This is a genomic window from Candidatus Poriferisodalis sp., from assembly GCF_965208925.1.
Lineage (GTDB): Bacteria > Actinomycetota > Acidimicrobiia > Acidimicrobiales > Poriferisodalaceae > Poriferisodalis.
The window spans coordinates 171,768-402,453 of the sequence record NZ_OZ242364.1 but is presented as its reverse complement, the minus strand read 5'-3'; the positions used below and the strand labels follow the sequence as shown (position 1 = coordinate 402,453).

Here is a 230,686-nt window from a genome sequence, read left to right as displayed (position 1 = left end):
GCATCGAACGCGGCGGCAGCACGCTGCGCGACTACTACAGCCTCGAAGGCGCAGGGGACAATCAGAAGTACTTCGTCTGCTACGGCCGGGCGGGCGAGCCGTGCGTGCGCTGCGGCACCGAATTGCGCCGCCGGGTGCTGGACCAACGCTCCAGCACCTGGTGCCCCCAATGCCAGAGGCGCTGAGGGAGCAACGCGCCTGCTGACATCACGCGGGCAACATCAACAAGCACGGCAGAGGCGCTGACGCGGCAACGGGCTCGCTGGGGCGGGGCATACTTGCACCACGTCCGACGAGGGGGTTCGGGTGGACAACGAACTGTGGCGATGGGTCTGGGTCGCGGTGGCGATGGTCATGGGCATCGGTGAGATCTTCACCGCCGGCTTCTTCCTGCTGCCGTTTGCACTCGGTGCGGTGCTGGCTGCAGCCGCGGCGTGGCTCGACCTGCACGGCGCCGTCCAATGGCTGCTGTTCTTCGGCGGCACGGCAGTCTCCATGCTGGTGCTGCGCCGCTTCATGGGCCGCCAGGACCGCCCCGACGACCTTCCGGTCGGCGCGAACCGCTACATCGGCATGTCGGGACGCGTCGTTGAGCTCATCGATCCGGTGAACAACACCGGCCGGGTGCGCGTGGAATCCGACGAGTGGCGGGCGGCCTGCCAGGAGGCGGGCCGCATCGAGGAGGGCTCGCTGGTGCGGGTTGTCGCGCTCGCTGGCACCAAGCTGCAAGTCGAATTCGTCGAGCCGCCGCCTGACGACTACGTGCCCCATGTGGACCCGACCGCGCCAGGGCCGAGCCCAGATGCTCCTGGGTCACCGGCCGACCTCGATGCCGGTGACGGCAGCAGCGACGCCGCCGGCGCAGACCAGCCGCCCGCCCCAGACGACGAGACCGCCACCCCAAGGAGCGACTGATGGACAGCATCAACCCCGGAGTCATCCTCCTGGCAATCATTGCGCTCGCGATCTTTGTGATCGCCGCGAAGGGCCTGCGCATCGTGCGGCCCTTCGAGCAGGGCCTCATCGAGTTCCTGGGCAAGTACCGGATGACGGTCGAGCCGGGCCTTCGCTTCGTCATCCCGTTCGTGCAGCGCATCCTGAAGGTGGACATGCGCGAGCAGGTCGTGGACGTGCCTCCCCAGGAGGTCATCACCAAGGACAACGTGGCGGTCACCGTCGACGCCGTCATCTACTACGAGCCCACCGACCCGGTGAAGCTGAAGTACGCGGTCGGCAATTTCATCATCGCGGTGACCAAGCTGGCCCAGACGAACCTGCGCAACGTGGTCGGCGATCTGCAGCTCGATGATGCGCTGGTGTCGCGCGAGGTCATCAACTCCAAGCTGCGCCAGATCCTCGACGACGCCACCGACAAGTGGGGCACCCGTGTGGTGCGAGTCGAGATCCAGCGCATCGAGCCGCCCGCCGATGTGACCACCGCCATGCACCGCCAGATGAAGGCCGAGCGTGACCGGCGTGCTGCCGTCACCGAGGCCGAAGGCGAGAAGCGTGCGGCGATCCTGCAGGCGGAGGGTGTGAAGCAGTCGCAGATCCTGCGGGCCGAGGGCGAGGCCGAGGCCATCAAGCGGGTGGCAGATGCCGACAAGTACCAGAAGCTGACCGTGGCTGAGGGTGAGGGTCAGGCCATCGAGCGTGTCTTCCTGGCGATCCACAATGGCGATCCCACCGACGACCTGATCGCCATCAAGTACCTCGAAGCGCTGCAAGGCGTTGCGAACGGCCAGGCCACCAAGATCTTCCTGCCGCTCGACACCAGCGGCGTGCTCGGCGCCGTGGCCGCGATGGGCGAGATGTTCCGCGAACGCAGCGACGCCGCTGCCGTTTCCGGCGGCGCTGAGCCCCCCGAATAGCCGGCGAATCAGTCCGAGCGGAGGGCTTCGGTCGGCGACACTCTGGCGGCCCGGATTGCCGGGTAGAGGCCGGCGATCGCTCCGATCAGGACCGCCGCGGCGAGCCCGCCGACGAGTGCCACCGTCGGGATGATCACCCGCCACCCCTGCGCGGTCGCGTACACGTACGTCACCGACACTCCCATCAGCACCCCGACGGCACCGCCCAGCGAGGCGAGCGTCAAGGCTTCGGTGAGGAACTGGCGACGGATGTGCGCCCGTGTCGCCCCGATGGCTCGGCGCAGGCCGATCTCGCCCCGCCGTTCGATGACGCCGATCACCATGACGTTTGCCACGCCGATGCCGCCGACCAGCAGCGCCACTGCCCCGAGGCCCAGGAACAACCCGGTGAAGGAGCTCTCGGCTGCCGATCTTGCCTCCAGCAGGTCCGATGGCCGGCTGATCTCGACTTCTTCTGGATTCTCAGGATCGATCGTTCCGGCCAGCACGTCACGAGTCGCGTCGATGTGATCTTCGTCGACACGCACATAGACGACGGTCGGCGCGAGCTCGACGTCGTAGTAGGTCTCCGCCGCGAGGTCGCCGATCAGGACGGCCCGGTCGAGGTCCGCCGCCAGCGCGAACGGCTCGAGAACTCCGAGGACTTCGACCCAGCGTCCTCCGATGTACAGCTCGACGGGAGTGTCCAGGCTGCGAATACCCAGGCGTTCAGCCGCCACCGCGCCGACGACGGCAACTGGATGCGCCCGCGTCGCTTCGGTGAAGAACGCTCCCTGCGCGATGCTGCCGTTCAGCGTGCCCATCAGCCCTGGATCGGTCGCGAACACGCTGATCCCGCCCGTGCGATCCTCGGGCACGAGGTCGTTGCGGTAGACGCCGACGCCGACGCTGTACACGGCCGCCGTGGCCTCGACGGTCGAGACGCGGCCGACGGTTGCGACGGCTGTGCCGGGCAGTGCCGCATCGCCAGCACCGAACCCTGATCCGGCTTCGACAGTCAGCAGGTTGGTGCCGAGGGCACCGATCTGATCCAGCAGCGCCGACTTGGACGAATCCGACAGGCCGAGCACGCTGACCAGCGACGCGATGCCGATGGCGATACCCAGAGCCGACAGAACGGAACGCAGCTTGCGGGCTGCGAGCGATCCGAGACCGACTCGAATGACTTCAGAGAGACGCAGGCGACTTGGCGCGATGGCACCGACGGGGGTGCCGTGAGCCGACTGCGCTGGCTCGAAGGTCACCGGGCCACCAAGTCAGCGGGCGCGTCAGCGACTTGCGTCGATGCGGATGTCACGTTCGAGCCGTCCATCGAGGATCTGCAGTTGCCGAGGCAGTGCTGCAGCAATCGCCTCGTTGTGCGTGACGATCACGATCGTGCGGCCTTCTTCGTGCAGCGACCCGAAGAGATCCATGATCGATGCCGATGACGCAGAGTCGAGATTGCCCGTGGGCTCGTCGGCCAGGATGAACGCAGGTCGATGGACCAGTGCGCGAGCAATGGCCACTCTCTGCGTTTCCCCGCCGGACAGTTCGTTGGGTCGGTGCCAGATGCGGTCGCCGAGCCCGACGCGCTCCAGCACGGCCTCCGCGGCCGTGCGCCGTTCTGCGCGCGAGGTGCCGGTGTAGAGCAAGCCGTTTGCGACGTTGTCGATGATGGGAATTCCGGCCAGCAGGAAGAAGCGTTGGAAGACGAAGCCGACGCGACGGCCCCGGATTGCTGCGAGACGGTCGTCGGGCAGCGCTGAGGTGTCGATTCCTTCGATCAGCACCGAGCCGCTCGTCGGCTGGTCGAGCGTGCCCATGACGTGGAGCATCGTGGACTTGCCGCTGCCCGACTGCCCGACGACCGCAACCATCTCGCCCTGGCAGATCTGCACGGTCACCCGATCCAGCGCGATCACCGGCGGTGAGCCGGCGTAGCGCTTGGATACATCACGCAGCTCGATGGCCGGTGCCGCGGGATTCACCGCGGAACCACGATGCGCATGCCGGCCTCGAGTTCGGGGCTGATCACCTCGACGTCGCCGTCGACGAACAGCCCGGTCTCGACGCCCACGAGACGCACCGAGCCGTCGGCGTTGAGCACTTCCACAGCACTGCCGCCTTCGACGAGGGCGAGCAGGGCAGTGGCGGGCACCACCAGGGCGCCGGGGATCAGCGTTTGGGTGATCTCGACGGTGACCGTTGCGCCGATCCAAATCGGCGAGGCGGGCTCGGAGAGCAGGATCGTCACCTCGACATAGTTCTCGCCCGTTTGGGTGTCGAGCACAGGCGAGGGGTTGATGGCGGAGACGGTTCCGGTGACGTCGGAGTCGTCCGGCAGCTCGACATTGACTTCGATGCCGACCGAGACGAGGTCACGATCGCCGAGCGGCAGATTGGCTGTGACCCGCTGCGTTGTCGTCATGCTGGCTCGCTCGGGAGTCTCGACCACGGTGAGCGAGACGAGCGTCCTGCCGGCTGCCAACTCTTGACCGATCTCGATGCCCGGCTCCCAGGATTCGATCACCGAGGGACCTGCGACGAAGAGCACGTCAGCGGTGCCCACCATGCCGTCGATGTGCTGCCCGGTTGCTTGCTGCCAGCGCCCCACCGCGGCAGCGGTGTGATCGTCGAAGACGCCGTCGACCGCGAACGCGTCGTCTCCGAAGCCCAAGCTGGCCAGGTTCTCTTCGAGCTGCCTGATGTCGGGGCCTTCGAGGCCGACCGTCATGTCTCGGTACGTCGGGATGCTGCCGTAGAGGAGGTGCAGCGGTCGGTGTGTCTGTCCGTGAGCAGTCACTTCCGCTTGGGCGCTGACGAGCTCCGCTTCGGCGCTGGCCAGAGACGCTTCGAGTGCTGCGAGTTCTGCGGCGGTCACCTCAGCGAGCAGGTCAGCAAGTGCCCGCTCTGCGGTCAGGATGGAGGCGTCTGCCGTATCGATCTCAGCCTGCGTAGGCCCGGAGCGAAGATCGGCGAGCGATTCTTCGGCGGCGTCGAGGTCGGCGCGTGCCTGCGCGTACTGAACATGGGTGGGACGCTCAAGCAGGTCCAGCCGTTCTTTGGCGGTGAGCACTTGGGCTTCGGCTTCGTTGATCTCTGCCTCGGTCGGGCCTGCGAGCAGATCGGCGAGCGCCTCTTCGGCAGTCAGTACCTGGGCTTCGGCTTCGTTGATCTCTGCGTCGGTCGGGCCGGCCAACAGGTCGGCCAGGGCCTCTTCAGCAGCCAGTGAGCCGGCTTGGGCATCGTCGATCTGGGCTTGGGTGGGGCCTGCCTGCAGGTCGGCGAGGTTCTGTTCGGCGGTGAGAACGCGGGCTTGGGCGTCGTCGATCTCGGCATCGGTTGGACCTGTTTGGAGAGCAGCGAGGATCTCTTCGGCAGTGAGCAACTCCGCACGCGCCAGCTCGACTTCGACTTCGTTGTCGGAATGCTGAAGCTCGTCGCGGAGCCTCTCCCAAGCAGCCAGCCGATTCGCCTCTGCTGTGTCGATTTCGGCTTCGGATGGGCCTGCTTGCAGGTCGGCGAGTGCTTGTTTGGCTGTTTGCACTGCTGCTTGTGCTGTGTCGATTTCGGCTTCGGATGGGCCTGCTTGCAGGTCGGCGAGTGCTTGTTTGGCTGTTTGCACTGCTGCTTGTGCTGTGTCGATTTCGGCTTCGGACGGCCCTGCTGTCAGATCGGCCAGTGTTTGCTCGGCGATCTGCACCGCCACTCGTGCTGTGTCGATTTCGGCTTCGGGTGGGCCCGCCTTCAGCTCGGCCAGTCTGGCTTCGGCTGTAGCGATCTCTGCCCTCGCAGACGCGAGGTCACCGGCTGTGGGATTGTCCAACGCGTCCAAGGCCTCTGATGCAGCAGCTACTGCAGCTTGAGCGCTGCTGATCTCCGCGGGGCTCGGCGGTTCGATCAGCCGGTCGCGGGCCTCGACGGCCTCCGCCACTGCAGCCCGCGCCGCTGCAGCGTCAGCTTCGTCGGGCCCAGAGGTGGCGTCGTCCAGCTTGTCGGCAGCGGCCGACAGCGCATCTCGAGCCGAGGCCACCCCAGCGAGGACGCGCGCGGTCTCCGCCTCTGATGGCTCATAGCGGACAAGGTAGATCTGCTCGCCTTGACGCAGGATCGTCCCCTCGTCTGCAAGGTGCATAAGCACGCCGTTATCGCGAGATGTGAGCGTGACCGTTCCCTCGTAGTCGAGGGTCCCGGAGATCTCCAGATACTCGGTGAGATCACGTTGGGTCACCGTGACGGTGCTGATCTCGGCCTCTTCTGCCTGATCGACGCTGTCGCCGTTGTCGGCGCCAGACATGAGCAGGATGACGACGGCGGCGGCGACGACAACCACAGCCACCACTGCGGTGCCGAGCAGCCGGCGCTTGCGCTGAGGGGTCACTGTCCGCCTCCACGGCCTGGACCAGCGGGCAGTCGGTCGCCGCAGACCTCAAATGCTGCACTCACGTCTGCATCGTCGAAATCAAGCCCGCCGAACGGCCTCCCGCCTCCGCTGCCGGGGCCGAACGCATTCGGGTCGGGGTCGGATACATCGACGCCCTCGTCGCGCATGCACTGGGCGAATTCGAGCAGGCGATCCATGAGCTCGATCCGGACTTCGTCGAAGTTCTGCCCGCCGGGACCGAGAGCCTGGCCGTCGATGATCTCACTGCACGCGGCTTGAGCTGCCGGCAGATCCGGATCGCGGCCGATGGCCTGGAGACCCTCGGCGTCCTGTCCGCCGGTGCCTCTGCCGGGACGCAGTCCGAAGGTGATCGTGCCGTCGGCCTCCACGACGGGATCGGGAAACTCGACGCCGTTGTCGCGCATGCACTGGGCGAATTCGAGCAGGCGTTCCTCATCGGTGAGATCGTCGGCGTCGTCCGATGACGTCGTGTCGTCAGCAGCGGTGTCGTGGGCAACGGATTCTTCGGCTCCGGTCTCGTCGGCGGTGGTCGTGGTTGCGGCCTCGTTGCTGCGCTGCGTCACACCCGCCGCGGATGTAGGTTCTTCGGCGCCAGCGGCCGTGAGGGTCTCATCGGGTGCGGCGGTAGTCACCCCCTGCAGCGTGGCGAGGCCACTGGAATCGTCGCCTCCACAGGCAACCGCCATGAGCGCAACGAGTGTCCCGACTGCGACACGTGTCGTCCACAAGAGTTTGGGCATGCAGGAGGTCCTCCGAGTCGGGCGGGCCGCACCGTACGAACCGATTGTGAGAGCCGGTTAAGGACTGGCTGAGAGCTGGCTAAGAACCGCGCAAGTCCTTCGCGTCGCCGAAATGGACCCAGATGACGAGCCAGCGCGTAGGGTGCGCGGCCATGGCGTTGGGGTTGCCATCGGTGCTGGTGGGCTCGTGGACCGACGAGGTCGCGGAGACGGGCGTGACGGTGGTGCTGCCGCCGGCGGGCACGCTGGGCGCGATTGCGGTGCGAGGCGGGGCCCCGGGCACTCGCGAGGCGGCGGCACTGGGGCCCACTGGTGCCGGCGTCGAATGCCACGGCGTGGTGCTGTGCGGCAACAGTGTGTTCGGGCTCGCAGCAGCCGACGGCGTGGTGCGGTGGTGCGCCGAGCATGGCCGCGGGCTGGACATCCGCGACAGCATCGTGCCGGTGGTGGGTGCCGCTGTGCTGTACGACATCGCGGGGCCTGACAGTCCACGGCCGACCGCCGAGGCCGGCTGGGCTGCCTGCGAGGCCGCCAGCGCTGACGAACCCGCCACCGGGCGTGTGGGCGTCGGGCGGGGCTGCACGATCGGCAAGGTCGCTGGTCGGGACTTCTCCGTGTCGGGCGCACTGGGCACGGCGGTGGAGCGCTCGGGCAATGTGGTCGTCGGCGCGCTCGTGGCGGTCAACGCCTTGGGTGACGTCATCGACGCCGATGGGACCGTGCTCGCCGGTTGCACGGCGCCGCCCGGGGCTGAGCGCTACCCGTATGACCCGGTCGAGGCGATTCCCGGATTCACTGGCCGCGGCACGGCAAAGCCGGAATCGCCCGAGCGCGGCAATACGACGATCGGCTGCTTGGTCACCAACGCCCGGCTCACCAAACCAGAGGCCTGCCGTGCGGCCGACCTGGCGCACACGGGCATTGCCCGGGCTATCGAGCCCCCGCACACGAATTTCGACGGCGATGCGCTGTTCCTGCTCGCGACCGGCGAGGTGGACACCCAGCCTGATCTGGTTGCGACGCTCGGGGCAGCCGCAGTCGCGAGAGCCATCAGATCGGAATTCGTTACCTGATCCGGTCGCGTCTGTGGCAATCTGGTTGCACCAGAGAAAGGGGGTGGTCCAAGCAATGCCGAAACGCAACAGGACTCTGGAGGTGGCCGGGCGCTGAGGCGACCCGCTTCCGAGAAGGGGACGTCTCCATCAGGTGGCGACTCCAACCCGGACCACCGAACCCCACAAGATCCGCGTGCTGGTCCTCACGCGGCCGCGGCCCCGCCTTCGGGCGGCGGCGCGAACATGATCTTCGGGTAGCAGCAGGCCCCTGCTCAGTCGAGCGGGGGCCTGTTCGCGTCTCGGGGCCCTTCGCTAGGGTCCGCACATGGACTTCGATTGGCCGGACGACGACGATCCTCGCCGTGTCGCAGTGCGCGACTGGCTCGACGATCACGACGGCAACCCCAGCCAGGAGGCGCTGGCGCACGCGGGCTATGTGGCCCCGCACTGGCCCAAGCCCTACGGCCTCGAAGCCGACCCGATCACCCAACTGCTGATCGACGAGGAGCTGGCCTCGGCCGGCGTGAAGCGCCTGGCCGGCGGCATCGGGCTCGGCTGGGCAGGGCCGACGATCATCTACGGCGGCGATCAGGTTCAGATGGACCGGTACCTGTGGCCGATCCTCACCGGTGAGGAGGTCTGGTGCCAGCTCTTCTCCGAGCCCGACAGCGGCTCTGATCTGGCGAACCTGGCCACCCGCGCCGTGCGCGACGGCGACCGGTACATCGTGAACGGTTCGAAGATCTGGTCCTCCGGAGCGCATCGCAGCAAGTTCGGCATCCTCATCGCTCGCACCGATCCGGACGTGCCCAAACATCGGGGTGTGTCGTACTTCATCTGCCCGATGGACACTCCCGGCCTCGAACTGCGCCCCATCATCGACATGACCACCGCGTACTCGTTCAACCAGACGTTCTTCACCGACATGGAACTGCCGGTGGAGAACCGGATCGGCGACGAGAACGACGGCTGGCGGCTGGCCAAGGTCACGCTCGGCAACGAGCGGGTGTCGCTCTCAGGCGAGGGGGCGCTGTGGGGCAGCGGCCCCAGCGCGGCAGATCTGCTGGATGTCATCCGTTCTGCCGGTGGATTGAGCGATCCGGTGATGCGCGACCGGGCCGCACGCCTTCACATCGAAGGCGAGGTGCTGCGCCTCATCCGGCTGCGAACGCTGAGTGCTCGCCTGCAGGGTCGCCAGCCCGGACCCGAGGCCAGCGTGCGCAAGGCGCTCGCCGACGATCACGGCCAGCACGTGATGACGCTGGCCAAAGATCTCTCAGGCGCCCATGGACTGCTGGCAGACACGGGGCCGCTGGGCACCTCCCCCCAGTTCCCCAAGACGCAAGCGGTGGTGGAGGGCTGGAACGGTTGGCACGGCGGCTACCTGTTCAGCCCGGCTCTGACGATCGGCGGCGGCACCTCCGAAGTGCAGCGCAACATCATCGCCGAGCGGGTGCTGGGCCTGCCCCACGACGTCGACGTGGAGTCGGGCAAGACCTGGGCCGAGTCTCGCGCCACCCTCGCCTGATCAACCGCGGCCCGCCCGGCGCTAGCGGCCGGTGAAGGTGGGTGATCGCTTTTCGAGGAAGGCCTTGACGGCCTCCTTGGTGTCGTCGGTGGTGAAGTTGAGCGACTGGGCCATGCCCTCGCCCTCTAGTGCCGTCGCGAAGTCGGCCGAGGCGTTGAGGGTGAGCAGACGCTTGGTCATCGCGACCGCGATCGGCGGCCCGGCAGCGAGGCGGTCGGCCCAATCGTCTACAAAGGCGTCGAGCTCGCCGTGGGGCACCACCTTGTTGACGATGCCGAAGTCCTCCGCCTGCTTGGCATCGATGACCTCCGCGAAGAATGCGAGTTCCTTGGCACGGTGCAGGCCGATGAGCCGGGGCAGGATCCAGGTGCCGCCGAAGTCCACGCTGAGCCCGCGGCGGGAGAAGATCTCGCTGAAGCGAGCTTGATCGGAGGCCACGATCAAGTCGCACGCCAAGGCGAGGTTCATGCCCGCGCCAGCTGCGACGCCATTCACCTTCGCGATGACCGGCACCATGATCGAGTAGAGGGCCGACACGGTCTGGTGAATCACGTTCAGCCCCTGCAGCGGATGCCTGCGGGGGCCGTCGCCGTCATCGGCGGCCAGGTCGGCACCGCTGCAGAAGGCATCGCCGGCGCCGGTCATGACCACGCAGCGCACCGTGGGGTCACCGCCGATCTCGTTCCACGTCTCGCGCAGCTCGGTGAACATCTGGGGGCTCGCCGCGTTGAGGCGCTTGGGCCGGTTCATGGTGATGGTCACCACGCCGTTGTCTGCCGCGTCGATGATGAGCGTTTCCAGTTCTGCCGATTCCATGAACGGCGACGCTAGTTCTGGGGTTCGCGTCGCGCCCGAAGGCTCAACTCTGCTGGCGCGCCCAATCAGTGAGGCGCTCGACGGTCTGGGTCATGTCGTCGTTGCTGCCGGCGAACGAGAAGCGGATGTAGCGGTGGCCTTCGGCCGGGTCGAAATCGATGCCGGGCGTCGTGGCGATGCCCAGATCGGCCAGCCACCGTGCAGCCAGCTCGGCGCTGTCGTCGGTGAGATGGTCGACGTTGGCGTACAGATAGAACGCGCCGTCGGGCGGGGCGATGCGATCCAAGCCCGCAGCCGGCAGACCGTCCAGCAGGATCTCACGGTTGGTGGCATAGCGGGCCACGTTGGCCTCTAGCTCGTCGATGCTGTCGAAGGCGCCGAGCGCAGCGTGCTGGCTGACCGTGGCGGCGGCGATGGTGGCGTTCTGCGCGAGTCGCTCGACGGGGGACACCAGTTCGGGCGGCAGCAGGAGCCAGCCCAGCCGCCACCCGGTCATCGAGAAGTACTTGGAGAAGCTGTTCACCACGACGGCACTGGGGCTCGATGCGGCGGCCGTTGCAGCGGGCGTGCCGTAGGAAATGCCGTGGTAGATCTCGTCGGAGATCAGGCGCACGCCCGCGGTGTGGCACCAGCGCGCCAACTGGTCCAGTTCGCCGGGCGGCAACATCGTGCCGGTGGGATTCGCCGGACTCGCCACCACGAGCCCGTCGAGTTCGCCGACTTGTTCGAGCATTGCAATGGTGAGCCGGAAACCTGTCTCGGCAGTGACTGCGATCTCGACCACCTCGATGTCCAGCGCCTCCAGCGTGTTGCGGTAGCAGGGATAGCCGGGTGCGGTCACCGCCACCCGGTCGCCGGCTTCGAAGCACGACAGGAAAGCCAAGGTGAACGCGCCGCTGGCGCCCTGGGTCACGACCAGGCAGTCAGCGTCGGCGCCGTGGCCGTACCAATCGGCGTAGTGCTGGGTCAGACGCTGGCGCAGCGGCTCGATGCCCACCGCCGAGGTGTACCCCAGCACGTCGCCGTCGATCGCCGCCTTGGCCGCTGCACGAGCGCCTGCGGGTGCCGGAGTGGACGGCTGGCCGACCTCCATGTGCACGACGTCGCCGCCGGCCGCCTCCCGGTCAGCAGCCGCCCGCATCATCTCCATGACGAAGAACGGCGCGATGTCTGCCCGCCCCGAGACCTTCAGGCCGCTCACGATGCTGCTCCCGCCGCTCGCATGGCGTCAGAGGCTAAGTGGCGGAGCGATTCAAGCTCGCCTGAGACCAGAGCGGTGCATTTGTACGCTGCCGCGGTGACCGAACGCGCCGCCCATGACGCATTGGCACCTGGTCTGATGGTGTGCGGCACGGCTTCGAACGCCGGCAAGACCACCATCGTGGCTGGCCTGTGCCGGCTGCTCGCGAGGCGGGGCCTGCAGGTCGCGCCGTTCAAGGCGCAGAACATGGCGCTGAACTCGGCGGTGACCGTGTCGGGCCACGAGATCGGCCGTGCCCAATTCAGCCAGGCTCAGGCAGCGGGCGTAGAAGCCAGCGTGGACATGAACCCGGTGCTCATCAAGCCGACGTCGGACACCGGTGCCCAGATCGTGGTGAAGGGCAAGCCGTTCGCGACAATGACCGCTGCCGAGTATCACGAGCACAAGCCCGAACTGTTCGAGCTGGTGCTGGCCTCGCTGAAGCGCCTGCAGCGCGAATTCGATGCCGTCGTGCTCGAGGGCGCCGGCAGCCCGGCCGAGATCAACCTTGCCGCCAGCGACATCGTGAACCTGCGGGTCGCCGAGCGTGCAGGCCTGCCGGCGATCGTGGTTGGCGACATTGACCCGGGAGGCGTGTTCGCGGCGCTCTTCGGCACCGTCGCATTGCTGCCGCCCAGCCAGCGCGATCTCGTGCGGGGCTTCGTCATCAACAAGTTCCGCGGTGATCCGGCGCTGCTCGGCGATGGGCTGGCAGACATCGAGCGCCGCTGCGGCGTGCCCGTGCTGGGCGTTCTGCCGATGCTCGACGGCATTCAGATTGACGCTGAGGACTCGGTCGCGCTCGCCGAGCTTCCCCCGCCCAGCGCTGAAGCGCACCTCGACGTTGCTGTCATCGCGTTCCCGTGCCTGTCGAATTTCACCGATTTCGATCCGCTGTTCGGCGAGCCGGACGTTGCCGTGCGGTTTGTGCGCTCGGTGCGCGAACTCGGCAGGCCCGACGTCATCGTGTTGGGTGGCTCCAAGGCCACTGCCCAGGACTTGGCGTGGATGCAGTCGCGAGGCCTCGCGCAGGCGGTGGAGGCGGCAGTGTCCGACCAGGACGCCGTGGTGCTGGGAATCTGCGGCGGCTACCAGATGCTGGGCCGCAGCATCACTGACGAGGTCGAATCGCGCTGTGGGCGGGTGCCGGGCTTGGGCATGCTCGATGTGGAGACCGTGTTCGAGGACAGCAAGGTGCTAGCTCAGCGTCAGGGTGAGGCGTTTGGCGCCCATGTCGAGGGCTACCAGATCCACCACGGCCGGGTGCGCCAATGCCCAGACGCAGATGGCAAGCCATGGCTTTGGCTAGATGGCGAACCCGACGGCTGGCGCGCTGGGCGCGTCATGGGCACAACGCTCCACGGCCTGTTTGAGAGCGACGCCTTCCGCCATGCGTTTCTCGCACGTGTGGCTGCGATCGGTGGCTGCGGATTGGCGCCGGCGCCCGGCTCATTCGCCGAACGCCGGGATCAGCAGTTCGACCGCGTCGCCGACGCCCTCGAAGAGCATCTCGACATGCGGGCGCTCTGGCAGATCATCGGCCTGCCGGCCTGAGCGAGAACAGGCCAGTACGAACAGAGGCCAGAGCTGCGGAGGCTCCTGCCGCCTCTGCAGCGGACGCACCTAGTAGTCGATGCCCTTCTTGGCGCGGATGCCCGAGTCGTAGGCGTGCTTGGTCTTGTGCATCTCCGTCACGGTGTCGGCCAGGTCGATCATCCACTCCGGTGCGTCGCGTCCCGTCAGCACCAGTGAGACGCGTTCAGGCCGGTTGCGGAAGGTCTCCTCCACGTCTGCGGCATCGATCCATCCCCAGTTCAACGGGTAGGTGATCTCGTCGAAGATCACCAGTCGGTAGTCGCCTGCCTGCACCAGCGCCTTGCCGTGCCGCCACGCCTCGCGCGCCTCGGCCTCATCGCGTGCGAGGTCCTCGCTGTCCCAGGTGAAGCCTTCGCCCAGCGACCAGAAGTCGATGCCCAGCGGCTCGGCCATCATCTGCTCGCCGGTCACCCAGTTGTCCGACTTCAGGAATTGCACCACCGCGACGGGCCACTCCCGCGCTCGTGCTCGCATCGCCATGCCGAAGGCCGCCGACGATTTGCCCTTGCCGTCGCCGGTGTTCACCACCACCAGGCTGCGCGCGGTGCGCAGGCCATCGGGGCGAGGATCATCGGTGGGCGGAGCGTCGGTGGGCGTTGAGCCGTCAGGTTGTGTTGCATTCATGAGTGGTCTCCATTCTGTGCGGTGCCGCTTCTCGTCGGCGCCGCCGTGGCGGCGTCTGGCGTTGTCGTTGCCGTGGGCACGATCACCGGGCCCTCGGGATCGTCGATCACCCGGACCTGGGCGTCGAAGTGCTCTGCGATGTTGGCGACGGTGAGCACCTCGCTGGGCGTGCCCCGTTGCGCGATGGCGCCTCCCGCCAAGATGGCCACCTGGTCGCCGTAGCGGGCGGCGAGGGTCAGATCATGCAGCGTGGCAACGACTGTCAAGCCGCGCTCGCGACGCAGCGCGTCGACCAAGTCGAGCACATCCTGCTGGTGCCCAAGGTCGAGTGCGGTTGTCGGTTCGTCGAGCAACAGGATGTCGGCTTGCTGCACCAAGGCTCTGGCGAGCACCGTGCGCTGGCGTTCACCTCCTGACAGCGACTGCACAGTACGGCCCCCGAATCCGACGAGGTCGAGGCGCTCGAGCACGTCAGCGGCGATCTCGCGGTCAGCCGACGTCTCGCCGGCGAAGATGCTGCGGTGGGGCGTGCGGCCGAGCAGCACGTAATCGGCGACGAGCATGCCCCGGGGGATGACCGGTGTCTGCGGCACATAGGCGACCTTGCGAGCCCGTTCGGCGCGTCGCAGCTTCGTGAGACCTTCGATGCTGATGTCGCCGTCGTAAGCCACGAGGCCCAGCACGGCGCGCAGCAGGGTGGTCTTGCCGGCCCCGTTCGGGCCGATGATGTTGATCCACTCGCCTTGAGCGACAGTCAGATCGACGCCACCCAAGACGTGGGTCCCGTTGAGCCGGACGTCGAGCGACTGCAGGTCGACGGCGGCGGTCACCAGATCTCCCGGCGGCTCGTGCGCAGCACGAACACGAAGAATGGCGCTCCGAGGAATGCAGTGACCACGCCGATCGGCAGCTCGGCGGGGGACAGCACCGTGCGCGCGGTCAGGTCGGCCAGCACGAGGAATGCCCCGCCGAACAGCACCGAGAGCGGCAGCAGCACTCGGTTGCTGGTGCCGAAGATCAACCGGATTGCGTGCGGCACGATGATGCCGACGAAGCTGATCAGCCCGCTCACCGACACGGCTGCGGCCGCGCCGAGCGACGCCGCCACCAGGACGATCAGCCGGATCCGGCGGGGTTCGAGGCCGAGCGCCGCCGCCTCTTCGTCTCCGACGGCAAGCACGTCGAGCGCCCTCCGGTAGCGCAGCACGATGGCCGTGGTCACCAGGAAGTACGGCAGCAGCAGCGCCGGCTCGGACCAGCCCGAGGTGGCGATCCGACCGAGGAGCCATGCGAGGATCTGGCGGAACGCATCCGCGTTCGCCTGCAGCAGATACGTCTGGCAGGCCGCCAGAAAGCTCGCCACGGCGATCCCGGCGAGGATCAGCGAGGCCGTCGAGCGTCCGCCGATGTGTCCCGCGAGGTAGGCAACGGTCACCGCGCCAAGCGCGCCGCCGAATGCAGCGAGCGGCACGAGGTCGAACATGCCGGCGCCGTCGCCGATGTCGTTGACGATGGCGATGGTCGCTCCCAGCCCGGCGCCGGCGGCGATGCCGAGCAGGTAGGGATCGGCGAGGGGGTTTCGAAATGCCGCCTGATAGGTGGCACCGCTCATGGCCAGCGTTGCGCCCACCAGCAGTCCCAGCACGACCCGTGGCAGCCGGATGTCGGTGACGATCGCCTTGTGCGCGTCGTTGAGGCCCGACTCGACGGCGACGCCAGGCAGCAGATCGGCGAGCTCCATGAGCACCCGCGGAGCTGCGATGCCGGCCGGGCCGATAGTCAGCCCTGCGATGACAGCGACGATGACGGCGACGAAGCCGGCGACGAGCGCCGGGGCCCGCAATCGCGAAGCCCCCAGCTCAGTGGGCATCGGTCAGCTCGCTGCGCCGATCGAGACGACGGCATCGGAGATTGCCGCGATGAACTCCACGAGGCGCGGACCCCAGCGCGACACGATGTCGTCATTGAGCTCGACGACCCGGCCGTTCTGGACTGCGCTCAGCAGGTCCCAGCCCGGGCGGGCAGCGATCGTCTCAGCGTTCTGGCCGCAGCACAGCGTGTCCGCCAGGAAGATCAAGTCGGGATCGGCGTCCACGATGTACTCGTCGCTGAGCTGCGGATAGCCGTACGAGCTTCCGTCCGAATCGGCAGGATCGGCAATGTTGTGCAGTCCGAACAGCAAATACACCTGCCCGATGAAGGTGCTGCTGGTCACCGAATACAGACCATCGGTGAGCTCGTGGTAGTAGGTCAGCCCTGAAGCGTCGGGTGCGGCGTCGATAAGGGCGGCGATCTCGCTGCGCATATCCGAGATCAGGGCAGCGGCTTCGTCGGCCTGTTCGGTGGCGTCGCCGAACAGCGCGATCTGCACGTAGACCTCGTCGAAGGTTGCAGGAGCGTCGATGGGAAGCACCGCGATGCCCAGCGATTCGAGGTTGGCCTCGATGTCGCCATCGCTGCCCATGACGACGAGATCGGGGTCGTAGGACGCAATGGCTTCGACGTTCGGCTGCCAGCCGCTCAGGTCGGTGACCGGGGCCTCTGGCGGGTAGTACGAGAACTCATCGACAGCGACCACACGGTCGCCGGCACCGATCGCGAACAGGATCTCGGTTCCAGTGGGGGAGATGGAAACGATCCGCTGGTAGCGATGCTCGGGCTCTGCGGGCGCCGGCTCAGTGTCCCCGGTCTCTTCGGCGTCCGCAGCCGCTTCTTCAGGCTCGTCCGCTGGCGCAGCGGCTTCGGTCGTGGTCGTCGGAGCCTGTGTCGCTGCCGGCGCTTCGGTGCTGGCAGCGGCGTCCGTGGCCGGCGCAGCTGCCGGGCTGCTAGTGGTGTCGTCACTGCCGCAGGCTGATGCCAGCAGGAGCAGCGATGCCAGTGCCCACAGCAGGCGCAACGGCAGTGCGGCTCGCCTGGTCGGAATGCGGTTCATGGTGTTCTCCCTTCTGCTCGAGTTCAGGGCCGAGCAGCGGGAGCACCCACCGCACGAGCCGCTCCTTGCCTCGAGGAATCGGTTCGCGTGATGGCGGCCGGGAGGCGACCGGACTCGTCCCCCGGAGGGGCATCACCGTTGCGGGACAGTGCCGGGATCTCACCGGCTTCGCTCACGACAACCGGGCGTGAGTCTAGGAGCTGCCCCGTCGCCGTGTTGCCTAGTGGGATGCGGCAGACGAGCCGGTCTTGCGCATGCGCCAGTAGCTGACCGTGATCGGCACCGTCAGGGTGACCAAGATCCCAAAGTTGACCCGGCCGGTGATGCCCGGCGGGTACACCGGTTCCACCAGGTAGTTCGAGATGAAGCCGGTCTCATACGGCTCCCGACCGGCCTGGCGCAGAAGCCACTTCTCCCACACCGTCAGGGGACAGTCCGAGCCGGTGATGTTCACCACGGCAGCAGCGCCGATGGCGCCGAGGTGCCACTTCATGAGCTTCGGCCAGCGCTTCGCCATGAAGCCGCCGACCAGCAGGAACACGATGTAGCTCAGGTGCGAAGCGGCCACCAGACGCGCCAGCCCGACAGCGACCATCGCCGCGACGCTACTGGCGAACAGCCCTTGGTTCGGGCCTGCGACCGCGGCCATGAGCCGGCGGCAGAGCACAGCCGGAACCCGAGCGGGCAGACTTTCGGCATGGGCACGGCGATGATGACCGACCTGTACGAGCTGACCATGCTCGACGCGGCCCTGCAGTCGGGCGTCGCGTCGCGCCGCTCGTGCTTCGAGGTGTTCGCCCGGCGACTGCCGCCGGGACGCGGCTATGGCGTGGTGGCGGGTCCAGGCCGGCTGGCCGGGCTGCTGGCCGACTACCGCTTCGAGGCCGACGATCTGGACTACCTAGCTGGTCTCGGCCGTTTCAGCGACGGCCTGCTCGACCACCTGGCGACGTTCCGATTCGACGGCGATGCTTGGAGCTACCGCGAGGGCGATTTCTACGTGCCGGGCAGCCCGGTATTGCGGGTCGATGCCTCGGTCGGCACAGCGCTGCTCGTGGAGACCTTGGTGCTCTCGGTGCTCAACCACGATTGCGCCGTGGCCTCTGCCGCAGCGCGGATGCACGATGTCGCCGAGGGCCGTCACCTCATCGAGATGGGCGGCCGCCGCACGCACGAGCTCGCAGCCGTCGCCGCGGCACGCGCCGCTTGGCTGGTGGGCTTCGATGCGACGTCCAACCTGTTGGCCGGCGAGCAATACGGCATTCCGACAGCCGGCACTGCGGCGCACGCTTTCACGCTGGCCCACCACGACGAGGAAGCTGCATTCGAGGCACAAATGCGTGCCCACGGCCTCGAGACCACCTTGCTGATCGACACCTTCGACTTGAGAACTGGGCTCGAACGGGGTCTCGCTGCGGCGAAGCGTCTTGGCGGGGTGCCAGGTGCGGTCCGCATCGACTCGGGAGATCTCACCGTCGAGGTGCCCCGGGTCAGGCAGTGGCTGGATGACGCAGGCGCCGAATCGACCCGCATCGTCGTGTCGGGCGATCTCGACGAGTACCGCATCGCCGACCTGGCCGATCTGCCGGTCGATGGCTACGGCGTGGGCACCCAGCTCGTGGTGGGCTCGGGCCATGCGACTGCCGGCATGGTGTACAAGGCGGTTGCCATCGCTCGGCATTCCGGCACGTTCGAGCCGGTGGTTCCCGTCTACAAGGAATCAGAGGGCAAGGCCACGCGTGGCGGTGTGGTGCGGCCCTACCGGGTGGTGCGCGATGGCGAGGCCAACTCGGAGACACTCGTTGAGCAGGATCGCCCCGGACCCACCAACAGCCGACCGTTGCATGTTCCGCTGCTGCGTTCCGGCGAAGCCGCCTATCCCTACACGCTCGCGCAGGATCGTGTCTTCCATCAGCGGGTCAGAGCCGAACTGCCGGCATCCATGCGGAGCTTGGACGGTGTACCCGCCTTCGAGGCCGAGGTCGTCGCCGAGTCAGGCGGGAACTAGGAGCCCGGCTGCGGCACCAGCCTCAGGTACGGCAGCGGCGACTCCCAGCCGTCGGGGTACTTCTCGGCGGCGGCCTCGTTGGAGACCGCAGGCACGATGATGACGTTCTCGCCCTGCTGCCAGTTGGCCGGGGTGGCCACCTGCTCGGCCGCAGTCAGCTGCACTGAGTCGAGCAGACGCAGGATCTCGGCGAAGTTGCGACCAGTGGTCATCGGGTAAGTGAGCGACGCCTTGATCTTCTTGTCGGGGCCGATGATGAACACCGTGCGAGCTGTGGCGTTGTCGGCCGCGGTGCGGCCTTGCGACGTGTCGCCTGCATCGGCGGGAAGCATGTCGTAGAGCTTGACCACGTTCAGCTCTGGATCGCCGATGAGCGGGTAGTTGGCCTCGTGGCCGGTAGCGGAGGCGATGTCGGCCTTCCAGGCCACGTGGTCGCTCACCCCGTCCACGCTGATGCCGATGATCTTGCAGTTGCGAGCGGCGAAGTCATCTGCCAGCGCTGCAACTGCACCCAGCTCGGTGGTGCATACCGGCGTGAAGTCCTTCGGATGGGAGAAGAGCAGCGCCCAGCCGTCGCCGATCCAGTCGTGGAAATTGATCTCGCCCTCAGTGGTGTCGGCTGTGAAATCGGGGGCGGTGTCATTGAGTCGCAGTGCCATATTCGTTCTCCTTGCGATGCGGCAGATGCTGTGATGCGTGAGCCGGCACAGCCCGTGCCGCGGAGGATAGCCGCATTTGACGATAAATCCGACCTGATTAGTCAAGAATTGGCCGCCACAAAGCCTCAGCAGCAATCGCGGATCGGGGTGCCGTCGGCGTGGTGGTAGTGGACCTTGGAGGCCTCGTTGAGCGCACGGTCGCCGGTCGGCGCCCGCGACGTCTCGAACACCCCGGCGGCGGCTCCCAATTCCAGCGCCCGTTCCACGTTCACCACCCGGGGCCCGCAGCGCCGCACATCTGCAGTCGCTGCTTCGTCGGGCCCGATCGTGCGCTCGCGGTCGCCGTCGAGCGACAGCACTGCCGGGCCTCGGAGCTCCACGGTTTCTCCCAGTTCGACGCTGCGGTGATCGATCACCGTCACCGTCCGGTACAGCCCAGGTGCGAGCGCCACGCGCATCGGGTAACCGCCCGGCCCGCAGTTCACCAGCACGCCCGCGTCGTCTTCGAACGAGCAGGGCTGCAGCAGCCCCGCGAGCGAGCTGAGCCCGATGCTGGCGGGGTGGGCGCGCGACACGAGCACCTGACGCATCCGCTCGCCGTCGGCGGGCATGCGGTTGCCGACGAAGTCATCGGCCAGCGTGACCGCATCGACCAACGCGATCTCGGTCCAGCCCTCCGCCTGCAGCCCCTCCTGCGATGTGCCGTTTCCGGATGTGCCGTTACCGGATGTGCCGCTTCCCGATGTGACGGTGATCAGCTTCGACTGGGGGGCGCACGCTGCGGGATCCACCACGCCGGCCGCCACCAGCCCCGCGGCGGCGCCGGCCACAGTGGGTTCGGTCAGGCTCGGGAACACGTTGTTCGTGCCGGTGGACATCGGCACCAGCGTCGCTTCGGGCCAGACCCCAGCAATCGTTCGGTTGGTGCCGTCGCCGCCCAGCGTCACCAGCACGCTGACATGACGGGCTCGCATGGCCTCGACCGCCCGGATCGTGTCGGCGGGCGAGACGGTCGCCCCCACATCCACGATCTCGATCTCGGCATCGATGCGAAGGTCGGTGAGCGCCCCTGTGGCGATGCCGAACGGTTCAGCCATCGCCACGATCCGCGTGGCCCCCGCGGTGACGGCGCCGATGACGGCCCGGGCGATCCGGTTGCGCTTGTCTTCGGTGGTGGACACTGCGCCTCGCGCCGCCACCCGGCGAACGTCGCGCCCCGAAACCGGGTTGGCGATAATCCCGATGGTGCCGTCGGGGGAGATGCGGCCAGTGCGGGAGTCGCCCCGTTCCGAGTGCTCCGGTCTCGATGCAGATCCGACCATCGCTCGCCGACGCTAACCACCAAGGGCGGGTGACAGCCGCACTGCGCGCCTGACTGTTGTACTTAGGACATGGTCGGCCCGATCGCGAGCGAGAACCCCCGTACACCCGCGCAGCACGCCTGGTCGCCGGCGGCATTGACCATTGCGGGTGCCGACTCCTCCGGCGGAGCCGGACTCGCGGCGGACCTTCGGGCCTTCGCGGCGTCCGGCGTGCACGGGGCATTCGCGCTCACACTGGTGTCGGCGCAGAACACGGCGGAGTTCCGGGCCGCACGCCCCGTGGATGCCGAGCTCGTGGCGGCGCAGATTCACGCTGTGCTCGACGACATGCCCATTGCAGCTTCCAAGACCGGCCTGCTGCTCACGGCTGAGACCGTCGCAGCGGTGGCATCGATAGCAGCCCGCCGGCTCCCCCAGTTGGTGGTGGACCCGGTGCTGGTCGACGGCGCCGGCGAACCCATGCTCAGCGCCGAGGCCGAGCGATCTGTTGCGACGCGCTTGTTGCCGAGCGCCCGAGTGGTGACGCCCAACCACCTCGAGGCAGGTCGACTTGTGGGCAGAGACCTGGGCGACGAGGTCGAAGCCTGGATCGACGCAGCCCATGAGCTCGCAGCCACCGGTCCGGAGGCTGTGATTGTGACCGGCGGCCGGCTGCGAGCCGGTGAAACGGTCACCGACGTCGTGGTCCGGGGCGGCAGTGTTCGGCTGTTGTCGGCGCCGCGCATCGAGACCCGCAACGTCCGGGGCTCGGGCGACATCTTCTCGGCAGCCATCTGTGCCGAGCTGGCAAAGGGCACAGATCTGGACTCAGCTATTGACCGTGCCCACGAGCTCACGGCACGAGCGCTGTCGGCGGGAGCAGATCGCCGCCTCGGCAGCGGCCGCGGCCCGGTCGACCCGCTCAATCTCTGAGGCCAGAGGCTGAGCCGGCAGGCGAAGCCGTGGCCCGAGCGGCCCGTGAGCGCAGCGAACAAGAGCGGAAGGCAAGAGGCATCGCAGCGAGACAGTTCATCCTTGGACGCAGCGTCGAGGACGGCCCGCGGGCTCCTGCATACACTTCAAGCGTCGCAGGCGACGTTCACGTTGAACGCGTGACGAGGCTTCGGATCTCAGGAGGCAACGGGTGACACGCGAGCGCTGGCAAACAGAGTTCGAGGCCACCCCGATGCGCGACGCCGACTTCGAGACGATGAGCGGCCTCGAGCTCGAGCCGCTGTACGCGCCCGACGACGGCGAACCCGACGGCGACGTCAGCTGGCCCGGCCAGTATCCGTACACGCGCGGCGTGCACGCCAGTGGCTACCGCGGCCGCCTCTGGACGATGCGCATGTTTGCGGGGTTCGGAACGCCCGAAGACACCAACAAGCGCTTTCACGAGATCCTGGAAGCGGGCGGAGGCGGACTGTCGACCGCATTCGACATGCCTACGCTCATGGGCCTCGATTCCGACGATGTCATGTCGCTGGGCGAGGTGGGCCGCTGCGGCGTCGCCGTCGACTCGATCGAGGACATGGCGACGCTGTACGACGGCATCGACCTCGAAGCGACGACCACGTCGATGACCATCAACGCACCGGCCGCCACGATCTGGGCCATGTTCGTCGCCAACGCCGAAGAGCACGGTGCGCATCGCAGCAAGCTCGGCGGCACGCTGCAGAACGACATTCTCAAGGAGTATCAAGCTCAGAAGGAATGGGTGTACCCGCCGCGGCCCTCGATGCGCATCGTCGCCGACACCATCGAATTCGCCACTGAGGAGATGCCCCGGTGGAATTCGGTGTCGATCAGCGGCTACCACATCCGCGAGGCGGGCTCGACGGCGGCACAGGAGCTCGCGTTCACCCTGGCCAACGGATTCGCATATGTCGAGGCTGCTGCCCAGCGGGGACTGTCCACTGACGAGTTTGCGCCCCGCCTGAGCTTCTTCTTCAACGCTCACATCGACTTCTTCGAGGAGATCGCCAAGTACCGGGCAGCCCGCCGCATCTGGGCACGATGGATGCGTGACCGGTACGGGGCGCAGAGTGAGCGGTCGATGATGCTGCGCTTTCACACCCAGACAGCCGGGGTCTCGCTCACAGCGCAGCAGCCGGAGATCAACATCGCTCGCACTGCCATCGAGGCACTCGCCGGAGTGCTCGGAGGCACCCAGAGCCTGCACACCAACTCCATGGACGAGGCGCTGGCGCTGCCGACGGACAAGGCAGCCCGGATTGCCCTGCGGACGCAGCAGATCATCGCCCACGAGACCGGTGCAGCCAACGTCATCGATCCGCTCGGGGGCAGCTGGTTCATCGAGGAGCTGACCGACCAGCTCGAAGCCGAAGCAACCGAGATGTTCGCTCACATCGACGCGGCTGGCGACGGATCCATGCTTGAGGGAGCCTTCCGCCTGATCGACGAGGGCTGGTACCAGTCCGGGATCGCCGACGCTGCGTATGAGTTCGAGAAGAAGGTGAACGCCGGCCGCCGGGTCGTGGTGGGCGCCAGTGCGTTCACCGAGGGCAGCGAAGACGACGAGATCGACCTGCTGAAGATCACCAACGACGACGAGCAGCGCCAGATCAAGCGGCTGGCCCAGGTGCGGGCCGATCGGAGCCAAGCGGCTGTCGACGAGGCGCTGACGTCACTCCGCCGGGCGGCGGAAACTGATGCGAACCTCATGCCGCACCTCATCGACACTGTGCGAACCCGGGCCACCGTGGGCGAGGTGACCAACGCCTTGGCCGACGTTTTCGGCCGTTACACCGAGCGGCCGTTCATCTGATCGTCTCCCGCGTTCGCATGCGGCGTGAGGCTGTGCAGAGGACACGGATGACCTGCGATTTTGCTGGCTGCGCGAAGTCCGGGTCATGCGGTGGTGTTGGGCTAATGTCCCGTCATTCCTACCCGGAGGCCCGCAACTTGACCAGACCGCTCGCGCCGGAGACAACCTGTGCGCAAGAGCGGTGGGCAGGTGTGCGTTGCATCCGCCGGCCGGCGCGAATCGCGGTTGCAGCGTTGCTGACGGCGACGGTGCTCGCGGCCTGCGGAGGCGGAACCGACCAGTCGCAGGTGGAGCGAGAAGTGCAGGATTACCTGCAGAGCGTGGTGGCGCCCGCCGAGATCGCGGACATCGACTGCCCGGAGGACGCACCCATCAGGCCGGGTTCAACGTTCCTGTGCGACGGCCTCGTCGAGGGGGCGTTCTACGAGGCGCAGGTGACGATCATCGATGAACAGGGGCGCCGCGAGATTCGACCCCGCCAGGCGGTGATGCAGACGAATGCCACCGAGACGGCGCTGGGCGCCGAAGCGGCAACTGCACTGGGATTCGGTGTCCAAGCCGACTGCGGCGACGACCAGTATCTGGTGGTGTCGGTTGGCCATACGTTCCTGTGCAAGCTCGAGCGTTCCGATACGGGGGCGACACAGGACATTGAGGTCGAGGTCCAGAACGAGATCGGCGCCATCGAGTGGAGGCTGAAGGGCTGAGCCCCGGTCGTCGGCAGGCGCTATGGGCCACAACTGACAGGCGGGAGGGGACATGGCGCAGCATCGGTACGACGCAGCGGGAAACCTGCGCCCTCTGCGTCAGCGCAGCCCGGCTCTGTGGTGGACAGCGGTCCTCGTGGTTGCCGCAATGCTGCTGACCGGCTTCGCCGCCATCACCTCGGTGCTGTAGTCAGGCACGCACATCGACCGACGCGCCGTCAGGCGCGCACATCGACCACAGTGCGCCCTTGCACTTCGCCCGCCAGGATCTTCGGCCCTAGCGCGGGCAGATCGCCGAGACCTACCGTTGTCGCCATCGACGCCAGCAGATCCCGATCCACCAGTTCGTCCAGTCGTTGCCATGCCGCAGCGCGCGGCTCGTAGGGGCACATCACCGAGTCGATGCCGAGCAGGTTCACGCCGCGCAGCAGGAACGGGATGACAGTGGTGTCGAGGCCGTTGCCCCCAGCGAGGCCGCACGCCGCCACGCTCGACCCGTACGACATCTGGGTCAACACGTTCGACAGCGTGGTCCCGCCCACGGCATCCACGCAGCCGCCGAATCGCTCGCTGCCGAGCGGCCGCTGCGGCGGGTCGGACAACTCCGCCCGGTCGATGATCTCAGCGGCGCCGAGGTTGCGCAGGTAGTCAGCGGTCTGCGGTCTGCCAGTCGAGGCCGCGACCTCATGGCCGGCCGCCGACAGCAGGTGCACCGCCACGCTGCCCACCCCGCCTGCGGCACCGGTCACCAGCACCGGGCCCGACCCGAGGCCGTGATCCTCCAGCGCCTGGGCGGCCAGCATCGAGGTGAACCCGGCCGTGCCGATCGTCATTGCGTCGAACGTCGACAGCCCGTCGGGCAGCCGCACCAGCCAGTCGCCGCTCACGCGTGCCCGCTCCGCGTAGCCGCCCCAGTGGGTCTCGCCGACTCGCCAGCCGGTCAGCACGACCCGATCTCCCGGAGCGAAGCGGCTGTCGTCGGATGACTCGACGACGCCCGCGAAGTCGATGCCTCCCACGTGCGGGTAGGAGCGGACGAGGCGCCCGATCCCGCCCAGGATCATCCCGTCCTTGTAGTTCAGCGTGCTGTACTCCACGGCCACGGTGACATTGCCGTCCGGCAGCTGGCTCTCGTCGATGTCGGCCAGCTCGGCCGAGACGGCCCTCGACCCATCTGGACAGTCCTGTTCGTGCAGCATCAATGCGCGGAAGGCCATGAAGATCCCCTTTGTTGCGGGTTGCCCTCGGTCTGGGAGGCCCAGCGAGCGCGCGGGACACTACCGCCAGGATGCCGAAGGCTGCCCACGGACCCGCAGGGCGTCGTCAGTAGGCTGCCGATATGGCCCTGAGCGACCCGATGGCTCCCGCCGATGCAGTGCGCGAATCGATGATGGAGACGCGGCGCGAAACCTTCGACGTCACGCCGGCCGCACTCGACAAGGTGGTCGAACTGCGCAACAGCGAAGTCGACGGCGATCAGCTGGCGCTTCGCATCGAGGTGACCGGCGCCCAAGGCGTCGACTACACCTACGACCTCGCCTTCGAGCTGCTGGCCGAAGCCGACGCTTCCGACGTGCCGTTTGCAGTCGGGGGCGGCCTGACGGTGCTGATTCCCGATCGCGACGTGTCGAAGCTCGATGGCGCTTCGTTGGACTTGCCGTCCAACCCGAACCAACCGGGCTTGGTGCTGCGCAACCCGAACCGTCCCGACCTCGGGCCCAATGCACAGCTCGACCTCGACGGGACGGTGGAAGACAACGTCCGCGAGGTGCTCACCAAGCGGATCAACCCCTCGATTGCCGCGCATGGCGGGTTCGCCGAGCTGGTGTCGGTGGAGGGCGACACGGTGGTAGTCAAGCTGGGCGGCGGCTGCCAGGGCTGCGGCATGGCAAACGCCACCGTCACCGCTGGCATCGAACGCACGCTGCGAGAGCTGATCCCCCAGGTCGAGCGTGTCGTCGATCTCACCGACCACGCCTCGGGCGAGAACCCCTACTTCACCTAGGCTGCGGTAGCACTGCTGCGATGGCAGAGGCCGAGATAGCACACCACTGGTCGCCCATAGCCGAGCTGTCGGGCTTCGACCACGAGCTTGACCGGGCCGAGCTGATCTCACTCTCGGGCGTCTGGGATGACGTCAAGAGCGAGCTGCCGGCCGATCAGATCGACGACTTCAACGAGCGTCTCAAGCGCGAATGGGCCATCGAAACCGGTCTAATTGAGCGCGTATACACCTTCGACGCAGGCATCACCCAACTGCTGATCGAGCAAGGCATCGACGCATCGCTGATCCCTCACGACTCGACTGACAAGTCGCCGCTGTTAGTCGCGGGAATCATCGCTGATCAGGCGCAAGCAGTTGACTTTCTCTTCGACTTTGTCGGTCAACAACGGAGCCTGTCAACGTCCTACATCAAGGAACTCCATGCCTTGATGACACGCAAGCAAGCCACGGCCTCCGGTATCGACCAATTCGGCCGGTCCGTCGAAGTGCCGTTGACGCATGGCGAGTACAAGCGGCAACCAAACAATCCGACGCAGCCTGATGGCAGGATCTTCGAGTACTGCCCGCCCGAACAGGTCGCCTCTGAGATGGATCGGCTGGTCGCGATGCATCGTGCCCACGTCGAAGACGGCGTCGCTGCGGAGCTTGAGGCCGCGTGGCTGCACCATCGATTCGCGCAGATCCATCCATTCCAGGACGGCAATGGCCGTGTTGCCCGTGCCCTCGCGTCGCTTGTGCTGATCCGTGAGGGTTGGTTCCCGCTCGTTATCGCGAGTTCCGATCGAGCCAAGTACATCGACAACCTCAAGGCCGCTGACGCCGGCGATCTGCGGCCGTTGGCTTCGCAGTTTGCTGCCGTTCAGCGAATTTGGTTCCGCAAGGCCATCGGTATCGGCGAGCAAGTGCGGCAGGCGGCAGAACGGACCGACCAGCTCATTGCTGCTATCGGCGAGCAGTTCCGTGAGCGACGCGTGCAGACGCGCGTCGACATGGAGCAGGCCAAGGAGACAGCGACCACGCTGGCCCAGATGGCGCTGGCAAGGTTCCGTGCACTTCGAGACGACATCTCCCACGCGATCGGGGCCGATGACCAAACACGCCGTGTATTCGTGGATTTCGGCGTCGATGAGGACGCCGATCGTCGTTCTTGGCACCGCTACCAGATTGTCGAGACGGCACGGCACGAATCCCTCGACTACTGGACCAACTTTCGCGAATTCCATTCGTGGGTCCGGCTTGTATTGATGACCGAAAGCGGCCGATCCGAAATCCTGTTCTCGTTGCATGGCTTGAATCGCGAGTTTCGGGGTCTGGTCGGCGCCTCGATGTGCCTCTACCGCAGACAGAAGGGCGACGACATCGAGCATCAGATCATCGAACTGGAACCCACTTGCGGGGAGCTCTTCCAGTTCAACTACAAGGAGGCCACGGCTTCGGTTGAGCAGCGCTTCGATCAGTGGCTCGAAGAGTCGCTGCTTCGCGGCCTCGACCAGTGGCGGCGAGGCGAGTAGGCGATGCGGCTGTGAGTGTGATCCTCACCGACCAGGGCGAGATCGAGGCGCCGACGCGGGCGCTCATCGTGGTCGCGCATCCCGATGACATTGACTTCGGCATGGCCGGCACCGTGGCGGCGCTCACCGGTGCCGGGTGCCACGTGGCGTACTGCCTGACGACCAGTGGCGAGGCGGGCGGCGACGATCTTGAGCACACGCCTGCCGAGCTGGCTGCGATGCGCCAAGCAGAGCAGACGGCCGCTGCTAGGCGCGTGGGCGTGACCGAACTGCATTGGCTCGGTCATCCCGATGGCATGGTCGTCGCCGACCTGAGCTTGCGCCGCGACATCGCACGCGTGATTCGTATCTCACGCCCCGACGTGGTGCTGTGCCAGACGACGATCCCCAACTGGGATCACATCTACATCTCCCACCCCGACCACTTGGCCACTGCCACAGCGGCGCTGGCCGCCGTGTACCCCGATTCCCGCAATCCGCGTGCGTTTCCCGAGCTGCTCGACGAGGGTCACGAGCCTCACGAGGTCAGCGAGATCTGGCTGACCGGCACGGAGCCGAATCGCTACATAGACATCACTGACACCTTCGAGCAGAAGGTCGCAGCGCTGCGCGAGCACCACAGCCAGGTTTCCCAATTCGACGGGCTCGACGATCGAGTTCGCGAGTGGTGCAGCGGCACGGCCGAGGCCGGTGGCCTGCCGGAAGGCCGACTCGCCGAGGCCTACCGAGTCGTTCCCGCCGGCTGACGACGAGAGCCGCAACACGCAGAACTTGTCGCTCAGTGTTGCGTGGCGTCACCACTCGCTGACGGTTCAGCTCACGCATCCGAACCGTGACGTCGGTTCATGTCACAGGCTGTCGCTACGTTCTGTGCCGTGGGCATTCCCTCTGACGCTCCTCTGGCGCGCTGGCGGCTCGAGCGCGCAGGGATCATCAACATCTACCAGTACGGCGACGAGGTGCTGGAGTTTCGGGGCGGGCGGCTGCTGCTGCGCGGCGTCAACGGTTCGGGCAAGTCGACTGCGATGAACATGCTGCTCCCGTTCCTGCTCACGGCCAGCCAGCGCAATATCGACGCTGCCCGCGAGCAGAGCGGCTTGTTGCGGTCCTGGATGCTCGACGGCCGCGACGACGCCCAGCCGGTGGGCTACCTGTGGATTGAGTTCCGGCTGGGGAACGAGTACTTCGTCTGTGGATGCGGCATCAAGGCGAACCGGCAGGCCGACAACGTCACGACCTGGTGGTTCGCGACATCGAAGCGGCCTGGCATCGACTTCGACTTGGTCGACGGGGGAGTGCCGCTGTCGGCAGACGCGCTGCGCGACAGGCTCGGCGGCGACCCTGTGTTCGCTCGGCGTGACCGGCGCGACTACAAAAGCCATATCGAGCAGCGCCTGTTCGGCGGCGCGAACTTGGACCAGCACATCCGGCTCATCGACAAGGTCCGCAACCCGCGCGTCGGCGACCGGATCGATGTCGACCTGCCGCTTGATCTCGCCGACGCGTTGCCGCAGCTCTCCGAGCAAGCGCTCACCGATGCAGCCGCCCCGCTCGATGATCTCGAAGATCACCGGCGCAACGTCGCCGAGCTCGGGAGGACCATCACCGCCGTCGAGGGGTTGCTTGATCGATACCGCGCCTACTGCACGGGCGACCTGCGGCAGCGAACCGAACAGGGCCGTCGCCTGCTCGCTGAGTCCCAACGCAACCGTCGCTCCGAGGTCGCAGCGCGCAACGCGGTCACTGCTGCCGAAGAGGAAGCAGAGCGGCTGGATGGGACGATCGCGGCTCAGCAGCGCAGCGTCGAGCGGTTGCGCAGCGAGGTCTCGGCAATCGAGGAGTCGCGTGCGTACCAGGAAGGGCGCCAGCTTGACGGCGTGCGCGATCTTGTCCACAGCCTCAACCGCCAGCATGAGGAATCGACACGCAGCCTCGCGAACGCGCAGGAGCAAGTGCGCGATTCCTGCGAGCACCTTGTCGCCGCTGCCGGCCGCAGCGAGGACGACATCGTCGAGCTGAACTCCGCGCTGTCGCAAGCCGATCAGCTCGCGACGCGGTGCGGTGTCGGGCAACGCCCGCCGACGGCGGTGGACTGTGACCGCGTCCGGCTTGAGGGCCTTGAGGTTCCCGTCCCGGAGACGTTCGACGCCAGCTCCGCCAAGCGTCGCCTTGACGCGTCTGCGGCGGGGGCGCTGCAGCGGCGCGGCGACATCGACCGGGTGGCCGAGGCGCGCTCGGGATGCGACCAGTCCGAGGCGCAGTACGCACGCGCGACCGATGCGCTTGACGATGTGGCGAACGCGAAGCAGCGCGCTTCCGACGCGCACTCGCAGCGGCTGGACGCCTTGGCGGCAGCTCAGCGGGAATGGATCGGCCGCAGCGACGATTGGGCATCGGCTGCCGTCACGTTGTGTGCGTCCGCCCGAACGCAGACCGACGTCGCTGCACTCGCTGCGGCGGGCGCGGAACTGCTCGGGAACGACGCCGAGTCATTCGCTGCGCAGCGGGCGGAGTTGGTGGCGGCATTCGATGCTGCTGTCGAGGTGCAGACCGCAAGGGTGGCGGACGGTCGCCAGGCGCTCGAGTCGGCGCGCCAGGCTGCGGCCGACCAGCAGGCGCTGGTTGAGAGGCTCTTGGGCATGTCCGAACCGGAGTCGCCGCGGCTCGACTGGCAAGCTCCCGCGGACCATTGCTTCGCCGATCTGGTGGACTTCCTGCCCGGACTCGATGAGGCCGAGCGGGTGGGCATCGAAGCGGCGCTCGAAGCCTCCGGACTGTTGGCTGCCCGCATGCATGCCGAAGACGCGCTCGAACTCGCGAGCGGGGAGCTGGTCGCTGTCGCCGCTTCACCCGTCGACGTGCCTCTCAGCCGCTGGCTGCGCCCAGCGATGCCAGCCGGGCTAGATGACGCAGTCGACGAGGGAGTAGTCGCTCGACTGCTGCTCTCGATCAGTGGCGATGTCAGCGCGGGAGCCGCTGCCGCGGCGCCTGACGGGTCGTTCCGCACGGGGCTCCTGCATGGGCGCCACGCCAAAGAGCGCGCAGAGTTGATCGGCGCAGCAGCCCGGCGAGAGGCACTTGAACGCAAGCGTGCCGATGCGCAGCGTGAACTTGAAGCGCTGCAGGCTCACGAGCGGCAGGCAGCAACCATGCTCGAGCGCCAGCAGGAGACACTCATAGCGTTCCGTCGCCACGGCGCCCTGTTGCCCGATACCGGTGCCATCGAGCGTGTGGTGGGTGGTCTCGAGGCGGCGGCGAGCGAGCTGGCGGCGGCCGAGTCACGTCACGAGGAGGCCAAGCATGCAGCGGCGCTGGCTGAGAGCAATGTCAATGCAGCAGACGCAGAGCTGCGCCGGACTGCTTCGACGTTGTCGTTGCCGCGAGACCGCGCCGGACTGGACAGCATCGCCGCCGAGCTTGCTGATTTCCAGCGGCTGCTGGGTTCGTGCAACGACGGGCTCACGACATTGCGACGATCGGTCGACGAGTGCGCGCGTGCCGCCGTGCAATACGGCAACGACCTCGCCCGACGTGATGACCTGAGCACCCAGGTGACACAGACCGCGTCGAAGCGCGACCAAGAGCAGGCTCGCCTCGACACGCTGGAGAAAACCGTCGGCGCTGACTACGAACGCGTCCGCCGAGAACGCGACCGGCTCGCAAACGAGTTCGAACAGGCCGAACAACGTCTGCCGGATATGCGCGAACAGAAGGAACGCACTGTCGAACGCAGAGCCTCGGCCCGCGCTGTCGCTGAGCATGCACAACAAGCGGCTTCGATTAGCGAGCGCTCGTGCGAGACCTACAGGGTCGGCATCGACGAGGTGATCAGGATTCAGGGCTACTTCGATGCGGTCGCGAGTCAGGAGGCGACACCGCCCGCGAGCGACAGCGCGGGTTCGGCGGGCCTCGCAGCGATGCTCGACGAGATCGGCAGGCTCGTTCCCGCTGTTGCTGAACGCACTGCCGCCGCCGACACCGCGGTCAACGCCGACAGCGTCCGGCAGTCGCTGCAGCAGCGCCGCGGCTCGCTCGGCGCCGGGTGGGATGCAGCCGCACTCCAGCCCGATGCGAGCAATCCGCTCGCGGTGGAAGTCACTGGGCCGCTCGGCACCATGACCCTCGCCGCCGCCCTGCGATCCGCGACATCGCAGCACCAGCAGCTCGCAGGGCTGCTTGACCGTAAGCAGCAGGATGCGCTGCGAGAACTCCTGCAGGGGCTGATCGCCAGGGAGATCGCCCAGAAGATGCGCGGCGCGGAGCGCCTGATCGAACGGACGAATGAGCGGCTCGCAACGGTGTCCACCGCACACCGGGTGGGCGTGCGCCTGCGATGGCGACGTTCCCCGGAGCTCGACGACTCGACCGCGCGCATGGTCGAACTGCTCGCGAAGCCGCCTGACCTTCGCACACCCGACGAGAACAGCGAAGTCCGCGATGCCCTGACGCAACGGCTGGACACAGCACGGTCCGATGATCCCGACGCCCCCTACCGGCAGCTCATCGCGGAGACGCTCGACTACAAGACGTGGCACGACCTCGACGTGATGGTGACACGGCCCGAAGCGCCCGAGCGCCGGCTCAGCCGTCGCACGCCGCTGTCGGAAGGCGAGAAGAAGCTCGTCACCTACTTGCCGTTGTTCGTCGCGGTGGCTGCTTCGTATGACGTTCTCGCAGAGGCGGGCGCTCAGCCCGGTGCCGAGTCACCCCAGATCGCCCGATTCGTGCTGCTCGACGATGCGTTTGCCAAGGTTTCTGCCGACAATCACGCCAGCCTGTTCGGTCTGCTCGTGTCGCTGGATCTCGACTTCATCGCTACGAGCGAACGACTGTGGGGCGACCATCGGACAGTGCCCGAGCTGTCCATCGTCGAGATCGTTCGCGATGTCGGCCTGAAGTCGATCCTGCTCGATCGCTACACCTGGCAGGGCGACACGCTGGAGCGTGTCGGCATGACATGAGCGAAACCGCAGCCGGTTCGGGCGTAGCGTCGCCGCCGACCGGCGACGGGCCTGACGCGCACCGCGTCCGCCACCTGTTCCGCTACCTCGGAGGCGAAGAGTGGGCTGAGTACCGCGCCATCCTCGCCGTGTTCGCCGACACCTTCTTCACCGAGTTCAGTCCCGAAGAGGTGCAAGCCCGCATGGTGGACTCGCACCTGGGGGCCGACGTGGTGCGGGATCGTCTCGAACGCCTGCGCCAATGGGGCAACCTGACGGTCTCCACGGACGCCGGCAACCCAACCAGCCTCGAGGACTACAACCGCAGGCGTCACCGGTACCTGATCACGAGCGCAGGCCAGCAGGTCTTCGATCTCACCGAGCGCCTGCTTGCCGGCATCGACGAGGTCGCCGACCCTCAAGCCGGCCGGCTGAGCGATCTCGCGGCCCGACTGCAGGCGCTTGCGGATCACGCGTCGAGTGACTTCGGCGACTTGGGAATCGAAGACGCGACGGCTGCAGTGCGGGCAGTGTTCGACACGCACGAACGGTTCGCTGAAGAGCTGACCGGCTTCTTTCGCCAGCTCGCCCAATGGCAGAGCCGGTACGACCTGAGCACCGACGAGGTCCAGCTGCTCGCGACGGTCATCGTCGGCTACGTGAGCGAGCAGCTTGCCCAGATCGAGCGGCTGCAGCGGCCGATTGCCCGCAGCCTGGAGCTGATCACACCGCGCCTGGACCGATTGCTGCCGAGAGTCGACGCGGGATTGGCAGAGCGCGTCGGGGAGGCGGGCCTCGCCGAGATGTTCTCCGCTCGGCGCACACTCGGGACCGAACGTGACGATTGGCGCCTGCTGAGCGGCTGGTTCAGCGAGGCCCCGGGACGCCCGTCGCGCCTGAGCCAGCTCACTGACCAAGCGTTGTCGGCGGTGCGCACGCTGACCGCCAACCTCAGTCGGCTCTCGCGCCTGGGCACGGCGACTACCTCTCGGCGGGCTGACTTTCTGCGACTGGCAGGCTCTTTCGACGCAGCCGCGACGTCCGGCGAGGCGCACGACCTAGCGGCTGCGGCTTTCGGCCTCGGGTCGTGCCGCAAGGCGGGGACGCTTGCTGCCGATGCCGACGATCCCGCACCGACGACCACGCCATGGGCGAGCGCGCCGCGAGCCTCGGTGCCTGTGTCATTGCGCGAGCGGGGCGAACGCACCCAGCGTGGCAACACGACACCGGTGCGCGATCGCAGCAGCGAGCTGCGAATTATCGCCGAACGCCTCGACCGCGAGCGCGTCGAGCGTCAGGCGGCAGCCCGTGAGCTGCTGTCGGGCACCGACGAGACCGGACGGATCGACGGCGCGTTGCTGTCGCCATCAGCGTTCGGATTGCTCCGGGAGCTCATCAGCCTGTGCGGGCACCATGCGGCGGGCGATGCCGGGACCCGGGTGGCGAGTGCTGCAGGACTCCGGTGCGAACTGCGACGCGATGATCTCGTCGAGACCGTCATCAGGTGCCCTGAGGGTCGGCTGCTGTTGCACGGTCTGACCATCACGATTGCCCAGCCCGACGGCGGCGAGCGGCGAGCAGTCCAATCGGCTGCCGCAACGTCAGCGCCGACTGGCGCGGAGGCGGCGGCATGAGCGCGGTCTCAGACACCGATCTGCTCGCGGCCGAACTCCGCGAGGCAGCGCGTTGGCTGGCAGCGCGACCGCTGGTTGCGGCAGAGAACTCTCCCGATGAGTTCATGCTGATCCGGCGACACCGGCGGCAGCTTGACCAGTGGTTCACACAGCGTTTCGGCTACCGGCTGCAGGTGACTGCGGACACTGCCCGACTCTTCAAGACTACGGCGACAGTGCGCAATCGCCCGCTTCGGACTGCCACGGTGCAGCCACGACCCTTCAGCACCTCGGAGTACCTGATGCTGGCACTCGTGCTGGCAGCAGTGGTGTCGGGCCCCAGCGTGATCAGCTTGCGCGACCTCATCGGGGAGCTGCGGGCCGCAGCGGCTGAAGCGGGCGTGGAGATCGGGGTCGAGCCATCGGATCGGCGGGCGCTGGTGACAGCACTACGCTGGATGATCGCCCAGGGCCTCGCCGCCGAGCTGCATGAACGCATCGACGACTACGCACATGATGCGGAAGCCGATGCTGTGCTCGCGATTCGGCCTGACCGCGTAGCGTTGCTGCCGTTGCCGGCCTTGGCACGGGCTGAGTCCGCTGCGCAGTTGCTTGAGCGATCCAGACCCGACGTGTCGACGCGCTCGGGGATGCGGGCGCGGATCCTCGAGGAGCCAGTCGTGTATCGCGACGACTTCGAGGCGGATGAGTGGTCAGAGCTGCGTCGACGTCTCGGTGAGGAGGTCGACTTCTTCGACGAGATGTTCGGCCTGCACATCGAGGCGCGAGCCGAGGGCGTCATGGCCGTCGACCCCGATGGAGAACTGTCAGATGTACGGTTCCCGCAGACCGGCACCGTCGGGCACGCGGCGTTGCTGCTCGCCGATCACCTCGCTCGGAGCGACGGAACCTCGCTGCGACGTGATCAGGTGGTTGCGGTGGTCGCCGACTTCGCAGCCGAGCATCGTTCCTACTGGTCCCAGATGGCAGACGCCCCGGCGCGGCTTGCCGACGAGGCGCTCTCGCTGCTCGCTGATCACCGGCTCGTCGAGCTCGGCGGCGACGACGTGGCCGTGCTGCCGGCGGCGGCGCGCTACGTCCTCGACGTCTCCCATGCTGAGGCGTCCATGCTGTGAGCGAGGCAACGGTCCCGGAATCGCTGGCGGACCCCGGCATGAGCGCGCTGTGGAGCGCGGCCCGCCAGAGGCTTGACCGCCGCGGGCCAGCCGTGCGCGGCACTATCGGGATGCCTCGCATCGAGTCGCGCTGCGTGCCGGCTGTCACGGCGCTGATCGGACGCTCGCCGACGGCGCGACTCGATCTCGGGGAGTTGGAGGCGGGCTTGGTTCGGCTGGGCGTCGGCCGCGATCTCGATTCGGCGTTGGAGCTTCTCGGATGCCCGCCCGATCCCGCACTGCGCAAGCGGCGCGACGCTCGCGACACAGCGCAGAACGCCCGTGCCGCCGTGCAATCCGAGCTGGAGCGATGGCCAGAGTCGTGGGCCGCCGAGTGGGGACACGACCTGCTCAGATCCGGCCTGCTCACGGGTCTCGATGCAGCCGCAGCAGCATCGCTGCTGGCCGACGTTCGCAAGTTCCTCGACGCTCGTCGCGATCCGCCCGGTCGGAGTGCGTCGCGGGTGGAGTTGGCGGCCCGGCTCTTCGGTTCTGCTCACGCGCTCGACAGGCAGACGAAGCTCGCAGCGGCCACCGAACGGGCACTGAGGCACTTGATCGGCCCTGAGGGCGACACGCTCGAGGGCCGCGCCCTCTGGGAGGCGGCAGGAATCGCAGCCGACTCGGTCTCCGCTCCGGTGCTGACGTGGGGATTGCGCCCGCCCGGCATGTCGCCGCTGGCGAAGATGTTGACCGCCGCGGCCGAGGCCTCGTTGCCGATCCATGTGAGCTTGCGGGCATTGCGAGCGCATCGGATCGAGGCGACGGCGGGCGCCCCAGTGCTGGTTGTCGAGAATCCGAGCGTGATCGAGCATGCGGCCGATGGGCGTGTCCCGTTTGGCCTCGTGTGCACCAACGGCAATCCGACATCTGCAGTGGTCGAACTGATCGACCAGCTCGCGGCAAGCGGCGTTGACCTCCGCTATCACGGTGACTTCGATGCAGCCGGCATCGCCATCTGTCGTCGAATGGCCGACCGCGGGTGCACGCCGTGGATGATGTCTGCCGCCGACTATCTCGAGGCGATCGAGCGAGCAGAGACCCAGGGCGTGCAGTTGCCCCACGACTGCTCGGACGCTGGACCGACGCCGTGGGACCCCGTCCTCGAGGCGGACTTCGACGAGCGCCGCTGCATCGTGCATGAGGAGTTGGTGGTTGCGGATGTCCTGCGCGAGTTCGGCGTGCGTTTCCGCGACTGAGCCACCCATGCAGTCCGACGGCTTGCCGGAAGACCGTCTCGCCGAGGCCTTCCGCGTCGTCGCTGCCGGCTGACTCAACACCCGAGGGCGCATCCTCGTAGGCTCCTGCGCTGGCTGGGGTGAGCCAGGCGGCCGTACGTGCCGACGGCATCGGAACCCGGCTGAGGATTCGTACCGGGGAGAGACGACATGGCGGAACGAGGGATCATCGGGTACGGCACCTACGTGCCTTACTGGCGGCTCGACCGGTCGAGGATCACAGTGGCCATGGGTGCCGGCGGCGGCCGTGGTCACCGTGCCGTGGCCAGCTACGACGAGGACACCACCACGCTGGGCGTCGAGGCGGCGCGCAACTGCCTGCGGGGCGGCAGCGGCGACGCCTCCGTCGACCGCGTGATCTTCTCGACTTCGAATCCGGCCTACCTTGACAAGACCAACGCCACCGCCATTCATGCGGCGCTCAACCTGCCGTCTTCGGTGACGGCTCTCGACCTCAACGGCGCCCCCCGTTCGATTGAGGCCGCCCTGGGGCTGGCGCTGAACGCCCCAGGCGACAACTTGATGGTTCTGTCCGACATTCGCACCGGTCGGCCGACCAGCGGCGACGAAGCCAGCGGCGGTGACGGCGCGGCCGCATTTCTGATCGGTGACGGCAGCTCGTCGCCGATCATTGCTCACGAACTCGGTTCGGCAACTGAAGTCGCTGAATTCCTCGATCGCTACCGTCAACCCGGCGACGACTTCTCACGCGTGTGGGAAGAACGCTTCGGCGAGCAGGCCTACCTGCCGCTTGCGCAGCGCGCCGTCGAACGTGCCTTGGCCGCTGCTGATCTCACCATCGACGACATCGACGGTGTCTCGGTGACCGGCATGCACGCTCGGGCGGCGCGAGGCGTGTCGCGACTCGCCGGCGACAAGCTGGTGAACGACCTCACGGCACAGATCGGCAACGCCGGCGGGGCACAGACAGGCCTGGTGGTGGCATCGATCCTCGACAACGCTGAGCCCAACCAGAACTACCTCATCATCCGGCTGGCAGACGGCGCTACTGCAACGGTGATGCACACCACCGATGCCATCGCCGACTACGAGCCGTTCCGCACCGTTGGGTCCCAGATCGAGGGCGGCAACGACGCGCTCGACTACAACCAGTACCTGACGTGGCGTGGATTCCTGGATCGTGAGCCGCCCCGGCGTCCCGACCCCGAACGGCCTGGCGCACCTCCCGCATTCCGGTCAGAGGACTGGAAGTACGCCCTGATCGGCTCGCGTGACCGTAGCTCGGGCGCCATCCACATGCCCCCCATGCGAGTGTCCATGGAGGGCGGCGCCGTCGACGACATGGAGCCGGTCCGCATGGCCGACATCCCGGCCACCATCGCAACGTTCACCGTCGACCGGCTGGCGTTCTCGCTGTCGCCGCCCATGGTGGCCGTGGTCATCGACTACGACGGCGGTGGGCGATTCCAAGCCGAGATGACCGACGTCGACCCTGAAGAGGTGCGCATCGGCGACCGCGTCGAGATGACCTTCCGTCGGCTGTACACAGCCGAGGGCATCCACAACTACTTCTGGAAGGCTCGCCCGGCTGCGGGCTGAAGCAGTCCAGCGTGCTGCGGGAGCAGCAGCAAGCAGCACAGCCACGGGCCAGCGGCCATAATGTCAAGTACCCACAACTCACCACAAGGCAGGCACACATGAGTTCACATGGCATTCGCGACAAGGTCGCGATCGTCGGGATGGGTTGCACCCAGTTCGGCGAGCACTGGGATCGCAGCGTCGATGACATGCTCACCGACGCCGCGCACGATGCGTACGCATCCGCTGGCGTCACCCAAGACGACATCGACGCCTTCTGGCTCGGCACGATGGGCTCGGGTGTCTCCGGCCTGACACTGTCGAAGCCGTTGCAGCTCGACTACAAGCCGGTTACCCGGCTCGAGAACATGTGCGCCACCGGCTCTGAGGCGTTCCGCAACGCTGCCTATGCAGTTGCTTCGGGCGCTTACGACATGGTGATGGCCATCGGCGTCGAGAAGCTGAAGGATTCGGGCTACTCCGGTCTGACGGGCGCCCGCCCGCCGAGCGACGGCACCGATTCCACCATCACGGCACCGGCCACGTTCAGCCTGCTGGCACCGGCCTACGCCCACAAGTACGGGCTCGACGAGGACACCATGAAGGAAGTCCTCACCCGCATCGCGTGGAAGAACCACCGCAACGGCTCGCTGAACCCGCGGGCGCAGTTCCGCAAGGAAGTGGCCAAGGAGACCATCGCCGGCTCGCCGCTGATCGCTGGTCCGCTGGGCATCTTCGATTGCTCAGGCGTCAGCGACGGTTCGGCCGCCGCGGTACTGGTCCGGGCTGAGGACGCGCACAAGTACTGCGACAACCCGCTGTACATCAAGGCCCTCAGCTTTGCCTCCGGTCCGGCAACCGGTGCGCTCGACAGCACCTACGACTACACGACGTTCCGTGAAGTTGTGGCATCGGCAGCCGAGGCGTACAAGCAGGCCGGCATCACCGACCCGCGTTCGCAGATCGCAATGGCAGAGGTGCACGACTGCTTCACGCCCACCGAACTGGTCCTGATGGAGGACCTCGGGTTTGCCGAGCGTGGGTTGGGCTGGAAGGAAGCCATGGCCGGCACGTTCGACCTCGACGGCGACCTGCCGGTCAATCCCGACGGCGGTCTGAAGAGCTTCGGCCACCCGATCGGTGCATCCGGCCTGCGGATGCTCTTCGAGTGCTGGCTGCAGCTGCGCGGTCAGGCCCCGCCTGAACGGCAGATTCCGTCGGTGACCGAGCAGGGCAAAACGCTCGGGCTCACGCACAATCTGGGCGGGCAGCCTGGGGCGGCGGTGAGCTTCGTCTCGGTTGTTGGTTCCGAGCTGGGTTAGCTCTCACAACTCAACTCTCGACGGCCCGGGGCTCTTGCTCCGGGCCGTTGCGCGTCGCTAAGCGGTGATGCGGGCGAGGGTCTTGGTTACTGCGGCGGCTATGCCGGTGGCGTCGAGGCCGAGTTCGGCGTGCAGTTCGGCGGCCGTTCCGTGGGGGAGGTAGGCGTCGGGGGTTCCCAATTGAGCGATGCGTGGGACGGCCGGCGCGTCGAGCTGCTGGAGCGCATCGTTGACGAGGCTGCCGAAGCCGCCCACGCGTACGCCGTCCTCCACGGTCACGACAAGCGGGTGCGCGGCAGCGTCGAGCAGCATGGCGCGGTCGAGCGGTTTCAGGACTCTCGGGTCCCACAGCGAGACGTCGAGGCCGTCGGCGCTGAGCAGTTCGACGGCTTCGATCGCTGCGTTGAATGTCTGGCCGGCGGCCAGGATGCAGGCGTCTGGGCCTGAACGGTGTTGACGGGCTTGCAAGCGCACATCGCCCGTCATGACGTCAGACGGCTCTGCTGCTCCGGTCAGCGGGCCCTTGCCGCGGGGCCAGCGGATTGCCACGGGGCCGTCGGTAATCTCGAGGGCTTGGGCGAACGCTGCTGGCAGCTCGTCGGGCGCCGATGGGGCGAATACGGTCATGCCCGGGATTCGGGTGAACATGGCTATGTCGTAGAGGCCGTGGTGGGAGGCGCCGTCGGGGCCGGTGATGCCGGCCCGGTCGACGCAGAGGATGACCGGCAGCCGGTGCAGGCCGATGTCGTAGAGCGCTTGGTCGAAAGCCCGCGCCAGGAACGTCGAGTACACCGCTACGACCGGTCGGAGCCCGGTGCGCGCCATGCCTGCGGCCGAGGTCAGCGCATGCTGCTCGGCAATGCCGACGTCGTAGAAGCGATCAGGGAACTCGCGCTGGAACGGCAGCAACCCGGTGGAGCCAGGCATGGCCGCGGTGATTGCGACGATGTCGCGATTGCGGCGCGCTGCTGCGATGAGCGTCTCAGTGAAGACGGCGGTGTAGTCGCGCAAGACCGGCTCGGCTTGGCGAGCCGGTTCATCGGGCACAGTCGGCTCGGCTTGGCGAGCCGGTTCATCGGGCACAGTCGGCTCGGCTTGGCGAGCCGGTTCATCGGGCACAGTCGGAGCCAGTAACGGCTTGTCGGTGCCGAGAGCTGGGGCACTACCCGTGGCGGGGTCGAACAGGCCGATGTCGTGCAGATGTTTCTCGGTGTCGTGCTCGGCGGGGGCGTAGCCGCGCCCCTTCTGTGTCACGACATGGACGACGATGGGACCGCCGACATACGCGGCAGCGTCGCGGAAGGCCGACTCCATGGCCGAGATGTCGTGCCCGTCGACCGGGCCGACATAGCGAACGCCGAGCGTCTCGAAGAACGCCGGCGGCTCCCACATCTCGCGCATCGCGGCGGCGGCGCTGTCCAAGCTTCGGCGCACGCCATCGCCCAATGGCACTCGCTCGAGCAGGTGGTCTACCGCCCGGCGACCCTGCACGTAGTGAGGCGACTGTCTCAGCCGCGACATCACCGTGGACAGCCGGCTGACGGTCGGGGCGTACGAGCGACCGTTGTCGTTGAGCACGATCAATGCCCGCTGGGCGTAGTGGCCGAGGTTGTTCAGCGCTTCGAAGGCCATCCCGCCGGTCATGGAGCCGTCGCCGATGACTGCGACGACACGTCGGTGCTCGCGACCGGTGAGCTGGAATCCGGCGGCGAGCCCAGATGCCCAGCTCAATGAGGTGGAAGCGTGGCTGTTCTCGACGACGTCATGGGGCGACTCGGACGTGCTCGGGTACCCCGACAGGCCGTGCCGCTGGCGCAGCTTCTCGAAGCCGTCCCGCCGACCGGTGATGAGCTTGTGCACGTAGGCCTGGTGGCCGGTGTCCCAGATGATGACGTCGCGTGGCGATTCGAAGACCCGATGCAACGCAACGCTGAGCTCGACCGCGCCGAGATTCGAGCCGAGATGTCCGCCGGTCTGCGAGACAGCCTGCACCACGAAGTCTCTGATCTCCGCACAGAGCTCATCGAGCTGAGACGGGCTGAGTGCTCGCAGGTCAGCCGGACTGGTGAGCTTGGCGAGGTGCATTCGCGGCCCAAGGGTACTCAGCGTTCAGCAGGCACTTCAGCGGGCACCTTGTTGCGGTTGCGACGGCCGCCGAGCGCCAGCGCCGGGGCTCCGGTCAGGCTCACCAGCAACGTCAGCGCATACACCAGGAGGCCCAGCAGCACCGCTTCGCCTTCGTTGACACCATGTGCATCGAGGAACAGCACGAGCGCGCCCTCACGCACTCCGAGACCGCCGATGGCACTCAGATTCTGAACGATCAACACCATGGGCGCAAAGGCCAGCCAGGCTCGAAGACCTGGATTCACGCCGATCGCGGCTCCCGCCAAGGCCGTCGCGACGACGAGCAGGAATTGATACGCCAACCCGACCGTGAGCAGTCGGCCCGCGGCCCCCGGATGTCGCCGGAACACGCTCAGACCCGTGTGAACTGCGCCGAGCGCTTCCCGGATGCGTGTTCCGCCCGCGAGTCGGCCGAGTCCGCGGGGATGTTCTGCTACCCAGACGATGAACGCGAGCACGACCAGCGTTCCGAGCGCGAGCCCACCGGCGATCTGACCTCCGGAGTGTCTCAGCAAGCCCGGCTGCGACATCAGCGCGGCCAACGTGAGCAGCGGCAGGACGACCCAGCCCGTCAGGCGTTCGATGATGACAGTGGCGAATGCGTTGGCCTGGCTGCCGCAGATGCGAGCCAGCCGGTTGACGCGCAGTACGTCGCCGCCGATGGTGGTGGGCAGGAAGTTCCCGACGAACAGTGCGGCGAGATAGATCGACAGCGTCGAGCGTCCGGACACCCGGACGTCGAGTGTGTCGGCCACCTGCCACCAGCGCATCGCGGCCATGACGAAGGCTGCCGCGATGACCAGGGCGGCTGCAGTCAGCCAGGCGGCCGCAGCGCTCTTGGATCCGACATCGAGTGCCGACAACTCATCGCGGCTGATGAAGATGAGCAGGGCCAAGAGACCTGCGCTCACGCAGACGCGTAGCACCGTAACAAGGCCGTGTGGAATGCGCGACCGCCGCTGCGGAGACTGGACTGGTGCTGTGGCGCCGCGCATTGCCGTCAGCCTGCCGAGCGGGAGTAACGCTCAGGCTGCCCTCCGCAGCGCTCGCCCAGCACGTCGCCCTTGGGGGCACGGCGACGCACATCGGTTTCGAAGCGTTTCACGTGGCTTCGCACAATAGTGTGACGGCGGTGCGGCCCACATACGGCCGTGCAACGGATACATCACGTGTTCGCATCGACTTCTGAGACGCTTGGCAGCTTCATGACACGCACTTCCGACACCACGGCCGCCGCAGAGATCACAGCGGAGCCGCTTGTCGATCTCGATGCCGTCGACGCGACGTTGCGCGCGGCGCTGGACGCAGGCGGCGAGTGGGCCGAGCTGTTCGCCGAGGACCGGGAATCGGCGAGCATGGTTCTTGACGAAGGCCGGGTCGAGGAGATGAATTCGGGCCGCGACCGCGGTGTGGGCATCCGGGTCACTGCCGGTGAGGTCACGGGTTATGCGCACACGTCCGACCTGAGCGCCCAAGGGCTGGCAGATGCCGCTCGTACGGCTGCTGCGGTGGCGACTCGCCAGCCGCGGGGCGGCACAGTGGACATGATGTCGATCAGGGGAGTCGCTCGCGCCAAGCCGCGAGTCGCCGTGCTGCCGGCTTCCGTCGGCGCCGAGCGCAAGGTGGCGCTGCTGCGCGCCGCAGATGATGCCGCTCGTTCCACTCACGAAGCCATCACTCAGGTGACGGCGCGCTACGGCGAGAGTCGCCGCCGGATTCTGGTGGCCAACACCCATGGCGTCTGTGCTGCTGACGACCAAGTGCGGACGATGTTCTCGGTGGGTTGCGTCGCGAGCGGCGACGGCGGCTTGCAGACCGGCCGCGAGACCGTCGGGTACACGGTGGGCTGGGAGCTGTTCGACGACCACGATCCTGCTGAGCTTGCCGAGCGTGCCGCACAGCGCGCCGTCACGAAGCTCGCGGCTCGGCCGGCGCCGAGCGGTGAGGTGCCCGTAGTGATTGCCCGTGGCGGGGGCGGAGTGCTGTTCCATGAGGCATGCGGGCACGGGCTCGAAGCCGATCTGGTGCGTAAGGGAGCGTCGGTGTTCGCCGATCGGGTCGGTGAACAGGTCGCAGCAGCGGGGGTGACGCTCGTCGATGACGGCACGATGGGACCCGAGTGGGGTGCGCTGGCCATCGACGACGAAGGCCATCCCACTCAGCGCAACGAGCTGATCAGCGACGGCGTCCTCACCGACTACATGTGGGATTGGCTGCGCAGCCGCGATGAAGGCCGGGTGCCGTCGGGCAATGGTCGGCGCCAGAGCTACACGCATCTGCCGATGGTCAGGATGACCAACACGTTCGTCACGAACGGTGACATCGACCCGGCCGACATCATCGCGGACACGCCGTGGGGTGTGTACGTGGCGCATCTCGGCGGCGGTCAGGTCAACACCGCCACTGGCGACTTCGTGTTCGGCATGACCGAGTCGTACCTCATCGAGGACGGCGTGATAACGGAACCTCTGCGAGAGGGCAATCTGATCGGCAACGGTCCGCAGGTGCTGCTCGACATTGACGCCCTTGGGAACGATTTCGCCATGGGGAGTCCGGGTACGTGCGGCAAGGACGGCCAAGGCGTGCCCGTCGGCGACGGTCAGCCCACGCTGCGCGTACGAGCGCTGACGGTCGGGGGGACCGCCGCGTGAGCGGCGGGGCACGGCTGCGCGTGAGCGGCGGGGTGTGATCTCGCGTGAACGGACGGCGCCAGCACGACACTGACGAGCTGGCCCAGCTCGCGCGGCAGGTATGCGAGCAGGCCCAGGGGACTGAGCAGATCGAGGTCTGCGTGTCGACGGGGCGCTCCACCACGGTGCGCGCCTACAACGGCGATGTCGAGTCGTTGCGCTCGGGCCACAGCGCGGCAATCGGCGTGCGAGTCATCACGGACGGCCGCCAGGGCTTCGCATCCGCCGGCTCGCTGGACGACGATGTCGTAGCCGACACTCTCGCTGCCGCCCGGCGCAACGTGATGTTCGGCGAGCCTGATCCCCACCAGGGGCTTGCGGAGCCCGACGATGTCGCCCCTCCCGGCTTGGACCTCAGCGACCCGGCAGTGCTCAGCGTGTCCGACGCCGACAAGATCGCAGCGGCCATCGACCTCGAACGCCGCTGCCTGTCCGCGGATCCCCGCATTTCCGGCGTGCGCGTTGCGGCCTGGAGCGACGGTTGGTCCCAGTCGGCACTTGCGTCGAGCACCGGCATCTGCGTGCAGTCCGAGCACGGAAGCTGCTCGGTCGGCGCTCAGCCGCTGGCCACCGATGGCGACGAGACGCAGATCGGCTACGCCGGCGATGCCGCATGGCGGCCCGACGAGCTCGACGTCGACCGGGTCGTCACCGAATCGACCTCGCTGGCCACCGGCCAGCTCGGCGCCACCAAACCGCCGAGCGAGCGTGTGGCCGTGGTTCTGGCGCCGCCGGTTGCAGCGGCGTTCATCGGCGTGGTCGCGAGTGTGCTTGCCGCCGACAGCGTCCTCAAGGGTCGCTCGCCGTTCGCCGATCGTGTCGGCGAGCAGATTGCCGACGAACGACTCCATCTCGTCGACGACCCCACCGATCCGACGACGCTCGGGGCTGCGAACTTCGACGGCGAGGGGCTCGCAGCGCGCCGCAACGCGCTGATCTCGGCGGGTGTGCTGCGCGGCTTCCTGCACAACGCCTACACGGCGCGTCGCTCAGACACCGCATCCACCGGCTCGGCAGTGCGCGGCACGCGATCTCTCCCCGGCGTCGGCACCCACGCTCCTGTCGTCGCTACCGGCGACATCGCAGCAGGCATGTTGTACGAGTCCATTGAGCATGGCGTGCTGGTGCGCGGCGTCAGCGGATTGCACAGCGGCGTCAATCCCACGAGCGGCGACTTCTCGGTCGGCGCCTGGGGGCACCGGATCTCGGGCGGCGAGCTCGCCGAACCGTTCCGTGAGGCGACCATCGCTTCCACCCTGCAGCGAATGCTGCTCGGGATCGGCGGCATCGGCGCTACCGCTGAGCGCCTCGCCGGCGGCATGTCGATGCCGCCGCTGATTGTTGCCGACATCGCGCTCTCGGGGGTCTGAGCGATGCCGCGCCCACCCGCGCCTGCAGCCGTCGAACGACATCCGCATCTCGCAGACAGCTGCCCGGCGGGCTGGGTTCGCGTCGACTTCCACACCCACACCATGTGGTCGGGTGACTCCACGACAACACCGGAAGAATTCGCGCAGTGCCTGTCCGAAAGCGGCATCGATGTGGTGTGCATCACCGACCACAACGCTGTGCGAGGTGCCCAGCAGCTGCAGGGCGAGCTGGATGCGCGCGTCGTGGTCGGCGAGGAGATGAAGACCCACGCCGGGGAGATCATCGGGTTGTTCTTGACCGAACGCGTCCCGCAGGGCTTGGCACCGGTCGCGGCAGCGCAGGCGGTGAAGTCCCAGGGCGGGCTCGTGTACATCCCGCACCCGTTCGACCCGCTCCGCAACAACCTGCGTCACGACGTGCTCGACGAGCTGGTCGGCGAGGGCCTGGTCGATGGCATCGAGGTGCTCAACGCGAAGACGAGCCTGTCCAGCCTCAACTCGCGGGCATCGCGCTATGCCAGCGAGCACGGCCTGGCGCCAGGTGCGGGCAGCGACGCCCATGTGGCTGAGGCGCTCGGGGGCGCATACCTGGAGATGCCCGACTTCGGTGACGACGATCCCGCCGGCTTCTTGGCATCGATGCGCCAGGGCTGGGCCGTCGGCCATCACTACGACCCACCCCGTCGCTGGAGGCCGCGCATCGTTCCTTCGGTGGGGAGCGACGACTAGGGGCTGCGGTGCCGGACCCTGCCGTTGCGATCCTGCTTGGCCTGCTGCAGGGACTGACAGAGTTCTTCCCAGTCTCGTCGAGTGCCCATCTCGAAGTGGTGCCTTGGTTAGCCGGCTGGGATCTCTTCGACGACGAGGTCGAGCTGGAGAACGCCTTCGATGTCGCCGTGCACGTCGGCACACTGGCAGGTGCAGCGCTGTACCTGCGAGCCGACATCGCCCGCTATGGGGCCGCACTCTGGCGCGGCGTTCGCGGACGTGCCGAACGCGACACCTTGATCGCGGTGAGCTTGGCGGCCTCGGCGCTCCCTGCAGCCGTAGTGGGCGTCGCCCTGGAAGACCGGCTGCTCGACCTCGCCGAGCAGCCGCTGCTGATCGCAGCGCTGCTGGCCGTCTTCGGCTGGCTGCTGTGGTGGTCCGACGTTGCGGCGCACGCACGGGGGGCGCAGCGTTCCCAGCACTCCTATCGGGTGCGGGACGCCCTCGGCATGGGCCTCGCGCAAGCAACAGCGCTGCTTCCGGGCGTCAGCCGATCGGGAGTGACCATCACGGCAGGTCGTTGGCTTGGTTTCGACCGGGCTGGCGCGGCGCGTCTGGCCTTTCTCATGAGCCTGCCGCTCATCGCCGGGGCAGGCGTGTACCGCTTCGCAACACTCGGCGATGCTGCACCTACTCGTGCGGAGCTGCAGCTGTTCCTCGTCGGGGGCCTTGCCGCAGCGGTGGCGTCATGGGCGGGCGTTGCTGCCATGGTGTGGCTGCTGGATCGGACCGGTCGCCGCCCGCGGCGCAGCCCGTTCGCGCTGTTCGCTGGCTACCGCCTGGCACTCGCAGCCGCCGTGGCCGTGGTGGCAGTCAGCGGTCTGCGCTGAGCACAATCGGTACCACGACGCCCGTGGCGCTGGCCCGTGCGACCGAGTCGAGGTAGACCGGCTCAATCTCGACCAGCCATCGATCGCGGGACGCGGCGAGCACATAGGCCGGCACGCGAGCGGCATCGGCATCACTGGCGGCGGGATCGAACGGATCGACATCGGCGAACAGCATCAGCTCTACGGGGGTGCCGGGCTTCACATCGGGAGCATGGGGTACGACGCTGATGCCGATGCCCCGGCGTCCCGGGCTCACCCCTGATGCGGGATGGAAGTCGAGCTCGGTCAGCAAGGCGCCCTGCGGGACGGCCCGGGTCAGCTCGCCGAGTCCGAACGCACTGGTGAGCGCCCCGGCGGGCACGAGATGGGCCGGTACGTCGACGAGATCGACATGCTCGGTCGGCGAGCTTCCCACTGCCAGCGAGGTCTGCGCGGCCAGCACGCGCACTGAGGTTCCCCAGGCGGCCGCAGCCGAACGCGCTCGGCCTGCCGTCCCGGCGACCAGCAGGAGCGCCACGAGCGCGACCACGCCCACCGCGGCCCAGTGTGCTGTGTTGGGGCGACGTCTCCACATGTCGCCGAGCTGTGAGATGAACGCCATGAGAGCCTCCGTCGCGAAGCCATCGCAGCGGCTGGGCCGCTGCGGGCTTGTCTCGATGCTGGAGGCGTCAGCCTGACGCCGAGGCGGCCTCCACGGCGGAGCTCGACGCGCCGTTCGACGAGCTGCCGTCCGAAGAGGTCGATGCTTTGCTTGCTGAGTCGCTTGCCGAATCGTTGCTTGTGCCTGATCTCGATGAGTCCGACGAGTCATTGCCGGAGGCCTTCGACGTGCTCCGGCCCTCGCTCCTGCTGTCGTTCCGGTAGAAGCCGCTGCCCTTGAAGCTGATCCCGACGTTGGAGAACACCTTCCGGACCTCACCGCCGCACTCCGGCACTGTTCCGTTGGTCTCGGTCCCGTTGAGCGCTGTCCTGCCGTCAGGAAGCACGGCTGCAGGCAGCGGACACACGGTGATCGGATCGTCAGAAAAGCTCTGGTACCGCTCGAAGGTCTGACCGCAGTCGGTACAGCGATACTCGTAGGTCGGCATGAAATCCCGCCCGGTGTCCGTTGGGGCCAGTAGCTCTGGTCACCCACGGTGCCTGAGCCGCCGAGCAGTGTAGCCCTGGGCCGCAGCCGGCGGCCTCGAATTCCCGGCCGCAGTCGGCAGTCCACCCAGCCTCTAGGTTCTGGCACCGTGCTCGCCTCGGACTTGGCAGACCGGTACGGCATCGACATCGCGGCCGCCGAGACGCTCGTGGCATACGGCTTTGAGCCCGAGACGTTCGACCGCCTGCGCAGCCTGCTGACCGCTCGACAGCCATCAGCAGCGGGCAGCACCGACGCCAACTGGGTGCGCGGCAGCATCGAGCCCCCGCAGCACCACGACTTGGTGCCGCTGCCGCCGCCGGGCTCCGCTGCACGCGAGCAGCTCGCCCGTGCCGGTCGCGAAGCGATCGCCGGCGGGCAGGTGGGCGTCCTGCTCCTCGCCGGCGGCATGGCCACTCGCTTCGGGGGCGGGGTGAAGGCGCTGGCCGAGGCACTCCCGGGGCTGACGTTCGCGGCCGCCAAGCTGGCCGACCTGCGACGCGTCGCGAGTGAGCTGCGCTGCGTCATTCCCTTGTGGCTGATGACCAGCTTCCAATCCGACGGCATGCTGCGCGAGTGGGCGGCTGGGGCGACGACGCCAGACGTTCCCATCGGCATCGCCCCCCAGGGCGTCTCGATGCGCCTCACGCCCGGCGGCGACGTGTTCCGCGACGCCGACGGCGCCGTCTCGCTGCACGCCCCGGGACATGGCGACGCGCCGTGGGCAATGCAGCGCAGCGGCCGGCTGAGCCGGTTCGCGGATGGCGGCGGGCGTTGCCTCTTCGTCACCAACGTCGACAACGCTGCGGCCACACTGGACCCTGCGGTGATCGGCGCTCACCTGGCCGGGGCGAAACCGCTCACTTGCGAAGTCGTCGGGGGCGCAGCTACGGGGGGCTCTGCGTGGCGTGTGGATGGGCGGCTGCAGATCGTGGAGTCGTTTCGCCTGCCGCCTGGCGTCAACCTGCCGACAGCCGGCGCGGTGAACACGAATTCCCTCGTCGCCGATATCGAGGTGTTCGCTGCTGGCTGGCCGCTCACCTGGTTCGAGGTGCACAAGCAGGTCGACGGTGCCGAGGTGGTGCAGTTCGAGCGGCTGATCGGCGAGCTGTCGGCGTTCGTGGACACTGCGATGCTGCGGGTTGAGCGCGATGGGCCCGACGGCCGCTTTCAGCCTGTCAAGGATCCCGCGGAACTCGAGGCGCGCCGACCCGAGATCGCTCGGATCCTCGCCGGACGGGGCATCGACGCCCCTCAGTAGGTGCCGGGCCGATAAGTGCGCCCGCTGCAGGGGCGGCAGGATCCTCTGCTCCCGCGATCCGGCAGGTCGCAACGTCGCAGAGTCTCCTGTCGCCTCTGCAGCTATGACATCTGTGCCTGCTGGCTCGACGCCAGTACATTGCGTCCGATGTTGCCGCTGGAGACTGTGCGTGAATTCGTGCTGGACAGATGCCCCGCGGGCACGCCGGTATCGGTGCCGGTTGCCGACGCACTGGGCTTGGTGACGGCCAGCAAGATCATCTCAGCTGAAGCCATCCCGCAATTTGCGAACACGGCTATGGACGGATTCGCTGTCCGGTCCGCCGATGTAGTCGACGCCCCATGCAATCTGCGGGTTGTCGAGACGATCGCTGCGGGACACGCACCGCAGGTGACGGTGGGACCGGGCGAGGCCAGCCGCATCATGACGGGTGCAACGATCCCCCCGGGCGCCGACGCAGTGGTCATGGTGGAGCGGACCAGCCTGGTGATTCCGAGCAGCACAGCGAATCCGAATCGCACGGCGGCCGACGGGCCTGCGTCCGGAGACGGCACAGCCGAGATCGTGCGGGTGGAGGTGAGCGTTCCGCCGGGCAACCATGTGCGGCCCGTCGGCGACGACCTGCATGCCGGGACCGTCGTGTTCGGCGTCGGCACGGAACTCACTGCGGGACATCTCGGCGTGCTGTGCAGCCTCGGGATGACCGAAGTGGAGGTCTTTCCGCGACTGCGGGTCGGTGTGCTGTCGACCGGAGATGAGCTCGTCGACGACGGCAGCCCGCTCCGGCCCGGACAGATCCGCGATTCGAACCGGCGAACCCTGCTGGCGCTGGCGCACCGGGCCGATGTCGTCCCGGTCGACCTGGGACTGTCACCCGACGACCCCGACGAGATCGAAGCCGCAATCACCACAGGCGTCCAGACATGCGATGCCATCGTCACCTCCGGCGGCGTCAGCATGGGCGACTTCGACTACGTGAAGGCCGTGCTTGACCGCATCGGCGATATGCGCTGGATGCAGGTGGCCATCAAGCCGGCGAAACCGCTGGCATTCGGCACGGTGGGCGATGTGCCAGTGTTCGGCCTGCCGGGCAATCCTGTCTCCTCGATGGTGTCGTTCGAGCTGTTCGCCCGGCCGGGCCTGCGCTCGATGATGGGACATCCCGACCCCGTCCGGTCGCCGGTGACGGCCACGGCCGCCGAAGACCTGCCGCGTCGCTCCGACGGCAAGACCCACTTCATGCGGGTGCTGGCGACGCCCAGCGACGGCGGTGTCGAAGTGCGCTCCGCCGGTGGGCAGGGTTCGCACATGCTGTGGGCGATGGCGAAGGCCAATGCGCTGGCGGTCGTGCCCGACGGCGACGGGGTGCGTGCCGGCGGTCCGGTTGACGTGCTGCTGCTCGACTGAGCAGCCCGCACGCCGCTGGGTACGCTCTGGCCAATGAATGGCGCAGCAGGTGTCGTTGCTCCGGTCAGCGCAACCGATCTCATCGATCCGTTCGGCCGGATGGTGGGAGACCTGCGCATCTCGGTCACCGATCGTTGCAACTTCCGCTGCCAGTACTGCATGCCGGCCGAAGGCATGACGTGGCTGCCGCGATCGGAGATCCTGAGCTTCGAGGAGATCGAGCGATTCGCCAAGGTATGCGTGGAGCGCTTCGGCTTCGAGAGCATTCGCCTGACAGGTGGTGAGCCCTTGGTGCGCGCGCATCTGCCGCGTTTGGTCGAACGCCTCGCCGGTCTGGGCGTCGACGTGGCATTGACCACCAACGGCGCCACCTTGCGCCTGCATGCCAAACCGCTGGCCTCCGCTGGCCTGTCGCGCATCAATATCAGCCTCGATTCGCTGCAACGCGACCGGTTCCTGGAGCTGACCCGACGCGATGAGTTGGACCGGGTGCTTGACGGCATCGACGCGGCCATTGACGCCGGGCTCGCCCCGGTGAAGATCAACACGGTCATGATGCGGGGCATCAACGACGACGAAGTTGTGGATTTCGCCCGGTACGGCCGCGAGCGGGGCGTCGAGGTCCGCTTCATCGAGTTCATGCCGCTCGAAGCCGGCGACGTGTGGAATGCAGATGTCGTTGTGCCTGCTGACGAGATCCTGGCGGCAATCTCGGCTGAGTTTCCGACCGAGCCCGTCATGCGCGCAAACGAGCCCGCCGAGCGCTACCGGTATCTCGACGGCCGCGGTCAGGTCGGTGTCATCGCCAGCGTCACCAAGCCGTTCTGCGGCAACTGCGACCGGGTGCGGCTCACTGCCGAGGGCCAGTTCCGCACGTGCCTGTTCGCGCTCGACGAGTTCGACATGCGGTCGATCTTGCGTGGTGGTGCAACCGGTGCTGAGCTCGACGATCTGCTGTCGACCGCCATCCGCGATGCTGTCGGCACGAAGTGGGCCGGTCATTCGATCGGCCAGGTCAACTTCATCAAGCCCAAACGGACGATGAGTCAGATCGGCGGCTGAGGCCGCCGATCCATCAGATACAGGGGCGGCTGAGGCCGCCGATCCATCAGATACAGGGGCGGCTGAGGCCGCCGATCCATGAGACACAGAGGGGGCTGACGTCGTGGCCGAATCACCGTTCACCCACTTGGACCCGCTCGGCCGGGCACGCATGGTCGATGTGACGCCGAAGGAGGCATCCCACCGCCGCGCGATTGCTCGCTGTCGTGTGCACATGGCAGCCGAGACGGCGTCGCTGGTTGCGCGCGGTGCGATCGCAAAGGGAGACGTCATTGCTGTCGCCCGGGTGGCCGGCATCCAGGCCGCCAAGCGCACTCCGGATCTCATCCCGCTCTGCCACCCCCTGCTTGTCGGTGCTGTGTATGTGAACTTCGAGATCGCCGACACGTGGATCGAGATCGAGGCTCAAGTCGAGACGGTGGATCGAACCGGCGTCGAGATGGAGGCGCTGACGGCATGCTCGGTCGCCGCGCTCACGATCTACGACATGTGCAAGTCGGCCGACCGGTCCATGGTCATCGGCGATCTGGCCCTGTGGGAGAAAACGGGCGGCAAGTCGGGCACGTACCGCCGCGACGTGGCAACCTAGGCGGGCAGGCCCGCCGGCGAGGCAGGTGATGCGTGACACAACTGGTCTTGGTGCTGTTGGCGGTCGTTTGGATCGTGGTGTTGGCGCCGGACGTCGCTCGCCTGTTTCAGCCCCGCCGAAAGGCGACATCTTCGGTCGACCAGTTTCGCCAGCAACTTGACTCGCTCGGCCGGTCCGTGCCGGCCGCAGCGCAGATCTCACAGGAGCATGCACGCAGGCGCGCCGGCGAAGCTCAGCGACGATGGGTGAGCCCATCCACGTCGATGCCGACCACGCCAGCCCAGGCAGCGACGCGTCGGCGCGATATCGGCACGCTGCTGGTGTTGTGCGCACTCGTGACGCTCGCGGGCGCACTCGTCACAGGATCGGCTTGGGCACTCGCCGCTTGTGCCTCGATGCTCGTGGCGTCACTGGCGTTCGTCATGCTCGTGTTGCGCCGACGCCGCGCAGCGCCGACCGCCGAGGTGCACTACCTGCCGCTGCGAGATCCTGCCACCCCATCGACGGTGACGATGATTCGCCGTCAGGCGAACCAATAGGCACAGCGCCGTCAGGCGAACCAATAGGCACAGCGCCGTCAGGCGAACCAATAGGCACAGCGCCGTCAGGCGAACCAATAGGCACAGCGCCGTACGGCCAACGAGTAGGCATCGCACCGCAGGTATATTCGGCGGTCGCCCGTCTCGGGGGTGTAGCTCAGTTGGTAGAGCGCTTCGGTCGCATCGAAGAGGCCAGGGGTTCGATTCCCCTCACCTCCACAGCCTCGACATCGGACGCATGAATCCTGTCGTCTCTCTGTTTGCGATTGCCGTGCCGTCGATCGCGATTGCGCTGTGCCAGTCGATGCATGCCGGCCTTCCCCGACTGCGGCGGGCGCCCAGCGACGGTGTGGCGATCGACGGCCGTTACCGGAATGTCGCACTCAACGGCGGTGTCGCTCTGGCGACCTACGTCGTCGGCATCGTGCTGTTCGGCGGATACCTGATCGATGCCGACCGCGCTTCCCGCTGGTACGCGCCGATGCTGGTCCTGCTGCTGTACGACCTCGGCTATTACTGGCTCCATCGCGCGCTTCACTGGCGACCGCTGATGCGCAGGGTCCACTGGGTGCACCATCGAACCTCGCATCCGACGGCCGTCGATTCGCTGTACCTGCATCCGCTGGAAACAGTTGCAGGGCTTGTGGTGCTGCTGGCCAGCATGGCGGCGATCGGTCCGCTCGGGGTGGAGGCGTTCATCGCGGTGGCGGTCGCGCACTCTTTGATCAATGTGCTGGTGCACGCAAACCTGAGCATTCCGGCGCGACTCGCGTGGCTGACGAACCATTGGTCTTCACGGCACGATGCGCACCACAGCAGCAGCGGCAACTTCGGCACCATCACACCGCTGTGGGATTGGCTGTTCGGCACTTCTGCCCGAACCGAGCGCGCGTGAATCGTCCCGAGCCGGCCAGAGGTCCCGTATTGGTGACCGGCGGGTGTGGCTTCATCGGTTCAGCGATCGTGCGTGCGCTTGCAGATGCTGGCCGGGAGGTGCGTGTGGTCAATCCGCGTTGCCGTCCGTTCCGCGGCGATGTGCAGTTCCTGGATCTCGACATCAGGGACGCAGCCGGGCTGGCTGAGGCCAGCAACGGGATGGAGACCATCGTCCACTGTGCATCGGTCGTGCAGACCCGCAATACCGCGCAGGACGAGATGTGGGAGGTGAACCACGGCGGGACGCGCAATGTCCTGGAAGCGTGCCGGCGTGGCCGCGTGCGCAAGCTCGTGCATATCAGCTCTGCAAGCGTCGTGTACGAGGGCCGGGATCTCGAATCGGGCGACGAAGAGCTGCCGTATGCCACGGTTTCGCTGAGCGCGTACGCGGACAGCAAGATCGCAGCGGAGCAAGACGTCCTGCAGTTCGCTGCGGAGGGGAGCACCAGCGCGTGCGCACTCCGGCCGCATCTGGTGTTCGGCCCCGGCGACACTCGCTTCCTGCCCAACATCTTGCGACGGGCCGACGGGGCCGGCATCCGAGAGGTCGGCACACGCAGCAAGCTCTCCGACTTTGTCTACATCGACAACGTCGTCGACGCAGTCGTGGCCGCGGAGGCACTGCTGGGGCCGGGCAGTCCCGTCGGCGGCCAGGCGTACTTCGTGACCAACGGCGAGCCCATCGCCTTCTTCGAGTTCGTCGAACGGCTGCTCCTGGCGATGGGCTACCCAGCGGTGCGCAAGCGCGTGCCCTACTGGCTCGCGTACGCCGGCGCGGGCCTCATGGAAGCGTTCCACTCAATTGGGCGGACGGGGGAGATCTCAGAGGACGGGCTGTCGCGGTTCGCCGTCCGGTACCTGAACACGCACCACTACTTCCGCATCGACAAGGCCATCCGCGACTTGAACTGGCGTCCCCGGACCTCGCTTGCCGAGGCAATCCAGCAGACGGCAATGGCCGCAACCCGCTGACCTGCTAGCGCGACGGCTGCCAGGAGCCGGCACGCTCGTTGAAGATCTCGCTGTCGGTCAGCCACTCTCGGATGCCGATGCGGCCTGCGTCGGTGAGCCAGGTCACGGCGGAATTGAGCTTGTCGAGCAGCTCGGTGTCGTCCACGCTCACAGCGAAGCCTCCGAGCTCCACGTGTTCATCCAGTGCGGTCACAGCAAAACGGCCGTCGGAGCCGACAGCGGCTTGCGTGTTGCCGATGGTGCCTCTGGCGATGGCGTCGATCCGGCCGTCGCGCAGCGCCGCGAGCAGCGCAGTCTCGCCAGACTCCTCGCCGAGGTAGACGACAGTGGGACGTGTCGGATCTGCGGGCACGAGGCGCGTGCGGTGCTCGAGCTCGGGTGACGCCTGCGCAGCGCTGATGCTCAACGCCCCATCCGATGGGACGGTCACCACGCCTGTCGGGGTGTGCACTTGGGTGCCCGCAGCCAGACGGCCTTGGGCGTCAGCGATGCCGAGCAGCTGCAGCAGCCTGGCCTCGCCAGTCGTCGCCGGCAGGGCTCCCACCACGTCGGTGCTCAACAAGGCGTCATGATTCGGGAGGCGGTCGGCGTCATCGGCGCGCACGAGCAGCGATTGGCGAAACTCGACGTGCGGTTCGGTGAACGTGACCACGGTGCTGCCGTCGGCATCGAGCCGGCGGGAGTCCAGGATGGTGATGCCGCCGCCGACCATGTCGAGGCCGTCCCGCGACGGTAAGAGCCAGATTCCTGGCCACTCTGCGACCGGCGTTCGGTGGAATCTCAGGCCCAGCCCCTCCATCGATTCCATGGCCGTGAGCAGATCAGCTTCGTAACCGACGTGGGTGCTGAACGCCGCAGCATCAGTATCCGGATCAGCAGCGGCGCTGATCGGTTCGAAGAACGCGTAGAAGCCGACACGCACCGTGCGTTCGTCTTCTGTGGATGCGGAACAGGCCGCGATGAGGCTGAGCATCCCCAGCATCAGCCATGCGACTGCACCGATGGTTAGCGTGTCTGTCCGATGGTTGAGCCTCATCTTCACATGCACGTGCGCAGGCTTGGAGTGAGGCATTTTGCCAGACTTCTTGCCATCGGCGCCGTCGCCGTGCTGCTAATCGCGGGTTGCGCGTCCGGAGACGCTGCCGACGCGGGAGCTGCAGCGCCACCGGCAGATCCGGTGCCGGTGCAGGCAGCCCAGGACGTCGACTTGCTGGCGACTGTGCAGTCGCGGGGTGTCCTCAACTGCGGTGTGTACGGCGCTGCGGTTGCGTTCTCCGAGACGCAGCCCGATGGCAGCACGACCGGTTTCGATGCTGACTACTGCCGCGCACTGTCCATCGTGATGCTCGGCGATGCCGATGCCGTCAACTTCGTGGCGCTCACCTCCGCGGAGCGGTTCACGGCGCTGCAGACCGGCGTCATCGATGTGCTGGTGCGCACTACGACCTGGACGCAGAGCCGTGATGGCGACCTGGGGTTCGACTTCGCGCCGGTCACCTTCTATGACGGTCAGCAGCTCATGGGACGCGCCAGCGACGGGTTCAACGCTGCGTCCACCGTGGCCGACATCGCCGGCGCGACAGTCTGCGCCACCGCGGGCACCACCACTGAGAAGAACATTGCTGATGCAGTCGACGCGGCCGGTGTGGAGATCAAGCTGGCGACCTTCGAGGATCTCGACATCATCACCGACAGCTTCATCAACGGCTCGTGCGATCTTATGACCACTGACGGATCGGGGCTGGTGGGCCGCAAAGCCAAGCAGGAAGGCGAGCAGGAGTGGGTGATCTTCCCAGCGGCACCGTTCTCCAAGGAACCGCTGGCCCCGCTGTACCTGCCGAACCAGTCCACCTTCGGCGACATCGTCAACTGGACGGTCTATGCCACGATCATCTTCGACGAGAAGGGCATCACCTCAGCCAACGTCGATGACCTGTTGCGCAGCGGCGAACTCGATGCCGAGGCGGTCCGGCTGCTCGGAGGCGAAGGCGAGCTGCAGTCGAAGATGGGTTTGGCGCCCGATGCGTTCTATGAGGTGGTCCGCCAGATCGGGAACTATGACGAGATCTACACACGCAACCTCGAACCTGTGGGATTGCAGCGGGCTGGCACGCCCAATGCGCGCTGGACCGAGGGCGGTCTGATCTACGCCCCGCCAGCGCGTTGAACCACTGCCGGCAGGGCTGCCCGCTGGCAGCCTGGAAATTGTCCACAGGTCTTGCACTGGTGTGTGGAAGCAAGTTCGCCCACCGGCACCGCGGCTATGGGGCAGCGGCTTGGTAGCCGATATTCGGGACGGTGAGGATGTAGGTGGGATTCCTGGCGTCGTCGCCGAGCTTGGCCCGCAGGTCTTTGATGAACGTGCGCACGCGTTGAGCATCGCCGCTGGAGCCTTCGCCCCAAATGGTCTCGAGCAGCTGCTCGTAGCTGAGCGCGCGGCCCGCGTTGATGCACAGCTCCGACAGCAGCTTGTACTCCGTGGGCGTCAGGTTCGCCGTCTGCCCCGCGACCGTGGCGGTGTGGGTCAGGAAGTCCACCGTCAGGTCCCCGAGCCGGTAGGGCTCGGCGTGTCGGGATTGGGCTTGACGGCGCAATGCGGCGGCGATGCGGGCCAACAGCTCGGTAGGTGAGAAAGGCTTCACGATGTAGTCGGCGGCGCCCAGCTCGAGGGCCTTGGCGACCAGCTGATCGTCGCCTCGCCCGGACACGAATATGACGGGAACTTCCAGCAGCCTGGGAACACGCCTGATCACTTCGAATGCGTCTGTTCCTGGCAACAGCAGGTCCAGCAGTACGAGATGAGGCATCTCGCTGTCCAGCAGATGCTCGACTTCGCTGGGTTCGCTGGTGACGATGGCGGCATAGCCGGCTTTGGTCAGCGTGCTGCGGACGAATCGCAGCGCTTGGAGGTCGTCATCGACGACCAGGATGCGCTCGACCTTCGTCGCTGCGGGAGACTCGGATTGATCGCTGTGCACGTCGTGTGCCGGCGCCATGACGGGCTCATCGAGGGCGGGGATGGTGAACGTGAACTGGGCGCCCCGGCCGCGCCCCGAGCTGTGTGCCCAGATACGCCCGCCGTGAGCTTCCACGATGCCCCTGCAGATGGCAAGGCCGAGTCCGTAGCTGCTGGGGTCGCGGCCGTCGCCGCGGAAGAACTTGGTGAACAGCAATGGCAGACGCTCAGGGTCGATGCCGGTGCCCTCGTCGGTGACTGATATCGCCACATGGGTGCCGTCCAGAGACGCGGAGACACTGATCGTGGACCACTCGCTCGAATTCGCAGCAGCATTTGAGAACAGGTTGTGCAGGACCTGCACGATTCTCTGCCTGTCGCCCCAGACACGGGGCAGGTTCGGCGTTCGATCGATCTCGACGCTGTAGCGATGCCCACTGCTGAGGAACGCGTTCTTGGCCTGCTCGACAACCGACCCCACGTCCATCGGTACCGGCGACACCGACAGGGTTCCTGCCTCGATGCGAGTCATGTCCAGCAGGTCGTTGATGAGGTCGCGCATATCGTCGGCCTGCTCTTCGATGATGCGGAAGAACTGGCGGATCTCGGCTGGATCTGGCGGGATCGGCGAACTGCGCATCGTGGCAGCGGAGCCCTTGATCGACGTCAGCGGCGCTCGAAGCTCGTGGCTCACCATCGCCAGGAATTCGGCCCGCAGCCGCTCCATGTCCTCCAGCGGCGACATGTCCTGGAGGGTTGCGATCACCGTTGCCAGATCGCCGTCGTCGGAACGGATCGGCGTGGCGCTGATCAGCGTCGCTACCTCGCTGCCGTCGGGGTGCACGATGACGACCTCTTCGGCTTGCACGGTCTCGCCGCCGCTCAGCGCTGCATCGAACGGCAGATCCTCGAGAGAGATCTCGGACCCGTCCAATCGCTTGTATCTCAACTGTTCCAGGATCGCCAAGGGGATTGGCCCGTGCTCCCGATCCACCCGGGCGATGCGGCGCGCCTCGCGGTTGGCCATGACGAAGTTCTGCGAAGCCACGTCGACCACCAGCACCCCGACCGGGGAGGCATTGACGAAGGCTTCGAGGTCAGCCCTAGATCGCTGCTCATCGCCATAGCGCTGTGCATTGACGAGCGTCAGCGCCGCCTGGCTGGCGAACACCTCGAGGATCTCCACGTCTTCATGTGTGAAGTCGGCACTGTCGCGTGGCTTGCCCACATAGATCGTGCCCACCTGGCCGTCGCGGCCTCTGATCTGAGCGCTGATGAACGCGCCGATCTGCGGTTCGAATCCTGGGAAGCCCACGGAATCCACGTGCGCCACGAAATCAGTGATCCTCAGCGGATCCCGCAACCCGCTGAGGTAGGTGAACAGCTCGATGCCCGTGTCGTAGCTCACCACCGTGTTCTGCTGCGCGGCCGTCAGGCCTGAGAACAGCAGATCCTGCAGCCCACCGGCACTGTCGATGGTGGTGATTGCCGCGTAGCGGGCACCGGTCAGCGCCCGGGCGCTGTCGGCCACCCTCTGCAGCACCGTGTCGAGGTCCAGATCTTCGCTGATGTGCCGGATTGCCTCAGTCAGCCCCGACAGCCGATCCTGCAGCATCTCGTTTTCCGCCCTCAAGCGGTCGATTTCAGCCAACCCGGCACCTTTCCTGCCTGCGGCCGAGTGTGGCGCAATCTCGTCAGGGCAGCAACACTCATGGAGGGCCGGGAGCGACGTCTGGCAGCAAGGATGGAGCACTAGCGTCCGGCGATATGCACGACATTGCGCCCGAGCGCGGCCGAGAGTGAGACGGCAGGTCCGTCTCGCTGTTGTCGTGACTGTCATGCTCGTGGCGGCCGCGTGCGGAAGCAACGGTACGAGCGAGTCGCGATACGAAGGCTTGGCAGTGCCCGCGTCGCAACTGCGGCAGGTGCCCGACATCGCATTCACCGACACCGACGGCAACGACATCCACTTGGCGGCAGACACCCAAGGACAGGTCCGGCTCGTGTATCAGATGTTCACGAATTGCCCGGATATATGCGGTGTACAGCTTGCCCAGCTTGCCAGTGTGCTCAACCGTCCGGGCGCCCCGACGAACGTCTCGGTGCTGGCGGTCACCGTCGACCCCGACCGGGACACGCCCGAAGTGCTGCGTGCCTACCTCGACCAATTCAGCGAGGATTTCGTCGGGCTCATTCCCAGCAGCGAGCAGCAGCTGACCGACCTGCAGAATGCGCTGGGAGCACTTGCGTCGATCAAGATCTTCGACACCACCACGACCGGCGCTCACCAGATGACATCGGAGGGCGATGCGTCTCATGAAGATATGGACGATGCGCACATAGACCACGGCGGCACCGCAGGGGGAATGACCGCCATGGATCACGGTGACGTCGATTACGACATCGCCCACGATGCCCGGGTGTTCGCCTATGCCCCGAACGGCTACGGCTATGCGCAATATCCGCATCCCACGCGCCAGACCCAGTTCGACCACGACCTGCCGATCCTGGCCGGCATCGAACCGGACGCTCCGGTTGAGGCAGGCTTGTAGCGATGCGTTTCTGGTGCTCGGCACTCGAAGAGCCGTGGAGTTGGTCGTGGCGGGCCTACCCGGGCGTCTGGGCGGCATCACTTGCGATCGCAGTCCCGTACTTGGCGGCGCGGCGGCGGGCCCGCTCCATGCGTCCCCAACCGTTGGATCCTGCCACCACAGCAGAGCAGCGCCGCCAGACGTGGCTGTTCCTGGCCGGCGTGCTGGCGTTCTGGGTGGCGTCGGATTGGCCGCTCGGCGTCCTCGGCGCGGGCTACCTGGCTTCGGCCCACATGGCGCAGTTCATGCTCTACACGCTGGTAGCCGCGCCGCTCCTGGTGCTGGGCACCCCCGAGCCGATGGCCCGCAGGATCCTGGCGAAGCTGCGCCTCTACCGCGTGATGACCCGCCTCACTCAGCCGGTGTTCGCCGGGCTGGTGTTCAACGGATGTCTCGTTGCGACGCACTCGCCGTGGGCCGTGGACACGCTGCGGGCAAACCAGTTCGGCTCGTTCGTGATGGACGCGGTGTGGCTGGTCTCAGGCGTGCTCGTCTGGCTGCCGATCTGCTCGCCGCTGGTCGAGCACCGGCTGCGCGCCTACCCCGGCAAGATGGTGTACCTGTTCCTGGCGCTCGGTGTCGTTCCGGCGGTGCCGGCAGGATTCCTGACCTTCGCCGGCTTCCCCCTCTATGCCACCTACGAGCTGGCGCCCCGGTTCTACGGTCTCGACGCGGCGACTGACCAGCAGACGGCCGGGCTCATCATGAAGCTCGGGGGCATCCCCATCGTGTGGGGAACCATCATCGCGATGATGATGCGGTGGGCCGACGAGTCGAAGATGCCCAGCCCAGCAGCGCTCCCGCCTAGTCCACGATGACCAGCGCCCAGTAGATCACCACGGCGATCAGTGCTGCGGCTGCGGCCAATGCGCGCAGTGACAGCCACAGCTCGTCGCCCGGCCGTATCGGCCGTCGAGGCGGGCGGCCGAACATCAGCCGATGCGGGCGCCCTCGCGCTCGCGCAGTCGCACGTTGACCCACATCTTCTCGATGTGCTGGGCCACCGTGAGCCCCCCCTGCGGCACCTCATGCTCTGAGAAGAAGGCCTCCACCTCGCGCGCCAGCTCACGGGTGTGCAGTGCGCGTATCCCGCCGGCCATCCGGGGGATGGAGTTCTGGGGGAACCGATCGGTCAGCTCGCTCCACCGGTTGCGAATGAACGCCCACGCCACCGGACCGTGGTCAAGATGCGTCATCGCAGCGCCGAGCAGGTACGGGGCGTTCTGGGTGCGGACTTCGGCAGCGAACAGTTCGAGCGTCCGCTCGAAGAGCTCCAGGTCTTCGAACAGCAGCAGCGACTGCAGGTAGCGCAGCTCGCTCTGCGGTGTGTCAGCCGACCGGTACAGCTCCAGCATGCGCTCGTAGTCGGTCTCGTCGCCGGCCGCCGCTGCGACCTGTACTGCAGCTGCGGCCAGATTGGGCTCGACAGCTGCACTGCTGTCGATCGCCGTCTCGAAGAGTTCTCGTGCACGTGCCCGGACCAGCTCGTCACGTCCCCGGCCGCCTGCGGCCTCGAACAGCACGCCGCGGAGCTCGCGGTCGAGGTCGGGCTCGCCAGGCTGGGGCTCGAATCCCAGCACGCCCAGCGCGGTGGTTGCCAGATCCCGGATGAGCACGGCCAGAGCGTCTCGCCCGTCCGGCTCGGCGATCGCGTGCAGGCCCTTGAGTCCCCCGATCATCCGCTGCCACACGTGCAGGTCGGTCTCCGATCCCAGATCGGTGACGAGCCCGATGAACTCGGCCGCGCTCGCGTCGCCGGCGACAACGGCCGCATAGGTGTCGTCGACGAGCCCGTACCGCTCGATGGGCTCGAGCACCTCCAGGGCTTGGCGCGACACGGCGGCGAGCAGGTCAGCGCTGTAGCGCACCCGGTAGTAGCCATGCCCGCCTGAGTTGACCACGGTCCACTCGACCGGTCCGCCCAGATCCACGACCGCCGAGTCGTCCGTCAGCAGCAGCCGCCGCTCGACGGTGCTGCCGCTCGCGAGGCGGGCGCGCACCATGACCGGCACGCTCCAGATTTCTGCCTCAGACCGATCGGCTTCGGCTGAGGGGCCGCCTCCGTAGAGGAATCGGTGCTGCGCAACTCTCAGGCCGTCGCGATGCGGTTCGACCGACACGATCGGGTAACCGCCCGTGAAGATCCAGCCGTCCATGACCGACCGCACTGGCTCACCGCTGGAGGTCTCGAGCGCATCCCACAGGTCGGTCGTGGTGGTGTTCGCGTAGCTGTGCTGTTCCAGGTAGTGCCCAACGCCCGCCGCGAACCGATCGGCGCCGAGGTACTGCTCGAGCATGCGCACGACCGCCGCGCCCTTCTCATAGGTCAGCACGTCGTACATGCCCTCGGCATCGGCGGGGGACACCACCTCGTATTCGACGGGCCGGGTGGTGCTCAGGGCGTCGACGTCGAACGCCGCCCCTCGCTCGATGGAGAACTCGTCCCAGCGCTTCCACTCGGGCCGGAAGGCGTCAGTGGTGGCCACCTGCATGAAGGTGGCGAAGGCTTCCTTCAGCCAGATGCCGTTCCACCAGTCCATCGTCACGAGGTTGCCGAACCACATGTGCGCGAGCTCGTGCGCGACCACATCGACGATGCGCAGCAGTTCCGCGGTGGTGGCCTTCTGAGGATCTGCCAGCAGCAGCGTCTCCCGGAAGGTGATGGCGCCCATGTTCTCCATGGCGCCGAATGCGAAATCGGGCACGGCGATGAGGTCCACCTTCGTGCCCGGGTAGCCGATGCCGTAGTAGTCGACCAGCCACGCGAGGGCAAAAGCTCCCGCTTCCAGCCCGAATTCGGTCAGTGCCGACTTGCCGCGCACATGGACGATCCGAAGCGGTACCCCGCCGACGTCGGCCGGCTCGGTGGCTTCGAGGTCGCCGACGATGAACGCCATCAGGTAGGTCGACATCAGCATCGTGTCGGCGAACGTGTCGCGACGGCGGCCGTCGGCCAGGATCTCCGACGACACCACCTCGCCGCAGCTGACGGCCATGAGGTCGGCGGGCACGATCATCGTGACGCCGAAGACGGCCTTGAAGTCGGGCTCGTCGAAGCAGGGAAACGCCCGTCGGGCATTGGTGGACTCGAACTGGGTCGTGGCGATCGTGTGCGTCTCCCCAGCGTCGTCGACGAACGTGGATCGGTAGAAGCCCCGGAGCTGGTCGTTGAGCACGCCGGCGAACGCGCACCTGATCTGGAGGTCGCCGGGCTCGAGCCGGCTGCCGTCGGAAGGCCGCAGCGTCATTCGCTCGGTGTCAGGGTCGAAGGACACCTCGGCGGCGACGGCTGTGTCGCCTTGCCGCAGGGTGGCAGCCGAGCATTCGAGATCGGCAGCGTTCATGGTGACGCTGTCGACTGGTGCCTGCACCGCGGCCGATATCTCGACCTCGCCGATGAAGCGGGCCCCGTCGAGGTCGGGTTCGATGATGATGTCGTAGCGGGTCGGCAGCACGCCACGTGGCAGCCGGTACGGGTTGGTCTCAGTCGAACCGTCAGTCTGAAGCGTCACGGCGCGCACACTACCGACGACCCGCGAAGTGCTGCAGATGGGTGTGTCCGCTGTGGAGGCGGCACGGCCCTCTGCGACCAGCGATCCAGCTGGTCGCAACGTCGCAGAGTTCCGCGCCGCCTCCACAGCTGGGGCATCTGTGCCTTTCCGGGCGTGCGTGCGGGTGAGTTGAGGTGCTAAGCCCGCGGGCGTGGAATCCGCGGACCCGCTCGATGTGGTGGGCATCGGGAATGCGATGGTGGATGTGCTGCTGCGCGCCGATGAGGCTGTCGTGGAGGGCCTCGGCATCGTCAAGGGCGCGATGACGCTGGTGGACACGCAGCGGGCAACCGAGCTTGCCGCGATGGTGGAGCTGCTGGGCGGCGCCGACGAGATGACCCCCGGCGGATCGGTCGCCAACACCATGCTGGGCATTGCGGCGCTCGGCGCTCGTGCCGGCTACATGGGGCGGGTCTGCGCTGATGGGCTCGGCGACCTGTTCGTGGCCGACATGGCTGCGCACGGGGTCACCCAGGCCACAGCGAGAGCGCCGCGTGACGACCCGACCGGGCGCTGCACCGTGGTGATCACGCCCGACGGCGAGCGAACGATGAGCACCTACCTGGGGGCGTCGGCCGGCTTCGCCCCCGCGGATGTCGATTGGGACATGGTGGGCCGGGCCCGCACGGTGCTGCTGGAGGGCTACCTGTGGGACCCCACAGCTGCCCGCGCTGCGCTGCGCGAGGTGGCGGAGCACTGCGCCACGCCCGGCAACGACTGCCAGGTCGCGCTCAGCCTCTCGGACTCATACTGCGTGGAACGTCACCGGAGCGAGTTCATCGACATGGTCGAGAGGTGCACTGACGTGCTGTTCGCGAACGCCGCTGAGCTGAAGGCCCTGTACGAGACTGAGGATCTCGATGAAGCGCTTGCGGCGGTGCAGGGCCAGGTGGACATTGCATCGGTGACGCTCTCGGCAGCAGGCGCTGTTCTCGTGACGCCTGACGCGGTGGTGCAGGTACCCGTCGAGCCGGTCGACGAAGTGGTCGACCGCACCGGCGCCGGTGACCTGTATGCCGCCGGGGTGCTCTACGGACTCGCCCGGGGCTACGACTTGGAACGCTGCGGCCGTTTGGGCTCAGTGGCCGCCGCCGAGGTCATCTCCCATGTGGGCACCCGGCCGCTGGTGCCGCTCGACGAGCTGGCCGCCGGCGTGCTCTAGGCGGGCTCGAACCACACGCTGACATCCGCTGCGATGGCGTCCAGCAGTGCCTGCAGGCGGCGGCGCTCGGCGGCGACGTTGCGGGGGTTCGGACTGACAGCTTCGAGGTAGATCTTTGCCTTGGGCTCGGTGCCGCTCGGCCGGATGCAGATGCGCACCTGCGTCTCGGGATCGGGGCGTGAGCTGCCCGCCGTGGCCGGAGCCAGCTCCAGTTCCACGAGATCAGCCGGGTGCGGCGCACTCGGATCGAGCCAGTCGGTGACCTTCGTGACCGGATGCCCGGCAACCGTGCGGGGCGGATCGGTCCGCAATGCCGTCATGGCGACCGCGATGTCGTCAGTGTGGGCGCGCACCGAAGCTGCACTCGTGACGTGGAGTCCGACCTCACCAGCCAGCTCGTCGAGGCGCTCAAGCGGTCCGATGCCGCGAGCCGACAACGCCCCCGCCATGCGAGCGAATTCCACTGCTGCTGAGATTCCGTCCTTGTCCAGCACGGCATCGGTGACCGAGTACCCCAGCGCCTCCTCGTAGCCGAATAGCCAATGGGCTTCGGGGTTCGTGAGGCGAGGCTCCATGATCCACTTGAATCCGGTCAGGGTGCGGTGGTGGGCCACACCACGGGCAGTGCACAGCGCCTCGACCATCCGGCCTGACACCACCGATGACGCTGAGATCGCTTGGCGCGCCGCTCCGTGCTCAGCCGCCAGGCCGATGAGCCAATCGCACAGCAGCACGCCCAGTTCGTCGCCGCTCATCCGGTGCCAGGCGCCCTCCTGATCGCGAACGGCAACCGCCAGCCGGTCTGCGTCGGGGTCATTCGCGAGGGCGAGATCGACTCCGTGATCGGTGGCGAGCGCCATCGCATCATCGAGGGTGCCCGGTTCCTCAGGATTCGGGAATGGCAACCCGGGAAACGCGCCGTCGGGATGCCGCTGGTGCTCCACGTAGATCGGGGGCGGCAGACCGGCAGTGGCGAACGCGTGGCCCAGGGTCTGCGAGCCGACCCCGCACAGTGCCGTGTACACGATCGGCGGAACATCACTCGGATCGACTGGTTGACCATCCGCATCGAAAACCGGCCGGCGGACTGCTGCACCGACGTACTCGGCGATCACCGATCGCACCTCGAGGCTCTCCACCTCGTGCCGGGCTGCCAGATCGCTGTCGGCGGGCAGTGAAGACAGGTCCATGCGCGCTTCGATGCGCTGGTCCAGCGGCGGCCGGATCTGCGTCCCGTCGGCCCAGTACACCTTCAGCCCGTTGTCGTCGCGGGGGTTGTGGCTGGCCGTGACCATCACACCGGCTCCTGCTGAGCGAGCGAGCAGTTGGCGGGCCAGCAACGGTGTCGGCGCAGGGCCGTCGATGATCGCGGTGGGGATGCCCATGGCGGCGAGCAACCGGGCCGCGTCAAGGGCCATGTCCGCCGAACCTGGCCGGGCATCGAACCCCACCACGGCGCCACGGCTGCCGAGACCGGATGCGATCAGCTCGGCGCCGACGGCTCGTGCGGCGATGCGTGCCATGACGCGGTTCATTCGCGCTGGTCCCGGTCCAGCGGGGGCGCGCATGCCTGCGGTGCCGAAGCGAAGCACGCTGCCGAACCGCGCCTGCACCCACTCGGAGCGGTGGCGCTCGGCTCCGATGGCTTGGCGCGTCGATGGATCGGGATCGATCTCCAACCAGGAGTCGAGCAGCTCTGCGGGATTCGTCATGTCATCGCTCGGGCCCGGGGCTCAGCCTGCGGCACCGGGAGCGCAAGTATGTTCGGCCCGGCATGTTGTTCCCGACGTTCGTCTTCGGAGCATTCTTCGTTGTCGTCTTCGTCGTCAACTGGCTCACGCGGCCGCATCCGGCCGTGTGGAGGCCGCTCATGCTGGCCGCCAGCGTCGTGTTCTACGGCTGGTGGAGCTGGCGCTTCGTCTTTCTGCTGCTTGCCACCATCGTCATCAACTGGGTCGTCGGGCATTACGCCGCAGCTTCGCTGCGGGCATCGGATACAGCGATCCCCCGTGTGGGCACCACCGCTCGTTGGTGGGTCGGGCTCGGCGTCGCCGCCAATCTCACCATCCTCGGAGTCTTCAAGTATTGGGACTTCTTCGCCGTCGAGATGTCCAACCTGCTGGAGCGCTTCGGCATCTCCAATGCCTTGCCCGTGCTGGAGTACACGCTGCCGGTCGGCATCTCCTTCTACACGTTCCAAGCGATGAGCTACATCATCGACATCGGCCGCGGGAACGTCCGCGAGATGGCACCGCTGGACTTCGCGGTGTACCTGTCGTTCTTCCCCCAGCTCGTGGCCGGACCGATCGTGCGGGCATCGGAGATGGCGCCGCAGCTCGCGGCCCGGCCCGATCCCCGGCACGTGCCGGCCGCCGAGGCGTTCGGGCTGATCCTGAACGGCCTGTTCAAGAAGGTGGTCATTTCCAGCTTCCTGGCGAGCGAAATCGTGGACGGCGTCTTCGCCGATCCGGGCTCGCACAGCGGGCCCGAAGTCGCGCTGGCCGTCTACGCCTACGCAGTCCAGATCTACGCAGATTTCTCCGGCTATACCGACATCGCCATCGGCGTGGCGCTCCTGCTCGGCTTCCGCTTCCCGCAGAACTTCGACAATCCCTACCGGGCGCTCACGCTGCAGGATTTCTGGCGGCGCTGGCACATGACCTTGTCCCGCTGGCTGCGCGACTACCTGTATGTGCCGCTGGGCGGCAACCGCAAGGGCCGCGCCAACACCTACCGCAACCTCATGATCGTCATGCTGCTAGGCGGGCTGTGGCACGGCAGCACCTGGAACTTCGTCATCTGGGGCGGGATCCACGGTGTCGTTCTGGCTGTGGAGCGGCTGGTGCGCGAGCAGCGGGAGCGCAGCGGCGCACCCCCCATCTTGCCCCCGGGCTGGGGCGAGGTCGTCCGCTGGCTCGTCACCTTCCATGTGGTGTGCCTGGCATGGGTGTTCTTCCGTTCCGAATCGCTGTCCGCCGCGGTCGAGATGCTGGGCGCGTTGGCCAACTTCGGCAGCTACGCCGGCACCGCGACGCCGCTGGTGATCGCGGTGACGTTCGGCGCTCTCGCGTTCCAGTTCATGCCCGCCGACTGGTTCGAGGGGCTGCGTGATGGTTTTGCCGGTCTCGGCTGGGTCGCCCAAGGCGCCGTGGTGGGCGTCTCGCTGGTGGCCATCGACGTTCTCGGTCCCACGGGCGTCGCCCCGTTCATCTACTTCCAGTTCTGAGCAATGCAGATACCGCACCCTCCACTCGATGCCGCCGACCGCCGCATCGGCGTACCTGCCGGCAAGGTGCTGCTGGCAGGCGCGCTCGGGCTGGCGCTGGCGATCGTGCTCAACTCGCAGCAGCTGCTGCGTGAGGCCCAGCAGAAGCCATTCGGCTGGGAGCGCGATGCGTCCGTCGCGGTGTGGGAACCGGTCGAAGGTGTGGCCAGCGCTGCCGGAGCGCACCTGCCGCGCCTGTGGGTCGACGAGGCGTTCGGGCGCGACGTGGCCGATCCCGGTGCGACGACGGATCCGTTGAGTGCCGTCGCTGGCGGCGAGACGGCGGATGAGGCCGGCGGCGCCGTGGCGGACGATCCGGCGCGTGCCGGCGTCGTGGTCGCTGATCCGGCGACGCCAGCGATCACCGGTGCCAGGAGCTCTGACGATGTGGCACCAGGAGCATCTGTCACCACGATGCCGTGGTTCCCGACTCCGGCCGATCCGCTGCGGCTCCACATCATGGGCGATTCGATGGTGCAGTTCTTCGGCCACGTCATGGTGGGCCTGGCCGACGACACGGGCGTCATCGAGGCCTCCACGGAGCATCAGCTCTCCAGCGGCTTGAGCCGACCCGATTTCTACGACTGGCCGGCGCGCATCGTGGAGGCCCTCGCCGCCGAGGACCCAGACGCAGTCGTGCTGATGTTCGGCGGCAACGACGCACAGGCAATCGTGGTGGACGGTCAGATAGCGCGGCGCTTCTCGGATGCCTGGGTGCAGGAATACTCGGCGCGAGTCGGCCACGTCATGGACCTGGTGACCACCGACCCCGACCGGGTGTTGATCTGGGTCGGCCAGCCGATCATGGAGGATCCCGAGTACGACTCGCGCATGCAGCGGCTCAACGAAGTCTTCGATGCCGAAGCCGCCAAGCGCGACCGGGTGCACTTCGTGGAGACGAGGGACCTGTTCCGGGGGCCCAACGGCGGCTTCAGCCGCTACGTGGCCGACGCCGACGGGCAACTCGCCGATGTGCGGCTTACCGACGGCGTCCACCTCAGCACCATCGGCGGCCGCTGGCTGTCGCAGGTGTTGCTGGACGAACTCGGTCTCTTCGTCGACCTGTCGGCTGGCGCCCAATCGTGACGTGCCGCCCGCTGCGGCGACATGACAGCGACCCCGGCCCCGGCGCAGCCTCTTAGCGGCACAGCGGTTTGAATTCGAATCCGCGGTCTGAGAGCCGTTCGAGCGCCATGTCCAGGCCGCGCACCGTCGCCGAGCGAGGGCCGCCGCCGTCGTGCAGCAGGATGATGGCTCCGGGAAACGACCGGGCGACGATGCCGTCGGCAATGGCCCGGGCCGGGCGCTGTTCCCAATCGCGAGGGGAGTAGGTCCAGCCCACCAGCCTCAGGCCCAGCTCGTTGGACCATTCCTCGGTGAACCTGCCGATGGCGTAGTAGGGCGGTCTGAGGCACGGTGTGGCGAGCGGCCCCAGGATGTCCTGCGTGCGGCCGATGGAGCGGTCGAAGGCCGTCCTCGAGACCCGGGCGAGCGACTCGTGATTCCAGGAGTGGTTGGCGAGGGTGTGACCTTCGTGTGCGATGCGCTGGATGAGCAATGGCCGCCGCTCCGCCATGGAGCCCACCACGAAGAACGTCGCTCGAGCCCCATGGCGTGCCAGCACGTCGAGCACTTGCGGTGTGTAGGTCGGGTGCGGCCCGTCGTCGAACGTCAAGTAGACGACGGGTCCGTCGTCGGGCAGGGCCGGCGGGGAGATGTGCGTGCTCGACCAGAAGCCGGCGGGGTCGCGGGTGGCAATGCGCTCGCCGAGCGCGGGCGGGAAGACCTCAACGGAGAACCGGTACTCCGCCGGTTCGGCGAGCGACGACGCGACCGTAACGGTCCATGCGCCGCTCGCCGGCAGGTGGGCTGAGAATCTCTGGGTCCGTTCGGCGATGGGCACGAGCGCTGCATCGTCGTCGAGTCGGGCTTCCAGCCAGACTCCGGCCGGCGCGGTGAGCGTCGCCACCATGACATCGCCCCTGGCGGCATGAACGACATACCGGTGCCGCTCGCGCAGCTCGATCCGATCCGACATCACCGCGCCGATGCCGTCGAGCTCGAACGACACCGTCGTCACCGGCCTGGTGATCTGGAGCGCCGGCACCGTGTCGATCGGCTCGACGCGGGTGGCGGTGGCGATCCACGTTGCCGCAGGATCTGGCGCATCGGCGCTGTCCGGGCTGATGGACAGGGTGGTGCGTCGTGTGATGACCGTCAGCGGCTCGCCGGGCGAGCGATCGAAGAAGGACACCTCGATTGCGCCATCGCGGATGTCGATGGTGTCGATGATGATGTGTCGGCCCAATTCCACGGGCGAATGCACTTCGAATGCCTCGCCGGCGTCGATGACGGGTACCAGCAGGCTGCCCTGCGGTACGTCAGCGAATCGGGCCTCGACGTACACGGCGACGTCCTCGATGTCATCGTCATTCAGATCGCCGCGGGCCACCTCGCGGTGAAGCAGAAATGCGGCATCCGGGAAAGATGTGCGCAGCGCAGCCTCGAAACCCGCTGGCAGCGGGTCGGGCCCGGCCGCATCGGCTTCCGCAATGTCGGGATCCTGCTCCTGCCGAGCGCTGGGATGATCGTTGGTGCCGTCGTCGGACGCTGCGGGATCATCCGGCGGCTCAGGATCGCCAGATGGCTCGTGTGATATCGGTTCGCTCGAGGTTGGTTCGTCTGCAGTGACGGGCGCAGGCGGCGGCAGGGTCGGCAAGGGGACGGCCGCCACCGTCGCCTCGCTCGAAGGCACAGTCCGCTCGGCATCGCTCGACTCGCTCGCAACCGGCGCTGCGTCGGAGCTCTGTTGAACCTGGCATGCGCCGCACAACACCGCAATCAGGATGAGCAACCTGACCAATCCTGGAGTGCCGCGTCTGTGCACCCCTTGATGATGGCCGGTCTAGGCAGGCGCGCAGCGGCAGCCGGACCCAGTCACACTGGCCGCAGTCGCGGCTGATGCCAGCCGCTCAGCCGCGGCCGCAGTTGGGGCGCTTGCCGTGATTGGCTTTGCTGCGGCGCGCCCGGAGCTTTCGCTTGTTGGTGCGCTTCGACATAGGCGTTTCAGGCTACTGGCACCATGCCAGCATCCGCCATTGTTTCCCGCTCTTGTTCCCAATCTCCATTGGATACGGGCTCACGGGCCGCTCGGGCCCCGGCCTCGCCTCTCGGCTCAGCCGACTGCGCCGACCTCGTGGAGCTTCTCGATGTCGTCGGCGTCGAAGCCCCAGTCGGCCAGTACTTCATCGGTGTTCTCGCCCGGCGATGCCGGCGGCCGGGCGACGGCGCCTGGGGTGCGGCTGAAGCGAGGCGCCGGTGCCGGCTGCATCACGCCTTCCACCTCCACAAAGCTCCCGCGGGCCACGTTGTGCGGGTGGTGCGGAGCCTCGGACAGGTCCAGCACCGGCGCGTAGCAGACATCGGAGCCGGCCATGATCGCGTCCCACTCGTCGCGGGTCTTCGTCTTGATGACCTCGGCCAGGCGAGCCCGCTTGTCGGCCCATGCATCGCGGTCGTTGCGGTCCACCGTCGGAGCGTCGGCCAGCCCCGTCTTTTGGAGCAGTTCGTCGTGGAACTTGCCTTCGATCGAACCGACGGAGACGAACTTGCCGTCCGAGGTCTCGTACACGCCGTAGTAGTACGCGCCGCCGTCGAGGAAGTTGGACTCCCGCTCGTCGGCCCAGCCGCCCGAACCGTAGATGCCGTAGATGGCGGCCATCAGCGACGCGGCACCCTCGGTCATGGCAGCGTCCACCACTTGGCCTTGCCCCGAGTCACGCGCCTCGAGCAGCGCAGCGCACACGCCGAAGGCCAGGTACATGCCGCCGCCGCCGAAGTCGCCCACCAGGTTGAGCGGCGGGCTCGGTGCCTCAGACGGTCCGATGGCATGCAGCGCGCCGGTCAGAGCGATGTAGTTGATGTCGTGGCCGGCGGCGTGTGACATCGGCCCCTCCTGGCCCCACCCGGTCATGCGGCCATAGACCAGCTTGGGATTGCGAGCGAAGCACTCGTCCGGTCCGAGACCCAGCCGCTCGGTCACGCCGGGGCGGAAGCCCTCGATGAGTGCATCGGCCTGCTCCACCAGTTTGAGGATGGTCTCGACGCCGTCGGGCGACTTGAGGTCGACCGCCACTGAACGCCGGCCCCGGTTGAGCACGTTGAACCTGCGCCCCCGGTCGATGCCGAGGTCTTCAGGTGTCATGCGGTCGATGCGGATCACGTCCGCGCCCAGATCAGCGAGCAGCATGGCGCAGAACGGTCCAGGGCCGATGCCGGCCAGCTCGATCACCTTGAGTCCCTGCAACGGTCCCATGGGTTCCTCCCCGTCAATGGATGCCTCGGGCGCGTACCCGACCCGGCGAAGTCTTGCACGCGGCGCTCCGAACCGCCCAAGCGCAACGGCTCACCTGAGTCCCTCGCTCTTGTTCGCTCCGCTCACGGGCCGCTCGGGCCACGGCTTCGCGCTGTGCTTCCCGCTCTTGCTCCCAATCTCCATTGGAAGCGGGCTCGCCGGCCGCTTGGGCCGAGGGCTCAGCCTCTCACTAGCCTCGCCCGGCGATGGAGCGCTTTGGGTTCGTGGGCCTGCCCAACGCGGGGAAGTCGTCGCTGTTCAATTCGCTTGCCGGCGGCGGTGCACTGGCGGCACCGTACGCCTTTGCCACCACCGATCCGAACATCGGCGTAGCCCGCGTACCCGACCCCCGGCTCGATGCGCTCGCCGAGATGAGCGGCAGCAGAAAAGTGGTGCCCACCACCACCGAGTTCATCGACATCGGCGGACTCGTGGAGGGTGCCAGCAAGGGTGAGGGGCTCGGCAACCGGTTCCTGGCGGGGATCCGCGAGGTGGACGCGATCGTCTTCGTCCTGCGTGCCTTCTCCGATGCCGACGTGCCGGGTCCCGCCGACCCGCTCGAACACCTTCGCATCGTCGAGACCGAGCTGACGCTGGCGGATCTGGAGTCGGTGGAATCGAGGATCGGCCGTCGGCGCAAGGCGTCCCGCAGCCAGCCGTCCGACACCGCACTGGCCGATGAGGTTGCAGCGCTCGACGCCGCGCTCGAACACCTGGCTGCCGGTACGCCGCTGTACCGGGCATGGCCGCTCGGTGACGTGTCCGATGGGTCCGACGAGCATCCGCATCGAGCGGCACTGCGCAGCCACTTCCTGCTGACCGATAAGCCGGTCATGGCAGTGCTGAACCTCGGCGAAGACCAGCTTGATGCAGCGTCGGGACTGGCAGCGCCCATCGAGACTGCGTTGCCAGATGCCACTGTGCTGCCGCTGTGCGTGCAGCTCGAAGCCGAAGCAGCGCAGCTCACTGGCGCCGAGCGAACCGAGCTGCTCGAAGGACTCGGTCTGGGCGAGGGCGCGCTGGAGCGGTTCGTCGCTGCTGCGCACGGCCTGCTGGGCCTGCGCACCTTTCTGACCACCGGCGAGAAGGAATCGCGGGGGTGGACCTTCCGGGCCGGCTGGCGAGCGCCGCAATGCGCTGGGCGGATCCACACCGACTTCGAGCGCGGCTTCATCCGGGCCGAGGTGATCGACTGGACAGAACTGCTGGATTTAGGCTCGTGGTCTGCTGCGCGGGACGCCGGCCGCCTGCGAGTCGAGGGGAAGGACTATCCGATGCGCGATGGCGACGTCGTGGAGTTCCGCTTCAACGTGTAGTCATGCCCTGGCTGGCGTACGGGGATCGAGTGGTGGCAAGCCTCGAAGTGGCTCGTACCCGCCCTGAGCGCCGGCGCGGCCTGCTGGGGCGCGACGAGCTGACCGGCGCGCTGCTGATCGAGCGATGCCGGTGTGTGCACACCATCGGCATGAGCTTCGACATCGACGTGGCATTTCTGGACATCCGCGGACGCGTCATCGATGTCGTGACGATGCCGCCCGGACGGATCGGCCGGCCCCGTCTCGCGGCCCGGTCGGTGGTCGAAGCCCAAGCGGGTGCATTCGAGCGGTGGGGGATTGCTGCCGGCGACACGCTCGATGTGCGGCTCGACACATGAGCGCGCCCGAACCCCGGCTGTGGCTGGTGGCGACGCCCATCGGCAACTTGGCCGACATCGCCCCCCGGGCTGTCGAGGTGCTGCGCGACGTTTCGTTCGTGGCCTGCGAGGACACCCGACGCACGGGCCTGCTGCTGCAGCGGCTGGGCATCGGCGGGCGCCCCCTGGTTGCCCTGCACGAGCACAACGAGACTGCCGTCGCAGCGGAGATCGTGCAGCGCCTGACTGCCGGGGAGACCGCCGCGTACGTCACGGACGCGGGCATGCCTGCCATCTCCGACCCGGGGCAGCGTCTGGTGGCCGCCGCGGCATCAGCAGGCATCGGCGTCAGCGCCGTACCGGGGCCGTCGGCGCCAGTCACGGCAGTGGCCATCTCGGGTCTGCCCACGGATCGCTGGGTCATGGAAGGGTTCCTGCCCCGCAAGGGAAGCCTCCGCAGTCAACGACTCGACGCCATCGCCGCCGAGCAGCGAACTGTGGTCCTGCTGGAATCACCCAAGCGCCTCGGCGCCACGCTCGAAGACCTGGTCGCGGCCTGCGGCGCCGACCGCCCAGCAGTCGTCGTGCGCGAACTCACCAAGCTGCACGAAGAAGTGGCGCGCGGCACGCTTGCCGGGTTGGCAGCCCATTTCGCCGAACCGTCCAAGGGAGAGATCGTGGTCGTGATCGGACCGGCGCCGCCTGCGACTCCCACAGACGCCCAGATCAGCGCCGAAGTGACAGCCGAGCTGGACAGCGGTGCCAGCACTCGTGACGCCGCCGCCGCAGTGGCGCAACGTCTTGGCGTGAGTCGCAACCGCGTCTACCCGCTGGCCACCGAGCTGACCCGCGAACGCAGCTAAGCAGCTCTGACGCCTCCGCAGCGGGCGCAGTTGTTGCCCGTCACTACCCTGCAGGCGTGGCCTCCTACTACGTCACGACGCCGATCTACTACGTCAACGACGCTCCCCACATCGGGCACGCCTACACGACCATTACCGCCGACGCGATCGCTCGCTGGAAGCGGCTGTGCGGCGATGACGTCATGTTCCTGACCGGCACCGACGAGCACGGTCTCAAGGTGCAGCGGGCGGCCCAGCAAAACGGCTGCACGCCCATCGAGTGGGCAGATCGCACCGTGGTGCGCTTCCAGGAGGCGTGGCAGCAGCTCGATATCGCCAACGACGACTTCATTCGCACCAGCGAACCCCGCCATCACCACTCGGTCCAGCAGCTGCTGCAGGCCTGCTACGACAACGGCGATATCACCCTGCAAACCTACGAGGGTCTCTACTGCGTGAGTTGCGAGGCCTACTTCACCGAGGACGACCTCGACGACGGCAACTGCCCCATTCATCGCCGACCGGTCGAGCACGTCTCAGAGGAGAACTACTTCTTCTCGCTCAGCCGCTACGAGAAGCCTCTGCTGGACTGGTACGACGCCCATCCCGACTTCGTCGTGCCGGCGACCAAGCGCAACGAGGCGTTGGGGTTCATCCGCAGCGGGCTGCAGGATTTCTCGATCAGCCGAACCTCGCTGGACTGGGGCATCAGGATTCCCTGGGACCCGCGACATGTGACCTACGTCTGGTTCGACGCGCTCACCAACTACATCACCGCGGCCGGGTATGCCAGCGACGACGCCCAGTTCGCCCATCGATGGCCCGGTGTGCACCTGATCGGCAAGGACATCCTGCGGTTCCACTGCGTGTACTGGCCGGCGATGCTGATGAGCGGCGGTGTGCTGCCGCCCCGCCGCGTCCATGTGCACGGCTTCCTGCTGGTCGGCGGCGAGAAGATGGCGAAATCAGCGCTCAATCAGATCGCCCCGGGCGATCTGGTCGACGACTTCGGCAGCGACGGCGTGCGGCACCACTTCTTGCACGATCAGCCCTTCGGCCCTGACGGGGATTTCTCCTATGAGGGGATGGTCGCTCGCTACAACGCCGATCTGGCCAACAATCTCGGCAACCTCATGAGCCGCGTGGCCACCGTGGTCAGCCGCAAGTGCGATGGCGTCGGGCCGGCCCCCCGTGCGGACAGCCCGCTGGCTGAGGCGGTGGCCGAGAGCATTGCCGAGACCGCTGACGCTTGGGAGCGCCTGGCGCCGTCGGAAGCCCTCGATGCCACCTGGCGCATCATCCGTGAGACCAATGCGATGCTCGAGGCTGCGGAGCCCTGGAAGGCCGATCCCGGCCCCGAGGTGGACGCCGTGCTGGGCGACGCGCTCGAAGCACTGCGCATCGTGGCGGTACTCGCATCGGTGGCGACGCCGAGGGGCTGTGACGAGGTGTGGCAGCGCATCGGCATGCAGGGCTCGGTCGCAGATCAGCGCCTGCCCGAAGCCGCAGCCTGGGGCGGCTACCCAGGCGGCCTGCCGGTGTCGACCGGCGAGCCGCTGTACCCGCGCCTGCGATGAGTCCAGCACCATGAATCCCGGTACGTGAGCCCCGATCAATGAATCCCGCCCTATGAACCCAGCGTCCGAAGCCGACGTCTGGATCGACAGTCACTGCCATCTGTGGGACAACGGCGCGGAGCTCGTCGCCGAGGCACACCGGGACGGCGTGGCCTGGGTGGTGGACATCGGCACTGACGTCGAACGCAGCATTGCGGCACTGGAACGGGCCCGGACGCTGCCCGGTGTCGCTGCCACGATCGGGCTGCATCCTCACGATGCAGACGAGGGGCCGGCGGCGCTCGCAACGCTGGAGCAGTTGATCGCCGCTGGCGAGACGCCGGTCGCGATCGGCGAGTGCGGGCTCGACTACTACTACGAGCACTCGGATCGGGCCAGCCAGCGTGAGGCGTTCGCCGCACAGATCGCCATGGCGCACCGCTACGGGTTGGCGCTGGTGATCCACAGTCGGGATGCCTGGGAAGACACCTTCGATGTGCTCGACGCCGAGGGCGTGCCCTCCGGCACGGTGTTCCATTGCTTCACCGGCGGGCCCACCGAGGCCCGCGCGGCACTCGAACGGGGGGCGTCGGTGTCGTTCAGCGGCATCGTGTCGTTCCGTAACGCATCGGAGATCCGCGACGCGGCAGCGCTCGTGCCTGCCGACCGCTATCTCATCGAGACTGACGCTCCGTACCTGGCACCGGTGCCCAAGCGGGGGAAGCAGAACCGGCCGAGCTGGGTGCGCTTCGTGGGCGAAGCAGTCGCCGCTGCCCGCGGCGTGTCCACGGCCCAGGTTGCTGCGGAGACCACGGCCAACGCTCGGCGGATCTTCGGGCTGGATGATCCTGCTGTTCCATGACAGACCGGTTGCTGACCCTGCCTGCCGTCAGAGCGCTGTTGGAGCGGGCCGGTGCAGCACCGCGCCGCAGCCTCGGCCAGAACTTCGTGGTCGATCCCAACTCCGTGCGCCGGATCGCACGCCTGGCGGGCGTCGGCCCGGGCGACCGCGTCGTGGAGATCGGCGCCGGCCTGGGCTCGCTGACGCTGGCCTTGGCCGAGACCGGGGCCGAGGTGGTGGCAGTGGAAACCGACGGCCGCCTCGTGCCGCTGCTGCGCGAGGTGGTGAGTTCCTTCTCGACGAGCTGTGAGCCAGATCCCGCGGAACCCAGTGGGGCGAGGCCAGGTCCCGTCCGGATCGTGCATGCCGACGCGCGACGCATGGACTGGAGCGCGCTCCTGCCGGGCAGCGGGTGGCACGTCGTTGCCAACCTGCCGTACAACATCGCGACTTCGCTGGTGCTGACTGTGCTCGATGAGGTGCCGGCCGTCACCCGGTTGCTGGTGATGTGCCAGCGAGAAGCCGCGGAGCGATTGGCGGCGACACCTGGCGACGGTGTCTACGGTGCCGTCTCCGTTCGGGTCGCGGTCCACGCTGATGCCGAGCTCGCCGGAGCAGTGCCGGCCACGGTCTTCTACCCCCAGCCTGAAGTGGAATCCGCGCTCGTGCGCATCACCCGCCGTGCATCATCCATGGAGTCCCATCTGCGCGCCGAGGTGGATCGGCTCGTGACGGCAGCGTTCGCGCACCGTCGGCAGATGCTGCGCCGAACCTTGCGCAACGCCCTCGACGACGCCGACGGGATACTGGCGCAAGCAGGCGTCGAGGGCACCGACCGCCCCGAACGTCTCGGACTCGCCGAATGGGTGCGTCTCGCCGAGGCCTCGCTGGGGACACCGGCACAGGGGTGATTCGGCTGTGGCGGCGCGTGCCCAGGCGATCCGGCTGCTCGCTCCGGCGAAGCTGACGCTGCGGATGCGGATCACCGGCATCCGGGGCGACGGCTATCACTTCATCGATGCCGAGATGGTGTCGCTTGACTTGTGCGATGAGATCATCGTGCACCCCAGCTCGGAGCCGTCGGTCGAGATCGTTCCGACCCCAGCAGCGCATGGCTCCGCCGGCGAAGTGCCCGAATGGGACATCCCTGCTGACGGGTCGAATCTGGTGATCAGGGCGCTGGAGCTTGCCGGCAGGACCGCCCATGTCGAGGTCCGCAAGCGCATCCCGCCCGGTGCGGGCCTCGGCGGGGGATCAGCGGACGCAGCCGCCGTGCTCCGCTGGGCAAATCGCATGACTGCCGTCGACACCGCTGACGCGCCAGCGACGCCTCGACTGCAGACGCCCGCCGTCGTCACGCCGCAACAGGCAGCGACGCTAGGCGCCGACGTGGCGTTCTGCCTCGTCGGCGGTCGTGCTCGCGTCTCGGGCGTCGGCGAGATCATCGAGCCGCTCGGGTTCCGGGACCAGTCGTTCGTGTTGTGGATGCCGCCGGTCCAGGTCGACACGGCGGCGGTGTACGGCGCATGGGACGAGCTCGGCGGCCCGTCCGGCCCCAATGCCAACGACCTTGAACCGGCCGCGCTCGCCGCCTATCCCGAGCTCTCAGCGTGGCGCGACGACCTCAAGGCCGTTACCGGGCGGACGCCACAGCTGGCCGGCAGCGGCGGCACCTGGTTCGTCCCCGCGCCCTTCGGCGCACGCATGCACGAGCCACCCGACGAAGGCGCGCGCACCGCTGAGGCGCGCGCCATCGGGCGGCTCCGCTAGCCGGCGGTTTCCCAGACGGCAGCAGGTCAGCGGTTGCGACGCTGGTAGCGCGTCCGCCGCAGCATCTTGCGGTGCTTCTTCTTGCGCATCCGCTTGCGGCGCTTCTTGACCAGCGATCCCATGAAGAGCCGAACGCTAGCGCCTGGGAGGAGTCCTGCCACGAGTCAAATCCGTGACGATGGCGCCGAGGCGGGTCGCTACCCTCGATCCACAGACAGCTCGCCTGCTCCCACAGGCGCTATCGGGGATCGTTCAATTGGTAGGACATCGGGTTTTGGTCCCGGCAATGGAGGTTCGAGTCCTCCTCCCCGAACCCCACGTCTCATACGGCGACCCAGCGCGATGCCGCCTGACCCGATGACGTCAGGCCCCATGACGCCGCCGTGCGCAGCCATCGTGCTCGCAGCGGGTGCCGGCACCCGCATGGGCTCGGACCTGCCGAAGCCGCTGCACCCGATAGGTGGCCGCGCCATGGTGCTGCGAGTGCTCGATGCCCTGGCCGGGTTCGACGCGGATCCGGTCGTGGTGGTGGTGGGGCACGGCGCAGCCCGGGTCCGTGAGGCTGTCGAGGCCGAGGCGCACCAAGCCGACCGGCTGGTGTTCGCGACCCAACCCGCGCAGCTCGGCACCGGCGACGCAGCACGTGCCGGTCTGGCGGCGCTGGATTCGCACCCGGAGGCCATCGATGTCCTGGTATTGCCGGGCGACGCGCCGTTGCTGCGAGCGGCGACGCTGCGACGCGTCGTCGCAGAGCGCCGCCGCGCCGCCGCCGCGGTCAGCTTGCTGACGGCTCACGTCAGCGACCCCACCGGCTACGGGCGCATCGTGCGTGATTCGGCTGGCCTCACGGTCGTGGAGCAACGCGATGCGACGCCATCGGTGGCGCAGATCGACGAGATCAATGCGGGCGTGTACTGCTTCGACGTGGCCAAGCTGCGCCAGGTGCTGCCGCAGCTGCGTCTTGCGAACACCGCCTCGGAGTACTACCTCCCCGACGCCATCGGCCTGCTCGCCCGCAGCGGCGAGGGGATCGCTGCGGTTGCCCTCGACGACGCATCGGAGGCGATGGGCGTGAACGATGCGAACCAGCTAGCGGCATGCGAAGCCGCTCTGGCCGCTCGAGGGGGCCGGTCGGCACCGATGTCATAGCCGGAGAGGCGGAAACTCAGGGGTTCTGAGAGTGCGGTGGGGTAGTCTCGAATTGTCGCCGGACTGCTGAACATGCCGCCAAAACCCATTGCCGAGCGTTCCGCCCAGCCCTCAGCCAGTGCTGCTTCGAGCGCGTCTGCGTCAAGCACGGCGCCCAGGGGACTGCTGCGAAAGGAACACGCAATGGAGCTGGTCACCAAGAAGCGCCTGCACCTGTTCAGCGGCAGGGCGAATCCGGAGTTGGCCACAGAGATAGCGGAGCAGCTCGGGGTGGAGCTCGGCGATCCCGGGCTCATCGACTTTGCCAACGGCGAGATCAAGTGCAAGTTCGCCGAGTCGATCCGTGGCGGCGACGTGTTCATCATCCAGAGCCATGCCGCCTGCGACACCATGAGCCCCAACGACGCGATCATGGAGCAGCTCATCATGGTCGACGCTGCGCGGCGCGCTTCGGCCAAGCGCATCACGGCGGTGGCACCCCTGTACGGGTACGCCCGCCAGGATCGCAAGGCCGCCGGCCGTGAACCGATCACCGCACGCCTGCTGGCCGATCTGTTCACAGTGGCCGGGGCTGAGCGTCTCGTGTCGATCGACCTGCACAGCGGCCAGATCCAGGGTTTCTTCGACGGCCCGGTCGATCATCTGACGGCCGCGCCGGTGCTCATCGACTACCTGGCCGGCGTCATGGGTCCCGACTCGGTGATTGTGTCGCCTGACACCGGACGTGTGAAGGTGGCTGAGCGCTACGCGACCCGGCTGGGCTGTGACGTAGCGTCGATTTACAAGCGTCGTGCCACCGACAATGCCAACGAGTCTGAGGCGCTCGGCATCATGGGCGAGGTGGCGGGCCGCACCTGCGTGATCATCGACGACATGATCGACACGGCCGGCACGATCTGTTCGGCCACCGAGACGCTGGTCGCCCATGGTGCCGCCGACGTGATGTGCGCGAGCACGCACGGACTGTTCTCCGAGCCGGCGGTGGACCGCCTGAAGAACTCCTCGCTGAGCCAGGTCATCGTCACCAATACGGTGCCGATCCCCAGCTCAAAGCAGTTCGACAAGCTGGTGGTGCTGAGCGTCGCGGGAGTGTTCGCCGACGCCCTGGAGTCGGTGTTCGAGGACGCATCGGTGTCGGAGATCTTCGACGGCCAGAACCTGTTCTGAAGCGGCTGACGGAGGCTGAGCCGAATGGCGAAGGCGTGGCCCGAGCGGCCCGTGAGCGAAGCGAACAAGAGCGGGAAGCAAGAGGCGACGCAGCGGGAAGATCCGCCAATCCGCGCACTGTGCTGGGGCGTCCGCAGTCTGAACTCGTAGGCTGTCTCGTCGCTATCGACTAGGCGCCCAGTGCTCGAAGGGGCCAGCATGGAACAGCTGAAGCTCATCGCCGAGACCCGTGATGCCACCGGCTCGGGTCCGTCGCGGCGTCTGCGCGCCGAAGACAAGATCCCCGCAGTGATGTACGGCCACGGCAGCGAGCCCGTGTCGATCACGCTGGACCGGTTGCGGTTTCGGGCTGCGCTGAACGCAGCGGGTCCGAACGCAATCATCACGCTCGAGGTCGAGGGCAAGAACCATCTCACCATCGTCAAGGACATGCAGCGCGACACGATCGCCAACCGCGTCACGCATGTCGATTTCTTGCTGATCTCGCTCGACGAGCGCCTGGTGGTGGATGTGCCGGTCCGGCTGATCGGCGAGGCGGCGCAGGCGGGCCGCGAAGGCGCGGTGGTACAGCAGCAGCTGATGTCGCTGCAAGTCGAATCGCCCGCCGGAGTGATCCCCCCGGCCTTCGACGTCGACGTGGAGTCGCTCTCGCTGGACAATCCGATCCGTGTCAGCGACCTCACCCTGCCCGAGGGCATGGAGAGCTTGCTCGACGGCGACACGCTGGTCGCGATTGCGCAGCGGACGCGGGCTGCGGTGGCCGCCGAGCAGGTCGACGACGAAGGCGAAGCGGCCGATGCTGACGCCCTCGAAGACGACGACGGCGCCGACGACGAGGACTGAACGACCCGGTGTCCGTGTTCCGCCGGGCGGCCGCGCGGCGGGGATCAGCCGCAGACTGGCTGGTGGTGGGTCTCGGCAATCCCGGCGAGCGTTACGACGGAAGCCGTCACAACGTCGGGGCCGAGGCCACCGAACGCTGGGCGTCGCAGCTCCGGTGCGAATTCGCCGTGCAGCGGCGCGAGCACGCCCGAGTGACACAGGCAACGGTGGGCGAGCGTCGCGTCACGCTCGCGTGTCCGACCACGTTCATGAACGAGAGCGGCCGCAGCGTGGGCGTGCTGGTCAAGCGTCACGGCATCGTCGAGCCGTCACGACTCGTGGTTGTCCACGACGAGCTCGACCTCGAACCCGGCCAGGTACGGCTCAAGTCAGGCGGCGGGATCGCCGGCCACAACGGCTTGGCGTCGATCGCCAGCCAGCTCGGCACCAGGGACTTCGTGCGGCTGCGCATCGGAATCGGCAAGCCGCCGCGACCCGAAGCCGGCAGGAAGTGGGTGCTGCAGCGCCCGAGGGGGCATGAAGCGCCATTGATCGACACAGCCGTGGACCTCGCGGTGGCAGGCCTCGAGGTGCTGGTGCGCAACGGAATCGATGCGGCCATGACCGTCACGAATGCCCGGCGGCGGGGACGCGAGCCCCGGGCCCAGTGAGCCCGGCGGGCGCGGCGGGCGCAGCACCGCTGCGGGAGCTGGCCGGGCGACTCGGCCGTGATCGCGGCTTCGTGTCGATGCTGGGCCGGGCGTCCGGCTCGATCGCAGTTGCCGAGGGAGCCCGCCCGTTCGTCGCCGCCGGCTTGGCGACATTGGGATCGCGCACGCCGATCCTTGTTGTCACTGCCACCGCCAACGAAGCCGAGCGCTCTGCCTCCGATCTGCGCACCTGGCTGGGAGAGGATCGGGTAGCGCTGTTTGCTGCGTGGGAGACGCTGCCATTCGAGCGCGTGAGCCCCGCAACTGAGACGATGGGTCGCCGGCTGGCGCTGCTGGAGGCGCTGAAGTCGGGCGGCGTCACAGGCGAGCCGGCGGCCGAAGTCGGGGTGCCCGAGGTCATCGTGGCCCCGATCCGAGCGCTGTTGCAGCGGCTCAGTCCCGACGCGTGTGCTCCAGCAGCGTCGGTGCTGCGGGTTGCACGAGGCGACCGGTGCGACCTTGGGGCGGTTGTGTCGCAGCTGGTGGCGTGGGGCTACCGGCGGGAGCATCAGGTGGAGCATCGCGGCGAGGTTGCGGTGCGCGGCGGGATCGTGGATGTCTTCTGCCCGACGGCCGAGGCACCGGTGCGCATCGATCTGTGGGGCGACGAGGTGGACCGTCTCACGCAGTTCTCAGTTGCCGATCAGCGTTCGGTGGCGGAGCTTGCGCACACGCAGATCTACCCGGCACGAGAGATGCGGCCCGACGCTGCCATGCGAGAACGCGCCGCAGCGCTGGCAGTCAGCGAGCCCTGGTGCTCCGAGCACATGGAGCGTCTCAGCAGGGGGGAGCTCTTCGATGGGATGGAGTCGTGGCTGCCGTGGCTCGCCGCAGATGAGATCGTGCTGCCGGACCTGCTGGGACCCGACTCGCTGGTGTTGCTCTGCGAGCCGCGGCGGCTCGCTGATCGTGCCGCAGACATCAAGGCGGAGACCGACGACCTCACCCGGTCGCTGGCAGTGACGTGGGGTCTGGGGAGCACAGGCCTTGCCGATGAGGGCTGCGACACTGCTGCCGACGATGCCCCGGCACCGTTCCCGCCGCTGCATGTTGCATTCGATCGCTTGCTGGCGCACTGCCCGGCGGCGGTGTGGTCGGTGGACTCCACGGCGGCGCCGACGGCCGACGGCCACCCTGGACCGCACATCGCGACCGAGCCATGGATGCCCGCGGCGGGTGATCCCGAGCGCCTCGTGGCTCAGCTGCGCCGCTTGGTACAGGGAGCGGAGCGGCCAGGCGTGTCAGGTGCGGAGCGACCCATCGTTGTCGTGGCCGCCGAAGGAGACGGCTCGGCCGCTCGGCTCGCGGACACGCTGAGCGCGCACGAAGTGCCGCTGCGCCTGCACACCGAATCCAGCAGCTTTGACCCGACGCCCGGCGGCCACGTCGTGGTGGCGCCCCTCGAAGGGGGCTTCATCGCTCCCGCAGCCGGCGTGGCGGTGCTGCCGGAGGCGGAGTTCACCGGACGCCGCCGGGTCCACCGCGCAGCCCGACGGCGGACGGGCGTGGCACCCACGTTCGAAGATCTGAGCGTCGGCGATTTCGTCGTCCATCATCATCACGGCATCGCCCGCTACGCGGGACTCGTCCGGCGAGCCTTCGGCGACGACGAGCGCGACTACCTCGAGCTGGAATTCCGGGGGACCGACCGTCTCTACTTGCCCACCGAGCAGATCGACTTCGTCCGCCCGTACATCGGCGGGGAGACGCCCCGCCTCAGCCGCATGGGCGGCAGCGATTTCCAGCGCCAGAAGGCCAAGGTGCGCGCGGCGGTGGCCGAGATCGCCCAAGAGCTGGTGGTGCTGTACCAGCGACGCATCACCACATCGGGCAACGCGTTCGATCCGCGCGGCTTGGGCATGGCCGAACTCGCCGAGAGCTTTGCCTACACCCCCACACCCGATCAGCGCCGCACGATCGATGACGTGCTGGCGGACATGGCCGAGCCAGTGCCCATGGATCGACTGGTGTGCGGCGATGTCGGCTTTGGCAAGACAGAGGTGGCGGTACGGGCCGCGTTCTGCGCGGTGAGCGCGGGCAAACAGGCAGCGGTGCTGGTGCCGACCACTCTGCTGGCCCAGCAGCACCATCAGACGTTCGCCGAGCGTTATGCCGACCATCCAGTCCGGGTCGAAGTGCTCAGCCGCTTTCTCACGCCTGCCGAACAGCGGGCCGTGGTCGCCGGGGTCGCCGACGGAACCGTCGATGTGGTGATCGGCACGCACCGGTTGCTGTCGGACGACGTGAAGTTCAAGAATCTGGGCTTGCTGGTGGTCGACGAGGAGCAGCGCTTCGGCGTGAGCCACAAGGAGTCCATCAAGCATCTGCGTGCCGAGGTCGATGTGCTGACGCTGTCGGCCACGCCCATCCCACGCACGCTGGAGATGGCCCTCACCGGCATCCGGGATCTGTCGCTGCTGCAGACGCCGCCCGCCGAGCGCCAGCCCATCCTCACCCACGTCGGCCCGTATGACGAGCGCGCCGTCAGCGAGGCCATTCGCCGTGAGCTGCTGCGAGAGGGCCAGGTGTTCTTCGTGCACAATCGGGTCGCCGACATCGATGTGGTGGCAGCGGGCTTGGCAGAGCTGGTGCCTGAGGCTCGTGTCGCCGTCGCGCACGGCCAGATGGACGAGGGCACGCTGGAGCAGATCGTCATCGACTTCTGGGCCGGTGCGTATGACGTGCTGGTCTGCACGACCATCATCGAGTCGGGCATCGACATGCCGAGCGTCAACACGCTGGTGGTTGATCGCGCCGACCTGCTGGGCCTCGGGCAGCTGCACCAGATCCGCGGGCGTGTGGGCCGGTCGGGACAGCGTGCGTACGCGTACCTGTTCCACCCTGAGGGCCGTTCGCTGTCCGAAGCGGCCTACGAGCGCCTCCGTACGATCGGCGAATCCACTGAGCTGGGCTCTGGGTACCGGATCGCGATGCGCGACCTCCAGCTGCGCGGCGCAGGCAACCTGCTGAGCGGCGTGCAGTCGGGGCACATCGCGGCGGTCGGTTACGACCTGTACTGCGAGCTTGTCAGCGAGGCGGTCGCCTCTCTGAACGGCGAGGCGCCTGCCCAGCCTGCGGAGATCGTGATCGACTTGCCCCTGGCGGCACACCTGCCCGACGACTACGTGGCCGACGCCACGGGCCGCCTCGAGGCGTATCGCCGCCTCGGGGCCGTGACCGAATTGGTCGAGGTGGCCGACATAGAGGCCGAGTGGATCGACCGTTACGGACCTGTCCCGGACGCAGCGCAGACGCTGCTGCACATCGCGCTGCTGCGCACCGAATGTCACCGGCTCGGCATGCGAGCCGTGGCCTTCGCGCCTGGCCACGACGGCGGCAGGGTGCGCTTCGGGCCGCTCGAGCTCACGGCCAGCGAGGAGCTGCGCATGCGGCGCATCTGTGCCGGCACGCCGTTCAGCGCGGCCCGGTACAAGGCAGACGACCGGGAGGTGCAGCTGTCGGTGCGTGCACTGAAGCCGGCCACGGTCGGGCACCTCTTCGCCTTCTGCCAGCAGCTGCGGCCCCCGCCCGTATCGGGGTGAAGCCCCGCCGGCGCGGCGAGCACCTAGCCTGCCCGCAGTGCGTGCCAGGGGGAGTTCCATGTCTCGACGAGCTGCGCGGCTGGCTCCGCTGCTGCTGGTGGCACTGCTGACGTTCGCATGTGCGGACGATGGCAACGTCGTCACCATCCACACAGGGCTCGAGCCCGACGCCGAGATCATTGCCGAGCTCGACACCGACGGCGACGGCGTCGTGTCGCGCGAGGCGGCGCAGGCTGCTGCCACCGAAGCCGAGCGACAAGAGCAGCTCGATGCCGAGCGCGCCGAGCGTGACGCGGCACGCGCTGCTCAGGAAGCCGCATACCAATCGTTGCTCGCCGACGCTGCCGCTGTTGCGGCGAGCTTCCCGGGCGGTCAGATCCTCATCGGTGATGTGCGGGCCAACATCGTCGAATCACCGGTCACGCTCATGGACGACCCGGAGAACCCGACGCACGAGGAGTTCGTGTCGCGGCTCACGTCGATGATCCAGCTGCGCCTCGCCGGCGTCGCATTGGACGAGTTGGGCTTCCCGGTCGATATCAGCCTCTCTGATGCAGAGATCAATGCGCAAGTTCAGGCTCACCTTGAGGGCCCCTTCGAGGAGTTTGCGCAGCAGCGTGCCATCGAAGACGATCCCAGCATCGAGCGGCTGGCGACGCCCCACTGCGTGAGTGCGCTGGCTGTGACATCTGAGGCCGATGCCGTCGCAGCGTCCGAACGCGTGCAGTCCGGTGAGCCCCTTGGCGATGTCGCTGCCGTGGTCAATCTGCCCGGCCTCACCGAGGCCGACGGCACCATCGGCTGCGGCCAGCCTTTCGATCTGTTCGGCGGCGGTGAGCTCGCGCTGGCGCTGCTCGAACTGGAGCCCGGCGAACTGACCGCGCCGCTGCTGCTGCCGTCTGCAGCAAGCCCGACCGGCGAGCTGTGGGTGGTGCTGCGTGTGGACTCGCTGCGCACCGATGCCGCCGATCTCTCGTCGATCGGGCCGTTTGCGGGCCGCGAGCTCACCGAGTCCATGTCGACATACGAGGTGAACGTCGCGCCGGCGCTCGGCGCGTGGAACGCCGGCAACCTGCGGGTGTCGCTGCCGATCCTGCCGTGAGCCGCGTACGCGGAGGTCATGGTGGCCACTGAGCGCCGCGACGGCTCCGAACCAGATCTGGGGCACCGGCTCGTCTCGCTTCACGAGGTCATCACCAGGCTGCGGCGGGAGTGCCCGTGGGACCGGGTGCAGACGCACGCCACGCTCGCCCCGTACGCACTCGACGAAGCCTCGGAGCTGGCCGAGGCATTGCAGGCAGCCGAAGAAGCGCTGTCCGGCGACAGAGTCGAGTCGGCCACGGCGGTCGAGGATCTCGTCGAAGAGCTGGGCGATGTGCTGCTGCAGGTGATGATGAATGCCGCGATCGGCGAGCAGGCGGGCACGTTCACCTTGGCTGAGGTGCTCGAGACCGTCGAGACCAAGATGCTGCGCCGCCATCCCCATGTGTTCGAGCACGATCCGAACGCGCCTGAGCCCAGCGAAGACGAGCTGTCGGTGCAATGGGAGGCGATCAAGGCCGCTGAGCGCGAGGCCCGGGCGCAGCGCATTGCCGCGCGCGAAGCGCGCAGGAGCTAGCACAGCGCGAAGCGCGCACGAACTAGGCAGCGCAAGTCGCGCAGGAGCTAGGCAGCGCCGCCCTTCGGTACTCTCGTTGTGCGTGACAGCGCGCGCGTCCACGCACATCGTCCAGGTGACCGGCCGCGAAGTCCTCGATTCCCGTGGCAATCCCACCACTGAGGCCGAGGTGCGGACTGCAGGCGGCGCCGTGGGCCGCGCCATCGTGCCCTCCGGTGCCTCGACGGGACAATTCGAGGCCGTCGAGTTACGCGACGGCGGCCAAAGATACGGCGGCAAAGGGGTCACCGTCGCAGTGGGGCATGTGAACGGCGATATCGCTGAAGCGCTGGTCGGTCTTGATGCGGTTGATCAGCGATCGGTCGACCACACGCTGATCGAGCTCGACGCGACGATGAACAAGGCCCGGCTTGGCGCCAACGCCGTGCTGGCCGCCTCCCTGGCCACCGCACATGCGGCCGCAGCGGCGCTTGGCCTGCCGCTCTACCGCCACGTCGGCGGCGCCAATGCACATGTGCTGCCCACGCCGATGATGAATGTCATCAACGGCGGCGAGCACGCCGACAACAACGTGGATCTGCAGGAGTTCATGATCGTGCCCGTGGGTGCGGCGTCATATTCTGAGGCACTGCGGTGGGGCACCGAGACGTACCACGTGCTGAGCGGCGTTCTGCGCTCGCGTGGGCTGTCGACCGCCGTTGGCGATGAAGGCGGGTTCGCCCCCGACCTGGAGTCCAACGAGGCGGCGATTGCGCTGCTGATCGAAGCAATCAGCGATGCCGGGTTCGAGCCCGGCGTCGACATGGCGCTCGCACTCGACGTGGCATCCACCGAGTTCTACGCCGACGGCGTGTACACGCTGGCAGGCGAAGGCCGTCAGCTCGACGCTGCCGGGTTCGCGGGATACCTGGCCGACCTGTGCGAGCGCTACCCGATCCGCTCAGTCGAGGACGGCATGGCCGAGGATGACTGGGACGGATGGTCGATACTCGGCGACCTGGTCGGCGAGCAGGTCCAACTTGTGGGCGATGACCTCTTCGTCACCAATATCGAGCGGTTGGGGCGCGGCATCGCTGCTGGCGTCGCCAACAGCGTGCTGATCAAGGTGAACCAGATCGGCACGCTCACTGAGACGCTCGACGCCGTCGAGTTGGCGGGGCGGTCCGGTTATACGGCGGTCATGTCGCACCGCTCGGGCGAGACCGAGGACACCACCATCGCCGACTTGGCTGTCGCGACCAACTGCGGGCAGATCAAGACCGGTGCGCCGGCGCGCTCCGATCGGGTGGCCAAGTACAACCGGCTGCTCCGCATCGAGGAAGAGCTCGGCGAGGACGCCGCGTACCGGGGCGGCAGCTCGCTCGCCCGTGACCCATAGACCCCGTTGCCCACAGGCACAGCGTCGATGAACCCCGTGAGTCCATGAGTACGGCACCGGCAGACATGCCGACGCAGACCCGCCGCCGGGACGGCAAACCCCGACCCCTGGCGGTGCTCGTCGGCTTGGTGATCGTGGTGAGCGCAGTCGGCCTGCTGGCGGTGCTGCTGTTCCCATGGCAGTCGCTGACATCTCAGCGGCGCAGCATCGACCACGCCGCCGACACGCTCGAACGGCTGCAGGCGGAGACCTCCCACCTCGCCATCCAAGTTGCCGAGGCCAAGGATCCGGTGGTGGTGGAGCGGATTGCGCGCGAGCAGCTCTCGCTGGTGCGCGAGGGCGACACCCTGTACCGCCTCAATGTGGATCCCGCCGACGTGATCACGCTGCCGCTGGCGTGGCCGCTGCCCGGCGTGGCCCACCTGCTCGGCGACGGCGAGGGTTGACGCGTCGCTTTCCGCTCATGTTCGCTCCGCTCACGGGCCGCTCGGGCCCCGGGGCTCAGCCTGTGAGCTAGTCGGTCATGATCTGCAGTGCTCGCCCGATGATCGCGTCACGGTGAGCGTCGGGTTCCACACCGCTCTGTTCGAGCGACAGCCGTATCGTGCCCACAGCGGCTGCCGCACGGATCCGATCCTCGACCTCAGGAGAAGAGCCGGTGAGCCAGGCAAAGAGGTCTCTGGCTTGGGCCCGCAGCCGTTGACCGACCGCGCTCTGCTGGACATCGACATCGTCGGCAACAAGCCGGAACACCACGATGTCGCGGGCCAGCAGGTCGAAGTAGCGATCGAGCACTTCCCGCAAGGCTGCCGGCGTCGGCTCCAGGTCGGCCATCCTGGCGATGATCGTCTCGCCATCGCGCTCCATTGGCGCCAAGACCCCGGCAAGCACGTCCTCTTTTCCGGTGAAGTGGTAGTAGAGCGCCGCCGGCGTGAGGCCGAGTCCCGAGGTGAGCTGGCGGATCGACGTGCCGCGGTAGCCCTGCCTGGCGAACAGGCCACGTGCCCGCCGCAGGATCGAGTCACGCGTGTCCGGAGGTACCGATTCGCTTGCGCGCTCGGGCGTGCCGCCAGTACCCGGTAAGGCCTGTTCGCCGGCCACGTCGCCAAACTAATGCTGCGCCTGCGGGCCGCTTGTCCACAGAAACCGCGCAGCCTCTGCGTGTCTGCGCGTGATCGCCGCATGGTGCATGATGGTGCGCGCCCGGCCTTCGCGGTCGTGCGCAACGCCGCCCGGCCTGACGGCCGCGCAACAATATGCTCGGCCACCCAACCGGCTGACAGACTGCTCGGCCTTGGGCCGACGAGACGGGAGAGGTCATAGTGGAGATCAGCGTCACGGTGAACGGCGAGACTCGTACCGGCGATGTCGAGCCGCGCACGCTGCTCGTGTACTGGCTGCGGGACGACCTGCGGCTGACTGGCACAAACATCGGCTGCGACACTTCCTCGTGCGGCGCCTGCACGGTGCATGTGAACGGCGAATCGGTGAAGTCGTGCACGATGCTGGCGGTACAGGCTGACGGCGAGGACATCCTGACCATTGAGGGTTTGGCGCCGTCCGAAGACGAACTGCATCCGATGCAGGAAGCCTTCCGCCAGAACCACGGCCTGCAGTGCGGCTACTGCACTCCCGGCATGGTGATGGCGGCCGTATCACTGCTCGAGGAGAACCCCGACCCGTCCGAGCGAGAAGTCCGCTTGGGATTGGAAGGGAACCTGTGCCGCTGCACGGGATACCACAACATCGTCAAATCGGTGCTGGCCTGCGCAGCAGGCGAGACGGCGGCCTGAGGGGAGCGGAGCAATGATTCCTGCAGCATTCGACTACGTACGGGCTGGCTCCGCGGAGGAGGCCATTGCGCTGCTCGGCGAGCACGGTGACGAGGCCAAATTGCTGGCCGGCGGCCACTCGTTGCTGCCGATGATGAAGCTGCGCTTGGCGGTGCCGAGCGTGCTCGTAGACATAGGCCGCGTCGACGATCTCAGCTACATCAATGACGGCGGCGACCACATCGCTGTCGGCGCGCTCACCCGTCACCGCGCACTCGAGACCAGCGAGCTGCTGGCGGCGGAGTGCCCGCTGCTCGGCCATGTCGCCGGCGAAGTCGGCGACCCGCAGGTCCGCCACCGCGGCACCATCGGCGGCTCGCTGGCTCACTCGGATCCGGCGTCCGACTTGCCGGCGGCCGTGCTCGCACTAGGCGGCACGCTCGTCGCCCAAGGTCCGAACGGCAGCCGTGAGATCTCTGCCGGCGACTTCTTCACCGGCTACTTCGAATCGGCGCTCGCGGACGACGAGATGCTGACCGAGATCCGGGTCCCCAAGGCTCCCGGCAGCGGCTGGAACTACCAGAAGTTCAACCGGCGGGCCCAGGACTGGGCGATCGTCGGTGCCGCTGCGGTGACCGTCAACGGCGGGACCAACGTGGCGCTGGTGAACATGGGCTCAGTGCCGTTGCGTGCCAGCGCGGTCGAGGCGGCGCTGGCGGGCGGGGCCTCGGCGGCTGACGCTGCCGAGCAGGCTGCCGAGGGCACAGACGCCCCGACCGACCTGAACGCCACGCCGGACTACCGCAACCACCTCGCTCGGGTGCTCACCCGCCGAGCACTCGAAGCAGCCGGCGTCTCGTAGGTCGGCAGCCATAGAGCGGCATCGGTTCACTCGTAGCGTCGCGGCAGTGGCGTTGCTGGCCGCACCAGTAGCAACCAGCTGCGCAGACTCACCGGAAGCGACTCTTGAGGTTCGACCGTCCGCCGCCGGATCGAGTGAGGCCGTTCCCGAGCACTCGACATCCGCGTCAACGGCAATCTCCGACGCCATGGATGGGTTTGACTTCCCGGCCGGGGTCCTAGTCGGTTGGGAAGCCCAAACCGGTCTTCGGCCTGTGTCGCAGGCCCCTGGAGCACCGCCGCCCGAGGATGTCTGGCAGTCCCGCATTTGGGCGGCCTGCGATGCACCGATCTGGGAGCAGGACGAAGCGCAGCGGCTGGCCGTGCAGTACGTCGCCGAGGATGGTGGAGACACAGAGTCCATCAGGCTCTTGGAGGATGCAGCGGCTTCCCTGTGGCTGATCGCGATTCAGGTATGTCGCGAGAACTTTCCGCCAGAGGCCATCGATCGAGGCCCGCTCTTCGCGTTCTCCCCGTAAGCGCGGGGCGTAGCTCGGGGTCAGTCCAAGAGGCCGGTGGCTTGGCCGCCGTCGATGAGCAGGCCTGTGCCCGTGATGAACTTGGCTTGCTCGCTGCACAGGAATGCCACGGCGGCGCCAAAGTCGTCGGAGTCGCCGCAGACGCCCATCGGATTGCTCTGACCCGCCTGCTCCTGGTCCATCATCTTTGCCACACGGTCGGTCCAGTGGGTGCCCGGCTGGGCCGAGTTCACTGTGACGCCGGTCGAAGCCAGTTCCCGGGCCGTGATCTTGAGGAAGCTGGTCAGCCCGGCTCGTGCGACTGAGCTGGCGAGCAGGAACGGGATCGGTTGCTTCACTCCCACGCTGGTGATGGCGCACACGCGGCCCCACCCGCGCTCTTGCATCGGCGGGATCGCCACCCGGCACATCTCGATCATGGCCTTGCAGTTCATGTCGAAGGCCATCTGGTATGCGTCGATCTCGGTATTCGCGAAGACGCCGGGCGGCGGTCCGCCGGCGTTCGTCACCAAGATGTCCACCGAGCCGAGCCCGGCGATTGCCTGCTCCACAAAGCTGCGCCCGTCAGCCGGGTTGCCAAGGTCTGCCACGATGGTCAGCACCTCGCCGTCGATCTGGGCCGCTGCTGCGGCGAGGCGCTCGGGGTCCCTGCCGCAGATGGCCACCCGCACGCCGTCGGCAGCCAGCGCCTTGGCCGAGCCCAGTCCCAGCCCTGCTGAGCCGGCAGCAACCGCCGCTGTCCGTCCTGAGATTCCCAAGTCCATCGCCCGTCCCCTTGTTTCGCTGAGCCGGACCGGCCAGCCCATCCGTGGTCGCCTGGAACCGTAGCCAACCCCCGCACGCCAACGTGTGCCCGCAGCCGGTGCCGAGGGCAGCTCATCAGTCACTGCCGTCCGTCGCTGGCGGCGAGCTGTGTCTACGGCGTCATCGACTCAGGTCCTCGCTGGTCAGCAGTTCGGCTGCGCCGATGGCAGTGATGCGATCGGCGAGAGCGAAGCGGTGGGTGCCGGCGTGGACGACGTAGAGATGATCGAGCTCGAGGTCGGCCAGGGCGCTGCGCATCGAGCGGGTCACCGATGGCCGTTCGGTTCGCTTGATCTCGAAGCCCAGGGTTCGGCCGCCGGTCTCGAGGCGGAGGTCGAGTTCGGCGCCGCTATGGGTTGACCAGAACGCTGCGGTTGCTCGGGTTGCAGCGTCGAGTTTGCCGAGCAGTTGCTCGACCACGAGACCTTCCCAGCTCGCACCCAGGCGGGGGTGGCGTTCGAGTTCGACGTGGTCGGCGATCCCGAGCAGGCGATGCAGCAGACCTGTATCTCGGATGTACACCCGAGGTGCCTTCACTTGCCGCTTGCCGACGTTGGCGAGCCAAGGCGGGAGCTGCCGCACGACCAGCGCATCGGTGAGCGCGTCGAGGTACCGGCGAACAGTGCTGGCCGACACATCCACAGATCGGGCAACCGCGGCACTGTTCCAAGTCTGGCCGTGAAAGTGAGCGACCATCGTCCAGAACCGCCGCATGGCAGCGGCCGGGATGCGCACCCCGAGGTTGGCGAGGTCGCGCTCGAGGAAGGTGGTGATGTAGTCGTCTCGCCAGCGATTGGACGTTGCCAGATCGGCCGCCAAGTACGACAGGGGCAGCCCGCCACGTAGCCACAGGTCGTCCAAGCGATCGCCGCCGACATCGTCCAAGCTGAAGCCCGCGAGTTCGACGAAGCTCACCCGCCCGGCGAGCGTCTCGGCGCTCAGCCCGGTCAGATCGGGGGAGGCACTGCCGAGAACGACAAATCGCCCTGGCCGGCGGTGCTCGTCCACCAGCACACGCAGCGACGAGAACAGCTCAGGCATGCGCTGTGCCTCGTCGATCACGATCGTCTCCCCGCGATCTCCGAGGGCAAGCATCGGCTCGGCCAGCCGGGCGCGGTCCCGGTAGTCCTCGAGGTCGAACAATGCTGCAGGCGACGGATCGATCACCTGGCGGACCAACGTCGACTTGCCGGCCTGACGCGGCCCGGTCAGCAGCGTCACCGGAGCGTGGGCGACCGCATCGCGCAGCGCCCGCTCGTCAGCCGGTCGAGGTACGAACTCCACGCCAGCAAGTTTAATCTTGAAAATCGATCACTCGATAACAGATTTTCAAGGAAAGATATGCGGTCGGTCCACTAGGGAAGCCAGCGTGCCGCCGTCTGCATCATCGCGTCCCCGCACGGAGCGTGGAACCTACGCGCGCGTGTAGCGGTAGTGCTGCCGGTCGGCGTCGGCAAGGGATGCGTGCAGGCGTAAACCCGCTGCGCGCATCACCTTGAGCACGGTGGCGAGCGCTGGGTTCCCTTGCGGGGAGAGCGACTTGTACAGGCTCTCGCGACCGAGACCGGTCGCAGCGGCAATCTTGGTCATGCCGGCCGCTCTCGCGATGTCACCGAGCACGGCAGCAACCAGCTGAGGGTCGCCATCCTCCAATGCCGCGTCGAGGTACGTGATTGCGTTCGCCGTGGATTCGATGTGCTCAGCCGGATCCCATCGGCTGATCGTTACCGCGCTCATCCCTTAAACGTATCTTGTGCGATACGGTTTTTTCGAGACCAGTCCGCCCACTGCCGTTGGACTCTTCGATGCCGTCTGTGCGTCGTAGCATCCGTGGTGTGAGCGTTGCCGCTGCACCTCCGACGCACGACGAGCTCGTGGCGAAGATGACCGGTGGCATGACGCGCTCGGGACTGCCCCGGTTCGAGGGCTCGGAGCGCCTGCGTCCCGACGGCCGGCCCAAGCCGGCCTTCCGGGCGGAGCTGCGTCGCATCCCCAACTTCATCAATGCGATCGAGGTCATCGCGACGGTGGCTGCTCCGGCGGCCGTCATCGCGGCGGTGATAGCCATCGGCCACCCGCTGGTCATCGTCGCCGCAATACCGGTGATCGGCACCTTGCAGCTGCGGTGGTTCATCCTCCATCACGAGGCGGCCCACCGGCTGCTGTTCTCGAACCGCTGGCTGAACGACCGGATCGGCATCAACCTGCTGGGCTGGCTGCCGATGGGCACAGGCTCGCACTTCTACCGACGGGGCCACGCCAACCATCACCGTGACGAGTTCGGCCCCAAAGAGCCCGACTTCCTGCTGTATTCGTTCTACCCGATCTCGGGAAAATCGCTGCGGCGAAAGCTGGTGCGCGACATCGTCGGAGTGTCGGCCTGGCGCATCACCAAACCGCGGTTCACCGGGCTCGTGAAGCTGAAATACGTGCCGCTCAGCCTGCGCTTCTTCGCCGGGCAGGCCATCGTGTTCGGTCTGTTCTGGCTGGCTGGCCATCCATGGCTGTACCTGCTGCTGTGGGTGCTGCCATGGTTCACCTGGTACCAGCTCATCAATCGCCTGCGGGCGATCGCGGAGCATGGCGGCATGACCCGCACCGCTGACCGGCGCAACACCACGCACCACATCCGCCAGAGCTGGCTGGCCCGTGTGCTCTTCGTGCCATACCACGTGGGATATCACCTGGCGCACCACGTCGATTCAGGCGTTCCGGCCCGCAACCTGCCGCGCCTGCAACGCGCACTGGAAGAGGACGGCTACCTGCCCGCCGACGCGTCGTGGCCGACCTATCGGGCGCTCTGGCGCGGCCTTGCATCCGCTGCGCCGAAGGCCGCCGAACCAAAGGCTGCCTAGAGCCGCTTGGGCTCCGCCTCGAACGCCGGCCGACGGATGAGCGTCGCAGTCGAATACGTTTCGTGGCCATGTCGCGACTGAAATCCACCCAGCTCGGTTCGAACTGCGGTCTCCAGGTGTCGGAGCTCTGCTTGGGAACCATGAACTTCGGCGTGCCCGGGCGCGGCCACCAGGGTGACTGGACGCTGGGCGTCGAGCAGGCCCGTCCGATCTTCGAGGCCGCCATCGAGCGCGGCCTGTACTACTTCGACTGCGCCGACGTCTACGGGGTGGGTGCGTCGGAAGAGGTGGTGGGGCAGATCCTGCGCGAGCTGCTGCCGCGCGAGCAGTACGTGCTCACCACCAAGGTTTCGATACCCATGGGCCGCAACCCGAATGAGGGGGGTCTGAGCCGCAAGCACATCATGGAGGGGGTCGACAATTCGCTGCGTCGCCTCGGCGTCGACTATGTGGACCAGCTGATCATCCACCGCCACCCGCACGGCATTCCCGGCAGCGCCGACACGCCCATCGCTGAGTCTTTGGAGGCGTTACACGATGTGGTCAAGGCGGGCAAGGCGCTGTACCTGGGCGGTTCCTCGATGTTCGCGTGGCAGTTCGCCGAGCTGCAGTTGACGGCCGAGATGGGTGGCTGGACGAAGTTCGTCTCGATGCAGAACCACTACAACCTCATCTACCGCGAAGAAGAGCGGGAGATGAACCCGTACTGCGTCAGCACCGGTGTGGCATTGACGCCGTGGTCGCCGCTGGCGCGGGGCATTCTCACCGGGTCCTACCAGGGCAGCCTCGATGCCGGCACAACCGATCGCTCCAAGGGCCAGGACCGTGCCCGCACCGAGAGCCTCTACCTGGGCGAGCGCGACTTCGACATCGCCGCCCGGGTGTCCGAGGTGGCCGAGCGACTCGATGTGCGCCCCGCCCAGATCGCCCTGGCGTGGCTCACCAACAAGCCCGAGATCACCGCCCCTGTGGTCGGCGTGTCCAAGATCAGCCAGCTCGACCAGCTCGTCGAAGCCACGACCATCGAGCTCAGCGCGGACGACACGGCCTACCTCGAGGAGCTCTACCAGCCTGTCGAGAACCTCCTCTCGCTCGGCACCAGCTGACAGGCGCGACGCAGTGGTGACCTCATGACGGTGCTCGTGACCGGCGGCGCGGGCTACATCGGCTCAGCGGTCGTCGACGCTCTTGCCGGACGCGGTGAGAGCGTGCTGGTCATCGACAACTTGTCGCGCTCAACACGTCCCAATTTCCCCGGTGGTGTGGAATTCGAATCGGCGGACATCGGCGACACCGAATGCCTCGAGCATCTCGTGCGCCGTCACGGAGTCGAGTCGTGCATTCATTTGGCGGCATTGATCGCCGTGGGGGAGTCGGTGGCCGATCCCGGGCTGTACATCGAGAACAATGTGGTGCAGTCGGCCCGACTGCTCCGCGTGCTCGTGCGCAACGGCGTTTCTCGGTTGGTGTTCTCGTCGTCGGCTGCGGTGTACGGGAATGCCTCAACGACTCCGATCTCCGAGAGCGAATCCACTCAGCCGACGAGTCCCTACGGGTGGACCAAGCTGGTCGCCGAGCAGATGCTCGAGATGCACGACCACGCTGACGGTCTGCGGTCGGTGTCGCTGCGGTACTTCAATGCTGCTGGCGCAACCGCTCGTCGCATATCACCCCACAGGCCGGCGACACACCTGATTCCGCTTGCGGTGCGCGCGGCAACAGAGCCAGACTGCCAGTTGACGGTTTTCGGCGATGACTATCCAACCCCGGATGGCACCGCCGTTCGTGACTACATCCACATCGTCGATCTCACTGACGCGCATCTGCTTGCGCTCGACTACCTGCGGGCGGCCGGGGAGACCACGGCGGTGAACCTCGGCGCCGGCGTCGGTCACTCGGTGCTTGAGGTCATCTCTGCTGTCGAGAATGTGTTCGGGCGTCGCGTGCCATATGAGGTAGGGCCGCGCCGGGCGGGTGACCCTGCTGAGCTGATCGCCTCGACGCAGCGGGCTCGTCGCGTTCTCGACTGGGCGCCGTCGCGTTCGACACTCCCCGAGATCGTCTCGTCCCTCGCTGCGCGCGTGCCGTGACGAACGGGCGTCAGGCCGTGTGTCGTTCGATGCTGTCGATGAGCGAAGCTCCTGCAGCCGGCCGCGACAGCCAGACGCTCGCATCGAGCCCCGTGACGGCCCGATAGCCCTCCTGCACATCTCCGGCGAAGTCATCTGCTGCGTCGGCAGCGACCAGCGCCACCGCGCAGCCGGCAAACCCGCCGCCGGTCATGCGTGCGCCGATGCACCCAGGGCTGGCATGTGCGATCTGCACCATGGCATCGAGCGCCGGACCCGAGACCTCGTAGTCGTCTCGCAAGCTGAGGTGACTGGCGTTCATGAGTGCTCCGAGGGCGTCTGCGTCGCCTGCTTCCATGGCATCCGCTGCGGCGAGCGTGCGCTCGTTCTCGGTGATGACGTGCCTCGCTCGGCGACGTTCAACCGCGAGCTCCGCTGGCATCCTCTCGAGTTCGTGCAGCTCGGCGTCCCGCAGGGCGGCCACCGAGAGCCATCTCGCAGCACGTTCGCAGGCGGCGCGGCGGTCGGCGTAGGCCGAGTCAACCAGCTCACGCCTCGTCATGGTGTCGAGGATTGCAATCACTGTTCCATCCGGAAGCCGGCGGGGCAGCATGTCGAGCGAGCGGCAATCGACAAGCGAGGCGTGTCCCGCGACGGCACCGGCGGAGATCAGGGGATCCATGATCCCGCAGGGCATCCCGACGACCTCGTTCTCGACGCGCTGGCACAGCTGCGCGATCGCTTCGGTATGCCAGTCGTCGCCGGTCAGGTGCAGCAGTGCCTTCGTCACTGCGACATCCAGCGCTGCCGATGACGACAGGCTGGCGCCGATGGGGATGTCAGTCGCGATGGCGCAACGCCATAGCCCGGGCGCTATCCCGCACTCGACCAGCAGATGGTGAACGCCGAATGCGTACGCAGCCCAATGGCTCGAGTCGATCTTCGGCATCCGGCGACCGAACGTCGCCTCGCCGAATGCCTCGGAGAGCACCACGCACTCTGTGTCGTTGTCCCCAGGACTCATCGCTACGACCGTGTCGAACTCGATCGCCATCGGCAGAACGAACCCGTCGTTGTAGTCGGTGTGCTCGCCGATCAAGTTGACGCGTCCTGGTGCCCTGCTGATCGCCGCAGGCGCGCCCCATCGCTCGCGGTGCAGTGCGACAGCGCGCTCGGCCGCCGGCGCGCGGTTCGTCACGCCGACTCGCGTGCGACCAATTCGACGGGCAGCACGACGGGTTGGCGCCGCTCGCCGGGTGCATCGATCAAGTCGCCGAGCGCTGCGACTGCTTCGTAGCTCAGCCGGGCGCGGTCGAGCCGGATGGTGGTGAGCGCCGGCGTGACGTACGTACTCATCTCGATGTCGTCGCAGCCGATCACGGCGATGTCATCTGGCACGCGACGGCCGCTCGCGCTGGCGGCGCGTATCGCACCGATGGCCACGAGATCGTTGTAGGCGAAGATGCCGTCGAGGTCTGGCATCTGCGAGAGCAGCTCCGCGAGACCTGCCTCGCCGCCGCTCACCGTGGGGTCGGTCTCTGCGACAGCTGCAGGCAGATGATCATCGTGAGCATCGGTCAAGGCCCCGAGGAATCCGCGTTCTCGATGGCGCCGCCTCGGGGGAGAGACCGTTGCACTGATGACTCCCATGCGACGCCGGCCCGTGTCGAGCAGGTGCTGGGCCGCGAGCTTCCCGCCCTCCTCCAGATCGAACAGCACGCATGCCACGTTGGGTGCTTCGATCAAGTCGTCGACGACCACGATCGGCAGTCCGCGCTGCCCGTAGTCAGTGAGCTGATCGATGGAATCCAGCGCTGGAAAGACGATGACACCGTCCACCGCTCTCGCCCAGAACGACCTGAGTACTTCTGCCTGACGATCAGGGTCGCTGCCAGTACTGGCGAAGAACATCGTTTGGCCCGCTTCGCGAGCACGGTGCTGGATGCCTTCGGCGAGTGCGGGAAAGAACGGGTCGGTCATATCGCCGCCCACTAGGCCGACGGTGCCGCTCCGCTTGGTGATGAGTGCTCTGGCAACCATGTTGGGCCGGTAGCGGAGTTCCTCGATGGCTGCCAGCACCTTCTTGCGGGTCTCCTCGGAATAGCCGCCTTCGTCATTGACCACCCGCGACACGGTCCGCGGCGAGACGCCGACCTTGCCGGCGACATCGTGGAGAGTTGCTTTCCTGTCCATGCCCCTCCGCTGATCGGTTCCCGCTCTCGGCCGGTGAAGCGCGCGTGGCGGTACACGTCCCGTGCACGAACCTACTGGCTGCGCTCATTCTGCCCCGGTTTTGCGTCATCGTTGACGTCAACGTTGACGCCAACGTTGACGTATGCTATTTTGGCGAGACAAGCCGGGGGGACAGATGGTTGCAGTCGCATTCGTCGGGGCGGGGAGCACAGTGTTCTCCCGCAACCTGATGGGCGACCTGCTCGCGTACGACGATCTGCGGGACGACCTGGACATCCGCCTGCACGACATCGACCCCGAACGACTCCGCACATCCGAGATCGTCGGGCACCGGCTGGTCGCAGATCGGGGCGCACGCGCGAAGGTCCTGGCCACGACGGACTTGCGCAGCGCCGTCGAGGGCGCGGACTTCGTCATCACGATGTTCCAGATCGGCGGCTTCGAACCGGCCACAGTCCACGACTTCGAGATTCCGGAGCGATTCGGTCTCACCCAAACCATCGCGGACACCATCGGCATCGGCGGGATCATGCGCGGCCTGCGGACGGTTCCCGCGCTGGTCGAAGTCGCCGAAGCCATCAGCGAGTTCAGCGATGGCGCACGGCTGCTCAACTACGCCAATCCGATGGCGATCAACATGTGGGCGCTCACGTTGATGGCCGACGTGGAGGCCTACGGGCTCTGCCACAGCGTGCCGACGACGGCGCACCACCTGGCCGGCGATCTGGGGGTGCCGGTCGACGAGATGGAGTATCTCGCGGCTGGCATCAATCACATGTGCTTCTTCTTGCGGCTGGAGCACCAGGGCACCGACCTGTATCCCGCATTGCGGCAGCTCTATACCGATCCGGCAGAATCGCCGACCCGCGGCGAGTGGGATCTGCCCGATGCCGTGAGGTACGAGATGCTGCGGCGGCTCGGATACTTCGTCACCGAGTCGAGCGAGCACTTCGCGGAGTACACGCCGTACTTCCTCAAGCGAGGCCGGCCTGAGCTCATCGAGCGGTTCAAGATTCCGGTGCGCGAGTACGTCAGGCGCTGCGAGGAACAGATTGCCGAGTGGGAGGAACTCCGTCGGCGCCTCGAAGACCCGGAGTATCCGCTGGAGGTGCCCGCGAGCGACGAGTACGCGCCGCAGATCATTCACAGCATTGCCACCGGCACCGAACGCATCGTGTATGTCAACGTGCCGAATCTCGGCCTGATCGACAATCTGCCTTCGGGTTGCGCGGTCGAGGTGCCGGCCACCGTCGGGGCGGGCGGAGTGACGCCCCACGTCATCGGGTCGTTGCCCCCTCAGCTCGCTGCGCTCATGCACACCAACATCGGCCCCCAGCAGCTCACGGTGGAGGCACTGCGGACCGGTCGCCGCGAGCACGTGTATCACGCCGCCATGCTCGATCCGCACACGGCAGCCGAACTCGATCTCGATCAGATCGCCGAACTCGTCGACGAGCTGATCGAGGCCCATTGCGAATACATCCCCGAGCCGCTTCGCGAGCGGGACAGGGCCGCTGGAGAGATCCGGTGACGGTGACCACGGCACCGCCTGGAGCCTCGCCTCGACGGTCGCTGTTCGGCACAGCCAGCTTGCACGGCGGCTGGCGATCCGCCTTCTGGTTCCTGCTCCCTGCGCTGGTGGGATTCGTGGCGTTCTATCTCTATCCCGCGCTGCGCGGCGTGTACATCAGCTTCACCGACTGGAACCTGATCGCCAATCGGGGGAGCTGGGTCGGCACCGACAACTACGACCGGCTCTTCAGCGACCGCCAGGTGTGGGAATCGCTCAAGATCACCTTCAAGTACACGGTGATCAACATCGTCTCGCAGACGATCCTCGCTGTCTTGATAGCGGTGCTCATGGATCGTCTCACCAAATCGGTCACTATTCGCGGGATCCTGCTGCTGCCTTGGCTGATTCCCAACGTCATCGTGGCGCTGCTGTGGGTGTGGATGCTCGATGGGAATCTGGGCATCGTCAACGACTTCCTTGGTCTCTTCGGCATGGACCCAGTGAGGTTCTTCACCGACACCGGCAAGGTCATACCCAGTCTCGCGGGCATCAACACGTGGCGTCATATGGGCTACACGGCGTTGCTGATCTTCGCCGGGCTGCAGACGATTCCCCGCAGTCTCTATGAGGCGGCAGCAGTCGACGGCGCTACCGAGCGCCAGATGTTCCGGGACATCACGATCCCGCTGCTGCGCCCGATCCTGGCGCTGGTCCTCGTGATCACCATCGTCGGTTCCTTGCAGGTGTTCGACACCGTGTTTGTCGCCACCGGCGGATTTGGCGGACAGCCCGGCGGACCGGCCAACGCCAGCCGGGTGATCTACCTGTACATCTACCAGAACGCATTCGACTTCAACCAGCTCGGCTACGCAGCCACGATCTCAGTGCTGCTCGTCGCGATTCTGCTGACGGTCACCTTCCTGCAGCTCAAGCTCCTGCGGGCCGGCGAGAGCGATCTGGCATGAGTGGCACGACGCTGGACGACAAGCTCACGCCCGCACCCGCGCCCACCGCCACGCCAACATCGGCGCGGCTGCGGAAGCGGGGGATCGGTCGTGGGGCGGCATGGGCGTTCATGATCGCAATCCTCATCGTCAGCGTCTTCCCGTTCTGGTGGGCGCTGCGCACCGGCCTGTCGACCAACGGCGAGCTCTTCGCCGGCGAGCAAAGCCTGCTTCCTGTCGGTTACACCGACAACAACTTCGAACGCGTGCTCGGCACCGCCAGCGAGGAAGAGATTCTCGAGAGCCTGGGGCGCCAGAACACGGGGTCCTTCGACTTCCTGCAGTCTCTGAAAGTCAGCGTCATCGTTTCGACCGCCGTGACGATCGGGCAGGTGGCCTTCTCGGCCATGGCCGCGTATGCGTTCGCACGGCTCAGGTTCCGGGGCCGCGACAAGCTGTTCTTCCTGTTTCTCAGCGGGTTGATGATCCCGCCCATCTTCACGCTCATACCCAATCTGGTTCTAGTGAAGAACTTGGGCTGGCTGAACAGCTATCCGGGAATCATCGCGCCGTTCTTCTTCATGACGCCGTTTGCGGTGTTCTTCCTGCGCCAGTTCTTCCTCGGAATCAGCCGCGAGGTCGAGGAGGCCGCACTGCTCGACGGGGCTGGGCACTTCAGGACCTTCTTCGGGATCATCGTGCCGATGAGCGCGGCACCGCTCGCCACGCTGTCGATCCTCACCTACATCACTGCGTGGAACGAGTTCCTCTGGCCGCTGGTGGTGGCCCGGGATCCGGCGCGACAGCCGCTGACGGTCGCGCTCGGACAGTTCACGGCTCAACAACCGGGGACGTCCCCCGACTGGTCGGGCCTGATGGCGGGCACCTTGCTCGCGGCCCTGCCGATCATCGTGATCTTCCTGGCCTTTGGCCGGAAGGTCGTCGACTCGATCGGCTTCTCGGGGATCAAGTGATCCCCACCGACAATCGGCGGCCTGTCGTTGGTCGCCGCTGACTCCTGGGAGGGAGAACCTGATGACCAAAGCGCTATGGAGACTGCTCGCAGTCCTCTTCGCCTTCTCGATCGTCGCCGCAGCGTGCGGCGGCGACGACGGTGACGACGACGCCGATGACGCACCTGCGGCGACGCAGGCCCCGTCGACCGACGACGGCGACGACATGTCCGCCGAGGCGGTCAGCATTGAGTACTGGCTCTGGGATGGCAACCAGCAGCCCTATTACGAGCAGTGCGCCGCTGACTTCGAGGCAGCCAACCCCGGCATCGACGTCGAGATCACCCAGTTCGGCTGGGGCGACTACTGGACCAATGTGACGGCCGGCTTCGCCTCCGGCTCGGGACCCGATGTCTTCACCGATCACCTCGCCCGCTATCCCGAGTTCGTGGCCAGCGATGTGCTGGTTCCGCTCAACGACTATGTCGAGCGCGACAACGTCGATGCCGGTGCGTATTTCCCCGGCCTCGCTGAGCTGTGGGTCGACAACCACGGCAACCGCTACGGCCTGCCCAAGGACTTCGACACCATCGCGCTCGTGATGAACTCGGACCACGTCGCTGGGGCGGGTGTGACGGCCGCAGACTTTGCCTCGGCTGAGTGGAACCCCGACGACGGCGGCTCGTTCGGCGAACTCATCCGCAGGCTGAGCGTTGACGCCAACGGCAACACCGGTGACTCGCCGGACTTCGATCCGGAAAATGTCGAGGTGTACGGACTGGGTCTCGAAGGCAACTTCGGCGCGTTCGGACAGACGACATTCTCGGCCTTCGCAGGATCCACCGGATTCGAGTTCCTGGACGTGAACCCGTTCGGTGACTCCGCGAACTATGACGACCCGCGTCTCGCAGCCACCATCGACTGGTTCGCGCGGATGATTCAGGCCGGCTATGTCGTGCCGATCGAGGACGTCGAATCACTCGGCGGGACCACCGTGTTCCAGAACGGCTCGGCTGCGGTCATGGCTGACGGCTCGTGGAAGATCGGCACCTACATCGGGGCCGATACACCCTTCGACGTCGAGTTCGCCCCGCTTCCGGTTGGACCGAGCGGTGCGCGTGCCTCGATGTTCAATGGCCTGGCCGACTCCATCAACACGCACTCGGAGCATCAAGAAGAGGCGTGGCAGTGGGTCAAGCACATGGCGTCAGCTGCATGTCAGGACGTCATCGGCGAGGGCGCCGTGGTGTTTCCGGCCATTCCCTCGGCTGCCGAGATCGCCATCGCTGCCCACGAGGGCAACGGCGTGGACGTGACGGCCTTCACGGTGCACGTCGACGAAGGCACGACGTTCCTCTTCCCGATCACTGACAGCGCCAGCCAGATCGAAGCCATCGTCGGTCCGGCCATGCAGGAGATCCTGCGTGGGCAGGTTGACGCTGGCGAGCGCCTCGCCCAAGTGGCAGGCGAGGTCAACGCGGTCCTCGGCTCCTAGCCAGGACTGCCCTCCCGGGCGAACCGGACCGGAGGCACTGAATGATGTCGAGGGAACGTTCCTCCGACTCCTCGGCTTTCCGGCTGCCTCCGGTCCGGACGCTCGTGGGCGCCTGTCGAGATCTTCGAGACGGGCGCGCCCGCCTCGTGCTCGGCGCCGTATGCGCGCTGTCGGTGCTGGCGCTCAGCGCTTGTGGCTCAACCGCGGATTCCGCTGAAGTGAGCGTCGAGGCTGTGCCGCACGCCGACCGAAGTGCCTGCGACGGTCGATTCGTGCCAGTTGACCTCGAGCATCACACCCGCGGACCAGGGGCGAGCCGCTCCATGTTCGACGGCATGGGTGCGGGCCTCGCTGTCGGTGACCTGGATCGAGACGGCGACGATGATCTCGTCCTGGCCAATCTGAGTGGAGACAGCTCGGTGCTGTGGAACGACGGTCCCCTGCGATTCCGCCGCGAAGCGCTCGTCGAGGGCCGCTTCCGCCAGGTGATCATCGTCGACAGCGATGGTGACGGCAGCAACGATGTCGTGTTCACGACCGGTGTCGGCCGTCCACTGGTGATGCGCAACACGGGCCAGGGATCGACGGCCGACGAGCGCTTCGAACGCGACGAGATTGTGGGCCTCGATGCCTACACATACTCCATGGCATGGGGGGATCTCGGCGGCGACGGAGACCTCGATGCAGTCACCGGTGCGTACAACGCCGAACTCACGGCCGAGCGGCGCCTCAACCTCGGCAACAAGGGAGGCGTGGGCCTGTTCGAGCGCGACGGCGAGACATTTGTGCATACGCAGCTCGCGTCCGAATCGCAGGCGCTCGCGACCCGCATCGGCGACATCGACGGCGATGGCCGCGCCGATATCTATGTCGGCAATGACCTCGCCACGCCCGACTACGTGTGGTTTGCCGGCGAGGACGATTCGTGGACCCAGGCGACTCCGTTTGCCCAGACCGCGTTCAGCACGATGGGCATCGACTCGGGTGACATTGACAACGACGGCGACCTGGACCTGTTCGCGACCGACATGAAGCCGATGGACGACCGGCCCGAAACCATCGATGCGTACGTCAACGTGCAGTCCGACATCGACGCGTCGCCCTCCGACGACATCCAACGGCCTGAGAACGTGCTCTTGCTGGCAACGGGTGACGGCTTCGCCAGCAACGCGCCGTCGTTCGGGGTGGAGGCGACGGGGTGGAGCTGGTCCGGCCTATTCGGCGATCTTGATAACGATGGGTTCGTCGACCTGTACGTCGTGAACGGCATGGTCGCGGACAATCTGTTCGGACACTTGCCAGATGCCAGCTTGGTCGAGACCAATCAGGCGTTCCGCAATATCGACGGCGAACGGTTCGCGACAGCGGTCGACTGGGATCTGAACGACACAACTGGTGGACGCGGGATGGCGATGGCCGATCTCGATTTTGATGGAGACCTCGACATTGTCGTGAACAACCTCAATGCGCCGTCGCGGCTGTATGAGAACCGACTGTGCGGCGGCAATGCCGTGACCGTCGCGCTGCGTTGGCCCGGCACCGGCAATCCAGACGCCATCGGCGCACAGGTGCGGTTGGGCGATGCGCGTGACAGCACGCTGGTGCGCACGGTCGAGGCGGCACGCGGATATCTCTCGGGGGCTTCGACGGTGCTGCACTTCGGCGTGGGCGACAGTTCCGGCCCGGTGGAGGTCGAGGTGACGTGGCCCGACGGCGCAATCGGCACGATCAGCGACCTCGACGTCAATCGGCACGTCACGATCACCCGGACAGGTCAGGCAGCGCAGTCATGAGTCCCGAATACCTCGTTCAGCCGGGCACGCGGTCTGAGCGCCGCCGAGACGCCGCAGTGCATCTGACGCCCTTGATACCGGCCGCGGCCGCAGTGGCGGTGATCGGCCGGCCTGCCGTGTGGGCTGCGCCAGTGATCATCCTGGGACCGCTCGCGCTAGGCGCAATCCTGAGCCGTGACTCCGACGCCGGCCGACGCCATCGGCGCCGAGCCATTGACTTCAACGCGTCCGTCGCAGTCGTCGCCCTGGTGCTCTGGGGAGTGCTGGAGCTCGGTGCGCGTGTCGAGCTGGCGGGCGTGTTCGTGCCCGTCGGCCTGCTGCTGCTCGCGCTGCTCTGGCTGAATTGGCTGTTGATGATGGCGATAGCCGCAAATCGGGCGAGATACGGAGAGCTGTTTGAACCGCCGTGGGTCATTCCGTTCTCGCGCTGGCTACGAAGAGGAGACCCACGGAGGATCACGAAGGAGAAGCCACATGGCGACAGTTGAGCTTGCAGAGCTGACCAAGGTGTACCCCGGGGGAGTCACCGCCGTGAACGCCATGAGCCTGAGCATCGACGACGGCGAGTTCGTCGTGTTTGTCGGGCCGTCAGGGTGCGGGAAGTCCACGGCGCTGCGAATGGTCGCCGGGCTCGAGGAGATTTCGAGCGGCACCCTGCGAATCGGGGATGCTGACATGACCAAGGTGCACCCGCGGGATCGCGACATTGCCATGGTCTTCCAGAACTATGCGTTGTATCCCCACCTCACGGTGCGCAAGAACATCGCCTACCCGCTGAAGCTTGCCAAGACCCCGAAGTCTGAGATCGATCAGAGGGTGCAGCGCACCGCCGACGTGCTGCATCTCTCCGAGTTCCTGGATCGCAAGCCGGCCGCGTTGTCGGGCGGGCAGCGTCAGCGTGTCGCGATGGGACGAGCCATTGTCCGTGAGCCCTCGGTATTCCTCATGGACGAACCGCTGTCGAACCTCGACGCGAAGCTCCGCGTGTACATGCGCAGCGAGATCTTGCGAATCCAGCGAGACCTCGGCGTGACCACCATCTACGTCACGCACGATCAGGTCGAGGCGATGACCATGGGTGATCGAGTGGCCGTGCTGAACGGCGGTGTGCTCCAGCAAGTCGACAAGCCCTCGGTGCTGTACCGCCGGCCGGCGAATGTCTTCGTCGCTGGCTTCGTGGGGTCACCGGCGATGAATCTCTTCGAGTCGGCTGTCTCCGTCGGCGGCAGCGGAGTCAACGTCGAGATGGGCACACAGAGTGTCGAGTTGCCGCTTTCGATTCTCGATGAGTGCCCGGCACTGCGCGCTTACGAGGGAAAGCGTCTGGTGTGCGGCATCCGTCCAGACGATGTATATGACTCGGCACTCGCTCCGGACTACAGCCAACGCATCGTTGCCGGCGTGCAACTCCTCGAGGAGCTCGGCTCAGAAATCGTCGCCCATCTCGACATTGGTGTACAACGCATCGAGACCGGCGGTCCGTCGGCTGACGAAGATGACTCTGAAGATCTTGGCAGCGCTTTCTTGGGCCGGTTTGCCCAGCAGAGCGAAGCGCGCGTCGGCCAGCGCATGGAAGTTGCCATCGACGTGTCGGCGATGCACTTCTTCGACAAAGTGACTGGCGACGTCGTCCGCGACTGAGTCGCTCATCGGGGCCAGCGGGCTGAGGGAAACGCGCAACTAGCGTGCGGATCGCATGCCGGTGCTGCTGGGTGCTGCGGCGTCGGTCCTGATCGGCGTATCCGACTACTTCGGTCGCTACTGCAGCCGGCGCGCCCGGGCCATGACCGCCGTCGGCACGGCCTTCATGGGCGGCCTGGTCGTGACGGCGGTGCTGTTGCTGCTGGTGCCGAGTTCTGCCATCGGTGCTTCGCTCGCGCTCGGCGCGGCCTCAGGCGTCTTGATGGCGCTCGCGCTCTCGGCGATGTGGCACAGCATGGCCGTGTCGTCGGCGGCGATCGCCTCGCCGGTGGTGGCCGCCTCAACTGCGCTGGGGCCGCTGGCATATGGGCTGGGAGTGGGCGAGCGGCCTTCGGCCGTTGCGGCCGCAGGCATCGCCGTGACCGTCGCCGGGCTGCTGGCCGCGGTGATCGTGCCGGATCTTCGTGGGGACATCAGGCGGGGTCTCGCGTTCGCACTCTTGGCCGGCATCTCGTTCGCAACCGCAACGGTGCTCTTGGGCGAGACCAGCTTGGACAGCGGCATGTGGCCGGCAGTCAGCCAGCGGATGGCGGCGCTGGCCTGCATGCTGGCTGTGACCAGGGTCCGGCGGATACCCCAGATCCTGCCGCCGTCGCTCCGTCTTGCCGGATTCGCCGGCGGCGTCGCCGGTGGAGCGGGCATGGGAGCCTTCATCGCTGGACTGCAACGGGGCCCGCTCAGCGAAGTCGCTGTAGCAGCGTCGCTCTACCCGGTGGTGACGATCGCCTTGGCGGTGCTCTTCGACGACGACACGCTGCGCTGGTGGCAAGGCATCGGCATCGCTGCAGCGCTGGCCGGTACGTCGATGATCGCCGTGGGCTGAGCACGACGGGCGGTTGAGACCTGAACGTGCCCGCATTTGTAAATTGAACAATCTTCATGACTCTGGTCGAATTCGTGAGGGATACTGGACGATTGGAAAGCAGCTATACGGCCAGGAGGATTCGGAATACTGCGATGGCGTACTTCGATCTGGGCTCGTATCGCTGGCCGGTGACGACGTCCGATGCCGAAGCCCAGCTGTGGTTCGACCGCGGCATGGCGTGGTGCTACGGCTTCCATCACGAAGAGGCGATCGCCTGCTTCGAGCGCGCACTGCTTCACGACGTCAGCTTCGCCATGGCTCACTGGGGCATCGCGTACGCCATCGGGCCGAACTACAACAAGCCTTGGGAAGAGTTCGATGAGGATGATCTGCGCACCTCGCTGGAGCGGGCACGGACCGAGGCAGCGGCTGCAGAAGCTGCCTCGGCAGGCACCGGAGGCCTCGAACGCGCACTGATCAGTGCATTGGCGTACCGCTACCCGCTACACCCCGAAGTGCCCGACGAAGACGCCTTCGCACGGTGGAATGACGCCTACGCGGACGCGATGCGCGAGGTGTATCTGGCCCATCGCGACAACCTTGACATCTGTGCGTTGTTCGCTGAGGCGATCATGAACCGGACCCCCTGGGCACTGTGGGACTTGGTCACCGGCGAGCCGGCGGAGGGCGCCGGAACCCTCGAAGCAGTCGATGTGCTGGAGACTGCCTTCGAGATGCTCGACGCCGAAGGCGCCAACCGCCACTTGGGCTTGCTGCACATGTACATCCATCTCATGGAGATGTCGCCGCATCCCGAGCGAGCCTTGGCCGCCGGCGACCGGCTGGTCGATCTGGCGCCTGACGCCGGGCACCTCGTCCACATGCCGACCCATATCGACGTGCTGTGCGGCCACTATCACAACGTCGTGACCCGCAACTCGGCCGCGATCGTCGCAGATCGGAAGTATCTCGACCTCAAGGGTCCGATGAACTTCTATTCCGCCTACCGCTGCCACGACTATCACTTCAAGGTGTACGGAGCGATGCTGGCCGGCCAGTACGCCCCAGCTCTCTCGGCAGCCGAAGAGATGAACCGCACGCTGCCGGAGGAACTGCTGCGAACCGGATCGCCGCCCATGGCCGACTGGCTGGAAGGATTCGTGGCGATCAAGCAGCACGTGTTCGTGCGATTCGGCAAGTGGCACGAGATACTCGACCAGCACCTGCCGTTCGATCAGCAGTTCTATTGCGTCACCACCGCCATGATGCGATACGCACGAACGGTTGCCTACGCGTCGCTGAGCCGAGTCGACGATGCGCTGGCTGAACGTGAGGAGTTCCTGGTCTCCAAGGCCCAGGTGCTGCCCAGCCGCACGCTGTTCAACAACACCGGACTCGACATCCTGGCCGTGGCCGAGGCCATGCTGAACGGCGAGGTTGAGTACCGGTGCGGCAACTTCGATGGCGCCTTCGACCATCTTCGCCACGCGGTGCAGCTCGACGACAACCTGCCCTACGACGAGCCTTGGGCCTGGATGCAGCCGACACGCCACGCGCTGGCTGCGCTGCTGTCGGAACAGGGCCAGTTCGACGAGGCTGAGGCGCTGTATCGGTCCGACTTGGGCTTGGACGATCAGCTGCGCCGGCCCTGCCAGCACCCCGACAACGTCTGGAGCCTGCACGGGCTGCACGAATGTCTTGTTCGCCGCGGAGAAACGGTGGAGGAGCCGCTGATCCGCCAGCGCCTCGATCTCGCCATCGCACGGGCAGACGTGCCCATCACCGCGTCCTGTTTCTGCCGGTTGGAGACCACCTCATAGAGCGGCCGGAGGCCGAGCCGCAGGCGAAGCCGTAGCCTTGGCCGCTGTGTTCACGGCGCCCGGTACCACTGCTGATGTCTCGGCGGCGCTGACCGAGCACGGCTACCTGCCCGACGAGGGGCTGTCGACGGTGGTGTACCTGTCGGTCACCATGGGTCGGCCTCTCTTCTTGGAGGGCGATGCCGGCGTGGGCAAGACCGAGCTGGCCAAGGTGCTCGCCGCCTGGATCGGCGGGGAGTTCATCCGCCTGCAGTGCTACGAGGGCATCGACGCCGCTCAGGCGCTCTACGAATGGGACTACACGCGCCAGCTTCTCCACCTGCGCACAGCTGAGGCCGCGGGACGCGCTGCGGCCGACGCCGAGGCCATCGAGGATGAGCTGTACTCGGAACGCTTCCTGATCCGCCGGCCGCTGCTGCGGGCCATCGACCACGACGACGCCACGCCCGCAGTGCTGCTGATCGACGAGGTGGACCGCGCGGACGACGAGTTCGAGGCATTCCTGCTCGAGGTGCTGTCCGACTTCACCGTCACCGTGCCCGAGCTGGGCACGATCACGGCAGCCCGGCCGCCGCTCGTGGTGGTCACCTCCAACCGGACCCGCGACGTGCACGATGCGCTCAAGCGCCGCTGCCTGTACCACTGGGTCTCGCACCCGTCGGTCGATCGTGAAGTCGAGATCGTCAAGCTCAAGCTGCCCGACGTTGACGGAACGTTGGCACGGCAAGTGGCGTCGGCTGTATCGGTGATGCGCGAGATGCGGCTGTACAAGCCTCCCGGCGTGGCCGAGACCATCGACTGGGCCACGGCGCTGGGGCGTCTTGGCGCCGCCGAGCTTGACACGCCCATGCTTGAAGCCACGCTGGGAACGGTGCTGAAGTACCGCGAGGATCAGCAACGGGTCACGTCGGTCGGGATGGAGATGATCATGGCCGCCGTCGCCGAGGCCTGAGGGCCCAGAGGCTGAGCCGGCCGTGAGCGGTACCGGCACTGATCTCGGTGCTCCCACGCCGGCGTCGGATGAGCACGTCAACGAACCCGAGCGCTTGGCCTCGGCCTTCTCGTCGATCCTGCGCGGCGCGGGGCTGGTGGTCACGATCCGCCGCGTCATGGCATTCACCGAGGCGCTGCGGCTGCTGGGAGTCGCCAGCCGTGAAGACGTGTACTGGGCAGGCCGAGCGACGCTGGTGGGCAGTCCGGCCGACATCGGTGTCTATGACCGGGCCTTCGCGGTCTTCTGGGAGGGCCGAGCGCCCAGCGGGATCGTCGTGGAGCTGCCGCCGATCTCGGTGACCCTGGCCACCGACACCGACGACGACAGCGGCGCCTCGCCGCCAGGCGACAGCGATGAGCCCGATGCCGGCCCGACGTTGCGGGTCCGCTACAGCGATGTCGAGACGCTGCGCCACAAGGACTTCGCCGATTGCAGCGACGGCGAGCTGTCTGAGCTGCACGCGCTGATGGGCGAGCTGCGTTTCCAGGCAGTCACCCGGCGCTCGCGGCGCGCTGTGCGGGCCAAGCGCATCTCACGCCGTCCGGACTTGCGCCGCACCATCCGCCGTGCACTGCGCACCGGCGGCGAGGCCATCCGGCGCGAATTCCTGGTCGGCGACCGCAAGCCGCGCCGCTTGGTGCTGCTGCTCGACGTGTCGGGATCCATGGAGCCCTACGCCCGAGCGCTGGTGAGGTTCGCTCACGCAGCAGTGATCGGCCGAACCCGGGTGGAGGCGTTCACGATCGGCACCCGGCTCACCCGGGTCACCCGCGAGCTGTCCTCCCGCGATCCCGACGCCGGCTTGGCGGCCGCTGCCGACTCGGTGCAGGACTGGTCGGGCGGTACCCGGCTGGGCGCCACGCTGCACGAGTTCAACGATCGCTGGGGCGTGCGGGGCCACGCGCGCGGCGCCATCGTGGTGATCTGCTCGGACGGCTGGGACCGCGGCGCACCTGACGAACTGGCCGAGCAGATGGCCCGCCTGCACTTGGTGACCCACCGTCTGGTGTGGGTCAACCCGCTGAAGCACACTCCTGGCTACGCGCCGCTGGCTCGTGGCATGGCTGCCGCGTTGCCGCATGTCGACGAGTTCATCGAAGGCCATTCATTCGATTCGCTCGAACACTTGGCAGCTGCAATCGCGGCCTGAGCCTGGCTGAACCTCAGATCACCCGACGCACGACGTTCCGATGCCGCAACAATGGACTCAGGGAGACAGGGCACATGGATGAGATCTTGGATGACATCGACCGGTGGCGGGTTGCGGGCCAGCGAGTGGCCGTAGCGCGGGTGGTGGACATCGAGGGCTCGGGGCCGCGCGACCCAGGTGCTGCGATGGCCGTGAACGAAGAAGGCGAAGTCGCCGGCTCGGTCTCGGGCGGCTGCGTCGAGGGCGCTGTGGTCGGCGAAGCGCTCGAGCTGCTGGGCGGCCGGAGAGGCCCGGGGATCACCACCTTCGGCTACAGCGATGACGAGGCGTTCGCCGTCGGGCTGACCTGCGGCGGCACGATCCACCTGTTCGTGGAGGAACTCGACTGGTGAGCCCAGAATCGAGCACAGGGTCGAATAAGGGCAGTGCCGGCATCTACGAGGCGTTTCGCCACGCCATCCGGGCCGAGGAGCCAGTCGCGCTGGCCACGATCATCGACGGTCCTGATGCCGGCGCTGTGTCTGATGTGCGCCCGCAGGCGGGCGCTGTGTCTGATGTGCGCCCGCAGGCGGGCGCTGTGTCTGATGTGCGCCCGCAGGCGGGAGCCAAGCTCCTCGTGCGGCCCGATGCCCCGGCGCTGGGCACGTTGGGCGACGCCGACCTGGACCGGGTCGTCGAGCGTGACGCCTTGGGCATGCTCGATGCGGGCATCAGCGAGGTGCGCCACTACGGCCAGCACGGCGAGGCCCGTCAGATGGACGTCAGCGTGTTCGTGGAGTGCCACGCGCGTCGCCCGCACATGGTGATCTTCGGCGCCGTCGACTTCACAAGGGCACTCGCCTCACAGGCCAAGCTGCTCGGCTACCGCGTTACCGTCTGCGACGCACGAGAGGTGTTTGCGACGAAGCGACGCTTCCCGATGGCCGACGAGGTGGTGGTGGACTGGCCGAACCGCCTGCTCGACCGCATCGGCGACGACCTCGGCCCACGAGACGCGGTGTGCGTGCTCACTCATGACCACAAGTTCGACGTGCCCGCCATTGTGGGCGCCCTGCCCACTCGGGTCGGCTACCTGGGAGCCATGGGTTCGCGCACCACCCACGAGAAGCGCACCGAGCGCCTCCGGGAAGCAGGCGTGACCGACTCCGAACTCGAACGGGTCATGGCGCCCATCGGCCTCGACATCGGCGGCCGCACCCCCGAGGAGACCGCAGTGTCGATCGTGGCCGAGATCATCGCCTCCCACACCGGCCGCCAAGCCCCGAGGCTCAAAGACGGCCAAGGCCGCATCCACTGAACCCGGCAGCGACCGCCCGGTAGCGTCAGCGCGATGGACTTCACCCAAAACGAGGACCACGAGGCGATCCGCGAGGGCGTGCGGCGCGTCTGTGCAGACTTCCCCGACGAGTACTGGCGCGAGCGCGACGAGAAGCACGAGTTCCCCTGGGACTTCTACAACGCCATGGCCGAGGGCGGCTGGGTCGGCATCGCCATTCCGGATGAGTACGGCGGCGGCGGCCAGGGCATCACCGAGGCGTCGATCGTGCTGGAGGAGGTGGCGGCCAGCGGCGCCGCCATGAACGGCTGCTCGGCCCTGCACCTGTCGATCTTCGGCATGGAGCCGGTGCGCAAGTACGGCTCGGAAGCACTGGCCAAGGAGATCCTGCCGGGCGTTGCCGACGGCTCCCTCCACGCCGCATTCGGCGTCACCGAGCCCGACGCCGGCACCGACACCACCTCGATCCGCACTCGAGCCGAGCGTGACGGCGACGAGTACGTGATCACCGGGGCCAAGGTGTGGACCACCAAGGCCCCGTACTGCGACGTGTGCCTGCTGCTGGTGCGCACCACGCCCAAGGAGCTGTGCGACGGCCCCACCCAGGGCATGACGCTGCTGCTGGTCGACCTGCAGGACCCGGCGGTCGACATCACCCCGATCCCCAAGGTGGGCCGCAACGCCGTGGTGTCGTGCGAGGTCCGCTACGACGGGCTGCGCGTGCCGGTTGACCGTCGCGTCGGCGAGGAGGGCGAGGGCTTCCGCTACATCCTCGACGGCCTCAATCCCGAGCGGATCCTGATCTCTGCTGAGGCATTGGGGATCGGCCGGGTCGCGCTGCGTCGCGCCGCCGAGTACGCGAAGAGCCGGGTGATCTTCGGTCGTCCGATCGGCCAGAACCAGGGCATTGCCTTCCCGCTGGCCGACAGCCATGCTCGCCTGCACGCGGCCGAACTGGTGGTGCGCGATGCGTCGTGGCGCTACGACAACGGTCTGCCGTGCGGCGAGCAAGCCAATCTGGCGAAATACCTGGCGTCGGAGGCGGCGTTCGAATGCGCCGATCGGGCCATGCAGACGCACGGCGGCTTCGGCTACGCCAAGGAATACGACGTGGAGCGCTACTGGCGCGAGGCGCGGCTGATGAAGATCGCGCCGGTCAGCCAGGAGATGGTCATGAACTTCGTGTCGTCGAAGGTGCTCGGCCTGCCTCGCTCGTACTAGCCGAGCCCATCCTCGGAGGTCATCTGTCAGTGTCCACGGCGGGCGTGCTGCTGGCAGCGGGTGCTGGGACCCGGTTCGCAGGCCCGCGGCACAAGCTGCTGGCCGACCTCGACGGCCAGAGCGTGGTCAGCCGGGCTCTGGGGTCGCTGGTGGGGGCGTCGCTCGATGCTGTGGCGGTCGTCACGGGAGCGGTGGACATCTCGGGGCTGGTGGCTGAGGCGAGCGGCGGGATCGCCGTGATCTCAAACGATCGCTGGGAATCGGGGATTGCGTCGTCGGTGAGGTGTGCTGCGACGTGGGCGGCCCAGCACGGCCACGACGCGATCGTGGTGGGCCTCGCCGACCAGCCGTTCGTGACATCGGCGGCCTGGCAGATCGTCGCCGCCAGTGCGGCCCCCGTCGCCGTCGGCACCTACGGCGGGCAGCGGGGGAACCCGGTCCGGTTGGCACGCGAGGTATGGCCGCTGCTGCCGTACGACGGCGACGAAGGCGCCCGCACGGTGATGCGGCGATTTCCGGAATTCGTGGTGCCGGTAGCCTGCGAAGGGTCACCTGACGACATCGACACCGTGGAGGATCTGCGCCGATGGAGCTGAAGAGTGAATTCCGTGTCGGCATACCCGTCGAGCAGGCCTGGAGCACGCTGACCGATGTCGAATTCATCGCGCCGTGCATGCCGGGCGCGCAGCTGACCGAGGTCGACGGCGATGAATTCAAGGGCGGTGTGAAGATCAAGGTGGGCCCGATCACGGCGCAGTACAAGGGTTCCGCAAAGTTCGTCGAGCTCGACGAGGCCAATCGTCGCATCGTGCTCGAGGCGTCCGGCCGCGACTCACGCGGCGCGGGCAACGCAGCCGCAGAGGTGACCGCCGAAATGACCCCCGACGGCGATGGAACGATGGTGTCGATCGCCACCGACCTGAAGGTCACCGGCAAGGTGGCGCAGTTCGGACGTGGGGTGATGGCCGACGTCACCGAGAAGCTCATCGGCCAGTTCGTGGACTCGCTCGAACAGAAGCTGTCTGAGATCGGCGACCAGGGCGATGCTGGTGCGGCTGCAGACGATGCTCCGGCCGATGACGCTGAGGCGTCCGGCGAGACGGGCGAGGAATCGGCCCCCTCAGGCCCGCGCCAGATCGAGATGGCCGAGCCGGAACCGGTCGACTTGCTCGAAACGGCGGGCCGACCCATGCTCAAGCGCATCCTGGCGCCACTTGCGGTGGTGGTGTTCTTCCTGTTCAACCGTCGCCGCAGGCGCAAGCGTCGCCAAGGCTGAGGGCTCGCTGCCGCGACTCTCCTAGGGCGTTGCTCGTTCGTTGCGCCCCGGGCGCACCCCCGACGCCCGCTCAAGCCGACGCGGTGGCTGCCTTGCTCGGCCGCCCGCCCCAGTGCGCGTTCGATGTGTCCGTGGCGTATGACGACGGGCGGCCGGTGGTGATCGCCAATGCCCCGCTGCTCGACGACGGGCGCCCGATGCCCACCCGCTACTGGCTGGTGGATGTCGACCTGCGCCGGCGGGTGTCCCGACTCGAGGGCGATGGAGGGGTCCGGTCGGCCGAGGCGGCCGTCGATCCTGAGGCGCTGGCCGCAACGCATGATCGTTACGCCGCCGAACGAGACGCGCTGGTGTCCCAGGATCACCGCGGGCCGCGCCCGGCGGGCGGTGTAGGGGGGACGGCTCGAGGCGTGAAGTGCCTGCACGCGCATCTGGCATACCGGCTGGCGGGCGGTGATGACCCCGTCGGCGACTGGGTGCTGGCACGGCTTGGCGACATCGGCGTGTCATCGGCTGTCGAAGGAGCTGCGACCGCAGCTGCACCCGGCGAACCAGCATCCGTGGCGGACGCTGATGGCTGTTGAGCCCGCGTCGGCTCCGGTTGCGGTGGTGGACTGCGGTACGAATACGACGCGCCTGCTCATCGACGACGGCACGGGCTTGGGGCAGCGGCTGCTGCGCATCACCGGGCTGGGACGGGGCGTCGATGCCGGCGGTCGGCTCGGTGGCGATGCCATCGGCCGCGTCGTCGAGGTGTTGCGGGAATACCGCCAGATCATCGACGACCGCCAGGCGACGGCGGTGCGGGCCGTGGCAACCAGTGCTGCGCGCGACGCCGCAAACGGCGCGGAATTCCTGCAGAGGGCGAGCGACGCGCTCGGCACCGACGTCGAGTTGCTCGATGGCGGCGCCGAGGCCGCGTACGGATTCGCCGGGGCAACCACCGGCTTGGCCGATATTGCCGGCGGTGACATGCCATCCGAGCCCGACGCGCCCGCAGCTTCGACGCTTGCGCAGGCAGGCGCTGCGCTGGTGCTCGACATCGGCGGGGGCTCGACAGAGTTCGCCTATGGCACGCCGTCGCCGGGCGCCCGTCCGGATGCGGCGGCTTCCGTCGACATGGGCTCGGTGCGGTGGACGGAGAGATTCCTGGCATCGGATCCTCCCCGGCCTGAGGAATTGAGTTCGGCGATCTCCGTGGCGCGCCTGCACCTCGACGACATCGACCGTGACCATCCGGTCATCGGGCGGGGTGCCGCGGGAGCACGGCTCGTGGGCGTCGCCGGGACGGTCACGACGGTGGCCGCGGTCGAGATCGGCCTCGATCCCTACGATCCTGAGGTGATCGACGGGTTCGTGCTCAGTCGGGCCGCGGCCGAGGATGTGTTCCGCACGCTGGCCACCGAGCGGCTGGCCGACCGCGTCCACAATCCGGGCCTGCACGTCGATCGAGCACCGGTGATCGTGGGCGGCTGCTGCATCCTCGTCGCTGTCATGCGCCACTGGGACATCGACAAGTGCATCGTGCGCGAGCGCGATCTCTTGGATGGCATAGCGGCTGAGCTCCGCGAAGCGCAGGCCAGTCCAGCGGCTGAGCTCCGCGAAGCGCAGGCCAGTCCAGCGGCTGAGCTCCGCGAAGCGCAGGCCAGTCCAGCGGCTGAGCTCCGCGAAGCGCAGGCCAGTCCAGCGGCTGAGCTCCGCGAAGCAGGCACCGATGCCGCTCGGTGAGCGCCGACGGCGCGCCAGTACTGTGCGCAGCGTGAGTCGCCTGCGCACCGAGCGGCTCGAGCTTCGCCCGCTCGTGCCGTCAGACTTCGCCCAATGGAACGAAGTCCGCGAACGGTGCCGCGACTGGCTGGTGAAGTGGGAGCCCCGCCCGCCCGCGAGCGCGCCCGATCCGTCGCGCGACCCGCAGGCGTTCGCCAATCGCTGCCGCGTCCGCGAACGCGAGCGCTCACTGGGCACGGCGTTCGACTTCGGCCTCTGGCACGAGGGCTGGTTCTGCGGCGAGATCAATGTCTCGCATGTGGCGCGCGGTGCATTCCAGAGCGCCCATGTGGGTTACTGGATCGACGAGCGGTTGGCCGGCAAGGGATTGGTCGCCGAAGGACTGCTGGCCGTGTTCGGGTTCGCCTTCGACCAAGTCGGCTTGCACCGGGTGCAGGTGTCGATCATGCCGCGCAACGCCGCCAGCCTGCGGGTGGTGGAGAAGCTGGGGCTGCGCTCGGAGGGAATCGCGCAGGGATACATCCAGATCGCCGGCGTGTGGGAAGACCACGAGCGCTTCGGCCTGACGCTGGAGGAATGGCAGGCCCGCCGCGACGAGATGACAGCACGGCTCCGGGCTGCTCGTAACGACGGCATCGCTCAGTCGTCAGGGTCTGACAGCCACTCCTGACCCGGCCCGCAGTCGGCTGAGATCGGGCACCAACGGCAAGGTGGGCCGGGCATCCGCCGCGGGTCACGCCGGTCCGCTCGCAATCTGATGAGTCGACCGATGCCGTCCACGGTGCGTCGCAGCGCGCTGTCGAGCACGTCGGCGGTCACTGCCTCGTGCTCGATGCGGCCCTCGGCAACGTAGAACGAGCCGACGCCCAGCGGCGGCACGCCCACGGAAAGCGTCTCGACAAGGGCGTAGAACCGCAGGTCTTCCGGATCGGTCGGCGTGCGTGAGCCGGTCTTGAGGTCGATGATGACCTTGCCGGCGCGCTGGAGGCGGTCAGGCCCGCCGAGCGGCGCAGGCGATCCGAGCGTGAGGTCGTACTTGCCGTTGAGCACGAAGGCACCACTGCACAGCCGTGCGCGGGCACGCACCTCGGCGCTGGGCCGCCAGGCACGCTGCATCGGCGGGAAGGTCTCGCCGAAACGCGCGAGCAGCGCAACGCAGTTGGCAGTCAGATCGGCTCGCTCGCCGTGCGATGTCTCGGCCAGGAAGCTGCCGAGGTTGTCGTCGTCCGCGATGAGACGTTCGAGAGCGGCATTGACCGCGTCTTCGGGTTCGAAGCGCTGATGGGTCGTCAGCTCGACCGCCTTGTGCAGCACCGTGCCGCGTGCAGTCGGCACGGACCATTCGAACGGCGTGTCTGCATCGGCGAGGTATCGCGCCTCGCAACCGAACACGCCGGCGAGGTCCCGCTTGGCAACCCACAGCCCACGGCTGTCGATGTCGCGAGCGGCATCGACGAGACCGTTCAGTGCTGCTTCCGCGTCGTTGCGCAGCTCGTCGGCGAAGCCGGCCGGGTAGGAGGGACGGTGCTCTGCGGGCGTGCGGATTGCGTCCAGCGTGGCCTGCTGGGCAGGCAGCAGTCCCGGAGCTGTGGTCGCCATGCGGGTCCATTGTGGCCGTCCCTGCACCTGCTCTCGCACCGGGCATACCCGGGGGTTGGTGCGGGTAGCTGCAGATCGCGATGGCCCGCATGGCGGCCGTCCTTTGCTGTCACACCCCCTGGCGATGATGGGCACATGCCAGCAACACCCCGCACCCACCCTCCCGCAGCGCTCCGGCTGGTCGATGCCGCGCCAGCTCGCGGGCGTTCGCACCGGGTCGGGAGCGCCTCGACGCGTCCCCAGCGAAGCGCCGGTGAGCGCGCCGCCGACCTCTCCGGCCGCTTCGTTCTGACGGTGCGAGCGCTCGCCATGGCGGCACGCTCGCTCGGCCTGAGCGCTCCGAGTTTTCAGAGCCCGCCGCGATCGGATCAGCTGGATCGTTCCATCCAGCGCGGCGGCGACGGCGATTGCGTGGTTGCGGTGCGCGTGCGCGGCCGCCCCTTCGCAGCGGTAGTGGCCGACGCCATCGAAGGCATCGTGGTGTGCAACCGGCTCAGTGCCTCAGCAGCGGCCGCAGTGCGCGACGAGCTGTGGCGCGAGATCGAAGGCAGCCACGATGCCGCCGGCCCAGCGCGGCCCTGCCCCGCGCCGTCCGAAGGCGGGCGTCGCACGCCGGGCACCGTTGCAGAGCCGTACACCCTGGACGAAGTCGCCTAGGAACTCAGTGCATCGTGCCCGGACGGCCGTGCCAGCATGATGAGCACTGAGGAGGCAATGAACGCGCCGACTGGCCCGGGTGGCGGAACTGGCAGACGCAGAGGGCTTAAACCCCTCGGCTCCTTCGGGAGCGTGCGGGTTCGAATCCCGCCCCGGGCACCCCAGCAGTCCTTCGCAGGCCTCGCTGTCGCTGAACTGCAATTCAGTATCGAATGGCTGTCCCGCCGAGTAATCTCGGGCGCAGAGGCCAGCCACCCCGAGCTTGGCAGACGTACCGCAAATGGCGTCACTCGGGGGGCTGGCCCTCTCGCGAACCTAGATTCAGCAGCGACGAATCTCACACGGATTCTCTGGCGGCGGCGCGTAGTGAGGCCACGGTTTCGGTGCCCGGTCCTAGTCGGCGGGCTGCAGCGTCGTGGCACAGCTCGTTCAGTATCCGGTTGAGCGGCGTGGCAATGCCGTGCTGCTCGCCGAGTTCGCAGATTCGGCCGTTGAAATGCTCCACCTCTACCGTCGGACGCCGGAAGTGCAGGTCTTGCCAGGTGGACGGGTAGCTGTGCATCACCGGGTCTGAATCACCCCGTGGCTCGCGCTGGCCCGGCACGCGCATCCGTTCGATCCATGCGCGCAAATCCCGGCCGTCGTCCATGACCGGCGAGACTCCGGCCGCGTCCAGCACGTCGGCGGCTTCTTCCTGAAGATCGGCCATGAAGAAACGGGTCTCCTCGTCGCAGAACCACTCCTGCACGGGCAAGTCGATCAGCGCCGAGAACGCGTTTGTGAGGTTCAGCACCAGCTTTCCCCACTTGGCCTCGGCCACGTGTTCGTCGACCGTGGCGCGCATCTCGGCGGCAACCAGGTCGTCCACGACCGCCGCGCAGAGCTCGTCGGAACCGGTGGGCCAGCATCCGATCTGAGCCCGGCGCGCACCGGTGTGGGTGACCACGCCGGGCTCGTCGATGCGGGCACCGATGCGCACCATGACGCCATAGGCCCGAAAACCCTGCCCAGTCAGCCACTCCTCGTTGGTGACGCTGTTCTGGAAGCAGAACAGCGGAACATCGTCGTACAACTCCCGGTGCTGTTCGACCGCCTCGAATGTGTGCTGTGTCTTCATGGCCAGCAGCACCACCGTTCGCTCGTCCAGGTCGAGCTCGTGCGCGTTGCGTACCGCCGGCAGCCGGAAGTGGCCCTCGGTGTAACCGGAGACGCTGAGCCCGCCTCGCTGGAGAGCTTCGAGGTGCGCGCCTCGGGCGACGAGGGCCACACGCCGGCCCGCCTGGGCCAGCCGAGCACCCAGCACGCAGCCGATGGCCCCCGCGCCGTGCACGATGTAGTTCAGCCCAGCATCGCCCTCAGTGGAATCCGCCGCATTGCGATCTGGTGCATGGTCCGCTGCCACGGCGGTACATCGTGCCAGATGGCCTCATGCGTGACCCGCGCAGCAGTCTGACGCCGCCGGACCGTATCGAGCGATCCTGGCGCGGCGCTACCGTGCTGCCATGCGCGAGTGGAACACGTCACTGCCCAACCTCATGGAACCGTGGTTCTGGACGCAGCCGGCCGACGAGATCGATTCGGTGATCGCCCGCTATCACGCCGAGGCGCCGCTGGACTGGTTCGAGGAGCCGTACTTCTCCGAATGGGTGGCGCCGAGCCCCGGCTACTGGTGCGTCACCCGCCACGAGGACATCGCCACCATCTCACGCAACACCGAGGTCTTCAGCTCCGCGAGAGGCATCACGCTGGGCGACAACCCGCCGGAATTCACCGAGTTCTTCAGCTCGATGATCGCCATGGACGACCCTCGTCATGCGCGGCTGCGGCGCATCGTGGCGAAGGGCTTCACGCCCAAGATGCTCGAGCAGCTCGACGGCGGCATCCGTGAAGGCGCCCGCGAGATCGTGAACTCGATCTGCGAGCAGGGCAAGTGCGAGTTTGTGTGGGACGTGGCGGCTGCACTGCCGCTGCGCATCGTGTGCGACCTCATGGGCATCCCCCGTTCTGAGTACAAGTTCGTCTTCGACCGAACCAACATCATCCTCGGCATCTCCGACCCCGACTTCCAGCCGCCCGACGGCGACCTCGCCACCGCCATCCTGCAGGCCGGCGCTGACTTGGCCGAGCTCATGAAAGAGGTCGCCGCAGCCAAGCAGGGCGGCGACGGCACCGACCTCACCAGCATGATCGTGAACGCCGAACTCGAAGATGACCGTCTCAGCGAATCCGATCTCGCCAGCTTCTTCGTGCTGCTGGTGGTGGCCGGCAACGAGACCACCCGCAATTCGACTGCTTGGGGGCTCAAGTTCCTTACCGACAACCCTGACCAGCGCGCCATCTGGCTGGACGACTTCGAGGGTGTTGCGCCAACTGCGGTTGAGGAGATCGTCCGTGTCGCGAGCCCCGTGAGCTACATGCGTCGCTCGGTGACCCGCGACGTCGAGTGCGGCGGGCGTCAGATGCTCGAAGGCGACAAGGTGGCGATGTTCTACATCGCCGCGAATCGCGACCCTGCGGTGTTCGATGATCCGTTCCGTTTCGACGTGCTGCGCGACCCGAATCCGCAATACGGCTTCGGCGGCCCCGGTCCGCACTTCTGCCTCGGCGCGCACCTGGCCAGGCGTCAGATCACCACGATGTACCGGGAGCTGTTCACGCGGCTGCCCGACATCGCTGCCGCAGGTGAGCCGGACCTGCTGCAAGCTTCGTTCATTCACGGTGTCAAGCGCCTCGACGCAGAATTCACACCAGCCGCCCCGATGGCAGCCTGAACTCGGTGAGCCTGGGGGATTGACCCCCTTGCGTCAGCGCCCCGTAGCGTTCTTGCCATGAATCAACCGCAGATCGCGCCTGCGACCGGCAAGCTCGGCGTGCTCACGCCCGGCATGGGAGCGGTGGCCACCACGTTCATTGCCGGTGTGCTGGCAGCGCGCACAGGACTGGCGGAACCGATCGGCTCAGTCAGCCAGATGGCCCACATCCGCCTCGGCAGCCGGGCCGACGGCCGCAACCCGCTGATCCGCGATTTCGTGCCGCTGGCCGAGCTTGATGACTTGGTGTTCGGCGGCTGGGATCCCATCACACCCAATGCACTCGAGGGCGCCCGCACCGCAGGTGTGCTGGAAGACCGCGATCTTGGCGTGATCTCGCGCGAGCTGGAAGGCATCGTGGCGATGGACGCCGTGTTCGACACCCGCTGGGTGAGCCGGCTGGAGGGCACCCGCACCAAGCCCCCGATGGGCAAGCTCGAAGCAGCCCAGGCGCTGATGGAAGACATCGAGCGCTTCCGGGCCGAGAACGAATGCGAGCGGCTGGTGATGGTGTGGTGCGGCTCCACCGAGGCGTACCAGGAGCCGTCCGATGTGCACGCCAGCGTGGAGGCGTTCGAAGCCGGGCTGGCAGCCGACGACGACAACATCTCGCCCAGCCAGATCTACGCCTACGCGGCGCTGATGAGCGACGTGCCATTCGCCAACGGCGCGCCCAATCTGACGGTGGACATCCCGGCCATGACCGAGCTGGCGCAGCGCCGCGGTGTGCCCATCGCCGGCAAAGACTTCAAGACCGGCCAGACGCTGATGAAAACGCTGGTAGCGCCCGGCCTGAAGGCCCGGATGCTGGGCCTGCGCGGCTGGTACTCCACCAACATCTTGGGCAACCGCGACGGCGAGGTGCTGGACGATCCCGAGAACTTCAAGACCAAGGAGACGTCGAAGCTGGGCGTGCTGGGCACGATCCTGCAGCCCGAGACATATCCCGAGCTCTACAGCGAGATCGACCACGTGGTGCGCATCAACTACTACCCGCCCCGGGGCGACAACAAGGAGGGCTGGGACAACATCGACATCTTCGGCTGGCTCGGCTACCCGATGCAGATCAAGATCGACTTTTTGTGTCGCGACTCGATCCTGGCGGCGCCGATCGTGCTGGACCTGGCGCTGTTCTTGGACTTGGCGCAGCGGGCCGGTCAAGGCGGCGTGCAGGAGTGGCTGTCGTTCTACCTGAAAGCGCCCCAGTCGGCCGATCCGGCCGGTCCTGAGCACGACCTCTTCATCCAGCAGACGAAGCTGAAGAACACTCTGCGGGAGTGGATGGGCGAGGAACCCGTCACCCACTCCGAAGCCGGCTGACGCACCGCCGCCGGGCTAGTCGGACCAGCCGCGGCGCTGCCAACCGACCGCGTACCGGCACGACGCCACCCGACAGTTCGTTCATCGAGTTCTCAGGATTGCTTCAGGGGTCTTTCAGGTTGGCCCGCCAGTCTCGGGAATGTCGCACACCCCCGATGAAAGGACTGGCGGCATGACCGATTCCGGCGAGATCAGCGAACCCATCGAGGCTCGGCGAGACAGACCCTTGCGCAACCGTTGGCTGGCGCTTCTGGTCACGGCACTCCTCGCAGCGACTGCAGTCGTTGCGTTCAGTGCCGGCAGTGCCAGCGCGCAGACCCAGAACGACAACGGTGATGCCGGCCAGCAGCTTGCTGGTAGCACAGACACCGACAACTCCGACGACACAGACGGCTCCGACGGCACCTGCGACAAGGGCGGCACACGCCGGGGCGGCAAGCTCGGGCCGTTCGGCATGGGTGGCACGCTGACCGAATTGCTCGGCATCGATGCTGAGACGCTGCGGCAGCAGCTCAAGGACGGCTCGCCGCTGGCCGACATCGCTGCCTCCCAAGGTGTCGAAGTCTCAGATGTCGTGGACGCACTCGTGACCGCCATCAGCGAGAAGGCGGCTGAGCACGACCGTGAGATCGACACCGACGAGCTGACCACCCGGGTAACTGCGCTCGTGAACGGCGAACGCCCCGAGGGCGAAGAGCGCCGGCACGGCCACCGCGGCCTGCATCGCGGCGGCAAGGGCATCTTCGGCTCGGCAGACACCGCATAACCCCCGCTGCCTGGAGCAGCTTCCGAAGCGGGCCGGTTCCCCTCCGCCGGCCCGCTTCGACGCGCTCTGGTCACACCACCGTGAAGACGGCGATGCGCGTCCAGCGGTCGGGGTCGTCGGGGTCGGCGCCGCCGTAGATGGGACGCAGTTCGAAGTCCAGCCCGCTGATCAGCCCCTCCGTCTCGCGCGCCGCTAGCCAGTCGCCGAACCCGACTTCGTCAAAGTGCGCCGAGTTGATGCCCAGGCTGCAGCGGGCGCCGGGTCGCGCCACTCGCAGCAGTTCGGCGATCGGCTCGGGGCCGAGATGACCGTGGGTGAACGCGCCTGCGCTCACGATGCCGGCGTAGCCATCGTCGGGGAGTTTGAGCCGGCCGGTGAGATCGGCTTCGAAGAGCTGCCGGTAGGTCGGCCGGCCCTCGTGGGTCTTGACGGCGGCCTTCGCCAGCATCTCGGGCGAGATGTCGATGCCATCGATCACTGGGACCCCCAGGCTCGCCAACTCGGCACCGACGACGCCCGTTCCGCAGCCCACGTCGAGCACCGGACCGCCCAGTCTGTCGAGGCTGTCCTGAATGCGGCAGAACGCAGCCGCCACATGCTGGTGGTACACGTAGTCGTTCTCGGCAAGGAAGACCGACTCGTACGTTTCGGCCCACGAGGCGTACAGCTCGCGGTTGGCGTCGGGTCCGTCGACGGCGTAGGCGTCTTCGAGACCGATGCTGGCTGCGGCCGACTGCGCCGACGGTTGCTGATTCATTGCAGCGCGACGCTAGCGCTGTCGTTCTGTGTGCAGAAATGCCGCTGCGGGCAGCAAATCTGCACAGAGAAACCGAGCTGGCAGGTCAGACGAGCAGCGGGTCGGTCATCACTTCCACCAACGCAGGTCCCCGATGCGCCAGTGCCTCGTCGAGCGCAGTGTCGAGCTCGCCGGCTGCTGTCACCTGGCGGCCCATCGCGCCGCAGAGCTCGGCGAATCCGGCGAAGCTCGGATTGTGCAGTGAGGTCTGCCACACGTCGAGCTCGGCCGCCCGCTGTTCCTTGGAGATCTTCCCCAGCTCGCCGTTGTTGAGCAGCACATGGGTGATGTCCATGCCGTACTTGACGGCAGTTGTGAGCTCCATGGCGTACTGGCCGAAGCCGCCGTCGCCCGACACCGAGACCACCGGCCGGCCTGCCCATCGCCACCCGTTTGCGCCGCCACCGCCGCCCGGCGCACGCTGGGTGGCGGCCCAGCAGCCCATGGCCGCAGGGAAGGCGAAGCCGATCGACCCCAGGTAGCCGGACATCAACACGGTCTGCCCGCACGGCTCGAAGTAGCGGCCGAAGGAATAGGCGTGGTTGCCGACGTCGACCGGCATGATGGCGTCGGCCGGCACCAGGCGGCTCAGGGCTTCGAACACGACCGCCGAGTTGAGGCCGCTGCCCCGATCGTCGGTGCGACGCCGCTGCTTCTCGGCCCGCCAGATGTCCCACCGTTCTGCCACCTCTGCCGCAGCGCGTCCGGGCGCCGTCCGGCCCTCCAGCGCCTCCGCCAGCGCCCGGGCCCCGGTGCCAACGTCGGCCAACACCGGCACCGTGACGGCGTGGAAGCGTCCCAGCGCCATCGGGTCGAAGTCGACCTGCACGATCGGCTTGTAGGAAGCGATGCCGGTGTGGTTGGCGAACGACACCCCGAAGGTCGCCAGCACGTCGGCCTCGTTCATGAACCAGCTGGCGATCGGGGTGCCTGAGCGGCCGAGCACCCCGCAGGCCAGCGGGTGCTGGTCGGCGATGAGGCCCTTGCCCTTGAAGGTGGTTGCCACCGGTGCGTCGAGCGCCTCGGCTAGCGCAACGATGTCATCGATGCCGCTGCGAGCGCCGTGTCCCACGACGATCATCGGCCGGGCGGCACCCGCCAGCAACCCCACCGCGGCCTCCAGCGCATCGGCCGGCGGGGCGACCCGCCGAGATCCTGTGCGCCCCTCCGGCGACCCGGCGGGCGACGCATCGGCCGCTGCGGGCAGCACCTGCACCTCGTCCGGCAGCACGAGGTGCGCGACATCTCGCTCCACCAGTGCCGTCTTGCACGCCAGGTTCATCAGCTCGGCCGCGTTCGAGCCCGCTTGGACTGTCGCCGAATAGCGAGACACATCGGCAAAGGCCGCCGAGAGGTCGGTGTCCTGAAATGCGCCCCGGCCGCGAACGCTCGACGGCACCTGGCCTGAGACTGCCAGGACTGGCGCTCGGTCCATCTTGGCGTCGTAGAGGCCGGTCAGCAGGTTGGTGCTGCCCGGTCCGGCAATGGCGAAACACGCTGCGAGCTCTCCTGTGAGCTTGCCGTAGGCGGTCGCGGCAAACGAGGCGGCGCCTTCGTGCCGTACTCCGATGAACTGCAGCGAGCCATCGGCCTCGGCCTGACGCAGCGCATCGGCAAAGCCCAAGTTCGAATGACCGACCATGCCGAATACCCACGCAACATCCCACGCGCACATGGTCTCGACGAGCTGGTCGGACACCGTGCGAGTGCGGCCTGCCGCCAGCGGCAACGCAACGTAGACGCCGTCGGACCGGATCTCGGTGCGGTAGGCGGCCGGTGCGTCATCAAATGGCGGCGGCGGGGTGCCGTCGAGCGGCGAGTAGTCGTAGCCGTGCCACGGGCAGCGCAGCCACCCACGTTCGATGCTGCCCTCGCCGAGGGGGCCGCCTTGGTGCGGGCATGCGTTGGCCAGGCAGCCGAATCCGGCCTCGGTCCGCGTGACGCAGAGGCTCTCGTGGCCGACCGTCACCGTGGTGACCCGGCCCACGTCGAGTTCGTCTGCACCGATGAGCCGGTGCCAGGCGAACTCGCCGCTCGGCAAGGCAGGCACTGCGGTGCTGGGCGCTGCGGCGCTCGACTCTGCCGCACTCGACTCCGGCGCATTGGACCCTGGCGTGTCCGGTGGCGCTGCGTCCGAGACAGCCCCGCCGGCCCTCGGATGCTGTGACGTGTCGCTCACTGCTTACCCCTGTTCGCCTCGCGCTCATCGTCGCACACGGCGCTCGGGGTTCCGCAGTCGCGAACCGGCGCCAGACACTCCCGCGCGGCTCTAGCGTTCTGCGGGTGCTGCATCTCGTGCGACACGCATCGGCCGGCGATCGGCGTGCCTGGCAGGGCGATGACAGCGCCCGGCCGCTGGACCCGATGGGTCACGCCCAAGCCGAGGCCATCGCCGCGGCGCTCGCCGCGGCACCCATCGGGCGCATCCTCTCGAGCTCCAGCGTTCGCTGCGTGCAGACGATCGAACCGCTCGCCGTCAAGCTGGGACTCGAGATTGAGATCTCGGCCGAGCTTGCCGAGGGCGCGGACGGCTGGCGGACCGAAGCCTTGGTGGATCGCCTGTGCGCCGAAGCGGGCGACAGCGTGCTGTGCAGCCATGGAGACGTCATCCCCGAAGTGCTCTGGCGCCTCGCCTACCGCGGCGTCGATGTGAACCCGACACGCTGCAAGAAGGCCTCCATCTGGGAACTCCATGCCGTCGACGGCGCTATCAGCCACGGCATCTACCGATCGCCGCGCAGTCTCGGTGCCCACGCGGAGGAGCTGAGGTGAGGACCAACCGGCACTACTACGTCGAGTCGTTCGACACGATCTCGCTGGCGCCGTACCGGATCAGCCGATCGCCGTTCGCGCATCGCTACACGACCGACGAGACCGTCCATGCGGTGTATTGCAACCGGCTGTACCCCATGAAGTCGAGCCCCGACGAGAATCCCATTCCCGCCTACTGGAAGCTGCGCCAGGGCGTCCTGCTGTATGACGTGCCAGAGAAGCCGCTGGAGATCGCCGGACCCGATGCGGCGCGCCTGCTCGAGCGGGTGCTGGCATGCAGAGTCGCCGATCTCGGCATCGGCCGATGCCGTTACGGGCTTGCCTGCAGGGACGACGGCTCGATCCTGATGGACGGGGTGCTGATGCGCCTGGCAGACGACCGCTTCTGGTACGTGACGGCCAACGGCGAGTTCCTGAGCTGGCTGGAGGCGCACGCCATCGGCTTCGATGCCGAGGTCATCGATCCCCGTTCACGGGTGCTGCAGATCCAGGGACCCGCATCGCTCGGTGTGGCCGACGCGGCGATCAGCGGCGGGCTGCCCGCCGACTTCCGCTACTTTCGCGCCGGCTACTTCGAGGTTTGCGGGCAGACCCTCTGGGTGTCCCGCACCGGCTGGACGGGCGAGGCCGGCATCGAGCTCTACTGCAACAGCGGTGCCGAGCCCACCGATCACGACGCATTGTGGGATGGCCTTTTCGCCTGCGGCGAGCCGTTCGGCATGGAGTTCAGCACCGGGGCCTCCATGGGGATCCGACGTATCGAAGCCGGAATCTTGGACAACGGCAGCGACATCGAGCCGGACCTGACGCCCTACGGCGCCGGCCTCGGCCAATTCGTCCGGCTCGACAAAGACGACTTCGTCGGCAAGACAGCGCTGGAGCGCGCCGACCGCAGCCAACTGCTGCTCGGCCTGATCTGCCCTACGGCCATGCCCGAGCCAGGCATGGACGTCAGCTATGGCGATCGCAAGGTCGGGCACGTGACCATCGGGACGTGGTCGCCCACGCTCGATACCGGCGTCGGCTACGTGCGCTTCGATCAGCCGCTGCCCGGCGACGACTGGCTCGCCAAGACAGTCCATCTGCTTGACCATGGCGGCACGCCGCACGCAGCGACGGTCGACACCTTGCCGTTCGTCGACAAGGGAAAGCGGCTGCCGCGCGTTGCCTGGCGTGGCTCAGGCGCTTGCTCCGGGTGATGTTGGCGCTTGACGCGACGGCGGTGCGAGAGGCCACGCCGTGGAACGAGCTGATGGAAGCCATTGCGGAGCTGCTCGCAGACGGTTCTGCCAGCGTGCCCCAGCGAGAGATCCACGATGTCGGCCTGCCCGGAGGCGGCAGCGGCTCGCTGCTGGTGATGCCTGCGTGGCTCGACACCGAACTGCTCGGCGTGAAAGCCGTCACCTACTACCCCTCTAACACCGGCACCGACCTGCCCACGATCAGTGCGGGCTACCTGTTGTTCGACGGCGAGACCGGGCAGCTCGCCGCGGTGATCGACGGCGACGAGCTTACGCTGCGGCGCACCGCGGCCGTCTCGGCACTGGCCGCCGGTTTTCTGGCCCGCGCCGACGCCCGCCGGTTGCTCGTGGTGGGCACCGGCAATCTCGCGCCGAATCTGGCGTTCGCCCACGCTGCCGTCCGCCGGCTCGACGCGGTGGAAGTGTGGGGTCGCAGCCCCGAGCGAGCTGCAGCGACAGCCCGCCGACTCGTCGAGGGCGGCCTGCCGGCGGGTCCGGTTGAGGAGCTGGACGCTGCGGTGGAGCGGGCCGACATCGTGAGTTGCGCAACCGGCGCCACCAGCCCGTTGATCCGAGGCGAACTGCTCCGACCCGGAACGCACGTGGACTTAGTGGGGGCGTTCCGAGCCGACATGCGAGAGGCTGACGACACTGCCGTCAAGGTGGCCTCGCTGTTCGTGGACACCCCCGACGGGGCGGTACTGGCAGGCGACTTGGCCCAGCCCCTCGATGGCGGGGCCATCGCCGCCGCCGACATTGCTGCCGATCTGGCGTCGCTGGTGACCCGCAGCCACCCGGGCCGTACATCGGACGCGGAGATCACCCTGTTCAAGTCGGTCGGCTTCGCACTGAGCGACTTGGCCGCAGCCCGGGTGATCCATCGGCGTATCGGCTCCGGGACGCTGGGGGAGCCCGATCTGGACAGCCCAGCCTCGTGAGCCGCCAGACGGGCAGCCGTCGCCTCGGCTGGGGCCTTGCGGCGCTGGGCATGCTGCTGGTGTCCACCGATTCGCTGTGGGTCCGCGTCTCTGCTGCCGATGCGCTGGACATCGCTTTCATCGTCGGCGTGCTGTCGCTGGTGCTCTACGGCGCCATGGCCCTGCGCCAGGCGGCGGATTCGTGGGCATCGCTGCGCGCCGATATCTGGCCGCTGCTGGCGATCGGCGTGCTCGGCGCCATCAGCCAGCTCACCTTCATCTCGGCGATCACCCACACCGAGGTGCCCAACGTGGTCGCGATCGTGGCGTCCGCGCCGGTGCTGGCCGCGGCATTCGCCTGGGTGGCCCTGCGTGAGCGCACGTCGTCGCGTGTGGCTGTGGGCATCGCGCTGACTGTGGTGGGCATCGGCATGGTGGTTTCCACGTCGATCGGTTCGCCCAATCTTCGGGGCGACTTCCTGGCCCTCGTCGCCGTGATCTGCTTCGCCGCCAGCACCGTCATCTGGCGCCGCCATCGCGACATGAGCCGCATCGTCGGCTTGTCGCTCGCGGCGGTGCTGGTGGTGATTCCCACGGCGTTCGTGGCCGATCTGGGTGCGCTCGACGCCAAGGCATGGGCTGCGATCTTCGCCATGGGCCTGGTGTGCAATCCGCTCGGGCGCCTCTCGTACAGCAATGCCCCCAGGTACGCGCCGGCCAGCGAGGTAGCCCTCTTCGCCCCGGTGGAAACGGTCGCCGGCATCGTGTGGGCAGCGCTGTTCCTCGACGAGTACCCGGCGCTGATCACCCTGGGAGGTGCCGTCGTGGTGATCTTCGGAATGCTGTATGCCACCGTGCTGGACCGCAGCGGCGCCGTGGCGTTCGGCAGCGCCTGAGGGCCGGCGGTTCCGGGGCGGACCGTCCGGGTCGTCGCCTTGGGAGTCGCTCGGATACTGTCCGAACCCATGGGGACGAACGCTGCGGACGAGGTCGCCTTGCCGCGGGCGGAGCCGAGGACCGACGCCGACTCGGCATCAAGCCAAGCGTCCGGTGCCGGGCCTCCCAAACGCAAGAGCCGCCTGCCTCGCAAGAAGTACGAGCGTGAGCTCGGGTTGCTGCAACAGGAGCTGGCCCATCTGCAGCGCTGGATCCGCCACCAGGGACTGAAGGTTGTCGTCATCTTCGAGGGCCGCGACGCCGCAGGCAAGGGCAGCACGATCAAGCGCATCATCCGACGGCTGAACCCCCGCGTGGTGCGCGTCGTGGCATTGGGCACACCCAGCGACCGCGAGAAGTCCCAGTGGTGGTTCCAGCGCTACGTGGAGGAGCTGCCGGCGGCGGGCGAGATGGTGCTCTTCGATCGCAGTTGGTACAACCGCGGCCTCGTCGAGCCGGTGATGGGCTTCTGCACTGACGACGAGTACGAGGAGTTCCTGCGTTCGTGCCCCGAGTTCGAGCGCATGCTGGTGCGCTCGGGCATCATCCTCATCAAGTACTGGTTCTCGATCAGCGACGAGGAGCAGGAGCGCCGCTTCCAGCGACGCATCGCCGACCCGGCGCGTCGCTGGAAGCTCTCGCCGATGGATCTCGAAGCCCGTACGCGCTGGGTGGATTTCTCGCGCGCCAAGGACACGCTGTTCGCGCACACCGACATCAAGCAAGCCCCTTGGTGGGTCGTGGAGGCCGACGACAAGCGGGCCGCACACCTCAACTGCATCGCTCATCTGCTGTCGTTGATCCCCTACGAAGCAGTGCCCTGGGAGCACGTCGATCTGCCCGAACGGGGCACCGCCGGCGGCTATGTGCGCCCGCCGATCACCGACCAGACGTTCGTGCCCGAGCTGTACTGAACTGCCGTCGCGGCCGACCGGAGGCTGCCGAGCTCAGGCCTCGGCCCGGGACGCCTTGTTGATCTCGAGGTTGATCTCGAGCAGCCGGGCGGCGATGATCCGTGCCTCGTCGAAGCTCGCGACGAAGTGGTCGCCGGGCACCCGGCGCAGCACATCGAGCGACTGCAGGCTGCCCGACGGCAGGTTGTCGAGCCCGATCACGATGCACTCGGTGTCGTGCTCCATGGCGGCGTCGATGAGCCCCTCCACCACCAGCGCAGCGCTGTCGTCGATGTAGCTCGTCTCGGTGAAGTCCAGGATGACGACCTCGTGCTCGACGATGTCCTTGCTGATGGCGATGCGCAGCCGGTTCGACGAGGCGATGGTGAAGCTGCCGCGCATCTTGACCATGCCGACCCGGGCGGTGAACGCATCGAACTGGCTGACGTCCACCCGGTCGCTGTCGGCGAAGAACACTGCGTCGAGCATGGGCACCGACAGGACGCTGTCGAGCTCGAGGCGCTCGAATCGGCGGCTGGCTGCCAGGGCCGCAGCGACCACGCCGGCAGCGATGGCCACCAGCAGGTCGACGAACACGGTGAGACCGAGCGTCAACAGCATCACCAGCATGTGCTCGCGCTGCACCCGGTACAGGTGCGTGATGAGCCGCCAATCGATGAGGCTGAGCCCCAGCCACAGCAGGATTCCCGCGAGTACCGCGTACGGGATGGCGTCGATCAGGCCGCTCAGCACGATGATCAGCACGAGTGCGATGACCGCAGACGCTGCGCCGGCGATTCGGGTCTGCGCCCCGGCCCGGATGTTGGCCTGCGTTGCGCTGGGCGAACCGGCACCCGGCAGGCCGCCGAACATGGCGGCTACCGCGTTGCCGAGTCCCACGCCGATCAGCTCTCGATTCGGGTCGTGCTGCTGGCCGGTCATGGAGTCCGCGTGCGATGCGTTCATCAGGCTGTTCATCGCGCCGATGAGAGCGATGGTGACCGCCGCGCCGACAGCCCCCCAGAAGCCTCCGCCGGGCATTTCCATGGCCCAGAACGACGGTGCCTCGATGACCTCCGCAATGCGGGGTGCCCCGTCGAACACGATGGCGCCCACGATGGCGCCGATGACGAGAGCGCCGGGGACGCGCGGCACATAGCGCCGCAGCCGCTTCGGCCAGCCGGCACAGATGATGAAGGTGGTGACGGCCAGGCCGAACGCGTGGAAATCCATGTCGTTGGCAGCGTCGTCCCAGTGCCGGATCGAGTCGATGGGGTTGCCCAGGATCGGATCTGCGCCGAAGAACGGCAGCACCTGCAGCAGCACCACCATGACCCCGATGCCGCTGATGAAGCCTGCCGTGACCGAGTACGGCGTGTACTGCACGAGGCTGCCGAGCCGCAGCAGTCCGATCAGCACCTGCAGCACGGCGGCGATGAAGATGATGGCGAGGGCCTCCACCGGCGTGTCGGCGTAGCGCACCAGCACGAACGACACGGCGATGGCCATCGGCGCTGTTGCCGCAGAGATCTGCACCCGGGTGCCGCCGAGCACCGCAGCAATGAACCCGACGGCGACCGCACCCCACAGCCCGGCAATGGGACCGAGTCCGGACACCACACCGAAGGCGAGCGCCAGCGGCAGCACGACGATGGCGGAGACAAGGCCAGCCCCCAGATCTGCACGAAGGCGACCGCTGTCGTAGTTCATCTCAGACCTCGCCGCGTGGTATGCGCCCGCGGGTCACAGTAGTTCACTGCTGAGCGAACTCAGCCGATGTGTTTGATGGTGGGGTTGAGCAAACTCAACCCGCTGTGTCCAATGGTCCGGCTGAGCGAACTCAGCCGAACATGCCCCCATCAACCGTGAACTCCTGGCCGGTGCAGTAGCTGCTGGCGTCAGAGGCCAGGAACAGCACGACCCGGCCGACTTCGGCGGGTTCGGCAATGCGCCCCAGCGGCACCCCGCGCAGGATCCGGCGTGTGCGATCGCTGTCCTCGGTGAACACATTGGTCTGCGTCAGCATCTCGGTGTCGATGTAGCCCGGATGCACTGAGTTCACCCGCACGCCACGGCGCCCCAGTTCCTTCGCGGCCGACTTCGTCATGCCGCGCACGGCCCACTTGCTGGCGCTATAAGCGAATGATCCAGCAGTGCCCATCAGACCGGCCACCGAGCTGATGTTGACAATCGAACCAGACTCGGCCTCGGCCATCGCGGCGCCGACCTTCTGCATGCCCAGGAACACGCCGCGGGCGTTGATCGCCAGCATGCGGTCGAAGTCGGCAGTGGAGGTCTTCATCAGCCCCGCGCCCTGGAAGATGCCGGCGTTGTTCACCAGCACGTCGATGCGCCCGTGGCGACCGAGCACATCTGCCACCACCGAGTCCCACGCCGCCTCATCGGCCACGTCGTGGTGCAGGTAGTCGCACCCCAGCTCGCCTGCGGTCTGCCCGCCCTCGTCGTCGAGCACGTCGGTGAGCACCACCGTCGCGCCCTCGTCGACAAAGAGCTGGCCCTCGATTGCACCCTGCCCTCGTGCACCGCCAGTGATGATTGCTACCCGTCCGTCCAAGACACCCATCTGCTGCCTCCCTGTGCCAAATGTGATCGGCGAGTGTGTTCGCCCCCTCGCCGCGCCAGCGCGCGAGCGACGGCGAGACCCTAGACCTCGACGCCCGCGGGTGCAGTTGCCCCGGGGATCTGGGGTCGCTCAGGGGCGTTCGGCTCGGCCCAGCTCGCCGAGAATGGCCGAGAGCCGTTCGCCGTCCTCTGGCGTGTTGACGGGAATCGAGAACTCGATGCGGTCGATGTGTGGGCCATAGCGCTCACCCAGCAACCCGCCGATCCGGTCGTAGGTGCCGACGGTGGCGATGGTGTGGAGCATCTCGTCGGACACGATCGCCGAGATCTCATCCCAGCGCTGTGCCTTCGACAGCACCGCCGCCTCGGTGGCCTCATCGGTCCAGTCGTGCACGTCGAACGCTGCCCGGTAGGCGGGGGTGGACAGGTAGAAGCCGACCCGCTCGCGCACGGTGCGGGTCACCGCAGCCAGCGTCGCCTCATCGGCGGCCGTGGCCACCAGCGGCTTCATGCACCAGTCCACGGCAGCCGCATCGCGCCCGGCGCGCTCGGCACCTCTGGCCACTGCCGGTGCCATGACTTCGGCGATGTATTTCGGCGAGCACACGGGGTGCAGGCGGACGCCGTCGGCCACCTCGCCGGCCACCCCGCACATGTTGGGATTGATGGCCGCGATGTGCACCGGGATGTCCGGATGGGCCATGGGCCCGGGATCGAACAGCGGCACCATCAGGTCCAGGTTGTAGTGCTCGCTCTGGAAGTCGAGCGGCGTGCGTTCCTGCCAGCAGTGCCACACCGCACGCACGGCGCCCACGTAGTCGCGCATCCACGGCCCCGGCGCGGTCCACTCCATGCCGTACCTGCGCCGGATGTGTCCGCGCACTTGGCTGCCCAACCCCAGGATGGCCCGGCCGCCCGACGCCTTCTGCAGCGTCCACGCCGACAGCGCAGTCACCGTCGGCGACCGGGGAAATGCCATCGCCACCGAAGTGCCCAAGCCCAAGGTGCGTGTTGCGACCGCCGCCATGGCGAGGAGCTGGTAGGGATCGTCCTTGGTCTCCTCCACCACCAAGGCGTCGTAGCCCAAGGCCTCGACCTGTGCGGCGGCGTCGCCGATAGTGGTCACATCCAGCGGCACGTCGGGTGCCCGCAACCCCGGATCCAGCTTGCCCAGCGGCAGCAGCGTCTCAGCCCTCATGTTGCAGGCTCCAATCGGCGTGCTCTCGCCGGCACGCTACGCACTTCCGGCAGCCAGAGTCCCGCCGGCACGTCTCAGCACACCCAGGACGGCTGCGTGCGGCGGGGCGCGACGCCGCGGCGGCAGTCATAGGGTGCGCTGCGATGCGCACAGCAGGAGCTCCAGGCTCGGGACCGGATTCCGCTGCTGATGTCGCGACACCAATCGGTCACGGCGACACGCTGATGCAGCGCCTGGGGCTGAACTTCGTGCTCGTCTCCACGATGGTGCTCGGCCCGATCCCGATGATGCTGCCGGCGGTGCTGGCGGTGGATCTCATCGCCGACTTGGGCATCACGACGGGGCCGTTCAGCCTGGCCCTGACTGCCAACACGATTGTCGCCGCGCTTTTCGCACCGCTGTCGGGACGTATCACCGACAGCATCGGCCCGAAGTACTCGGTGGTGCTGACCATCGCCACTGCCGGCGTGGGCATGTTCGGCATGGCGTTCTCCACCGATGTCTGGCTCCTCATGGCCTCCGCAGCGTTCGCCGGACTCGGTCAGGGCTGGTGCAATCCGGCCACCAACAAGCTCATCGCCGAGCGTGTGGCGGCAGGACGGCGTGGCACCATCACGGGGCTGAAGCAGTCGGGCGTCATGTTCGGCACGTTCCTGTCGGGTTTCACGCTGCCGACGCTGGCCGTCTGGTTCGGCTGGCGGACCGCCATCGGCCTCTACGGCGTCGTGGCGCTGGTGGTCGCGCTCGGCATCCAGCTGTGGCTGACGCCCGATGCGCCTGCCGAGGAGGGCGAGGAAGCCGGCTATGGCGCGTCACCCGGCGCCGTGTTCACCGTGGCGCCAGCGCAGCGGCCGTCTGTGCAGATGAAGGTGTCCGAGCGCGTCTTCATCGCCAAGATCACCTGGTTCTCGTTGCTGATGGGCGGCGTGGTAGGGGGCGTTGGGCGGTTCCAAGTGCTGTTTGCGGAGGAATCGCTCGGGTGGACGAACTTCTGGGCAGGCATGGCCAGCGCCCTTGCGGGCATTGTCGCTGCGGGATCGCGCATCTGGTGGGCACGCCTCACCGAGCGACGGGTGCAGCCGGCGAGCGCACTCGCCATCCAGTCGGCGTTCACCGTGGTTGCGATGGCGCTGCTGCTCGCTGCAACGATGGTCCATGGCTCGATGATGTGGGTGATGTCGCTGCTGGCCGGCTTCACGATGATGTCGTGGAATGCCGTGGCCATGCTCGCGGTCATCATCGGCGTGCCCGTGGCGCTGGCGGGCCGCGCATCGGGAATCGTGATGCTCGGCTTCATGTCCGGGCTCAGCATCGGTGGCCTCGTGGCCGGCTACGTCTACGAGCAAACGGGAAGCTTCAGCGTGATCTGGGTGAGCTTCGCCGTCTGTGCGGCTGGTGCGACCGTGCTCGCGCTGACCATGCGCCACCGTCGCCCCCCGGTGTTCTGACACTCTGCCTCCGGCAATTGGTTCGCTGCTGGATGCCCGGCGGCCGGTCCTGCGCCCAGAATGAGCCGTCACACAGTCGCGATCTAGGCTGGCAAGCATGGGGGATGACTTCGGCGTCGAGTACCAGAGCGGCTTCGGCAACGAGCACGCCACCGAGGCCGAGCCAGGCGTGCTGCCGGTGGGCCAGAACAGCCCTCAGCGCGTCACCCATGACCTCTACACCGAGCAGCTGACCGGCAGCGCCTTCACGGTCGCTCGGGCCGACGCGATGCGCACGTGGATGTACCGGATCCGCCCGTCGGTGCGCCACGTCACCGGCCTGCGTGACATCGACCCGGGCAACATCCGCACATCGCCCTGCCGTGAGGGCTCGCCGCCTGTCGCGCAGCTGCGCTGGAGCCCGATTGAGGTTCCCGCCGAACCCTGCACGTGGCTGGAGGGCCTCTGCACGCTGGCTGCGAACGGCGATGCCCATACCCAATGCGGTGCCGCCACGCACCTGTACTTCGCCAATAGCTCGATGGACGGCGAAGTGTTCGCCAATGCCGACGGCGAGATGCTGATCGTTCCCCAGCAGGGCACGCTGCGGCTCATCACCGAGTTGGGCACCCTGACCGTCGGACCCGCAGAGATGGCAGCAGTGCCCCGCGGGGTGAAGTTCCGGGTGGAACTGATGGAGGAATCGGCTCGGGGGTACGTGTGCGAGAACTACGGGGCTCCGTTCCGGCTGCCAGATCCAGGCCTGATCGGCGTGGATGCGCTCGCCATGCCTCGCGACTTCCTGTACCCGGTGGCTGGCTACGAGGCCGACGATCGGCCCACCCGGCTGGTCTTCAAGCACGACGGCCGCCTGCTCGAGACGCACCTGCCGCATTCGCCGCTCGACGTCGTGGCCTGGCACGGCAACTTCGCCCCGTACAAGTACGACCTGCGCAACTACTGCCCGCTGGGCCCGCTGCTGTTCGACCATCCGGCGCCGTCGATCTGGACGCTGCTGACCTCGCCCTCAGAATCGCCAGGCACGGCAAATGTCGACTTCGTGCTGTTCCGCGAGCGCTGGGCGGTGCAGGAGCACACGTTCCGGCCGCCCTGGTACCACTCCAACGTGATGAGCGAGCTGATGGGCCTGGTGGAGGGTGCCTACGACGCCAAGCCCGAAGGCGGATTCGAGCCGGGCGGCGTGAGCATTCACAACGCCTTCCTGCCGCATGGCCCCGATATCGAGGCCTACGACGCCGGCACGACGGCGGATCTCGAGCCGCGGAGGATGGCCGACATGCTGGCATTCATGTTCGAATCCCGCTACGCGTGGATTCCCACCGCGTGGGCTGCGGGCTTAGCCGAGCTTCAGGACGACTACGCCGGAGCCTGGTCGCCGCTGGACGACCGCAGCACCCTGCGCCGCCACGGTGGCGGCTGAGCGCTCGCTCCGCCGGAGCGTCGATTGATGGCTGCGACACGAGCGAGCGCTGACCTGAGCGGACGGGTGGCGATCGTCACCGGCGCAGGGGCGCGTGGCGACGGGATCGGCAACGGTCGCGCTGCGGCGATCCTGCTGGCTGAAGCCGGCGCGCACGTGCTGGCGGTGGACCGTAAGCCGGAGCTCGCCGAGGCGACGGTCGAGATGATCAGCGCTGAGGGCGGCAGCGCCGCCGCCATCGGCGCCGATGTGACCGTTGAAGCCGATTGCGAGGCAATGGTGATGGCCGCGCTCGACCGGTGGGGCCGGCTGGACATCCTGGTCAACAACGTGGGCATCGGCAGCGACGGCACCGTGGTGACGAGCGCTGTCGATGCGTGGCAGCGAGTGATGGACGTGAACCTGACCTCGATGATGCTGGCGTCCCGCCACGCCATCCCGGCGATGATCTCTCACTCGGGCGGGGGAGCGATCGTCAACATCTCGTCCATTTCGGCGCTGCGGCCACGCGGCATGACGGCGTACTCGACCTCCAAGGGAGCGATCATGGCGCTCACCGCCGCCATGGCCGTCGACCACGGCATCGAAGGCGTGCGGGTGAACTGCGTGGCTCCTGGGCCCGTGCGCACGCCGATGGTGGGAGGCGACGACATGCCCGACGAGCTTGTCGAGGCCCGTCGACGGGCCAGCGTGCTGAAGATCGAGGGCCACGGCTGGGACATCGGCGCGGCGGTGCGGTTCCTGTGCACCGACGAGGCCCGCTACATCACCGGCCACACGCTGGTGGTCGACGGCGGCGTGACCCTGCGAGGCCCCTCACGCGCCTCGCCGCGGGGCTGAGCGGGCCGCAGCCGTCATGCGCCTCGCTGGCTGAGCCGGTCACGAGCCTCCGCGCGCCACGCCGTTCGACTGCACCCGCTACTGCCGGAAGCTGCTGGCGTAGTGCGTCTCACCCAGGCGCCGGCGGCCGAACAGCTTCTCGCGCAGCGTTCCCGGCTGGTATTCCCGCTGCACCAGCCCTCGTTCGCGCAGCACCGGCACCACGCCCTCGATGAAGTCCACGAACGTGCCGGGGGTGGTGGCATACACCAGGTTGAAGCCGTCCACGCCCTGGTCCAGCCGACGCTGCATGCCGTCGGCGATCTGCTCGGGCGATCCCACCAGGAACTGGCCGGCCATGTTGAGCTTGATGAGGTCGCCGAAGGTCCGGGTGCCTGGCCGGGCTGAGTCCAGCAGCGACTTCACCGGCCCGCGCACGCCCTCGGTGTCGAGCGTCTCCAGCGGCTGGTCGGGGTCGATGTGGCTCAGATCGATGTTCAGGTTGCCGCTCAGGTGCGCCAGACCCGCCTCCAGCGAGAGCGTCTCGAGATAGTCGGCGTGCTTGTCCTTCGCCTCGGCCTCTGTGCCTCCCACGATCGGGGACAGGCCGGCGATGATTTTCACGTCATCGGGGTGGCGACCCACGGAACTGACCCGGCGCCGGATGTCTTCGGCGATGCGCGTCAGGCCCCGCGAGGCCGCCACCACGAACACGCACTCGGCGTGTTTCGCTGCGAAGTCGCGCCCTCGGTCCGACGAGCCTGCCTGGTAGATCACCGGTGTTCGCTGCGGCGACGGCTCCGACAAGTGGGGCCCAGCCACCGAGTAGTACGGCCCGTCGTGGTCGATCGGCCGCACCCGGTCGGGGTCTGTATAGACACCGCGCTCAGTGTCGGCCACTACGGCATCGTCAGACCAGCTGCCCTCCCAGAGCTTGTAGCAGACGTCCAGGTAGTCCTCTGCTCGCTCGTAGCGGGTGTCGTGCTTGGGCAGCCGCGGGTAGCCGAGGCTCTGCGCACCGTTCTGCAGGTACGACGTGACGACATTCCAGGCCACGCGCCCGCCGGTGAGGTGGTCGAGCGTGGAGATCTGACGGGCGAACGTGAACGGGTGTGCCTGCAGCACATTGCTGGTGAAGGCGAACCCCAGGTGCTCGGTGACCGTGGCCATCGCCGGGATCAGCAGCATCGGGTCGTTCACGGGCACCTGTATCGCCTCGCGCAGCGACGTGTCGGCGCTGCCCCGGTAGGTGTCGTACAGGCCGATCACGTCCGCCAGGAAGATGGCGTCGAAGCATCCGGCCTCGCAGATCCGGGCCAGCTCCAGCCACGGCTCCAGCGACGTGTAATCCCGCTGGCGGGTGTCGTCGCGTACCCACAGCCCCTGCTGGATGTGGCCCACGCAGTTCATCGTGAACGCGTTCAGGATGATGCGCCGCATCGGCTTCCCGGGCTCCGCTCGTGGTGCCCCTGCGCCCGAGTGCGCCGTCACGATGCAAGTCTCGCGCCGCGGCGATCGCCTCGTTCGCTGTTCGGCATAGGCGACTCCCAAGGAGGCCTACGGGTTGGCCGAGCCGACATACATCTCGACGATCTCCGCGGGCTCGCCGACTGCACGCAGCCGGCCGCTGTCCAACCACGCCACGCGGTCACAGAATCGCTCAACCTCACCCATGTTGTGCGACACCAGCACGACCGAACCGGCAGCACTGCAGACCTCGTCCATGCGTTCAGCCGCACGGCGCCGGAAGTCCTCGTCACCGACTGTCAGCGCCTCGTCGATGAGGAGGATCTCTGGAATCTGTGCCGTCGCGATGGCGAAGTGCAACCGAGCGCGCATGCCAGAGGAGTACGTTCGCATCGGCAGGTCGATGGACTCGCGCACCCCCGCAAAATCGATGATCTCATCCATGCGGCGCTCTATCTCGGCCTTGGAGAAGCCGAGCGCGAGCCCACCGATGAGTATGTTGCGCCGACCGGAGAGGGCGGGCCTCATCACCGATGCCACGCCGAGCAACGAGGGTCTTGATCTGCCTCGGATGCTGCCTTCCGCCAAGGGCAGCAGCCCGGTCATTGCCGAGAGCAGGGTTGACTTGCCCGATCCGTTGGGGCCAATCAAGCCGAGCGTCTCGTGCTCGTGCAGGTCAAGCGTGACTCCTTGCACTGCCTCGATGATCCGGAAGCGGCGACGTACCTTGCCGCGTGCGAATCCCTGCTTCAACCCCATGATCGGCTCTTCGTACACCTTGTAGTGCACGTGTGCTTCGCGGATCTCGACGGTCACAGCGCCCGGCGTGGTCATCACGCCCCGAGCCGCTGTTCTGACCGGAAGAAGGCGAAGAAACCCAGGATGGGCATGAGCACGCACCACGCCACCGTGCCGGCGAGCACCCAGCCGTCCACCGGATGTCCGAGCAAGCTCCAGCGAGCACAGGTGATCAGGTCGTAGATCGGGTTCAGCGCGAAGGCGCGCCGCCAGCCGGGGCTGTGGACGAACGCTTCCACGCTGAAGATCACGCCGGACGCGTAGAACAAGAGCCGGAACAGGTGCGGCAAGATGTGCCGCAGGTCTGGCACGGCGGCACCGATGCGCGCGGAGACCAGCGCCGAACCGAGATTGAAGGCGAACTGCGCGATCAGCACGATGGGCAGTACCAGCCATCGCAGCGTGGGGCGCTCTCCGGTGGCCAGAACGGCGATGAGCGCCAGGACGATTGCAGGAATGAACGCTGCGGTCTGGCCATTCACCGTGGCAGAGGGCAGCAAGATGCGCGGAAACTGAATTGACCGAATGAGCCCGAGGTTCTGCGTGATGGAGACCGCCGCCTCCTGCACCACTCGCTGGGTGAGGTGGAACAGCACAATCCCGACAATCAGGAAACCCAAGAAGTTGTCGACGCCGCGGCTGGTGTCGATGACCACGCCGAAGATCAGGAAGTACACACCCACGAGCAGTGCCGGGTTCATCAGGTGCCAGAACTGCCCCAATGTCGTGTCCATATTCTGGGCACGCAGGTCTTGTGCCGGCACCACGATGGCGAACTCACGCCGGCGCCACGCCTCGCGCAGGTAGTTGAGCGGCGTGGGCCGTGTCGTCAGATCGATGAGAGGGCGCAAGGCGGCGCTGCCACGGCTCGACGCGTTGCTGCTCTCGCCGTCCACGCCAGTCATCCTACGAATCAGTCATCCTACGAATGCGGTGCGAGATCACTGGCGCAGCGGGGCGACGGCACCGACGCCCTGCGAGACTGGGGTCATGAGCGGCACCTTGGACCTCACTGCGAACGAATCCGAACTCCAGCGCTATCTCCACGAAGTCGACGAGAACGGCTACTGCATCGTCGAAGGCGCCATCGAGCCCGAGCTGGTCGCCGAGATCCGCGAGACCGTCGCCCGGGTCGAGGACGAGCTGAACGTGCAACCGAAGGGCAACCGAATCGAGGGGTTCGCCACCAAGCGCATGTACAACCTGCTCAACAAGGACAGGTCGTTCTGGAAGCTGCCGATCCACCGCAACGTGCTGCCGTTCCCGCAGCGCCTGATGGAGCCCGGGGCGATCCTGTCGGGCACCACCTGCATGCACATCGGCCCCGGCGAGGTGCACCAGGGCCTGCACTCTGACGACGGACTCGTCGATCAGATCGACGTGCCGCGGCCCCGCCCGCCGTTCATGGTGACGACCATCTGGGCGTTCACCGACTTCACCGATGAGAACGGCGCCACCCGCCTGGTGCCCGGCTCCCATCGCTACGACCACGAGCCCCAGCCGGGCGAGAAGCCGGACTACATCGCGGCCGAGATGGGGGCCGGCTCGGTGCTGGTGGTCAACGGCGGCACCTGGCACTGCGGCGGTGCCAATACCTCCACCGACGATTGGCGCCTGGGCATCAGCGTGCAGTACTGCCGGGGCTGGATGCGCCAGCAGCAGAACCAGTACTACAGCCTCGCTCCCGAAGATGTCCGCGAGATGCCCGATGAGCTGGCAGCGCTGTGCGGGTTCAGCCTTTACCGCGGGATCATGGGCCATGTCGACGGCGCCAGCCCCGGTCGGTTCCTCGGTGCCGAGGGTCTCGCCGAGACCGCATACGCAGCCCGGATCAAGGCGATTGATGAGGGCGAAGAGGTCGGCGGCATCGGTACCGCCGAGCCGGAGGCCGGCGGCGACAACACAGCCGAGCCGGAGGCCGGCGGCGACAACACCTCCGAGCCGGAGGCCGGCGGCGACAACACAGCCGAGATCGCCTAGCTCACGAAGTCAGAAGGGGAGACATCATGGAACTGCGCGATCGGGTCGCGATCATCACGGGCGGGGGAGGCGGCATCGGCGGGGCCACCGCACGGCACTGGATGTCCGAAGGTGCTCGCCACGTCGTCGTGGCCGACTACAACGCCGAGGCTGCGCAAGCCGTAGCGGACGAGATCGGCTGCGAGGGCGTCGGGCTTGACGTCACCGACGAAGCGGCCGTTGCCGATCTTGTCGAACGCACGCTCGACGCGCATGGCCCGATCGACGTGTTCTTCTCGAACGCCGGCGCCGGCGCCGAAGGCGGCGTGGACGCCACCAACGATGCATGGCAGTCCCAATGGGAGCTGCACGTGATGAGCCACGTGTACGCGGCCCGGGCGGTGCTGCCCTCGATGCTTGCCCGCGGCGAGGGCTATCTCGTGCACACCGCCAGCGCCGCCGGATTGCTGGCGGCCATGGGCTCTGCGCCGTACTCGGTCACCAAGGCGGCCTGCATCAAGCTGGCCGAGATGGAGGCGATCCTGCACGGCGACGACGGCATCCGGGTGTCGGTGCTGTGCCCCCAAGGCGTCAACACCGCCATGGCACCGCAGCGGCTGGCCGACGGCGGCACCGACGGCATCGTCGAGCCCGAGTTCGTCGCAGAGGTCATCACCGAGGCGATGGCCGAAGAGCGCTTCCTGATCCTGTCCCACCCTGAAGCGCAGACCTACGTGGAGCGCAAAGCGTCAGATCCGGATCGCTGGCTGCGAGGCATGCGCCGGCTGCGCGAGCGCTCGCTCGACCTCGAAGAAGGCGCCTGAGCCCCGAGGGATCCCAAGCGGCGCGATGCGCCAAGCCGTAGCTTTGCCGCCATGGCTGATTCCGATGTCAAGGCACTGACGGGCGGCATGGACCTGCCCGACTTCGAGACCACGGCGTTCACGACACCGCCGCCGCTGGCTGAGGCCAAGGTTGCACTCGTCACCTCGGCGTCGCTGCACCACCCAGACCAGGACGACTTCGCGCCGATGGACACCGGCTACCGGGTGCTCGACGGCAGCCGGCGCGACTACATGTGCGGTCACTGGAGCCCGAACTTCGACGCCACCGGCATCGCACTCGACCTCAACACGGTCTTCCCGATCGACCGGCTGGACGAGCTTGCCGCCGACGGCACCATCGGCGAGGTCTCCGACATTCACCTGTCCTACGCCGGCAACCAGTTCGACCTGTCTGCGGTGCGCATGGACTCCGGGCCGGCGGGCGCGAAGTTCCTGCGTTCCCACGAGGTGGACGTGGTGCTGTTCACACCTGTCTGACCGCTGTGCACGCGTACCGTGAGTACGCTCGCCCACGTTTTCGAGGCCGAAGGAATCGCGACTGTTGCGCTGGGTTCCATCGGCGCTCACATCCAGGGCACCGCCCCGCCGCGAGGGCTGTGGTGCGAGTTCCCGCTGGGACGTCCGCTGGGCAAGCCCAACGACGCCGATTTCCAGCACCGGGTGCTGGCGCACGCCTTCGGCCTGCTCGACAGCGACCGCCCGGTGGTAGAGAAGTTCGCCGAGACGATCGACGACGACGGCGCTGCGATGTCGTGCGAGCTGCCGCCCCGCCACGATCCCAACCTGCATCCGGCGGTGGACGAGGCGAACGGTCTGCGGCAGGCCTATGACCGCGCCGTCGCCAAGCTGGGCAACCGCACCGGCGCCGGGCGCGTGGTTGCTCCCGAGGACATCGGCGCCGCCGTGCAGTCGTTCGTCAACGTCGCCGAGGGCACGCCGTGGAAGGAGGCCGGCATCCCCGGCATCCCGGCGCGGGTGGCCCAGGACATCCGCGGCTACTACGAGACGGCGGCACTTGCGCTCGCTGAGCATGCTCCCGCGGCGTGGGCTGGAGCGCGATGGTTCTTTACCTCCACCGAGGCAGGCCGCACCATCATGGCGGCGCGCCAGGCCATGGCAGACGCCGGCGAGAAGCAGCCCATCTGGTTCTACATCGCGCCCGGCGACATGTAGCCGCGAATGTTGATCGGCCGGCCATTCCACGGCTGGCGCGTGGCGTGGGCCGGTTTCTGGGTGCTGTTCATCGTGTACGGCATCCAGTTCAGCTACGGCACGTTCGAAGGGGCCATCAGCGCCGACAAGGGCTGGTCGGCGACCTGGCTCCAGCTTGCATACGCCTCCTACATCCTCGCCTACAGCGTCGTGAGCGCATGGACGGGCCAGCTCACCGACCGATTCGGCCCGCGCAAGGTCATCGCCACGGGCGCCGCCCTGCTCGCGGCGGGCTACTTGGTGCTGTCAGCCGCCGGATCCCTGGCGATGGTGTTCATTGGCCTCGCCGTCATCGCGCCGCTGGGGATGTCGTCGTCGTGGGTGCCCGCGAATGCCACCGTGGTGCGCTGGTTCAGCGCGCGGCGAGGCCTGGCAACCGGCATCGTCGGCTCGGGCGGGAGCGCCGGCGGCATCGTCGCGCCCCCGATTGCCGCATGGCTCGTCGGGGAATTCGGATGGCGCACGGCGATTGCGGTGATGGCGGTGGTGGGCGGCGTGCTGATGGCCGTCACCGCGATGGTGTTCGTGCGCGATCCGGAGTCGATCGGTCAGTATCCCGACGGGCGCTCGCCAGATGTCGCTGATCGGCCGATGACCCGCTCGCGGTTCGTGTCCCGGCCGGCGGGTTTCGTCGTGGAAACCACCCGCAGCAGCGCACCCGACGCCGAGAATCCCCTCACGGCGTGGACTGCCCCCCAGGCCTGGCGCAGCTCGGTGTTCTGGCGCATCTTCGGCATGTTCGCACTGACGTTCGTGGTGGTGTTCGTGCCGTTCGCACACGGCGTGCAGTACGCCCGGAGCCTCGGATTCTCGCCGCTGTGGGCAGCAGGTGTCATCAGCTCGGTCGGCGTCGGCGGGCTCGTCGGCCGGATCGTGACCGGCCCGCTGTCAGACCGCATCGACCGTCGCCGCGCCGTCATGCTGGCGCTGGCGGTCGAGACGCTGTCGTTCGTCGGTATCGCTGTGTCGGAAGGACTGGTGCTGCTCTACGCCTCGGCGATCGCGTTCGGCCTGTCCTACGGCGGCAGCGTGGCGGTCTTTCCGGCCTTGGTCGCGGACTACTTCGGCCGCACCCACGCCGGGGCGATCGTGGGTCGATTCTTCGCGACGGCCGGATCGTTCGCCGCCGTGGGTCCCTACGTCGCCCAGCTGCTGCTGGACGCCACGGGCGGCTACGGCTGGACCTTCTCGTTCGCCGCAGTCGCCAACGCCTGTGCTCTTGGGCTGGCGTTCACGCTGCCGCGGCCCGGTCTGCTGCCGAGACGCACAACGGCACCGCCAACGGGTTGAGCCCGCCGCACCCCGTTTCTGAGCACGCTCGTTTCACCGGCAGCCCTCGGGGCTGACGGGTAGCCTCGCAAGTGGCCGCTACACACGCCGCCACGGCGGACCAGGGGGATTCGATGGCACTCGCAGACTTCAAGCTCACCGATCGCTTCGACCGCGTCGAGGGCGATGTGGCCATGTCCGGTGTGCAGGCCCTGCTGCGCGTGCTGCTGGACCAGCTCCGGGCCGACCGCCGTGACGGGCTGAACACCGCGGCGATGGTGTCGGGCTACCGCGGGTCGCCACTGGGCGGCATCGACTCGCTCATGACGACCAACGCCGAGGAGCTGAAGCAGAACAACATCGTCTTCGAGCCCGGCCTCAACGAGGATCTCGGCGCCACGATCGTGTGGGGCAGCCAGCTGTCGAACCGCAACTTCGAGGGCCGCTACGACGGCGTGCTGGGCATGTGGTACGGAAAGGCGCCGGGAGTCGATCGGTCCGGCGACGCGATCAAGCACGCGAACGTCTGCGGCGTCGATCCCAAGGGCGGCGTGCTGCTCGTGGCGGGCGACGACCCCGCATCGAAGTCCTCGACACTGGCCTCGGAATCCGAGCCGGTGCTCATCCACTACCAGACGCCGATCCTGTACCCGGGTTCGGTCCAGGAGGTCATCGACTACGGGCGCTGGGGCTACGAGCTGTCCCGCTACAGCGGCTTCTGGTCGGCACTCAAGATCGTCACCAACGTGGCCGACGGGTACGCGACAGTGCAGGTCGGCCCGGGCCGTGTGTCGGTGGCCCGTCCCGAATTCGAATGGGAGGGCAAGCCCTGGGCGCACACCCAGCAGGACGCCCTGTTCGGCCCCAACGCGGTGCGCATGGAACTCGAGATCCACGAGGGCCGCATGGTGGCGGTAGACGAGTTCGTTGCAGCCAACCAGCTCAACCGCCAGACCCTGCCCACCCGCGACGCCCGCATCGGCCTGGTCGCCGCAGGCAAGACCTACTACGACCTGCGCGAGGCGCTCGACCGCATGGGGCTCGACGACATCGAGCTGGAGCGCCGCGGCGTCCGCATCTGGAAGCCGGCCGTGGTGTGGCCGCTCGAGCCCACGAGCCTGCGCGAATTCGCTGACGGGCTCGACGTGATCGTGGCCGTGGAGGAGAAGCGCTCGATCATCGAAGCGCTCATGAAGGAGAACCTGTACGGCGTCACGAATGCGCCCGTCGTGCTGGGCAAGCGCGACGCGCAGGGCGGTTTCTGGTTCCCGGGTCACGGCGAGATGGACGCCGACCTGATCGCACGCAAGATCCGGCCGTTCTTGGTGGACCGGCTCGGGTCCGAGGGCATCGGCCCAGCGGTGCCCGAGCGCATCACGATCCCGCTCGCCGTCACCACCTCCAAGGGCGAGAAGGCCGCCGGCCGCACGCCGGGGTTCTGCTCGGGCTGCCCCCACAATCGCTCCACCTGGGTGCCGGAGGGCTCTGAGGCAGGCGGCGGCATCGGCTGCCACGGCATGGCGGCCATGACGCCCACCCGCAACGTCCGCGGCACCACCCAGATGGGCGGCGAGGGCTGCCAGTGGGTCGGCGCCGCACCGTTCGTCACCATGGAGCACCGGTTCCAGAACATCGGCGACGGCACCTACCACCACTCCGGCTCGCTGGCGCTGCGCCAAGCGGTGGCCGCGGGCACCAACGTCACCTACAAGATCCTCTACAACGGCGCGGTCGCCATGACGGGCGGCCAGGACATCGACGGCGGCATGGCCGTGCCCGAGCTGACCCGCTCGGTGCACGCCGAGGGCGTGGCCAAGGTGATGGTCGTCACCGACGACACCTCCAAGTACCCCGCCGATGCCGAGTTCGCTCCCGGCACCGACATCTGGCACCGCGACCGCATGGACGAAGCGCAGCGCGTCCTGCGTGAGATCGAGGGCTGCACCGTCCTGATCTACGACCAGGCGTGTGCGGCTGAGCTCCGGCGTGACCGCAAGCGCGGCAAGGTGGCCGAGCCCAACACGCGGGTCTTCATCAACGAGGCGGTTTGCGAGGGCTGCGGCGACTGTGGCGAGAAGTCGAGCTGCCTGAGCGTGCAACCCGTCGAGACCGAGTTCGGACGCAAGACCCAGATTCACCAGTCGTCGTGCAACAAGGACTTCACCTGCCTCGACGGCGACTGCCCGGCGTTCATCGAGGTGGTGCCGGCGGGGAAGATCCCCACCAAGGCCACGGTGGCCACCGAGCACATCGGCGACGACCTGCCCGAGCCCGACCGGATCGACGAGGGCAACATCTTGATGATGGGCATCGGCGGCACCGGCGTGGTCACGGTGAACCAGATGCTGGCCACGGCCGCCCTGCTCGACGGCAAGACGGCCAATGGCCTCGACCAGACCGGTCTTGCCCAGAAGGGCGGCCCGGTGCTGTCGAATCTCAAGGTTCGGCGCATGAGTGCCAATGGCGATGACGCGGCGGCGGATCACGACGGCGGCGACGAGGCCAATAAGGTCGGGCTCGGAGAGGCCGATGCCTACATCGTGTTCGATCTGCTGACCGGCACGAACCCGGCGAACCTCGACAAGGCCCTCGCCGGCAAGACGGTGGCCGTCGTGTCGTCGTCGAAGGTGCCCACCACCTCGATGGTGCGTGACACCTCCGCCGAGTTCCCCGAGTGGACGGCCTTCCAGCGGGTCATCGACGAGTCCACCAGTCCCGAGCGCAACGTCTATTTCGATGCCGGCACGCTGTCGGACAACCTGTTCCGCTCGCACATGCCGGCCAACGTGCTGGTGGTGGGCGCCGCCTATCAGGCGGGCGTGGTCCCGATCAGCGCCTCGGCGATCGAGCGGGCCATCGAGCTGAACGGCGTCGCGGTGGAGATGAACACCCAGGCGTTCCGCATCGGCCGCAAGATCGTGCTCGACCCCGACTTCCTGGAAACCCTCGAAGTCGAGCGGGTCGGCAAGGTCAAGCGTGAGACCGGCCCGTCAGGCCGTGAGCAGGATCTCATCGACACGGTGCCCAACCAGTCCGAGGAGCTGGCACGGCTGCTGCGCATCCGGGTGCCCGACCTGGTCGCCTACCAGAACCACGCGTACGCAGCCGCCTACGCCGCGTTCATCGTCAAGGTGCGTGAGGCTGAGGCTGCGGCGGGCAGCGAGACGGCGCTCAGCGAGGCCGTGGCCACGTACCTCTACAAGCTGATGGCCTACAAGGACGAGTACGAGGTGGCCCGGCTGCACCGGTCCAAGGCGTTCCAGCAAGCTGTGCGCGACCAGTTCGGCGACAAGACCGATGTCACCTACAAGCTGCACCCGCCGATCATGCGGCGCATGGGCGTGGAAAAGAAGATCGGCCTCGGCCGCTCAGGCGACATCGCGTTCGCCTTGCTGGCGCGGATGAAGGGCCTCCGCGGCGGGACGCTCGACATCTTCGGCAAGACCGGCCATCGCAAGATGGAGCGGGAGCTGATCGACGAGTACCGCGGGATGATCGAACGGGCGCTCGACACGCTGAGTGCAGGCGACGAAGCCGCCTACGCCCGGGCCGTCGAGATTGCCCAGCTTCCCGACATGATCCGCGGCTACGAGGAAATCAAGGAGAACAACGTCGAGCGGTTCCGCACCCGCGCCGCCGAACTCGGCGCCTGAAGACTGACCCTCAGCGGCGGGTGACGACCTCGGTGGCGTGCGGCGAGCCGCTCAGCCCGGCTGGGGCTCGCAAGCGCGTCGTGACCGGTCTGCCCGAGCACGGCGAGTACCTGTTCGAGGTGACGGCGCCAGTCAATTCGGGAGCGGTCATCGAGTGGCCGAAGCGGGCGCCGCAACTGCAGCTTCCGGTGACACAAGAGCTGGCGGGGCCGTCTGGCGCCGATACGACGGTCACCGGGGAGGGGCCGCTGGTGACTGCCTGCGGGCCCGGCGACGGTCTCGGCGTTGCGCCGCCGCAGCGGCCCTGGCAGCAGTCCCAGATTGTGGGAGCCGAGCATCTCACGCACTTTCCGGGCAACGGATGGGCGCCGGGCAGCAAGGCGCTGCTGCGTCCCGGCCCTGACAGCGGCTGGGAGCTGAAGCTGCACACCAGTTGCCCCTTCGTTGCCCACTATGTCTATGAGCCGGCCCACGCGGTGCCCGAGGAGATCACTGTCACCAACCGCGGCCGGCCCGTCGCGAGACGGGTACCGCACCTCCGTCAGCCGCGGCGGTCACGTCTCGAGGAAATGACCGCTCGGGGGGATGCGACGCCGGCAAAGCGCGACATCACCGATCTTCCCCGTCCGCTTCCCGCGCTGCCGGGGCGGAGCCTGTCGGAAGTGCTGCTGGAGATGCGCGAAGAAGAACGGTAGTGAGAGTTCCGCAGCGCAGCCGTGCACTATCTCGACAGCTCCGCGCTGGTCAAGCTGATCGTGGAGGAATCGGAGTCGTTCGCGCTCTACGCCTGGCTGAAACAGGAGAACGTGCGGGCTGTCTCATCGGACCTGGCGCGGACGGAGACCATTCGAGCTGTCCGCCGCTGCCGGTCCGCATTGGTGGTGGAAGCTTGATCACGGCTCGGTTCGGTGACATGGACTCGCATCACCAGTGACATCGCCGAGCGGGCGGCCTTGCTCGACCCTCCCGAACTGCGCATCCTGGACGCGATCCACCTCGCCACCGCGCTAGGCCGCGGTTTAGGGGGTGGCGGCGCGGTAGCCGACGTTGGGGACCGTGAGGATGTAGGTGGGCTTGCGCGCGCGGTCGCCCAGCTTGGCCCGCAGGTCCTTGACGAAGGTGCGCACGCGCTGGGCGTCGCCGCTGGCGCCATCCCCCCAGACGGCCTCGAGCAGTTGCTCGTAGCTGAGGTCGCGGCCGGCGTTGATGCACAGCTCCGACAGCAGCTTGTATTCGGTGGGGGTGAGGTTCACGGCGTTGCCGGCGACGGTGACGCTGTGCGTCATGTAGTCGACGGTGAGGTCGGCCAGCCGGTAGGGCTCGGCGTGCCGGGACTGCGCGCGCCTGCGCAGGGCCGCCGCGATGCGCGCCAGCAGCTCGGTGGGCGAGAACGGCTTGACGATGTAATCGGCCGCTCCCAGCTCGAAGGCCTTGGCGACGAGCTGGTCGTCGCCGCGCCCCGACACGATGATGACCGGTATCTCGAGCACCTTGGGGCTGCGCCTGATGAGCTCGAAAGCGTCTGCGCCGGGCAGCATCAGATCCAGCAGTGCGAGATGGGGCATCTCGGTGTCCAGGAGGTGGTCGAGCTCGTTCGGGTCGTCGGTGACGATCGGGGTATAGCCGGCGCGTGCGAGCGTGTTGCGGGTGTACCGCAGCGTCTGGGGGTCGTCCTCGACGACGAGGATGCGCTCCACCTTCGCAGGTCCGCGGGCACCGGCGCCGAGATCAGGATCGGCGACGCCCGCGATTGCAGCCGGCTCGTCGAGGACGGGGACGGTGAAGGTGAACTGGGCGCCCCGGTTGTGCCCGGCGCTGTGGGCCCAGATGCGACCGCCGTGGGCTTCCACGATGCCCTTGCAGATCGCGAGGCCCAGTCCGTAGCCGGTGCCGGGACGGGTCTCGTGCTCGTCACGAGCGCGCGGGAACTTGGTGAACAGCAGCGGCAGCCGCTCTGGTGCGATGCCGGCGCCCTCGTCGGTGACCGAGACTGCCACATGGGTGTCGTCCAGCGACGCTTCCACGGTGATCGTGGACCATTCATGCGAGCTGGCAGCCGCATTGGAGAACAGGTTGTGCAGCACCTGCGCGATCCGCTGGCGGTCCGCCCACACACGCGGCAGGTTGGGAAACAGGTCGATCTTGACGTGATGCGGATGCCCGCCGCTGAGGAATGCACTCTTCGCGTGGTCGACGATCGAGGCCAGATCCGCCGGCTCGGTCGTCACCGACAGCGTTCCGGCCTCGATGCGGGTCATGTCCAGCAGATCGTTGATCAGGTCCCGCATGTGGTCGGCACGTTCCTCGACGATGCGGAAGAACTGGCGCACCTCGGCGGCATCAGGAGGCACCCGCGAGTCGAGCACGGTGGCAGCAGAGCCCTTGATCGCGGTCAGCGGCGCCCGCAGCTCATGGCTCGCCACCGCCAGGAACTCGGCCCGCAGCCGTTCGAGGTCCTCCAGCGGCGACGCATCCTGGATAGTCGCGATGATGGTCGTCAGCTCGCCCCCGTCGGAACGGATCGCCGCGGTGTTGACCAGTGTCGCCACCTCGCTGCCGTCGGGACGCACGATCACCAGTTCTTCGGCCTGCACCGGCTCGTCGGCGAGCAACGCCTGCTCGAACGGCAGGTCTTCGATGGATGTCTCCGAGCCGTCCATCCGCTTGTAGCTGAGCTGCGCGAAGCTCGCCAGCGAGAGGTATTCCTGCCCCTGCCCGATGCCGAGCAGCCGGCGCGCCTCCCGGTTCGCCATGAGGACATCCCGAGAGGCGGCGTCCACGATCACCACGCCCACCGGCGAGGTGTTGACCAGCGCCTGGAGGTCGGCCTTGGCGCGCTGCTCGTCGCCATAACGGCGGGCGTTGGTGAGGGCCATCGCCGCCTGGCTGGCGAACATCTCCACGGCCTCCTCGTCCTCGTGGGCGAACTCGGAGCCGTCGTGCTTCTCGCCGACGAACATCGTGCCCACTTGGCGGTCCCGTACCTTGATCTGCGCGCCGAGGAACGCGCCGATGTAGGGCTGGAAGCCGTCAAACCCCACCGACTCGACATGCTCCACAAAGTTGCTGGTCCGCAGCGGCTCGTCCATCCCGCTGAGGTACCCGAACAGCTCGATGCCGCGCTCGTATCCCACCACCATCTGCTCGTCCTCGGGCGACAGGCCCGAGAACAGCACGTCCTGCAGCTCTCCGGCATCGTCCATCGTCGTGATGGCGCCGTAGCGAGCGCCGGTCAGGATCCGAGCGCCGTCCACCACCTGCTGCAGCACCACGTCAAGGTCCAGGTCCTCGCTGATGCGCAGGATCGCCTCGGTCAGCCCCGCCAGACGGGACCGCAGCATCTCGTTCTCTGCACTCAATCGGTCGAAGTCAGCCATCTCGGCACCTCGCAAGTTCGCCGGTACACGTACATGCACATACCGGACGCGTCTGATAGTGCAGGATATGACAGCGCGTGCTCAGCGAGTCTCCGCGAGCGCATACGGTACGTGTTCGACCGACGGAGACTCCGCGGGCAGAGACGTGAGAGCGGCAGTACGATCCGCGTCGTCGCTCTTGGCCGCCTGCACCGGTTGGCCGTCCGCGCACCAAGGGGCTCAGATGGCAGCGAATCGGCCCGAGGATCATACGCCCAGCGCGCCCGCCTGGTGCGTGGTCGACTTTCCCGAGCTGACGGCCTACTCGATGATCTTCTCGAAGGGTCCCGGCAACGCGGACACCTTGGCCGAGCTGCAGGCAGCGCTGACTGGCGGCGGCGAGGCGCCCGACCACGTCGAGCGGGCCCGCGTCGTCAACTTCAGCGACGAGGGAGACGATGCGCAGGAAGCGCAGGGCGATATCGAGACTGTGTTCATGGCGTATTGGGTCGATCCGGCCGTGTACGAGCGCTGGCGTGACGGCTGCGAGGTGCTTGAGCGCGCCGGGGTCTATTGCGAGACGGCGATCATTCCGGCGGAGCGCTGGGAGACCATTGCCGGCACCAAGCGCCCGCTGCCAGGCGTGCGCAACCTGACGTCAGTGGACCTCACCGAACTGCACGACTACTGGGGCGCCGCACGCGACCGCATGGCGGCCAGCGCGGACGACCCCTTCGAGGCCGCTGCGGGCTCGCCGCTGCCGGCCAACTTGTGCCTCATCCGCTCCGGCCAGAAGTGGGACGAGTGCCTTGACGACGAGCGGGAGATGTACTTCACCGACATCGAGCCGAAGCTGCGCGCCGGCATCGAATTCCTGGCCGCCAACCGCGATTCCGGCTGCATTTCGAGTCGATTCCTGCGAGAGCAGACCATCGACGGGGAGGATCTGCAGTCCACGAGCTTCGTGGGCTGGTTCGACGACCTGGCTTCGCTGGAGGCCTGGTCGAAGTCGCACTCCACGCACCTGGCCATCTTCCACTCGTTCCTCTCCACAGTGCACTTGCTGGGGCGCCCGCCCAAGCTGCGCCTGTGGCACGAAGTGTCGGTGCTGCCCGAAGGCGGCGTCGAGCTGGTGCGCTCGGAGCTGTCCCCGCTGGCCTCGCTCATGGAGCCGATTGCCTGAGCCAGTGTCGCCGGGTGTCCGACGATCTGCCACCGCATATGTAAATCTTCATGTGTGACGACATGGCTTGGGCATTCACATACGACATCGCGGTTCGCCCGTCGGGCACCGGTTGGACGGCTTGTCGCGGCGGTGATGGCGGCGTCGGTGCTCATGGCGATCCCGACACCGTCGGGCACGCGCCTTGGTACCGGCGCGGTTGGCGCGCAGGCGGTCACGATGATCGACTTGTCGGTCAGTCCGTCGAGCATCGGCGAGGGCACCCAGGGCCCGGTCACGGTGACCGTCACCGCGACGTTCCAGGCCTCGGCGACGCGCAGCACCGGCACAGTGGTGACGCTCGAATCGCCGCTGGAAGGCACGGCTGTCGTCGACACCGATTACACGCACACGGCGCTGCCCGCTAGCCTCACGATCCCCGCTGGCGCCTCCTCAGCCAGCGAGTCGTTCATGATCACGCCGGTCCAGGACAGCCTCGACGAAGACGCCGGCGAGACCGTGAAGATCACGGGCACGTCGTCGAGTCCCTCGGACATCGTGAACCCGGCGATGCTGACGATTGCCGACGACGACACCATCTCGAACGCGATGTACACGAGCGCGAGCCCGTCGGGCATCAGCGAGGCTGACACGGCGACAACGGTGACGCTGACCGCGAGCTTGGGCGGCAGCGTGGCCTATGCCATGGACTTGACGGTCACGATGCACATATCGGATTCGTCGACAGCGACGAAGGGCGAGTCGGGCGACTACACGCTCGACCCGGACCCTCCGCGCGCTGTCACGATCCCGGCGGGGCAGCTCAGCGGCACCACGACGGTGACCATCACTCCGATCCAGGACACCCACAAGGAGCGTACCGAGTGGATCAGGTTCTGGGGTGCCCACCCGATGCGGAACAGCGGCTCGGTGGGCGGCAGGGTCGAGCTGTTCGACGACGACTGGCGCCCGCCCGAGGCGGTCGATTTCCTCGCCTCGACATCCACGGGCGCGGGCAGTGTGCGTCTGTCGTGGAGCGCCCCGCGAACCCCGGCCGACCTGCCGCTGACGGGCTACATCTTGCAGCGTCGGCCCAGCTCCGGGCACGTGCGGTCCGTCGATTACGACCCGTGGGAGGAGCCCGGCGTGACCACGGTGCGGCTAGCGCCGGGGGCCACTTCCTATGTCGCCGGAGGCCTCGCCTGCGACACCTGGTATGCGTGGCGGCTGTTCGCGTCGAACGCTGACGGCGAGAGCGCCGCGTCCAACGATTCGAATGCGCTGACACGAGCGTGTCCCACCGGTGGTGGCAGTGGCGGTGGCGGTAGCGGTGGCGGCGGTAGTGGTGGCGGCGGCGATGGTTTCGGTGGTGGTGGCAGTGCTGACGAGGAGGAGGCGGGGTGCAGGGGATCACTCAGCGATACCGTGATCTTGGCGAACGGCTGGAGTGCCGCGGACATCGGGGTCGCTGCGGCGCTGGCGGCCCGCACGGCTGATTCGGCAGTGCTCTATACATCGGCGGATCGGCTCGAGCCGGCTGCCGAGGAAGCACTGTGCAAGCTGTCGCCGCGCAGGGTGGTCGCGGTCGGCGGTACGGCTGCGCTGGCACCGGCGGTGCTGACCGCTGCCCACGGAGTGGTTGCAGGTGTCGAGGTGGATCGCATCGCGGGCGCGGACCGCGTCGACACCGCTGCGCAGGCAGCGCGCGAGGTGCTGGGAAGCCCAGGGGCCGGCGCCGGGCGTGTGGTGGTGATCGCGAACGGGTGGAGTGCGCCTGACATCGGGGCTGCTGCGGCGTTGGCGGCCCGCATGCAGAACGCGGCGGTCCTGCTGAGCAGCGCCGAGGAACTGCCTGCGCCGGCACGGCGGGTCATCGTTGACTATCCCGTGGTTCGCGTCGTCGTGGTCGGCGGCGAGGGAGCGGTGAGCGCTGGGGTGTTCGACGCGGTCGTCGCCGCCGCTGGAGAGGCGGCTGTGGAGCGGCTCACCGGATCCGACCGCGCTGCCACCGCGGCGGCTGCGGCCCGCAGGTCGCTGGGCGACCCTGGGCAAGCGGCGAGGCGGACGGTGGTGATCGTCGACGGGTGGCGGCCGCCCGACGTCGGCATCGCGACGGCTCTCGTGGCGCGTACCGCCGACGCAGCGGTCGTCTACGCGGCGCCCGGCGCGCTGCCTGAGCCGACCCGTCAGCTGCTCGTCGACTACCGGCCGGCACGCGTCGTGATCATCGGCGGCGCCGGGGCGGTACCGGCCTCCGTGAGCGATGCCGTCGAGGCTGCCGCGCCCGCAACCCGGCTCACGCGCATCGACGGCGCCGACCGCATCGACACCGCTGCCGAGGCCGCCCAGTGGAGCCCCGGCGCCAGCTGACACAAGCCGGTGTCACGACCGGCGCATCATGCGTTCGTCATGCTCGCACGGCGGGCTGTTCGTAGGCTGTGGCGTCGTGACAGGCGACGGCCCGATGCCCAAGGCCTTGGCGGGCCTGGACATCGCGCCCTCGGTGCTGGAGCTCATCGGCGGCACGCCGTTAGTGCGACTCGGCCGGGTGGCACCGCAGATTGCAACCCCAGTCGTGGCGAAGCTTGAGATCTCCAACCCTGGAGGCTCGGTGAAGGATCGAGCCGCCGTCGCCATGATTGACGCCGCCGAAGCCGAGGGGCGGCTGCAACCCGGCGATGTCGTCGTCGAGCCCACATCGGGCAACACCGGTGTCGGCCTGGCGGTCGTCGCAGCCCAGCGGGGGTACCGCTGCATCTTCGTGTGCACCGACAAGGTCGCTCCGGAGAAGGTTGCGCTCTTGCGGGCCTACGGCGCCGAAGTGGTCGTGTGCCCGGCCGAGGTCGATCCCGACGACCCACGCTCGTACTACTCCACCGCCCGGCGCCTGAAGGCTGAGACGCCTCAAGCCTTCTCGCCCGACCAGTACTCCAACCAGAGCAACCCGCAGGCGCATCATGAGACCACCGGGCCCGAGATCTGGGCGCAGACCGGCGGGCGGGTCACCCACTTCGTGGCCGGTGCAGGCACCGGTGGCACCATCAGCGGCGTCGGGAGGTTCCTGAAGGAGCAGAACCCCGCCATCGAGGTCATCGTCGCCGATCCGCCCGAGTCGGTCTATGGCGGCGGCGACGGCAGCGCCTACCTGGTGGAGGGCATCGGCGAGGACTTCTGGCCCGCCACTTATCACGCCAAGTTCATCGATCGGGTCATTCCTGTGACCGACACCGACTCCTTTGCGATGGCACGCCGGGTGACTCGGCGGGAGGGCCTGCTGACCGGCGGTTCGGGCGGCACGGCAGTGACCGGCGCGTTCCGCATAGCGGCCGAGCTCGACGCAGCAGGCCGAGCGGCCAGCTCGCTGGTGGTCACCCTCATCCCCGATTCCGGTCGTCTCTACCTCAGCCGCGTATTCGACGATGACTGGCTGGCATCGCAGGGCCTTCCGAATGACGACGAGGTCGACCTCAGCCCGCCCGACCCTGGGGGGAACAGCTGATGCTGGGCGGCGACCCGCAGGTGTCGGGTTTCGAGGATCCCGACGAGTTCGGCTTCGAGACACGCGCCATACGGGCAGGCCAGCCGCACGATCCCTACACGGGCGCGGTGGTCACGCCGATCTCGCTCGCCACGACGTTCGCCCAAGAGGCAGTCGGCCAGCCCCGGCATGGCTACGAATACGGTCGCACGGGGAACCCCACTCGCCACGCCTACCAGGTCTGCGTGGCGTCGCTGGAGGGGGCTCAGCACGGGTTCGCCTTCGCGAGCGGGCTGGCGGCGTCGGATGCGCTGCTGCGGGTGCTGCGCCCGGCCGACAGCCTGCTGCTCGGCGATGACGCCTACGGCGGCACTTTCAGGCTCATCGACAAGATCTTCGGCAACGCCGGCGTCAGCATGGCCGCTGCCGATCTCACCGCCCCCGACAAGATCCGCGACGCCTGGACGGCCAGCACCCGCATGGTGTGGCTGGAGACGCCCACCAACCCGCTGCTCACGGTGTTCGACATCGAGGCAATCTGTGCAGTCACCCACGAGCTGGGCGGCATCGTGGTGGTGGACAACACGTTCGCCACGCCCTACCTGCAGCAGCCGCTGGCGCTCGGCGCGGATGCCGTGGTGCACTCGGCCACCAAGTACCTCGGCGGCCACAGCGATGTCGTCGGCGGCTTCGTGGCCACCAACGACGATGGGCTGGCAGACCACCTCGTGTACATGCAGAACGCCGTGGGCGCCGTTCCCAGCCCGTTCGACTGCTACCTGACGCTGCGCGGTGTCAAGACGCTCGGCGTGCGCATGGACCGTCACGGTTCGAGCGCGCAAGCGATCGTCGATCTGCTCGACGACCACCCGGCGGTTCGTTCGGTGCTGTACCCCGGACTGCGTGATCACTTCGGACACGACATCGCCTGCCGCCAGATGAGCGGATTCGGGGGAATGGTGTCGTTCCGGCTCCATGGCGGACGTGCGGCTGCCGAGCGCGTGGTCGAATCCACAATGGTGTTCACCCTGGCCGAATCGCTGGGCGCAGTGGAGTCGCTGATCGAGCATCCCGGTGCAATGACCCACGCGTCGGCTGCCGGATCGGCGCTGGAGGTCCCCGACGATCTGGTGCGGCTGTCGGTCGGGCTGGAGACTGTCGAGGATCTGCTGGACGACCTCGGCGCTGCCCTCGACACGGTTGCCTGAGGCTGGATCTCAGCCCGGCACCCCGGGCTGAACCTGCGCGCCGCCCTCAGCCTGACGGCTTGAACCTCAGCGCTTGCGGCGCCATGTCCTGCTCTGCGGGTGCCCAGCCGCGCCGACTGCCCGTCATGGCTGTCTGAGTGTGCAGAGACTCATATCAGCGGCCCGGCATGTCCCGACCTGCCGAATTGGCCGAGATGATATATAGCGTTAAGCGCTATCTAATAGATGTAAATGTTCTAATCTTCATAATTCTGTGACCCTCAACCCCCCAGTGGTCGGTGCCGTGGGCCGTCGGCGGTTGCGCTGGCGGCCCACGGCACCGCTCGCAGCGGTGCTGATGCTTGCCTCCACGCTGGTGGTGGTACCTGCATCCCCGGCTGCCGCGCAGACCTCCAACTCCCGGCCGACCTTCCCGTCGAGCCTGAACACCGGGTTCACGGTGTCCGAGAGCGCCGCCGCGGGCACCACCGTGGGCACAGTGGCAGCCACAGACGCCGACAATGACACGCTGCGGTACTCGCTGGACACCGCCTCCGCCGCGGTGTTCAACATCAGCGCCGCGGGCGCCATCACGGTGGCCCGGGCCGGCCGCCTCGACTACGAGACCAAGGAGGACTGGTCGCTGGTCGTGTCGGTTTCCGATGGCAAGGCGGCCGACGGCGGGGCCGACGGCAGCGTGGACGCGAGCCTCGAAGTGAGCATCGGTGTCCAGAACGTGTCCGAGCCGCCGCGGGCGCCGACCGGGGTGACCGTCGGGGCGCCGCTGTATTTGAAGCATTCGAGCCTGGCGGTGAGCTGGACGGCGCCCACGGCAACAGGCTCGATGCCGCCGGTCCGCGACTACGAGCTGCGCTACGTCGCCGGGTCGCAGGACCCGCAGAACGACACCGGCTGGACCTACGTCGAGCGGGACGGCGTCAGCTCCTCGATCCTGACCCGAACGGCGATCAGCGGACTCGAAGCGAACACTCTGTACCGGGTGCAGTTGCGTGCCGTCAACGCAGACGGCAACTCGCCGTGGACGTCGACGATCACCGGCCGCACCGAGCAGCGTTCGACGACGGCCACCAGTGCCACCGGCACGACGCTGGTGTCCAATATCGGCCAAGAAGCCGAAAGCACCGGAGCAGCCCTGGCAACCCACGACTACGCGCAGGGGTTCACAACCGGCGGGGCCGAGTCGGACTACATGCTGACGAGCGTCCAGGTGAGATTTGCCCAGGCGCCGAGCGGCGTGACGGTCGAGATCGCGACGGGTGACGACGATCCCACCAGCACGGTCGTGACTTTGCGCAACCCTTCGTCGCTGGCGGCAGGCAATCTGGTGTTCAAGGCGCCGGTCGACACCGTGCTGGACCAGAACACCAAATACTGGGTGGTGGTGTCGGGCACGGCAGGAGAGGCGGCCTTTACTTCCAGCCGGTCGGAGGACACTGGCGCGGCCAGCGGGTGGACGGTTCACAACAGCGGCCTTTCGAAGGCCTCATCCGACGATTTCTGGGTATTCGACGCCACCGAGCTGTACCTGATCCGCGTCGACGGGTTCGCCATCAACGTCGAGCCGTACTGGAGCTCCGACGCCGGAGGCGACTACTTCGAATTTGAGAACTCTGGTTCTTACATCACGGATCTTGCGGCCGTCGACGGCGACACCGAGACGCTCACCTACTCGCTGGACGCGGCGTCCGATGCGGTGTTCGATGTGAGCAGCTCGGGCGAGATCACCCTGGGTGATGGGAAGTCGCTCGACTACGAGACCGCCGAGCGCCACTACCTGCGGGTGTCGGTGTCCGACGGCAAGGGGTTCGACGGCCGCAATGACACCGGCGTGGACGCGATCCTCCTGAAGGTCATCGGGGTCATTGACACCTCAGAAAAGCCCGGCAAGCCGGACAAGCCGACGCTGACGGGCGCAGGAAACCACGCGTTCGGGGTGAGCTGGTCGGCGCCATCGAACAAGGGCCCGGCAATCTCCGACTATGCCGTGCGATACCGCCGGTCGGGCACCACGTCGTGGGAGTCGCATGAGTCGGCTCTCGATTCCATCCACACCTCGACGGCCCTCACCGGGCTGTGGGCCGGCACCGAATACGAGGTGCAGGTGCGGGCCGAGAACGCCGAGATCGAGGGCGACTGGTCGGACAGCGCCACAGCGACCACCACCGGCACGGCGCCGACGGTGCCGGCGGTCACCAGCGTGGCGCTGGTGTCGACGCCGACGGTGGACTCCGACGGCGACGGCACGGTGGACACCTACAAGGTGAACGACGTCGTACGCGCCCGCGTGACCTTCGACCGCGCGGTGGACGTGGTGGGCTCGCCCTCTCTGCAACTCCGGTTCGACCCCAACTTCGGCACGAAGACGATGACCTTCGACGCCAGCAAGGGGAGCACCAACACCACCACGCTGGAGTTCACCTACACGGTGGTGAAGAACAACCTGTCGCGTCCGGGCATCGCGTTCCTCGCGAACACGTTGACCACGCCCCGCAGCGCCATCTATGCCACCGGAAGCACCACGATCACGGCGAACCTGGCCTTCGCCAAGGTCAATCACAACTCCGCGCACAAGGTGGACGGGCTGGCGCCGAAGTTCTCCTCGGCGTCAGTGAACGGCACCACGCTCAAGGTGCGCTTCAACGAGGCCCTGGACAGCGACTCGGCGCCGGCGGGCAGCGCGTTCAGCGTGAGGGTGACGCCGGAGAGTGGCCCGGCCCGGACGATCTCGGGTACCAGCGCAGCGGTGTCGATCAGCGACCAAGTGGTGACGGTGACGCTGGCCACCCCAGTGATCAGCACCGACACGGCGACGGTCAGCTACGCCAAGCCGTCCTCCAACCCGGTGCGGGACGTCGCGGCCAACCCGGCCGACGGCTTCTCCAACAAGACGGTGTCCAACAGCAGCCAGAATGTGAAGCCGACCTTCCCGTCTACGGCGCCGACGGCGCTGAGCGTGGACGAGAACAGCGCGTCGGGCACCTCGGTGGGCACGGTGGCGGCCACCGACGCCAACGGCGACACCTTGACCTATTCGCTCGACACCGCCACCGACGCTGCATTCGACATCGACTCATCGGGCCAGATCACCGTGGGATCGAGCGCCACGCTCGACTTCGAGGCCAAGTCGAGCTATGCGGCCACAGTGTCGGTGAGCGACGGCCTGGCCGACGACGGCACCGTGGACACCAGCGTGGACGCAACCCACAACGTGACCATCAATGTGACCGACGTGAATGAGCCGCCCGACTCGCCGGCAGCGCCCACCGTGGTCACCGCCTCGCGGTCCAGCGTGACGGTGAGCTGGACCGCGCCCGATGTGAGCGGCAAGCCGGCGATCACCGGCTACGGGGTGCAGTACAAGAAGACCACCGAGACGGTGTGGACCGCTCACGCCCACACCGACACGACCGTGTCGACCACGATCACCGGACTCGACTCCGGCACCGCCTACCAGGTGCAGGTCAACGCCGCGAACGCCGAGGGCACCAGCGGCTGGTCGGCGTCGGGCCAAGGCGCGCCCGCATCGGCGCCTGCCTTCGACGACGGCGCCGCGTCCACGCTGTCCATTGGCGAGAACAACGCCGACGGGGCGTCGGTCGGCACCGCGGCGGCCACCGATGTCGACGGCGACACGCTGACCTATTCGCTCGCGGGCACCGATGCGAGCTCGTTCGACATCAGCGCCTCGGGCGAGATCACCGTGAAGTCGGGCGTCACGCTCGACTTCGAGGCAAAGCCGAGGCATTCGTTCAGCGCGCAGGTGACCGACGGCGAGGACATCGACGGCGACGCCGAGACCACGGCAACGAACGACGACACCATCGCGGTCACAGTCGACGTCACCGACGAGAACGAGCCGCCGGGGGTACCGGGCACGCCGCAGGTGAGCGCGGCATCGCCCACCAGCCTGCGCGTGCAGTGGACTGCTGCCGATGTCACCGGCAAGCCCGAGGTCACCGATCACGATCTGCGCTGGTTCAAGGGCAGCGCCGACCCGAGCAACGCCTCAGCCTGGACTGAAGTGCTCGACGCCGGCGCCGCCACCACGGCCACCATCAGCGGCCTGGACGCCGCAGGCACGTACCGGGTGCAGGTGCGCGCCACCAACGCCGAGGGCGACAGCGAGTGGTCGGCCTCGGGCACCGCTTCCACCGCGCTCGCAATCTCGGCCGTGTCGGTGGTGTCCAAGCCGCGCCTCGATGCCGACGGCGACGGCACCAACGACACCTACGGGGCGGGCCAGCCGATCGTGGTGGACGTGACCTGGCCGGTGCCGGTGACGTGGCGGGTCTCGGGGGCCGCCGCCATCGGGGTGCGCCTCGACGTGGGCGGCACACCCCAGACGGCATCCCTGGTGACGGGCGGAGCGACGAGCGGCACCGCGACCACGCTGCGCTTCCGCTACGCGGTGCGGGCAAGCGACACCGACGCCGACGGCGTGGCGGTGACGGCGGCCTCCGGTGCGACGCTGGTGACCACGACAGGCAATGCGACGCTGGTGAGTGCTGCCTCAGGCCTGGCGGCCGGGCGCATTCACAGCGGCGTGGCCGCGCACGCGCACCACCTGGTGGACGGCAGCCGGTCGGCGCCGGCGAACGCTGCGCCGGTGTGCACGGGCTCGGTCGCCGGGTCCGTAGTGGCGCCGGCAGGGTCGACCGCGGTGCGTGACGGCCTGGTGTGCAGCGACGCCGACGGGGACACGCTGGCGGTGTCGGTGAGCAGCGTGCCTGCGGCACTGGCCCGGGCCATCTCCTATGACCAGGCCCGTGGCCGGTTGTGGTTCGAGGCGCCGGGTCACTGCCAGCTCGGGTCGATCACCCCGGCACTGACCAGCCCGGTTGCCACGACGGCGACGATCACCCTGGTCGATCCCGACGGCACCGCGGCGACGGGCTCGGCGAGCTTCAGCACCGCCTTCGGCGGGTGCCCGTCACTGGCGGGCGCCGCATTCCGCGATGCCGCCGTGACGCTGACCTTCGACTCCGCGCTCAACGCCGGCTGGATTCCCGCAGCGGGCGACTTCGAGGTGAAGGTGGGCGGCACCGCGGTGCCGCTCGCGGCCCGCGGCGGGGTGAGCGTCGCCGGCCAGTCGGTGGTGCTCACGCTGGCCCGGGCGGTGTTGCGCAGCGATACGGTGACCGTGAGCTACACCCCGCGTGACAATCCCATCAATGCTCGCGGGTTCACCGACCGCTCGGCGAGCTACCAGCCCGGGGTGAGCAGCGTGGCACTGGTGTCTGCGGCCCCGGCCGACTCGGACTTCGACGGCGTCAAGGAGACCTACGGGCCGGGCCATGTGGTGCGCGCCCGGGTGACCTTCGACTCTCCGGTAGACGTGGTGGGCGCCCCGGTGCTGCGCCTGCGGCTCGATCCCGATTTCGGCGAGAAGACGATGACGTTCGACGCCAGCAAGGGGCGCACCAACACCACGACGCTGGAGTTCACCTACAGGGTGGCAGCGGGAGACACATCGACGCGGGGCATCGCCATCGACGCCGACAGCCTGAGCGTCAGCGGCGCTGCTGCCATTCGCGCCACAGGGGCCACCACGGATGCCGATCCCAGCCACGCCAGGATCGGCCACGATCCCCGGCACCAGGTCGACACCCGCTCGCCGCGGATCGTCCCAGGGTCGTTGATCGCGTTTGGCTACAACGTGCAGGCCACCTATGACGAGCGCCTGGCGCCGGGTGTCGTACCGGGCAACCCCAGTGTCACGTTGGAGTTCGAGCGCGATGGAACCTTTGAGTTGGAATACGACCTTGGCGCAGGGAGTGCCTCGGTCGCCGGCCGGGTTGTCACCGTCGCCATGGAGGACGTGTTAAGTCGGCTCCCGCTACGCGCCACCGACTCCCATGTCCACGCAACTTTCAACTCGAATGCGCGTGACGCAGCAGGCAACTACGCCCAGCAGACCGGTCGCGAGGCGTTCTGGGAGGCATCCAACCGGGCGTCGAACCCGCCGTCGGCTCACACGGTGCCGGCGTTCGACGACGGCCCGGCCAAGTCGCTCTTCGTGGCCGAGAACAGTGCCGCTGGGACGTGGTTGGGCACGGCAGCGGCCGGTGATGTGGAGGGCGACACGCTGACCTACTCGCTGGCAGGCACCGATGCGCGCCTGTTCGACATCAGTGCCACGGGCCGCATCACCCTCAAGCCGAACGTCTCGCTCGACTACGAGTCCAAGTCGAGCTATTCCGTCACCGCCCGGGTGACCGATGGCGAGGATGCCGGCGGCGCCGCCGAGGCCACGCCCGCTGTCGACGACTCCATCGCCATCACGATCAACGTCACCGACGCCGCCGAGCAGCCTCGTGCACCCGGCCTGCCCTCAGTGAGCGCGGAATCGACTTCGGGCTTCACCGTGAGCTGGACCGCACCGAGCGCCTCCGGCCGGCCGCCGGTCACCGGCTATGAGGTGAGCTACAAGAAGTCGTCCGAGGGCGCCTGGTCGGGTCATGTCGTCACCGGCGTCAGCCTCTCGACCACGCTCACGGGCTTGGACGCCGGCACCGCCTATCTCGTGCAGGTGCGCGCTGTGAATGCCGACGGTGCCGGGGCCTGGTCCACCGCGGCCAGCGGCACGACGTCGGGGTCGTCATCGGCGATGCCGACGCCCACCAAGAAGTTGCTGGTGGGCAATCTGGGTCAGACTCCGTTCGCCCTTTCCATCAGCGTCGGCCGCATCGGCCGCATCGTCGAACAGAACGTCCGGGTGGCCCAGCTGTTCTTCACCGGCAGCAGCAGCGATGGGACGTTCGACTTCTCCGATGTCGAGGTGATGATCGCTGAGTTCCCGGCCGGCGCGACGATCACCGCCAGCATCTGGAGCACTGGCCAGAATCTGCAGCCGACGACTCGGCTGATATCGCTGAGCGGCCCGGCGACGGTGACGGCCAACGCGGTCAACACGTTCACGGCGCCCGCCAACTCGACGCTGACGGCCAACAGGGGTTTTGCTGTGGTGCTGGAGGCCACCGGTCGCGTCAAGCTCGGCAGCACGAGAAGCTCCGACGAAGACGAGGGGAGCGCCAGCGGCTGGAGCATCTCCTCGAGATTTGAGTCGACGGACGGCGGCACGAACTGGACGACCCCCAGCGACAGCGCGAGAGTGCGCATGCGGATCAACGAGGAGGGCGAGGCCCCTGCAGTCGTGGTGACCCCGGCGACGAGCCTGTCGCTGAGCCTGACGCCTGATCGGGTGAGCGAAGGGGCGTGGGGCGACGACGACGGCAACGTCGAGGTGACGGTGATCGCGACGCTCGACGGCGGCCCGCTGGAGGCGGACACCACCGTGGCCCTGTCGCGGGACAGCACCTCCACCGCAGGCACTGCCGACTACTCGCTGGCCAGCGCGTCGCTGCCGCCGGTCACCATCGCTGCCGGACAGACCAGCGGCACCGCGACATTCAAGATCAACCCGGCATCCGACCTGTTCGACGAGGGTGCCGGCGAGACGGTGGTGATCACCGGCACCGCCGCCTCGGGCACCGACAGCCTCGGAGTGAGCCCCGCCACCCTCGTGCTCTCCGACAACGACACCGTGTCGGAGATAGTCGTGAGCGTGGATGTCGACAGCATCAGCGAGGGCGCTGGCGAGGCCGTTGAGGTGACGGTGTCCGCCGCCTGGGCCGGCAATGCGCTGCGCAGCGAGGACACGACGGTGAAGCTCGCCATCACGAGCGATTCATCCGCCAGGCGGGGCACCGGTGACGAAGCCGACTACAGGTCATCGCCCGAGACGCTGGGCACCGTCACCATCCCTGCGGGGGAGTCGGCCGCCTCCACGACCGTGTCGCTGACCATCACCCCGACCCAGGACAATCGCCTCGAGGGCGACGAGACCATTGTCGTGGGCGGCACCGCCGGCGAGTTCATCGTGGACCCAGCCACGATCACGCTGGAGGACGACGACAAGCCGGTGATCACGCTGAGCCTCGACGCCATCCAGATCAATGAGAACGCGTCCCCCACCACGTTCACGGTGACCGCGAGCCGCGACGTGTCGGCCAACTCGGCGCCGGTGACGGTGGCAGTGACCATCGGCGCGGACGGCTCGACGGCGATGAGGGGTGCGGGCAAGGACTACCGGGGCGCACGCAGCCTGTCGATCAGTCTCGGCGAGGGCGAGGCCTCCGCGGACCGCACGTTCCAGATTTCCCCGGAGCAGGACCAGGTCGCAGAGTCCACCGAGACGATCGTGATCGCCGGCGCGGCGCCTGGGTTCGTTGTGAGTTCTGCGTCGTTGTTTGTTGTTGATGATGAGGCGGTGCCGACGACGATTGATTTGGGTGTGGATGTTGTTGAGATCGAGGAGGGTGGTTCGGCGGTTGGGGTGAGTGTGACTGCGGCGCTTCGGGGTGGTACGGCGCTGGATGTGGACACGGTGGTGACGTTGGGTTTGTCGGGTACGGCGGTCAAGGGGGTTGGCGGGGATTACACGGTGTCGCCGGATCCGCTGGGCACTTTGACGATCCCGGCGGGGAGTTTGTCGGCTGTTACGGCGTCGCCGTTGAGGTTCACGGCGGTGAACGACACAACCGTGGAGGGTGACGAGACGATCGTGGTGGGGGGTTCGGCGCCGGGGTTCACGGTGCATGGCGCGACGATCGATTTCCTTGACAACGACGGGCCGCCGCGTTCGCCGGCTGGTGTGACGGTGACGGGGGTGTCGGAGACGAGCGTGAAGGTGGAGTGGACGGCGCGCCCGTTGGCGGGGGGTTCGGCGGTGACCGGGTACGGGGTGCGCTACAAGAAGCCGGCGGAGTCGGCGTGGGCGTCTCATTCCCATTCGGGCACTGGCACTTCGGCGACGATCACGGGCTTGTCGCAGGGCGCGGTGTATGAGGTGCAGGTGCGTGCCACCAACGCGCGGGGCGACAGCGGGTGGTCGCCGAGCGGGTTCGGCAGCACGGGTGCGCCGGTGACGGCGTTGGTGGGCAATCTGGGCCAGACGGCGGACAGCTCGCATTTCAGCGTGGGCAATGTCAGCAACAGCCAGACCGTCCGGGTGGCTCAGCTGTTCTTCACCGGCAGCAGCAGCAATGCGACGTTCGAGTTCTCCGATGTCGATGTGATGATCGCCGAGTTCCCGGCCGGCGCCACGATCACCGCCAGCATCTGGTCCATCGTCCGGGACAAGAGCAACAACGTCTTTCCCGGAGCACAGGTGTACTCGCTGAGCGGCCCGGCGACGGTGACGGCCAACGCGGTCAACACCTTCACGGCGCCCGCCGACTCGACGCTGACGACCAACACGGGATACGCACTGGTGCTCGAGGCCACCGGGCACGTCCGGGTCGGCCGCACCCGAAGCAACGACGAGGACTCCGCCCGCGCCCGCGGCTGGAGCATCCTCAACAACGCCCACGAGTCCACCAACAGCGGCACGTGGACCGCCCACAGCGGCTTCTCGTCAGTGCGCATGGCACTCAGCCACACAAGCGGCGCCCCGCCTGTCACGGTGAACCCTTCGACGAGCCTGTCGCTGAGCGTGACGCCTGATCGCGTCAGCGAGAAGGCACCGGGCGACGACGACGGCAACTTCGAGGTGACGTTGACTGCGACGCTCGACGGCCCCACGCTGAAGGCGGACACCATCGTGACGCCGTCGGTGGACAGCGTCTCGTCGACCGCGACCAGCGGCACCGACTACTCGCTGGCGACGGCGACGCTGCCGAAAATCACGATCCGGGCCGGGCAGGCGAGCGGATCCACGACGTTCAAGATCAACCCGGCCACCGACATGCTCGACGAGATCACCGAGACGGTGGTGATCACCGGCACCGCCGCCTCGGGCACTAGCAGCCTGGTTGTGAGTTCTGCGTCGTTGTTTGTTGTTGATGATGAGGCGGTGCCGACGACGATTGATTTGGGTGTGGATGTTGTTGAGATCGAGGAGGGTGGTTCGGCGGTTGGGGTGAGTGTGACTGCGGCGCTTCGGGGTGGTACGGCGCTGGATGTGGACACGGTGGTGACGTTGGGTTTGTCGGGTACGGCGGTCAAGGGGGTTGGCGGGGATTACACGGTGTCGCCGGATCCGCTGGGCACTTTGACGATCCCGGCGGGGAGTTTGTCGGCTGTTACGGCGTCGCCGTTGAGGTTCACGGCGGTGAACGACACAACCGTGGAGGGTGACGAGACGATCGTGGTGGGGGGTTCGGCGCCGGGGTTCACGGTGCATGGCGCGACGATCGATTTCCTTGACAACGACGGGCCGCCGCGTTCGCCGGCTGGTGTGACGGTGACGGGGGTGTCGGAGACGAGCGTGAAGGTGGAGTGGACGGCGCGCCCGTTGGCGGGGGGTTCGGCGGTGACCGGGTACGGGGTGCGCTACAAGAAGCCGGCGGAGTCGGCGTGGGCGTCTCATTCCCATTCGGGCACTGGCACTTCGGCGACGATCACGGGCTTGTCGCAGGGCGCGGTGTATGAGGTGCAGGTGCGTGCCACCAACGCGCGGGGCGACAGCGGGTGGTCGCCGAGCGGGTTCGGCAGCACGGGTGCGCCGGTGACGGCGTTGGTGGGCAATCTGGGCCAGACGGCGGACAGCTCGCATTTCAGCGTGGGCAATGTCAGCAACAGCCAGACCGTCCGGGTGGCTCAGCTGTTCTTCACCGGCAGCAGCAGCAATGCGACGTTCGAGTTCTCCGATGTCGATGTGATGATCGCCGAGTTCCCGGCCGGCGCCACGATCACCGCCAGCATCTGGAGCACCGGCCAGGATCTGTTGCCGAAGACTCGGCTGATATCGCTGAGCGGCCCGGCGACGGTGACGGCCAACGCGGTCAACACCTTCACGGCGCCCGCCGACTCGACGCTGACGACCAACACGGGATACGCACTGGTGCTCGAGGCCACCGGGCACGTCCGGGTCGGCCGCACCCAAAGCGACGGCGAGGACTCGGGCGGCCTCAGCGGCTGGAACATCCACAACAACGCCCACGAGTCCACCAACAGCGGCACGTGGACCGCCCACAGCGGCGGCTCGTCAGTGCGCATGGCACTCAGCCACACAAGCGGCGTCTCGGTGGTAAAGCCGGATGCGCCGACCGGGGTGACGGTCAAGGTGGCGTCGCCGACCAGCTTGGATGTGAGCTGGACCGATCCGGTGGCAACCGGCAACGCGGCGATCACCGACCACGACCTGCGTTGGTTCGCGGGCACGTCGGCGCCGGCCAGCGAGTCGCACTGGACCGACGTCCTCGGAACCGGCACCGGCACCACCGCGACCGTCACCGGGCTGACTGCCGACACCGACTATGTGGTGCAGGTGCGAGCCCGCAACCTCGGGGGAGCGGGTGCCTGGTCGGCCACGGCAGGCGGCTCGACGCGGGCATCGACGCTGGTGTCCAACCTGGGAGTGACAGCGTCGGGATCGCGGGCCTTGGGGTCGTTCGATGCCGCCCAGCAGGTGTCGACGGGACCGAACGCGGGCGGCTATCTGCTGGACGCGGTCGACGTGGATGTGCAGGGCTCTTTCAACGGTGCCATGACCGCCGAAGTGGTCAGGGGCGGCTTCCCCACCAATGACTGCCGCACGGTGGTGGCGACCCTGACCGTGCCCACCACGCTGTCGGCGGGGGTGAACTCTCTCGGTGCGCCCGATGGCACGACGCTGCTTCCGGGCCGCCGCTACACGGTGGTGTTTTCGTCGGGCTCGGGCGTGACGCTGCGGCATACCTCCGACACGGGTGAGGATTCGGGCGGCCAGGCGGGCTGGCTGGTGGCGGACAGCTCCACAGCCAGGTTGAAGTCGGCCGACGTCCAGACCACGGCGACTCCGCTGAAGATCGGCCTGAACGGTTTCGTGAACCCGGCAGCGAACTCGGCGCCGTCGTTCGGCGACGCCGGGTGCGAACGCGAGAGCGTTGCGGAGAACAGCGCTGCGGGCACCGTGGTGGGCACGGTGGCGGCCACCGACGCCGACAGCGGTGACACGCTGGCCTACTCGCTGGCCGGCGCGGATGCCGAATCGTTTGACATTGACTCGTCGGGGCAGATCACCGTGTCGGCGACGGCGTCGCTGGACTTCGAGGAGAGATCGGCCTATTCGATCACCGTGCAGGTGACCGACGGCACCGACGCCGAGGGCAACGCCGAGGTGGAGGCGGCCATCGACGACCGCATCACGGTGCTGATCGGCGTGACCGATGTGGACGAGCCGCCTGACGCGCCTGCGATGCCGTCGGTGGCAACCGCGTCGCACACCAGTGTGGATGTGAGCTGGACCGCGCCCGACATGGACGGCAAGCCGGCGCTCACCGGCTACAGCGTGCGCTACCGGAAGTCGGGCAAGTCACCGGCGGCGCAGTGGTCGTCGTGGGCGCATTCGGGCACTGCCGTCACGACGACCATCACCGGCCTCGAGCACAGCACCGCCTACGACGTGGAGGTGAACGCCGCCAACGCGGAGGGCACCAGCGGCTGGTCGGCCACCGGCACCGGCGAGACCAAGCAGCGGGCGACGGGCGTGACCCTGAGCGTGGACACCGAACCCGGCGCCGGGAACAGCACCAGCATCGACGAGGATGCAGCGGGCGACGTCAACGACGAAGGCAACATCGTGGTGACGGTGAAGGCGACGCTGGTCGGGGGCACCCTCGAGGCGGACGCCTCGGTGGCGCTGTCGGTACACAGCAGCTCCACTGCAACCAGGGACGCCGGCAGCGGCGGCGACTACACCGCGCCCGCTGCACTGCCGTCGATCCCGATCGCGGCGGACGGTACCGAAGGCACCGTGACATTCAAGATCAACCCCTCAAACGACGAGATGTACGAGGGCGACGAGACGATCGTCATCTCGGGAACGGTCTCAGATCTCACCGCGGCCCAGGCGACGATCAGCCTCGTCGACGACGAGTCGCCGGTGCTCGATGCGCCGGCGGTCCCGTCGGTGACAGCAAGGTCGTCGACCAGCCTAGGAGTGACCTGGACGGCGCCTGTCCTGGCAGGACGGTCGGCAATATCCGGCTACGGCGTGCGCTACCGGAAGTCGGGCATGTCGCCGGCGGCGCAGTGGTCGTCGTGGGCGCATTCGGGCACTGGCGTCACGGCAACCATCACCGGCCTGGAGGCGAGCACTGAATACGAGGTGCAGGTGAACGCGGTGAACAGCGCGGGCACCAGCGTGTGGTCGGACTCCGGCACCGGTACCACCGATGCCGGGGGTGTGGCGGTCTCGGGAGTGGCGGTGGTGTCGTCGCCGCGTCTGGATGCCGACGACAACGGCACGAAGGAGACCTACGGGGCGGGCCAGAACGTTGTGGTGGATGTCACGTGGACCGAGCCGGTGACCTGGGACGTGTCGGCGACCGGCGCGTCGATCGGGGTGAGCCTCGACGTGGGGGGCACGGCGCGAACGGCGAGTTTGGTGACGGGCGGCTCGACGTCGGGGACGGCGTCGACGCTGCGGTTCCGCTATTCGGTGGTGGCGGCTGATGCCGACGCTGATGGTGTGGGAGTTTCGGCGTCGGGAGGCGCGGTGGTGGCGCTGGCTGGCGGGGCCACGCTGGTGGACGGCTCGGGCAGCGCGGCGTCGGTGGCCCATGCGGGGCTGGGGTCCCAGGCGGGTCATCTGGTGGACGGCAGCAAGTCGGCGCCGGCGAACACCGCGCCGGTGTGCTCGGCGGGGTCCGGGGAGCAGCCGGTGAACGCGCCGTCGAAGATCTTGGCGAATTTCGGGGGGCTGTCGTGCACCGACAGCGACGGCGACGCCCTGACCTACACGGCGGCGGCCGATCCCGCTCAGGTGGCGCAGCCGGACGGCGTGACGTATGCGGGGTGGGCCGAAACGGTGTTCTTCGTGGCGCGGTCGAGGTGCGAGATCGACGCGATCCGCCCGGCATTGACGAGTCCGGCGATCACGGTGGTGACGGTGACCGCCAGCGATCCTGACGGCGCGTCGGGGTCTGCTGTGGCGCGGTTCTCGACCCCGTTCGACGGCTGCCCGAGACTGGAGCGCATCGCATTCTGGGAATCGACCGTTGCACTGGTCTACAGCAGGCCGCTCGATGACGGCTCGGTGCCCGCGGCGGGCGATTTCGAAGTGACGGTGGGCGGCTCGGCGGTGTCGCTGGCCGCGGCCAGCCCGGTGCGGGTGGTGGGCAACAAGGTGCTGCTGAGCCTGGCCTCTGCGCCGGCGCAGAACGCGACGGTCACCGTCAGCTACACCGCCGGCGACGACCCGATCCGCAACGCCGGCTACCGCGCGGTGCCCGACGCCGCAGATGCACTCAACCTGGACAAACGCGCCGCCGCGCTCCAGAGAGCGCCGGTGTTCGCTGCGGCGACCGTGTCGCGCTCGATCGCCGAGAACGGCGGCTCGCTCAGCGCAGTGGGCGCGCCGGTGTCGGCCACCGATCCCGACGGCGACACGCTCGCCTACTCGCTGGGCGGCGACGACGCGGAATCCTTCGAGATCGATTCGGCGGGCCAGATCACCCCAGCCACGGGTGTCCTCCTGGACTACGAGGCCACGCAGACCTATGAGGTAACGGTCGTGGCCTCCGACGGGCTGCTCGACGCCGAGACGGCCGTGACCATCAGCGTCACCGATGTGGACGAGCCGCCCCCGAGGCCGACGCAGCCCACAGTGACCACCGCATCGGCGACCAGCCTGAACGTCAGCTGGGTCCCGCCCGTGGTGCCGCCGGGCGTCCCGGCGATCACCAGTTACAGCGTGCGCTACCGGAAGGCGGGGGATCCTCCGGGATGGACCGACCTTCCCCAAAGTCTCACGTCGCCGATAGCGACGATCACCGGCCTCGACTCCGATTCGGGCTACGGCGTGCAGGTGAGCGCCGCCAACGACGAGGGCACCAGTGGCTGGTCGACCGCTGGCCTCGGCAGGACAGACGTGGCGCCGGGGGTGGACGGGGCGGCGGTCTCGTCGATGGCGTGTACCGCCGATGTCTACGGGCGCAGCGATGTGATCCGGGTGACGGTGCGGTTCACCAAGGCGGTGACGGTCACCGGGACGCCGAGGCTGAAGATCAGGCTGGCGGCCGGCACCTCGGGCGAGCGGTGGGCGGCCTATGAGTCGGGCAGCGACACAGTCGATCTGGTGTTCGCCTACGCCGTGGCCGCGGGGGACTCCTCCACGGCGGGCGTGGCGGTGGTGGGCAATTCGTTGGAGCTCAACGGCGGCACGATGCTCACCGACGACGGAACGGCGGTCGCGCTGGCCCACGACGGCGTGGCCGCCGATGCGGCCCACAAGGTGGACCACACCAAGGCCCAGGCGGGGGACGTGTGCGAGCAGGTGCTGGTGTCCACCCTGGCTCAGACTGCAGGACCGACCATCTGGACGCTGAGCGGCCAGGACACCGCAACGGCGTTCACTACCGGTGCGAATCCCGACGGGTACACCCTGACCCGGGTGGCGCTGAGGTTCCGCCCCTTCGGCGACGAGTCGCCGACAGGGGTGACGGTCAAGCTGGCCACCAGCCTGCCCCTGGGCGCCGCGAACAGCGATCCGACGGTGTTTGCTGGCACGTTCGCGAATCCGTCGTCGCTGGAGTTCGGCTTCAACGAGTTCGCTGCCCCCGGCGACGGCTTCGAGCTCGCCGCCAACACCACGTACTGGGTGGTTGTGGAGGGAACCCGAGGTCGGCCCTCGAGCACCAGCAGCACCGCCGAGGACTCCGGCGCGGCCGCGGGATGGAGCGTGGCCGACAAGATGACTTGGCGGACGAATACCTCGAGCAATGGATGGACCGCCTCCAACAACGGCCCGCTGCGCCTGCGTGTGACCGGCTTGGTCAATCCCGCCCCCGCCAATCGCAATCCGTCGTTCCCGTCGTCGGCGCCCACGGCGCTGTCGGTGGCGGAAAACTCGGCGGCGGGCACTTCGATGGGCACGGTGGCGGCGACTGATCCCGAGGGGGACACACTGTCGTATTCGCTGGGCGGTGATGACGCGGCGTCGTTCGCGGTCGACTCGTCGGGGGCGATCACGGTGGCGGCGGAGGCGTCGCTGGACCACGAGGACGAGGCGACCCTGAACTTGATCGTGCAGGTGAGCGACGGCAAAGACGACGACGGCAACGCGGACACCGCGGTGGACGACACCCGCGTCGTCGCCATCACCGTGACAAACGTGGTCGAGCTGCCGGGCAAGCCGACGGCAGTGTCGGTGTCGGGGTTGTCGCCGACGAGCGTGAAGGTGGCCTGGACCGCGCCTGTGGTGCCGTCGGGGGTGCCGGCGGTGAGCGGTTACGCGCTGCGGTACAAGAAGTCGTCGGAGTCGTCGTGGACCGATTTCGCGCTTTCGGGCACGGGCGTGGAGGCGACGATCACCGGCTTGGAGGCGGCCACCGCCTATGAGGTGCAGGTCAGCGCGGTCAATGCCGACGGCACCGGCGGCTGGTCCGATGCGGTGTCGGGGTCGACGCTGTCTGGGGGTGTGGCGGTCTCGGGTGTGGCGGTGGTGTCGTCGCCGCGTCTGGATGTCGACAACAACGGCACGAAGGAGACCTACGGGGCGGGCCAGAACATTGTGGTGGACGTCACGTGGGCCGGGCCGGTGACCTGGGATGTGTCGGCGACGGGTGCGTTGATCGGGGTGAGCCTCGATGTGGGGGGCACGGCGCGAACGGCGAGTTTGGTGAGGGGAGGTTCGACGTCGGGGACGGCGTCGACGCTGCGGTTCCGCTATTCGGTGGTGGCGGCTGATTCTGACAACGACGGTGTGTCGGTGCCGGGCGGTGCGGTGGTGTCGCTGGCCGGCGGGGCCACGCTGGTGGACGGCTCGGGCCGGGCCGCGTCGCTGACCCATGCCGGGTTGGGGTCCCAAGCGGGTCATCTGGCAGACGGCAGCAAGTCGGCGCCGGCGAACGCCGCGCCGGTGTGCTCGGCGGGGTCCGGAGAGCAGCCGGTGAACGCGCCGGCGAAGATCTTGGCGAATTTCCGGGGGCTGTCGTGCACCGACAGCGACGGCGACACCCTGACTTACACGGCAGCGGCCGATCCCGCCGAGGTGGCGAAGCCCGCGCCGGACGGCCCGGCGTATCTGGAGCCGTTGAGCACGGTGTTCTTCCAGGCCCGCTCGAGGTGCGAGATCGACGCGATCCGCCCGGCATTGACGAGCCCGGTGATCACCGCGGTGACGGTGACCGCCACCGATCCCGACGGGGCGTCGGGGTCTGCTGCAGTGCGGTTTGCCACCGCGTTCGACGGCTGCCCGAGACTGGAGCGCGTCGCATTCTGGGAATCGACAGTCGCGCTGGTCTACAGCAGGCCGCTCGATGACGGCTCGGTGCCCGCGGCGGGCGACTTCGAAGTGACGGTGGGCGGCTCGGCGGTGTCGCTGGCCGCGGCCAGCCCGGTGCGGGTGGTGGGCAACAAGGTGCTGCTGAGCCTGGCCTCTCCGCCGGCGCAGAACGCGACGGTCACCGTCAGCTACACCGCCGGCGACAACCCCATCCGCAACAACGACTACGACACGGTGCTCAACGCCGCGAACGCACTCGACGTGCGGGAACGAGCGGCGAGGTTCCAGCGGGCGCCGGTGTTCGCATCGGCGACCGTGTCGCGCTCGGTGGCGGAGAACAGCGACTCGACCACCGCGGTGGGCGCACCGGTGGCGGCGACCGATCCCGACGGCGACACGCTCGCCTACTCGCTGAGCGGCGACGACGCGGCGTCGTTCGAGATCAACGCAGCCGGCCAGATCACCCCGGCCACGGGTGTCCTACTGGACTACGAGGCCAAGCAGACCTATCGGGTCACGGTGACAGCCACCGACGGGCTGCTCGACGCCGCGACGGCGGTGACGATCAGCGTGAACGACGTGGACGAGCCGCCCCTGACGCCGCGGTCGGTGACGGTGGCCACCGCGTCGCCGACCAGCCTGGATGTCAGCTGGACTGCCCCCGTGGCACCCTCGGGCGTGCCGGCGCTCACCGGCTACGCGCTGCGCTACAAGAAGACGGCGGCGACGTCATGGACGACGTGGGCGCACTCGGGCACGGCCACCAAAGCCAAGATCACCGGCCTCGACCCCGACACCTCCTACGACGTGCAGATCAGGGCCGCCAACCACGAGGGCACCAGCGACTGGACCGACGCCGTCACCGCCAAGACGAAGCAGCAGGCGACAGGCGTTTCTTTGTCGGTGTCGCCGTCGAGCGTGGACGAGGAGGCGGCCGGCGACGACCCGGGCAACGGGGTGACGTCGGTGGCGGTGGTGGTGACCGCGACTCTGGACGGGGGGACCCGCGACGAGGCGGTGACGGTGACTTTGTCGGTGGGGTCGGCGTCGACCGCGGACCGCGACACCGGAAGCGGCGGCGACTACGAGGCGGATGCGGAGCTGGGCGACTCGACGGTGGACATCACGATCCCGGCCGGCCAAACCAGCGGCAGCGCGACGTTCAAGATCGATCCGACCGGTGACAGCGTCGACGAGGGCACCGGCGAGACGATCGTGATCGCGGGTACCGCTGTGTCGGGCACCACCGCGATCACGGTGAGCTCGGCGACGCTGACCATCGCCGACAACGACACCGTCGTGAAGGAGATTGTCCTGAGCGTGTCGCCGTCCACGATCGCGGAGAACGCGGCGGGTGACACGAGCGACGGCGGCAACGTGACCGTGACGGTGACGGCGACGCTGTCGGGCACGGTGTCACGCGATGAGGCGACGGTGGTGGCGTTGAGCTTGGGCGGCATGGCGACGTCCGCCGACTACACCCACACGGGGCCGGGGTCGGTGACGATCCCCGCAGGCCAGACCTCGGGCACGACGACGTTCAAGGTCAACCCGACCGACGACCGGCTCTCAGAAGGCAATGAGACGATTTCCGTGAGCGGCGCGCTGTCGGGGTTCACGGTGGACGCGGCGGCGGTCACGATCGTCGATGACGACACGCCGTCGACGAGCCTGTCGTTGTCGGTGTCGCCGGCCAGCATCGACGAGGAGGCCGCAGGCGACGACAACGGCGATGTCGAGGTGACGGTCACTGCCACCTTGGACGGCGGGACGCGGGCGGAGGCGGTGTCGGTGACGCTGTCGGTTGGCGGCACGTCGACCGCGACGCGCGACACCGACTACGAGGCGGACTCCGAGCTGGGCGACTCGACGGTGGACATCACCATCGCCGCCGGCTCCACGGAGGGCACCGCCACGATCAAGTTCGACCCCGCCGACGACTCCGTCGACGAGGGCGCGTCGGAGACCGTCGTCATCGCCGGGTCGGCGTCGGCGGCCACCACCCCGAGTGCCACCACGATCTCGGTGAGCTCGGCGACGATCTCGATCGACGACTCCGCCGACGCGGCGTCCACCGTCATCAACCTGTCAGTGACCGACGCGAGCATCGGCGAGGGCGAGACGTCGGCGACCTCGGTGGAGGTGGTCGCGACTTTGGCGGACACGTCGGTGACCCGCGACGAGGCGGTGACGGTGACGCTGAGCACGGCCGGATCGTCCGCGGCGGGCGGCGGCACGGACTACACGGGCTCGCTGCCCGCCCAGGTGGTGATCCCCGCCGGCGCGTCGTCGGGGCACACCGCGGCGTTCACGGTCACCCCGGTCGACGACTCTTTGACCGAGGGCGACGAGACGATCGCGTTCTCCGGGCAGGTGGGCGACGGCAGCGTGTTCACCGTCAACGGCGCTGCGATCACCATCGTCGACGACGACACGCCGTCGACGTCGTTGTCGTTGTCGGTGTCGCCGTCGAGCATCGACGAGGAGGCAACCGGGGACGACAACGGCGATGTCGAGGTGACGGTCACGGCCACCCTGGACGGGGGGACGCGCGACGAGGCGGTGACGGTGACGCTGAGCGTGGGGTCGGCGTCGACCGCGGACCGCGGCGCCGCCGGGGACTACACGGCGGATGCGGAGCTGGGCGACTCGACGGTGGACATCACGATCCCCGCCGGCCAGACGGAGGGCAGCGCGACGGTCAAGTTCGACCCGGTGGACGACAGCCTGGACGAGGGCGCGTCGGAGTCGGTGGTGATCGCGGGGTCGGCGTTGGCGGCGACGACTCCGAATGCGACCACGATCTCGGTGGGCTCGGCGACGCTGTCGATCGACGACGCGACTGACGTGGCGTCGAGGGCGGTGGCGCTGGGGGTGGACACCGACCCGGCCGCGGGCGACCAGACCTCGATCGCGGAGGACGCCGACGGCGACTCGGAGGGGAACGTGTCGGTGACGGTGACCGCGACGCTGGGCGGCAGCGTGGCCTACGACGAGGCGGTGGTGGTGGCGCTGAGCCTGGGCGGCTCTGCGATGTCTGCCGATTACTCCCATACGGGGCCGGGGTCGGTGACGATCCCCGCTGGGCAGACCTCGGGCACGGCGACGTTCGAGGTGAACCCGGTCGACGACAAGCTGACCGAGGGCGCGGAGACAATCGAGGTGTCCGGTTCGGGGTGCGCGTCCGACGCGGACCCGTGCCCGGCCGCGGACCGGCTGACGGTGGACGCGGCGGCGGTCACGATCGTCGATGACGACACGCCGTCGACGAGCCTGTCGTTGTCGGTGTCGCCGGCCAGCATCGACGAGGAGGCCGCAGGCGACGACAACGGCGATGTCGAGGTGACGGTCACTGCCACCTTGGACGGCGGGACGCGCGCGGAGGCGGTGTCGGTGACGCTGTCGGTTGGCGGCACGTCGACCGCGACGCGCGACACCGACTACGAGGCGGACTCCGAGCTGGGCGACAGCACGGTGGACATCACCATCGCCGCCGGCTCCACGGAGGGCACCGCCACGATCAAGCTCGACCCCGCCGACGACTCCGTCGACGAGGGCGCGTCGGAGACCGTCGTCATCGCCGGGACGGCGTCGGCGGCCACCACCCCGACCGCCACTATGATCTCGGTGAGCTCGGCGACGATCTCGATCGACGACTCGACTGATGCCGCGTCGACGACCGTCGACCTGAGCGTGTCGCCTTCCATCATCGCGGAGAACGCCGCCGGAGATCCCAACGACGGCGGCAACGTCGTGGTGACGGTGACGGCCACGCTGGCGGACACGGCGGTGTCGCACGACAAGGCGACGGTGGTGGCGCTGTCGCTGGGCGGCACTGCGACCAGCGCCGATTACGCGCATACGGCGCTGTCGAGCGTGACGATCCCTGCCCGCGCCACCAGCGCGTCGGTGACGTTCAAGGTGAACCCGACCGACGACAAGGAGACCGAGCCGGGCGGGGAGACGATCGTCGTCTCGGGCACGCTGTCGGGGTTCACGGTGAACCCGGCGACGATCACGATCACCGACGACGACACGCCGTCGACGAGCCTGACGTTGAGCGTGGACACCGACCCGGGCGCCGGGACCAGCACCAGCATCGACGAAGAGGCAACCGGGGACGACAACGGCGATGTCGAGGTGACGGTCACGGCGACGCTCGATGGCGGCACGCGTCCGACTGCGACAACGGTGACGCTGCGTGTGGACGGCACCTCGACCGCGACGCGCGGCACCGACTACTCGGCGCCGGCGGCGCTGGGCGACTCGACGGTGGACATCACGATCCCGGCCGGCCAAACCAGCGGCAGCGCGACGTTCAAGTTCGACCCGACCGGTGACAGCGTCGACGAGGGCACCGGCGAGACGATCGTGATCGGAGGCACGGCGCGCTCGGACGGCACAGCGATCTCAGTGGCCTCGGCGGACATCACGATTTCCGACGACGACACGGCATCCACGACCATCACGCTGAGCGTGAACGATGCCAGCATCGGCGAGGGGGAGAGTTCGGCGACATCGGTGACCGTCACAGCGACGTTGTCGGGCACCGTGTCGCGCTCGGTGGCGACCGTGGTGGCGCTGTCGCTGGGCGGCACCGCGACGGCGGGGACCGACTACACCCACACCGGATTGCCTGCGACTGTCGCGATTCCGGCGGGAAGCCTCAGCGGCACCGCGACGGCGTTCTCTATCACGCCGAGCCAGGACCGGCTGTCCGAGGGCGACGAGTCGATCGTCGTCTCGGGCGCGCTGTCGGGATTCACGGTGAACGCGGCGACCGTCACCATCGTCGACGACGACACGCCGTCCACGAGCCTGTCGTTGTCGGTGTCGCCGGCCAGCATCGACGAGGAAGCCGCAGGCGATGCCAACGGCGATGTCGAGGTGACGGTGACCGCCACGCTGGACGGGGGAACGCGGGCTGAGGCGGTGTCGGTGACACTGTCGGTTGGCGGCACCTCGACCGCGACGCGCAACACCGACTACGAGGCGGACTCCGAGCTGGGCGACAGCACGGTGGACATCACCATCGCCGCCGGCTCCACAAAGGGCACCGCCACGATCAAGCTCGACCCCGTCGACGACAGCGTGGACGAGGGCGCGTCGGAGACCGTCGTCATCGCCGGGTCGGCGTCGGCGGCCACGACCCCGAATGCCACCACGATCTCGGTGAGCTCCGCGACGCTGAGCATCGACGACTCCGCCGACGCGGCGTCCACCGTCATCAACCTGAGCATGTCGCCGGCCGCCATCAACGAGAACGCGGCGGGCGACATCAATGACGGCGGCAACATAGCGGTGACAGTGACGGCGACCTTGCAGGGCACGGTGTCGCTCGATGAGGCGACCGTGGTGGATCTGGACGGCGCGCTGGGCGGCTCCGCGCAGGCGGGCACAGATGCTGACGACGACTACAGCCACACGACGCTGCCGGACACCATCACGATCCCCAAGGGCAGCCTCACCGGCACTGCCAGATTCAAGATCAACCCCACTGACGACAATGACTCCGAGGGCAACAAGACCATCACCTTGGGGGGCACGCTCACCGATTTCGACGTCACTTCGGCCACGATCAACCTGGTCGACGACGAAAAGCCGGTCATCCGGCTCAGCCTCGGGCGCATCTCGCCCGCGGGACCGCCACACGACAAGGTCGGCGAAGGCACATCGCTCGCTCGCTTCCAGGTGATCGCGGCGCGTGACATCACACGTACGACTCAGGCGGTCACCGTCGATGTCACCGTCGGCGCCACGGGATCCACAGCAGACCGAGGCATCGGCAACGACTACCGGGGCAGCCTCAGCACGCAGGTCACTATCGGAGCGAACCAGGCATCGGGCAATGCCGAGTTCAACATCGAGCCCCAGCAGGACCGGCTGCTGGATCCCAACGAGACCATCATCATCGCTGGGTCAGCCGGTACAGATTTCAGCGTCTCGTCGACGACGATCACGATCATCGACGACGATCAACTATCGACGGCCATAGCCCTGCGAGTGGACACCGATTCCGCCGCGGGCAACCAGACCTCCATCGACGAGGACGCCGAAGGCGACCCCAACGACAGCAACAACGTCGAGGTGACGGTGACCGCGGAGGTGAACGACGGGGCCCCCACTGCCGATGTGACCGTTGCGCTGAGCATCGACAGCACCTCGAGCACGCAGAGCACCGACTACGAGCTGGACCCAGCGTCCCTGCCCGCCATCACGATCCTGGCGGGCCAGACCTCCGGCACCGCGACGTTCAAGATCGACCCGGCCGACGACAGCCTCGACGAGTCCGACGAGACCATCGTCATCGCCGGTGCCGCCACCGGCGGCATGACGGTGGGCGCCAGCACCGCCACGATCACGATCCGCGACAACGACACCGCTTCCACGATTCTCGACCTGACGGCGAGTCCGGCCAGCATCGACGAGAGCGCGCAGGGCACCGAGGTGACCGTGAGGGCGAGGCTGCGCGGCAGCGCCACCCGCACCGAGGCCACGACGGTGTCGCTCAGCCTGGGCGGCTCGGCTGTCAAGGGCACCGACTACGCCGATCCTGGGACGCTGCCTCAGATCACCATCGCCGCTGGCGCCTCGCAGGGGGAAGCCAAGTTCACCGTGACCCCCACGGACGACGAGGTGGACGAAGGCAACAAGGAAACCATCGTTGTCAATGGCCAGGCGTGCCGCGCCGCGGCGAATCCGTGCCCCACGGCCCAGCGGTTCACTGTCAATTCAGCGACCATCGACCTCGACGACGACGACGCGACGTCGACCCAGCTGACGCTGACCGCAACGCCGGCGTCCCCGCTCACCGAGGCATCGGAGCCGACACGTGTCGAGGTGACAGCCACGCTGGATGCGGGAGCGCGCCTCGCGCCGACTCGGGTGCTGCTGAGCTTGGGCGGTACCGCTGTGCCAGACGACGACTACACGTCGTCGCCGATCTGGAAGACCATCGTCATCCCCGCTGAACAGCGCAGTGCGACGCTGCGGATGCTCATCGATCCGATCGACGACAAGATCGACGAGAGCGACGGCTCCGCGCAGCGACCGCACGAGAAGATCACCGTCGGCGGTCACGTCGCCGCCACGAATGGCACCTCCGGCACGTTGACGGTGGTGCCAGCGAGCATCGAGCTCGCCGACAACGACACCGTAACCGGTATCGCCCTGAGTGTTTCGCCCACCGTCATCCATGAACGGCGCGCGGGCCAGCCGGTCAGCATCACGGTGACCGCAACGCTGCGCGGCGGCGCGATCCGCCTCACCGAAACCGATGTGGTCCTGTCGGTGGACAGTACTGCGTCAACTGCGGAGCGCGATGCTGACTACACCGCGCCGGCTGCGCTGGGCGACGCCGACGCCGACATCACGATCCCTGCCGGCGAAGCCAGCGCCACTGCGGTCATCCGGTTCACGCCCGCACAGGACACCGTGACCGAGAACGGCGAGACGATCGTGGTGGCGGGCGCCGCCGCGGGGCTCAGCATGGCCACCGCGCCGGCCATCACCCTGACAGACGACGACGCTCCATCGACCAGCCTGACGCTCACCGTGAGCCCGACCAGGCTGGCTGAGCGGGCCAACGCCACGAATGTGAGGGTGACAGCCACCCTCGACGGGGGCACGCTCGAAGCTGACACTTCGGTCACGCTGAGCCTGGCAGGCACCGCTCAGCGGAGTTCCGCCCCGGACGCGGCAGACAACGACTACACGCCGGCTGCGGAACTGACCGACAGCGGTGCCAACGCAGTGGACATCACGATCCCCGCCGGGCAAACCAGCGCGTCGGCGACGTTCCGCATCGACCCGAACGATGACACGCTTGACGAGAGCGACGGCTCCCCGCAGCGCCCGGCGGAGACGGTCGTCTTTGGGGGCACTGCATCGGGAGGGCTGAGCGTCACGTCGGCAACGCTGGAGATCGACGACGACGACACCGCTTCGGGCACGATCACGCTGTCGGTGAATGTCCTAAGCATCAGCGAGGGCCAGGACTCGGCAACGACGGACCCTGACCCGACGATGGTCACCGTCCATGCGAACCTGCCCGGCTCGGTGACGCGCAGCACCCCCACGGAGGTGACGTTGTGGCTGGGCGGAACAGCGACCGGCGGCGGCGTGGACTTCACGGCCACGCCGACGCAGTGGAGCGCGATTATTCCCGCCGGTGAGTCAAGTGCCTCAGCGAGGTTCACGATCGCTCCCGTCAACGACGCGGAGGCCGAGGGTGTCGAGGTCATCGATGTAGGCGGCACCGCCGCAGGGTTCGACGTGGTCCCTGCGGCGGTCACCATTGCGGCCAGCGATCTGCCCGCGGGCGTGACGGCACCTGAGATGGTGAGCGGCGTGACGGCGAGCCGGTCGGGTGCCAGATCCGTTCAGGTCAGGTGGTCTGCGCCCGAAGACTCGAACCCGACCGGCTACCGGCTGGAGCGCCGGGCCGCCGGAGGGCCGTGGCATTTCGTCAGCGACGTCTCAGCAAGCGGCGATGCCAGCGTCCCGGTAAACGCGGATGCGGGTGCCCAGCAGGCTTCACCCGTCCAGACCCACACGTTGCAGCTGTACGGCGCTACGCCGCTGAGCCTTGAGGCAGGCAACGGGACGACCGACACCGAGTCGCTGATGTTCTTCAGGGTCGACACCTCGGATGTCACCGTCCAGGCTGTGCCGCTCTCGAGCCACGGCGTCGTGACCTACACCGACACGCCCCCGCCCGGCGCCTACTCCTACCGGGTGACCGCCTATGTCGACACGCAGGACGACATCCGGATCGGCGGCCCCGTCGCGAACCTGGCCACCCCCGTCGACACCTCGCCCCCGACCGGTGGTGGCCCCAGCGGTGGTGGCCCGAGCGGCGGCGGTGGCCCCGTCGGCGGTGGCGGTGGCGGCGGCGGCGGCGGATCGGCCGACGACGAGTGCCGCGCCGCGATCGGAACCGCCACGATCATCGTGGCGAACGGCTGGAGCCCGGCGGACATCAGCGTGGCGGCGGCGCTGGCGGCACGGATCCCCGGCTCGGCCGTGCTGTACGCATCTGCGGGCTCGCTGCCCGACGATGCCGAAGAACTGCTGTGCGAACACCGACCGCGCAACATCAGGATCATCGGTGGTCCGGCGGCACTGAGCAGCGCCGTTGTCGGCCAGGTGCGTGACGCCGCCGAGGGGACGAACATCGAGCGGCTCAGCGGTGCGACCAGGATCGACACGGCCGCAGCAGCGGCTCGCTTCGTGCTGGGCGATCCCGCCCGGCAGGCTCGGCGCACGCTGATCGTGGCGAACGGCTGGAGCGCTCCCGATCTGGGCGTCGCGGCGGCACTGACGGCGCGCACCGACAACTCGGCCGTGCTGTACACCGCGGCTGACGAGCTACCCGAGGCCACTGCGGCGGTGATCGAGGAGTACCGGCCGCTGCGCATCATCATCGTGGGCGGTACCGCCGCTGTCTCGGCCGAGGTCGCGGAAGCCGTCTCGGCTGCAGCGCCGGCGATCGAGGTGGAGCGCCTCGATGGGGCGACCAGGGTGGATACTGCCGCAACGGCAGCACGCATGGCACTGGGCAGCCCTACCGTCGCCCGAGGACGGACGCTGATCGTGGCGAACGGCTGGAGCCCACCCGACATCGGTGTTGCCGCAGCAGTAGCAGCGCGCACCGACGACTCAGCGGTGCTCTACTCCGCAAGTGACGAGCTGTCGGCAGCCGTCGTGGAAATTGTCGCCGAGTACCGGCCGTCGCGCATCGTCATCGTGGGCGGCGCCGCTGCCATGCCCGACGCCGTACGCGACGCGATCGCCGCAGTGGCGCCGAGCGCACGCATCGAGCGCGTCGACGGCGCCACCCGCACCCACACAGCCGCCAACGCCGCCCAGCGCACCCTGCCCGCCCCCTAGCTCCGCAGCGCCGGCTCTCCCAGCCGGCTTCTCGGTCGGTGCCTATGCAGCGCGAAAATGCGGGTCCCGTCCGCAGCGGTGTGTTCTAGGGTTGGGCCATGGCAGGTGGCGTGATGGCGGCGACACAGATTGTGGTCGATGCGTGGGCGGTACTTGTCGCTGCCGCAGCCATCGTCGCTGGCATGCTCGGCACTGGCCTGAGTATCACCTTCCACCTGGGCGGACGAATCGACAAGGTGAGCGAAGAGGTCGCCTTGGTTCGTGAACGCGTCGCACGACTGGAAATCGTCTGCGGCGCGCCCGATCCGGGTCCCTTGCAACTCGCCTGAGCGACACGCGCCGGCTGTCTACGGCAGCAACTCCGTTCGATGCCGACGGTCGCCACGTAACCCCGCACAGCATCGCTGACCTGCAATGATGGGTGGATCAGCCGTCCCATTGCCCGCTGGCGCAGTCGCGCGCGACGAGGAGAGAAGTGATGGAAGGCAACATCGCCTGGATATTGACCGCAGCAGCCTTGGTGCTGTTCATGGTGCCGGGGCTTGCGCTGTTCTACGGCGGCATGGTGCGCGCCAAGAACGCGCTGAACATGCTCAACATGAACATGTGGTGCCTCGGCATCGTGCCGGTGATCTGGGTGCTCGTCGGATACAGCCTCGCGGCGGGCGAGAGCGGCCTGCCGATCATCGGCGACTTCTCGCTGATGGGCATGGCCGGCATTCACGATGCCGAAGGACTGGCGACGTTCGCATTCCTGATGACGTTTGCGGCCATCACACCTGCGCTCATCTCGGGCGCCGTCGCCGACCGCATGAAGTTCTCGGCCTGGATGGTGTTCGTCCCGCTGTGGTCGCTGCTGGTGTACGCACCGGTCGTGTACTGGGTGTACGGCGCTGACGGCTGGATTCTCAACCTGCCTGCCCACGACTTCGCAGGCGGCACCGCGATCCATGTGAACGCTGGCGCAGCCGCCATGGCCCTGGCGCTCGTCGTCGGCCGGCGCTCCGGCTGGCCCGACAACCGGCCCGTTCCTCACAACGTGCCGTTCGTCATGCTGGGCGCTGGCATCCTGTGGTTCGGATGGTTCGGCTTCAACGCCGGCTCGGCCCTCGCGGCCGACGGCGCTGCAGCGCAGGCCTTCGTCAACACCTTCATCGCCGCTGCGGCCGGCATGGTGGGCTGGGCATTCGCGGAGTACGCACGGCACCAGCGGGTGTCCACCATCGGCATCGCCTCGGGCATCGTGGCCGCGCTGGTGGCCATCACGCCGGCGGCGGGCTTCGTGGGCTCCATGCACTCGCTGGCCTTCGGCGCGATTGCCGGCGTCGTCTGCTTCTTCGCCATCGAAGCCAAGTTCCGGGTCGGATTCGACGACAGCCTCGACGTCGTCGGCATCCACTGGGTCGGCGGCGCCGTCGGCGGCATCCTGCTCGGGTTCTTCGCCGATGCCTCGGCCGTTCCCGGCGGCGACTTCATCGACGGGGTGTTCTTCGGCGGCGGCGTGCTGCTGTGGAACCAGGTTCTCTCGATCGCCGTGGTCACCGTCTACTCGTTCGCAGCCACATGGATCATCGCCAGCGTGATCAAGGCCACCATGGGCATCCGGGTCTCCGCCGAAGTGGAGATGGCCGGCATCGACGTGAGCGACCACGGCGAGGCCGCTTACCAGCTCTAGCGCTCCAGGTGACGGCGGGCCGGCCGATAGGTTGCCCGCCGTGACACAACCCCACGAGACAGCCGAGGCCGCCGCAGAAGCGGAACCCGTCTACGACGACTACGACCTCGCGCCGTCCGATACCGAAGTCCGCCAGTTCGAGCAGGAGCGGTGGATCCGGCCGCCCGGCGCAACCGAGGTGCTGCTGGTGCGCCACGGCGCGTCCCAAGCCTTCATCCCCGGCAAGCCGTTCCCCATGCTCGGCGATCAGGGCGACCCGGCGCTGGCCCCGAAGGGGCACGAGCAGGCGGCGGCCATGGCCGACCGGCTGGCGCACGAACCGATCGACGCGCTGTACGTGTCGTCGCTGCAGCGCACCCAGCAGACGTTCGCGCCCCTGGCCGCACGGCTGGGCATGACCCCGACGATCGAGCACGACCTGCGTGAGGTGGCCCTCGGCGAGTGGGACGGGGGGCGGATCCGCCAGTTCGCCGCCGACAACCACCCGCTGTACGAGCGCCTGCACATCGAGCGGCGCTGGGACGTCATCCCCGGCGCCGAGTCGAACGAGCAGCTCATCGGCCGGTGCATGGCGGCACTCGGCCGCATCGCCGACGCGCACCCGGATCAGCTCGTGGCCGCATGCGTGCACGGCGGGGTGATCGGCGCCGTGCTGGCGCACATCACCGAGTCCACGCCGTTCTCCTTCGGCGGCTCCGACAACTGCTCGGTCACCCAGGTGGTGCGGTGCGATGGCGACTGGGTGCTGCGCCGCTTCAACGACTGCTCACACCTCGACAACCACCTGCACCACGGCTGAGTTCGCCTTGCATCAACGGTGGTGAGCCTCGGCGCAGCTTCGGACGGTCAGGCAGCGAGGAAGGCGCCGAATGCGGCCGTGAGCAGGGCGGGGTCATCGCTGCCGCCCAGCTCGCGGGCCGAGTGCATCGAGAGCTGGGGCGCACCTACGTCGACGACGCTCATGCCCAGCCGAGAAGCCGTGATCGGCCCGATGGTCGAGCCGCACGGCAGGTTGCCCCGGTGGGAATAGATCTGGTGGGGCACGTCGGCCGCGTCGCACACCGCCGCGAAGCGGGCGTGCGAGCGCGCATCGGTGGCGTAGCGCACGTTGACGTTGGTCTTGATCACGGGGCCGCCGTTCAGCAGCGGCAGATGCTGGGGCTCGTGGCGCTCGGGATAGTTCGGATGCACAGCGTGGGCCCCGTCGGCTGAAACGCACAGCGAGCGGGCCACCGCCCGCAAGTACCGCTCACGGCCGGCACCTAGCGCGGCGGCGATGCGCTCCAGGGCATCAGCCAGGATCGGGCTGCCGGCACCCGTGGCGGAGACGCTGCCGATCTCCTCATGGTCGAACAGCACGATCACCGCTGCCGTGTTGTCGGGGGGCGAGTCCAGGCATGCCAGCGCTTCGACGGCCGCATGGCACGATGCCAGGTTGTCGATACGAGCGGCGGCGTACATCTCGCCGTCGCGCCCGATTCGGGCCGGCGGGGTCAGGTCATGCGCCATGACATCCCACGCCAGCACGGCGTGAGGTTCGACTGCGAGCTCGTCGGCCAGAAATTCGCGGAACCCCGCGGCACTCGGTTCGCCGAGCCCCCACACCGGGGTCATGTGCTGCTGGCGGTCGAGCTTCAGCCCGTCGTTGGCTTCGCGGTCGAGGTGAATTGCGAGCTGCGGCACGCGCAGCAGTGCCCGGTCGCAGCGCCACAGCACCGTTCGGGACCCGGCTGCCGGGTCGTCGCCGGCCTCGCTGCCATCAGGGTGCTGCACCTCGACACGTCCCGACAGGCCGAGATCGCGGTCGAGCCAGGAGTTCAGCAGCACGCCGCCGTACACCTCCACGCCGAGCTGGCGATACCCGAACGCGCTGCTGTCGGGCTGGGGGCGGAGACGCAGGTTGGGGCTGTCGGTGTGTGCTCCGATCACGCTGAAACGCAGCCGCTCCGGGTCGACCGCAGCGCCGGCCCGCACGGCCACCACGGTGCCGCCGTCGCGCGCCACCAAGCCCTGCGCAAGGTCGAGTTCGCTCCATGACTCGCTGCGGCCCGTCTCGGCAAAGCCGACCGCCGCCAGCCGGTCAACCGCCGCCGCAGCGGCATGAAACGGCGACGGAGATGCCTCGATGAACTCGAACAGCGAGTCGAGCATCTGAGCTCAGGAGGCGGGGCCGCTAGGCATCGGCGTAGGCGGTGATGACGTCCCGGCTGAAATCGTCGAACCTGGAACGCGACATCGGATTGACTACCAGCCGGCTCACGCCGATGGCGGCGATCTGTTCGATCCATTCCGGTGTCGCCGGTCCCATGGTGGTGAATTCGATGTTCTCGGGATCTCGGCCGGCGACTTCAGCACAGCGCTGGGCGTGCTTGTAGAGCATCGACATCTCTTCGAGATCGCCGGAAACAGGGAAGAAGCCGTCGCCGTGTTCGCCTGCGCGTCGAGCGGCGCGCTTGCTGTCGCCGCCCACGATGATCGGCACAGCGCCGACCGGTTGCGGCCGGCAGTACACCCGGTCGAACGAGACGTGCTTGCCTTGGTAGGAGCACACGTCGTCGCGCCACAGCGATTGGTAGGCCTCGAGGTGCTCATCGGTGATGTCGCCGCGGTCGGCGAACGACACCCCGAGCGCGTCGAACTCCTCCTCCATCCATCCGGCGCCGATGCCGAGCAGCACGCGGCCGCCCGAGAGACGGTCGAGCGTGGCCACGGCCTTCGCCGTGACGGCGAAGTTGCGCTGCGGGACGATCAGGATGCCGGTGCCGAGCTTGATCTCAGAGGTCACCGATGCCACGAAGGCCATCCACATCAGCGGGTCGGGAATGTCGATGTCGTCCCGCTTGCCCGGCATCTTGCCGTCCTCGGCATATGGGTAGGGCGTCTGGTAGCCCTCGGGCACCACGACGTGCTCAACGGTCCAGAGCGACTCGAAGCCCGCCGCCTCAGCCTCCTGCGCATACGCAATCGCGGTCCCCCCTTCCACCTGCGGACCGGTATTGGCCAATGTCATGCCGAACTTCATTGTGTATCCCTCTTCACATAGCCGTAGGCCGTAGTCTGCCTCTATGCGACGCATCTCTGCTCTGTTCGTTGTGCTTGCCCTCGTTGCTGCCGCGTGCGGCGGCGCTGACGATGATCCGCCTCCGGCGACCGAGGCGGCTGCGCCGACCACCGCAGCCCCGACCACCGTCGCCACTACGGAGGCCCCGCCGCCGCCCACCACAGCGGCTCCGCCGCCGCCGACGACCGAGGCCCCGACGCCCACCACCGCAGCTCCGCCGCCCACGACGACCGAAGCACCGCCGCCTCCCACCACAACCGAAGCCGCCGCGGAGGCCAATGCACTGCCGCCGGCCGTGGAGGGCGCACTGCTGGAAGGCCAGACACCCGCCGGCTTCGACACGCTGCAGACCGCCACGAACATCCCGCGGGCCGAGACGTGTCCGGGCACTCCGGCCTACGGCGGCCTCCTGGCGGTGGCGTACTCCGAAGCCGTCTGGGCTGCCGATCCGCTGACGGGGCCGTTCCTCGATGTCTCCATCTCCCGATTCGAATCGGCTGATGTGGCCTCGCAGGCATTCAACAACTACAAAGAAGAGATCGTCGCCTGCGGCGAGTTCCCTGAGCCGTCGACCGGCGCCGTCGGTGCATTCACCTACGGCGACGACCCTGCGCTCGGCGACGAGTCGTTCGGCACCGACTACACGGCCACCTTCCAGGGGCTCCCTGTCAACCGTTACGGCGTCCTCGTACGCGTCGGCGACTCGATCTACAGCTCGGGTGCGACCCATGTCTTCGTGGACCCCGACAAAGCCACCGTCCTGGAGGCGCTGAACACCTTCCTCGGCCAGTAGCCGGACTCCGATCGCCGCTCGGATGTCGTGATTCGGAGCTGAGATGGCGAGGCGCAGCCTGCCGACGCTGGAGTACAGCACAGAGCAGCTGCGCGGCGACATCTTCGGCGGGCTGACCGCGGCAGTGGTGATGCTGCCGCTGTCGCTGGCGTTCGGTGTGGCCTCGGGCCTTGGCGCCATCGCCGGCCTCTATGGCGCTGTCGCCGTCGGATTGCTGGCAGCGATCTTCGGCGGCACCCGGACGCAGATTTCCGGTCCCACTGCGCCGCTGTCGGTGGCGATGTCGGTGGTGGTGATCGACTATGCCGCCGGCGACATCGAAAAAGCACTCGCGATCGTGGTGCTCGCGGGCATCGTGCAGGTGCTGCTGGGCGCGCTGCGTCTCGGCAGCTACGTGTCGTACACGCCCTACCCGGTGGTGTCGGGATTCACCTCCGCAGTCGGGCTGATCATCATCGTGGTGCAGTTGATCCCGCTGCTGGGGCACGAGGTGGCGCTCGGCGGGGTGTCGGCCTCCATACGAGCGCTGCCCGATGCGGTAGGCAATGTCGACATCGGCGCCTTCGCGCTCGGTCTGCTCAGCATCGCCGTATGCCTGCTGTGGCCGCGCCGCCTGCGCCAGGCGTTGCCGCCGTCGGTTGCGGCGCTGCTCGTGTGCACCGTGCTCAGCGTGCTGTGGATCAGCGACGTGGCGGTCATCGGTGATGTGCCCTCAGGTCTGCCCGAAGTTCGGATGCCCTCGTTCGGCTGGGGTGATGTGGGCGGGGCCATCGCGCCCGCGGTCACGCTCGCGCTGCTCGGCTCGATCAACAGCCTGCTCACCGCGATGGTGGCGGATTCGATGACCCGCGATCAGCATCGTCCCAATCGTGAGCTGCTCGGCGTGGGGGCGGCCAACGTGCTGGTGGCGTTCATCGGTGCGGTGCCCGGCGCGGGGGCCACCTCGGCCACCGTGGCCAATGTCAAGGCAGGCGGCCGCACGCGGGTGTCGGGGGTGCTCTGCGCAGTGGTGCTGGGTGCGCTGGTGCTCGGTCTGGGCCGGTTGGCCGAAGTGATCCCGCACGCGGTGCTCGCCGGCATTCTCATCAAGATCGGCTTCGACATCGTCGACTGGGAGTACATCGCCCGGGTGCGGCGCACCCGGCTCGACCAGTACGGCGTGATGGCGCTCACGCTGACCCTGTCGATCGTGTCGGATCTGGTGGTGGCCGTGGGCGCGGGCCTGATCGCCGCCGCGATGACCGGCGCCCGGCAGTTCGAGCGCCTCGAACTCGATGACGGCGTGGTGTCGACACCGTTGCTGGACATGACGTTCCTGTACGCCCCCGCCAGCGACGACGAGGAGGGCGACGACCCCGGCGGCATCAGCCTCGCGAGCTTCGACCTCGACGGTCCCGACCCGTTCGCGGCGCGCACCGGGCTGCTGTCGCTGCGCGGCTCCTATACGGCGTCGTCGTCGATCAGGCTGTTCAACTCGATCAATCACGATGTCGAAGAGCACGAGGTGGTGATCTTCGACTTCAGCGAGACCCGTCACATGGACGACAGCGCCGCGTACATGATGGGCCAGCTCATCGACGTGGCACTGGACTCGGGCGCCAAGTGCATCGTGATGGGGCTCGAGGAGTCGCAGGCCACGAGCGTGAGGGAACTGAACGTGCTGCGCAGCGTTCCCGCGGAGAACTTCGTCGACGATCTCGACGGCGCCCGGGTGGTGGCCCGCCGGCTCCTCGACGGCCCCGAGGGTGCGGGCGGCGAGACCGGCGAAGACGGCGAGGGCGACGAGAGCTAAGCGCCGGCCTTCGCAGCCGCCTTCGCGGCCCGGCGGGCTGCCATCTGCGCTCGATGTGCCAGCGTGCGCTCGATGTAGGGCGCGATGGCGGGCGTTTTGCAGCCCGTCTCGCCGTGGTCCACCTCTACGGGCCCGATGCGGGCGTCGAGCTCGAGCACCGAGCGCCGCAGGCTCTCGTCGCGCAGCCCGATCGCAATGAGCACGCCGTTCATCTCGTGACGCACCCGGTTCGGCCGCTCGTCGATCTCTTCATCGATCTGCGCCACCAGGGCGCGCAATTCGATGGCAGACCAGATGTCGGCCTGCTCAGCGCTGCAGGCCACGATGAACCAGCCCACCGACGCAGGCCACTCGCGGGGCGAATCGCGCCACTCGTCGCTCAGCCCTCGCGCGAGCGGCGACTGCGCCAGCAGCCCGCCGAGGGCCTCGGCCAGGATGTAGTTGTCGACGTCGCGCAGCCAGCGCCGCGCCCGCGTCTTGTTCATCGCAGCGGCATCGGCGACGCGCAGCGCCAGCACCCGCGCGTCGTGGCTGCCCGAATCCCACAGGTCCGCTGCGAGCGCATGGTCGGTCTTGAGCGGTTTCGCGATTCGAGCGAGGTCCTTGTAGCTGACGCCGAACATCGGCTCGGCGGCGCCGTGGCGCGCGTACACCTTGCGGTTCTGTGCGGTGCCCGCGAGCCGCAACTCGGCCATCACGTCCTGCAGCGTCGACATGGCACCAAACCTTCTCGGGTGTCTCGTATAGGCATGTAGAAAATCACACGGACCGAGGAACGAGAAACTACTGCGGGCTGCATCAGCCCGCACGCGCCCAACTCGTAGGGTTCAGTCTCGTGCGCAGGCTCGGACTCCGACACGGTCGTCAGCCGGTGGCGACCGTGCTGCTGGGCGGCGCTTCGGTGGCGGTCTTCTTGCTGACCCACAATCTCGCCCGCATCCTGGGGTTCGCGGGGTGGTCGCTGCGAGACGCCGCCCTGCAGGACTACGCCACTTTCGGCCCTCTCATTGCCGAGTTCTACGAAGCGCCGCGACTCATCACCGGCGCATTCCTGCAGACGGATTGGTGGCGCATCGTGACCGGCGCGTTCTTGCATGCCGATCTGCGCCATTTGCTGTTCAACATGCTGGTCCTCTACTTGCTTGGGCGCAGGCTGGAGCAAACGGTCGGCCCCGCCCTTCTGGCGGGCACCTATGTCGTTTCCCTGCTGGGCGGTGCTGCCGGCGCGCTGCTGCACCGTCCTGACGTCGTCGTCGTGGGGGCTTCCGGCGCGGTGTACGGCCTGATGGGCGCGGCCTACGTGGTGGAGTATCTGCGGGGCGGCAACCCGTGGCGAGACGGCCTCGGCAGCCTGATCATCATCAACGTGATCATCTCGTTCCTGCTTCCCGGCATCTCCATCGGCGGGCACCTCGGCGGCTTGGTGGCCGGCGTGCTGGCCGGCTTCGCGATCGGCGATACGAGCCGGCGCCAGCACCCGCCGACGCTGGCCGAGCGCCTCTCGAACGAGCCCATCGACACACGGCTGCGGCGCTCGCCGCTGGTGGTCTGGGGCCTGCTCGCACTGATCGGCGCGGCGTCATTCACCGGAGCGCTGGCCGCAGCAGCCACCTGGCGCGACCCGCTGTTCTAGCGACGGAACGCAGCATCGGGCTGTTCAGGGGACGACGTCGGTGGGTGCCGGGTCGGACTCGCGGTTGATGACGATGGCTGCGATCACGGCCACGATGCCGATCGCCTCACGCACGCTGGGCACCTGCGACAGCCACACCAGTCCGATCAGCGTTGCAGTCACCGGCAGCAGCGCCTGCAGCAGGGCGAACCTCGCCCGGGCCAGGCGCTGCATCACGAGCTGGTCGATGCCGTAGGGGATGACGTTCGACAGCACGCCCGCCGCGACGCCGCCCAACAGCAGCAGCGGCGCTCCCACCGCAGCGCCCAGGCCGCCGGCGCCGGTGCCACCGAGGCCGTCGATGATGCCCACCGGGCTGATCACCAAGGCGCCGACGAGCATGCCCACGCCGAGGCCGTCCACCGCCATCCCGGCCCGGGCCACCCGGTGCCCCAGGATGATGTAGCCCGCCCACAGTGCTCCGGCGATCAGCGAGAACAGCGCCCCGAGCTGAGCCTCGGGCGGCGCAAATCCCGCCAAGGCCACTACGCCGCCGATGGCCAGCGCCAGCGCTCCGCTCGAGCGCAGCGTCCGGGTGCCGAATGCCGCCACCGCAATCGGCCCGATGAACTCGATCGCCACCGAGTTGCCCAACGGCACCCGCTCGATGGCCAGGTAGAAGAACAGGTTCATCGACGCCAGCGCCGCCCCGAAGGCCGCCGTCCACGCCAGCTCGGCGCGTGACCAGCGCCGCCGCCACGACCGGCGCAGCAGCACCAGCACCGCCCCGGCGCCGGCTACCCGCAGCAGCGCGACCGTCCCCGGGCCCAGCTCGCTGAACAGCTCGAACGCCGTGGCAGCGCCCAGATACTGCGACACGGCGCCCACGGCGAACAGCGCTTCGGGCGACACCCTGCTCGCGCTCCAAACTCGTTCGACAGGTGCGCTCAACTGCGTACCTTCCCATGACAGGCGTCATCTAGGGTGTGAGCCAGACGCATACAGCTTGGCGAACCATGCTGACGCTCGTGCACGATTCAGGTGGCTGCGGCCGTGAGCGACAGGCGTACGAGGTGTTTTCGCGACAACTCGCCGGGCGAATTCAGGGAGGACTCTGCGTATGAACAAGAAACTGCTCACGCTCTTGGCGGCACTCTTTGCGCTGTCGCTGTTCGCTGCCGCATGCGGCGACGACGGCGACGGCGAGGCCGCCGATACGGCGGCCGCACCAGCCGCAACCGAAGCGCCTGAGGAGCCGGCCGCCGAACCCGACGACGAGATGATGGACCATCTCGGCGACGGCTCGCTCGGTGTGGTGACGGTGGACGCGGGCGGAGCGGTCCAGATCCGCTCGCTCAATGCGATCACCGGCGATGTCGCATTCTTCGGCCTGCCGCTCGAACGGTCGGTCATCTTGGCAATCGCCGACTACGGGCAGATCCACGGCTTTGACGTCGACTTGGGCACCACGCTCGATGACCTTTGCTCCAATGACGGCGGCCAGGCTGCCGCGCAGATCATCGTCGCCGACGAAGACGTACTCGGCGTGATCGGCACGTCCTGCTCGGGTGCTGCAGTAGCTGCAGCGCCGCTCATTACCGACGCGGGCATGGTGCTGATCTCGGGCGGCAACACGTCGCCGGCGCTCACGTCCGACCTGGCGGGAACTGCGGGCGAGAACTACAACGTCGGCTACTACCGCACGGCCCACAACGACCTGTTCCAGGGTGCTGCGATGGCCAAGTTCGTTTTCGGCGAGCTTGGCCTCACCACGGCCGCGGCGATCCACGACGGCGATCCCTACACCCAGGGGCTGGCGCAGGCATTCGCCGACGCGTTCGAGGCCGAGGGCGGCACCGTGACCGGATTCTCCGCTGTCAACAAGGAAGACACCGACATGGTGCCGGTGCTGACCGAGATTGCTGCGGGCAGCCCCGAGGCGCTCTTCTTCCCGATCTTCCAGCCGGCAGGCGACTTCATCGCCGACCAGGCGCCGGGCGTGTCGGGCTTGGAGGGCACCGTGCTGCTGGCTGCCGACGGCCTGCTCAACACCAACTACCTGGCGCTGCCGCAGACCGCGGGCATGTACTTCTCCGGCCCTGATTCGCGCTTCGGTGACAACGTGAACCAGAGCACCGGCAAGACGGCGCAGGACTTCCTGGCCGTCTACGAGGAGAACTGGGGCGAGGCGCCGGCAGCTCCGTTCTGGGCGCACGGCTACGACGCGACCACGATGCTGCTGGACGCGATCGCTGCTGCGTCCTACGTCGATGGCGATGGCAACCTGAACATCGACCGCCAAGGCATCCGCGACTATCTGGACGGTCTCCAAGGCTTCAGCGGCCTGATCGGCACCATCAACTGCGATGACTTCGGTGACTGCGGCGCTGCCCGTATCACGGTCGTCCAGAACATCGGCGGCGAGGAGAACGCCCCGGCCAGCATGAACAACGTCGTGTTCTCCTACGTCCCAGGGCAATGACGTGAGGGTCCTAGACGGGTCATCGGTGGCCTTCTAGGGTCAATTCGGTGATGGAAGAAGGGGCGCCCCCAAGTGGGGCGCCCCGCCACCGCCCTGCGCGCAGCAGACTGTTCAGACCCCGCACCCGGGTTGACTGGTTCCTCACGGTCATCCGCGTGGCGGTGCTGATCGTCCTGGCGGTCGGCTTCACGGCATTCATCGCCCAGGAGATCAACCCCGACAACCCCTTCGCCCGCTGGGCCAACCCCGACGCCACCGGTCTCACCGGGGCACAGTTCCGCGGGCTGGTGATCTCGGGCATCGCCCAGGGCTCGATGTACGGGCTGATCGCGCTCGGCTACTCGATGGTCTACGGCGTGCTGGGGTTCATCAACTTCGCCCACGGCGAGGTGTTCATGGTGGGCGCCATGACCGGCATGATCACCTCCAACAAGCTGGCCGACGCCGGCCTGTGGGAGTCGAATTTCATCGGCTCGCTGGTGTTCATCGTGGTGGTGTCGATCATCGTGTCGTCGCTGACGGCGGTGGTCATGGAGCGGGTCGCCTACCGGCCGCTGCGGGGGGCGCCCCGGCTGATCCCGCTGATCACCTCGATCGGCGTGTCGTTCTTCCTGCAGAACGCGTCGGTGGTGCTGCTGGGACCGGCCAGCAAGTCGTACCCCAACGTGCCGGACTGGGTGAAGGCCAAGCACACCTTCCTGCAGATCGAGGGTGCCAAGATCCTGGTGATCGTGGTGGCGGCACTGTCGATGGCGGCGCTGTGGTACTACGTCGACCGCACCAAGACCGGCAAGGCGATGCGGGCCGTGGCCGAGGACGCCGAGATAGCGGCGCTCATGGGCATCGACGTGAACCGCACGATCGTGAAGGTGTTCGCGGTGGGCGGGGCGATGGCGGGCATGGCCGGGATCCTGTGGGGAATCCTGTTCCGCAGCGTCATTCACACGACCGGTTTCCTGCCGGGCATCAAGGCGTTCAGCGCGGCGGTGGTGGGCGGCATCGGCCATCTGGGCGGGGCGATGGCAGGCGGGTTGTCGATCGGGGTGGCCGAGTCGGTGGGGCCGCTGCTGATCCTGGAACCGCTGGGGGTGAGCGGCGTGTCGCAGCTGCGTGACGCCGTGGCGTTCTCGATGCTGATCATCGTGCTGCTGGTGAGGCCGGCCGGATTGTTCGGCGAGCGGCTGCCAGCGGAGGACCGGGCATGAGCTTGGCTGAGCCGCCTGCCGAGCCGCAGACCGGGCCGAGCCCAGCCGGTCCCGCCGCGGACGGTCCCAGCGACGACGCGCCGTCGCGGCCGCCCCTCGCCCAGGACTGGCGCCGCATCGCCCGCATGGGCGCCATCGGCGCCATCGGGCAGATTTTCGTCTCGCTGTCCAACATGCCGGTCAAGCTCGACGGCCGGGCGATCATCGAAGGCGTCCTCAGCCTCGGCTATCTCTCGCTGGTGGTGCTGCCGCTGGCCGCGGGCAGCCGAGTCGGCCACCAGATCCGCCGTGAAGGCGTGCCGTTCCACCGCCCCGGCGCCTATGAAGTCATCGGCGGGGCCGCTTGCGGCGCCCTCGTGGGCGGGGGACTGTCGCTGCTGGCCGTGCTCATCGCCAACTTCGACCTGCGCGAACCACTCGTCCACTGGAGCCCGATCCTCGCCGACCTGCTCGCCTTCAACCGCGGCACGGCGTTCGCAGTGCTCATCTGGCTCGCCATCGGCACTGCCATCGGCGCCGTGGGCGGGCTGATGCGGGTGATGCCGCCGGTGGCGCGGCGCGTGCTGTGGACCATGGTGCTCACCCTGTTCGGCTCGGCAGTGCTCGAATCGCTCACCACCGACCTGGCCGAGGGCATGGGCATCGAGGGGATTGTCGACTGGTTCTACGCCCCCCGAGGCGGGCTCACCATCACTGGCGCCATCGCCCTCGCCGCCGGATCGGGCGTGCTGGCATTCGTGGCCCGGGGCCGCATCAAGGGCGCCAAAGCCCGCATCGACTCGCTCGAAGGCCCCGCCCGCAACCGTGCTCACCTCGGCTTGATCCTGGCCACCGCCGCAGCGCTCGTCATCCTGCCGATGTTCGCCGGCAAGCTCACCAACGAGCTGCTCGCCAATGTGGGCCTGTTCGTACTGCTGGCGCTGGGGCTGAACATCGTGGTCGGCCTCGCCGGCATCCTCGACCTGGGCTACGTGGCGTTCTTCGCCGTGGGCAGCTACAGCGCAGCGGTGCTCACCGCCGCGACATCGCCGAAGATCCACCCGGAGCTGCCGTGGTTCGTGGCGCTCATCGGTGTCGTGGTGCTGACCGGGCTGGTGGGGTTGTTCATCGGCGCCCCGGTCATCCGCATGCGCGGCGACTACCTCGCCATCGTCACGCTCGGCTTCGGCGAGATCATCCGCCTGCTGTTCCTCTCGGATTGGCTGTCGGGCTGGTTCGGCGGCTCACAGGGCATCACCAACATCCCAGGTGCGGAGATCTTCGGACTGGCCACCGTGGCCGGCACCGATCCGCGCAGCGTCTTCTACCTGGTGCTCGCCTTCTGCGCAGTCGCCATCTACGGCTCGTGGCGGCTGGAGCGGTCGCGCATCGGCCGTGCGTGGATGGCGGTGCGCGAGGACGAGACCGTGGCCGAGGCCATGGGCATCAATACGGTCAACGTGAAGCTGCTGGCGTTCGTGGTGGGTGCGGTGCTGGGGTCGTTCAGCGGGGCGATCTTCTCGGCGAAGGTCGGCTCAGTGTTCCCGGCCAGCTTCCTGATCCTGGTGTCGATCGTCATCCTGGTGGTGGTCATCTTCGGCGGCATGGGCAACATCGTCGGCGTCATCGCCGGTTCAGCGGTGCTGATCGGCGTGCTCGGCGGGCCCAAGCAGCCGGGCCTGCTTGCGGAGTTCTCCGAGTTCAAGCTGCTCATCTACGGGGCGCTGCTGGTGTGGATGATGCTGGCCCGGCCCGAGGGCTTGATCCCGAGCGTGCGCCGCACCCGCGAGCTGCATCAGGAAGAGCTGGCGCAAGACGCTTGGCTGCGCGGCCAGACCGAAGACGACCACGACGGCAACGGCGAGGCTCAGTCATGAGCACGGCGGCGCAGCGGCCGATTCTCGAAACCCGGAGCCTTGGCGTCGACTTCGGCGGGCTGAAAGCGCTCGACGGCCTCGACCTGGCGGTCTACCCCGGCGAGATCGTCTCGGTCATCGGCCCCAACGGCGCCGGCAAGACCACCCTGTTCAACGCAATCACCGCCACGGTGGCCGCCAGCGAGGGCGACATCCTGTTCGAAGGCGAGTCGCTGATCGGTCTCGACCCCAACCGGGTCACCTCCCGGGGCATCGCCCGCACCTTCCAGAATGTCCGGCTGTTCGCCAACATGACCGTGCTCGAGAACGTGATGGTCTCTCAGCACTGCCGCACCCGCCAGAGCGTGTTCGGGGCGCTGCTGTTCACCAGGGCGTTCCGCGACGAAGAGGCCGAGATCGCCGAGCGGGGCAAGGAGGTGCTGTCGTTCTTCGGCACCCGGCTCACGGGCTACCGCTTCGACCAGCCCGCCTACACCCTGTCGTATGCCAACCGGCGGCGGCTGGAGATCGCCCGGGCCATGGCCACCCAGCCCAAGCTGATCCTGCTGGACGAGCCGGTCGCCGGCATGAACCCCACCGAGTCGGCCGAGCTGACGGGCCTGATCGGGCGGCTGCGGGACGAGTGGGGCTTCGCCATCGTGGTGATCGAGCACGACATGGAGGTGGTGCGCGAGGTTTCCGACCGGGTGGTGGTACTGGATCATGGCGTGAAGATCGCTGAGGGCGACTACGCCGATGTCTCGGTGGACGCGCAGGTCATCGAGGCGTACCTCGGCCACGGGGCAGCCCAATGACAGGCAGCACAGTGAGCAACGAGCCGAGCCCCGAAGCCGAGCCTGGCGCTCGCTCAGGCCCCAGCCCCGACGCATCTCCCGGCGAGCGCATCCCGCTGCTCGAGATGCGCAAGGTGAACGCGCACTACGGGGCAGTGCACGCCCTGCGAGACGTCGACCTGTCGATCTACGAAGGCGAGCTGGTGTGCCTGCTGGGCGGCAACGCCAGCGGCAAGTCGACGACGCTCAAGACACTGCTCGGCATGCTCACGCCCACCTCCGGCGAGGTGGTGCTCGACGGCGAGGTCGTGAACGACCGCCCGACCAGCTACCGGGTGGCCAGAGGCATCACGATGGTCCCCGAGAACCGGCGCCTGTTCAAGCGGCTCACCGTGCGGGAAAACCTGCAGCTCGGCGCCTACCTCCGCAAGGACAGCGACGGCATCGCCGCCGACATGGAGCGTGTCTACGAGCTGTTCCCCCGAGTCTCCGAGCGGCTCGGCCAGAAGGCGGGCACGCTGTCAGGCGGCGAGCAGCAGATGGTGGCCATCGGCCGGGCGCTCATGTCGCAGCCCCGGGTGCTGCTGATGGACGAGCCGTCGATGGGGTTGGCGCCGGCGCTGGTGCAGCAGAACTTCGAGCTGATCAGCCAGATTCACGAGGCCGGCATGACGGTGTTCATGGTGGAGCAGAACGCCAACATGGCGCTCGGCATCGCCGACCGGGGATGGGTGCTGCAGACGGGTCGGGTGGTGCTCGACGACACCGCCGAGGCACTGCTGGCCAACCCGGCTCTGCGCACGTCGTACCTGGGCGGCGGCAAGAGCGACGATGCGGATGGCTGAGCCGCCAGAGCCATCGGTGACCGGCGTTCTGCACCCCGGCGACATGGGCGTCACCGTGGCGGCCGCAGCTGCCCGATCGGGCACCGTGCTGTGGGCCAGCAATGGCCGATCGGCCGAGACCTGCGAGCGGGCCGCCGGCGCCGGCCTCACTGATGCGGGCGACTTGACCGCGCTCATTGACGCGGCCGACCTTGTGATCTCGGTCTGCCCGCCCCATGGTGCCGAAGCGCTGGCGGCCGCAGTGGCCGACATCGGCTTCACCGGCTGCTTCGTCGATGCCAACGCCGTCTCGCCGGCAACGGCTCGGCGGATTGCCGCCCGCTTCGAGAACTTCGTCGACGGCAGCCTGATCGGCCCGCCGGCGAGAGAGCCAAGCACCACCCGGCTGTACCTGGCGGGCCCCGACGCCGCCCGCGTCGCAGCGCGGTTCGCGGGCTCACCGCTGGAGGCCCGTGTGCTGGACGGCGGCGGCATCGGGTCGGCCTCGGCGCTCAAGATGGCCTACGCGTCGTGGACCAAGGGCACCAACGCGCTGCTGGTGGCGGTGGCGGCGCTGGCCGCAGCCGAAGGCGTGTCGGACGAGCTGACCTCCGAGTGGGGCCTGTCTCAATCAGGCCTCTCGCAGCGGTTGACGTACACGGCGATCCGGTCGGCTCCGAAGGCGTGGCGCTGGGTGGGCGAGATGGACGAGATCGCCGACACGTTCGCTGCGGCCGGCTTGCCCGACGGCTTCCACCGTGCCGCCAGCGAGGTGTTCGCGCGTCTCGGCGAGTTCAAGAACGCCCGCAGCGCCTCCGTCGAGCAGATGCTCGAAGCCCTGTTGAATCCCCCAGCACCGGCCGGGGGTGCTGGCTGACGCCGGTCGGTCGGGCCGCTCGGCTGGTCAGTTCTGCAGCGGCAGCACGGCGCTGGCCACACCCTCGAGCTCGGCGAACCAGTCGTCGGGCTCGCCGACCAGCACAGGCACGAACTTCGACGCCCCCACCTCGATGAACCGCTGAATCTGGTCACGCAACCCATCCCAGCCGGTCGGGATGATGTCGCCCGGATCGGCATCGGGCGCCCGCCGTTCGAGGATGGCCTTGTAGCCGGGGCTGATCTCGCCATGCGTGTAGGGGATGAGCACGCCGAAGTGCTCGGGATCCATCCAGCGCTCGTGCTCGTCGGCGGCCTCGTTGACGATCTTCCAGCCGGCCGCAGCAATGTCGGGCGTGCAGAACGACGGCAGCCACCCGTCGCCGAAGCGCCCGCAGCGCCGCAGCTCCACTTCCGCCGCACCGCCCAGCCAGATGTCCATGGGCTTCTGGGCCGGCTTCGGCAGCAGCGACACCTCGTCGTAGTGGTACCAATCGCCGTGATGGGTGACGGGCTCGTCCTCCCAGAAGCGCTTCAGCAGCGGCAGGGCCTCGTTGAACATTTTCGCCCGCTGGCGGCGCTCGACGCCGAAGGCCGACTGCTCATGCACATCGGCCACGCCCAGCCCGAACGCCGGCAGCAGCCGCCCGTCGGACAGGCGGTCCAGGCTGGCCAGTTCCTTGGCGAGCACGGCGAGGTTGCGGCCCGGCAGCACCAGCACCGACATGCCGAACTTCATGCGCTGAGTCCGGCCTGCCGCGTAGGCAAGGCCCACGATCGGGTCTGGGCACTCGCCGCCGAGCCGCTCGCTCAGCCACAGCGAGTCGAAGCCGTTGTCCTCGAGTGCGTCCACAAAGGGGTCGAAGGTGGCGTGGTCGTTGGTGAAGCTGCGCGTTCCCAGCCCGAATCCGATGCGGATCTTCATACCGCCCACGCTAGGACACCGCAGCCACTTCGATCCGGCCCGAGCTCGGTGTCGATGTGCTGGCGGGTGACTCGCGTCTCGGCATGAACGGCGCTGCCGTGCGCCGTACCCTCGGGCGTCACGTGACGGTGCTGATGAGAGGGCGTCAATGAACCAGCCAGCAGCGAGCTCCCAGATCGACCTGACCTCGCCGTTCCGGCTCGACGGGCAGGTGTGCTTGGTGACCGGTGCATCGAGCGGCTTCGGGGTCCGTTTCGCCAGGGTGTTCGCGGCGGCCGGCGCCAAGGTGGCCGTGGCCGCCCGGCGGGCTGATCGGCTGGAGGCGCTGGCTGCCGAGCTGCCCGATGCAGTTGCCGTGCGGTGCGATGTGGGCGACGACGACGCCTGCCGAGACCTGGTGGCGCAGGTAGCGGACCGCTACGGGAAGGTCGACGTGCTGGTCAACAACGCAGGTGTGAGCGATGCCATCAACCCCGGCGAGCAGGCCGACATCGAGAGCTTCCGACACGTGGTCGACATCAACCTGAACGCGTGCTTCCTGCTGGCGGGGCTCGTCGCCGCCGACATCATCGGCCGCGAGGCCACAGGCAGCATCATCAACGTGGCCTCGGTGCACGGTCACGTGGCCTCGGCGCCCAACCTGCAGCCTGCGTACGCGGCGTCCAAGGCGGGCCTGGTGAACCTCACCCGTGATCTTGCTGTGCAGTGGGCGACCCGGGGCGTGCGAGTCAATGCGCTGTGCCCCGGCTACTTCGAGACTGAGCTGACGGCGCCGATGTTCGACGACGATCGCTCGATGGCGTGGATCAGCCGGAACGCCCCGATGCGGCGCCCCGGGCACGAGCACGAGCTGGACGGTGCGCTGCTGTTCCTGGCCAGCGACGCCAGCAGTTACGTAACCGGCAGCTCGCTGATGGTGGACGGGGGCTGGACCGCCCGATGAGTGACACTCGCTGTCTCGATCCGCATTCCCGGTGCGGGGGAGTTCGGTGAGCCGCTCGGTCGCATCCGGGCTGCGCGTGGGAGCAGCTGCACTGGCTGCAGCGCTCGGCGGCGGCTGGTGGCTGGCGTCGGGCCGCTGGCGTCGAACGTGGCGTGCCGACTCGCTGACCGGTGTGGCTACCCGCGACGGGGCGTTGCGCCATTTGCACGCCGAGCTGGCGCGCTCGGCACGCACCGGCCGAGTGGTCGGCGTCGCGTTCTGTGACATTGATGCCTTCAAGCAGGTGAACGATCAGCATGGCCACCTGGCCGGCGACCTGGTGCTGGTCACGGTGGCGCAGTGCCTGCGCGATGCGGTTCGGCCGTCCGATGTGGTGGCCCGAGTCGGCGGTGACGAGTTCGTGGTGGTGTGCGGCGGTTTACGCAGCGCGGGCGACATGGAGATCATCACTGAGCGTTTGCAGGCGTCGCTCACCCAAGCGCCTGTGCAGAACGAGACTGGCAACCCCTTGGCCGAGATGGGCGTCACCGTGAGCATCGGCAGCGCGACCGGCCGCGGTGGAGAAGTCTCGCCCGGGGCGCTGCTCCATGCAGCCGACCGCTCGATGTACCAGCAGAAAGGCTGGCGGCCCTAGCGATTGATCAGTCGCGCCAGCCGGCTCAGCCCAGTGCAGGCGTGCCTTCGAAGTTGCCTGGATCGTCGGCTGTGGGCAGCACCGGGCGCGCCCGCCAATCCATCGCCTCTTCGACGCCGTCGATCACGTCCGACCACTCCCCGGCATTCCAGCCTTGGGCTGCGCCTAGCACGCTGGCGTCCTGGGCGAGGTGTACGAGGGCGGGCAGCCGTTCCAGTCCCAGCGATCGCACGAACGCGCGCTCGGGGTCGAGCAGCACGAGATGCTCGTCGGCGAAGCGGCCCAAGAAGCGTCGGGCACCCTCCGCATCGCTGCACACGACGAAGGCGCAGCGCACGTCAGCTTCCTCGTACACCAGGAACAGCCGTGATGCGGTGGGCAGGATCCAGCCGCTCTGGTGCGTGTAGGGATCGATGACGACGCCCATCAGGTTGAACACCACCAGCCATTCGCCCAGCGTGTGGGTATGGCCGGTCAGCGTCTCGAGCTTGATGTCGGTGGACGGCGCGTCAAGCACGGCAGGCAAACTAGCGCTCCAGGTCGGCGCGGCCACGGTTCATGCGCCGATGTGCCCGGCAGTCACCCGGCCGCCGTCCAGCCCGTCGGCGATTGGCTTGCCTGGCGCAGCAGCGAGTCTTGTGACCTTCAGATCGGCGGGCGCAGCAGCTCGGCAGCGAGGGGGCAGTCCGTCCGCTGCCAACCAGCGGCCGGCTCGACGCCGCCGGGCCCGACGACGTGGCTGAACAGGCCGACCGGCACGAGCTCCTCGTCGCATTCCCATGGATCGCGGGCCACGCTGCTTGCGGCGGCCTCGAAGAGCGGCTGTGGCAGCGCCCGTCCCTGCCCGACGATGCACCAGACCTCCACCCCTGACACGTAACCGACCGCAGCCGCGGCATGGGAGCCGCCGGCTGCGATCAGCGCCTCAGGTCCCGCGGCAGCAGCCTCCACCAAGATCACGTCTGCGGTCGAGCATGCAGCCGCCAAGCCAGCGAGCGGCACGTCAGTGACATCGCAGCCGTTGCCGGCAAGGCGTCGGGCCAAGCCGGCACCCTCGCCGTACGCGTCGATGATGCGCACGGCCACGTCGGACCGTCGCCCCAGCCCATCGGCGGCAAGGTCGGGCCAGCCCAGCAGGCACACCGAGGCACCGTCGGGCAGTGCATCGGCGGCGTGGTCAGCAGTGGCATCGACGCGCAGTTCGGCCACGAACTCGCGCGCAGCCTGGTAGGGCTGTGACGAAGCACAGATCCGGGCCGCCATCGACCACAGCGCGCCGGCGATCGGGAACTTGTCGAGGATGCGGCGGCACACCGTGACCAGCTCCAGCGGGTCCGACGCGAGCGAACCCAGCGCAGATGCGGTCTCGCGCACCAGCACTTCCTGGGACAAGTCGCCCGCACGCGCCACGTAGCGAAGGTGCTCCATCGGATGCACGCGCCGAAGCTATCCCGTGCCGGTGATCAGCCTCGCTGCGGGCTCTGCCGGTGGCTGTGCTGCGGCGTTCAGGCGCTTTGGGCCTGCAGCCGGCGCGCGATCACCTTGAGGCACAGCGTCTCGTCGGCTCCCTCGAAGATCGACAGCACCCGGGCGTCCACGAACAGCCTGCTCACCGTGTATTCCTCGGCGAAGCCGAAGCCGCCATGCAGCTGCTGGGCCTCGCGGGTCACCCACTCGGCGGCCTTGCAGACATACGCCTTGATCATCGAGGCCTCGAGCGCGCCCTCGCCCCGGGCCATCATTCGGGCTACCTCGTAGCTGTACTGGCGGGCGGCGGCGATGATCGCCGCCATCCGGCCCAGCTTCGCCTGCGTCAGCTGATAGTCGGCGATCGGCTGGCCGAACACCTTGCGCTCGTCGGCATAGGTGCGGGCCTCGTCGTAGGCCGCCTGCATGACCCCCACCGCTCGGGCCGCGGTCTGCAGGCGGCCGTTCTCGAAGCCGGCCATCTGCAGGTAGAAGCCCTGCCCGATGCCGTCATCGCCGCCGATGAGGTTCTCCGCCGGCACGAACCAGTCGTCGAACGCGATCTCGAAGCTGTGCATGCCGCGGTAGCCCAGCGTGGCGATGGCCCGACCCTCGATGGTGCCGCCCCGCTCGTCGGTGAACTGGAAGTCGTGGCCCTCCGACTGGGGCTTCGGCACGATGAACAGGCTGAGGCCCCGGTGGGCCTTGCGCCGGTCGGGATCGGTGCGAGCCAGCAGCATCAGCACGTCCGCCCTGCCGGCGAACGTGCACCACGTCTTGGTGCCCGATATCAGCCAGCCGCCCTCGGTGGGCGATGCCGACACGACCAGGTTGGCAACGTCGCTGCCGTAGTCGGGTTCGGTCACGGCGACGGCCACCATCGTCTCGCCGGTGGCGATCCGGGGGAACCAGTGCTTCTTCTGCTCTTCGGAACCGCCCCGCTCCAGCGCCCTCGTCAGGATCTCAGGCCGGGTGATCAGCGAGCCGCCCGCGCCCAGCGATGCCCGCGACAGCTCCTCGGTGGCGATGACCATCCCCAGGTAGTCGCTCTCGGAGCCCGAGGCGAACCCGCCGTACTCCTCGGGCACCGACAGGCCGAAGCAGCCCAGCTCGGCCAGCCCGCCGATGATGTCTTCAGGGATGTCGGTGTCGCCCCGATGGATGTGCTCGGCAGCGGGGGCGATCTTGTCCTCGCCGAAGCGGCGGAAGGTCTCTGCCACGAGCTCGAAGTCTTCGTCAAGGTGGCTGGGTGCGTCGAGGCCGGCCAGCATGGCGACATAGGCGGGGTTGCGGTAGGCGGCCACGAAGTCTCGGGTGCCGTCGAGGGCACCGGGCTCGAGGCCCCACTGGGCTTCGCGGGCGAACAACCGGGCGTGGAATTCGCCGAGGGCGTCGGCGATGAAGCCGCAGGCGAGGCGGGCCTCGGCGTCGCCCAGCGCGCCCCATGCGACCAGCGAGTCGCAGATGCGCAGCGCCGAGGCGGTATGGGCCAGGTCGTACAGGAAGCACTGGTGATCGTCGCCCATGCCGACCGCATGGCTGCACGCACGGCTCAACGCTGCGTTGCCCACGGCCAGCGCGTCGGCTGCGGCGGACATATCGGGTTCGGTCGCTGTTGCCTCAGCATTCGCAGTCATGTCGTCCCCGTCGTCGTCACAGCCGCACAGGCTAAAGAGCCGTGCAGACCAGTGCGCCCGCTGTGGAGGCGGCAGGACCCTCTGCTCCCGCGATCCAGCAGGTCGCAACGCCGCAGAGTCTCCTGCCGCCTCCACAGCTGTGGCACGTGCGCCGTACGATGACTCGACCCGCTCACCCGCATCACTGCACGGAGGCTGCCGTGACCACGCATGACCGCCCGTTCGGGCGCTACTTCGAGGACTTCGAGATCGGCGATGTGTACCGGCACTGGCCCGGCAAGACCATCACCGAAGCCGACGATCACCTCTTCTGCATGATCACCATGAACCATCACCCGCTGCACACCAACGAGTGGTTCGCCCAGCACGAGACTGTGCACGGCAAGAACGTGGTGGTGGGCAACCTCGTGTATTCGCTGGTGCTGGGCATGAGCGTGCCCGACGTGAGCGGCGCGGCCATCGCCAACCTTGAGGTCGAGACGCTGACGCACTCACGCCCGACGTTCCACGGCGACACCATCTATGCCGTCACGAAGGTGCTCGACAAGCGTGAGTCTGGTTCTCGGCCCGACCGGGGTGTGGTGACCGTGGAGACTCGGGCGTTCAACCAGCGCTCCGAAGAGGTGTGCTACTTCCGCCGCAAGGTCATGATCTGGAAGCGGGAGGCTGCGCCCGAGCGGCGCTTCCCCTACAGCGACGAGGCGGCGGTCGGGCAGGGTTGAACCCGTGCGCCAACGGGCGCTCCTGGCGTGGGCAGCGTCCCACCGCCGGGATCTGCCGTGGCGGCGCACCCGCGACCCGTGGCTGGTGCTGGTCTCGGAGGTCATGCTGCAGCAGACCCAGGTGGACCGGGTGCAGCCGTACTTCGAGGCGTTCGGCGAGCGCTGGCCGACACCACAGCAGTGCGCGGCAGCGGAGCTGGCCGACGTGCTGGCTGCTTGGCAGGGACTGGGCTACCCCCGGCGGGCTCGCAACCTGTGGCGGACGGCGGCGATCATTGCCGACCTCCACGACGGCCACGTGCCCGCTGACTTGAATGACCTGCTTGCCTTGCCGGGCGTCGGCCCCTACACCGCTCGGGCAGTGCAGGCGTTCGCCTTCGGCATCGACACCGGCGTGGTCGATACCAACGTGGGCCGCATCCTGGCCCGCTGGCAGGGCCGCCGGCTGAGCCCCCGGGAGGCCCAGCGTGTCGCCGATGATCTGGTTCCCGCAGGGGAGAGCTGGGCATGGAACCAGGCGATGATGGATCTCGGCGCCCAGGTATGCACCAAGCGAGATCCGAGCTGCGACCGGTGCCCGGCACAGTTGTGGTGTGCGTGGACGGGCGGGGTCTTGGGCTCGGAGTCTTCGGGTCGGCCAGATCCGGCAGACCGCAGCGCCGGCGTCAGCAGCCGGCAGGCGCCGTTCGAAGGCAGCGACCGGCAAGCCAGAGGCCGCCTGCTGGCAGCGCTGCCCGGCGGCCCCCTTCCGACGGAACGAGCTGCCGAGGCGATGTGGCTCGAACGCGACGAGGCCCGCGCTCAGCGCCTCGTCGAAGAATTGATCGACGAAGGCTTGATCACCTCAGACGGCAACCAACTCCGCCTCGGCAGCGGGCGCACCTGCCCGCGCAGCTCCTAAGCAGCTACGAGCTGTTCGATCAGCTCGTCGAAGGCCTTGTCGGCGATGGCGACCATCTCGTCATCGGTGCGGTCCTGGATGGGGTGTTCCACCCAGACGGCGGCGGGGTCAAAGCCCAGCGCCTTGCCCTGCACCTCGGCGCCGTCGACGAACTGGACGGTGGCTACGAAAACGGAAGGAATGCCGCGGCGTTCCAGATCAGCGATGTCGTGCACACTGCACGACGTGCAGCTGCCTCAATCGGCTAGCGCTTCGATCACCACGTCGCACTTGGTGGCGATCTCGTGGCGCAGGTCGACCGGGGCCGGCTTGGTGAACGTGGGCTTGGAGTAGCGCTCGACACGCAGGCCCCGCTCAGTCAGACGTTCCTCCAGCCGGTTCAGGAAACGGTCGCCGCGGGGCTTGCTGATGTCCAGCAAACCCACGGTGAGGCCGTCCAGCGAGTCGGGCCGGGTGACCCGTTCACGACGGGCGGGCGCCGCTTCGTTCGTCGGGTCCAAGACGACAGTGCTCATGTGGTCCCCCCTGTGTTGGATCCGGTGGGCACGTCCCGATCGACTGTAGCCGCCCCGGGCCTAGGCGGCCCGTGAGCACTGCCCTGCTAGCGCCATGGGTCGATCTCGACGCAGACGGGCTGAGCGCCCACCTCGCCGTTCACCCAACCGCCGATCACCGCCGAGAACAGCCCCGCGCCGCCTCCGCAATGCACCAGGTGCAGGCCTCCCTCACGGAACTTCGGCAGGTCGGCCTCGGCCAGGAAGTCCGGCACACCCTCGGCGATGCCGCCGGCGCCGCGCACCAGCTCTGCGCCGGGACGGGTGGTCAGCTCGTTGATGCGCTCGGCCGTCTGCCGGCGCGTCCAGCCGCTGTCGATGAACACACGGGAATGGTCAGGCGCCACCGCCAGGATCGCGTCGAAACCCAGCACCAGCTTCGGATGATGGATCGCGTTCAGCGCCGCCGCCATGGTGCGGACCAGCGACTCGGGATCACGAGAGAGCTGGTCCACCACCGAGCGGGGCGCCTCGCCCGGGAACGCCGTCACGGTGTTGGTGCCGGCTTCGATGCCGAAGTCGGTGCACAGCGGGTCCCAGCCGCTGTCATCGTCGTCATCGGCGGCGCCTTCAATCTCGGCGAAGCAGAAGCCCACCTTGCCGGGCTGACCGAGCGCTGCCCGGTCCACCTCGCCGGGCCGCCCCCCGCCCACATTGCGCACGATGAGCTGCACCGCCCGCCCGATCGTGCTGTTGGCCCGGTTGCCCTGGCCGAACACGTTGATTCCGTTGTTCATGCCGATCTGGCGGGCGATCGGCCCGTTCACGATGAACACCGGCCCGACCGGCATGGTGGTGGCCAGCATCCCGTGCATGTTGAAGGTGTCATTGCACACGGCGGCCAGCCCAGCCAGCACCACCGGGAAGTACTCGGGCCGGCAGCCGGCCATCACGGCGTTGACGGCTGCCTTGGTGACCGTGCAGTCGGCGAGATCGGGTGCGACGATGGCCACTACCTCGTCGGGCGCCCGTGACGTTCCCGCCAGCATTGCCGCCACTCGCTCAGCGGTGGGCGGCACCAGCGGCAGGCCGTCCGACCAGCCCCGGTCGAACATGGCCTCGTGGAGGTCCTCCTGGCTGCCGAATTCGACTCGGCGAGCGCTCAGGCCCGAGCTGCCGAAGCGGGCCTCCAAGACGTCGACGTAGGCCGGATCCACCGACAGCGAACCGCAGCCGGGACGGTGCTCAGGCAGGCCGTGGCCCAAGCCGTCGAGCCCGGTGAACGACTCCCATTCGGGCCGGGACCAGCCCACGATGCGCCCGGCCTCGCCGCCATCGGCGAACCGCATCAGCGTCGGCACCGTCTCGACGTCATGGTGCCACGAGAAGCCAAGGTCGGCGTCATGCACCCGGGCGGTGACCGCCTCGGGGAAGGCGGGATCATCCTGGGTGAACACGGTCAGCGAGTTCCGAGTCTCGATGTCTGCCAGCACTGGCTCGATCAGCTCGCACGTCGGGCAGTCCCGCTTCACCACGGCCACCAAGCCGTTCGGCGGCACACTCGCCGCCGCGTCGTCGGCCGTGTTCCCGTCAGCGCTCGAAGCCATGGCGGGAGGCTACGCCCCGAACCTGACGGCGTGTCTAGGGTTGGCGACGTGACTGACTCGAGCGACCAGCCCTCCATCGACAGCAGGCTCTTCCGGGATGTGCTTGGGCATTTCCCGACTGGTGTCACTGCGGTGACCGCCGTGCATGAGGGCCAGCCGGTCGGCATGGCCATTGGCTCGTTCACGTCGGTGTCGCTCGACCCGCCGCTGGTGGCGTTCCTGCCCACGAAGGACTCGGGATCCTGGGCCGGCATCCGGGCCGCGGGCAGCTTCTGCGTGAACATCATGGCCCAGGACCAGATGGCCACCTGCGGTGTGATGGCCAGCCGGGCCGATGACAAGTTCGCCGATGTCGAGTGGCGGCCAGGACCGACAGGCGCCCCGATCATCGAGGGCTCGATCGGCTACATCGACTGCACGATCGAAGCCGTGTACGACGGCGGCGATCATGACATCGTCGTGGGGCGAGTGGTCGAGCTCGAAGTGCTCGACGCCAAGGATCCCCTGCTGTTCTGGAAGGGTGGCTACGGCACCTTCGCCTGACGGCAGGCCGATGCGCTGGGCACGGTGATCAGGTGACCGGCACCATCGCCAGCATCGTGCTGGGTGTGCTGTTCCTGGCGTCAGGGGCACTGAAGCTGCGCGACCCGTCCTGGCCGGACGCTGCAAATGGGATGGGCGCGCCAGCCTGGTCGGTGCCGTTGATCGCTCCGGTCGAGATCGTGCTCGGCGCGGCGCTTGCGGCCGGTGCGGTCCGGCCATGGCCGGCGTGGCTGGCGCTGGTGCTGCTGGCGGTATTCAGCATTGCCCTGCTGCGCGTGCTGCGCCGGCCGATCGCTGAGCGTCCCGCCTGCGCTTGCTTCGGCCGCTGGTCCGCGAAGCCGGTGGGTGCCGGTTCGCTCCTGCGCAACGCTGCGCTGGCTGGGATCGCGGTGGTCGCGCTGCTCTAGTCCACTCGTGCCCGCTGCGCATGGCTCACCCCACCCGTGTCTTCCTCGCGTGGCTACGCCACGGCGAGCACGTCGCAGATGAACGCCAGGATGAACGCCTCGTCGCGCCAGGCGTCGTAGCGGCCTGAGGGCCCGCCGTGGCCGGCATCCATCTCGGTGCGCAGCAGGATCGGCTTGCTCGACGTGGTCGTCGCCCGCAGCTTCGCCACCCACTTGGCGGGTTCCCAGTACTGCACCCGCGGATCAGTCAGCCCGGCGGTCACCAGCAGTGCCGGGTGGTCGGCTTGCTCGACGTTCTCGTAGGGCGCGTACGACCGGATCGTCTCGAACACCGCCGGATCAGCGGGGTCGCCCCACTCGTCGTACTCGGTGACCGTGAGCGGGATGGCCGGGTCGAGCATCGTGTTCAGCACGTCCACGAAAGGGACCTCGGCCACGACGCCGCAGAACAGCTCCGGGTGGCGGTTCACCATCGCGCCCATCAGCAGGCCGCCGGCACTGCCGCCACGGGCGCAGATCCGGGCCGCATCTGCCCAGCCTGCTGAGCCAAGGTGGCCGGCACAGGCAGCGAAGTCGTCGAACGTGTTGCGCTTGTTGGCGAGCTTGCCCTCCTCGTACCAGGCCCGTCCCAGCTCGCCGCCGCCGCGGACGTGCGCGATGGCGAACAGCACGCCCCGATCCAGCAGCGACAGCCGGGCCGTCGAGAACGATGCCGGCATCGGGATCTCGTAGGCGCCGTAGCCGTACAGCAGGCACGGTGCGGGCCAGTTCACTGCGCTCGGCTTCCACACCAGGCTGATCGGCACTGCTGTGCCGTCCTGCGCTGTGGTGCTGATGCGCTCGGTCCGGTAGGCGCTCAGGTCGACATCGCCCAGCACCGGCAACTGATCGAGCAGTTCCCGTTGGCCGCTGTCGAGATCCAGCTCGAAGATCGACGGCGGCGTCACCATCGACGTATAGCCGAAGCGGTAGCGGCGGGTGTCGAATTCGGCATTTGCCCCGCCGCCGGCCTCGTAGACGGACTCGGGCATCTCGATCTCGAACGAAGGGCCGAGCTTGCTCGAATCTGCACCATTCGAATCCAGCCCGCTCGGCTGGGCGCTGCGAGTGTCATGAACCCGCAGCCGGACCAGACCGTCCTGGCGCTCGTGAACCACCACGAAGTCCTGAAAGCAGTCGATGCCGTCGATGCGGATGCCGTCGCGGGCGCCGATCAGCTCGCGCCACGTGCTGCCGTGCCGGGGAGGAGCGTCCTCTGGCGGTGCGTCGCCCGCGCCAGGTGATTCGCCCGTGGCCGGTGCGTCGCCTGCACTCGGCACGGGTGCCTCCACTAGCCGGAAATCCAGCGCGCCATCGTTCGTCGCGATGAGCAGTCGCTCGCCTTGGTGATCGATGCCGTACTCGATATTCGCTCGCCGCTCGCGCACGAGCAATGGTTCTGAGTCAGGCCGATCGGCGTCCACCAGCCGGTGCTCGGACGTGGTCTTCGACTGCGAGCCGATCACCACGAAGCGTTCGCTGCTGGTAGCGCCAACGCCCACCCAGAACCGTTCGTCGACCTCGCAGTACACCTCTGCGTCGTCTAAGGGGTCGGTGCCCACGATGTGGCGGATGACCCGGTTGGGGCGCTGGGCCTCGTCGGTGCGAACGGCGAACAGCGTCGAGCTGTCGTTCGCCCACACCAGCCCGTAGCTGAGCTCGCTGAGTCCGCACCCTGGGGCTGGGATGTCCGGGCCGTCGAGCACCTCGCCGCTGGCGATGTCGAAAACGGTCAGCGCGTACTGCTCGTCGCCGTCGGTGTCGACGGTGTAAGCGAGCAGGCGATGGTCCCTGCTGACCGCCAGGTCGCCGACGGCGAAGTACTCGTGACCCTCGGCCAGCTCGTTCTCGTCGAGCAGCACCACCTCGTCATCGTCGGTGCCGCCGCGGGGGCGCCGCACATGGATGACGTACTGCAGGCCCTCCACCGTGCGAGCCCGGTATTCCCAGTCGTCCTTGGGCGTCGGGAGCGACTGGTGGGTCTCTTTGGTGCGTCCCTTGATCTCACCGAAGATCGCCTCGCGCAACTCGGCCAGGTGGGCAGTGGCAGCTTCGGTGTAGGCATTCTCGGCTTCGAGGTACTCCCGCACCGCCGGGTCGTCGCGGTCGCGCAGCCAGCGCCACGGGTCGTCGGTCTCGGTGCCGTGAATGCGCCGGACATGGGCCCGCTGCGGTGCCACCGGAGGCTGCGTCATGGAATGCGCACCGTACCGCCCGGCCTGCGTCGGGCCATGTGTGGCGGCTGGCGACAACCGCGTAGCGTGGCGACGTGCCCATCTATGCGCTTGGCGACTACGAGCCCGACATCCACCCCGACGCCTTCGTGATGCCCGAAGCGATCATCATCGGGAGGGTGACCATCGGCGCGGAGGCGTCAATCTGGTCGGGTGCGGTGCTGCGCGGCGACGACAACGACATCGTCATCGGGGCCGGTACATCGGTGCAGGACAACGCCGTGCTGCATGTGACTGAGGAATGGCCGACGACCGTGGGGGAGCGCTGCACCATCGGCCACCTTGCGCACATCGAGGGCGGTGTGGTGCACGACGAGGCGCTCATCGGCACGGGGGCCATCGTGCTGCACGACGCCGAGGTCGGCGAACGGGCGCTGGTGGGCGCAGGCGCCGTGGTGCCAGGCGGCATGAAGGTGCCACCGGGCACGATCGCGGTGGGCACCCCGGCCAAGATCCGCGAGGGCGTCGACACGACCCCGCTGATCATGCCCGGCGTTCAGAACTACCTGGACCGCCGCGTCCGCTACATGGGCGAACTCCGCCGCATCGACTGATCGCGCGCGTCGTTTCGCCCCGGTCGTCAACCTGACGCGCCGAAGCAGCGGCGGTAGCGTCACGGCCCATGAGCATGGGAAGCATCGACCTGGGACGCATCGGCATCTGGACGGGGGTGCTCGACGCGCTGCCGTCTGCGCAGGGCGTGGAGTTCGTGGCCGAAGCCGAAGAGCTGGGCTACGGGGCGTTCTGGATCCCCGAGGCTGTCGGGCGTGACCCGTTTGTGGCAGCCGCCCGGCTGCTGGAGGGCACCAGCAGCATCAAGATCGCCACCGGCATCGCCAACATCTACGCCCGCGACCCCATGACGATGGCCAACACGCTGCGCACCATCGACGAGGCGTTCGGTGGCCGGTTCCTGCTGGGTCTCGGCGTCAGCCACCACCACCTCGTGGAGTACATCCGCAAGCACGACTACTCCAAGCCGCTCAGCTACATGCGCGAGTACCTCGAGCGCATGGGCAAGTCCCGCTTCATGGCCCACGGCCCCCAGGAGCTGCCCGAGATCGTGCTGGCAGCACTGGGCCCGAAGATGCTGGAGCTGTCGGCGACAGCGACCGCCGGCGCCCACCCGTACTTCGTGCCGCCCGAGCACACGGCGGTGGCCCGCGAGACCATGGGCCCCGACGCGGCGCTGTACCCCGAGCAGATGGCCATCCTGGACACGAAGGCCGATTCAGCCCGGGCACTGGCTCGCAAGAACATGGCGATCTACCTGGGCCTGCCGAACTACGCCAACAACCTGCTGCGGCTGGGCTTCGCCCAGGCTGACATCGACGGCGGCCCCGACGGTGGCCCGTCCGACAAGCTGGTCGACGCCATCGTCGTCTGGGGCACCGAGGATGACGTCAGAGCCCGTGTCGACGCCCACTTCGACGCCGGCGCCGACCACGTCTGCGTGCAGGTCCTGGCAGACGACCCCGCAGCAGCATTCGACGGCTGGCGCCGCCTCGCCCCCGCCCTTCTTGCCTAGTAGTCGTAGGAGTGCGCGAGATAGTACTCACCGGTTGCGTGGATGCCAGTCGTCGTCCACTGCGCTGAGAAGCGAAAGTAGTTGTTGACGTCGCCGATATCACCGGGATTGTCCAACACAGGTTTTCCTGGCTCAGTTGCCGCGTAGATGTGGTATGTGCCGAGAAAGGTGCCGGTGACGATGTCATGGACCAACAGCCCTCGTGCAGCGGCGGTGCCTCCGTAGCCGGTTCCCTGGATGACCGCTCGACCATCGGTCGAGAAGCCATGGAAGGGCAGGCGGTGCGGGGAGTCAGCGGTCATCTGAAGCTTGACGATCAATGGCGTCTCGACCTCTGCAACCACCGACAGATATGTCCGGTTTCCATACGAGCCACGTTCGAGTTCGTAGAGGACTCGGGAGCTATCGGGAGCCCACGCCACGCGGTGCAGCCGTGCTTGAGTCTGGTACGTATCTGGGAAGTGAATCGAGCGGACTGAGCCGTCTTGGGTGTCCAGGACGAAATGCGACACGGATGAGCCACTGTTCTTGCGTTGCCAGAACGCGAGGTACCGGCCATCAGGCGACCACAGTGTGCCGGCCGCCGAGTCCCCATCGATCACGACTTGTCGAGGCTGCGCAGTGCTGATGTCGAATACGTACATTTGGTAGGCGCCCCTCGAGAGGTATGAGCATCCGCCTTGGGCGGTGTAGTACTCGTAGGAAGGCGAACTCACCAAGGCGACGTGTGTCTCGTTGGGAGAGAGGCTGAACGCGGCGTCGTAGTAGCGATTGATGATGAGTCCCTCGTACGCGAGCTGCGCTGAGTGACGATTCGAGACGTCAAGCACATGGGCTTCGACGTGTGGCACGCCTCGTCGACGCCCCTGCGCCGGCGAGACGTGATGGCACGGCCCCTCTAGTTCCTCGATGCTCTGCACGGTATAGAGCAGCTTGCTTCCGTTCAGCAGCCACTCTTGCGCGACGTGATGATGCTCGTTCGACTGGTTGTGAGTGAAGCGGGTCGCCTCTCCCGTCGATACGTCCACGGCAAACAACGAGTGACCCTCATGCCCCTCCGTCGGTGCTCGGAACATGAGGTACTTGCTGTCAGGCGACCACGTCGGGGTGAAGCCGCTCGTGGTGTTCTCGTTGACCGTCTGGGGTTCGGAACCTCTCAGGTCGAGCACCGAGATTGACGGTATTCCGATGCCGTCATGGGTGCAGCGCCAACGGAAGTACCCGTAAAGGTCTCGCTCGGGCGTGAGCTCGTAGTCTTCGTAGCTCTTGATGGCCACGAACCGGCCGTCGGGTGAGGGCACGATCGGTTCGTCGATGAGGTGGTTTCCGTGAGGCAGCGGCCGCACTAGGCCATCTTCGACATTGACGATGTGAGCTCGGCGCAGCGGAACATTGCCGCACTTGCTGCCGAATTGCCTGGTGTCAGGTCTTGCATATGCGTGAGCGTTCGAAGGGCCGTCCTTTGGGCTCGGTTCTTCGATCTGCGAGATATCGAGGTGCGCATAGATCAACCGCTGTCCACCAGACAACCAGTCCGAACTCACAACATGATGGGTGTCATTCGTGTTGTTGTGCGTGAGCTGGCGCACCTCACCGGATTCCACGTCGAGTGCGAACAGCGAGTGTCCCGCAAAGTCCTCGGTGGGGGCGCGGAACACGATGTACGCGCGGTCTACAGAGGGCATGGGGTCGACCCAGTGGTCTTGGACCAAGTGTTCGTACCATGTCGGGAAGCGTGGCCGGGGCCGCGCTATGCCGCTGCGAAGGTCGAGTTCGTACATGCCCCGGGCACCGTCCCCGACGCCCTCACGAGTGACGTACCTACCCCTGTCCACCCAATGGGCGTAGGGAATCCGGGTGCCCTCCCGGACGCCGGTGAATGCAAGAGCCGAGCGGTTGGTTGTCCACTCCACGCCCGTGATTCCGTCGAAGCCTGCGTCGAGCAGATAGCGAGTGGGATTGTGGTGCTCGTCGAGGACCACGATGTGCTGGCCGTCGCCGTCGGGGTTGTCTGCGACGGTCGCCATGCGCACCGGTGGGCGCTCGATTGCTGAGGAATCGACGCTGACGCTATTGCCGACGAGATGCCAGCCCGGCTTTATGCCGGTTCGGCTCCGATACAGGTAGAGATGGTTCTGGGTAACCAGTGCGAGCCGATCGGCATCGGTGAACAGCAGCGGGATGCACTGCGGTCCCAGCAGGCGGCCTGCGGTCAGGGCGAGGAGCGGCTCGCCTGCTGGCGCGAGGCCGATGTTGTCGATTGCGTCCTCGGTGCAGCGGGGAACCTCGGCGAGCAAATCCATCGCCAATGCGGCGGTGTGGTATCGATCTTCGCCTGCCAAGCGGGTCGCCGTTGCGCCAGCGATATCAATTGCCTTTCGTATGGCTGGCGCGATTGCGTTGGTGCCACCAACCAGCACCACGTGCTCGATCTCGCGCTCTTCGAGGTAAGCGGTGATGCGCGGGTCGAGTTCATCGGGTGCGGTGAGCAACAGCGGGAACGGACCCGCAGCCGCGAGGGGTCCCACCGCCACCGCATCGGCGATGCTCTGGTTGCTGGCGATGATCGCTGTGCGGCCCAGTTCCCCGAGTTCAGGAGGAGTGCCGATCCGCTCTGCAACCGCGATCGCGGATCCGACCAGGTCATCGCCGTAGATGCTTTCGATGTTGCGAGGCAGCATCCCCAGCCCGAACAGCACCGACGACTCATGATTGGGCAGCACGTCGGAGCTGCCGACGATCACGACTCGACGGACACTCGACGATCTCAAGAACTTCACTAGTTCGAGCCGCGCCCCGGCGGCTTGTAGGTCGCCCGGAGGCACCAAGACCACTGGCGCGCCCAGCGACGCTGCCAACGGGCCGGCAGTCGCGGCATCAGCCCACGACTCACCGGAGGCCAGCACCACCCATTCCGAAGTGCCACCCTCGGCGTCCACCAGCGCCTGCGCCACCGCCAACGACAGCTCGTACGGATCCGAGCCTGTGTAGCGCACTACCTCCGCACCACCCGCTAGGTCACTGGGCATTGAGTCGTCAGGTACAGCTTCACGCTGCGCCTCGGCTTCCGAAGCCGAATCGCTGGCATCAGCCCGCTGTTCCAGCGCACCCACCCACGAGACCGGCAGAACAGAAGCGGACAAACCGATCAACGCAGCAAGCCACCACCGCGACGGCGCGGGTCCGGGACTGTCAGACCGCAGAGGTATCTGCGCGCTTGATTGTCGCAATGAACCGGACCCCGTGGCTGAAGCTACAACCCCACTGAGGCCCCAGTACCGCGTGCCGCAGATGTTCCGCTAATCCAAAGGTGCGATACCTGCCGGGGGCTCGGTCGTTGCGCCAGTGTCAGGAACGATGTGGGCGCTGCGCCAGGAGCTCGAGTCGGACCATGCAGAGCAAATGCCGCCTATCTCGGCGCTGTCCGACTGTCACTCTCGCCGGCGACTCCTTCATCGAAACGCACCCAGATGGGGCACGGGTCGCGGACCTCAAGTTCGACGACGTAGGGCGAGGGCACGAGCCCAAGCGGATGGACGGTGGGCTCGTGAGGAAGCTGAATCATTCCGTCTCGGGGTTCATTGGTCGGCGCCGCGCACTGCACTATGACCCGGGCGGGGGCGGCGTTAGGCTGAGGTTGTGACCGACACCGCTGAAGCCGCCGTTGGCATCGACCTCGGCAAGTACAAGCTGGGGTGGAGCGACGAGGAAGACTACGTCTTCAAGCCGCGCAAGGGCTTGGACGAAGAGATCATCCGCGAGATGTCGGCGCTCAAGAACGAGCCGCAGTGGATGCTCGACTTCCGCCTGCGGTCCTACAAGATCTTCCAGCGCAAGCCCATGCCCAACTGGGGCGGCGACATGTCGGAGATCTACTTCGACGACATCTACTACTACATCAAGCCCACCGAGGGCCAGGTCGACGCCTGGGAAGAGCTGCCCGACTCGGTCAAGGACACCTACGAGAAGCTGGGCATCCCCGAGGCCGAGCGCAAGTACCTCGCCGGCGTCACCGCCCAGTACGAGTCCGAGGTGGTGTACCACCGCAACCGCGAAGACCTCGAAGCCCAGGGCGTGCTGTTCAGCGACATGGACTCCGCCGTCAAGGAGTACCCCGACATCGTCCAGCGCTACTTCGGCACCATCATCCCGCCGGGTGACAACAAGTTCTCGGCACTGAACTCGGCGGTGTGGTCGGGCGGGTCGTTCATCTACGTGCCGCCCGGCGTCGAGGTGGAGATGCCGCTGCAGGCGTACTTCCGCATCAATGCCGAGAACATGGGCCAGTTCGAGCGGACGCTGATCATCGCCGACGAGGGCGCCACGGTGCACTACATCGAGGGCTGCTCGGCGCCGGTGTACACCACCGATTCGCTGCACTCGGCCGTGGTGGAGCTGGTGGCGCTGCCGGGCGGGCGCATCACCTACACCACCATCCAGAACTGGTCGAACAACGTGTTCAACCTGGTCACCAAGCGGGCCGCCGCCTACGACGAGGCCCACGTGGAATGGATCGACGGCAACATCGGCAGCCGCCTCACCATGAAGTACCCGGCGGTGTACCTGATGGGGCCCAAGGCCTCGGGCGAGGTGCTGTCGGTGGCCTATGCCGGGGAGGGCCAGCATCAGGACGCCGGCGCCAAGATGGTCCACGCCGCCCCCGAGACCACCTCCAAGATCGTGTCGAAGTCGATCTCCAAGGACGGAGGCCGCACTACCTACCGCGGCCTCGTGCGGGTGGAAGAGGGCATGAGCGGCTGCCGCAGCCACGTCCAGTGCGATGCGCTGCTGCTCGACCAGGACAGCCGCTCGGACACCTACCCGTACCAGGAGATCGGCTCACGTGACGCCGAGATCGGCCACGAGGCCACGGTGTCGAAGGTGGCCGACGAGCAGCTCTTCTACCTGATGAGCCGCGGGCTGTCGGCCGAGCAGGCCATGGGCATGGTGGTGAACGGCTTCATCGAGCCCGTGACTCGCACGCTGCCGATGGAGTACGCCGTCGAATGGAGCCGGCTGATCGAGCTTCAGATGGAGGGATCGATCGGCTGATGCGCAGTCCAAAAGACTTCTTCGCCCCGCTGGCGCTCGGGGCGCCTGAACCCCTGCGCGAGGTGCCCTTCCGGCCCTCACGCATGATCCACTTTTTCGACCCGTCGAACGAGCGGATGCGCGCCAAGGTGCCCGACATCGCCCCCACGGTCGACGTGCTGCTCGGCAACCTGGAAGACGCTGTGTCGGCGGACAGCAAGGACGCCGCCCGGGCAGGGCTGATCGAGGTGGGCAAGGCGTGGGAGACGGGGCACACCCAGCTGTGGACCCGGGTGAACAGCCTGGACTCGCCGTGGTTCCTCGACGACGTGTGGGCGCTGTGCCACGAGATCGGCGACAAGCTCGACGTGATCATGGTGCCCAAGGTGGAGGGCCCCGAGGACATCCACTACGTGGACCGGCTGCTGGCCCAGCTCGAGGCCCGCGTGGGGCTGGAGCGACCGCTGCTGGTGCATGCGATCCTTGAGACCGCCCGCGGCGTGGCCAACGTGGAGTCGATCTGCCTGGCCAGCCCCCGCATGCAGGGGCTGTCGCTGGGGCCTGCCGACTTGGCCGCTGATCGCCGCATGAAGACCACCCGTGTGGGCGGCGGGCATCCCGGCTACCTCGTGCGCACCGACCCCGTGCCCGACAGCGACGACGCCTCACGGACGTCGTTCCAGCAGGATCTGTGGCACTACACGCTGGCTCGCATGGTGGATGCCTGCGGCACCGCCGGGATCCTGCCCTACTACGGGCCCTTCGGCGACATCGCCGACCCCGTAGGCTGCGAGGACCAGTTCCGCAACGCCTACCTGCTGGGCTGCGTGGGCGCATGGAGCCTGCACCCCAGCCAGATCGCCATCGCCAAGCGGGTGTTCAGCCCCGAGCCCGACGAGGTGACGTGGGCGCAGCGTGTGGTGACCGAGATGGGCGACGGCACCGGCGCCGTCATGATCGACGGCAAGATGCAGGACGACGCCACGGTGAAGCAGTGCCGGGTGGTGCTGCAGCTCGCCCGTGACCTGTCCGCGGCCGACCCTGAGCTGGCCGCCGCCTACGGGCTCGACACCGCCTGAGATCGCTGGGACGCCCCATGAGCGCTGCCGCCCTCCTACGCCCGCGCCGGTCGGTGCTGTACATGCCGGCGGCGAATGCGCGGGCGCTGGAGAAGGCCAAGACCATCGACGCGGACGCGCTGATCTTCGACCTCGAAGATGCCGTGGCGCCCGACGCCAAGGAAGCTGCCCGCGACGGCGCGTGCGCTGCGGTGGCCTCGGGGGAGTACGGGCACCGCGAGCTGACGATCCGCTGCAACGGGCTCGACACGCCATGGGGCCGCGACGACATTGCGGCCGCCGGCGCTGCTGGGCCGTCCGCGGTCGTCATTCCCAAGGTGGACAACGCAGCGGAACTGGCCACGGTGTCAGCGCTGCTGGAGGCCGCCGGCGCGCCCGACGCGACGCGCATCTGGGCGATGATCGAGACCCCGGGAGGCATCGCCAATGCCCGTGCCATCGCCGATTTCGAGCGACTCGATGCCCTGGTGATGGGCACGAACGACATGGCCTCCGAGCTGCGGGCGAAGATCACTCCTGACCGGGCCGCGCTGGTGCCGCACTTGGCGACCTGCCTGGTGGCTGCCCGTGAGGCGGGCGTGAACGCACTCGACGGCGTCTACAACGACATCGGCGACGCCGACGGCTTTGCTGTGGTGTGCGAGCAGGGTGCGACTCTGGGTTTCGACGGCAAGACGCTCATCCACCCCAGCCAAGTGGCCCCGTGCAACGACGCCTTCTCGCCCAGCCTGGACGAACTCGATTTCCACCGCCAGGTCATCGAGGCGTTCGAGGCAGCAGTTGCAGATGGCCGTGGGGTGGTGACCGTAGACGGCAAGATGGTCGAGAATCTTCATGTGGACGAAGCCCGGCGGGCGATAGCGCTCGCCGACGCGATTGCGCAGCGCTGAGGGAGGCGGCTGCCATGCCGATGCGAACGAACTGCCGCCACTACGAGAGCCGGACGTATCCGAACGGCGACACGGTGCGCAAGTGCAACCTCGATCTCGCACCCGAGGCCCCGTGGCGCTGCCCGGAGGACTGCCCCTCCTATTCGCCCCGGCGCCTCGATGCGGGCTGGCAGCACGGATCGCTGGGCGTGCAGAACTTCGCCAAGGAACCCGCCAGCATCGGCGAGGACGATTCCATAGCGGCTCTGCTGGACGCGGCAGAAGACATCGTCAACGAGGCGGGGCCGCGCATCCTCGAAGAGGTCGCGGCCGAGCGGTCGCGGCCAAAGGGCATCCGGGCGAAAGCACGCAAGCGCAAGGCCTCCAAGAAGGCCAGGCGCGCCCAGCGCCGTCGTGACCGGGACGACCGCAAAGACGGCGAGGTCTGATCACGGCTCGATGCGGGCCGTCACGGCCCACTAGGCCCTCACGGGCGCGCCGGTAGCCTCCGCAGCGTGTTCTCCCCCGAACTCGTCGACGCGCTCGACGGCTCCGACGCGTTGACCAAACGGCGTCGCGCCGCAGCGGAACGAGCGGTCGCGACCGGCATGCCGTCGTTCACCGAAGAGGTGTGGCGCTACACCCCCATCGACGATCTCGACCCTGCGCTGTATGCCTTCGCGGCGCCTGGCGGCGCTGCGGGGCCGGCGGGCCTGATGGACGGCGTCGACGACGGTGCTGCGGCAGTGGTTCGCATCACCAACGGTGCTGTCGTCGACATCTCGGTGCGGGCCGAGGGCATCCGCATGGGCACGCTCGGCGACGGCGCGGACGATCTGGTCGGCACGGTTGCCCCCGAGGGCCCGGACGTCTTCGGCGACTGGAATCTGGCTCTGGCCACAGCGCCGGTGGCGGTCAGCATCGATCCGAAGGCCGTGCTCACCGCGCCGATCGTTGTGCACGTCCACACCGATGTCGAGGGGCTGGCATGGTTTCCCCGGCTCGTCGTGGTGGCCGGCCGCACGAGCCAGGCCACCGTGATCGAGCATCACACCGGCGGTGACACGCCCGCACTCGTCTGCCCCCTCACCGAGCTGAGCGTCGGCGACGGTGCACACCTCGGTCACCTCACCGTGCAGGAACTGGGCACGGGCGCATGGCAGATTGCCAACCTCTGCTCGGACGTGGGTCGAGACGCCAACCTGCGGACCGGCCACGTGGCGATGGGCGGCGCATACGCCCGGGCCCGCATCGGCATCGACATGACCGGGCGCGGCGGCCACAGCGAGATCGACGCCGTGTATTTCGGCCGGGGCGCCTCCACGCTCGACTTCCGCACCTTCCAGACCCACGTGGCACCCCACACCACCTCCGACCTGCTGTTCAAGGGCGCGGTCGACGATCACGCCCGAGCCGTCTACACCGGGCTGATCCGCATCGAGGCAGACGCTCCCCACGTCGTGGCCAACCAGACCAACCGGAATCTGAAGCTGTCCCCGAATGCGTGGGCCGAGTCGGTGCCGAACCTCGAGATCGAGAACAGCGACGTGCAGTGCAGCCACGCGTCCTCGATCGGCCCGGTCGACTCCGATCAGCGCTTCTACCTCGAGAGCCGGGGCGTGCCCACCGACGTGGCCGAGGCGCTGGTCGTGCGTGGTTTCTTCGACGAAGTGCTCGATGCGCTGCCGTCTGAGGAGATCTCGGCATCGGTGCGCCAGCGCATCGACGAGCTGGTGGCCGATGCTGACTTCGCGGTCGCGCAATGAGTACCCCAGACGAGACACGGACCGTCGTGCTCTGCCAGCGTGACGAGGTGCCTGACGGCGAAGCCCGCCGCTTCGACGTCGAAGGGCACCGCATCGCGCTCGCACGCATCGGCGAGGACTTCTATGCCATCGGCGATCGGTGCAGCCACCAGAACTACTCGCTGGCCGACGGATGGGTCTGGCCCGACGAATGCGCTCTCGAATGCCCCCAGCACTCGTCGAGCTTCGATCTGCGCACCGGCAGGCCGAATTGCTTCCCCGCCACCCAGCCGGTGCCCGTCTATGAGATCCGCGTCAGCGGCGATGACATCGCGGTGGCGCTGCCATGAGCGACAACGCCGCGCACACGCTGCGCATCGACGGCCTGCACGCATCGGCGGGCGGCACCGAAATCCTGCGTGGCGTCGATCTGGAGGTCTCCTCGGGCCGTGTGCATGCGGTCATGGGGCCGAATGGCTCGGGCAAGAGCACGCTGGCCCACGTCGTGATGGGCAGGCCCGGCTACGAGGTCACTGCCGGCTCCGTGACCTTCGACGGCATTGACGTACTGGGCCTGGCTCCGTGGGAGCGGGCGCAAGCCGGTCTGTTCCTGGCCATGCAGCACCCGACGGAAGTGCCGGGGGTGTCGGCCGCCCAGGCGCTGGCCGAGGCGCTGGCGTTGCGGGCCGGCGATGACAGCCCGAGCGCCGAGCAACTCGAACGCACTCGCGGGCTGCTCGAATCCGAGGCAGCAGCGGTCGGCTTGAAGGCCGAGCTGGTGGAGCGGCCGTTGAACGTCGATATGTCGGGCGGCGAGAAGAAGCGGAACGAGACGGTCCAGCTGGCAGTGCTGCAGCCCCGCATCGCCATTCTCGACGAGATCGACAGCGGCCTGGACATCGACGCGTTGCGGGCCTGCGCCAATCGCATTGAGGCATTGACCGAGGCCGGCTTGGGAGTGCTCACCATCACCCATTTCACCCGCGTGCTGGAGTACCTCCGGCCCGATGAGGTGCACGTCATCGTGGACGGCCGCATCGTGGACTCCGGCGGTCCTGAACTGGCGGACGCACTCGAGGCAGACGGTTACGCGCCATACCTGCCCGACGAACCCGATGCCGGCGTGTCGGTGTCGATCGGCGGACTCGGCGGCGCCCTCGCCGGTGGGGCTGGGTCGACCCCCGCCGACGATCCGTTCGCCGATCCCTGGGCAGACCCGCTCGACGAACTGGGCTGAGCGGCGCTGAAACTCGCTTCACGCCTGCCCTGACGCGCGCGGCATATTGATCTTTCGATGTGTGTGCCGGTTGGTGTTGACTGGGCGAGAGGA

The 230,686-nt window shown here is 67.8% G+C and carries 184 protein-coding genes, 3 tRNA genes, 1 pseudogene and 1 riboswitch (1 of these 189 running past the window's edge); of the genes and pseudogenes, 132 read left to right on the top strand and 56 right to left on the bottom strand.

The window, feature by feature from the left end; genetic code table 11:
• The 3 genes from mutM to ACOGI5_RS01625 form a co-directional block, all read left to right on the top strand.
• Positions 1–185, top strand: the 3' end of a protein-coding gene (gene mutM, locus ACOGI5_RS01635) for a bifunctional DNA-formamidopyrimidine glycosylase/DNA-(apurinic or apyrimidinic site) lyase (RefSeq protein WP_419862728.1). It extends 685 nt beyond the left edge of the window; only the last 185 of its 870 coding nucleotides appear in the window; its start codon lies beyond the left edge, outside the window; it ends in the stop codon at positions 183–185.
• 121 nt (positions 186–306) lie between these two features.
• On the top strand, positions 307–915 hold the full coding sequence (locus ACOGI5_RS01630; RefSeq protein ID WP_419862727.1) for an NfeD family protein: 609 nt from the start codon (positions 307–309) through the stop codon (positions 913–915).
• Positions 915–1,871 carry an SPFH domain-containing protein gene (locus ACOGI5_RS01625; protein WP_419862726.1) on the top strand — a complete coding sequence of 319 codons (957 nt, stop codon included), beginning with the start codon at positions 915–917 and terminating at the stop codon, positions 1,869–1,871. Before ACOGI5_RS01630 ends, ACOGI5_RS01625 begins: the two co-directional genes overlap by 1 nt.
• Positions 1,872–1,879: 8 nt before the next feature.
• On the opposite strand, the gene ACOGI5_RS01620 is transcribed toward ACOGI5_RS01625, so the two are convergent.
• Genes ACOGI5_RS01620 through ACOGI5_RS01605 form a run of 4 tightly spaced genes read right to left on the bottom strand, consistent with a single transcriptional unit; the run spans position 1,880 to position 6,998 of the window.
• Positions 1,880–3,115: an ABC transporter permease gene (locus ACOGI5_RS01620; protein ID WP_419862725.1), complete on the bottom strand. Its 1,236-nt coding sequence runs from the start codon at positions 3,113–3,115 to the stop codon at positions 1,880–1,882.
• A gap of 24 nt (positions 3,116–3,139) precedes the next feature.
• Positions 3,140–3,841: an ABC transporter ATP-binding protein gene (locus ACOGI5_RS01615; protein ID WP_419862724.1), complete on the bottom strand. Its 702-nt coding sequence runs from the start codon at positions 3,839–3,841 to the stop codon at positions 3,140–3,142.
• Positions 3,838–6,234 (bottom strand): peptidoglycan-binding protein, encoded by a 2,397-nt coding sequence (locus ACOGI5_RS01610; RefSeq protein ID WP_419862723.1) that lies wholly within the window; start codon positions 6,232–6,234, stop codon positions 3,838–3,840. Before ACOGI5_RS01610 ends, ACOGI5_RS01615 begins: the two co-directional genes overlap by 4 nt.
• Complete coding sequence (locus ACOGI5_RS01605; protein WP_419862722.1) at positions 6,231–6,998, bottom strand: hypothetical protein; 768 nt, start codon at positions 6,996–6,998, stop codon at positions 6,231–6,233. The genes ACOGI5_RS01610 and ACOGI5_RS01605 overlap by 4 nt, the downstream gene beginning before the upstream one ends.
• 152 nt (positions 6,999–7,150) lie before the next feature.
• Between ACOGI5_RS01605 and ACOGI5_RS01600 the strand changes: the two genes are divergently transcribed.
• Together ACOGI5_RS01600 and ACOGI5_RS01595 are read left to right on the top strand one after the other, a co-directional pair.
• Positions 7,151–8,071, top strand: a complete 921-nt coding sequence (locus tag ACOGI5_RS01600; RefSeq protein WP_419862721.1) for a P1 family peptidase — start codon at positions 7,151–7,153, stop codon at positions 8,069–8,071.
• Between the two features lie 307 nt (positions 8,072–8,378).
• Positions 8,379–9,581, top strand: a complete 1,203-nt coding sequence (locus ACOGI5_RS01595) for an acyl-CoA dehydrogenase family protein (RefSeq protein WP_419862720.1) — start codon at positions 8,379–8,381, stop codon at positions 9,579–9,581.
• Positions 9,582–9,602: 21 nt separating this feature from the next.
• Here ACOGI5_RS01595 and ACOGI5_RS01590 read toward each other — a convergent pair whose 3' ends face one another.
• Both ACOGI5_RS01590 and ACOGI5_RS01585 read right to left on the bottom strand, forming a co-directional pair.
• Positions 9,603–10,397, bottom strand: a complete 795-nt coding sequence (locus ACOGI5_RS01590) for an enoyl-CoA hydratase/isomerase family protein (protein WP_419862719.1) — start codon at positions 10,395–10,397, stop codon at positions 9,603–9,605.
• Positions 10,398–10,440: 43 nt separating this feature from the next.
• Positions 10,441–11,598, bottom strand: coding sequence for a pyridoxal phosphate-dependent aminotransferase (locus tag ACOGI5_RS01585; RefSeq protein WP_419862718.1), 1,158 nt, complete (start codon positions 11,596–11,598; stop codon positions 10,441–10,443).
• Between the two features lie 96 nt (positions 11,599–11,694).
• On the opposite strand from ACOGI5_RS01585, the gene ACOGI5_RS01580 reads away from it, so the two are divergent.
• On the top strand, positions 11,695–13,191 hold the full coding sequence (locus ACOGI5_RS01580; RefSeq protein WP_419862717.1) for a cobyric acid synthase: 1,497 nt from the start codon (positions 11,695–11,697) through the stop codon (positions 13,189–13,191).
• 69 nt (positions 13,192–13,260) lie between these two features.
• Here ACOGI5_RS01580 and cobO read toward each other — a convergent pair whose 3' ends face one another.
• The 5 genes from cobO to ACOGI5_RS01555 form a co-directional block, all read right to left on the bottom strand.
• Entirely contained in the window at positions 13,261–13,857 is a 597-nt protein-coding gene (gene cobO / locus ACOGI5_RS01575; protein WP_419862716.1) for a cob(I)yrinic acid a,c-diamide adenosyltransferase, read from the bottom strand.
• On the bottom strand, positions 13,854–14,690 hold the full coding sequence (locus tag ACOGI5_RS01570) for an ABC transporter ATP-binding protein (protein ID WP_419865416.1): 837 nt from the start codon (positions 14,688–14,690) through the stop codon (positions 13,854–13,856). The genes cobO and ACOGI5_RS01570 overlap by 4 nt, the downstream gene beginning before the upstream one ends.
• Complete coding sequence (locus ACOGI5_RS01565; RefSeq protein ID WP_419862715.1) at positions 14,684–15,727, bottom strand: FecCD family ABC transporter permease; 1,044 nt, start codon at positions 15,725–15,727, stop codon at positions 14,684–14,686. The genes ACOGI5_RS01570 and ACOGI5_RS01565 overlap by 7 nt, the downstream gene beginning before the upstream one ends.
• 3 nt (positions 15,728–15,730) lie before the next feature.
• Positions 15,731–16,789, bottom strand: a complete 1,059-nt coding sequence (locus ACOGI5_RS01560; protein ID WP_419862714.1) for an ABC transporter substrate-binding protein — start codon at positions 16,787–16,789, stop codon at positions 15,731–15,733.
• Positions 16,790–16,841: 52 nt separating this feature from the next.
• Positions 16,842–16,986: riboswitch (adenosylcobalamin (AdoCbl) riboswitch) on the bottom strand.
• 23 nt (positions 16,987–17,009) lie between these two features.
• The gene (locus tag ACOGI5_RS01555) at positions 17,010–17,384 is read right to left on the bottom strand and encodes a DUF2784 domain-containing protein (RefSeq protein ID WP_419862713.1); all 375 of its coding nucleotides are present in this window, start codon (positions 17,382–17,384) and stop codon (positions 17,010–17,012) included.
• A 102-nt stretch (positions 17,385–17,486) separates the two neighbouring features.
• On the opposite strand from ACOGI5_RS01555, the gene pncB reads away from it, so the two are divergent.
• Positions 17,487–18,797 carry a nicotinate phosphoribosyltransferase gene (pncB, locus tag ACOGI5_RS01550; RefSeq protein WP_419862712.1) on the top strand — a complete coding sequence of 437 codons (1,311 nt, stop codon included), beginning with the start codon at positions 17,487–17,489 and terminating at the stop codon, positions 18,795–18,797.
• Here the strand turns inward: pncB and ACOGI5_RS01545 are convergent.
• Together ACOGI5_RS01545 and ACOGI5_RS01540 are read right to left on the bottom strand one after the other, a co-directional pair.
• Positions 18,794–19,456 carry a peroxiredoxin gene (locus ACOGI5_RS01545; RefSeq protein ID WP_419862711.1) on the bottom strand — a complete coding sequence of 221 codons (663 nt, stop codon included), beginning with the start codon at positions 19,454–19,456 and terminating at the stop codon, positions 18,794–18,796. The two genes, pncB and ACOGI5_RS01545, sit on opposite strands and share 4 nt — an antisense overlap.
• A 125-nt stretch (positions 19,457–19,581) precedes the next feature.
• Positions 19,582–20,778: an NAD(+)/NADH kinase gene (locus tag ACOGI5_RS01540; protein WP_419862710.1), complete on the bottom strand. Its 1,197-nt coding sequence runs from the start codon at positions 20,776–20,778 to the stop codon at positions 19,582–19,584.
• A gap of 69 nt (positions 20,779–20,847) precedes the next feature.
• On the opposite strand from ACOGI5_RS01540, the gene thiD reads away from it, so the two are divergent.
• The 4 genes from thiD to ACOGI5_RS01520 all read left to right on the top strand — a co-directional run bounded on the left by thiD (position 20,848) and on the right by ACOGI5_RS01520 (position 24,442).
• Positions 20,848–21,690: a bifunctional hydroxymethylpyrimidine kinase/phosphomethylpyrimidine kinase gene (gene thiD, locus ACOGI5_RS01535; protein WP_419862709.1), complete on the top strand. Its 843-nt coding sequence runs from the start codon at positions 20,848–20,850 to the stop codon at positions 21,688–21,690.
• 211 nt (positions 21,691–21,901) lie between these two features.
• Complete coding sequence (locus ACOGI5_RS01530; protein WP_419862708.1) at positions 21,902–23,545, top strand: acyl-CoA mutase large subunit family protein; 1,644 nt, start codon at positions 21,902–21,904, stop codon at positions 23,543–23,545.
• A 233-nt stretch (positions 23,546–23,778) separates the two neighbouring features.
• The gene (locus ACOGI5_RS01525) at positions 23,779–24,252 is read left to right on the top strand and encodes a DUF4333 domain-containing protein (RefSeq protein WP_419862707.1); all 474 of its coding nucleotides are present in this window, start codon (positions 23,779–23,781) and stop codon (positions 24,250–24,252) included.
• 52 nt (positions 24,253–24,304) lie between these two features.
• Positions 24,305–24,442 (top strand): hypothetical protein, encoded by a 138-nt coding sequence (locus ACOGI5_RS01520; protein WP_419862706.1) that lies wholly within the window; start codon positions 24,305–24,307, stop codon positions 24,440–24,442.
• A 28-nt stretch (positions 24,443–24,470) separates the two neighbouring features.
• Here ACOGI5_RS01520 and ACOGI5_RS01515 read toward each other — a convergent pair whose 3' ends face one another.
• Positions 24,471–25,469 carry an MDR family oxidoreductase gene (locus ACOGI5_RS01515; RefSeq protein ID WP_419862705.1) on the bottom strand — a complete coding sequence of 333 codons (999 nt, stop codon included), beginning with the start codon at positions 25,467–25,469 and terminating at the stop codon, positions 24,471–24,473.
• Between the two features lie 122 nt (positions 25,470–25,591).
• Between ACOGI5_RS01515 and ACOGI5_RS01510 the strand changes: the two genes are divergently transcribed.
• From ACOGI5_RS01510 to ACOGI5_RS01470, 9 genes are all read left to right on the top strand, one after another.
• Positions 25,592–26,257, top strand: coding sequence for a NifU family protein (locus ACOGI5_RS01510; protein WP_419862704.1), 666 nt, complete (start codon positions 25,592–25,594; stop codon positions 26,255–26,257).
• 20 nt (positions 26,258–26,277) lie between these two features.
• The gene (locus ACOGI5_RS01505) at positions 26,278–27,768 is read left to right on the top strand and encodes a Fic family protein (protein WP_419862703.1); all 1,491 of its coding nucleotides are present in this window, start codon (positions 26,278–26,280) and stop codon (positions 27,766–27,768) included.
• 11 nt (positions 27,769–27,779) lie between these two features.
• Positions 27,780–28,514 (top strand): PIG-L deacetylase family protein, encoded by a 735-nt coding sequence (locus tag ACOGI5_RS01500; RefSeq protein WP_419862702.1) that lies wholly within the window; start codon positions 27,780–27,782, stop codon positions 28,512–28,514.
• A 129-nt stretch (positions 28,515–28,643) separates the two neighbouring features.
• Complete coding sequence (locus ACOGI5_RS01495; protein WP_419862701.1) at positions 28,644–32,729, top strand: TIGR02680 family protein; 4,086 nt, start codon at positions 28,644–28,646, stop codon at positions 32,727–32,729.
• Entirely contained in the window at positions 32,726–34,342 is a 1,617-nt protein-coding gene (locus ACOGI5_RS01490; RefSeq protein WP_419862700.1) for a TIGR02677 family protein, read from the top strand. The genes ACOGI5_RS01495 and ACOGI5_RS01490 overlap by 4 nt, the downstream gene beginning before the upstream one ends.
• The gene (locus tag ACOGI5_RS01485; RefSeq protein WP_419862699.1) at positions 34,339–35,457 is read left to right on the top strand and encodes a TIGR02678 family protein; all 1,119 of its coding nucleotides are present in this window, start codon (positions 34,339–34,341) and stop codon (positions 35,455–35,457) included. Before ACOGI5_RS01490 ends, ACOGI5_RS01485 begins: the two co-directional genes overlap by 4 nt.
• A complete protein-coding gene (locus ACOGI5_RS01480) occupies positions 35,454–36,695 on the top strand; it encodes a TIGR02679 family protein (RefSeq protein WP_419862698.1) in 1,242 nt (413 codons plus the stop codon). The genes ACOGI5_RS01485 and ACOGI5_RS01480 overlap by 4 nt, the downstream gene beginning before the upstream one ends.
• Positions 36,696–36,884: 189 nt before the next feature.
• Entirely contained in the window at positions 36,885–38,294 is a 1,410-nt protein-coding gene (locus ACOGI5_RS01475) for an OB-fold domain-containing protein (RefSeq protein ID WP_419862697.1), read from the top strand.
• 98 nt (positions 38,295–38,392) lie between these two features.
• Positions 38,393–39,595 (top strand): acetyl-CoA acetyltransferase, encoded by a 1,203-nt coding sequence (locus ACOGI5_RS01470; protein ID WP_419862696.1) that lies wholly within the window; start codon positions 38,393–38,395, stop codon positions 39,593–39,595.
• Positions 39,596–39,652: 57 nt separating this feature from the next.
• Here the strand turns inward: ACOGI5_RS01470 and ACOGI5_RS01465 are convergent, their stop codons facing one another.
• Together ACOGI5_RS01465 and ACOGI5_RS01460 are read right to left on the bottom strand one after the other, a co-directional pair.
• A complete protein-coding gene (locus tag ACOGI5_RS01465; RefSeq protein WP_419862695.1) occupies positions 39,653–41,680 on the bottom strand; it encodes a 1-deoxy-D-xylulose-5-phosphate synthase in 2,028 nt (675 codons plus the stop codon).
• A 17-nt stretch (positions 41,681–41,697) separates the two neighbouring features.
• Positions 41,698–42,717 carry a lysylphosphatidylglycerol synthase transmembrane domain-containing protein gene (locus tag ACOGI5_RS01460; protein ID WP_419862694.1) on the bottom strand — a complete coding sequence of 340 codons (1,020 nt, stop codon included), beginning with the start codon at positions 42,715–42,717 and terminating at the stop codon, positions 41,698–41,700.
• Between the two features lie 174 nt (positions 42,718–42,891).
• Here ACOGI5_RS01460 and ACOGI5_RS01455 point away from each other — a divergent pair, with 174 nt between their 5' ends.
• The 4 genes from ACOGI5_RS01455 to ACOGI5_RS01440 are packed head-to-tail and all read left to right on the top strand — an operon-like array spanning position 42,892 to position 47,380.
• Complete coding sequence (locus tag ACOGI5_RS01455) at positions 42,892–44,373, top strand: TldD/PmbA family protein (RefSeq protein ID WP_419862693.1); 1,482 nt, start codon at positions 42,892–42,894, stop codon at positions 44,371–44,373.
• Positions 44,374–44,417: 44 nt separating this feature from the next.
• The gene (locus ACOGI5_RS01450) at positions 44,418–45,782 is read left to right on the top strand and encodes a TldD/PmbA family protein (protein ID WP_419862692.1); all 1,365 of its coding nucleotides are present in this window, start codon (positions 44,418–44,420) and stop codon (positions 45,780–45,782) included.
• A 3-nt stretch (positions 45,783–45,785) separates the two neighbouring features.
• Entirely contained in the window at positions 45,786–46,511 is a 726-nt protein-coding gene (locus ACOGI5_RS01445) for a PHP-associated domain-containing protein (protein ID WP_419862691.1), read from the top strand.
• An 8-nt stretch (positions 46,512–46,519) separates the two neighbouring features.
• Positions 46,520–47,380: an undecaprenyl-diphosphate phosphatase gene (locus ACOGI5_RS01440; protein WP_419862690.1), complete on the top strand. Its 861-nt coding sequence runs from the start codon at positions 46,520–46,522 to the stop codon at positions 47,378–47,380.
• Here ACOGI5_RS01440 and ACOGI5_RS01435 read toward each other — a convergent pair.
• On the bottom strand, positions 47,364–47,981 hold the full coding sequence (locus tag ACOGI5_RS01435) for a hypothetical protein (RefSeq protein ID WP_419862689.1): 618 nt from the start codon (positions 47,979–47,981) through the stop codon (positions 47,364–47,366). The genes ACOGI5_RS01440 and ACOGI5_RS01435 overlap by 17 nt on opposite strands.
• A 67-nt stretch (positions 47,982–48,048) precedes the next feature.
• Positions 48,049–48,468: an FmdB family zinc ribbon protein gene (locus ACOGI5_RS01430; protein ID WP_419862688.1), complete on the bottom strand. Its 420-nt coding sequence runs from the start codon at positions 48,466–48,468 to the stop codon at positions 48,049–48,051.
• Between the two features lie 147 nt (positions 48,469–48,615).
• Here ACOGI5_RS01430 and ACOGI5_RS01425 point away from each other — a divergent pair, with 147 nt between their 5' ends.
• The 8 genes from ACOGI5_RS01425 to ACOGI5_RS01390 all read left to right on the top strand — a co-directional run bounded on the left by ACOGI5_RS01425 (position 48,616) and on the right by ACOGI5_RS01390 (position 55,272).
• Positions 48,616–49,767: a UTP--glucose-1-phosphate uridylyltransferase gene (locus ACOGI5_RS01425; RefSeq protein WP_419862687.1), complete on the top strand. Its 1,152-nt coding sequence runs from the start codon at positions 48,616–48,618 to the stop codon at positions 49,765–49,767.
• A 147-nt stretch (positions 49,768–49,914) separates the two neighbouring features.
• Positions 49,915–51,174, top strand: a complete 1,260-nt coding sequence (gene glp / locus ACOGI5_RS01420; protein ID WP_419862686.1) for a gephyrin-like molybdotransferase Glp — start codon at positions 49,915–49,917, stop codon at positions 51,172–51,174.
• Positions 51,175–51,207: 33 nt separating this feature from the next.
• Positions 51,208–52,236 carry a GTP 3',8-cyclase MoaA gene (gene moaA, locus ACOGI5_RS01415; protein WP_419862685.1) on the top strand — a complete coding sequence of 343 codons (1,029 nt, stop codon included), beginning with the start codon at positions 51,208–51,210 and terminating at the stop codon, positions 52,234–52,236.
• Between the two features lie 103 nt (positions 52,237–52,339).
• The gene (gene moaC, locus ACOGI5_RS01410) at positions 52,340–52,825 is read left to right on the top strand and encodes a cyclic pyranopterin monophosphate synthase MoaC (RefSeq protein ID WP_419862684.1); all 486 of its coding nucleotides are present in this window, start codon (positions 52,340–52,342) and stop codon (positions 52,823–52,825) included.
• Positions 52,826–52,857: 32 nt separating this feature from the next.
• Positions 52,858–53,364 (top strand): hypothetical protein, encoded by a 507-nt coding sequence (locus tag ACOGI5_RS01405; protein ID WP_419862683.1) that lies wholly within the window; start codon positions 52,858–52,860, stop codon positions 53,362–53,364.
• A 146-nt stretch (positions 53,365–53,510) separates the two neighbouring features.
• Positions 53,511–53,583 (top strand) — tRNA-Ala (locus ACOGI5_RS01400).
• Between the two features lie 130 nt (positions 53,584–53,713).
• Entirely contained in the window at positions 53,714–54,259 is a 546-nt protein-coding gene (locus tag ACOGI5_RS01395) for a sterol desaturase family protein (protein WP_419862682.1), read from the top strand.
• A 32-nt stretch (positions 54,260–54,291) separates the two neighbouring features.
• Positions 54,292–55,272 (top strand): NAD-dependent epimerase/dehydratase family protein, encoded by a 981-nt coding sequence (locus tag ACOGI5_RS01390; protein WP_419862681.1) that lies wholly within the window; start codon positions 54,292–54,294, stop codon positions 55,270–55,272.
• Positions 55,273–55,276: 4 nt separating this feature from the next.
• Here ACOGI5_RS01390 and ACOGI5_RS01385 read toward each other — a convergent pair whose 3' ends face one another.
• Positions 55,277–56,254 (bottom strand): transporter substrate-binding domain-containing protein, encoded by a 978-nt coding sequence (locus ACOGI5_RS01385; protein ID WP_419862680.1) that lies wholly within the window; start codon positions 56,252–56,254, stop codon positions 55,277–55,279.
• Positions 56,255–56,449: 195 nt separating this feature from the next.
• Here ACOGI5_RS01385 and ACOGI5_RS01380 point away from each other — a divergent pair, with 195 nt between their 5' ends.
• A complete protein-coding gene (locus ACOGI5_RS01380) occupies positions 56,450–57,439 on the top strand; it encodes a transporter substrate-binding domain-containing protein (RefSeq protein WP_419862679.1) in 990 nt (329 codons plus the stop codon).
• Positions 57,440–57,533: 94 nt separating this feature from the next.
• Here ACOGI5_RS01380 and ACOGI5_RS01375 read toward each other — a convergent pair whose 3' ends face one another.
• Entirely contained in the window at positions 57,534–59,879 is a 2,346-nt protein-coding gene (locus tag ACOGI5_RS01375; protein WP_419862678.1) for an ATP-binding protein, read from the bottom strand.
• Between the two features lie 187 nt (positions 59,880–60,066).
• Between ACOGI5_RS01375 and ACOGI5_RS01370 the strand changes: the two genes are divergently transcribed.
• Positions 60,067–60,780 carry an SCO family protein gene (locus ACOGI5_RS01370; RefSeq protein ID WP_419865415.1) on the top strand — a complete coding sequence of 238 codons (714 nt, stop codon included), beginning with the start codon at positions 60,067–60,069 and terminating at the stop codon, positions 60,778–60,780.
• Positions 60,781–60,782: 2 nt separating this feature from the next.
• Positions 60,783–61,637 carry a cytochrome c oxidase assembly protein gene (locus ACOGI5_RS01365; protein ID WP_419862677.1) on the top strand — a complete coding sequence of 285 codons (855 nt, stop codon included), beginning with the start codon at positions 60,783–60,785 and terminating at the stop codon, positions 61,635–61,637.
• Here the strand turns inward: ACOGI5_RS01365 and ACOGI5_RS01360 are convergent.
• Both ACOGI5_RS01360 and ACOGI5_RS01355 read right to left on the bottom strand, forming a co-directional pair.
• Positions 61,624–61,752 carry a hypothetical protein gene (locus tag ACOGI5_RS01360; protein ID WP_419862676.1) on the bottom strand — a complete coding sequence of 43 codons (129 nt, stop codon included), beginning with the start codon at positions 61,750–61,752 and terminating at the stop codon, positions 61,624–61,626. The genes ACOGI5_RS01365 and ACOGI5_RS01360 overlap by 14 nt on opposite strands.
• Complete coding sequence (locus ACOGI5_RS01355; RefSeq protein WP_419862675.1) at positions 61,752–64,331, bottom strand: M1 family metallopeptidase; 2,580 nt, start codon at positions 64,329–64,331, stop codon at positions 61,752–61,754. The genes ACOGI5_RS01360 and ACOGI5_RS01355 overlap by 1 nt, the downstream gene beginning before the upstream one ends.
• A gap of 190 nt (positions 64,332–64,521) precedes the next feature.
• Here ACOGI5_RS01355 and ACOGI5_RS01350 point away from each other — a divergent pair, with 190 nt between their 5' ends.
• Positions 64,522–65,532 carry an adenosine kinase gene (locus ACOGI5_RS01350; protein WP_419862674.1) on the top strand — a complete coding sequence of 337 codons (1,011 nt, stop codon included), beginning with the start codon at positions 64,522–64,524 and terminating at the stop codon, positions 65,530–65,532.
• Here the strand turns inward: ACOGI5_RS01350 and ACOGI5_RS01345 are convergent.
• A complete protein-coding gene (locus ACOGI5_RS01345) occupies positions 65,529–67,244 on the bottom strand; it encodes a phospho-sugar mutase (RefSeq protein ID WP_419862673.1) in 1,716 nt (571 codons plus the stop codon). The two genes, ACOGI5_RS01350 and ACOGI5_RS01345, sit on opposite strands and share 4 nt — an antisense overlap.
• Positions 67,245–67,306: 62 nt before the next feature.
• On the opposite strand from ACOGI5_RS01345, the gene ACOGI5_RS01340 reads away from it, so the two are divergent.
• Together ACOGI5_RS01340 and ACOGI5_RS01335 are read left to right on the top strand one after the other, a co-directional pair.
• The gene (locus tag ACOGI5_RS01340; protein WP_419862672.1) at positions 67,307–68,758 is read left to right on the top strand and encodes an MBOAT family O-acyltransferase; all 1,452 of its coding nucleotides are present in this window, start codon (positions 67,307–67,309) and stop codon (positions 68,756–68,758) included.
• 3 nt (positions 68,759–68,761) lie between these two features.
• Positions 68,762–69,883 (top strand): DUF459 domain-containing protein, encoded by a 1,122-nt coding sequence (locus ACOGI5_RS01335; RefSeq protein ID WP_419862671.1) that lies wholly within the window; start codon positions 68,762–68,764, stop codon positions 69,881–69,883.
• Between the two features lie 52 nt (positions 69,884–69,935).
• Here ACOGI5_RS01335 and ACOGI5_RS01330 read toward each other — a convergent pair whose 3' ends face one another.
• The 3 genes from ACOGI5_RS01330 to ACOGI5_RS01320 form a co-directional block, all read right to left on the bottom strand.
• Positions 69,936–71,531 (bottom strand): polysaccharide deacetylase family protein, encoded by a 1,596-nt coding sequence (locus ACOGI5_RS01330; RefSeq protein ID WP_419862670.1) that lies wholly within the window; start codon positions 71,529–71,531, stop codon positions 69,936–69,938.
• A gap of 238 nt (positions 71,532–71,769) precedes the next feature.
• Complete coding sequence (locus tag ACOGI5_RS01325; RefSeq protein ID WP_416246623.1) at positions 71,770–71,856, bottom strand: 50S ribosomal protein bL37; 87 nt, start codon at positions 71,854–71,856, stop codon at positions 71,770–71,772.
• 116 nt (positions 71,857–71,972) lie between these two features.
• Entirely contained in the window at positions 71,973–73,112 is a 1,140-nt protein-coding gene (locus ACOGI5_RS01320; protein WP_419862669.1) for a CaiB/BaiF CoA transferase family protein, read from the bottom strand.
• A 245-nt stretch (positions 73,113–73,357) separates the two neighbouring features.
• Here ACOGI5_RS01320 and ychF point away from each other — a divergent pair, with 245 nt between their 5' ends.
• Genes ychF through ACOGI5_RS01285 form a run of 7 tightly spaced genes read left to right on the top strand, consistent with a single transcriptional unit; the run spans position 73,358 to position 79,793 of the window.
• A complete protein-coding gene (ychF, locus tag ACOGI5_RS01315) occupies positions 73,358–74,467 on the top strand; it encodes a redox-regulated ATPase YchF (RefSeq protein WP_419862668.1) in 1,110 nt (369 codons plus the stop codon).
• 2 nt (positions 74,468–74,469) lie between these two features.
• Positions 74,470–74,805 (top strand): DUF192 domain-containing protein, encoded by a 336-nt coding sequence (locus tag ACOGI5_RS01310; protein ID WP_419862667.1) that lies wholly within the window; start codon positions 74,470–74,472, stop codon positions 74,803–74,805.
• On the top strand, positions 74,802–75,647 hold the full coding sequence (rsmI, locus tag ACOGI5_RS01305) for a 16S rRNA (cytidine(1402)-2'-O)-methyltransferase (RefSeq protein ID WP_419862666.1): 846 nt from the start codon (positions 74,802–74,804) through the stop codon (positions 75,645–75,647). Before ACOGI5_RS01310 ends, rsmI begins: the two co-directional genes overlap by 4 nt.
• A gap of 56 nt (positions 75,648–75,703) precedes the next feature.
• A complete protein-coding gene (metG, locus tag ACOGI5_RS01300; protein ID WP_419862665.1) occupies positions 75,704–77,203 on the top strand; it encodes a methionine--tRNA ligase in 1,500 nt (499 codons plus the stop codon).
• Positions 77,204–77,255: 52 nt separating this feature from the next.
• Positions 77,256–78,044, top strand: a complete 789-nt coding sequence (locus ACOGI5_RS01295; protein ID WP_419862664.1) for a TatD family hydrolase — start codon at positions 77,256–77,258, stop codon at positions 78,042–78,044.
• Positions 78,041–78,934, top strand: a complete 894-nt coding sequence (gene rsmA / locus ACOGI5_RS01290) for a 16S rRNA (adenine(1518)-N(6)/adenine(1519)-N(6))-dimethyltransferase RsmA (RefSeq protein ID WP_419862663.1) — start codon at positions 78,041–78,043, stop codon at positions 78,932–78,934. Before ACOGI5_RS01295 ends, rsmA begins: the two co-directional genes overlap by 4 nt.
• A 7-nt stretch (positions 78,935–78,941) precedes the next feature.
• On the top strand, positions 78,942–79,793 hold the full coding sequence (locus ACOGI5_RS01285) for a 4-(cytidine 5'-diphospho)-2-C-methyl-D-erythritol kinase (protein WP_419862662.1): 852 nt from the start codon (positions 78,942–78,944) through the stop codon (positions 79,791–79,793).
• 26 nt (positions 79,794–79,819) lie between these two features.
• On the opposite strand, the gene ACOGI5_RS01280 is transcribed toward ACOGI5_RS01285, so the two are convergent.
• Positions 79,820–79,915: a 30S ribosomal protein bS22 gene (locus ACOGI5_RS01280; protein ID WP_323671112.1), complete on the bottom strand. Its 96-nt coding sequence runs from the start codon at positions 79,913–79,915 to the stop codon at positions 79,820–79,822.
• 119 nt (positions 79,916–80,034) lie between these two features.
• On the opposite strand from ACOGI5_RS01280, the gene ACOGI5_RS01275 reads away from it, so the two are divergent.
• The 10 genes from ACOGI5_RS01275 (at position 80,035) to ACOGI5_RS01230 (ending at position 90,625) form a co-directional block, all read left to right on the top strand.
• Positions 80,035–80,106 (top strand) — tRNA-Gln (locus ACOGI5_RS01275).
• A 44-nt stretch (positions 80,107–80,150) separates the two neighbouring features.
• Positions 80,151–80,942: an NTP transferase domain-containing protein gene (locus ACOGI5_RS01270; RefSeq protein WP_419862661.1), complete on the top strand. Its 792-nt coding sequence runs from the start codon at positions 80,151–80,153 to the stop codon at positions 80,940–80,942.
• A gap of 183 nt (positions 80,943–81,125) precedes the next feature.
• Complete coding sequence (locus ACOGI5_RS01265; RefSeq protein WP_419862660.1) at positions 81,126–82,109, top strand: ribose-phosphate diphosphokinase; 984 nt, start codon at positions 81,126–81,128, stop codon at positions 82,107–82,109.
• A 198-nt stretch (positions 82,110–82,307) separates the two neighbouring features.
• Entirely contained in the window at positions 82,308–82,952 is a 645-nt protein-coding gene (locus ACOGI5_RS01260; protein ID WP_419862659.1) for a 50S ribosomal protein L25, read from the top strand.
• An 8-nt stretch (positions 82,953–82,960) separates the two neighbouring features.
• Complete coding sequence (gene pth, locus ACOGI5_RS01255; RefSeq protein WP_419862658.1) at positions 82,961–83,602, top strand: aminoacyl-tRNA hydrolase; 642 nt, start codon at positions 82,961–82,963, stop codon at positions 83,600–83,602.
• Positions 83,599–87,183 carry a transcription-repair coupling factor gene (gene mfd / locus ACOGI5_RS01250; RefSeq protein ID WP_419862657.1) on the top strand — a complete coding sequence of 1,195 codons (3,585 nt, stop codon included), beginning with the start codon at positions 83,599–83,601 and terminating at the stop codon, positions 87,181–87,183. Before pth ends, mfd begins: the two co-directional genes overlap by 4 nt.
• A gap of 58 nt (positions 87,184–87,241) precedes the next feature.
• The gene (locus tag ACOGI5_RS01245) at positions 87,242–88,285 is read left to right on the top strand and encodes a hypothetical protein (protein WP_419862656.1); all 1,044 of its coding nucleotides are present in this window, start codon (positions 87,242–87,244) and stop codon (positions 88,283–88,285) included.
• Positions 88,286–88,303: 18 nt separating this feature from the next.
• Positions 88,304–88,801 carry a MazG nucleotide pyrophosphohydrolase domain-containing protein gene (locus tag ACOGI5_RS01240; RefSeq protein ID WP_419862655.1) on the top strand — a complete coding sequence of 166 codons (498 nt, stop codon included), beginning with the start codon at positions 88,304–88,306 and terminating at the stop codon, positions 88,799–88,801.
• Positions 88,802–88,883: 82 nt separating this feature from the next.
• Complete coding sequence (gene eno, locus ACOGI5_RS01235) at positions 88,884–90,179, top strand: phosphopyruvate hydratase (protein ID WP_419862654.1); 1,296 nt, start codon at positions 88,884–88,886, stop codon at positions 90,177–90,179.
• A 44-nt stretch (positions 90,180–90,223) separates the two neighbouring features.
• Positions 90,224–90,625, top strand: a complete 402-nt coding sequence (locus ACOGI5_RS01230) for an FtsB family cell division protein (protein ID WP_419862653.1) — start codon at positions 90,224–90,226, stop codon at positions 90,623–90,625.
• 67 nt (positions 90,626–90,692) lie between these two features.
• Here the strand turns inward: ACOGI5_RS01230 and ACOGI5_RS01225 are convergent, their stop codons facing one another.
• Positions 90,693–91,280 (bottom strand): TetR/AcrR family transcriptional regulator, encoded by a 588-nt coding sequence (locus tag ACOGI5_RS01225; RefSeq protein ID WP_419862652.1) that lies wholly within the window; start codon positions 91,278–91,280, stop codon positions 90,693–90,695.
• 221 nt (positions 91,281–91,501) lie between these two features.
• Here ACOGI5_RS01225 and ACOGI5_RS01220 point away from each other — a divergent pair, with 221 nt between their 5' ends.
• Entirely contained in the window at positions 91,502–91,972 is a 471-nt protein-coding gene (locus tag ACOGI5_RS01220) for a (2Fe-2S)-binding protein (protein ID WP_419862651.1), read from the top strand.
• Between the two features lie 13 nt (positions 91,973–91,985).
• Positions 91,986–92,813: an FAD binding domain-containing protein gene (locus tag ACOGI5_RS01215; RefSeq protein ID WP_419862650.1), complete on the top strand. Its 828-nt coding sequence runs from the start codon at positions 91,986–91,988 to the stop codon at positions 92,811–92,813.
• A gap of 537 nt (positions 92,814–93,350) precedes the next feature.
• On the opposite strand, the gene ACOGI5_RS01210 is transcribed toward ACOGI5_RS01215, so the two are convergent.
• From ACOGI5_RS01210 to ACOGI5_RS01200, 3 genes are all read right to left on the bottom strand, one after another.
• Positions 93,351–94,094, bottom strand: a complete 744-nt coding sequence (locus ACOGI5_RS01210) for an SDR family oxidoreductase (RefSeq protein ID WP_419862649.1) — start codon at positions 94,092–94,094, stop codon at positions 93,351–93,353.
• A 160-nt stretch (positions 94,095–94,254) separates the two neighbouring features.
• Positions 94,255–95,418 (bottom strand): ATP-binding protein, encoded by a 1,164-nt coding sequence (locus ACOGI5_RS01205; protein WP_419862648.1) that lies wholly within the window; start codon positions 95,416–95,418, stop codon positions 94,255–94,257.
• A gap of 129 nt (positions 95,419–95,547) precedes the next feature.
• Entirely contained in the window at positions 95,548–95,871 is a 324-nt protein-coding gene (locus ACOGI5_RS01200; protein ID WP_419862647.1) for an addiction module antidote protein, read from the bottom strand.
• 98 nt (positions 95,872–95,969) lie between these two features.
• Between ACOGI5_RS01200 and ACOGI5_RS01195 the strand changes: the two genes are divergently transcribed.
• From ACOGI5_RS01195 to galE, 3 genes are all read left to right on the top strand, one after another.
• Entirely contained in the window at positions 95,970–96,989 is a 1,020-nt protein-coding gene (locus ACOGI5_RS01195) for a fatty acid desaturase (RefSeq protein ID WP_419862646.1), read from the top strand.
• Positions 96,990–97,057: 68 nt separating this feature from the next.
• Complete coding sequence (locus ACOGI5_RS01190) at positions 97,058–98,095, top strand: aldo/keto reductase (RefSeq protein ID WP_419862645.1); 1,038 nt, start codon at positions 97,058–97,060, stop codon at positions 98,093–98,095.
• Between the two features lie 24 nt (positions 98,096–98,119).
• A complete protein-coding gene (galE, locus tag ACOGI5_RS01185; protein WP_419862644.1) occupies positions 98,120–99,079 on the top strand; it encodes a UDP-glucose 4-epimerase GalE in 960 nt (319 codons plus the stop codon).
• Between the two features lie 10 nt (positions 99,080–99,089).
• Here galE and galK read toward each other — a convergent pair whose 3' ends face one another.
• Entirely contained in the window at positions 99,090–100,256 is a 1,167-nt protein-coding gene (gene galK, locus ACOGI5_RS01180) for a galactokinase (protein WP_419862643.1), read from the bottom strand.
• Positions 100,253–101,251: a LacI family DNA-binding transcriptional regulator gene (locus ACOGI5_RS01175; RefSeq protein WP_419862642.1), complete on the bottom strand. Its 999-nt coding sequence runs from the start codon at positions 101,249–101,251 to the stop codon at positions 100,253–100,255. Before ACOGI5_RS01175 ends, galK begins: the two co-directional genes overlap by 4 nt.
• 175 nt (positions 101,252–101,426) lie before the next feature.
• Here ACOGI5_RS01175 and ACOGI5_RS01170 point away from each other — a divergent pair, with 175 nt between their 5' ends.
• From ACOGI5_RS01170 to ACOGI5_RS01080, 19 genes are all read left to right on the top strand, one after another.
• Complete coding sequence (locus ACOGI5_RS01170) at positions 101,427–102,782, top strand: alpha-glucosidase/alpha-galactosidase (RefSeq protein ID WP_419862641.1); 1,356 nt, start codon at positions 101,427–101,429, stop codon at positions 102,780–102,782.
• Entirely contained in the window at positions 102,779–103,729 is a 951-nt protein-coding gene (locus tag ACOGI5_RS01165) for a carbohydrate ABC transporter permease (protein ID WP_419862640.1), read from the top strand. Before ACOGI5_RS01170 ends, ACOGI5_RS01165 begins: the two co-directional genes overlap by 4 nt.
• Positions 103,726–104,682: a carbohydrate ABC transporter permease gene (locus tag ACOGI5_RS01160; protein WP_419862639.1), complete on the top strand. Its 957-nt coding sequence runs from the start codon at positions 103,726–103,728 to the stop codon at positions 104,680–104,682. The genes ACOGI5_RS01165 and ACOGI5_RS01160 overlap by 4 nt, the downstream gene beginning before the upstream one ends.
• 61 nt (positions 104,683–104,743) lie before the next feature.
• The gene (locus ACOGI5_RS01155) at positions 104,744–106,156 is read left to right on the top strand and encodes an ABC transporter substrate-binding protein (protein WP_419862638.1); all 1,413 of its coding nucleotides are present in this window, start codon (positions 104,744–104,746) and stop codon (positions 106,154–106,156) included.
• 272 nt (positions 106,157–106,428) lie between these two features.
• Positions 106,429–107,949 carry a CRTAC1 family protein gene (locus ACOGI5_RS01150; protein ID WP_419862637.1) on the top strand — a complete coding sequence of 507 codons (1,521 nt, stop codon included), beginning with the start codon at positions 106,429–106,431 and terminating at the stop codon, positions 107,947–107,949.
• On the top strand, positions 107,946–108,437 hold the full coding sequence (locus ACOGI5_RS01145) for a DUF4870 domain-containing protein (RefSeq protein WP_419862636.1): 492 nt from the start codon (positions 107,946–107,948) through the stop codon (positions 108,435–108,437). The genes ACOGI5_RS01150 and ACOGI5_RS01145 overlap by 4 nt, the downstream gene beginning before the upstream one ends.
• Positions 108,424–109,590 (top strand): ABC transporter ATP-binding protein, encoded by a 1,167-nt coding sequence (locus ACOGI5_RS01140; protein WP_419862635.1) that lies wholly within the window; start codon positions 108,424–108,426, stop codon positions 109,588–109,590. Before ACOGI5_RS01145 ends, ACOGI5_RS01140 begins: the two co-directional genes overlap by 14 nt.
• 55 nt (positions 109,591–109,645) lie before the next feature.
• Positions 109,646–110,473 (top strand): EamA family transporter, encoded by an 828-nt coding sequence (locus tag ACOGI5_RS01135; protein WP_419862634.1) that lies wholly within the window; start codon positions 109,646–109,648, stop codon positions 110,471–110,473.
• Positions 110,474–110,607: 134 nt separating this feature from the next.
• Positions 110,608–112,275 carry a tetratricopeptide repeat protein gene (locus ACOGI5_RS01130; RefSeq protein WP_419862633.1) on the top strand — a complete coding sequence of 556 codons (1,668 nt, stop codon included), beginning with the start codon at positions 110,608–110,610 and terminating at the stop codon, positions 112,273–112,275.
• Between the two features lie 46 nt (positions 112,276–112,321).
• Positions 112,322–113,227, top strand: a complete 906-nt coding sequence (locus tag ACOGI5_RS01125; RefSeq protein ID WP_419862632.1) for an AAA family ATPase — start codon at positions 112,322–112,324, stop codon at positions 113,225–113,227.
• Between the two features lie 22 nt (positions 113,228–113,249).
• Positions 113,250–114,419, top strand: coding sequence for a vWA domain-containing protein (locus ACOGI5_RS01120; protein ID WP_419862631.1), 1,170 nt, complete (start codon positions 113,250–113,252; stop codon positions 114,417–114,419).
• 74 nt (positions 114,420–114,493) lie between these two features.
• Positions 114,494–114,811: an XdhC family protein gene (locus tag ACOGI5_RS01115; RefSeq protein ID WP_419862630.1), complete on the top strand. Its 318-nt coding sequence runs from the start codon at positions 114,494–114,496 to the stop codon at positions 114,809–114,811.
• A complete protein-coding gene (locus ACOGI5_RS01110) occupies positions 114,808–115,716 on the top strand; it encodes an XdhC family protein (RefSeq protein ID WP_419862629.1) in 909 nt (302 codons plus the stop codon). Before ACOGI5_RS01115 ends, ACOGI5_RS01110 begins: the two co-directional genes overlap by 4 nt.
• 33 nt (positions 115,717–115,749) lie before the next feature.
• Positions 115,750–116,916 carry an acyl-CoA dehydrogenase family protein gene (locus tag ACOGI5_RS01105; protein WP_419862628.1) on the top strand — a complete coding sequence of 389 codons (1,167 nt, stop codon included), beginning with the start codon at positions 115,750–115,752 and terminating at the stop codon, positions 116,914–116,916.
• Positions 116,917–116,945: 29 nt separating this feature from the next.
• Entirely contained in the window at positions 116,946–117,512 is a 567-nt protein-coding gene (locus tag ACOGI5_RS01100) for a nucleotidyltransferase family protein (RefSeq protein WP_419862627.1), read from the top strand.
• On the top strand, positions 117,503–118,192 hold the full coding sequence (locus tag ACOGI5_RS01095; protein ID WP_419862626.1) for an SRPBCC family protein: 690 nt from the start codon (positions 117,503–117,505) through the stop codon (positions 118,190–118,192). Before ACOGI5_RS01100 ends, ACOGI5_RS01095 begins: the two co-directional genes overlap by 10 nt.
• 83 nt (positions 118,193–118,275) lie before the next feature.
• Positions 118,276–118,776, top strand: coding sequence for a DUF501 domain-containing protein (locus ACOGI5_RS01090; RefSeq protein WP_419862625.1), 501 nt, complete (start codon positions 118,276–118,278; stop codon positions 118,774–118,776).
• The gene (locus ACOGI5_RS01085; RefSeq protein WP_419862624.1) at positions 118,766–119,920 is read left to right on the top strand and encodes an exopolyphosphatase; all 1,155 of its coding nucleotides are present in this window, start codon (positions 118,766–118,768) and stop codon (positions 119,918–119,920) included. Before ACOGI5_RS01090 ends, ACOGI5_RS01085 begins: the two co-directional genes overlap by 11 nt.
• A 31-nt stretch (positions 119,921–119,951) precedes the next feature.
• Entirely contained in the window at positions 119,952–120,590 is a 639-nt protein-coding gene (locus ACOGI5_RS01080; protein WP_419862623.1) for a GNAT family N-acetyltransferase, read from the top strand.
• Here ACOGI5_RS01080 and ACOGI5_RS01075 read toward each other — a convergent pair.
• A complete protein-coding gene (locus ACOGI5_RS01075; RefSeq protein WP_419862622.1) occupies positions 120,560–121,519 on the bottom strand; it encodes a PD-(D/E)XK nuclease family protein in 960 nt (319 codons plus the stop codon). The two genes, ACOGI5_RS01080 and ACOGI5_RS01075, sit on opposite strands and share 31 nt — an antisense overlap.
• A 135-nt stretch (positions 121,520–121,654) precedes the next feature.
• On the opposite strand from ACOGI5_RS01075, the gene ACOGI5_RS01070 reads away from it, so the two are divergent.
• Positions 121,655–122,176, top strand: coding sequence for a hypothetical protein (locus tag ACOGI5_RS01070; RefSeq protein WP_419862621.1), 522 nt, complete (start codon positions 121,655–121,657; stop codon positions 122,174–122,176).
• A 73-nt stretch (positions 122,177–122,249) separates the two neighbouring features.
• Positions 122,250–122,335: transfer RNA gene (locus ACOGI5_RS01065), tRNA-Leu, on the top strand.
• Positions 122,336–122,513: 178 nt separating this feature from the next.
• Here the strand turns inward: ACOGI5_RS01065 and ACOGI5_RS01060 are convergent.
• Complete coding sequence (locus ACOGI5_RS01060; RefSeq protein ID WP_419862620.1) at positions 122,514–123,578, bottom strand: ketopantoate reductase family protein; 1,065 nt, start codon at positions 123,576–123,578, stop codon at positions 122,514–122,516.
• A gap of 100 nt (positions 123,579–123,678) precedes the next feature.
• Here ACOGI5_RS01060 and ACOGI5_RS01055 point away from each other — a divergent pair, with 100 nt between their 5' ends.
• The 3 genes from ACOGI5_RS01055 (at position 123,679) to ACOGI5_RS01045 (ending at position 127,072) form a co-directional block, all read left to right on the top strand.
• Entirely contained in the window at positions 123,679–124,947 is a 1,269-nt protein-coding gene (locus ACOGI5_RS01055) for a cytochrome P450 (protein WP_419862619.1), read from the top strand.
• A gap of 57 nt (positions 124,948–125,004) precedes the next feature.
• Positions 125,005–126,306, top strand: coding sequence for an inositol-3-phosphate synthase (locus tag ACOGI5_RS01050; protein ID WP_419862618.1), 1,302 nt, complete (start codon positions 125,005–125,007; stop codon positions 126,304–126,306).
• A 172-nt stretch (positions 126,307–126,478) separates the two neighbouring features.
• Positions 126,479–127,072: a hypothetical protein gene (locus tag ACOGI5_RS01045; RefSeq protein ID WP_419862617.1), complete on the top strand. Its 594-nt coding sequence runs from the start codon at positions 126,479–126,481 to the stop codon at positions 127,070–127,072.
• A 70-nt stretch (positions 127,073–127,142) separates the two neighbouring features.
• Here ACOGI5_RS01045 and ACOGI5_RS01040 read toward each other — a convergent pair whose 3' ends face one another.
• Together ACOGI5_RS01040 and ACOGI5_RS01035 are read right to left on the bottom strand one after the other, a co-directional pair.
• Complete coding sequence (locus ACOGI5_RS01040) at positions 127,143–127,829, bottom strand: class I SAM-dependent DNA methyltransferase (protein ID WP_419862616.1); 687 nt, start codon at positions 127,827–127,829, stop codon at positions 127,143–127,145.
• Positions 127,830–127,914: 85 nt separating this feature from the next.
• Positions 127,915–129,909 (bottom strand): thiamine pyrophosphate-binding protein, encoded by a 1,995-nt coding sequence (locus tag ACOGI5_RS01035; RefSeq protein ID WP_419865414.1) that lies wholly within the window; start codon positions 129,907–129,909, stop codon positions 127,915–127,917.
• Positions 129,910–130,151: 242 nt separating this feature from the next.
• Here ACOGI5_RS01035 and ACOGI5_RS01030 point away from each other — a divergent pair, with 242 nt between their 5' ends.
• From ACOGI5_RS01030 to ppk2, 5 genes are all read left to right on the top strand, one after another.
• Complete coding sequence (locus ACOGI5_RS01030; protein ID WP_419862615.1) at positions 130,152–130,640, top strand: SixA phosphatase family protein; 489 nt, start codon at positions 130,152–130,154, stop codon at positions 130,638–130,640.
• Positions 130,637–131,839, top strand: a complete 1,203-nt coding sequence (locus ACOGI5_RS01025) for an aminomethyltransferase family protein (protein ID WP_419862614.1) — start codon at positions 130,637–130,639, stop codon at positions 131,837–131,839. The genes ACOGI5_RS01030 and ACOGI5_RS01025 overlap by 4 nt, the downstream gene beginning before the upstream one ends.
• Positions 131,839–132,819, top strand: a complete 981-nt coding sequence (locus ACOGI5_RS01020; protein WP_419862613.1) for an ornithine cyclodeaminase family protein — start codon at positions 131,839–131,841, stop codon at positions 132,817–132,819. The genes ACOGI5_RS01025 and ACOGI5_RS01020 overlap by 1 nt, the downstream gene beginning before the upstream one ends.
• The gene (locus ACOGI5_RS01015; protein WP_419862612.1) at positions 132,816–133,694 is read left to right on the top strand and encodes a DMT family transporter; all 879 of its coding nucleotides are present in this window, start codon (positions 132,816–132,818) and stop codon (positions 133,692–133,694) included. Before ACOGI5_RS01020 ends, ACOGI5_RS01015 begins: the two co-directional genes overlap by 4 nt.
• A gap of 69 nt (positions 133,695–133,763) precedes the next feature.
• Positions 133,764–134,648, top strand: coding sequence for a polyphosphate kinase 2 (gene ppk2 / locus ACOGI5_RS01010; protein ID WP_419862611.1), 885 nt, complete (start codon positions 133,764–133,766; stop codon positions 134,646–134,648).
• Positions 134,649–134,681: 33 nt separating this feature from the next.
• On the opposite strand, the gene ACOGI5_RS01005 is transcribed toward ppk2, so the two are convergent.
• The 3 genes from ACOGI5_RS01005 to ACOGI5_RS00995 form a co-directional block, all read right to left on the bottom strand.
• The gene (locus tag ACOGI5_RS01005) at positions 134,682–136,337 is read right to left on the bottom strand and encodes a SulP family inorganic anion transporter (protein ID WP_419862610.1); all 1,656 of its coding nucleotides are present in this window, start codon (positions 136,335–136,337) and stop codon (positions 134,682–134,684) included.
• Positions 136,338–136,467: 130 nt separating this feature from the next.
• On the bottom strand, positions 136,468–137,211 hold the full coding sequence (locus ACOGI5_RS01000; RefSeq protein ID WP_419862609.1) for an SDR family NAD(P)-dependent oxidoreductase: 744 nt from the start codon (positions 137,209–137,211) through the stop codon (positions 136,468–136,470).
• 129 nt (positions 137,212–137,340) lie between these two features.
• Complete coding sequence (locus ACOGI5_RS00995; RefSeq protein WP_419862608.1) at positions 137,341–138,408, bottom strand: TIGR03617 family F420-dependent LLM class oxidoreductase; 1,068 nt, start codon at positions 138,406–138,408, stop codon at positions 137,341–137,343.
• A gap of 143 nt (positions 138,409–138,551) precedes the next feature.
• On the opposite strand from ACOGI5_RS00995, the gene ACOGI5_RS00990 reads away from it, so the two are divergent.
• From ACOGI5_RS00990 to ACOGI5_RS00980, 3 genes are all read left to right on the top strand, one after another.
• The gene (locus ACOGI5_RS00990) at positions 138,552–139,856 is read left to right on the top strand and encodes an MFS transporter (protein ID WP_419862607.1); all 1,305 of its coding nucleotides are present in this window, start codon (positions 138,552–138,554) and stop codon (positions 139,854–139,856) included.
• 97 nt (positions 139,857–139,953) lie between these two features.
• A complete protein-coding gene (hmgA, locus tag ACOGI5_RS00985) occupies positions 139,954–141,276 on the top strand; it encodes a homogentisate 1,2-dioxygenase (RefSeq protein ID WP_419862606.1) in 1,323 nt (440 codons plus the stop codon).
• A 27-nt stretch (positions 141,277–141,303) separates the two neighbouring features.
• Positions 141,304–142,116: an SDR family NAD(P)-dependent oxidoreductase gene (locus tag ACOGI5_RS00980; protein ID WP_419862605.1), complete on the top strand. Its 813-nt coding sequence runs from the start codon at positions 141,304–141,306 to the stop codon at positions 142,114–142,116.
• A 78-nt stretch (positions 142,117–142,194) separates the two neighbouring features.
• On the opposite strand, the gene ACOGI5_RS00975 is transcribed toward ACOGI5_RS00980, so the two are convergent.
• The 3 genes from ACOGI5_RS00975 to ACOGI5_RS00965 all read right to left on the bottom strand — a co-directional run bounded on the left by ACOGI5_RS00975 (position 142,195) and on the right by ACOGI5_RS00965 (position 145,256).
• A complete protein-coding gene (locus ACOGI5_RS00975) occupies positions 142,195–143,535 on the bottom strand; it encodes an LLM class flavin-dependent oxidoreductase (RefSeq protein ID WP_419865413.1) in 1,341 nt (446 codons plus the stop codon).
• 117 nt (positions 143,536–143,652) lie between these two features.
• The gene (locus ACOGI5_RS00970) at positions 143,653–144,396 is read right to left on the bottom strand and encodes an ABC transporter ATP-binding protein (RefSeq protein ID WP_419862604.1); all 744 of its coding nucleotides are present in this window, start codon (positions 144,394–144,396) and stop codon (positions 143,653–143,655) included.
• A complete protein-coding gene (locus tag ACOGI5_RS00965) occupies positions 144,396–145,256 on the bottom strand; it encodes an ABC transporter permease (RefSeq protein WP_419862603.1) in 861 nt (286 codons plus the stop codon). Before ACOGI5_RS00965 ends, ACOGI5_RS00970 begins: the two co-directional genes overlap by 1 nt.
• A 94-nt stretch (positions 145,257–145,350) precedes the next feature.
• Between ACOGI5_RS00965 and ACOGI5_RS00960 the strand changes: the two genes are divergently transcribed.
• The 8 genes from ACOGI5_RS00960 (at position 145,351) to ACOGI5_RS00925 (ending at position 154,191) form a co-directional block, all read left to right on the top strand.
• Positions 145,351–146,340, top strand: coding sequence for a phytanoyl-CoA dioxygenase family protein (locus ACOGI5_RS00960; RefSeq protein WP_419862602.1), 990 nt, complete (start codon positions 145,351–145,353; stop codon positions 146,338–146,340).
• 26 nt (positions 146,341–146,366) lie between these two features.
• On the top strand, positions 146,367–147,143 hold the full coding sequence (locus ACOGI5_RS00955; RefSeq protein ID WP_419862601.1) for an SDR family NAD(P)-dependent oxidoreductase: 777 nt from the start codon (positions 146,367–146,369) through the stop codon (positions 147,141–147,143).
• Positions 147,144–147,194: 51 nt separating this feature from the next.
• Entirely contained in the window at positions 147,195–147,641 is a 447-nt protein-coding gene (locus ACOGI5_RS00950) for a glycine/sarcosine/betaine reductase selenoprotein B family protein (protein ID WP_419862600.1), read from the top strand.
• 18 nt (positions 147,642–147,659) lie between these two features.
• Entirely contained in the window at positions 147,660–148,337 is a 678-nt protein-coding gene (locus ACOGI5_RS00945; protein ID WP_419862599.1) for a hypothetical protein, read from the top strand.
• A 6-nt stretch (positions 148,338–148,343) separates the two neighbouring features.
• Positions 148,344–149,666, top strand: a complete 1,323-nt coding sequence (locus ACOGI5_RS00940) for an MFS transporter (protein WP_419862598.1) — start codon at positions 148,344–148,346, stop codon at positions 149,664–149,666.
• A 71-nt stretch (positions 149,667–149,737) separates the two neighbouring features.
• Positions 149,738–153,298: an indolepyruvate ferredoxin oxidoreductase family protein gene (locus ACOGI5_RS00935; RefSeq protein ID WP_419862597.1), complete on the top strand. Its 3,561-nt coding sequence runs from the start codon at positions 149,738–149,740 to the stop codon at positions 153,296–153,298.
• 20 nt (positions 153,299–153,318) lie between these two features.
• Entirely contained in the window at positions 153,319–153,993 is a 675-nt protein-coding gene (locus ACOGI5_RS00930) for a hypothetical protein (protein WP_419862596.1), read from the top strand.
• A gap of 21 nt (positions 153,994–154,014) precedes the next feature.
• A complete protein-coding gene (locus ACOGI5_RS00925; RefSeq protein WP_419862595.1) occupies positions 154,015–154,191 on the top strand; it encodes a hypothetical protein in 177 nt (58 codons plus the stop codon).
• A gap of 126 nt (positions 154,192–154,317) precedes the next feature.
• Here ACOGI5_RS00925 and ACOGI5_RS00920 read toward each other — a convergent pair whose 3' ends face one another.
• Entirely contained in the window at positions 154,318–156,675 is a 2,358-nt protein-coding gene (locus ACOGI5_RS00920) for an ATP-binding protein (protein WP_419862594.1), read from the bottom strand.
• A gap of 223 nt (positions 156,676–156,898) precedes the next feature.
• Between ACOGI5_RS00920 and ACOGI5_RS00915 the strand changes: the two genes are divergently transcribed.
• From ACOGI5_RS00915 to ACOGI5_RS00880, 8 genes and pseudogenes are all read left to right on the top strand, one after another.
• Positions 156,899–157,837, top strand: coding sequence for a phenylacetaldoxime dehydratase family protein (locus ACOGI5_RS00915; protein WP_419862593.1), 939 nt, complete (start codon positions 156,899–156,901; stop codon positions 157,835–157,837).
• 153 nt (positions 157,838–157,990) lie between these two features.
• Positions 157,991–160,186, top strand: coding sequence for a cell wall-binding repeat-containing protein (locus tag ACOGI5_RS00910; protein ID WP_419862592.1), 2,196 nt, complete (start codon positions 157,991–157,993; stop codon positions 160,184–160,186).
• Positions 160,187–160,301: 115 nt separating this feature from the next.
• Positions 160,302–161,258: pseudogene (locus ACOGI5_RS00905) on the top strand (PLP-dependent cysteine synthase family protein); the annotation flags it as partial.
• 56 nt (positions 161,259–161,314) lie between these two features.
• A complete protein-coding gene (locus ACOGI5_RS00900; RefSeq protein WP_419862591.1) occupies positions 161,315–162,502 on the top strand; it encodes a cystathionine gamma-synthase in 1,188 nt (395 codons plus the stop codon).
• Between the two features lie 253 nt (positions 162,503–162,755).
• Positions 162,756–189,602 carry a fibronectin type III domain-containing protein gene (locus ACOGI5_RS00895; protein ID WP_419862590.1) on the top strand — a complete coding sequence of 8,949 codons (26,847 nt, stop codon included), beginning with the start codon at positions 162,756–162,758 and terminating at the stop codon, positions 189,600–189,602.
• Positions 189,603–189,700: 98 nt separating this feature from the next.
• Positions 189,701–189,931, top strand: coding sequence for a hypothetical protein (locus tag ACOGI5_RS00890; RefSeq protein WP_419862589.1), 231 nt, complete (start codon positions 189,701–189,703; stop codon positions 189,929–189,931).
• A gap of 149 nt (positions 189,932–190,080) precedes the next feature.
• A complete protein-coding gene (locus ACOGI5_RS00885; RefSeq protein WP_419862588.1) occupies positions 190,081–191,277 on the top strand; it encodes an ammonium transporter in 1,197 nt (398 codons plus the stop codon).
• Positions 191,278–191,317: 40 nt separating this feature from the next.
• The gene (locus ACOGI5_RS00880; RefSeq protein ID WP_419862587.1) at positions 191,318–192,076 is read left to right on the top strand and encodes a histidine phosphatase family protein; all 759 of its coding nucleotides are present in this window, start codon (positions 191,318–191,320) and stop codon (positions 192,074–192,076) included.
• Positions 192,077–192,123: 47 nt separating this feature from the next.
• Here ACOGI5_RS00880 and ACOGI5_RS00875 read toward each other — a convergent pair whose 3' ends face one another.
• Complete coding sequence (locus ACOGI5_RS00875; protein WP_419862586.1) at positions 192,124–193,428, bottom strand: M18 family aminopeptidase; 1,305 nt, start codon at positions 193,426–193,428, stop codon at positions 192,124–192,126.
• Positions 193,429–193,450: 22 nt separating this feature from the next.
• Complete coding sequence (locus ACOGI5_RS00870; RefSeq protein ID WP_419862585.1) at positions 193,451–194,299, bottom strand: LLM class F420-dependent oxidoreductase; 849 nt, start codon at positions 194,297–194,299, stop codon at positions 193,451–193,453.
• Between the two features lie 43 nt (positions 194,300–194,342).
• Here ACOGI5_RS00870 and ACOGI5_RS00865 point away from each other — a divergent pair, with 43 nt between their 5' ends.
• Together ACOGI5_RS00865 and ACOGI5_RS00860 are read left to right on the top strand one after the other, a co-directional pair.
• Positions 194,343–195,131, top strand: coding sequence for a hypothetical protein (locus tag ACOGI5_RS00865; RefSeq protein ID WP_419862584.1), 789 nt, complete (start codon positions 194,343–194,345; stop codon positions 195,129–195,131).
• Positions 195,132–195,174: 43 nt separating this feature from the next.
• Complete coding sequence (locus tag ACOGI5_RS00860) at positions 195,175–196,923, top strand: SulP family inorganic anion transporter (protein ID WP_419862583.1); 1,749 nt, start codon at positions 195,175–195,177, stop codon at positions 196,921–196,923.
• On the opposite strand, the gene ACOGI5_RS00855 is transcribed toward ACOGI5_RS00860, so the two are convergent.
• Positions 196,920–197,639, bottom strand: a complete 720-nt coding sequence (locus tag ACOGI5_RS00855) for a DNA alkylation repair protein (RefSeq protein ID WP_419862582.1) — start codon at positions 197,637–197,639, stop codon at positions 196,920–196,922. The genes ACOGI5_RS00860 and ACOGI5_RS00855 overlap by 4 nt on opposite strands.
• Before the next feature lie 155 nt (positions 197,640–197,794).
• On the opposite strand from ACOGI5_RS00855, the gene ACOGI5_RS00850 reads away from it, so the two are divergent.
• The gene (locus tag ACOGI5_RS00850; protein ID WP_419862581.1) at positions 197,795–198,556 is read left to right on the top strand and encodes a rhomboid family intramembrane serine protease; all 762 of its coding nucleotides are present in this window, start codon (positions 197,795–197,797) and stop codon (positions 198,554–198,556) included.
• Positions 198,557–198,580: 24 nt separating this feature from the next.
• Here ACOGI5_RS00850 and ACOGI5_RS00845 read toward each other — a convergent pair whose 3' ends face one another.
• Positions 198,581–199,486, bottom strand: coding sequence for an EamA family transporter (locus ACOGI5_RS00845; RefSeq protein ID WP_419862580.1), 906 nt, complete (start codon positions 199,484–199,486; stop codon positions 198,581–198,583).
• Positions 199,487–199,655: 169 nt separating this feature from the next.
• Between ACOGI5_RS00845 and ACOGI5_RS00840 the strand changes: the two genes are divergently transcribed.
• The 6 genes from ACOGI5_RS00840 (at position 199,656) to ACOGI5_RS00815 (ending at position 206,552) form a co-directional block, all read left to right on the top strand.
• On the top strand, positions 199,656–201,017 hold the full coding sequence (locus tag ACOGI5_RS00840) for a branched-chain amino acid ABC transporter substrate-binding protein (RefSeq protein WP_419862579.1): 1,362 nt from the start codon (positions 199,656–199,658) through the stop codon (positions 201,015–201,017).
• Positions 201,018–201,067: 50 nt separating this feature from the next.
• Complete coding sequence (locus ACOGI5_RS00835; protein WP_419865412.1) at positions 201,068–202,222, top strand: branched-chain amino acid ABC transporter permease; 1,155 nt, start codon at positions 201,068–201,070, stop codon at positions 202,220–202,222.
• Entirely contained in the window at positions 202,219–204,078 is a 1,860-nt protein-coding gene (locus ACOGI5_RS00830) for a branched-chain amino acid ABC transporter permease (protein WP_419862578.1), read from the top strand. Before ACOGI5_RS00835 ends, ACOGI5_RS00830 begins: the two co-directional genes overlap by 4 nt.
• Complete coding sequence (locus ACOGI5_RS00825; protein ID WP_419862577.1) at positions 204,075–204,872, top strand: ABC transporter ATP-binding protein; 798 nt, start codon at positions 204,075–204,077, stop codon at positions 204,870–204,872. The genes ACOGI5_RS00830 and ACOGI5_RS00825 overlap by 4 nt, the downstream gene beginning before the upstream one ends.
• A gap of 104 nt (positions 204,873–204,976) precedes the next feature.
• Positions 204,977–205,696 (top strand): ABC transporter ATP-binding protein, encoded by a 720-nt coding sequence (locus ACOGI5_RS00820; RefSeq protein ID WP_419865411.1) that lies wholly within the window; start codon positions 204,977–204,979, stop codon positions 205,694–205,696.
• Positions 205,689–206,552, top strand: coding sequence for a DUF1932 domain-containing protein (locus ACOGI5_RS00815; protein ID WP_419862576.1), 864 nt, complete (start codon positions 205,689–205,691; stop codon positions 206,550–206,552). The genes ACOGI5_RS00820 and ACOGI5_RS00815 overlap by 8 nt, the downstream gene beginning before the upstream one ends.
• A 27-nt stretch (positions 206,553–206,579) precedes the next feature.
• Here the strand turns inward: ACOGI5_RS00815 and ACOGI5_RS00810 are convergent, their stop codons facing one another.
• Complete coding sequence (locus ACOGI5_RS00810; protein ID WP_419862575.1) at positions 206,580–207,476, bottom strand: LLM class flavin-dependent oxidoreductase; 897 nt, start codon at positions 207,474–207,476, stop codon at positions 206,580–206,582.
• Positions 207,477–207,624: 148 nt separating this feature from the next.
• On the opposite strand from ACOGI5_RS00810, the gene ACOGI5_RS00805 reads away from it, so the two are divergent.
• Both ACOGI5_RS00805 and ACOGI5_RS00800 read left to right on the top strand, forming a co-directional pair.
• Positions 207,625–208,419, top strand: a complete 795-nt coding sequence (locus ACOGI5_RS00805; protein WP_419862574.1) for an SDR family NAD(P)-dependent oxidoreductase — start codon at positions 207,625–207,627, stop codon at positions 208,417–208,419.
• A 46-nt stretch (positions 208,420–208,465) separates the two neighbouring features.
• A complete protein-coding gene (locus tag ACOGI5_RS00800) occupies positions 208,466–209,053 on the top strand; it encodes a GGDEF domain-containing protein (RefSeq protein ID WP_419862573.1) in 588 nt (195 codons plus the stop codon).
• Positions 209,054–209,078: 25 nt separating this feature from the next.
• Here the strand turns inward: ACOGI5_RS00800 and ACOGI5_RS00795 are convergent, their stop codons facing one another.
• From ACOGI5_RS00795 to ACOGI5_RS00785, 3 genes are all read right to left on the bottom strand, one after another.
• Positions 209,079–209,570 carry a hypothetical protein gene (locus ACOGI5_RS00795; protein ID WP_419862572.1) on the bottom strand — a complete coding sequence of 164 codons (492 nt, stop codon included), beginning with the start codon at positions 209,568–209,570 and terminating at the stop codon, positions 209,079–209,081.
• Positions 209,571–209,698: 128 nt separating this feature from the next.
• On the bottom strand, positions 209,699–210,490 hold the full coding sequence (locus ACOGI5_RS00790; RefSeq protein WP_419862571.1) for a hypothetical protein: 792 nt from the start codon (positions 210,488–210,490) through the stop codon (positions 209,699–209,701).
• 68 nt (positions 210,491–210,558) lie between these two features.
• Complete coding sequence (locus tag ACOGI5_RS00785) at positions 210,559–212,157, bottom strand: acyl-CoA dehydrogenase family protein (protein WP_419862570.1); 1,599 nt, start codon at positions 212,155–212,157, stop codon at positions 210,559–210,561.
• 200 nt (positions 212,158–212,357) lie between these two features.
• On the opposite strand from ACOGI5_RS00785, the gene ACOGI5_RS00780 reads away from it, so the two are divergent.
• Both ACOGI5_RS00780 and ACOGI5_RS00775 read left to right on the top strand, forming a co-directional pair.
• Positions 212,358–212,879, top strand: coding sequence for a MaoC family dehydratase (locus tag ACOGI5_RS00780; protein WP_419862569.1), 522 nt, complete (start codon positions 212,358–212,360; stop codon positions 212,877–212,879).
• Positions 212,880–212,883: 4 nt separating this feature from the next.
• On the top strand, positions 212,884–213,780 hold the full coding sequence (locus ACOGI5_RS00775) for an A/G-specific adenine glycosylase (RefSeq protein WP_419862568.1): 897 nt from the start codon (positions 212,884–212,886) through the stop codon (positions 213,778–213,780).
• Here ACOGI5_RS00775 and ACOGI5_RS00770 read toward each other — a convergent pair.
• Both ACOGI5_RS00770 and ACOGI5_RS00765 read right to left on the bottom strand, forming a co-directional pair.
• Positions 213,777–214,295: a UGSC family (seleno)protein gene (locus ACOGI5_RS00770; protein WP_419862567.1), complete on the bottom strand. Its 519-nt coding sequence runs from the start codon at positions 214,293–214,295 to the stop codon at positions 213,777–213,779. The two genes, ACOGI5_RS00775 and ACOGI5_RS00770, sit on opposite strands and share 4 nt — an antisense overlap.
• A gap of 86 nt (positions 214,296–214,381) precedes the next feature.
• Positions 214,382–215,881 carry a thioredoxin family protein gene (locus tag ACOGI5_RS00765; RefSeq protein ID WP_419862566.1) on the bottom strand — a complete coding sequence of 500 codons (1,500 nt, stop codon included), beginning with the start codon at positions 215,879–215,881 and terminating at the stop codon, positions 214,382–214,384.
• Between the two features lie 48 nt (positions 215,882–215,929).
• Here ACOGI5_RS00765 and ACOGI5_RS00760 point away from each other — a divergent pair, with 48 nt between their 5' ends.
• Both ACOGI5_RS00760 and ACOGI5_RS00755 read left to right on the top strand, forming a co-directional pair.
• Entirely contained in the window at positions 215,930–216,424 is a 495-nt protein-coding gene (locus ACOGI5_RS00760) for a flavin reductase family protein (RefSeq protein ID WP_419862565.1), read from the top strand.
• Between the two features lie 32 nt (positions 216,425–216,456).
• Positions 216,457–216,831, top strand: coding sequence for a MauE/DoxX family redox-associated membrane protein (locus ACOGI5_RS00755; RefSeq protein ID WP_419862564.1), 375 nt, complete (start codon positions 216,457–216,459; stop codon positions 216,829–216,831).
• A gap of 53 nt (positions 216,832–216,884) precedes the next feature.
• On the opposite strand, the gene ACOGI5_RS00750 is transcribed toward ACOGI5_RS00755, so the two are convergent.
• A complete protein-coding gene (locus ACOGI5_RS00750; protein WP_419862563.1) occupies positions 216,885–219,065 on the bottom strand; it encodes a S9 family peptidase in 2,181 nt (726 codons plus the stop codon).
• Positions 219,066–219,139: 74 nt separating this feature from the next.
• On the opposite strand from ACOGI5_RS00750, the gene ACOGI5_RS00745 reads away from it, so the two are divergent.
• Both ACOGI5_RS00745 and ACOGI5_RS00740 read left to right on the top strand, forming a co-directional pair.
• Positions 219,140–219,658, top strand: a complete 519-nt coding sequence (locus tag ACOGI5_RS00745; RefSeq protein WP_419862562.1) for a gamma carbonic anhydrase family protein — start codon at positions 219,140–219,142, stop codon at positions 219,656–219,658.
• 68 nt (positions 219,659–219,726) lie between these two features.
• Positions 219,727–220,632 carry an LLM class F420-dependent oxidoreductase gene (locus ACOGI5_RS00740; RefSeq protein ID WP_419862561.1) on the top strand — a complete coding sequence of 302 codons (906 nt, stop codon included), beginning with the start codon at positions 219,727–219,729 and terminating at the stop codon, positions 220,630–220,632.
• Here the strand turns inward: ACOGI5_RS00740 and ACOGI5_RS00735 are convergent.
• Complete coding sequence (locus ACOGI5_RS00735) at positions 220,629–223,661, bottom strand: cell wall-binding repeat-containing protein (RefSeq protein ID WP_419862560.1); 3,033 nt, start codon at positions 223,659–223,661, stop codon at positions 220,629–220,631. The two genes, ACOGI5_RS00740 and ACOGI5_RS00735, sit on opposite strands and share 4 nt — an antisense overlap.
• A gap of 610 nt (positions 223,662–224,271) precedes the next feature.
• Here ACOGI5_RS00735 and sufB point away from each other — a divergent pair.
• From sufB to sufC, 7 genes are all read left to right on the top strand, one after another.
• A complete protein-coding gene (gene sufB, locus ACOGI5_RS00730) occupies positions 224,272–225,684 on the top strand; it encodes a Fe-S cluster assembly protein SufB (protein ID WP_419862559.1) in 1,413 nt (470 codons plus the stop codon).
• Positions 225,684–226,742 carry an HpcH/HpaI aldolase/citrate lyase family protein gene (locus ACOGI5_RS00725; protein ID WP_419862558.1) on the top strand — a complete coding sequence of 353 codons (1,059 nt, stop codon included), beginning with the start codon at positions 225,684–225,686 and terminating at the stop codon, positions 226,740–226,742. Before sufB ends, ACOGI5_RS00725 begins: the two co-directional genes overlap by 1 nt.
• A gap of 17 nt (positions 226,743–226,759) precedes the next feature.
• On the top strand, positions 226,760–227,632 hold the full coding sequence (locus tag ACOGI5_RS00720) for an HpcH/HpaI aldolase/citrate lyase family protein (RefSeq protein WP_419862557.1): 873 nt from the start codon (positions 226,760–226,762) through the stop codon (positions 227,630–227,632).
• Positions 227,633–227,646: 14 nt separating this feature from the next.
• Positions 227,647–228,060, top strand: a complete 414-nt coding sequence (locus ACOGI5_RS00715) for a hypothetical protein (protein WP_419862556.1) — start codon at positions 227,647–227,649, stop codon at positions 228,058–228,060.
• A gap of 66 nt (positions 228,061–228,126) precedes the next feature.
• The gene (gene sufD, locus ACOGI5_RS00710; RefSeq protein WP_419862555.1) at positions 228,127–229,377 is read left to right on the top strand and encodes a Fe-S cluster assembly protein SufD; all 1,251 of its coding nucleotides are present in this window, start codon (positions 228,127–228,129) and stop codon (positions 229,375–229,377) included.
• Complete coding sequence (locus ACOGI5_RS00705) at positions 229,374–229,706, top strand: non-heme iron oxygenase ferredoxin subunit (RefSeq protein WP_419862554.1); 333 nt, start codon at positions 229,374–229,376, stop codon at positions 229,704–229,706. The genes sufD and ACOGI5_RS00705 overlap by 4 nt, the downstream gene beginning before the upstream one ends.
• Complete coding sequence (gene sufC / locus ACOGI5_RS00700) at positions 229,703–230,593, top strand: Fe-S cluster assembly ATPase SufC (RefSeq protein WP_419862553.1); 891 nt, start codon at positions 229,703–229,705, stop codon at positions 230,591–230,593. Before ACOGI5_RS00705 ends, sufC begins: the two co-directional genes overlap by 4 nt.
• Positions 230,594–230,686 lie beyond the last annotated feature (93 nt).

Coding starts and splice junctions, on each gene's coding strand:
- ACOGI5_RS01625 (WP_419862726.1), top strand. CDS start 915: ATGGACAGCATCAACCCCGGAGTCATCCTCCTGGCAATCATTGCGCTC.
- ACOGI5_RS01605 (WP_419862722.1), bottom strand. CDS start 6,998: ATGCCCAAACTCTTGTGGACGACACGTGTCGCAGTCGGGACACTCGTT.
- ACOGI5_RS01600 (WP_419862721.1), top strand. CDS start 7,151: ATGGCGTTGGGGTTGCCATCGGTGCTGGTGGGCTCGTGGACCGACGAG.
- ACOGI5_RS01595 (WP_419862720.1), top strand. CDS start 8,379: ATGGACTTCGATTGGCCGGACGACGACGATCCTCGCCGTGTCGCAGTG.
- ACOGI5_RS01590 (WP_419862719.1), bottom strand. CDS start 10,397: ATGGAATCGGCAGAACTGGAAACGCTCATCATCGACGCGGCAGACAAC.
- cobO (WP_419862716.1), bottom strand. CDS start 13,857: ATGAATGCAACACAACCTGACGGCTCAACGCCCACCGACGCTCCGCCC.
- ACOGI5_RS01565 (WP_419862715.1), bottom strand. CDS start 15,727: ATGCCCACTGAGCTGGGGGCTTCGCGATTGCGGGCCCCGGCGCTCGTC.
- ACOGI5_RS01560 (WP_419862714.1), bottom strand. CDS start 16,789: ATGAACCGCATTCCGACCAGGCGAGCCGCACTGCCGTTGCGCCTGCTG.
- ACOGI5_RS01555 (WP_419862713.1), bottom strand. CDS start 17,384: ATGGTCGCTGTCGGGCTGGCGCGTCTGGTGGCCGCTTCGCACCTGAGC.
- pncB (WP_419862712.1), top strand. CDS start 17,487: ATGGGCACGGCGATGATGACCGACCTGTACGAGCTGACCATGCTCGAC.
- ACOGI5_RS01545 (WP_419862711.1), bottom strand. CDS start 19,456: ATGGCACTGCGACTCAATGACACCGCCCCCGATTTCACAGCCGACACC.
- ACOGI5_RS01540 (WP_419862710.1), bottom strand. CDS start 20,778: ATGGTCGGATCTGCATCGAGACCGGAGCACTCGGAACGGGGCGACTCC.
- thiD (WP_419862709.1), top strand. CDS start 20,848: ATGGTCGGCCCGATCGCGAGCGAGAACCCCCGTACACCCGCGCAGCAC.
- ACOGI5_RS01520 (WP_419862706.1), top strand. CDS start 24,305: ATGGCGCAGCATCGGTACGACGCAGCGGGAAACCTGCGCCCTCTGCGT.
- ACOGI5_RS01515 (WP_419862705.1), bottom strand. CDS start 25,469: ATGGCCTTCCGCGCATTGATGCTGCACGAACAGGACTGTCCAGATGGG.
- ACOGI5_RS01510 (WP_419862704.1), top strand. CDS start 25,592: ATGGCCCTGAGCGACCCGATGGCTCCCGCCGATGCAGTGCGCGAATCG.
- ACOGI5_RS01505 (WP_419862703.1), top strand. CDS start 26,278: ATGGCAGAGGCCGAGATAGCACACCACTGGTCGCCCATAGCCGAGCTG.
- ACOGI5_RS01490 (WP_419862700.1), top strand. CDS start 32,726: ATGAGCGAAACCGCAGCCGGTTCGGGCGTAGCGTCGCCGCCGACCGGC.
- ACOGI5_RS01485 (WP_419862699.1), top strand. CDS start 34,339: ATGAGCGCGGTCTCAGACACCGATCTGCTCGCGGCCGAACTCCGCGAG.
- ACOGI5_RS01475 (WP_419862697.1), top strand. CDS start 36,885: ATGGCGGAACGAGGGATCATCGGGTACGGCACCTACGTGCCTTACTGG.
- ACOGI5_RS01470 (WP_419862696.1), top strand. CDS start 38,393: ATGAGTTCACATGGCATTCGCGACAAGGTCGCGATCGTCGGGATGGGT.
- ACOGI5_RS01465 (WP_419862695.1), bottom strand. CDS start 41,680: ATGCACCTCGCCAAGCTCACCAGTCCGGCTGACCTGCGAGCACTCAGC.
- ACOGI5_RS01460 (WP_419862694.1), bottom strand. CDS start 42,717: ATGCGCGGCGCCACAGCACCAGTCCAGTCTCCGCAGCGGCGGTCGCGC.
- ACOGI5_RS01445 (WP_419862691.1), top strand. CDS start 45,786: ATGCCGCGCCCACCCGCGCCTGCAGCCGTCGAACGACATCCGCATCTC.
- ACOGI5_RS01435 (WP_419862689.1), bottom strand. CDS start 47,981: ATGGCGTTCATCTCACAGCTCGGCGACATGTGGAGACGTCGCCCCAAC.
- ACOGI5_RS01430 (WP_419862688.1), bottom strand. CDS start 48,468: ATGCCGACCTACGAGTATCGCTGTACCGACTGCGGTCAGACCTTCGAG.
- glp (WP_419862686.1), top strand. CDS start 49,915: ATGTTGCCGCTGGAGACTGTGCGTGAATTCGTGCTGGACAGATGCCCC.
- moaA (WP_419862685.1), top strand. CDS start 51,208: ATGAATGGCGCAGCAGGTGTCGTTGCTCCGGTCAGCGCAACCGATCTC.
- ACOGI5_RS01385 (WP_419862680.1), bottom strand. CDS start 56,254: ATGCTGGGGATGCTCAGCCTCATCGCGGCCTGTTCCGCATCCACAGAA.
- ACOGI5_RS01370 (WP_419865415.1), top strand. CDS start 60,067: ATGCTCGTGGCGGCCGCGTGCGGAAGCAACGGTACGAGCGAGTCGCGA.
- ACOGI5_RS01365 (WP_419862677.1), top strand. CDS start 60,783: ATGCGTTTCTGGTGCTCGGCACTCGAAGAGCCGTGGAGTTGGTCGTGG.
- ACOGI5_RS01360 (WP_419862676.1), bottom strand. CDS start 61,752: ATGTTCGGCCGCCCGCCTCGACGGCCGATACGGCCGGGCGACGAGCTG.
- ACOGI5_RS01345 (WP_419862673.1), bottom strand. CDS start 67,244: ATGACGAATCCCGCAGAGCTGCTCGACTCCTGGTTGGAGATCGATCCC.
- ACOGI5_RS01340 (WP_419862672.1), top strand. CDS start 67,307: ATGTTGTTCCCGACGTTCGTCTTCGGAGCATTCTTCGTTGTCGTCTTC.
- ACOGI5_RS01335 (WP_419862671.1), top strand. CDS start 68,762: ATGCAGATACCGCACCCTCCACTCGATGCCGCCGACCGCCGCATCGGC.
- ACOGI5_RS01325 (WP_416246623.1), bottom strand. CDS start 71,856: ATGTCGAAGCGCACCAACAAGCGAAAGCTCCGGGCGCGCCGCAGCAAA.
- ACOGI5_RS01320 (WP_419862669.1), bottom strand. CDS start 73,112: ATGGGACCGTTGCAGGGACTCAAGGTGATCGAGCTGGCCGGCATCGGC.
- ychF (WP_419862668.1), top strand. CDS start 73,358: ATGGAGCGCTTTGGGTTCGTGGGCCTGCCCAACGCGGGGAAGTCGTCG.
- ACOGI5_RS01310 (WP_419862667.1), top strand. CDS start 74,470: ATGCCCTGGCTGGCGTACGGGGATCGAGTGGTGGCAAGCCTCGAAGTG.
- rsmI (WP_419862666.1), top strand. CDS start 74,802: ATGAGCGCGCCCGAACCCCGGCTGTGGCTGGTGGCGACGCCCATCGGC.
- ACOGI5_RS01295 (WP_419862664.1), top strand. CDS start 77,256: ATGAACCCAGCGTCCGAAGCCGACGTCTGGATCGACAGTCACTGCCAT.
- rsmA (WP_419862663.1), top strand. CDS start 78,041: ATGACAGACCGGTTGCTGACCCTGCCTGCCGTCAGAGCGCTGTTGGAG.
- ACOGI5_RS01280 (WP_323671112.1), bottom strand. CDS start 79,915: ATGGGATCGCTGGTCAAGAAGCGCCGCAAGCGGATGCGCAAGAAGAAG.
- ACOGI5_RS01270 (WP_419862661.1), top strand. CDS start 80,151: ATGACGTCAGGCCCCATGACGCCGCCGTGCGCAGCCATCGTGCTCGCA.
- ACOGI5_RS01265 (WP_419862660.1), top strand. CDS start 81,126: ATGGAGCTGGTCACCAAGAAGCGCCTGCACCTGTTCAGCGGCAGGGCG.
- ACOGI5_RS01260 (WP_419862659.1), top strand. CDS start 82,308: ATGGAACAGCTGAAGCTCATCGCCGAGACCCGTGATGCCACCGGCTCG.
- ACOGI5_RS01245 (WP_419862656.1), top strand. CDS start 87,242: ATGTCTCGACGAGCTGCGCGGCTGGCTCCGCTGCTGCTGGTGGCACTG.
- ACOGI5_RS01240 (WP_419862655.1), top strand. CDS start 88,304: ATGGTGGCCACTGAGCGCCGCGACGGCTCCGAACCAGATCTGGGGCAC.
- ACOGI5_RS01230 (WP_419862653.1), top strand. CDS start 90,224: ATGAGTACGGCACCGGCAGACATGCCGACGCAGACCCGCCGCCGGGAC.
- ACOGI5_RS01215 (WP_419862650.1), top strand. CDS start 91,986: ATGATTCCTGCAGCATTCGACTACGTACGGGCTGGCTCCGCGGAGGAG.
- ACOGI5_RS01210 (WP_419862649.1), bottom strand. CDS start 94,094: ATGGACTTGGGAATCTCAGGACGGACAGCGGCGGTTGCTGCCGGCTCA.
- ACOGI5_RS01200 (WP_419862647.1), bottom strand. CDS start 95,871: ATGAGCGCGGTAACGATCAGCCGATGGGATCCGGCTGAGCACATCGAA.
- ACOGI5_RS01190 (WP_419862645.1), top strand. CDS start 97,058: ATGTCGCGACTGAAATCCACCCAGCTCGGTTCGAACTGCGGTCTCCAG.
- galE (WP_419862644.1), top strand. CDS start 98,120: ATGACGGTGCTCGTGACCGGCGGCGCGGGCTACATCGGCTCAGCGGTC.
- ACOGI5_RS01175 (WP_419862642.1), bottom strand. CDS start 101,251: ATGGACAGGAAAGCAACTCTCCACGATGTCGCCGGCAAGGTCGGCGTC.
- ACOGI5_RS01170 (WP_419862641.1), top strand. CDS start 101,427: ATGGTTGCAGTCGCATTCGTCGGGGCGGGGAGCACAGTGTTCTCCCGC.
- ACOGI5_RS01160 (WP_419862639.1), top strand. CDS start 103,726: ATGAGTGGCACGACGCTGGACGACAAGCTCACGCCCGCACCCGCGCCC.
- ACOGI5_RS01155 (WP_419862638.1), top strand. CDS start 104,744: ATGACCAAAGCGCTATGGAGACTGCTCGCAGTCCTCTTCGCCTTCTCG.
- ACOGI5_RS01145 (WP_419862636.1), top strand. CDS start 107,946: ATGAGTCCCGAATACCTCGTTCAGCCGGGCACGCGGTCTGAGCGCCGC.
- ACOGI5_RS01140 (WP_419862635.1), top strand. CDS start 108,424: ATGGCGACAGTTGAGCTTGCAGAGCTGACCAAGGTGTACCCCGGGGGA.
- ACOGI5_RS01135 (WP_419862634.1), top strand. CDS start 109,646: ATGCCGGTGCTGCTGGGTGCTGCGGCGTCGGTCCTGATCGGCGTATCC.
- ACOGI5_RS01130 (WP_419862633.1), top strand. CDS start 110,608: ATGGCGTACTTCGATCTGGGCTCGTATCGCTGGCCGGTGACGACGTCC.
- ACOGI5_RS01115 (WP_419862630.1), top strand. CDS start 114,494: ATGGATGAGATCTTGGATGACATCGACCGGTGGCGGGTTGCGGGCCAG.
- ACOGI5_RS01105 (WP_419862628.1), top strand. CDS start 115,750: ATGGACTTCACCCAAAACGAGGACCACGAGGCGATCCGCGAGGGCGTG.
- ACOGI5_RS01095 (WP_419862626.1), top strand. CDS start 117,503: ATGGAGCTGAAGAGTGAATTCCGTGTCGGCATACCCGTCGAGCAGGCC.
- ACOGI5_RS01085 (WP_419862624.1), top strand. CDS start 118,766: ATGGCTGTTGAGCCCGCGTCGGCTCCGGTTGCGGTGGTGGACTGCGGT.
- ACOGI5_RS01075 (WP_419862622.1), bottom strand. CDS start 121,519: ATGGCGACCACAGCTCCGGGACTGCTGCCTGCCCAGCAGGCCACGCTG.
- ACOGI5_RS01070 (WP_419862621.1), top strand. CDS start 121,655: ATGCCAGCAACACCCCGCACCCACCCTCCCGCAGCGCTCCGGCTGGTC.
- ACOGI5_RS01055 (WP_419862619.1), top strand. CDS start 123,679: ATGCGCGAGTGGAACACGTCACTGCCCAACCTCATGGAACCGTGGTTC.
- ACOGI5_RS01050 (WP_419862618.1), top strand. CDS start 125,005: ATGAATCAACCGCAGATCGCGCCTGCGACCGGCAAGCTCGGCGTGCTC.
- ACOGI5_RS01045 (WP_419862617.1), top strand. CDS start 126,479: ATGACCGATTCCGGCGAGATCAGCGAACCCATCGAGGCTCGGCGAGAC.
- ACOGI5_RS01040 (WP_419862616.1), bottom strand. CDS start 127,829: ATGAATCAGCAACCGTCGGCGCAGTCGGCCGCAGCCAGCATCGGTCTC.
- ACOGI5_RS01020 (WP_419862613.1), top strand. CDS start 131,839: ATGTTGGCGCTTGACGCGACGGCGGTGCGAGAGGCCACGCCGTGGAAC.
- ppk2 (WP_419862611.1), top strand. CDS start 133,764: ATGGGGACGAACGCTGCGGACGAGGTCGCCTTGCCGCGGGCGGAGCCG.
- ACOGI5_RS01005 (WP_419862610.1), bottom strand. CDS start 136,337: ATGAACTACGACAGCGGTCGCCTTCGTGCAGATCTGGGGGCTGGCCTT.
- ACOGI5_RS01000 (WP_419862609.1), bottom strand. CDS start 137,211: ATGGGTGTCTTGGACGGACGGGTAGCAATCATCACTGGCGGTGCACGA.
- ACOGI5_RS00995 (WP_419862608.1), bottom strand. CDS start 138,408: ATGAGGGCTGAGACGCTGCTGCCGCTGGGCAAGCTGGATCCGGGGTTG.
- ACOGI5_RS00990 (WP_419862607.1), top strand. CDS start 138,552: ATGCGCACAGCAGGAGCTCCAGGCTCGGGACCGGATTCCGCTGCTGAT.
- hmgA (WP_419862606.1), top strand. CDS start 139,954: ATGGGGGATGACTTCGGCGTCGAGTACCAGAGCGGCTTCGGCAACGAG.
- ACOGI5_RS00980 (WP_419862605.1), top strand. CDS start 141,304: ATGGCTGCGACACGAGCGAGCGCTGACCTGAGCGGACGGGTGGCGATC.
- ACOGI5_RS00975 (WP_419865413.1), bottom strand. CDS start 143,535: ATGCGGCGCATCATCCTGAACGCGTTCACGATGAACTGCGTGGGCCAC.
- ACOGI5_RS00970 (WP_419862604.1), bottom strand. CDS start 144,396: ATGACCACGCCGGGCGCTGTGACCGTCGAGATCCGCGAAGCACACGTG.
- ACOGI5_RS00960 (WP_419862602.1), top strand. CDS start 145,351: ATGAGCGGCACCTTGGACCTCACTGCGAACGAATCCGAACTCCAGCGC.
- ACOGI5_RS00955 (WP_419862601.1), top strand. CDS start 146,367: ATGGAACTGCGCGATCGGGTCGCGATCATCACGGGCGGGGGAGGCGGC.
- ACOGI5_RS00950 (WP_419862600.1), top strand. CDS start 147,195: ATGGCTGATTCCGATGTCAAGGCACTGACGGGCGGCATGGACCTGCCC.
- ACOGI5_RS00940 (WP_419862598.1), top strand. CDS start 148,344: ATGTTGATCGGCCGGCCATTCCACGGCTGGCGCGTGGCGTGGGCCGGT.
- ACOGI5_RS00920 (WP_419862594.1), bottom strand. CDS start 156,675: ATGGCTGACTTCGACCGATTGAGTGCAGAGAACGAGATGCTGCGGTCC.
- ACOGI5_RS00915 (WP_419862593.1), top strand. CDS start 156,899: ATGGCAGCGAATCGGCCCGAGGATCATACGCCCAGCGCGCCCGCCTGG.
- ACOGI5_RS00910 (WP_419862592.1), top strand. CDS start 157,991: ATGGCGATCCCGACACCGTCGGGCACGCGCCTTGGTACCGGCGCGGTT.
- ACOGI5_RS00900 (WP_419862591.1), top strand. CDS start 161,315: ATGCTGGGCGGCGACCCGCAGGTGTCGGGTTTCGAGGATCCCGACGAG.
- ACOGI5_RS00890 (WP_419862589.1), top strand. CDS start 189,701: ATGGCAGGTGGCGTGATGGCGGCGACACAGATTGTGGTCGATGCGTGG.
- ACOGI5_RS00885 (WP_419862588.1), top strand. CDS start 190,081: ATGGAAGGCAACATCGCCTGGATATTGACCGCAGCAGCCTTGGTGCTG.
- ACOGI5_RS00875 (WP_419862586.1), bottom strand. CDS start 193,428: ATGCTCGACTCGCTGTTCGAGTTCATCGAGGCATCTCCGTCGCCGTTT.
- ACOGI5_RS00870 (WP_419862585.1), bottom strand. CDS start 194,299: ATGAAGTTCGGCATGACATTGGCCAATACCGGTCCGCAGGTGGAAGGG.
- ACOGI5_RS00865 (WP_419862584.1), top strand. CDS start 194,343: ATGCGACGCATCTCTGCTCTGTTCGTTGTGCTTGCCCTCGTTGCTGCC.
- ACOGI5_RS00860 (WP_419862583.1), top strand. CDS start 195,175: ATGGCGAGGCGCAGCCTGCCGACGCTGGAGTACAGCACAGAGCAGCTG.
- ACOGI5_RS00855 (WP_419862582.1), bottom strand. CDS start 197,639: ATGTCGACGCTGCAGGACGTGATGGCCGAGTTGCGGCTCGCGGGCACC.
- ACOGI5_RS00840 (WP_419862579.1), top strand. CDS start 199,656: ATGAACAAGAAACTGCTCACGCTCTTGGCGGCACTCTTTGCGCTGTCG.
- ACOGI5_RS00835 (WP_419865412.1), top strand. CDS start 201,068: ATGGAAGAAGGGGCGCCCCCAAGTGGGGCGCCCCGCCACCGCCCTGCG.
- ACOGI5_RS00830 (WP_419862578.1), top strand. CDS start 202,219: ATGAGCTTGGCTGAGCCGCCTGCCGAGCCGCAGACCGGGCCGAGCCCA.
- ACOGI5_RS00825 (WP_419862577.1), top strand. CDS start 204,075: ATGAGCACGGCGGCGCAGCGGCCGATTCTCGAAACCCGGAGCCTTGGC.
- ACOGI5_RS00820 (WP_419865411.1), top strand. CDS start 204,977: ATGCGCAAGGTGAACGCGCACTACGGGGCAGTGCACGCCCTGCGAGAC.
- ACOGI5_RS00815 (WP_419862576.1), top strand. CDS start 205,689: ATGGCTGAGCCGCCAGAGCCATCGGTGACCGGCGTTCTGCACCCCGGC.
- ACOGI5_RS00810 (WP_419862575.1), bottom strand. CDS start 207,476: ATGAAGATCCGCATCGGATTCGGGCTGGGAACGCGCAGCTTCACCAAC.
- ACOGI5_RS00805 (WP_419862574.1), top strand. CDS start 207,625: ATGAACCAGCCAGCAGCGAGCTCCCAGATCGACCTGACCTCGCCGTTC.
- ACOGI5_RS00785 (WP_419862570.1), bottom strand. CDS start 212,157: ATGACTGCGAATGCTGAGGCAACAGCGACCGAACCCGATATGTCCGCC.
- ACOGI5_RS00765 (WP_419862566.1), bottom strand. CDS start 215,881: ATGGCTTCGAGCGCTGACGGGAACACGGCCGACGACGCGGCGGCGAGT.
- ACOGI5_RS00750 (WP_419862563.1), bottom strand. CDS start 219,065: ATGACGCAGCCTCCGGTGGCACCGCAGCGGGCCCATGTCCGGCGCATT.
- ACOGI5_RS00740 (WP_419862561.1), top strand. CDS start 219,727: ATGAGCATGGGAAGCATCGACCTGGGACGCATCGGCATCTGGACGGGG.
- ACOGI5_RS00735 (WP_419862560.1), bottom strand. CDS start 223,661: ATGCCCAGTGACCTAGCGGGTGGTGCGGAGGTAGTGCGCTACACAGGC.
- ACOGI5_RS00725 (WP_419862558.1), top strand. CDS start 225,684: ATGCGCAGTCCAAAAGACTTCTTCGCCCCGCTGGCGCTCGGGGCGCCT.
- ACOGI5_RS00720 (WP_419862557.1), top strand. CDS start 226,760: ATGAGCGCTGCCGCCCTCCTACGCCCGCGCCGGTCGGTGCTGTACATG.
- ACOGI5_RS00715 (WP_419862556.1), top strand. CDS start 227,647: ATGCCGATGCGAACGAACTGCCGCCACTACGAGAGCCGGACGTATCCG.
- ACOGI5_RS00705 (WP_419862554.1), top strand. CDS start 229,374: ATGAGTACCCCAGACGAGACACGGACCGTCGTGCTCTGCCAGCGTGAC.
- sufC (WP_419862553.1), top strand. CDS start 229,703: ATGAGCGACAACGCCGCGCACACGCTGCGCATCGACGGCCTGCACGCA.